Consider the following 227,623-nt stretch of genomic DNA (forward strand, 5'->3'; position numbering starts at 1 on the left):
TCGTTTACCAGGTCACCGGCGCTGACAATAGCACCGCAACCGTAGTTCATTGCCTTCATGATAGCCGGTATCTCCAATCCCGGAAAGGCGTTCATGGGCGATGTGGTGCAGCATAGTCCAACATCCGGTTTCAGTGCAGCATCGCGGTAAACATCAATGGTGGTATCGAGATAATTGTCCATAACGGTGAATATATAGCTAATATACGTAGCTACAACCTACATGGCTTTTTATTTGATCAGATTAAAACCTATCCTGAATTATTCATCGTATTTTTATAATGCGAGATTATTCTAAAGCATTCAAGTTGTCATGAACCTTATAATACAGCCAGTCGCTATAGGCCTTGTTTTTTTGACGGCCTATATAGCCGAACACCTTTTTCCTCAGCGAAAAGAACTGTTAGCAGGACGGCACGACCTGAAAAATATCGGCATTGGGCTGATCAACTTGCTTTTCACCTTTACAAGCGGTTACTGTTTGCAGAAGGTTATGGTTTATACACTCTCGCACCATATTGGTTTTGAAGGGTTTGCCAAATTGCCTGTCCTGGTATCATTAGTACTTCAAATAATCATCATCGATGTTTTTGTTTACTGGTGGCACCGGATCAATCATGCCATGCCACTGCTATGGAAGTTTCATAAATTTCATCATGAAGATGAAAAAATGAACAGCACCACGGCGGTACGTTTTCATACGGTAGAGCTATTTTTTGCAGTGATCGCGAAAGCATTAGTATTTCCTTTTATTGGCATCACCGTTACTGGGCTCATTGCTTATGGCATTCTGTTTTTCCCGGTGGTACTATTGGTTCATTCTAATATCAGGGTTTCTGAAAAGACAGACATCATTCTTCGGAAATTATTTGTCAGCCCAAACATGCACCGGATACACCATTCAAATGTGATCGTTGAGACGGATTCCAACTATGGTTCGGTCTTCCCTTTTTGGGATATAATATTTAAGAGTTACCGAAAGAAGTCGCTCGACGTTATTAAATTCGGTGTGTGATAACGGGCTAAATACTTATAATATGCTAATCCCTTAATCGAATAACTCAATCTTAAAAGAAGGAACATTAGGGCTTGTGCGCCATTATTTGTATATTTGAATAGTCGGTAGGGCGTGTTACCTATGTAACTACCTTGAACGGCGAATTCTTTGTAATTCATTGATTATCAGTCGAATATAGAGTTAGGTTCGAGCCCAGGTGGGCGCACTGAAAATCAAGCACTTACGACGAAAGTCTAAGTGCTTTTTCGTTTTGGTACAACAATGGTACAATATTAATAAATTTAAAAAACCATGCATGGTGTAGTGCCGCACTGATTATTTCTTCGCCATCAAAGAAAGTATTAAAATGATCTTTGGGATGGTTATAGCAAAAAGAATGGAATTTGTTAGTAATAAGAGAAGTTAAAAACGATTTGGCTTACATACTCGATGATGAGCAATCTTTGTATCGGGAAAATAAAGTATTTTTGTACACACATGTATTTTGATGCTTGCTAATGGATAAACATAGTGGCGATAACGCAATTCCTGAAGATAATAATGTTTCCCACACGATAGAATCTTTTAAAGAGACAGATATAGCCAAGATTGCCCTTGATTCGGCCAATGTTGGTATTTGGATCATGGACCCCGCCTCCAGAAAATTTTTCCCCTCCGAACGAACCAGGGAAATGTTCGGCTTTTTACCTAAAGAAGAAATGTCTTTTGAGGACGCCATGTTGAAAGTGGTTGATAAACAGCGGAAAAATGTTGTGGAGGCTATTGAAAACGCTTTTAAAAAACGAAGTATTCTTTACATAGAATGTCCTATTATTGATTTGCATGATAATAAAAAAAGATGGTTAAGCATAACCGGAGGATTTAGCAGTTCAACTGTAAGTAACAGCTATTTTTCTGGGATTATTATGGACATAACGGAGCAGAAACAAAGTGATTTAAGGCGGAGTAAATTTATAGGTATGGTTAGCCATGAACTGAAAACACCTTTAACTGCTTTGAAAGCTTACGTTCAGATGCTGAACAACTGGGCTAAGAAACAGAAAGATAATTTTACGATAGGCACATTATCTAAAGTTGATAAGCAGGTTAAAAAAATGCTCAACATGATCAATAGTCTCCTTAATTTATCGGGTGCTGAGGCTGGAAAGATACATTTGAATAAGGCGGAGTTCAGGCTTGATGTGTTAATAAACGAAGTAGTAGAAGAAACTTTATTTATTACATCTACCCATAACATCATAATTAATCCCTGCAATACAGTAAGTATAAACGCAGACCGTGATAAAATTGAACAGGTTTTGGTGAATTTGCTCAGCAATGCTGCAAAATATTCAGATAATACTGCAGATATTGAAATAGGATGCGTATTAAAAGACAGTGAGGTGGAAGTAAGCATTAAGGATAAGGGTTTAGGTATAGCACCTGCGGATATTGATAAATTATTTATGCCGCATTATCGTGTAGAAAGTAAAGAGACAGAAAATATTGCTGGTTTTGGAATAGGGCTTTACCTTTGTGCAGAAATTATTAACAGGCATAACGGTAAGATATGGGTTGAAAGTGAACCCGGAAAAGGCAGTAATTTTAAATTCACACTTCCTGTTAGTTAATAAGAAACACTAAATAATATAGTATTCAGTTTGGGAGGTTATGCCAATTGTTTTTCAACTATGTCAATCAATGCGTCTAAATCATAGGGCTTTTCTAAAAAGTCATCTGCACCGGCAGCATAAGCAATTTCTTTTCCATCTTTACTTGCCGATATAACTACAATTGGAATTTGTTTTAGTTGCTCATTTTTTCTGAGCTGCCTTACCACCTGGTCGCCCGATAGGCCTGGCATCCATAGGTCAATAAGGAGTATATCCGGCTGTTCGGTTTCTACTAACATATTTACATTGCTGCTGTTTATAACGGCCAAAACCTCATGCCCCGAATCTTCTAAGATAAGTCGGGTTATATCCAGTATTTCCTGTTCATCATCACAGATCAGTATTTTGCTCATAATTTAACGATTGATTGGAATTGTGAAACTAAATACAGAGCCTTTGCCTTCCTGGCTTTCTACCCACAAGGTGCCCTTGTGTTCTTTTATGATCTCGTTACTTACATACAATCCGATACCCACGCCCGGAAATTTCTCCGAAATCTGATCGGCCCTGTAAAACCGCTCAAAAATACGCTTGTGGTCTCTCTCGTGGATACCCACACCTGTATCGGTAATAGATAGCTTTATATAATTTGGTAATACACTGGTATGTACAATTACCTTTGTACTGTTAGGCGAGTATTTTACGGCATTGCTTAGTAGATTGAGCAAAACCTGTTCCAAACGGCCAAAGTCGGCAGTAATTTCTACATCTGCCGAACCCGTAATTATTAAGGAGTGGGTTTGTGTTGTTGCCTGTACACCATTTACTGCTTCGGTAAGCAAATGGGTGAAATTAAATTTAGTAAAGTTAAACCCCACCTTACCAGACTGTATTTTTGATACATCCAGCAGGTCATAGATCAGTTTTTCGAGTCTGGCGATAGATTTAGCCGCTGTTTCAAAGCCATTTAAATATTGGGTATCGTTATTCTGCTTTGCCCTTCTATGTAATAGTTGTAAATTTCCTTTAATACTTGTTAAAGGCGTTTTCATCTCATGGCTCGCAATACTAATAAAATCTTCTTTACGCTGTTCAATTTCCCTGCGTTCTGTAATGTCTTCAATAGCCAGCAATATCCTGTTCTGATATTTTCCTTTTAAGGTAACCTGGCGTGCATTTAAAACCAATAGCTTACGGCCAATTCTTGGAAAATCGTTTTCAATTTCAAAGCCCTCAAAAGGGTTGTTATTTGGCAAAATATTAATCAGCAGGTTCTTTAACTCTGGTAAATTCCACTGACCGTTGTTGTGCTCAAAAAGCACTTTACCTTTAATGTCTTTTTGTGCTGATTTAAAAAAACGGCAAAAATGTTCGTTCACGCTCATTACCTTCATTTTATTATCCAGTACTACCAGGCTTTCACGCATGGTTTCTATAATACTGGCCAGGTAGGCTTCGCTTTCCTGTAAATCTTCAGTGCGTTCCGAAATACGTTCTTCTAAATGGTCTTTTTCAGCAAGTAATGCATCTTCTGCTTGTTTACGGCGTGTAATATCATTTTGAATACCTATAAAATTTGTAATATTTCCATCCTGATCTTTAACCGGCGATATCATCAGTTCATTCCACATCAGCTTACCGTCTTTTTTATAGTTACGGATCTCTACCTGGCAATGCTCTCCAGTATTAATAGCCTTGCGTAGTTTGTGCCGCGCTTCCTGGTCATTATCACCATCTTGTAAAAAACGGCAGTTATGCCCAATAATTTCTTTATTAGTATATCCTGTAATAGATTCAAAGGCTTTGTTGCAATAAATAATGGGTTCGTCCGGTTGTGTATGATCAGTAATTACCACACCGTTGCTGGATGCGCTGACTGCTGCTGCAAATAACCGTATATCTGTTTGGCCTGTATTCGGTAAACGCTTCAGAAAATCATCCATAATTGTATTAGCAATTAATTCATTATTTACACTTACAACAGGGTTTTTAGAAATTAGTTTGATAACTAACAGTTGAAATCACTACTGAAATTAATTGCAAATTGTGAGTAAAAATTCATTAATACACTGGCCTGATGTGTAAATTATAGTATTTTTTTGGATATTACAAAAGCAGGCTATAGGGTGATTTGGGAAAACCGCATTTAAAAGTTGAGGAATGTGCGGTTTCCCTCTGGAGAGGATGGAAGGGGGTGTGCACCTTTTACCGGAATTATTATCCACGTATAAATTGAGCTATAACATACTCCTAACTACGCTCCATCCAGCCCTCCAATTTCAAGAGGGAAATACAGTTTTAAATGCAATTTCCATGATGGAGTGATGACCTATTCGGGTATCTGAAAAAAAAGACTTTATAAATTAGCTATGCAGAAGAAGCAAATATGGGTAACCCTGAGATAGAGATCATCCATGATGTGCATTTATGGGTGCGAAATTGCCATAAATATAGCTTTGATATTTAGGCTGTTGTTTACAAATGTTAATTTTTATGGTTTTTAACATCTGTTGGTAGCGGGTACTTATTAATAATTGAATTAGATTCTAAAGTGATTTTTTTAATGATCTCGTCCAGCTCACAAGCAGATAAATGTATATAATCAATAGCATTTTCAAAATCATCGTCACGCAATGTTTTTAAAATATCAATTAAGCCCATTATACGGGCCAGGGGCGCCCTAACCACATGCGACTGCATCCAGGATATTTCACGGAAAGTTTTATTCTGATCTTCCTGATTTTGGAGGTATAATTTACGAACAGTGACGTCTCTCCCGGTTATACAAACACCTTTAATCAATTGATCTTCTATAAAAGGTGTTAAGGTAAATCGTATCCATAGTGCCGATTCTGGATCAGAGCAAAAATATCTATCATATTCAACAGTTTTACCTGCAAAAACCCTTTGTATTGCTGATCGGAAGTTTTCTTGTTTTGAAATTTCTATATAATTAAAAATAGTTTGGCCTACTTCAAACTGCGGTTGGTTTTTGTTTAGCAGTATAAATGCTTTAGCTTTAACATTAAAGGCTTTAACGTTAAGTTCTTCGTCTAAAAGCACAAACCCATCTGCAGCACTTTCAAATATAGCCCGCAAATTGGCCTCTGATCTTTTAATTTTTAAATTGGCATGATAAACTTCCAGTTCACTTTTAACCCGATGGGTAATATCAGTTGCTAAAACAATCCGTACCTGTTTGCCGTCAATTACTAATAAATTGCTTTCTATTTTTACATGAATGTATTCCCCGTCTTTTTTTAAATGCTTCGAAGTTCCATGATAAAACAACCCGGATTTCCGATTAGTTTCTACCAGATCTTCTAAATCAGCAACATCATTTTGTGGGTGGATATCTTTAATAGTCATTTGTAAAAACTCACTTTCAGAATACCCGTAATTACGAATGGCCGCTTTGTTTACTTCCAGAAATTTGAGGGATGAGGTATCAAATATCCACATCGGCGTAGGGCTTTGGTCAAAAATATTTTTGTAGCGTTCCTGAAGCTGCCCCATCGTATTTATAGTTTCTTGCAGGCCTTTAAAAATACGGTTGATTAAGTTAACAAGAATGATGCTTAAAAAAATAAGGTTGGAACTAAAGGCTATCCATTTTCCTGAAGTATATTCCTGGTTAATGGGTGAGTTGAAAAGCTTAAATTGGATTACTACAGCAAAAAATGATAATATGAATGTGTTTACCAATATAGACCAGTAGGCATATTTTTTACAAAAAATAAGGGAGATAAGAATAGTTATTGCGAATAGATAAAACACTCCCGGACCAATGTATCCTAAAAGATAGATCAGGAAAACAGATAAAATGTAAAAAATAATAATGACAAAAAGTTTTCTTAGCTGAAGGGATATTTGGTAAGTGAAGGTAACTATGGAGAGTAAAATCAAGCTAATTACATCAACAATTGCAATTACGGTATAACCTTCTTTTACCGACATATATACACCCGGAATAACTGCAATTAAACTAACAGGCAGGCAATAAAACAGGAAATTAAAAAATAATAGATCCTGCCAGTAACTTAGTTCGGTTTGAGTTTCAGCTATACGTGAAATTGTTTTACCTTTTACACTTTGCTGGTAATACAACCACAAGTTTTTCACCATTTAATTTTTAAAATTTGATCTTTTATATAGAATTTAACTTAGGCAGTCATAAAATTATAGTTAGCCAAATTGCCTTAAAAAAATTTACCGGCACTTTATCAATTGTAACAACTTAAAATTCTGTTATAATTAGTTTGGGTAATAATTGGTAGTTTGCTGCAATTAAGCCTATTTATAAGTATTTAGCATAAATTTAGCATAAATTTCGTGCTGCAGGGCAATTTAAAAAGATATTTAGTACCTCTCCAATATTATTATAGGCACTGTATAAATTAATGTGGAACATCAACATTATACATATAAGGAAACAGGAATTTAGCGGGGTTAATAATGAATGTGCGTTAAAGTGATTTATAGTAGGAGCTTGAAGTTAAACGAAAAGTATTTGAGGAATTTATATGCGTTATTATTCTTCAGATTGCAACAAACTCCCGGTTTCGGTAACAGCAAGCGTATGTAATATCCCACATTTTAAAGCAAAGTTATTTTTTTGATGCCCTACAGGAAAATTGAAACAAACGGGATAATTAAATTGACCGATTTTTTCGTTCACCACCGTTTGCAGGTTTTTACCGAACTCTTCGCCGGGTTCATCGGGCTTTAGTTTAAAGCCACCAATAATAAGGCCGGCTAAATGGTTTAGTTTGCCGCTGCGCAGCAGGTTGTACAGCATGCGGTCAATATTATAAATATACTCGCCGGTATCTTCTAAAAAAAGGATTTTTCCTCTTGTATCGATGTCTGATCGTGTTCCGGTCATGCTGGCCACAAGACTTAAATTACCACCAATCAATTGTCCGCTTGCGGTGCCGGTTCTGTTAGCTGCCGATGGGGGGGCGGTGTAGCTCATACTATTGCCGGTTAATGCTTGTTTAATAGAAGTAATGGTTTGTATTTGTATGGGTTCGGCCTTGCCCCAATCAGTTGGAAAGCTATTGCACATTTTACTGTGCAGGCTTGCCCAATGGTAATTTTGATGAATGTGATTATGTAAAACGGTAATATCGCTAAAACCAATTATCCATTTGGGGTGTCGTTTAAAGCCTTTAAAATTAAGGTTGTCAACTATTCTTACTACACCATATCCGCCACGGGCACACATAATAGCTTTAATGTGAGGGGCATCTAACATGTACTGCAAATCTTCGGTGCGTTCTTGGTCGGTACCTCCAAATGTAAAATCTTGTTTTCCTACGGTTTTTCCTATCTGTGTTTTAAAACCCCAGCTTTCTATTAATTGTATGGCGGGTTTAATAGCATCGGCGCTAATAAAGCCAGCCGGGCATGTTATACCAATAGTATCGCCCACGCGCAAATATGGGGGTATTTTACTGCTTTTTTTGCGCCCAAGTTCTAAATGCAGCTCATCACCACTTTTCATGGACGATAATGCAGCTGTTAGCGGTATAAGCGATGATAAAAAATGTTTACGTTGCATAATTATCGCTGTTGAATATGTATTTAGTCAACAGTTTAGATGTAAATATATTGGCAAACATGCATAAACATGCACAGTAAATGGGCAAATTTCTTAATTATACTATATTTGGTTAATTATAACCTATGTAACCATGCTCAAGGAGGAACGTCAAAGCTTTATTATTAAACAAATAAACCTGCATAACAAAGTGCTCTCGGCCGATTTGAGTGTGAAGCTCGATGTATCTGAAGATACTATCCGCCGTGATTTGAACGAATTAGCCAAGGATGCAAAAATTAAGAAGGTTTATGGTGGCGCGGTCTCTAAATCATTTTTACATACGTTTACACAAAATACTATATATGCTAAAGAGGCCAAGATACAGATAGCCAAAAAAGCCTTAACACTAATTAAAGAAGGTATGTTTGTGCTGCTGGGTGGTGGAACAACAATTATAGAACTTACTCGCTTGGTGCCCAAAAACCTGCACTGTACCTTTATAACCATTAGTCCGCTGGTTGCTTTAGAACTGATAGAATATACGGGCGCAGAGGTTATTTTATTAGGCGGGCGCTTACTGTCCGATTCGTTGATTAATACCGGGTCTATGGTGATTAATCAACTGTCGGAGATAAACGTAGACCTGTGCTTTTTGGGCGCAAACGCCATTTCCTTAGACAATGGTATAACTGATTCGGACCTGGAAGTGGTACAGGTTAAAAAAGCGATGATCAAATCGGCTTACAAATCGGTGGTATTGAGTATTTCAGGTAAACTCGATTCCACAGAAAAAATGGCGGTTTGCCCATTGAGTGCTATTAATTACCTGATAACCGAACTGGAGCCCAACGATGCATCATTGGCACAATACATTAATGCTGTAGCCTTATTATAAAGGCCCGAACTGTATAATATAATGGGTATGTATAGCCTTAAAATTATCATTTAAACCACAACACCTTAGGTGTTTGCTGCAAAATCAATTAAACTATAATATTTTTATGCTAATTTGTAAAAATTAGTCCTTAATCGTGCATTATTTTGCATGTTTTATTTAAATAATGCGAATAATTTTACTTTAATTCATCAATTTATTTATATTTGGTGATAGCTTGTAAGCGTGGTGCATTATTTTGCGGTTCTTAAATACATATATTGAATTGTATTTAGATTAATTAAATATACGGCTGTAGCTTTTGCTGATTCCAACCAAATACTTTTAAATTTTTATATAAGTGGCACATAATACACAACATGGCATCAATATTTGCTGGTTATTTTATATTCAAACACTCGTTCTTATATATTACACTTTCACATTTAAAAACTACAAGAATTTTCAATTTTAAATTATGCTTTCTTAAACAAACAAACATTCGTGTATGAAGAAACTTTTATCCATCTTTCTCTTCCTGTTATGTTTGGGCTCCACTGTTGCAATGGCCCAATCAAAAATTACCGGGAAGGTAACCTCTGGAGATGATGGTATGCCATTACCAGGTGTTACAATTAAAATTAAGGGAAGTAACGCGGCCACGCAAACCGGCCTGGCGGGCGACTATTCAATTACCGCCAACTCCGGCCAGGTTTTGGTTTTTTCTTTTGTAGGCTATTTTACGCAAGAAAAAACAGTTACCAACGGCGCAGCCATTAATGTTACTCTCGATCCCGATTCAAAAAACCTAAACGAGGTGGTGGTTACCGCTTTAGGCCAAACCGCGCAAAAACGTACCTTAGGTACTTCGCAACAAACTGTTAAAGGTGCCGATATTGCCGGTACCCAGCGCGAAAACTTTATTAACTCTTTACAAGGCAGGGTAGCCGGCGTAGAGGTAAATAGTTCATCGGGTGTACCTGGTGCTTCAACAAATATCACCATACGTGGTGTAAGCTCAATCAGTGGTAGTAACTCTCCATTATTTGTGGTTGATGGGTTACCTATTGATAACAAAACACTTAATACAGGTGTGCTGGTCTCTGACAATAGCGCTACTACTGCATTTAGTAACCGTGGTGTTGATTTTACCAACCGCGCTTCGGATATTAACCCCGAAGATATTGAAAGCCTTGTAGTGTTAAAAGGCCCTGAAGCTGCCGCATTGTATGGTATTGATGCTGCTAACGGTGCTATAGTAATTACCACCAAAAGGGGTAAGCCAGGCGAAGGCAGAATTGATTATAGCAACAGTTTTAGGTTAGAAAAACTACGCGCCAAGCCCGAAATACAAAGCACTTATGGTTTGGGTACTAATGGAGTAGGCAATACTATCTCTTCGTTATCAGGAGCATATGAGTATTTCGGTCCTGAGTATCCATCGGGCACCAAACTTTATGATAACGTTGAAAACTTTTTTCAAACCGGCTTTACGCAAAAGCACAACCTGGCGTTTTCGGGCGGTACCGATAAAGCTACCTACCGACTATCAACGTCTTATACCAACCAAAACGGGGTTGTACCTAAATCTGTTTATGATCGTATAAACGTAACCGGTGCTTCGCAGGCTACCATTAATAACTGGATGAAAGCAGATTTAAGCATGAGCTATGAGTATGCCAACAACGACCAGCCTTTAAAGGGCAATATTGGCCCGCTTATAGGTTTGCTTGACTGGCCACAAACCGACGATGCTCAAAATTACCTGAATCTATCGGGTACAAGACGTTACCTTGCATTAGCACCCGGACTTACAGCTACCGAGGTAGATAACCCTTATTTTAGTATAAACAAAAATATAAACAACACTAAAAATAACAGGTTTTTAACTAACCTGGGTTTAACCATTACACCGTTTAAATGGTTAAACTTAAAAACCAATGTTGGTATTGACGCCTATAACAACAAATTATTATTGTTAAGGCATCCCGAGAGTAGGGCAGGATTTGCAAGGCAGGGTACAATTGACGTAGCTACGGATATTACCCGTAACTTCAACCTGCAAAACCTTTTAAGCTTAACTCCACAAAAACTTACTAAAGATTTAACGTTTGACGCGCTTTTGGGTTTTTCGATGCAGGACCTGAAATCGGATGTTAATGCAGCTTTTGGTGAGAATTTTTACGATCCTAACTTTGTATCGCTCAATAATACACTGAATACAAGCAGGGGCTTAAAAAGTACTATTACACAACGCCGACTGGTGAGCTTTTTTAGCAGGGCTACTGTAAATTACAAAAACTACCTGTATATAACCGGAACGGTAAGAAATGACCGTACTTCGACCATTCCAATTGAAAGGTATTCATTTTATTATCCAGGCGTTTCAACCAGCTTTGTTTTTACCGATGCAGTGCCTTGGCTTAAAAAATATTTTACTTATGGTAAGTTACGTGCAGCTTATGCTGCTGTGGGTAAAGATGCCAGGCCTTATGCTTATGTACCAGCGCTCGAAAATAAGCCCACAGTTGGTGGAGGTTACGGCTACGGATTTACTGGGCCTAACCCTAATTTAAGCCCCGAATTTGCAAAAGCCTTTGAAGTAGGTACCGAACTTTCGTTCTTAAATGATCGCTTGGGATTAGATGTAACGGTGTACCGCAAAACAACCACCGACCAAATTGTAAATGATATTCGCGGAAGCTATGCTACCGGTTTCGTATTATTTAACCTGAACGGTGCTTCTACATTGAGCAAAGGTTTGGAAATTACATTAAGGGGTAAGCCTGTTAGTAGTAAAGATTTTAATTGGGATGTTTTAGCAAACTTTTCGGCAAACCGTGCTATTGTAAAATCATTGCCAAACGGCATACCAGAAGCTTATGTTTCTGATGCTTCTTTGTATGCCAATATACGTACCGGTAATACCATCGGTAACTCTACACGTGCATTAACAGGTCAGTTTTATTTGCGTAACAGCAGCGGGCAACTATTAATTACGCCCGGCACTGGTTTACCTGTACGCTCAACCCTATTTACCAACAACGGCTACGATAGAAATCCGAAATTCAGCATTGGTTTAAGTAACACGTTCAGGTATAAGGCATGGTCATTATCATTCCTGCTGGATATTAGAAAAGGTGGTGATGTATTGAACGCAACACAGCACTTTTTAACAACCGTAGGCTTAAGCACACTTACCGAAGACAGGCTTCAATCGCGTGTAATTCCGGGTGTGTTACAAGATGGTAGGGAAAACAGCAGCTCTCCAACTGTAAACAATATTGCAGTAACACCGTACTACCAAAACGGATATTATACCAACGTAAGCGAAGAGTTATTTATAGAGAAGAATATCAACTGGATTCGATTAAGGGATATGACCTTAAACTATAATCTGCCGCAAAAACTAATTAAGAGACAAAATTTTGTAAAGAACGCCAGCGTTTTCATGACCGCGACAGACCTGTTCCTGATTACCAATTATACGGGTTTGGACCCTGTGGTAAATGGTAATACAGCTGCAGTAGGGGGTTCGGGGGCAGTTGGTATTGATTATGGTAACTTCCCTATACCTATAGGTTTAAATTTTGGTCTTAGAGTTACATTATAATAAGTAATAGAATGAAAAAATTATATATCATATTGATGGCTGCTGGCCTCATTTCGGCAAGCAGTTGTAAAAAATATCTCGATGTAAATACCAATCCAAATGCACCTACATCGGTAACGGCAAATTTATACCTGTCACCTATACTAAGCTGGATGGCTACCGGCCCGGTGTATGATGGCCGGCAAATAAGCCGTTATATACAAAACTTTACATTAACAAGTGCCAACTCTACCTGGGATTTGCAGGGATATGATCCGGCACCATCTGATAATGGTGGTATGCTGTGGCGCACCGTTTATTTTGACCATGGCCAAAATCTGTTAGATATGACTGCCAAAGCAGAGGCCGAGCAACGGTGGGATTTGTTAGGCGTAGCGCAAGTTATAAAAGCCTGGGATTGGCAAAATCTTACTGATATTCATGGCGAGATCATTATTCAGGAAGCTTTTACACCCGATCCAACCAAAACGGCGTTTGCTTATGATACCCAGGAGTATGCTTATAACGAAGTACGCCGCTTACTAAACCTGGCCATTGCCAACCTGCAACGTACCGACGGTAGTGTTGATGCGGCATTTTTGGGTAAAACAGATATTGTTTACAAAGGCGACCGTACAAAATGGTTGAAATTTGCTTACGGCTTGTTAGCCATTAATTTAAGTCATTATAGCAATAAGACAGCATTATATGATGCAAACGCAGTGATAGCAGCGGTTGATAAATCTTTTGCGGGTAATGAAGATGATGCTGCTGTTAAATACACAGGTATATCTAACGACGACCGTAATTTTATTGGCCCAACACGCGATAATTTTACCTCCTACCGTCAAACGGCATTTATTAAATCTTTGATGGATGGTACACAGTTTGGTGGTGTTATGGATCCAAGAATGACCCGGATGCTTTCGCCATCACCCGACGGTTTATACAGGGGTTTGGTTACAGGTAGTGGAGTAACAGGTATAGCTGTAAATCAACAACCTTATAATTTAGCAGGTTACGCAGGAATTCCAGTAGTGGGTTCGCCATCAAAATACTTATTTGATGATAAAAGCAGATACCCGATTATGACTTATGTTGAATTACAGTTTATAAAAGCCGAAGCCGCTTATAAAAAAGGGGATAAAACAACAGCTTTAGATGCTTATAGAAAAGCTATTGCCGCGCATATGAATTATGTAAATGCAACAAACATGGATATTAGTGGTACGCCATCGCAAATTCCAGCCGCAGATATGGCTACTTACTTAAATTCTCCAAGTGTTGTTCCAACGGCAGCTAACTTAACTTTATCAAAAATTATGCTCCAAAAGTATATAGCACTATGGGGTTGGGGATTTATTGAAACCTGGATGGATCTGCGCAGATACCATTATCTGGATCCTGAAACGGCTGGCGGTACGCAAGTTTATGCGGGTTATGTATTTCCAACTACTTTATATGTTGATAATGTTAACAAACCGGCTTATCGCATTAGGCCGCGTTATGCATCTGAGTATGTTTGGAACTTAGTATCGTTGGAAAAGATCGGTGCTTTGACTCGTGATTATCACACTAAAGAAATGTGGATTACTCAACCTTAATTATTGTTTTATGAAAAAAATACACTTCGTTTTAACAGCAATGCTGTTATCAACGCTTTTATATTCATGTAAAAAAAATGGGGTTCAGGAAATTGATCAGATCATCGATCCTTCGACCCCGCAAATAAAATATTTCAATTTTGGAGTAAATGCGCCCAGCGTAAACTTTTATGCCAATAGTGTTAAAGTATCGGGCATTACCAGTGCTACCGGTATCGAGAGTACTTCTGGTGTTATATCTGGCAGTGTTTATCCATCATCTAATTACAGTTTACAATCGGCTGGTGTCTACGTATTTAAAGCACAATTACCATCTACTCTAACAACCGATGCCAACCTGGCAATAAATACGACAAATGCCACGCTTGAAAACTCGAAATTTTACAGCTTTTATTTATGTGGTTTATATAACACTACTGCAAAAAGCGCAGACGCATTTATTATAGAAGATAAATTGCCTGCGCCAGATTATAATGTAGCCTATGTACGTTTTATTAATACAGTACCAAATGCCGCAGCAGCATTAAATTTATATGTACATAATACACAGGCACCCGCAGGCACCGATATTTTATTAACTCCGGCTGCTGTAGCTTATAAAGGTGTATCTGATTTTGTTGCGGTACCAATTGGCACGTATGAATTATATGCCAGGTATCCTTCTTCGGCTACAGTAAACATCATATCCCGTAATGGTACTAATACGGTAGCCTTTGCAGGTGGTAAAGTTTATACCATAGGCTCAAGAGGTGATATTACCATTACCTCACCTACGGCAACTAACAGGCCACAGTTAGATAACACTGCTAACCGATAATTGGTTACCATACAAAAAACCCGGCTATTTGCCGGGTTTTTTGTTTTAATTAAATTACATGGCATGCATTATGCTGCATGTTTTGTGATAAACATGCATTAAAACCGCAATTATGATGAATGTTAATGCGTTTTTTTGCACATTTGCTTAATTGTAACCTACATCTTGTATATGAAAAGGGTTTTATACGCTGCCTTGCTGCCTTTATTATTCTGTTCGTTGGTTGTAAAGGCCCAGCAACCCCGGCCCGATACCGTTGCCGCGCAAAAATGGGTTAGTCAGGCCTTTAAAAAATTATCGCGTCGGCAAAAAATAGCACAGCTTATGGTCATGCGCCTCTCCGAAAAAAGGGGTAATAACGCGGTGTTTTTTACCGATGATGTAGAGCAGCTTATTAATAAGTACAAGGTGGGTTCGGTATGCCTGTTTCAGGGCAATGCCGTGCAGCAGGCCATGGTTTTAAACCAACTTCAGCAAAAATCAAAAATACCATTGCTGGTATGTATTGATGGCGAAACCGGCGTGGGTATGCGTTTTGGCGATGTAAAACCATTTCCCGATCAGCTTACTATTGGTGCCACCGGCGATGCCGCCATTGCTTACCACACAGGCAATGCCATTGCGCAACAGTGTAAACGTGTGGGCATACAGGTTAATTACGCCCCGGTTGTAGATATTAATAACAATCCCGATAACCCGGTTATCAACTTCCGGTCGTTTGGTGAGGATAAGTATAAGGTAGCTCTTTACGGCAGCCGCATTATGCAAGGCATGCAGGATGAAGGTATTATGGCTTGTGCCAAACACTTCCCCGGTCACGGCGATGTATCCGTTGACTCGCACCTTGATTTGCCCGTTATTCAAAAATCTATCCAGCAATTAGATTCGCTGGAATTGTACCCGTTTAAAACGCTTATTAAGCAGGGGGTGGGCAGCATGATGGTGGCTCACCTTTATATTCCGGCTATAGATACTACCCGTAACCAGGCTGCCTCTCTGTCTAAAAAAAATGTAACCGGGCTTTTGCGTAACGAACTTAAATTTAACGGCATCACTTTTACCGATGCGTTAGAGATGAAAGGTGTGGCTAAGTTTTATCCTGCGGGTGAGGCCGCAGTACAATCGCTTATTGCCGGTAACGATATGCTTTGCTTGCCCGCTGATGTAAAAGGCAGTATTAAAAAAGTACGCAAAGCCATCCGCCACAATAAGTTGAGTTGGGATGATATTAACCAAAAAGTTAAAAAGGTATTACTTGCTAAGTACAATTTGGGTTTAGATACGCTGAAAGCTATTGACACGCTAAATATTGCTGCCGATCTTAATAAAGACATAGAACCGATTAAGAAGGAAGTTTACAGTAATGCTATTACCCTGGTAACCCAGGCCGATAGTGCTTTAATGCCTTTGAAAACTTCCGGTAAAATTGCCTACGTAGGATTAGGTTTAGAGCGTGCTAACCATTTTGCCGACCGCCTGCAACAAGCCTATAACGCCGATTGCTATTATTTGAGCTACAAAGACAGTAATGAAAAGGCCGAGACTTTATTGAAACAAATAGGAGATCATTACCAAACTATAATTATTGGCCTGCATAAATACACTAAATACCCGGCAAAAAACTTTGGTATAAGCAATGCCGCGGTTAACGTTTTACACCAACTACAAACAAAACCTAATGCCTTGGGCATAGTCTTTGGTAACCCTTATGCCATTAAAAACATGGTTGATGCCCGCAATTTGGTAGCCGCTTACGAAGACGATAGCCTGATGCATGATGTAGCCGCCGATCTGCTTGCCGGTCGTATCTCTGCCAGGGGAATGATGCCCGTAACTGTGGAAAAGTTTAATTACGGCACAGGTATCACCACCAGTATCTATGTTCCGCTGGTACAATCGCAAATGATTGGGTTAGATAGTATTGCCTTAAACAAGATCGATAGTGTGGCCGGTAATGCCATTGCTAAAGGCGCTACACCGGGTTGTGTGGTGCTGATAGCCCGTAACGGTAAAGTAGGCTTATACAAAGCGTACGGTAGTTTAAGTTACGATGTTAAAGAGAAAGTAACCCGGCAAACGGTGTATGATCTGGCATCGGTTACTAAAATAAGTGCTACCAATGTATCGGTAATGAAACTGTATGAAGAAGGTAAGCTCAACCTCAACAAAACCCTTGGCGATTATTTGCCCTGGGTGCGTGGTACCGATAAAGCTGGTTTAAAACTAACGGATGTATTGCTTCACCAGGCTGGCTTAGTATCGTTTATCCCGTTCTACCGTGAAACTATCGATCTTAAAACCGGCACACCCAAGCCCGGCTTTTATCGCGCTCAACCCAGTGCCACATTCGGCATACGTGTGGCCGATAATATGTATATGCGTAATGATTGGGTAGATACTATTAAAAAACGCATTCTTACCAGTAAATTAGGCGCACCAGGCAAATATGTTTATAGCGACAACGATTTTATCTTCCTGGGAAAAGTGGTAGAACAAATTACCGGCTTAACACTGGATGAATATGTACGTCAAACATTTTACCTTCCTTTGGGCATGACGAGCACTACCTTTAAACCACTCGAGCACGAACCCCTTAATTTGATAGCGCCTACCGAAAAAGAAAAATTATTCAGGCTGCAGCAGCTACGCGGCGATGTGCACGATCCGGGTGCGGCCATGTTTGGCGGTGTGGCTGGTCACGCAGGTTTGTACAGCAATGCTTACGATTTAGCCAAGCTATATATTATGCTGCTAAACGGAGGCGAGCTGAATGGTGTGCGTTTATTTAAAAAGGAAACCATCGACTTTTTTACCGCTTACCATAGTGATATAAGCAGGAGGGGGATGGGGTACGATAAGCCCGAAAAAGATAACGCCACCAGCAAAGCACCGTATCCAACGCTGAGCGCATCACCTCTCACATTTGGACATATCGGGTTTACGGGCATTGGCGTATGGGCCGATCCTAAATACGATCTGCTGTATATCTTTATGTCAAATCGTGTAAACCCCGATGGTGGAGATAATAATAAACTGAGTTCACTCAACGTACGGTCGGATATTCAGGAAGCAATCTATCAATCCATTTTCAGGACCGAAAAGGCTGCTATTCCAAAACCTGTTGTAGCAGCTAAGCCAGTGCCGAAACTCAGGTCAACCTCTAACAGGGCAGTTAAAAAATGAGGCATTGGTATATTTATATCATCTTGTTAATGGTTATACTCACAAAAACAGGATTTGCCCAGCCACAAACCAATCAGTGGCTGGCAGAAATGTTACAGGCCAATGCCTCACTTTTCTTGAAGGATATTCTTGATAGACCGGATATTTACCAAGTACAGATTATTTATACCCGTATAGACCGCGATAAAAAGGGAGAGCCACATTTCACCAGTTTTAATTATAATGTAGATGCCGCACGGTACTTTTACCCGGCATCTACTGTAAAGCTACCTACCGTGGCACTTGCCTTAGAGAAATTAAATAAACTACACATAGCCGAACTTGATAAAAACACAGGAATGCTAACCGATAGCGGCCACAAAGGGCAAACGGCGATACATACCGATACCTCTGCCCAAAACAAGCTGCCATCTGTAGCCCATTACCTTAAAAAAGTTTTTTTAGTGAGCGATAATGATGCCTATAGCCGTTTATTTGAGTTTGTAGGCCAGCAAACGCTGAACGAGCGTTTACAGAACATGGGCTATACCAACACGCTTATTCCACGGAGGTTTTTCGTTATGCCCGATGAAGATCACCGCTACACCAATCCCATTAAGTTTATTAACGACCGAAAAACCGTTTATGAGCAACCTGTGGCTTACAGCACTTTTAAATTCGATTTTACAAAAGATCATTATATCCCGCGTGTAATAGCCAATAGCAAGGGCCAGTTAATAGCCGATACATTGAACCTGGCTACACACAATACCTTTCCGTTAAAAGATCAGCAGCAAATATTGCAGGCCATACTGTTCCCAAAATCGGTTAGTAAAAAGATGCGTTTCGATCTAAAAAAAGACGATTACGCCTTATTGTATGAGTATATGAGCATGTTACCGGCTCAAAGCAAATCTCCCGAATACAACGCTAAAACATATTTCGATACATACGGCAAGTTCTTTAGTTATCGGGCTGATAAACATAGCATACCTCCTTATATATATTATTATAATAAGGCAGGCTGGGCATATAATTTTCTTACGGATAATGCCTATATAGTAGATACCAGGAACCATGTGGAGTACATGCTGTCGGCAGTGATAAACCTTAACCGGGATACTGCCACAGGCGATCGCTACGAAAAGACCGGCTATCCGTTCTTTAAAGAAATAGGTGATATAATATATAAACACGAATTACAACGAACACATCCATATAAACCAGTGTTAACTAAGCTAATACCATAAAAGTTTAAGTTATCACAATATATAAATACACTATGCCAAGGTTAAATTTTTTAGAAGAAACCCGGTACGAAAAACTACCTGTAATAGTTTATCCTAACCAGCAGGAAGCCGCCAATCAGGTAGCCCGCAAAATTGCCATACTTATACGCGGCAAGCAGGAAATAGGTAAACCAGCCGTGCTGGGTTTGGCCACAGGTGTTACCCCTGTTAAAGTTTACCAGGAACTGGTACGGTTGCACAAAGAGGAAGGCCTGAGTTTTAAAAATGTAATTACTTTTAACCTGGACGAGTATTACCCCATGAAGCCCGATGCAGTGCAAAGCTACGTTACCTTCATGAACGAAAATTTGTTCGACCATATTGATATAAACCGCAGCAACGTACATATCCCCGATGGTACCCTGGCTATTGATGCCATGCAGTCGTTTTGTTTTAATTACGAAGTGCAGATAGAGAATTTGGGTGGTTTGGACCTGCAAATACTGGGTATAGGCCGTACCGGCCATATTGGATTTAACGAGCCGGGATCGGCACCTAACTCGGGTACACGCCTGGTAACGTTAGATGATTTGACCCGCAGCGATGCCGCACGCGATTTTGGAGGGAAAGAGAACGTACCAACCAAAGCCATAACCATGGGCATTGGCACCATTTTTAAAGCCCGCGAAATAATACTGATGGCTTGGAACGCCAAAAAAGCGCCCATTATTAAAAAAGCAGTAGAAGGCGAAATTTCCAGTGATGTACCCGCTACCTACCTGCAACTGTCAGACAATGTTGAATTTGTGTTAGACGAGGCAGCAGCATCTGAACTTACCCGTTTTGATACGCCATGGCTGGTAAAAGACTGCACCTGGACCGACGATCAATTGAAAAAGAAAGCGGTGATATGGCTGGCCAAAACGCTGAAGAAACCCATATTAAAGCTTACCGAAGAAGACTACAACAATCATGGTATGGCGCAACTGGCTGTAGAGCAGGGGCCTGTTTATAACATCAACATCGATATTTTTAATAAAATACAACATACCATTACCGGCTGGCCGGGCGGCAAACCCAATGCCGATGATAGTCAGCGACCGGAGCGTGCCCAGCCGGCACAAAAACGTTCTATCATCTTCTCGCCGCACCCCGATGATGATGTGATATCGATGGGGGGTACCTTTATTCGTTTGGTGGACCAGGGACACGATGTGCATGTGGCCTACCAAACATCGGGCAATACAGCAGTTTGGGACGATGATGTGCTGCGGTACGTTGAATTTGCTATTGATTTCGAAAACAGCATGGGCAACGATAATACCAAATTGAAGGCCGTGTACGATGATATGCGTCAGTTTATTGAGCAAAAGCGCCCCAACCAGTTAGATACCCAGGAAATACGCAACGTTAAAGGCTTTATCCGTAAAACTGAGGCTATTGCAGGTGCCCGTTATGCAGGCTTGCAAGATAACCATATTCATTTTATGGCACTTCCTTTTTATGAAACCGGCAAAACGCAAAAAAATTCGGTAAGCGAAGAGGATATACAACTAACTATAAATTTGTTGCAAAAAGTAAAACCGCAACAAGTGTTTGCCGCAGGCGATTTTGCCGATCCGCATGGTACGCACGTGGTATGCTTCAATATTATTTTAGAGGCCCTTAACCGGCTCAAACAAACCGAAGAATGGGTTAAAGATTGCTGGCTATGGCTCTACCGCGGTGCGTGGCACGAGTTTGAGACCTACGAAATTGAAATGGCCGTACCGCTATCGCCGCATGAAGTGTTACGCAAACGCAACGCTATATTTAAACACCAGTCCCAAAAGGATCATCCCGTTTTTCCGGGTGATGATATCCGGGAGTTTTGGGTTAGGGCCGAAGATAGAAACCGCGAAACTGCCGCCAACTATAACCACTTAGGCCTGGCCGAGTATGAGGCCATTGAAGCCTTTGTGCGATACCCGTTTTAAGTTAAGGCTCAATGCCTTATAACAAAAGTCCCTGTGAGCGCAACGGCGGCTCAAGGGACTTTTTTGTGTTGTGTGATATTATTGCAGAATCATCATCATTCAAAAACGTATCCACATGGCTTCGGTATTGCATGTTTTTTAAACAAACAATGGCTATATCAACTGATGTTGTTAATATTGCCGAATAACATACACCTTATGTCATTCAATTACCGGCGCATCATCATCAAAATTGGCTCAAATGTAATTACACAGCCTAACGGGTTACCCGATGTAAGCAGGATAGCGCATTTAGTTGACCAGGTTGCCGAAATTAAAAAGCAGGGTTTGGAAGTTATTTTGGTTTCGTCGGGTGCGGTTGCCTCAGGAAGAAGCCTTATTACAGTAGCCGAAAAGAACGATGCTGTAGCCATGCGACAGTTATTGGCATCAATTGGGCAGGTAAAATTAATTAATACTTACTCGCAGCTTTTTGAAAGGTTCGGTATGCTTTGCGCGCAGGTATTGGTAACTAAAGAAGATTTTAGGGACAGGCAGCACTACCTCAATATGAAAAACTGCCTCGAAATATTGCTGCAACACCAGGCAATACCAGTAATTAACGAGAACGATGTAGTTTCGGTAACCGAACTTATGTTTACCGATAATGACGAACTGGCCGGACTCATCGCCTCTATGCTTAACGCGCAGGCCCTCATTGTGTTAACAAATGTAAACGGTATATACAATGGCGATCCAAAGTTACCGGGTTCGGTTGTTATTAGCCGGGTTACCCAAGCCGGTATAGATTTTTCGTCGTTCATGAGTTCGGGTAAATCGCAGTTTGGCCGTGGCGGAATGATCACCAAATCAACCATTGCGCAAAAAACAGCTAAGCTTGGTATAGCAGTGCATATTGCTAATGGTACCACACCCAACATTCTTCATCAGGTATTAGCCAACACCGTTGTACACACGCAATTTGTACCTGATAAAAAGGCATCGGGCAAAAAAAAATGGTTAGCACATTCTGAAACCGCAGCCACAGGTGTTGTACAGGTAAACAATGGCGCCAAAACGGCTTTAATTTCCAGTAAGGCCTCCAGTTTACTGCCCATAGGTATTATCAATATTATCTCCGATTTTAAAAAGGGTGAAATCATTAAAATTGTTGATGAAAGCAATAAGTTGATAGGGCTGGGGTTGGCAGAATATGGTGCTGATAAGGCAAAGGAGCGGACAGGTCAAAAAAATCAGCGTCCGCTTGTGCATTATGACTATCTTTATTTACAAGCTTAGCAATGAATTATAAACAATATTTTGAGGATGCCGTAGCCGCGGGCAAAGGTTTATCATTATCGCCCGATTTCATTAATAAGGTATTGGTAGATGTAGCAAAAGCTGTTGTAGAACAAACCGGCTACCTGCTCCACCAAAATAATAAGGACCTGGAACGCATGGACCCGGCCGACCCAAGGTATGACCGGCTCACACTTACCGCCGAAAGAATTGCCGTTATAGCAGCAGATATAATAAACGTAGCCGCATTAGCAAGTCCGTTAGGGATACCTATTTCGGCCAGGTTAATGCCGAATGGTTTACAAATTTCTAAAATAAGCGTGCCGCTTGGCGTAGTAGCAGTTATTTATGAAGCACGGCCTAATGTTACTTTAGATGTTTTTACATTATGCTTCAAAACCGGTAATATCAGTATATTAAAAGGTGGAAGCGATGCCTATTATTCAAACATGGCTATCATCAAGGTCATTCATGAAGTAATGCAGCTACACAATATCAGCACTAAAGTAGTTACCTTATTACCAGTGGAGCGTGAGGCCACACAGGCCTTGTTAAATGCGGTGGGTTATATAGATGTGCTGATACCTCGTGGTAGCCAGGCCTTAATTAATTATGTACGCGACCATAGTAAAGTGCCGGTAATTGAAACCGGTGCCGGTATTGTACACACTTATTTTGACCAAAGCGGCGATGTGGAAAAAGCCGTAGCCATTATTGATAATGCCAAAACAAGGCGGGTAAGTGTTTGTAACGCGCTGGATTGCTTAATTATAAACAGCCTGCAATTACCTCAACTGGAACAAATTGCAGCACCGCTTGCCCGTAAAGGAGTAAAATTGTATGCCGATGAAAAGTCTTACCAGGTGTTAAAGGAAGTATATCCTGCCGGGCTGTTAAAAGAAGCCGGCCCTGAGCACTTTGGTACCGAATTTTTATCAATGGCCATGTCGGTAAAAACTGTCGATACTTTTCAACAGGCACTGGATCATATTGCCACGCATAGTTCAAAGCACAGCGAGGCTATTATATCGGAAGATGAGGCGCATATAGAGGAGTTCCTGAATAAAGTTGATGCCGCCGCAGTGTATGTAAATACCTCTACCGCTTTTACCGATGGGGCTCAATTTGGCTTAGAGGCCGAAATTGGTATAAGTACACAAAAGCTGCATGCCCGCGGGCCAATGGGGCTGGAAGAATTGACCAGTTACAAGTGGATAGTAAAGGGCAATGGGCATATCCGTACACCATAATACGATGCTGATAAGGTAAAATTTCTCAATGTGAAATCTAACAATGGTACAAACCTCAATATACTATAGATAATAGCCTTATTATCAGCTATTAGCTTAACCATATTTGGGGTAACTGTAATTGTTCTCCATTACAGTTTCTGGTAACTCTTATACATCTTACAACACAAACGATCTGTACGGAGATTTAACTTTGCCTTAACATGCAAAGAGCTAATTTTGATACGATAACTGATATGTTGCAATTCATCTAATTTTATGATGCGTAATAACGCGCTTCATGTAGGATGGAATTAAATATTATATCGCATTTAAATTTGGGTGTTCAAAATATTTGTATGAATTTTTTTAAGAGATTTAGTACGCATCAGCCTTTTGTGCTTTTGCTCATGTTAATGATGTTGGGTGGTTCATTGTATGCACAGCAGCCAACAAATAATCCTAAAGCACAGTCAATTTTGCTGCCCAACGGCTGGTCGTTAAGTCCTGCTGGCCGTTCAATAACTTTAGGGGACCTGCCTTTGAACATGGCATTATCACCCGATAAAAAATTACTTGCTGTAACCAATAACGGGCAGGGAAAGCAATTTATCCAGCTTATAGATCCAAACAGCGAGACACTGCTTCACCAGGTACCTATTGCCAAATCCTGGTACGGTATCCGCTTTAGCGATAATAATAAAACACTATACGTATCGGGTGGTAATGACAATGTGATATTAGCCTACCCTGTAACCGCGCAACAATTAGGCAAGGCCGATACCATAACGCTTGGTAAGGCTTGGCCCAAAGAAAAAATAAGCCCTACAGGTATAGATGTTGATAATAAAACCGGCCGGCTATATACGGTTACTAAAGAAGATAGCGCCCTGTACATTATTAATTTGCAAACTAAGGCGGTTATAAAGCGTGTTAATTTGAAGCATGAGGCTTACGCCTGTCAGCTTAGCCCGGATAAGGCAAAGCTTTATATCTCTCTTTGGGGCGGTGATCAGTTATTGGTTTTTGATACGCATACAGATAACCTTAGCGCAACAATAGCCACCGGCAGCCATCCTAACGAAATTTTATGCAGTAAGAACGGAAAGTATGTATTTGTAGCCAACGCCAATGATAATTCGGTATCGGTTATTAATGCCGGTTTCAACCGGGTTATCGAAACCATTTCCGCATCTCTTTACCCAACCAAATTAACGGGCTCTACTACCAATGGCTTAGCATTATCCCCTGATAACAAAACACTGTATATTGCCAATGCCGATAATAATTGCCTCGCCGTATTTGATATTACCGAACCAGGTAAAAGCAAATCAAAAGGCTTTATACCAACAGGATGGTATCCTACCAATATAAAAACCCTTCATAAAAAGATACTGGTAAGCAACGGAAAAGGCTTTGCATCTATGGCTAACCCTAACGGGCCGCAGCCGGTAAAAAAAACTGACAACAGCGCCAGCCATACCGGGGTTACCAATGTGCCCGAAGTACAATACATAGGAGGGTTATTTAAAGGAACCTTATCCATCATCGATCAGCCATCTGATGGGTTGCTTGCGGCATATGCTAAAAAGGTTTACGACAATACACCTTACAATAAGGATAAAGAACAATTAGCCAAGGGTGAAACCGGTAACCCTGTGCCGCAAAAAACGGGTGCAAAATCTCCTGTAAAGCATGTGTTTTATGTTATTAAAGAAAACCGTACTTATGACCAGATTTTAGGCGATATGAAAGAGGGAAACGGTGATACCAGCTTGTGTATTTTCCCGGAAAGGGTAACGCCTAATCATCATGCATTAGCCAGGCAGTTTGTTTTGCTGGATAACTTTTATGTGGACGCTGAAGTAAGTGCCGATGGACATAATTGGAGCATGGCAGCCTACGCCACCGATTATACCGAAAAAACATGGCCCATAAGCTACGGCGGTCGTGGCGGAACTTATGATTATGAAGGAAGCCGCAAAATAGCTTACCCCAAAGACGGCTTTATATGGGATTATTGTAAGCGTGCTGGTATCAGCTATCGTACTTATGGCGAGTTTGGCGAAGACGGCAAGGCAAACATTAAGGCACTGGAAGGCCATGTTTGTCCTGGTTTTGCGGGTTTTAACCAGGATATAAAAGACGTGGACAGGGTGAAGGCATTTAAACATGATTTCGATTCGCTGCTCACTATTGGTATGGTGCCGCAGTTCAGCACCATACGACTGGGTAACGACCACACCAGCGGACAGCGTAAAGGCAAGATCAGCCCAACATCGGCCGTTGCCGATAATGACCAGGCACTGGGCATACTGGTAGAATACATTTCTAACAGCCCTATATGGAAAGAATCGGCCATATTTGTTTTAGAGGATGATGCGCAGAACGGGCCCGACCATGTGGACGCTCACCGCTCTCCAGCGTTTGTAATAAGCCCGTTTATCAAACGGTCATCGGTAAACCATACCATGTATTCAACCTCGGGCATATTGAGGACCATGGAGCTTATTTTGGGTTTGCCGCCAATGAGCCAGTATGATGCCGCCGCTTTGCCGCTTTATAACTGCTTTGCCGCAACTGCCGATGTTACCCCTTATAAAAATATACCCGCACAAGTAAGTTTAGATCAACGTAATGTGGTGTGGAATAATAGCGCAAAAAAATCTGAATCGTTTAACCTGGCTAAAGAGGATGCAGTGCCCGACCTGGAGTTGAATGAGGTGGTTTGGAAATCGGTAAAAGGCGAAAACTCCATTATGCCTGCCCCAAAAAGAAGTGCTTTCATAAAGCTTCAGCAAAAGAAAAAGGATGATGACGATTGATATAAGAAACTTAATTACAGGTAGCCGATAATGATATCTAAGCATGACTTTTCAAAAGCTACCGGTACAACAGGTATGCCCGGCCTTGCCCCGTTTTTAATGCGGTTGATGAAAATTGATGCATTTAACAAACTGATGGATAATGCTGCAGGACTTGAGGGCGTTGCATTTGCCGATTATTTGCTTAAAACACTAGGCATCTCTATTGAGATAAACAATAGCGAGCTGGATAATATTCCTAAACATGGAGCTTTTATTGTAGTGGCCAATCATCCGTATGGTGCTATTGAATCGTTGGCATTACTCAGCATACTGGTTAAGCAACGGCCAGAAACCATGTTCATGGGCAATTTTTTACTGAAAAAGGTACCTAACCTTGCCGATTATATCATTGCTGTAAATCCTTTTGAGTCTATAAAACACAGTTCAAGTATAAGCGGATTAAAAAACACCATACGTATGCTTAAAGACGGCATTCCTGTCGCTATATTTCCTGCCGGTGAGGTGTCATCATACGATCAGCAAAGTAAACAGATCACCGATAAACCCTGGCATCCTATTGTGGGAAAGATCATAGCTAAGGCCAATGTGCCTGTAGTTCCTATTTACTTTCATGGAAATAACGGTTTATGGTTTAGCCTGCTCAGGTATATACATCCATCGCTGCAAACAGCCATGCTGCCTACCGAACTATTTAATAAAAAAGGACATGTACTGCGTGTATGTATAGGCCAGCCTGTATTAAGCGCTAAATTGAACGAGAGCCGCGATAGTGTTATGCTATTGGAGCATTTAAGGCATACCACCTACGCATTAGCTAATGCAGGCAGCTCATAGTATTAACCAAATTGATTGACTGATACCGATTCATTATCAAGCCGGATATTTTGGATAAGTACGTTCTCATCACATACGGGACAGTTAAAAACTAAAATTTTAACAGGGCTGTTAAACGCGCCGATAAGATCCTTACTGGGTATCTCAATTAAACCCTGATGTTCGGGGCAAAGTATTTTCATAAGTTCAAAGCTAAATGTTGATTGTAAGCCTAACTTTAGCTTTAGGTTAAATAATTGTAGCGTACGTACATTTATTGTAATATAACTGCTCCCTGCTGATAGTAAGCTTTAACAGATTTACGCAGGTAACCGCCATCATCGTCGCTGGTTTCGTTGGTACCTGTAATTCCATCGCCTTTAGTATCCATAAAACTCGTACAATCATGGGCACCCCTGCCAAACAAAAATGCTATAACCCCGGCATCTCCGTATTGCTTCAGTTTATCTAAGTTTGCACGTTCGGCAACGGGCTGTAAAAAATACTCTGCCTTATTATCTTTGAAATGTCCGCGCGAATTATTACAAGTATTGGTAAGCGAGTTGCCAACGGGTATTTGCCATAAGATGATTTTTTGGCCGGTTTGCCGGTTCAATTTTTTTAAAAAGCGTCGGAAGCGTTCAAAATCACTTAAATTTCCATTTTCTGCATTACCTTCGGTTGACCATGCAGCATTAGTTTTTCCGTTCACAACTTGTTCATAACCAGCATCCCGGTCGGTAAACTCAGAAAATATAATATCAAACCGTGCATTTAACGATTTATAATAAGCAGCTGTTTCTACAGCCAATTGCTCGGGGTTGTGTTTGCCTTTTATAACATCGTACCCGGTTGCCCATTGAGATGCATGCCAGCCCAATAGTACGTTGGGGGCATAGGTATTACGCATACTCACTATTGCTTGTGCAAAGCCTTTGGCATCGTTAGTAAAGCTCTTTACATCGCTATAATTGCTTTCGCTAACCCGTATCACACTTTTGGTCGGGTCGTTTTTAAACATTTGCATATAACCCAACAAGTCGGGTTCAACATGTATAATTACTTTTTTACCATAATTAGAGCATATTTGCAATAAGAGTTTCCAGTCTTCAAAATATTTGTTCATCACTTCGGCATCGGCCAAATTAGCCAAAGCCGGGTCTTGATTTCGCATTTTAGCCGGCACTAAGTTATAGTATGTAAAAACTGGTATTTTACCTGAATTGCCAATTTGTACTAAAAATCTTTTGGCGAAATCGCCGGTAGGAGAGTTCCAGGTTGTCCAACCGTTTGAAAATATATCTCCGGCCAGGTACTGGTATTGATAATCGGTTTCTTTGATGTAACTCGTACTTTGCGATATATCACCTTCAGTACCAAAGGCTATGCGCTTAGGCAAGCCAAACGGCACCCTGGAAGTATCAATCGATGTATCTTCAGTTTCTTCAATTTCCTCATTAATTCCGTTGCCTTTTTTACAACCGCCAAATGTAACCAAGAGTAAAAACAAAATTAAAAAACTACTATGTTTCATGCAATAAAGTTTACCCGATATAGAAATATAATTATGCAATCAGGATAACGAGAGGTAAGATAACCAATTGTGTAATATTTTGATAATTAAAAATCATTTAATATTTACAAACCTACCTTAAAAAATTGCGGCAGGTTACTATGTAATATTCAATAAACTATAAAAAAAACTTCATAATTCGTATTATTAACAAAGTATTATTTATAATTGTATTATTCTTTGTGTTTAAGATAAGCTAAGTTGATTTACATTTTAGTTAAATAATATTGTAACTTAATTTTTAGCGGGCCGTATAAGGGTATATGAAGCTGCTTGAATTAAAGAAAAACGTTAAAAGAAATCTAAAGCTCATTTTTATAAATTCTAAAGTGATAAAGGATAACAATAAAATTAACGATAAAAAAATGCGCGACATTGCAGATCAACTTAAAACTGATTTGCCTGGTTGCGGGTTTGCCTTGCTTGCTTTTGATATTCATAATAACGAAACATGTGCAAACTACGTGTCTAACGTAGAAGATGATTATATGATACATGCATTAGAAATGCAGTTGAATATTTTAAAAAATAAAAAATCTGCCAAGATTATAAGCGTACTCAAATCGGGTTCTAACTAATATCAATAGGTATCCTGCCTTTATCCAAATTTCAGAGCTGACCAGCTGGCTTGTTTATTTATTATTATGATAATTATTATTACATAATTATAAATTCATCGCCATTATTTAATCCTTAAATAAATTATATTCCGGTAATAAGTTCTGTTTTAAAAACAGTGTATATAATTTTGTACATTTTGTTTAAAAATAAATACACTTATTTTGATAATTTACGTAACAAAAATTCTACTTTAGCGTAAACAATTGAAATTTAGCTTGTAGCGAACCCCAAAAAAAAATAACGGGATTTTTTCAAGTTAACAAAAAAGTATTTTATTGTATTTTATTTAGTTCAATAAAATAATCAGCTAAATTAAGATTATTGTAATTGATATGAAAAAAGGAGTTAAGTGTAATCTTTTATTAATCGCCATCATATTGTTTTGTAACCAAGCCTATGCTGTTAGTTATTATTTTTCGAGCACATTAGGCAATGATGATTACACCAGCTTACAAGCGCGCAATCCAGCCACACCTTGGAAATCACTCGAAAAACTAAATACATTTTTTAGAAATATTAATACCGGGGACTCGATCTTGTTTAAAAGAGGCGATGTGTTTTATGGGTCGATAAATGTTACCAAATCGGGTGCTGTATTTGCTCCCATACATTTTGGTGCTTATGGTACAGGCAAAAAACCTGAAATTAACGGTCTTGCTACTTTAAAAAAATGGAAATTAGTAGGTAACGGTATCTACGAAAGCAATTGTGAAACTACAGGCAATACCTTGATTTTAAATGGTGTACAGCAGGCTTTAGGCCGTTATCCTAACAAAGGTTATTTAAGTTTTGAATCGCATAGCGGCAATAATTCTATAACTGATAATCAATTAAACGAGGCAATAAACTGGGGTAGCGGAGAAGTAGTAATCAAGAAAACCAGGTGGATTATTGACCGTAACAGTATAGTTTCGCACAAAGGAGGTACAATTACTTACCGTGCAGGAAATACTACCTATGTACCAACAAACGGTTATGGTTATTTTATACAAAATAATGTTAAAACGCTCGATCAGTTTGGTGAGTGGTATTTAGATTCGGTACATCATAGCATGATGGTGTATTTCGGCAATAAAAACCCTAACAATTTTGTAGTTAATACAAGTGCCGTAAATTATATTGTTGATGTACGCAGGTATAACTATTTAACTTTTGATGGTCTTACTTTTACAGGCGCGGGAAATAACGCTTTTAATATTGTACAATCCAAGAAAATAAGCATTATCAATTGCAGCATTAATTTAACCGGCACCGAAGCCATTATAGCTTCATATTCTCCTTTTTTAACTGTCAAAGATTGTATTATCGATCATTCGCTTAGCGGAGGCATAAATATGGATGCAGGTTGTGTAAACGCGACTATTGCTAACAACACCATAAAAAATACAGGTTTACTACCCGGCATGGGCAAAAGTAATTCTGGAACCTATGAAGCTATAACCAGTTTTGGCGATAATACTAAAATTGAGAAAAACAGAATTGATAGCGTTGGATACAATGGGATTTATTTTGGCGGAAATACTTCAACCGCAAAGAATAATTTTATTACTTATTTTTGCTTAACTAAAGATGACGGTGCCGGCATATACATTGGAGACTGGTCAAAAACCGTAAATAAAAAGGTAATTGGTAATATTGTATTGCACGGTGTTGGTAATAGCGAAGGCACGTTGCATACCAACTCTATGCAAGCAGAGGGTATTTATATTGATGATAACACCGAGAGCGTTATCATTACCAATAACACGGTATCATTGTGCGCTAATAATGGTATAAAAATCCATAATGCCAAAGATATTGACATTTTTAACAATACTATAGTTGACAACGGTGTACAATTAAGAATGGAGCAGGATCATTACATTGCTACCAGTAGCTACATTAGAAATAATAATGTAAGAAATAATACATTTTTTGCTAAAACAGATACACAGCAAACTGCCAAGTTTTCTACTCATCAGGATGATATAAAGGCTTTCGGGCAAATAGACAGTAATTTTTACAGCAGTCCTAAAAATTTAGTAACGGCCATTAAATCATCAAGTGTTAAAAATGGAAAAACAGTTAATTCCAGCTATACGCTGGTAAATTGGAAAGCTAATTCTGGTAAAGACCGTTTTTCGAGCGAGCTACCAACTGAAGATATTTTATTTGAATATAATGCAAGTAACGAGGTTAAAACCATTACTTTAAAAAAAAAGTACACCGATGTTTACAAAAAAAGCTACAATAATAAAGTAACTCTCGATCCCTATTGTTCTATTATATTGGTTGCTAATAAAACGCTGACTTTAGCAAGCAACTAATTGCAGTATTCACAATATAGGTAAGGCCTAATTAATGGGTAATACTTTGCGTGCGAGGCTTTTTAAAAATAGATTTTTTAATTCGCTCTTTTGCTATAAGCCATATAAATATTGGGCCATAAAGGAGGTATCGTCTCCACAATCTATTAGGTTCATTAATTAAACGTCCTAACCACTCTAAGCCGAGGCTAATCATCAAATTACTGGGTCTTTTAACTGTACCTGCATAAAAATCAAATACAGCACCTACAGTACAAATGATCTTGGCTTTTATTTTATCTTTATTTTCATAGGCCCATTTTTCCTGCTTAGGAGCGGTCATGCCAATAAATAATACATCAGGCTGAAATTTATTAATTTCCTGGATCATTTCCTGGTTTTCTGTTGCGGTAAATACTTTTTTAAATGGTGGGGAATAGCTACCTACTTTTACATGAGGATACTCAACAGACATTTTAGCCTTTATTTGGTTAAGTGTTTCATCTGATGCACCAAGGTAAAAGCAACTACCTCCTTTACTTTCCAAATCATTTAATAAATGTTGATGAAGGTCTGCACCAGATATTTTTTTTATGATTTTCCCATTCATTAAGTATTCGGCTGCAACCACCGAAATGCCATCTGGCAATAATACATCAGACATTTGTAAAGACTTTTTGAAGCCCATGTCCTCATTAGCCATGCAAAATGAATATTGGTTTATAGTATTAACTAAAAGTGAAGATTTAAAAGGAAGCTCACTTAACGTTTTAGTATATAAAGGATAATCAATAAAATTTTCTATATCTGCAGTGTGTCTCATATAGTGTACAGTATCTTTGTAATTAACCTAAACATTACAGTATGATTAATTAATCGTTTTTTTAAATGTGTTGAAGTTAAATAAATAACTCTGAAAGTATTTTAAAATTTTAGCTACTTAACTCCTAAAAGATTTAATAACTCATTAACAGTTACTTATATAGTAAATGAATGTTAATTTAAAATTTTATTATTCATAAAATTTTATCTGTATAATTTGGAAAGCTAAGTGATTTAAAAAATCTATTTTCCTAATTTAATAACAACTTTAAATACTACTTGCTAATATTAATGTATTGTGCGTAAATAGGCAAAATTGCTGCCATATTGCTCAAATAGGGGTTTTATTTGAAGAATATCTATTGGGTATAATTTATTATATTATTGGTTAAAATCAAATATCTATCTAATTAAATCTAAGTGTTCTTTAAGATCTTCAATGGAGTTGAAGCGGTTTTTGATTTTTTTAGCTGGTACACCTGCATATATCGAAAACGGCTCCACGTCTTTGGTAACTACGGAGCCGGCAGCTATAATACTACCTGTTTTAATAGTAACACCACTCATAATCGTTGTTCCGTACCCAACCCAAACATCATCCTCAATAATGGTAACATTATTAAGTCCCAACCATTTGTAATTTTTATCACGTATTTGTAGCGCAAGGCGTATAGGTACGCCAATTTGTTGGTAATGATGGTCATACCGTCCTACAAGAGCTACGCGATTAGCCCAGATTACGTTATCGCCAATAATCACATCGCTTTCAATAAACGAATCGCGGCCTATGTAAAAATTTTTGCCTATAGTTACTTGTTGCCTGGCCCATATCCTCACCCTAATACCACAATAAAAGCCACTACCTATCTGGTATTTGCGATAAATAACTTTCCGTAAAAACTCGTTCCTTAATTTTTTTAGCACAGTTGTTAAACCCATCACTTACGCGTAATTTGTTTTATAATTTCAGATAATTCTCCGGCCACCCGATTTTGGCTAAACTCTATTCCCTTGGCAATGTTTTTTTGTTTCATGGAGTTTAGGAGTTGGTGAGATTGTAATAATTGCTGCAATGCACTGCTTACACTCTTGATGTTTTGGGGCTCCACCCATAAGCAGTTATCAGGTTCGGTTAAATAATCGGTGGCGGCACGGGTAGGCGTAGTTATAATAGACATACCAGCTGCTACCGAATTAAACAGCGCCATGGGGAAGCCTTCGGGAAAATAGGTTGGAAAGACTAATATATCACAATTGGAATAATAGCTTACAACCTCCGCTTCTGCAATAAAACCAGTAAATATCACTCTTTGAGCTATATTTAGAGAACGTGCTACACTTTTCAGTTCTTCGAGCTCGCTACCCCATCCTACAATTATTAAAGTACATTCCTGGTACTGCTCTGCCACCTCTGCAAAAGCTTTTACAACTTCGTAAATACCTTTCTCTTTAATTAAGCGGCCAACAAAAAGTAATAATTGCTGATTGTTACTTATACCCAACTTTGACCTGAATCCGGCATCTATACTAAATTGATCGGTGCGTACTATATTTTTGGTTACAAATATTTTGTCTGCCTCTAAATATCCTGTTTCAATAACTTTTTTTTGTTCCTCTGTAGAAAGAAATAGCCAGCCTGCTATGTTTTCTTTTAAAAATGGTAATACCACTTTATTAAATAAGCCGGTTTGATGACCTAACACTTCAATAGCCGAACCGTGCGATTTAATAACAAAATGTACTTTTTGCCGGTACAAAGTTTTACAAATTACTATGGTTATAAAATCGCGGATACCAGCCAATACTTCAAGCCTCGAGTTAAAATAGATCACATCAGGCTTAAATTTCCGGGCTGTTTTAACCAGGGATAATGCATTTTGTACAATAACCCGCAGGCGCCCTGTTTTTGAGCTCACGCCATCTTTTGCGGCGTACTGGAACTGCTCACATGGGTAGCCGAGTTTTTGCATACCTTCTAATTCATCCAATGCAATTTCAACATGGTGCCTGGTGGGTACGCTAAATAATATTCTGGGTTTACTCATTCGCTAATATCGTTTTCTTGCCAATCTTTTCGTTTTCGTTCTATACCTGGGTTGCCTGTTACTACGCAATATGCCGATACACTTTTAACTACTACAGCGCCACAACCAATTTTCACATGATCTTTTATGGTTATTCCGCCTATTATACACACGTTACTGCCTACGTCAACATGGTTGCCAATAACCGGTGAGGTACTAAAACCATTAGTTGATTGCCGATTGCCGATAGTTGTACTTTGCCTGAGGGTGCAGTTATGTCCAATAATAACCTGGTTTGTCATTACCAAAGCTTGTCCATGGTATAATCTTAGATTGCGGCCTATTTTGGTGTTCCATGGAATTTCGATACTGAAAAACCACTCGACCAGTATGCGGTAAAATAGCAGGTATAAAAAGCCTAAGTAATAGTAAATTCTTCGGCGTGCGCAAAAGTTAGCCATCCTGAAGAGAAGCAAGATAATGCGGCCTTTAATATTGCCATTATTTACCTGCCAATCCTGAAACACGAATTCGAAAAAGTTCATCTTATCCTGAGATGTATTTTCCATAAGGCAATTTATTAACAATGTAAACTAACGCGGCGCTAATGAGTAAACAAATAAGCGTGGTTAACGGAATACCTATTACCGGCGTTATCAAACTATAATCTATTTTAAAGTGCGATAGAATACTGATGACCAAAAGGTGAGATAAGTAAATACCATATCCATAACGGCTCACAAAATCTCTTACCGTATTTATTGCATTGTTACGCAATTCACCTTGCTGATTTTTAATAATAATAAAGATGCCAATTGCAGCAAACAGCACATTTAAGGTTAAATACTCGTAAAACGTATGTGAGAAGGAACCTTGGTTGTATGTGTAAAGGTATGTGGCAGCTAATGTGGCAGCTACACCTGTTATAAATAAGATAATAGCACAATATAGTATTGCTTTGGAGATAACTAACCTTTCAGCAATAAAATACCCAAGTATCAGGTAACCTATATATCCTGTGAAATAGCTTAAATCCAGGGGTGAAGTTACACTCAATAATTTTTGCTGATGAAATAAAAGAGTAATAAACCAAATCCCCAGAAAGTAGATTATAGCTTTATTACTCGCTATAGAAACCCATGGCTGGATGATTGGTATAAACAGGTATAAGCCAATGATCATATACACATACCACAAATGCGGCGCAGCGCCTTGAGTAAGTTGCAAAATTAACCAATGACCAATGTTATGCATTGCAACTTGTGAGCCTTCATCCCGAAACTTTAATGCAAGGTTAAAGACAATGTAAACCGAACTCCAAAATAAAAAAGGGAGCATAATTCGATTTAGCCGTTTTTTTAAGAAGTTGCTCAGGCTTATGGTTTGAGGCAACAGTAAGGCACCGGTAAGCATCACAAAAACGGGAACACAAAAGCGGCATAATGAATCATACATATTGCCGATCCACCATACCGTATTACTGGCGCTGTTGGGGTTGTATTGAGTGAAAACAGCTGGGGTGGCTACATGCACCATAATTACCGCAATTGTGGCAATTACCCTTACGTTGTCAATCCATACCAATCTGGTGTTAGTCTCCTTCAATTAGCGCTCTCCTGTAAAAGTTATAATGATGTGTATTCGGTTAGTACAGCTTTCAGGCTGTCTTCCCATGAGCTTAGCGTATTACTTAATACAACGTTGTGTTGCAATTGCTTGTAATAGTTGTGTTTAAGGGCTAAAGCAATTTTTTCACTTAATAGCGCCGGGCAGGCTGGTGAAACTAACAAACCATTAAAATTATTATCAATAAATTCAGGAAACGATCCTACGTTTGTAGTAATAGCCGGTGTATCTAATGCAAAAGCAGTCATTAATACACCGCTTTGAGTGGCATCTAAATAAGGGCAAACCACAAATTTAGCACGGCTTATCAGGTCTATTAATTCATCGTTTGTAATATACCGGTTAATAATCTGAACATTGTCTTTATATTTTTCGGGTAAGTCATCGTTCAAAATATAGCTGTTAGTACTTTTACCAGCGATAACCAGCTTTTCATTAGCAAACTCCTCAAAAACGGCTGGCATAGCTTTTAGTAATACATCTATACCTTTATAAGGCGATATTCGTCCAAAAAATAAAATGTGTTCTTTCTCATCAGTTGATTTTTCGGGTGATTTTTTAAAATAACTATACGGGCGCATTTTAACAAGCAGTTTTTCACCACCAACCGATCTATAATTATTGGTAAAAAGCTTACGCGCAAAGTCAGAATAGAATATGAAGTATTTTTTAAAAGGCAGTTTAAAAAACAAGAAGTTAGGCATGCTAATCTTCCAGCTACTTTCCCCGGTATGTGGTACAGGGTCATGTATGACTAAAAATACTTTTTTTACCGAAAATAGAAACGGCAGCATTCCTATTGTTCGTAAAGTGTACCCTTCAAAATGAATGATCTCCGGCTTAAACGGTTTAATGTATTTCCAAACTGCTAACGATGCTTGCAAGGTAGACCATGAAAAGCCGGTACGATGCTCATGTATAATAAAGTGCATACTAATTGCCCCTTCAAAAAATGGTGCAAGCACTTTTAAACTCTTGTCACTTAAAACTTCCTCTGGAGTGGCTAACAACTTCCCTGTTGGAAAATCATGAATTTCAGCAACAGTTGAGTTTTTGGATGACGATGTAACCTCTATAAATATATGCAGGTCAACTTTCTTCTTTAATACGTTGATAATATCGAGCGAAAGATCTAAGAAGAACGTGGAGGTATAATATACAACGGTCATAACTGAGTTCGATAAGTCAGCCTCCGTTTACCAACAAAAAAAAGTGTTATTGCAGATGAAAGAATAATAAAAAGAAAACTTAGAAAAAATAGGTAGGGGTTTACATAGATTCCTAATTTGTAACAAGCTAAAACAGTTGCTCCTAAAGCTGCATAAAATAGTATGCAGTGAGTTACGGTCATTAATTTTTTACGGATAAGCGACACATCCTGCAATATATGAAACACCAGGAACGAGAAAAATACAGAATAGTTTACCACAGCCAGGTCTTTATAAAAATACAGGCCAATAAAACAGCCGGTCAAATTAACTATCAAACTTAAGATGTTAAACCACATATCCAGTTTTTCCAGCCCTATGGCTACCAGTAAATTCGCTTGCAACAATACTGTTGGTAATAGTAAAAAGGTAAGAAACATTTGCTGCATGCAGCAAACCGCACCAGGGTAACCTTTACCAAAAGCTAAAGGAATAATTAAGCCTGAAAACGAATACATAAAGGCAAAAGTAAGCATCGCAAACAGCGTGTAACCCATGAAAATATTTTTATAAAGTTGCTTTAGCTTTTCAATATTACCTTCATTGTAGTGTTTGATAAACTGCGGGTATATAGTAGTAGATGCTATAACCGGCATAATTTGCAAAACCGAAAATATACGGAACGAAACTTCGTAATCGGCCACATTGGTTAGCGTAAGCAATTTGGAAATGATGATGTTACCAATTTTCCAGTAAATGATAGAAATACTGCCTATCACTATAAACTGCCAATTTTTGATGATAAGCACCTTAATATCATCATAAGAAACCGTGGCAATCCATAGCGACTTTAAATTGATACTGTTTGAAGAGCCCAGTCGCATAAACAAGCCTAATGTCAGTATCCGAACCACAATCATAGCCGCAGATAATATAATAATAGAAAACGGATAGATAAACAACATACAGCCAACTAACAGCTTTAAAAACCCATCAATAACCAGTATGGTAGCCGTTTTGCGCTGCTCATTTTGAACTACATTTAAGCTTTTAATGGCATTGATGAAATTATCGAAGATAATGTTAGTTCCTAATATCAGGCACAAGATCCTAATTTGATCGGTAGGGTAAAGTACGTAAGCCAGCAATACATTAACGAGGTAAAATAAGATGCCCAAGCCCAACTGCGTTTTTAAGAACTTGCTGGTAAAGGCCAGCTGGTCGTTTTCCAAAACATATTGCCTAATAAACCATTGACCAAGGCCCATGGAGGAAAATGCGGCTACCAACTGGTAAACGGTAGTAGATATTAAGAACTGTGCAAAGTTGGCCGAACTGTATTTACGTGCTACTATAGCAAAAAATATAAATATAAATAGAATTTGCAGGATATTAGCTAAAATACCCCAGGCGCTATTTTTAACCAGCGACGATTGCGGGAAACTAAACTTCCTTAACCTGGGGAATTTGATCATCTTCGTAAGCAGGGTAGGAGACGATCAAGACGATCATGCTAACCACCATTATTAATATCCTGTAATCGTAAATAGAATAAACTGTATTGAATGCAACAGCCCAACTAACTAAGCCAGCCATAAAAAAGGCAATTCTTTGGTCGAAGATACCCTTTATGTAATTGATAAAGCCTTTAACTAAAGGCACAATAAGGAACAGCACAAATATACCAAAACCTGTAAAGCCTAATTCCGACATTATTTTTAAATAACCATTTTCAGGCTGATCAAAATATACCAACTGACCATCGGCTACCTCTAAATACTGCCCCTGAGCATGTCTTATAACATAATTTTGGTAGTTGCCAGAACCTATTCCTAACAGTGGATGCTTTTTAGAAATTTCAAAGGCTTCTTTCCAAATACTTTGACGGAACAAAAAGTCTTCGGATAAGTTTTTAGCCCGGTCAAACACCCCTGTTTGAACGGAGACAAATGTAAAGACCACATAACCTACAACAACTGCCACCAAGCCATAAATACGATACTGTTTGGCTGCCATAAAAAATACCAGGATTAAACCCAGTGCAAAACCGCCAAAAGCGGCACGGCTACCGGCCATGCTAATACCTACAATAGCTATTATAAATACCAGGTAGCTAAAAATGTGTGCTTTACGGGAAGCATCTTTTTCAATAAACAAAAACAGGAAACTACCCATGGCCAGGTATTGCCCGCTGGCCTGCGAATCATAAAACATACCCGGATAGCGCGTGATTAAAAATATAGGGTCAATCGTATTTGGACTGAGTTCGGGGTAAAATGTAAACCTTAAACCTACCACCCATTGTATGAGCACAAACGATAATGCAATTAAATAGGCAATTTTTAGCCCCTTGATAGCTTTAAGATAAAAGTGCGGGTCTTTATAACATTCAGTAAGAAAAAAGCGGGCGAAAATAAATATGGGCATTATCTTAAAAAAGTTTAGATAAGCCCTTGACGGAAATTCTGAAGCTAAACCGCCCAATAGTACTATTACAGCGAAAAGCACAAATAGTAAAAAGTAAAAGTTATTAGGATTGTAGCGGTTAATTGTAGTAAAATCTTTCAACAAAAATACCACGCTGTAAATGCAAATAGCATCAAATACTTTAAAACCTCCCCAAGCCTCGTTAGTGATCTTCAGATCCATTAAAGGCAACAAAGTTAATATAAAAAGCAAGCACGATTGTACTGTGTTGCCTTTGAAATAAATGTTTAAGGCAAAAAGCAGTAGCGCTATACCGGGTAAAATATAGATCAGCTTATCCAGCATTAACTAATTAATAAATTATGTAATAAGTAAAAAACAAATGTTAAGCAAGTTAAAACCTGCTTAACATTTGTTTCCACCTACTTTTAAATGATGCTTTCTTCGGCTTGGCGTTGTAATAGCTGTTATCGTAGTTATAACCGTAACCGTACTTGTTCTTCTTAATACCGTTAAATATGATGTTAATGTTAGGCAAATAACTGGCCTCATATACTTCTCGTATAAAGTTTAGCTCTTCCTTTCCTGTAAAACCCTGCCTTATGATGTATAACGATACATCGGCTTGTTTAGCAATGATCATAGCATCAGTTACCAAATGTAGAGGAGCAGTGTCAATTACTATATCATCGTACATTTGCCTTAGCTCTGTTATTAACTTGGCTAAAGAATCTTTTTCCAATAACTCAGATGGGTCCACCGGAATTTGTCCGGTACCAATAACATCCAGGCCAGAATAATTTTCCGTGTGCTGAATGATGCTTGTTATTGGTGTATTATCTTTCGACAAGTATTCGCTGATTCCGGGATGGTTGGACGGTAAATCGAAAATACCGGTAACCTTCGGCTTGCGAAGGTCCATCTCTAAAATAACCGTTTTTTTACCCGATGCCGCCAATGTGGTAGCGAGGTTAGTACTTACAAAACTTTTACCTTCTTTAGAGACACTGGAAGTTAGCAACGTAACCCTGCCTTTGGGTTCTGAAATGTCGTTATCTGTGTACAAGCTTTGAAACTGCAGATCTGCAATCTTACTTTTTGTACTTTGATGAAGATAGTTCAGGTTGGTTCTTAAAGACCGGAACTGCTCGCCAATAAGGTGATGTTTATTGTTCACTACTATTACCTCTTTGTCCAAATCATCGTATGATAATTCAGCTAAAACAGGCACATTTAAAGCTGTTTCAATATCGCGGCGGCCGGTAATTTTGTTGTTGAACGACTGCCTGAAATAAATGATCATGAATGGCACACCTATACCTAATAGTAAAGCTATGGCCGAGATCAATGAAGGCTTAGGCCATTTCATATCGCCTATGTTGGCTTTGTCCACAATACGTGCATCTACAAAAGTTGAAGCATAGCTTAATGCTAATTCTTCGCGTTTTTGTAAAAGATATACATACAGATTTTCTTTGATAGATTGCTGCCTCTTCATGCCCACAAACTGGCGCTCCTGAACAGGGATGTCTTTAATAGAAGACTCTGTTTTATTATTAACCGATTGCAATTCTCTTTTGGAATTTAATAACGACGATTTAACGCCATTTACAGTCTCCCGGATAGAAGCTTTGGTTAATGCAATTTGTTTGTTGATAGGCTCAAACAATGGATTATTCTCGGGTGTGGTAGCCAGCAGGGCACTTTTCTTTAATTGCAGATTAGAAAGCTTTTCTATCAGGCTATTCAATGCAGGATCGCTTATACCTATAGTAGCAGGCGCGTTAGCATTATTTGCAGAGGAGTTAACGTACTGCTCAATACCCGCAATAACATTCAACTGAACGTTTACCTCGTTAAGTTTGCTATCGTTAGCCTGTACGTTCTCCAAATAAACTTTAGCCTGTGAATTTATATCAGTTAATCCCTGGCTGCTCCGGTAACCTTCTACCTGCTTTTCGGCACTGCTTAGTTCTCCGGTAAGCGATGCCAGCCTTCGGTCTATAAAATCAATGGTACTTTTGGTAGTTCGTTTTTGCTCGTCGGATGCGGCTTCGTTATAAGCTGTAATTAAACTATTTAAAAAGTCTTTACCACGTTGCGGCACTTCATCGGTAATAAATAAACCAATAGTAGGCGCAAGCTTATCCAGCAGGTGGGCATCTAAAGCCTTTAAGTACTCATTACTCACCATTTCAGGATCGTTAAGGGCTACCGTTATGGTAGATCCCACGTACTGATCGAGTAAATTGGTGGGTTTCAGCAGCCAGGTGCCTAAACCGTTTTTAAATGATTGATTAAAAGTAACAGTTTGTTTTTTACCACCCAGGTTTTCCACCTCAAAATGGTTTTTGTCTGTAATTAATACTTCTAATTTGTCGCCGTTTATAACGCCTTTTCGAAGTAGTACAAATTTAAACGGTGTGGTTTCGTATAAATCCTTGGTTTTAAAACCTTGTTTGGTTTTGTAGCTGGTCCACAATTGTAAATTGTTAACCACCCGGCTTACCAGGTTTTTTGAACGTAAGATTTCAATTTCCGATTCTGCGTTTTTAGGAGAGCTGGATTGCTCCAGCTCTGGTAATGCGGCTTTATCTTGCGGCGATTTCTTTTCGTCTTTTACCAATATGGTGGCACTAACCTCGTAAGCGGGGGTAGCATTTTGAAGGTAGATGTAAGCACCTGCCAAAGCAATAATTAAGCACAGAACAAAAAGCGGCCAGTGATAAAAGTATTTGTTTAATACGGTTTTCAAATCTGAAAACTGGTGTCTATCGGCTTTATTATGATCTGTTGGCTGCCTGTTAGTCATACTTAGTTAGTAAATAATGAAACGGCAATGGCAATTAACGATAAGGCCGATATAATTAAGCTGGCATTACGGTATCCGGTATCAACCGTAGCTAATTTAAGTTTGCCTGGCTGTACAAATAATAAATCGTTAGATTTCATGTAAAAATAAGGCGATTGGAATAAGTTTTTAGAAGTTAGATCGATAGGAATATAAGTTCTTTTACCATTGATCTCTCTAACTAAGGTAATGTCATCGCGTTTAGCGGTAACATTTAAATCGCCGGCTAAGCTTAAAGCTTCAGTAATGGTTAGCCTGTCGCTGGTGCTTCGGTATATGTTGGGGCGTAATACATCACCTAAAACAGCTACTTTAAAATTCACTATTTTAACCGATACATTAGGTTTGCTCAAGTATGATAGCAGTTGCTGTTGCAATTGAACGGCTAATTGTGTGCTCGATAGTCCGCTAACTTTAACCACGCCTAATAACGGTAAAGTAACCTCGCCGTTTGAGTTTACTACATATCCGTAAACCGGGTTTTCTGCATTAGTGCCCGAATTTTGAATATTGTTGGTAAATACATTCGCCGCATCCTGGTTTAAACTGGTAACACTAATGGATATCTGATCTTCTGGCTGAATGGTTAAAGAAGACATATTGGTAATATCTTCGGTAGTAACCTTAGAGCGGTCGAGATCCTGAAAGTATGGTATTTTTTTGTAAGAGGCGCAAGAAGAAAAAATTGCTGTTACCGTTAGTAATAATATAAAGAATTTTAAATTTTGTGTTGAGCAGGTACTGTTTTTTGCATTCATGGATGTAGATGTTAATAGTTATAATTTGTTTATTTATTATATGATTGAAAAAAGTATAAACTTTACATAGCCGTATAAGTAATGTATTTGTTTACAATGCGTGTAAGTAAGTATTACAAATATTAGTTTTAAGCAATAACTTAAATAAGATTTTGTTAGGCACAAAAATTAACTGTTTAATAAATGCAGTTACAAAAATTAATACTATGGGCATTTAATGTTTATGCTTATTTAAGGAGAAATTTCCTTTTTAACTTGTGAAGCAGGTTCACTCCCTTGGTCAACTTTAATGCCAAAGTGTTTTTTAACACAAAAAAATTGAAATATTGTTAATAATGATATTCGTATGATGTTATATTTTTAATATGAAGTTATTTTATTTATTATTATTTATTACAATAAGCTTAAGCGCACACTCAAAAAATTATTATGTAAATAGTAAAACCGGCAATGAAAAGTTTGACGGGTTAAGTACTTTGAAGCCTAAAAAAAACATACAGCAAGCTGCCGGCCTAACCAAAGCGGGTGATACTGTTTTTGTAATGAACGGCACCTATACTAATGATTGTGCTGCATGTAATGTGCTTAATGTTCTAAAGAGCGGAAAAAAAGATAAGTACATTGTATATATCAATTATCCTGGTCATAAACCGGTAATACGCTTTAATGGTTGGGCCGGTATTGCCATAAGTAACGGCGTAAGCTATGTGAAAGTAATTGGTTTTGAAGTAATTGGTAACAATGCCAAAGTAAAATTAGCTAATGCGCTTAAACAGCCTCAAAGTTGTAATAATAAAAAGGGGAAACTCGATCCGCGTTATAACGGTAACGCTATTGTAATTGAAAGTAAAAAGAATAAACGCTCGCATCATATTGTAATTGCCAGAAACCTGGTACACGATTGTGGCGGTGGGGGCATAGGTGCATCGCAGTGCGATTATGTAACCGTAGAAGAGAATATTGTTTATAATACCAGTTGGTACACTTTATTTGGTACAAGCGGCATAGCGTTTTACCAGTTTTGGAATTATGATTATGCTAAAGGTTACCATAATATTATCAGGAAAAATAAATGTTATAATAACTGGTCGCTTGTACCATGGATAAAAATGTGTAAGATTTACGATGGCAACGGTATTATAGTGGATGACTTCAGAAATAAACAAAACGGATCAAAATTAGGAGAATACAAAAGCCGCACCTTAATTGAGAATAATATTTGTTGGTATAATGGTGGCACCGGTATTCATGCCTTTCAAAGCGATCATGTTGATATTATCAATAACACAGCGTACTGTAACTCGCGTACACCCGGCTTTAACCCGGGGCAAATTTTAACCGGGGTAAGTAACGATAATAAGATCGTAAATAATATTATGGTGGCCGATTCTTTGGCGGTAATCAATTCTAATTATCAAAACACCAACCTCACTTACCAAAACAACCTACATTTTAATATCACCTATCCTAATAAGGCCATCGTAAATGTATCAAGTGCTTCATGTATTAACGGTAAAGACCCCGGTTTTATAGATCCGGTAAGAGGACTCAAAGCCAATTTTAGTTTAAAACCAAATAGTCCGGCTGAAAAGCGTGGGCATAATTCCATTTATAGCAAAACTGATTTTGCCGGTCGTTTGCGTGCAAAAAGCGGTGCACCTACCATCGGAGCCTTTGAATTTTAGTAATTGTCAAATACAGGTCTTCAGCAGGTTGCTGAGGTTTAGCTTATTTTGATAATAGTGATTTGATCAGCCATAATTTACATCACTTTTTTGCATGTCATTACTAATTCTCCCTGGTCATAAATGAGCAGGTTGCCGGCTTTATCTACCTTGTACAGTTCAGCATTATTATTAATATTTACGTAGCCATTCGTGGTCTTCGTCAATTCCGTGGCCGATGGGTCTATCTCAGGTACATCGCTTACAACAAGCTTGGTTCCTGGAAATGCAATGGCCTGTATAAAAAACTGTTTGTCTTTTGATATCACCACGTATGCAATTTGTTCGCCCTTATCCGATTTAATGAGTTCATCATACCATACACCAACCAGTTTTCCTGTAGCTTTTTGAACAGGTGCCGGTACTGCCACCGGGGCAGATTGCTTTGCTTCCTGATTTTTAGGCTTATTATCACATGCGCTGAAAATTAACATCATTGCTATGGCGGTTATTAAATTATTACGGTTCATATATGTTGAGATGTAATTAATAGCAACGAAAGTAAATAAATAAGCCTGGTTTTTTATACAACTATTTGAGGCCTTAAAGCCTGCTTAACGTATTTTTACTTGTTTAATACCCGGATAGTTATCATATATTTGTAAACTTTTTGCAGAAAAATTAACATAATAGTTACAAATTGTTACGTTATAGTAAACAATAACAAACAAATCAGCTTAGCCCCTTAAATGAAATCATACGAATTGGTGCATCAATTATTAACACTGGTAGAGCAGTTTGAGCAGGAAAGCTCTCAAGCCGATCTTTCTATGCAAAGTTTTGCCGGTTTTTTGGTCAACAATTTAAATCCGCAGGCACCTTCTGAAATTAACCCTGATATACGTTTTGGTGAAAATGAAGAACAAGCACAAGCCCAGGCCTATCAAATTGATAACAGCATAGCCCGGCTGTTCGTTTACATGAGCCGCTACGCTAAATCATACATCAAAAAAGCTTTAGAAGGCACACCATTGCAAACAGCCGAAGATTTTACCTGCCTGGCTATACTGCTTACACATGATGATATGTCGAAAGGTGATCTCATTAACCGTAATCTCCAGGAAAAAACATCGGGCACCGAGGTGATCCGCCGTTTATTAACAGCCGAACTGGTAGAGCAGTGGAATGATGACAAAGACAAGCGCGGCAAGCGTATTGCCATAACCCCTAAAGGCAAAGAGTTACTTTACACGGTTTTTAATGATATGAACCACGTGGGCAAAATGGTAAGTGGCAATTTAACACTATCCGAAAAGCTGATGCTCCAGCACCTGCTTCAAAAGCTGGAGAATTTTCATTACCATATTTACGAAAGCAAAAGCATCCTTACTAAGGAGCATCTGCTTGGCTTTGAAAAATAAATTAAATTTATAGTCCAAATCTATTCTAATTAAACTATTTTAGTTCGTAATTGTATATTGATACGATTTGCTAACTATGCTCAGTTTAAAAATTGATATTGACAATAATTCGGGATTTTGTTTTGGTGTGGTTTATGCCATTGAAATGGCCGAAGAAATTTTAAATGAACAGGGCTATTTGTACTGCCTTGGCGATATTGTTCATAATGATGAAGAAGTACACCGTTTACAGGAACGGGGGTTACGTATTATCGATTACGGATTTTACAGATCGCTCACTAACGAAAAGGTACTTATCCGTGCCCATGGCGAACCGCCTTCTACCTATCAAACCGCGCTTCAAAACAATATTCAACTAATAGATGCCTCTTGCCCGGTGGTACTCAAACTTCAAAACCGCATTAAACGTACCTATGATGAACGGAAGCCGGTTTACATTTTTGGTAAAGAAGGCCATGCCGAAGTAATAGGCTTAAAAGGGCAAACCAATAACGAAGCAGTTGTATTTGGTAGCTATGAAGAAATGAGATCGCACCGTTTTCCGCAGGAAATAACTTTGTACAGCCAAACTACTAAAAGCACTGCCGAGTTGTACCGCATTAGGGATGCCATTGAAACCACTGGTGTAAAGGTAGATCTGAAAGATACCATTTGCAGGCAGGTATCCAACCGCGACGAGGAATTAAGGTCATTTGCCGCTGCTTATGACATCATCATATTCGTATCCGGTTCCAAATCATCTAACGGAAAAATGCTTTACGCGGTTTGTAAAGAAGCTAATCCCCAAACCTATTTCGTATCAGCAATTCAAGACCTCAGAAGGGAGTGGTTTACGCCTAACCAGCGCATTGGCATTTGCGGGGCTACCTCAACGCCCATGTGGCTCATGGAAGCCGTTAAAACTAAACTGGCCGAAATGTAATAAGGTATAACTCATTCAACGAGCAAAATTATTTAATCATGCCAACGGCACCGCATGTATAAAAGCTTTATTTTTTGATTATTTTTGATACTCGGTTAAAAGCTTTACTTGCTCAATATGAATTTTACACGGCATACCCCTCTAGATATTTTTTTGAATATGCTTTTTGAACGGTACCAGGAAAAAGTACCGGCCGTAAAAAAAATCACCCAAGCCATGATCGATCGTGGTATAGTGAGTTCGCAGCAAGAAATTGTGAACGATCATATCGCCTTTCGTACCCTGGGCGTACCTTATCTGGGTATCCAATCATTTGAGAAGATCTTTTTGCATCACGGTTATACCAAACGCGATTACTATTATTTTGAAGGCAAAAAGCTTAACGCCTACTGGTACGCGCCCCCAACCCAAGCCTATCCGCGCATTTTTATGAGTGAGTTGGTGGTTACCGAACTATCCGATAAAGCCCAATACATCATCCATCAATATACAAATCATATCACCGCCGACCCGGTAGATGCACTCGACCTTAACAATGGTCAGCAAATAGGTGAGTTTTTCCACCAATCACTTTGGCAACTGCCCACCAGAAAAGATTACACCGACTTGCTGGAAGAAAGCGAATACGCGGCATGGGTTATATACAACCGCTACTATTTAAACCACTACACCATTAGCGTTCATGCTTTAAAGGAAGGGTATAATAAACTGGCAGGGTTTAATCAATTTGTTGAAGGATTGGGTATTAAGCTAAATACATCGGGCGGTAAGATTAAGATTAGCGGTGATGGGCTTTTAAGCCAAAGCAGTACCGTGGCCGAAATGCAGGAAGCTACCTTTGCCGGTGTCGAAACCATGCGTATTGCCGGTAGCTATGTGGAGTTTGCCGAAAGGGGAGTGCTACCTCAATTTGCACATTTGCCGGTTGAGCAGCTACAAACAGAGCACCGTAGAGACGGGTTTGAAACCAATAATGCCGATAAGATTTTTGAAAGCACTTATACCGGGCAAACCAGGTCCTGATTTTAATGGAGGAAAAATTAAAGCAACTGGCCGCAAAATTGGAAGGCGAATTTTACGCCGATAAAACCATGCGTACGCTGTATGCAACCGATGCCTCGGCCTATGCCGAAATGCCCCTTGCAGTTGCCATTCCACGGTCAAACGAAGACCTTAAAAAACTGATTACTTTTGCACGCGAACAAGGCACATCGCTTATTCCGCGTACTGCGGGTACATCGCTGGCGGGGCAAGTGGTGGGCAAAGGCATTGTGGTTGATGTATCTAAACATTTTACGCAGATAATAGAACTTAATGTAGCCGAAAGATGGGTGCGCGTGCAGCCGGGCGTAGTGCGCGATGAACTGAACCGCTTTCTGAAACCACATGGCCTTTTCTTCGGTCCCGAAACCTCTACCGCTAACCGGGCCATGATAGGGGGTATGGTAGGGAATAACTCTTGTGGTTCTAATTCCATCATCTACAAAAGCACACGTGAGCATACGCTGGAGGTAAAAGTAATTTTAAGCGATGGCTCGGATGTGGTGGTCAAAGCTTTAAGTTTTGATGAGTTTATTGCCAAATGTTCAGGCGATACATTGGAGGCTAATATTTACCGGTCAATAAGAAGTCAGTTAAGCAATTATGAAAATCAGGTAGAAATCAGGAAGGGATTTCCGAATAAAACGATTGCACGCCGGAATACCGGGTATGCGATTGACATGCTACTGGATACGGCACCTTTTACCGCTGGCGGTTCAGACTTTAATTTTTGTAAGCTCCTGGCCGGGTCAGAGGGAACGTTGGCCTTTACCACTGAGATCAAACTGAATGTAGTGCCTTTGCCGCCCAAAGAGGTTGGCTTACTCTGCGTACATTTTAACACGGTTGACGAAGCTCTTCGCGCTAACCTTATAGCGCTGAAATATGTACCCAGTGCTAGTGAACTCATCGATCATTATATACTTGATTGTACCAGAGACAATATGGAGCAGCGCCAAAACCGCTTCTTTGTGCAGGGTGATCCGGGTGCTATATTGGTGGTGGAATATGCACGTAATAGCAGGAAAGAAGTCACCGCTATAGCCGAGCAAGTAGAAGCAGAAATGCGTTCGGCAAATTTAGGCTACCATTTTCCGTTGTTGTTTGGCAACGATACGCAAAAGATATGGACATTACGAAAAGCTGGTTTAGGTTTATTAAGTAATTTGCCCGGTGATGAAAAAGCCGTTGCGGTAATAGAAGATACCGCCGTTGCTGTAGAAGATTTGCCAGCTTACATTCGCAATTTTAATGAGATTCTAACCCGGTACGGTTTGTATGCCGTGCATTATGCCCATGCCGGTTCGGGTGAGTTACATTTACGGCCAATCATTAATTTGAAAACTGCTGAAGGCAACCACTTGTTCCGGGTAATTGCGCAAGAGATTGCCGCGCTGGTTAAACGGTATAACGGCTCTTTAAGCGGTGAACATGGCGACGGCAGGTTGCGGGGTGAATTTATTGAGCAGATGATAGGCACGAAAAACTATCAGTTGCTTAAAGAGATCAAACAAACCTGGGACCCGCAGCACATTTTTAACCCCGGTAAAATTGTAGATACGCCGCCTATGAATACCATGCTACGCTACCAGCCGGGGCAGCAAACACCTGCTTTTAAAACCGTTTTCCGTTATCCCGGCCAGGATGTATTGCAGCATGTAGAGCAGTGTAATGGTTCGGGCGATTGCCGCAAATCGCACCTGATGGGAGGTACTATGTGCCCATCCTACATGGCTACCCGAAACGAAAAAGATACCACACGGGCAAGGGCAAATATTTTACGCACGTTTCTGACCAGTTCAGATCAGGTAAACCGTTTTAATCATCCCGAAATTAAGGAAGTGATGGACTTGTGCATCAGTTGCAAAGGCTGTAAATCCGAATGCCCATCTAACGTGGACATGGCCAAACTCAAAGCCGAATTTTTGCAGCATTACCAGGATGCTAACGGCATACCTTTTCGGTCAAGGTTAGTTGCCAATTATGCCCGTTTAGCTCAAATAGGTTCGCTTTTACCGGGCTTATATAATTTTGCAATAACTAATAGTGTTGTGAGTAAGCTGATTAAAAAAGTTGCCGGTTTTGCTACCCAACGTTCCATGCCAACATTACATCGTATTACGTTAATTAAATGGTTTAAACAGCATCAAGTAAATGTAGGTACAAAGGCAAAAAAGGTGTACCTTTTTTGTGATGAATTTACCAATTACCAGGATACGGAGGTAGGCATTAAAGCTATTTTATTGCTCGAGAAGCTGGGCTATGAGGTACTCATCCCCGAACATTTTGAAAGCGGCCGGGCGCATATCTCCAAGGGCTTACTTCGTGAGGCCAGGAAAATAGCCAGCCGTAATGTAACGTTGTTAAGTCAATTGATCTCTACACATACACCACTCATCGGCATTGAGCCATCGGCTATATTAACTTTTCGTGATGAGTATGTGGACCTGGTGGAGGATAACCAATTGGCCGACGCCCGGCACCTGGCTGCTCATACTTTTTTAATAGATGAGTTTTTAGCCAATGAATTCATAAAAGGGAACATAAACCCCAATCAGTTTACTGCCGAAAAAAAGCACATTATGCTGCATGGGCATTGCCAGCAAAAGGCTTGGTCGGATTTGGGAGCTTCACAACAGATCTTGTCATTTCCTGCAAATTATACGGTAGAAACCATTCCATCCGGCTGCTGCGGTATGGCCGGTTCATTTGGGTACGAAAAGGAACATTATGACTTATCTATGCAAATAGCCGAATTGGTATTATTGCCGGCAGTTCGCAATCAACCAGCAGATGTAATTATAGCGGCCACCGGCACCAGCTGCCGTCACCAAATTAAAGACGGGGCGGCAATAAGAGCATGGCACCCGGTCGAGGTATTATATAATGCTTTAGCGTAAGAATTAATTTTGCAATTATATTTTGTTTACAATAACAAAACATCAATACGGTGGGCGTGTACCGTTTGCAATTTTTCCGACCAGGCAAATACCGTAAACTGGCCGTCTTGTGAGGCTACCAGTGCTATGGCATCATGCTGGTCGTGTACAAACTGGGCTGCGGCCAAATGCCTGGTGCCCCCGTTTTGTGCCGGATGAACACGGCTGGCTTGCACACCGGCAACAGGTTCGGTAATAATAATTTGTCCAACCGGTACGCTGGTATCAGAGCGGGTTACTTTAGCACCAAAAGCCAGCAAATCATATTGCTGGGTAATTACCGTGGCACCATCTACCGCGGTAAAGCCGCCAATAATATCAATAGCCTGCAATAGCGATTCCTGCCATTCAAATGTATCTTTTTCCTGTTCGCTATGCGCCATCAAATCGGCAATAACGGTATAGGGTGGGGTAACAATATATTTAATGGGTTGAACAATGGATCTTTCCCAATCGCTTGAATTTGGGGGAACGATTAAAACCAAACCACCACGGCGATGTATGCGCACGGCCGCGGCCAATTGCAACAGCACGTTGAAGGATTCGCCCATGAACGAGGGCAGCGACATATTCATGAGCGATGCCAGTAATGCCGGGCATTCTGCTATCCCCATCGATTTTTCGTCGAGTACTTTGATCTGGTCGCCTTGTAAAACAGCAATGTTCACAAATTTGCCGAAGCCGGCCAGGCGGCGATGTTTAATAACCAGTAAACCGGGTTCTACCACTTCTAACACAAAGCAAATGCCGGGTACGGTATGGGTAGTTCCCCATATATACAGCTCATCGTTTTCGTGCCAAACCCCTAAATGGATGCCGGGTTGCTCAACGGCAGGAGCCAGCTTAACCAGGTTATGTGGAGTCAAACGTAAACGCTGACCAAAAATCAGAGGTTTTCCTGCCTGATCGGGTCGGAGCAATGCCAGGGATATACTGGGAGAATGTCCTTCTTCGCGGCGTAAACTGGCCCAAAAGGCAATGTCAATTACCGCTTCAATAATATTAGCGTCTAATGCCGAAGCCAAATCCTTTTCGCCAAGTTCGCGGGCAACAGCCAGGTGTTCGGCAAAATGATTTTCTATGGTTACTGCTACCATGCGCGCAGCCAGATACGAAGGTTCGGAAAACATACAGGATTATATTTACAACAATGATAACGATGAGCGGCGGTATAACAAAAGTATTAGCGCAATGCTTGTGTAAAATAACGCTTATACAATATCATTTATGCTGGAAAGATTTAATGAAACAATGTTTATTTAAGGAGCTTAGCGTACGCAGAACTGAGTTTTTTAATATCTAACCCGAATGGTAGGGAATATGAACTCACCTTAAAAGTAGGTTTCGGCGCCGGTTTTGAATGGAGCAAAGGCGGCAAGGTTGGTTTCGGCTTTAATATTGGTAAAGCTGGGTACTGATAACCCGTACTTTCGCCCATGTATATTACAAGATATGCCCGCCGATTGTGGTGACAGCTTTGGCAAACAAAGTGTTAACCAGAATAGAGACCAATGGTACACCTTAAAAACACGCGTAAAAAGTAATTTAGGTACCGCAACCAACAGGAGTGTGCTCTATGAAATTGATGAGGTAACCTTATTAAACCAATCCATACGATGGATAATTAACGATGCATACCACAATATTCAACAGATAAAGTTTCACACCTTTAGAGGTGGGAGCGATGAGTACTGGGAATTAACCACGGATGGTGATATTTATATGATTACCTAACCTGGACTAAAATTGCAGATTAGTTTGTAGTTGCATCAATAAGAGTACAACAAAAAAAGCGTTTACATAACTATCAATTGATGATCATATAAACGCTTTTCGGTATAAATTAACTTATTTACTGAGTTCGGTATAGTGCTTATAAAACAATGGAATGGTTTCTATGCCTTTGTAGTAATTGTAAATATCGTATTTTTCGTTAGGAGAGTGTAGCGCATCACTATCGAGCCCAAAACCCATTAAAACGGTTTTGATGCCTAATTCAGCTTCAAATAGTGCTACGATAGGTATGCTTCCGCCGCCACGTGTTGGAATAGGATCAACCCCAAAAGCTTCACTGATGGCTTTTTGAGCTGCTTTGTAGGCTACACTATCGGTAGGTGTAACAACAGGTTCGCCACCATGATGAGGAGTAACCTTTACCTTTACATAGGGAGGAGCAATGCGGGCAAAATGCTCGGTGAATAATGCCGTGATTCTTTCGGAGCTTTGGTTAGGTACCAATCGCATAGATATTTTGGCATTGGCCTTTGAAGGCAGTACGGTTTTGGCACCTTCGCCAATGTAACCGCCCCAAATACCATTTACCTCTAAGGTAGGGCGTGTGCCGGTGCGCTCCATGGTAGAGTAACCCTTTTCGCCCCATACCTCCGTAATATCCAGGTCTTTCTTGTATTCTTCTTCATTATAGGGGGCCGAATTTAAAGCTTTACGCTCATCATCGGTTAAGTCCACTACATCGTTATAAAAGCCTGGAATGTTAACCTGATTATCTTCATTGTGTAACGAAGCTATCATTTTGGCCAGTATAGTGGCAGGGTTGGCTACCGCTCCACCGTAAACACCCGAGTGCAGATCGCGGTTAGGACCAACTACCTCCACTTCAAGGTATGACAAGCCACGCAGGCCGGTTTCGAGTGAAGGCGTTTCCATACTGATCATCGAGGTATCGGAGATCAGAACCACATCGGCTTTTAACCGCTCTTTATTTTCTTTAACAAATATTCCCAGGTTGTTGGAGCCAACTTCTTCCTCGCCCTCTATCATAAACTTGATATTGCAGGGCAGGGTGTTAGTCTGCATCATGAGTTCAAAGGCCTTTACATGCATGTAAAACTGACCTTTGTCGTCGCAGGCACCACGGGCATAAATTTTACCATCGCGAACCGTAGGTTCAAATGGCGGTGTTTTCCATAACTCTAACGGATCTGGCGGTTGAACATCGTAATGTCCGTAAACCAAAACCGTAGGCTTTGTACTGTCAATTATCTTTTCGCCATAAACAATTGGGTAGCCGGCCGTTTGGCAAACTTCCACATTATCGGCGCCAGCTTCGCGCAGTTTCTTTGCTGTGTAATTGGCCGTGTTTAAAACATCGGCTCTGTACTTCGGATCGGCACTAACCGACGGAAAGCGCAGCAACTCAAACAACTCGTCCAGCAAACGCTGCTTATGATCTTCAATGTACTGTCTGATGATTTGCATAATATATTGCTAAAAAAAAGCAAATATATATAATTTATCTTCAAGCAAATTAGCACATCAACACTACAAAAGCAGCAATTATGTTAAAATTTATAAACTAACAACTGCTATATTATAAGCTTATATTAAAAATATGTTAAGCCTATAGCAGTAGCCTATAGTTGTATTGCAATTAAATAATAATTAACTTTAAAGCTATTAATCATAGCTATATAGCTTAAGTTTTGTTCAATTTATCTCACTGTAAACAAATACAATTTAGTTATATACCACCATCGGCGGTACCTAAATTGCTTTTTAAATTTCTGGTATTGGCTTTACTAAGTACAGCTTTAGCTTCGGCTAATTTAACTGATGCAGCAATTGTAGATGCAGCTGTAATAGAGGGTTTAACCTGGTTAGCTTTGCTTAAAGTAATTAAACTCCCCGAAGTAATAAATATAGCCGAAGCAATAAATATTTTTTTCATGATACCAATATTAAAATTTTGAAAATCAACAATGAGATTTTAGAACAGAAAATAATTACGGTTTTTTAACAGGACGGTCAATGCCACCATCACCTGTACCTAAACCACCACCACTTTCGCCATCATCATCGGGATTTCCTGCCACAGTTTCAGTTGTTGGAGATACGTTATCTTTAGTACAAGAAGAGATCATTCCGGTAGAAAATAAAAGAGCTGCAATGAATAGAATCTTTTTCATAAAAATTTGTTTAATAGTAAATTATGTTTGTTATATAAAGTAACACTGCAAATGTAATTAAGTTTTTTGTTAAACAAAAAAAATAAAAATATTTTTTTTGAGAAATTTTGACTTGCATCTCGTTATCTTTATAACATTTGATACGATTTATCGTAATACAGTTTTAATGAAGAAGATTTTTACTTGCTTATTTCTTGTTTTCATTTGTTTAAATTGTTCAGCCTACACATACATTAATTTAAAGCCCAGTCAAGATTCAACGGAAGTTATAAATTTAAACATCCGGGGTTTTGATATGCGCTTAACTGATGCTAAGCAAACAATTAAATATGCAGACAAGGCCTTAATGCTGGCACAAAAAATTGGTTTTAAAAAGGGCTTAGCTGATGCATATAGGGTTAAGGGACTTGGTGAACGTTATTTAGGCAACGGAGAAAGAGCTATTGATAATTACTTATTGGCGTTGGCTGTATTTAAGGAGTTAGGAAGTAGTATAGGTGAGATCAGGATATACTTGAATATTAGCTCGTTATATCAAGAAATTGATTACGATAAGTGTTCCGAATATTTAAATATGGCTAAAGATCAATACAAATCAGCCAATATTAATGATCAAAACCTGTTGGCTTCAATATATTTGAATTTTGGTAACCTAAACCAGTTGCAAAAAAATTATAACAAATCATTAGCTTATTACAGTGAAAGTTACGAGCTTATAAAGAAGCTGAATAACCCCGATCTTACAGTCACAGTATTGCAAAATCTTGGTGTAATATATTCAACCATAGGCAACAAAATTAAAGCCAAACAGTATTTGTATAAGGCTTTGGAACAGGCCAAAGCGCTGGATTTGAATCAGTCTATTTCGCAAATAAATTTTACCCTATCTGAAATTTTTATTGCTGAAGAAAATTTTAAACAGGCAGAAGCAAGTTTAACTGAAGGCAAAGCTTACACCGAATTGGTAAATAATGAGGATATGCGCCATAATTATCAAATAGCCTCTTACCAGCTCGAACTTAAAAGAAAGAACTTTGAACAAGCCCTGAATTACCTGCAAACCATATACAAACAAGATAGTATCAATTACAAATCGCGTAATTCGGCAGCGCTGAGCTTATACCAGGCCAAGTACCGCCAGGAAGAATTGAGCCGGAAGAATGAACAAATTATGTTGAGGCAGAAATATGATCGCAGCATTGTTATAGGCACTATCATATTAGCTGCTTTTTTAGTTTTGGTAATTGTGTTGTTATTTAGTAATGTTAAACGCAAGGCAGATACCAATAAAAAACTAACCGAACTTAATACCGAAATTTCTATTCAGAAAGATAATCTCGATCGTATCAATCATCATTTAGAGGAGATTATTGATGAACGTACCAAGGATTTGCAGCTTAAAAATAAAAAGCTGTCAGAGTATTCGTCTCATTTGTCTCACCAGGTAAGAGGTCCTATAGCCACCTTAAAGGGTTTAATGAATTTGGAGCAGGAAGGCCTGGTAAGCCAGGAAGAATGTATTCAAATGATGATTAAATGCGTTTCGGAAATTGATGATAAAATTATTGATATGAGCGATATGCTTCATAACCCTCAAAGAGGAGGGTTTTAAATCAATGTTTAATAAACAGAATTTAAGCAAGTTTTAATAAGGGTAAGCTTGAGTGTATTTGCGCTTCAAGTAAACCAAGATAAACACAATACCAGGCTACCATCTCTAAAATTAATAGTTCACGATGCTTGCGGTACCCCTGTGTTTCAAATGCAAGGGTTTCTTTACCCGAAGTAACAAAAAATCGTACCTCTCCTTTACGCGGTTTAAATTTCGATTTCAATAGATCGATCACAGTTACCTTTAGTTTGGTATCCGGGTCGTGGATGGTGCCTAATTTTACAGCGGCGTCGGGAGATGTGGATAGCAAATAATTCATTTTTAACTTGTTATATATACAAGTGTTTAATTACAATTATTACTCCAAAATTGCCGGTTAGCGTTTGAAAAAACAGAATGCCGCAATAATTGATTATTAGTAAACGTAATTAACCTAACGTTTAATCAAATGTTGCGGCAAAGGGTACATAAGGTAATTGTTATCTTAATTAGGCAACAATAGTGTCAATAAAATTAAACAGGACACGTATTTATACGGCAACGGATTTCCTGTTATGTAATTCTTCGTACAGTTCAATAACCTTGCGTTGCAAATCAGCAATTTCAGTTTCACGGTCGGTTAGCTTTTTTTGCGCCGCACTCATGCTCGAGTATTGCTTTTCAGTTTCGGTTAAACCTAAACCCAGCAATTGTACCACACTTATCTCGTAAATATTGGCAATTTGCTCCAGGCGTGATAAATTGACATCGGTAATACCGGTTTCAATTTTTGAAAATGCAGGAATGGAGATGCCTAACCGATTAGCAATATCTTCCTGGCTCCAGTTGCGTTGGTGGCGTAATGTACGAATGTTGTTGCCAACCGAATTGACAGCTTTGTTGTTAATTAATGGACTCATAAACTTTGTTTAAACACCAATTAGGGAAAAGGGTGTATAAGCAAATATTCAAAGGTAATGCCACCAATTAAAATAGCTCTTTTGAGCCTGTTAAAGGGTTTATAAGATACTTATTAGTTAAATTTGTTGAAAATATTCCCCAATATATGGGTAATATTTACATAGCCTATTACTCACATTGAGATAATATGTATTAATTGTTGAGGTAGTTGCCTTATTGTTAACAGATTTGTTTGAAACGATGTATGTGTATTTCGTGCTTAATGTAATTTATACACTTAACAATATTTGCCAAAACAGCCAGTTGTTTGAGCTGACTTTTGATATACGTATTTATATAAGCCCTAAATATTACTCCACAATACGCAGCTTGGCAAATTTGAGAAGCAATTGTTTTTGTCCAATTTCCTTAAAAAATATAGTTGCCTTAATATCGGGCTTATTGCCTTCTGTGTTAATCACCTTTCCATATCCAAAGCGCTCGTGCTCTACTTCCATACCCACTTGTAGCTTGGAGGTATCGGAAGGGGCGAAGCCTTCGGACGGTACATGGGCTTTGGCCAGCAACGATGTTGTTTTTACCGGAGGCTTACCCGCAGCCGGTGCAGCTTTAGGCTTCGAGAAGGTATCGGCATTGCGGCCCCAGGCCTTGCGTTCATCGTCGAAGAATGGGTTGCCGGTTTGGGGTTTGGCTTTAAAATCCAGCTCCAGGTACTGCGCATCAATCTCATCCAAAAATCGGCTGGGCTCACAATTTATGAGCGTACCAAATTTAAAGCGTGATGTAGCGTAACTTATGGTCAGCTTGTTTTCGGCACGGGTAACGGCTACGTAAAACAAGCGGCGTTCTTCTTCCAGGTCGGTACGTGAGTTGAGCGACATTTGTGAGGGGAAAAGGTTTTCTTCTAACCCTACTACAAACACGTTAGGAAACTCCAATCCTTTAGATGAGTGAATGGTCATTAAAGAAACGGTATCGGCATTAGGGTTTTTATCGTTATCATCGTTAGTTAATAGTGCTACATCCTGCATAAATACATCCAGGGTGCGTTCCTCAATGTCCTCCCGTTCCGAAAACTCTTTGATACCGTTCAGTAGCTCCTGTATGTTTTCATAACGGTTCAAACCTTCTACCGATTTATCTTCGTACAGGTCTTTTAACAGACCCGAATGCTGGGCAATATGCAGCGCGGCATCATAAGCAGATAACGTTTTGGTAATCAGCTGGAAACTTTGGATCAGTGTAGAAAAAACACCTACGTTGGCCGAAATTCTTCCATCTAAAAACTTGGCAGGTTCTTTAACCACTTCCCACAAGGTGGTATCATGCTGACCGGCGCTCAGTATAATACGATCAACGGTAGTATCGCCAATACCCCGGCGCGGGTAATTAATCACACGTTTCAGTGCTTCCTCGTCGTTAGGGTTAAAGGTTAGCCTGAAATAGGCTATCAGATCTTTGATTTCCTTACGCTGATAAAAGGATAATCCGCCGTAAATTTTGTATGGGATATTCAGTTTGCGTAAAGCCTCCTCCATAGAGCGCGATTGGGCGTTGGTACGGTACAAAATGGCAAAATCGTTCCACTTTTGCCCGGTGTTGCTGCGCTCCTGCATAATAGCTTCGGCCACCGTTTTACCCTCCTCGTTATCGCTGAAGGCCCGGTTTACCTTGATCTTATCGCCGTGGTCTTTCTCCGAAAAAACATTTTTTTTAAGCTGCTCTTTATTGTTGGAGATAATGCTGTTGGCAACATTCACAATATTTTGGGTCGACCGGTAATTTTGCTCCAGTTTGAAAACTTTCAGATCAGGGTAATCCTTTTCAAAATTTAATATATTTTGGATGTTTGCCCCACGGAAAGCGTAGATACTCTGCGCATCATCGCCCACTACACAAATGTTTTCATTAATGGCCGCCAGCTTTTTCACAATGAGGTATTGCGAAAAGTTAGTATCCTGGTACTCATCCACCATCAGGTATTTAAACTTGTTTTGGTATTTGTAAAGTACGTCGGTATGTTCTTTTAACAAGCGGTTGGTTTGAAACAGCAGATCATCAAAATCCATCGCCCCCGATTTAAAGCAACGGCTGGCATACATTTCGTAAACCTTGCCTAAATGGCCTCGGCCGTTAGCGTGATCATCCGACTGGATCTGCTCGTTTTGCTGGTACTCCGCCCACGATACCAGGTTATTTTTTGCGGCAGAAATGCGGTTGTAAACATAATTTGGACTGTACAGCTTATCGTCCAGGTTCATCTCCTTTAATACCGCACGTAAAACGCTTTTGCTGTCGTCGGTATCATATATGGTAAAGTTGCTGGGATATCCAATTTTGGTACCTTCAACCCGCAGAATTTTAGCGAATACCGAGTGAAAGGTACCCATCCATACATTTTTAGCTTCAGGGCCTACCACTTTAATTATACGCTCGCGCATTTCTTTAGCGGCCTTATTGGTAAACGTGAGCACTAATATGTTAAAGGCATCAACACCAGTATGTACCAGGTGCGCCACACGGTAAGTTATAACCCGCGTTTTACCCGAACCTGCACCGGCAATAATCATCACAGGGCCGTTTATTTGCTCTGCGGCAGCCCTTTGCTGCTGATTCAATCCCTCTAAATAATCCAAAATCTTTTCCTCTTTTCTTTAAACTGCGAAATTAAAGTTTTAGGCCGAAAGCAGAAAGGATAAAGGCGAAAGGTTTTTTGGGACGGAAAGGTAAAAGGGAAGGGCAAACATTGAATTGATTATACCAAACAAATACCATCATTTATGATTAATACTGTATTGTACCGATGCAACAGGGGATTGTGCAATTTAAGAGATTAATTTAGCTTAGTTCCCAAGTTTTTACATCCACTAAATTCGAAATTAAATATTCGAAATCCTAAATTAAGAAATGAATCGCCTCGCTAACTCTGCATCACCATATTTACTGCAACATGCCCATAATCCGGTAGACTGGTACCCCTGGGGTACCGAGGCCCTACAAAAGGCTAAAGACGAGAACAAGCTTATTTTAGTGAGCATTGGTTATTCGGCCTGCCATTGGTGCCATGTAATGGAGCATGAAAGCTTTGAAGACGAAATGGTAGCCAACTTAATGAACGAACACTTTGTTTGTATTAAGGTGGATAGGGAAGAACGCCCCGATGTAGACCAGATTTACATGAGTGCCGTACAATTAATGACTAACCGTGGCGGCTGGCCGTTAAATTGCATTTGCCTGCCCGATCAGCGGCCTATATACGGCGGTACCTATTACCCCAAAGCCGATTGGATGAACATATTAATGAGCTTGGCCGATTTCTATCATAACCGTCCTGATGAAGCCATTGAATATGCCGTACGCTTAACCGAGGGAATCCAGCAATACGAAACGGTAGATTTAATAACGGAGCAGCCGGAGTATCAGTTAAGTGACCTGGAAACCATTGTAGCTAACTGGAAAAAGTATTTGGACGATACAGAAGGAGGTTCGGGGCGTGCGCCCAAGTTCCCGATGCCTAATAACTGGCTGTTTTTAATGCGCTATGCTCATTTAACCAACGAAGAAAGCATTGCACAACTTGCTAAGCTAACATTGAATAAAATGGCTTTCGGTGGTATTTACGATCATATAGGTGGCGGCTTTGCCCGCTATTCGGTTGATGGTAGATGGCATGTGCCGCATTTTGAAAAAATGTTATATGACAACGCACAGCTGGTGAGCCTGTACGCCGAAGCTTATGTATGGAACCCCGACCCGTTGTACCGAAACGTGGTTGAGGAAACCGTAAGTTTTGTAGAGCGGGAACTGATGTCACCCGATTTTGGTTTTTATTCGGCTTTGGATGCCGATAGCGAAGGAGTGGAGGGTAAGTTTTATACTTTTTCTAAAAGCGAAGTAGAAGAAATTTTAGGTGATGATGCGGATGTATTCTGTATTTATTACCATGTTACCGAAGATGGTAATTGGGAAGAGGAGCAAACCAATATCTTTTTCAGGAAAGAACAGGATGATATTCTGGCTCAACAATTAGGACTGAGTATTGAAGAACTGCAAAGCAAAATAGCCGATGCAAAAGCAAAAGTATTTGAAGCTCGGAGTAGCCGTATCCGCCCGGGATTGGATAATAAGATCCTCGCTTCGTGGAACGGGTTGATGCTTAAAGGAGTTTGTGAGGCTTATCGCACGTTTAATAAAGACAGCTATTTACATTTGGCATTGAACAATGCGAAATTTATCCAACAAAAACTGATCAATAGCCACAACCGCCTGGCCCGTATTTATAAAAAGGATGTTCACCTGGAAACAAAACAGGTTGCCTTTTTAGATGATTACGCCAATGTAATTGATGCGCTTATAGCCCTTTACGAAGTTACTTTTGATAAGCAGTGGCTGGATGTTGCCCGCGAACTGGCTAACAATGCCATTACTTATTATTATGACGAGGCCGAAGGCATGTTTTATTATACGGCTAACGACGATGAACAATTGATTGCCCGTAAAACCGAAATTATGGATGGCGTGATCTCCTCTTCAAATTCGGTAATGGCGCGTAACCTTAAAAAATTGGGGATGCTGTTGGAGGATCAGCAATACGAAGAAATATCGGCTCAGTTATTGCGCAATGTGATGCCTTATATGGTGAAGTACGGGTCATCGTACAGCAATTGGTGTTTGCTTTTGCTCGAAGAAATAACCGGTTTATATGAGGTAGCTGTAACAGGAGACGATGCGGAAACCACACGTAAGGAGCTGGAGCAAACTTACATTCCTAACAAAATTATGTTGGGCGGTAATCAGGAAAACTTACCTTTGCTGCAAAATCGTGTATCGGCACAAACGCGTATATTTATCTGTAAAAACAAAACCTGCGGGTTGCCGGCTAACTCGGTAACGGAAGCCTTAAAACAAATTGCGCTTTCTTAGCTTTTTATATTAAAATTATTATCCAATGAAGATTGAATCACAACACGTCGTATCGTTAACCTACGATTTGTATGTTAACCAGGAAGACGGCACAGAAGCTTTGGTTGAGAGTGCAACCCAGGAGCAGCCATTAACGTTTTTGTATGGCGCAGGCCAGATGTTGCCTAAGTTTGAAGATCATTTAAGTACGCTTTCGACAGGTGATAACTTCGACTTTCAATTGAGTGCAGAAGATGCTTATGGTGAGTATAATGACGAAGCCGTGGCTAATTTGCCTAAAGAAATGTTTGAAGGTACCGATACGCCCGAAGTTGGTTCTATACTACCCCTACAGGACAATGAGGGTAACCGTTTTCAGGGCCAAGTTGTATCGGTGGTTGAAGATTCGGTTATTGTGGATTTGAATCACCCGATGGCTGGTCAGCAATTACATTTTAAAGGTGAGATTATTAATGTTCGTCCGGCTAATCCTGAGGAACTGTCTCACGGCCACGCACATGGTGCCGATGGTCATCACAGTCATTAAACATAATCGTTTAAACATAAAGAGCCGCACTTCACCTATCTGAAGCGGCTCTTTTGTTGTTTATAGCCTAACCTGGTTCATTTTATAAAAGTACACCGGTATTATAATTCGTACCGGTACAGGTATATCGTTTAGCTTCGCACCTATAAATAATTTGTCTTCCTCATCCATTAAATTCAGGTTAACATTAAGCACAATACCGCCTTCCGGGTCTTTATTGTTATAATTCCTCAACCTTATTTTGAATTCGGCCAGGCGGCCACCCGGACTTACCAGCAGTTCCATAGCTGCACCTACAGTTTCGTTACTCAAATTAGTCAGATCTACAGGTAACCGTATTAAATTAATATATTTTAAATAGCCGTAATAGCGTCCGCCTATGCGTACCGGTTTGTAAAACTTAAACTCGTTTTTAAGCGAATCATCTACAACATACCTAACACCCGAGGTACTGTCTTCAGGAGCTTCATATATCAGGTGCTCTTTGCTATAATCATATCGTTGGCAAACTACCCCTTTAATGTTGAAAAAAGTCCAGATACCGGTTTTCTTATTATTTTCATAACGTCCGGCAGCAATGAGTGTTTTTTTAAGGTATGCAGCGTAGGTGCCCTGCATTACTGCATAATCGGTTTTAAGCACTTGGTATTTCTCATCTACCTGTGGTGTGAGTTTACGGTTACGTTCAACTGTTTCTTGTGCAAACGAGTAGTGTCCTATAAATAGCAGGGCAACATATAATATATTTTTCAGCATGTAAATATGTAATGTGCAATATTAACAATTGGTGCGAGGTTTTTTTGATCGTATTTATTTTTTAACGCAGTGCAGCTGCAAATAGTTTGTTAACCTAAATGTATAATTATTGTTGATATATGATGGTTACCCAATCATCGTATCCTAATAATATGTTTGTAACAACTTTGCGAATATGTGTTTGTATTGAATTTATTACTTATAACTTTTTAATTTATTGGGTGCATACCACTAAATTTGGTAAGCACAAAACAAGCAAGCTTAGGAGTGTAAATAATGTGCGTCCCAATATAAACCAATAGTAAAAGCTGGTGTCATACTCAGTGTTTTATTATCAATATAAATTTAAAATATACAGTTTATGCAGTTCAATGGTCTGATATTAAATATTTGCTACGCAATTGGTTTTTGCCTGTTAGGTACAAGCGGCACTTTCGCCCAAAAAAATGCAGACATAGCCGCCGGGGTAAAGGCACCTGCAGGCATCAAAATAGATGGTAAACATACCGAATGGAAAGAGTTGCCGGCTTATAACAAAGGCACAACACTACGTTATACGCTGGCCAACGATGCCAATAATTTATACCTGGCCATTACTACAACCGATCAAACTAATATTAACAAGCTTTTAGGCGGTGGCTTAACTTTCACCATTAATAAAGAGGGGAAAAAGAAAGAAAAAGATGCAGCTGTAATTACCTATCCTGTGGTAACCTCGGGTGGTGGACGTGCCCGTATGGGTGGCCGTGGCCGCCAGGAGGGGGGAGTTGATACTGCTGCCCTGGTAGAAAGCCGCAAGCAGGCAGTTGCCGGTATGAAAGAGTTAAGCATTACCGGCATTAAGGAAATTACCGATACACTGATATCTATTTATAATACTTTTGGTGTTAAAACAGCCATATCTTTCGATGCCCACGGCAGCTTGTTTTATGAACTGGCGGTGCCGTTAAAATTACTGCAACTAAATGCCGGCTCAGCTACCGAACTGGCCTACAATCTTAAATTGAACGGCATCCAGATGAATTTTGGTAACCGTGAAGGCGGCGGCAACCGTCAAGGTGGTGGTGGTGGTGGCGGAAACGGCGGCGGCGGAAACGGCGGTGGCGGCGGCTTTGGCGGTGGAGCTATGATGGAACTGATGACACCTACCGATTTTTGGGGTAAGTATAAACTGGCCAAACCTTAACCAGTGGTTACGTCTCTGTTAATAACTCACAAACAACCTTACACATGAAGAAACTTATACCTATACTTATTTTAACTTTATTAACCTGCAAGCTCTTTGCCCAGGTACCAGGCCGCGGTGGAGCGGCTAAGCCCCCCGTTCCTTTGCGCGAGGTTAGTGGAATTGTAAAAGACAGTACCGATAATGTAGTAATAGGTGCTACTGTAAAACTGAAGATTGGGGCAACTGACAGCGCTACCACCATTACCAATACCGATGGGATCTTTGTTTTCAGGAATATAAAGTCGGCTACGTTTGTAATTAGCGTTAGCAGTATTGGTTACAAGCCCTTAATAAGAAAAATGCTGAATAACGATGCTGTAGCCCGTTTAGTGCTCGACCCTATCATCCTTAACTCGCAAGCCAACCAGTTAAACGCTGTAATAGTAAATGGCACACCCAGCATCACCTATAAAACCGATACCGTTGAATACCGGGCCAGCGATTACAAAGTGCGGCCCAACGCGGCGGTTGATGAATTGCTGAAAAAAATGGAAGGTATGGAAGTAGGTACCGATGGATCTTTAACTCACCAGGGTCAGCAGGTAACCCGTGCCAAACTGAACGGCAAAGAGTATGCCGGCGGCGATTTGGCCCAGGCCATTAAAAACCTGCCTGCCGAAATTGTGGATAAAATACAGGTGGTTGACGATTACGGCGACCAGGCCGCGCGCACGGGTATTAAAGACGGCGACCCGCAAAAGGTATTAAACATCACCACCCGCGCCGATAAATCGGTAGGCAACATTGCCCGCCTAAATGCCGGAGGCGGTAACAACGAGCGTTACGAAAGCCGTGTTTTTTTACAGCGCACTAATGGTAATCAGGTTTTAGGCATCATAGGTAATTTAAATAATACGGTAAACGGTGTAGCATCAACCGGTATAGCCGGCGGGGCCGATGGTGGCCGTAACGGTGGCAATAACAATGGTAACAGCGGCAGTTCGGGTAGTGGCGGTACAACAACTTCGGGTAGCCCAACCTTTACCTACCGCGACCAGTGGAGCAAGAAATTTGAGGTGAATATGAACTACCGGTACAACTTTAATGATGTACGCTCACTTAACAATAGTTACGGCCAATCCTATTATGCTGATACAACGGGTGCAAACAGCGGCAGGGCAGATACCCTGATTTTTACTAACAACAGCGACAGCCGTAGAAACAGCAAACAGCACAACTTTAGCTTTGAGATGGAATACAGTATTGATAGTGCTAACTTTTTAAGAGTTACGCCATCAATTTCTACTAATAGCAATTTATCAATCAGTAGTTCGGTTCGTAACGAAACCGGCTTACAGTTTCAGGATATTAGCGGTACTGGTACTAATTATACGTCTTCACCAAATTTTGGTGGTATAGTGTTCTATCAGCATATTTTTAAAAAACCCAGGCGTAATGTATCCATACAGCTTAATTATACACATTCAAACCAGGAGGCTAACAACGAGCAGCAAAGCAATCGGATAATATACACTCCTGAAGGTGCTGTGTTTAACACCAGGTACACCAGCCGCTTAATAACCCGTGATAATATCACTAAAAACTTCAGGACCAGCCTTACTTACGTTGAACCGCTGTCGGCAACCTCGCAATTTGAGTTTAACGGGCAAATAAACCGCCGGGCTTATGAAAACAACGCCGTAACCGATAGTATAACCCCATCGGGCGAACAGGTTGCATACCGTAACGGTTTACTGAACAATATTTATAACTTTTCTTTCACTGAAACACGGCTGGCTTTAAATTACAGGTATAATGGCACTAAATTCAATTATTCATTAGGTGCTACAGCTGTACCTACAAATTTGAGCGGCGTTAATGTGAGCCAGGGTAACGGTGCTTCTACCAGCCGTAATAATTTCTTTATTATACCTATTGCGCGTTTCCAGTATGTATGGTCAAGGCAGCAACGTGCATATATTAATTATTCGGGTAGTCCTTCGGAGCCTACGTTTACACAAATACAACCCGTAACCGATAAATCTAACCAGCAAAACTGGATAGTTGGTAACCCCGACCTTAAAGTGGCTTTCCGGCATAATATTACTGCTCAATACAGTAACTACTTATCCAATTCAAAAATTAACATACTGGTCAATGTTTTTGGCAATACCACCAACAACCAAATTGTAACCAATAACGCTTATGCTACAGATCCTGAAACTGAAGGTGGACGAATTAATATAACCCGATATGTAAACCGAAGCGGATCGTATAATTTAGGGAGCAATTACAATTTCTCCAAGCAGTTATCTGACCGTAAATACAATTTATCTTTATTAGGAAGTGCAACCTATGCCTATAACAACACATTGGTCAGTAATCGTGATGCGGTAGTGAGAAGCTGGAATATCAACCAGCGGTTTGGCCCGAGAATCAACCCTAACGAGTCGATAGAAATAAATCCTTTTGTATCCTATACCATTTCTAAATCACTTATAACGGTAGGTAGCACATCAGCCACAAATTTACAAAGAACAGCCATAGCTATAGATGGGCGTTTTTACTTTATGAAAGAGCGGTCGCTTACGGTAGGTTACGATGCCAGCAAGAATTTCATAGGCGGCAATGTACAGCAAAATACATCGAGCAACCCATTAGTTATTAATGCTTATATCGAAAAGAATTTTTTAGCCAAACGTAACCTCACCTTCAGGCTGCAGGCATTTGATGTTTTAAAGCAAAATAATTTTACCAACCAGGTTATCAATGATAACGGTTACACCAATACCCTGTCAAACGCGCTCAGCCGATACTTTATGTTCAGCGTACGTACCAACCTGCAAAAATGGAGTGGTTCTCCATCGCGCAATGGCCGCCAGCTACAACGCAGGGGCGATGGTAGTTTTATACAACCTTAGTCCTCACCCCAGCTCTCTCCAAAGGAGAGGGAGCCGAAGCATTTCTTTTTAAGTCCTCTCCTTTGGAGAGGACTTAGGTGAGGTTAGAGGGCTGGGCCGGGGCCCTAATTGTTAATTTGCTCGCCAAAGCTCTGAATGTCATCGGCGCTAAAACCGGCATCGTCATCCGCTTTCCAGGTGTATAGGGTGTCTTTATATATACTTACCGAAAAATCGTCGGTTGTAATATCGTAGTGTGTGGTATCTCCCTCAACCCGCTGATGTATGGTTGCGGGTATTTGCTGGCCGTGAATGGCTAATGTTATTCCAAAATCTTCCATATAACTGTAACATTTTTTACATCACAAGGTTGTAAATATATACAGAAATAGTTTGATAAATTTGTTACCTTGCAAGCAATTAATTGATTGCAAACTGATATTTATATATGACATTTATTGATAGCGTGTTACAAGAGCCTTCTTATGGCTGGAAAGACGAACAAGGTAACTTATCAAAGCCAAGCCCGAAACAAATTTTTAAAGAATTTTTTAACAGGCTTAATGTTTTTAAAGATCGCAAAAACTGGCTCTCGTTCACCAGTTGGATGATGATTGTGGTATTATCAGTAGCTTTAGGCTTTTTTGTATTTAAATATTTCAGCTTTAATTTGGTACTGGTAGCCTTTGTTTACAGCATGGTGGTGATGGGGTCGCACGGTACGGTTTGGTACCACAGGTACTGCACCCACAGGGCATACAAGTTTCGTAACCCGGTTTGGCGGTTTATTACCCAAAATATTACCCTTAAAATTATCCCGGAGGAAATTTATGTGATCTCGCACCATGTGCATCATGCCAAATCAGATCAGCCTGGCGATCCTTACAATGCGCAAGGTGGCTTTTTGTACTGCTTTTTGGCCGATGTTAATCATCAGCCTATTGCCCGTAATTTGGATGAGAAAAGTTATAACCGTTGTGTTACTTTAATGAAACATACCGGTCAAATTTCTAACACGTATGAACAATACCTAAAATGGGGTTCGTTGGCTAATCCGGTTCGTACCATTGGCGGCGTATTGCTGAACTGGGGTTTTTGGTACCTGGTGTTTTTTATGATTGGCGGCCATGCCTTAGCTTGCACCATATTTGGTGCGGCCGGTTTTTGGGCGGTTGGTGTTCGTACTTTTAACTATGAAGGTCATGGTAAGGGTGAAGATAAACGCCAGGAAGGTACCGACTATAACCGCAAGGATATGTCGATTAACCAGCTTTGGCCAGGTATAGTTGCCGGAGAATGGCATAATAACCATCACCTGTACCCTAACAGTGCCCGTTCAGGCTTTTTACCTCACCAGGTAGATCTGGCTTGGGTTTACATTAAGTTTTTACACCTAATTGGCGGCGTAACGGAGTATAAGGATGATAAAAATAAATTCCTGAAGAATTACTACAAGCCGCATAAGGAAGTGAAGGTTATAATGCCGAACAAACCTGTGCTGGAGCACGCTAAATAATATTAAGAGAGACATGCTGAAGGCATGTCTCTCTTGGTTTACAGGCTATGTGTCACTAACGCAATGCGATATTAATCACTATTGCAAATGAGTGAGTTAAAATAAAAATGTTCTCTTATCTACCGCAAGTGCAACATAGTTAAGTTAAGGTTCCCCCCCATTAAGGTTACGTTTTTTTAATAAATTGTATTGACCAATATTTTTTGCGCCGCAGTTGCTACCCTTAAATAATTATTAAGCGTAACCTCTACAAGGTACAAAAAGCATGCTTACCACTTTTGCTACAACAGGTAGCTCCTAAGGAGTATAATTAAATCCCTTAACTTAATGACATGGAACCCAAGTAGGCTTTTATGTAAAATAGCGCAGGAAAGTATTAATAATGTTATGATGGGCCTGTAAACACTTTACAAAGCAACAAATGCTTCGAAAGGCTCAAATTGATAGTTCAATCGATAAATTCTTTCACCTTAATAGGCCGCCAGGATTTAAAACGCAGATTTATAGTTTATGCCTTACAGCTTAAATTAATTAAACCCGGTTGTACAACTTTACCCACTCTAATAACTTCTCTTCAATATCGGCAGTAAGGTATTGCTTTGCTAACCGCCAGTCCCAATTGTTTTTAGCCGATGCCGGGTTGTTCATTCGGGCGGTTTCATCAAGGCCTAATACATCCTGCATGGGTAGTATGGCTATTTTTGCAGTTGATGCATAAGCCACACGACTAAGCACATCATGAATGTTCTTGGTTTTAACCGATTGGCCCGTGTACTGCTCAATTTGTTTGCGAACCTGTTTACTGGTATCCTGGTTAAACCAGCCAACGGTAGTATTATTATCATGCGTACCGGTATAAACCAGGTAATTTTCCTGGTAGTTGTGAGGGATATATAACGAGTCGGGCAGTTCATCACCAAAGGCAAACTGTAATACCTTCATACCCGGAAATTCAAACTCATCGCGCAGTTCAAATACAGGCGCGTTAATATCACCTAAATCTTCAGCTATAAATGGCAAATGACCTAAGGCAATCTTAATGGCTCTAAAAAAATCGCTGCCAGGTCCGGGTTTCCACCGACCGTTTTTTGCCGTATCATCGCCAGCCGGCACTTCCCAGTAGGCCGAAAATGCTCTAAAATGGTCGAGCCTGAGCAAATCGAATAACTGCATATTTTTTCGCAACCGGCCTATCCACCAATCGTAACCCCGTGCTTTCATTACCTCCCAGCGGTAAACCGGCATTCCCCAAAGCTGCCCGTCGGCGTTAAAATAATCAGGCGGTACACCGGCTATACCGGTCATTTGCCCCTCATTGTCCAGGTAAAAGCTATCGGGGTTAGCCCATACGTCAACCGAATCGTGACTTACGTAAAAAGGTAAGTCTCCAAATAACTGCACGTTTACTACCCGGCAATAATTTTTTAAGGTCAACCATTGTTGCTGAAAGATGAACTGCAGCCATTTGACCTCTTCAATTTCCAGATCATGCTGAATAGAGAATCGTTTTAAGGCAGCTGGTTTACGCTGCTTAAAATCGGTAGGCCACTGGTACCAGGCGGCGTTGTTATGGTATTGTTTTAAGGTAACGTATAAAGCAAAATCATCAAGCCAGTAAGCTTCTTGTTTACAGAAAAGCTCAAATTTATGGCCTAAAGGATTAAAACCTCCCTTTTTAAAGTTTTGGTAAGCGAGGCCGAGTAGTTTGTCTTTGCTGTGTTGTGCTATAGCATAATCGGTCTTTTGGTTCACCGTAAACGGGTAGTCTTTTAAATCGCTTATGGTTATTAAACCGGCATCCACCAACTGTTCGGGGCTAATTAGCAGGGTATTACCCGCCATGCTGCTTACCGAACTGTATGGCGAATAGTTTTGCTCGGCACCGGTAGGGTTAAGTGGCAGTAACTGCCAGTATTTTTGCCCCGAACGACTCAAAAAGTCAGCAAAGTTATGTGCTTCGGGGCCTAAATCGCCCACACCAAATGGCGATGGGAGGGAAGTAATATGCATGAGTATCCCTGCACCCCGGTTATTTTCGGGTTGTTGCAACTTAAGCAGGGCAAAAGGTAATTGAGTAAACAGCTCTTTTACCTTAATACTGTTTTCGTCAGCTTTTCCATCAGTTCCAGATATCAGGTTATGCCATGCAGCTGGTGCCTCAGGTGGAAGAATCACCCGTGTGTTTTTCCATTTTAAGCCGGAGATATTTTTGCCTTGGTCTAAGCACAATTCGGCTAAATGTAATCCTGCAACAGTAATGCTCCATTCATTTTTATACTGGCGTGCATAGGCTATAATATATTCCTCATAAGCCCCTTTTACCCGTAAAGGTATATAGTTACCGTATGTAAATACATTGGCCGCCTGCCGCCTTTGTGTAAATAACTTTTGTGTAAGCCATTGTTTGATCTGGCCGTTGTAGCGGTTTTTCCAAAGTACTTCGGTGAGTTCGGTAACGCTTTGCGTACTGCTGGTAATTTCATCCAATAATTGTGTACGCAAGGCATAATCAACCGGGCGGCGGTTATCGGGGTCAACTAAGCTGAAGTCCCAAAGTTCGCAGCCCTGGTAAACATCGGGTACACCCGGGCAGGTGAATTTGATGAGTACCTGTGCTAAAGAGTTAATAATGCCCTGGTCGGCTATCTTTTGTTGAAATGATTGAAATGATTTTAAAAATTCACCTTCATTATTTAGCAGTGCGGCGGCAAATTTTAGGGTAGCTTGCTCATAGTACTCGTTCGGCTCGGCCCAATTAGAGTGGGTTTTAGCCTCGCGCATGGCCTTGATTAAATACTCCTGCAAACGGTTTGAGAAATTATCTTTGGGCTGGCCGGGCATTGGGTAAGCGCCAACTATGGTTTGGTATATAAAATACTCATCATTGGCATCCGGCATTTGATTGTCCTTCAAACCCACGTTCATTTCTTGCCATTGCTTAACTGTTTTAAGCCAGGTTTTCGACAGGTCGGTTAGTACGTTCATCCTCGCCCTAACATCCTCGCCTCGTTTAGTGTCGTGGGTAGAGGTGCCGTTAATAGCCAGCGGCCAGTTTTTTTGCCGCTGTTGCATTAATTGGTGAAACTGCTTAACACCGGTACCAAAGGCTTCAGGGGCATCGCCCACTTCATTATGGCCAATAAAGCGGTTATAGGTGTACATCAGTGTATCCTCTACACCCTTGGCCATTAAGGGGCCGCTAAACTGCATTAAACGCTGGTAAAACTGCAAAACGCGCTGGTTGTAATCGGCATTACCCAATTTGGGTTTCTCCAGCAGTACAATCTCTAACAGGTTAAGTGCCGGCTTTAACTCGGTATTATCTTTTTTAGCTTGCTTAAATAATAATTTTATGGCATCATATTCTGCATTTTGCAAAGGCAGCCGGTTGCCATAGTACCGGTAAACCGAGCAGAGGATAAGCAGGCGGCTAATGGCTTTTTTTAATATTTCGGGCTTTAAGCCTGCTAATATTTTACGGTCGGTAAGTTTAAGTTTTTTAAACAATTGAAACAGGTTATCCAGCTCTCCACCCATACTTTCCAATAGTATGGCTGCCTTTTTTAGTTTGATCTGTTCGGGAACTGGCTGCTCGTCGTTTACAAGTTGCTGGTAAAAATTGGTGAACCGCTTTTCGGCAGCCTGGTTGGTAAACAAGTTGTTGAGCTGAGCCAAATAATCATAACCCGATGTTCCTTGCAAAGGCCATTGTGTGGGTAGCTCTTCGGCTCTTGCTAAAATCTTTTCGGCTACTATGTAGGTGTCTTCCCCGGCTAATTTGCGCAGTTGTTCGACGTATAAGGATGGATCATACAATCCATCGATATGATCTATCCGCAGCCCTTGAAATATGCCTGTATCAATTAGTTTTTTAATGTACGTATGAAAGTGATCGAACACGTCCTGATCCTGAATATTCAGACAGATCAAACTGTTCACCGTAAAAAAACGGCGATAGTTCATAGCCTCATCGGTTTCTTTCCAGCTGCATAAGCGGTAATGCTGTTGGTTTGCTACTTCAAAAACCAGCTCTTTATTTTGATTGATATGAGCAATATGGGTATCTATATATTGCTGCACCTCCGTATCTTTCAAAGCCTTAATCAGCTTTTGCTTAATAGCGGTCCATTTAAGGGCGAAGCTCCCGGGTTCCGTAATGGTTTGTAAGCTATTAATTTGTTTAAATATACTTTCCAGTTGCTTGGGCAATTCGCCGATGGTCTGTAATATTGTAACGTACGAAGCGGCTTTTATAGGGTAAACGTTATCGGCGTATTGCAAAACCAATCCCTGTTGTGGCAAATAGGCTATACGGAGCTCGCCGTTATTTACAATTTCTTCTAAAGTGCTTCCTAAAAAAGGAACCATCATGGGCTCATCTTTAAATAGCGGGCTTGTCCATACGGCATCAAAAAAACTGGCGTAAAAGGAGAGTTTCCCTTTTTCGAGCACATCCATTAACCACTGGTTGTTTTGATGGAAACCCATGTGATTGGGAACAATATCCTGTAGCCAGTTTATCCCCAGGTTTTTCAGCTTTGAACTTAAAGCCCTCAACTGTTTATCTGTACCTATTTCCGGGTTAATTTGGAGAGGATTTACTCCATCGTAACCATGCGTACTACCGGGCGTTGCCTCAAAAACCGGTGAAGCGTAAATAGTACTTACACCCAGTTTTTGCAGATAAGATATCATACGCTCAAAATCATCGAATGTAAAGGCCGAATGAAATTGAAGGCGATAAGTAGCAACAGGGTTATTCATACGTGTTAAGCAGTATATATGATAAATGATTCGGGCTGGATATTATCTAAAGATGCCGTGGTATCATTAACTGTTAACGGGCCACCCCAGCTACTATCTGCCGAATTAAATAGTTTTTTAAAGTTAGTTATTTCGGGGTATGATATGGCCTGTACCTTTTTAGAAAAATTCATAAAAACGGTGATACTTGCGCTTTCATGTCCCCGGTGCAATGTTAAGGTTTGCTGTTGTTGGTTATATTCAGCCCGGGTTAGCTTACGGTTAAGTTGATGTAAAGCCGGCAGGCTTTTACGCAGGGCTAATAACGCTCGGTAAAAGTTCAGCATAATTTGATGCTTGCCCTCACCTGGCAAGTTCCATTGCAGTTTTGAGTTCATAAACGTGTTTTCGGCCATAGGGTTGGGTGCCTCACCCTGTGCATGAAAGGCCGCGAATTCCGCCTTGCGGCCTTTACGTACGGCTTCGGCCAGTTGAGGGTTGGTATGGCTTACAAAATACATAAAACGGTTAGTTTCGCTGTATTCTTCGCCCATAAACAGCATGGGTAAAAACGGGGCCGTAAGTATGGCACCAGCCATCAGTTTCTGCATCTCGAAACTGAATAGTTCGCTGCTGCGCTCACCTAACATGCGGTTGCCCACCTGGTCGTGGTTTTGGGAGAACACCACAAATTGGTCACCCAGGTTATCCACAGCCTTACTGCCAAAAAACTTTTGCCGGTGTTCGGAGTATTGCCCATCGTACACATAAGCATCGTTATAGGACTTGGCCAGGTCGGCAATGCCGTTAAAATCGCTGTAATAGCCGGTTTGCTCGCCGCCTGCGGTAATGCGTAGTGCATGGTGAAACTCGTCTATCCACTGGCTATCCATACCAAAACCGGCTTTCTGCTGCGGATTGATAAAGCGGGTATCATTCAGATCGCACTCTACAATCAGGTAGTGCTGTCTGCCTGTTTCGGCCATTAGCTCATCAACCCTGGCTTTAATTTCGGCCAGTATGTGCTGCGGACTAAAATCTTTTACGGCATGTACCGCATCCATCCGCAAAGCATCAATATGAAAATTGCGGAACCACATCAGTACGTTCTCTATAAAATAGTGTCGTACCGCATCGCAGCCGGCATCGTCAAAGTTTATCGCGTTACCCCAAGGGGTGTTATACTTATCAGTAAAGTAAGGGCCGTACTCATTAAAGTAGTTGCCTTCGGGACCAATGTGATTGTACACCACATCTAATATAACGGCTATGCCCTTTTGATGACACGCATTAACCAACTGTTGTAAGCCTTTAGCCCCTCCGTATGAATTTTGAACCGCATAAGGGAATACACCATCATATCCCCAGTTGCGGTCACCCGGGAACTGTGCCACCGGCATGATCTCAATAGCTGTAATGCCCAGGCTAACCAGGTAATCCAACTTGGTTTCTACACCGGCAAAATTACCTTCGGATGTAAAGGTGCCGGTATGAAGCTCGTACAAAATGTAATCTTCCAGCGCATGGTTTTGCCAGTTGCTATCAGCCCACTCAAAAGCGTCCAAATCTACCACAGCCGAAGCCTCATGTACACCACCGGGCTGACTTAGCGATGCCGGGTCGGGGAGGGGCGCTTGATCATCCAGCAAAAAACGGTAGCGGTCGCCGTTTTTCAGTTCGGCGGTGCTTAAATACCAGTATCCGTATTTTTTTGCGGATAAAGGTAATTCGGCACCACTTAGCTGCAATTTTATGCGAACGCTTTTTGCCTCGGGTGCCCACAGCCATACGGATGCCATGCCATTATTCAACGTAACGCCGGGCCGGGTATTAATTGCTGTCATTAGGCTGATTGTAAATTACCGGGTGATGCAGTACTACAACTGAGCGGCCGCCAACTGTGATCTGGCTTCCTGCTGCATAGGTATCTTCGTCTACCACCTGGTGGCCGGTGGTATCAATAATTTTGGTCCAACTTTTGGCATACAATTCTGCCGGCAACTGGTATTTCACGGGTTCCCAGTGCGAGTTAAATATCACATAAAAGCCATCGTCTATCATGGCCTCTCCAACCTCGTTACGGGTACGCAACGCACGTCCGTTAATAAAAACGGCTAAAGATTTAGCAAAATCATTGTTCCAGTGATGTTCGCCTAACTGATCGCCTTCGGGTAAAAACCAGGCAATATCTTCAACCCCCCTAATAGGTGCTCCGCGAAACCAACGCTTGCGGCTAAAAGCCGGGTGCTTGCGGCGAAAATGGATCAACTTGCTGGTAAAGTCTATCAGTTCCTGGTCGGCATTTTCCCAATCTAACCATGAAATTTCGTTATCCTGGCAATAAGCGTTATTGTTGCCACCTTGCGTACGGCTCATTTCGTCACCTGCCACCAGCATAGGTACTCCCTGCGAAAGGAACAACGTGGTTATAAAATTACGTTTTTGCTGCTCACGGATCTGGTTAACATTTTCGTCGTCTGTTGATCCTTCTACGCCGTAATTGCATGAGCGGTTATGGCTTTCGCCATCGTTATTATTTTCGCCGTTGGCATAATTATGCTTTTCGTTGTACGTAACCAGGTCGTTTAATGTAAATCCATCGTGCGCGGTAATGAAGTTTATACTGGCTGTAGGATTACGGAAATCATCCTTGTACAAATCGGCGCTTCCGGTAAGGCGCTGTGCAAATTCGGCTAAGGTACTGTGTTCACCGCGCCAGTAATCGCGTACACAATCGCGGTACTTACCATTCCACTCGCCCCATCCTTGCGGAAATTTACCTACCTGGTAACCACCTTCGCCAATATCCCATGGTTCAGCAATTAGCTTAACCTGCGATATGATCGGATCCTGGTGAATAATATCGAAGAACGCGCCTAAGCGGTCAACTTCGTGCAAGCCACGCGCTAGGGTAGAGGCCAAATCGAAGCGAAAGCCATCTACGTGCATTTCGGTAATCCAATACCGCAGGCTATCCATAAATAAACGCAATACGTTAGGCAGGTAAGCGTTCAGCGTATTACCGGTACCCGTATAATCCATGTAATAACGCTTGTCTTCGGTAAGGCGATAGTAACCTGCATTATCAATACCTCTAAACGATAGTGTGGGGCCCAATTGGTTACCTTCGGCGGTGTGGTTATAAACTACATCCAATATCACCTCAATACCGGCTTTGTGCAGTTCCTTAACCATTTGCTTAAACTCGTTTACCTGCTCGCCGCACTTTCCGCTGCTGGCATAACGGGCATCGGGCGCAAAATAACCTATGGTATTGTAGCCCCAGTAATTGGTAAGGCCTTGCTCAACTAAATGCCTGTCGGCCACAAAATGCTGGATAGGCATCAGCTCTACCGCAGTAATACCCAGTTTTTTTAAATATTGGATGGTAACCGGGTGGCTCATAGCGGCATAGCTACCCCTAATTTCTTCAGGAATGCCGGGATGCAATTTGGTAAAGCCTTTAATATGCGCCTCGTATATAATGGTATTGTGGTATGATATACAGGGCGGACAATCTCCTTCCCAATCAAATTTTGGATTAATTACTACGCTTTTGGGTATAAACGGAGCACTATCGGTTATGCTGAAACTCAGGTCTTTTTCGTTGCTGGTTACGTCGTACCCAAATAACGAATCGTGCCAGTCTATAATTCCCGAAATAGCTTTAGCGTAAGGGTCGATCAATAATTTGTTTGGATTAAAGCGTAAGCCGTTTTCTGGTTCGTATGGGCCGTAAACCCGGTAACCGTATAGCTGTCCGGCTTTTAAATGCGGAATATAGGTATGCCAAATGTGGTGCGTATGTTCGGGAATATCGATCTTAATAAATTCAATCTCGTCGTCGTCTGTTTTAAATAAACAAAGTTCAACTTTGGTAGCGTTGCTGGCATATATAGCAAAGTTTACGCCTTTACTATCGGGGGTGGCGCCAAGCGGATAAGGTTTGCCTGGAAAACTATTAACTTTCATACCTCAAAGAATGTTTTTGGCGAAAAAATGTTTGGCATTAAGTATAAAAAAACCCTTTATATACTTATTTTATTTATAATTAAAATTAATATTTTATCTAAAAAAGAAAATATGTCCAATTTAAACTGGCAATAATGTAAATAGAGCTGCTAATTATCCTGTCATTTATATAATATCATACTTATGCTAAACTAAATATCTGCAGCATAATAAATTAATTGTGTTTTTTTTACACTAACTATTGCAACTAATTAAAATCAAACTATATTTGACAATCGATTGCAAAGAGCCTGCAATTTTAATTTACTATAATTACCGCAATAAACCAATTCATACAATTACCAGCGATTTTTGATTTTAATTTATAAGCACAAAGCATGTTATTATTAGGTATTGATATAGGCACATCATCGGTAAAGGTTTCTGTAGTTGATGCCGTATCTCAAAAAGCTTTGGCCTCAGCACAATATCCCGAATCGGAGTCTCCTATAATTTCTTTACAGTTGGGCTGGGCCGAGCAATCGCCCGATATGTGGTTGAACCAGGCAGAGCAGGCTATTACTAAATGCCATGCCTCAGGTAAATACAATTCGCAGGATATTGCCGCCATTGGTATAGCCTACCAGATGCATGGTTTGGTATTGGTAGATAAAAATCAGCAGGTATTGCGCAACAGTATTATTTGGTGCGATAGCCGCGCTGTGGAATACGGCGACAAAGCTTTTGAAGCCATAGGCGAGGAGAGATGCCTTTCGCACCTGTTGAACTCGCCCGGTAATTTTACCGCCGCTAAACTGGCCTGGGTAAAAGCTAACGAGCCTGAGCTTTACGAGCGAATAGATAAAATTATGCTGCCCGGCGATTTCATTGCTATGAAACTTACCGGTGAGGTCACCACTTCCATATCCGCCTTATCCGAAGGGATCTTTTACGATTTTGTGGAGAACGGCCTCTCAGAAGATGTGATGCGTTTTTTTGGTTTTAGCAACTCGCTGATCCCAACTGTAAACCCGGTGTTTTCGTTGCATGGAACATTAACCACCGCGGTTGCCGCTCAACTCAAACTTAAAGCCGGTATCCCGGTGGCTTATAAAGCGGGCGATCAGCCTAATAATGCTTTATCGCTAAATGTACTTAATCCGGGTGAGGTTGCCGCTACGGCGGGTACATCGGGGGTTATTTATGGCGTGAGCGATAAACTGGCCTATGATCCGCAATCGCGCGTGAATACATTTGCACATGTTAACTACGCGGAAGAACAAAAACGCTTAGGTATTTTGCTTTGCATTAACGGAACGGGCAGCTTAAACCGTTGGGCTAAAAACCTGTTCGGCAGCAATATTAGCTATGCCGAAATGAATCAGCTGGCCAACAAGGCTCCTGAAGGCAGCAGTGGTTTACGCATATTACCTTTTGGCAACGGTGCCGAGCGTATGCTGGGTAACAAATTGGTAGGTGTACATTTTCATCATATAGATTTAAACCTGCATTCGCAGGCACACATTTTCCGTGCGGTGCAAGAGGGTATAGCCTGCGCGTTTAGGTACGGGTTGGATATTATGCGCGAGAACGGCATGAACCCTACGGTAATCCGTGCGGGCAAAGCCAATCTTTTCCTGAGTGATTTGTTTGCCGAAACTTTTGTGAACGTAACAGGTGTACCGGTTGAATTATATAATAACGACGGAAGCGTAGGAGCGGCTTTGGGCGCAGGAATAGGCGCTAATATATTTACTTCGCCGGCTGAAGCATTTAAAGGCATGGAAAAAGTGCAGGTAATTGAACCGCGTAAAAACAATAATTTCGAACCTGTTTACCAGGAGTGGAAAATATTACTGGATAAGCAGATGATTGCCGAGCAAGCTATTGAAGATGCAAACGCATAAATAGCATCAAAAACACAAGCTTAGGAATACAGACTTGTAATTCAACAGAATAATTTAAAGCAAATAACTTAATAACCATATAATGGCAAGTATAATTACAGGAGACAGAGAGTATTTTAAAGGTATAGACCAGATTAAGTTTGAAGGCCCGGAAAGCGATAATCCGTTAGCCTACCGCTGGTATGATGAAAACCGCGTTGTTGCGGGTAAAACGTTAAAAGACCATTTTAAATTTGCGGTATCGTACTGGCATTCTTTTAATGGTAACGGTGCCGATCCTTTCGGTGGCGCTACCCATGTTTTTCCTTGGGATGAAAAAGCAGATGCAGTTGACCGTGCTAAAGACAAAATGGATGCTGCATTTGAGTTTTTTACCAAACTGGGCTTACCATACTACTGTTTTCATGATGTGGACGTAGTTGATTACGGTAATGATATTAACGAAAACGACCGCAGGTTGCAAACTTTGGTTGATTATGCTAAGGAGAAACAAGCTGCCAGTGGCGTAAAATTGTTGTGGGGAACCGCCAACCTGTTCTCGCACAAACGTTACATGAACGGTGCATCAACCAATCCCGATTTTCATGTATTAACGCATGGTGCCGCACAAGTGAAAGCTGCTTTAGATGCCACCATTGCCTTAGGCGGCGAAAATTACGTTTTTTGGGGTGGCAGAGAAGGCTACATGAGCCTGCTGAATACCGACATGAAACGAGAGCAGGAACATTTGGCTAAATTTTTACATGCCTCAAAAGATTATGCACGTAAAAACGGTTTCACCGGTAACTTTTTTTTAGAGCCTAAACCATGTGAGCCAACCAAGCATCAGTACGATTATGATGCTGCAACCTGCTTAAGCTTTTTGCAGAAATACGACCTGATGAACGACTTCAAATTAAATCTGGAAGTTAACCACGCCACTTTGGCCGGTCATACTTTCCAACATGAAATGCAGGTAGCTGCCGACAACGGCATATTGGGTTCATTAGATGCCAACCGTGGCGATATACAAAACGGATGGGATACCGATCAGTTCCCTAACGATATTACCGAGGTAACCGAATACATGATGGTATTATTACGTGCCGGTGGCCTAAAAGGCGGCGGCATTAACTTTGATGCCAAGATCCGCCGTAATTCTACCGATAAGGCCGATTTGTTTTACGCTCACGTAGGTGGTGCCGATGTTTTTGCACGTGCTTTAATTATAGCAGATAATATTTTACAAAAATCAGATTACACTAAAATTGTAACTGATCGTTATGCCTCGTTCGATAGCGGAAAAGGTAAGGAATTTGAGGAAGGTAAACTTAGCCTGGAAGATCTGAGAGCTTATGCACTGGAGAACGGCGAACCTGCTACCATTAGTGGAAAACAGGAATACCTGGAAAACTTAATAAACCGTTACATATAATATTGTTCATAAACAAGCTATTTATAGCTTAGAAAAAGGCTTACAAATAAGATTTGAAGGCCTTTTTCTTTAACATTAAACAATTTGAAAGCTGTTTAACAGGCTAAAATGTTATTGCGAGGAACGATAGCAATGTGGCAATCTTTAAGCGTTGAATTACCTGTTTGCCAAAAATTGCTAAAGTACGGCTCGCAATTACATGGTTTTTTAATTATGTTACGCAACATTTAAAAGCCCTTAATCAACAGCATTAATTAGAAGTGTATAATTGACTATACTTATAGTACATTAACGCCGAAAATTTGATAAACCGATATATTTAATATATAATTGTTGCCAGTTAATACCAATTACCTAAGCGTTTTTAAAAATGAATAAATTATCTACAGGAGATTACGTTGTATTTTTAGTTTACTTTTTTATTGTAGCCATTTATGGCCTGTGGGTGTACCGCCGCAAGCGCAATGCCGATGCTACATCCAAAGACTATTTTTTGGCCGAGGGTTCGCTAACCTGGTGGGCTATCGGGTCTTCATTAATTGCCTCCAATATATCTGCCGAGCAGTTTATTGGCATGAGCGGTTCGGGTTTTAAAATTGGTTTAGCAATATCTACCTATGAGTGGATGGCTGCTTTGACCTTAGTTATTGTGGCTGTTTTCTTTATACCGGTGTATTTAAAAAACAAAATCTTTACCATGCCGCAGTTCCTGCATCAGCGTTATAATGGTACCGTAGCCATGATTATGGCCGTTTTCTGGTTATTATTGTATGTGGTAGTTAACTTAACTTCAATTTTATATTTAGGTGCTTTAGCAGTAAGCAGTATATCGGGTGTCAACTTCCAGTTATGCATCTGGATGCTGGCCATATTCGCAGTAATTATCACCTTAGGTGGTATGAAGGTAATTGGTTATACCGATGTTATCCAGGTGTTTTTCCTTATTTTGGGCGGCTTGGTTACCACTTATATTGCCGTTACCATGGTTGCCGAAAAAAACGGCTCCCAAGGGCTTATCGAAGGTTTAAAGATCATGGGTACTCAGGCTAACGATCACTTTCACATGATCCTCAAAAAAGATGATACCAATTATGCTGCCCTACCCGGTTTAACGGTATTATTAGGTGGTATGTGGATTGTAAACCTTAACTACTGGGGTTGTAATCAGTATATTACGCAACGTGCTTTGGGTGCAAATTTACCAACTGCCCGTGGTGGTATTTTGTTTGCCGCTTTCTTGAAATTAATGATGCCTATCATCGTGGTTATTCCGGGTATTGCTGCTTACATTTTGTTTAAGCAAAACGTTTTCAATACCGAAATGATGAAAGACGGTAAAGTGGTTGCCGATAACGCATACCCTGTACTGTTAAACCTTTTACCAATGGGCTTTAAGGGCTTATCCTTCGCGGCCTTAACTGCTGCGGTAGTAGCCTCATTAGCCGGTAAGGCTAATAGTATAGCTACTATTTTTACATTAGATATTTACAAAAAACGCCTCAGACCCGATGCACCCGACCATACACTGGTAGTAGTTGGTAAAATTGCCGTTGTGGTAGCCATGGTATTAGGTATTGTTATTTCTCCGTACCTGGGTATCGATAAAGAGGGTGGTTTCCAATACATTCAGGAATACACAGGCTTCGTGTCTCCGGGTATCTTCGCTATGTTCATCTTGGGTTTCTTCTGGAAAAAAGCCTCTTCAAGTGCAGCTTTGTTTGCAACTATAGGTGGGTTTATCTTCTCGGTCTTCTTCAAATTCCTGCCACAGTTTGCCGATCTTTCTTTTCTGGCCCCAACAGGCTTTGCCACCAAGAGCGTGGAAACGGGTTTATACGAAATACCGTTCCTTGATCGTATGGGCTTTGTATTCATTATCTGTATCGTAGCCATGTGGATCATCAGTACCATTGAGCACGCTCAGGGTAAGAAAACCAATGGTTTGGATGTGGACGCCAGCATGTTTAAAACTTCCAACTCATTTGCTGTGGGTTCGTTACTCATCTGCGGTATATTGGTTGCCTTGTACACATTATTCTGGTAACCGATAATTATAAAATACCAAGGCGGCGATCCCATTAAGGTCGCCGCTTTTTTTATTGTTAGTCTTCCTTATTTTATTAACTTATTCTTCTTCCGAAGAAGGCATGTTAGAACCGTAGACCCGAAAAAATAATATACAGTTTCAGTAAATGATTGCTGTGTTGCCTGCGGACCGCGCTTTCTGTTCCCTCATTTCACTACGCTGCACTACGGGCTTTTCTCTGCAATTGCTAACGCGGAAATGGTTGATCTATTTATTAAGTATTGGATTTTTGTTAAAAAAAAAGTTATACACTCTCTTTTGATGAAGTATATTTATTAAATAAGGAAAAACCTGATATTTTAAAGTTTTATGAAGTTTTATGAAAAGAATATGAGGATTAAGATTCCTGTTTATTCTTCTTTGATCTTGCTCACCATCCAAACAATCAGTCCGCCCAACATAGCGATAATACCGAACGACCAGCGTAACCCTGCTGCCTGGGCCACATAACCTACCAGAGGTGGCACCAGCAAAAAGCCGAAGTAACCAATGGTTGATATAGAGGCAATAGCCGCACCGTTGCTCAACCTGGCCGACTTTGCGGCTATGCTGAATACCAACGGTACCACGCATGATACACCTAAGCCAACCAGCATAAAACCTGCGCCCGCCGTAACAGGGTAGGGTAATATAACAGCTAACAACAACCCGCAAAATATAAGCCAGCCACTATAATTTAGTAATGCTTTAATACCGGTAATTACAACCAGTTTATCGCCTAAAAAACGGCCCGTGGTCATGGCCACCATATAAGCCACAAAGGCGGCGGTGGCCGTAGCGTTGCCTGCATGCACGGCCTTGTCAAAATAAATGGCGCTCCAATCATACATAGTATTTTCACAGGCCATGCAGGCAAAGCATATAATGGCAAATTTAAGCATGTACTTATCGGGTAAAATTAAAAAAGGTTTACGCTCAACAGGATGGGGTTTTTGGTAAAAAGTGTAAGGATAAAAGTAAACAGCTGCCAAACAAAGTAATATGCTGATAGCACCCAAATGATAAAACAAACCGATGTTTAAACGAACCATAAGGTAACCCACCGCAGCCCCGGCAAAACCGGCCATACTCCATATACCGTGAAAAGTGGTAATAACCGATTTGGTATAGTGTGATTGTACGCCAACCGATTGCGCATTAACCGATAAATTAAGCAGGTTACGTGCCGAACCAAAGCCGAATAGAATAATGGCGAACTGCCAGGCCTCGGTGCCTAATCCTAATAAAAACAGTACTATATTAAACATGAGCGCGCCAAACAACATAATGCTGCGGCTGGTATAATAGCTCAATAACCGCCCCGTAATGGGCATAGTAAACATAAGGCCTATAGGAAGCGCAAATAACAAAGTGCCTAATTGTGCTTCGTTTAAATGTAAATGCTGCTGTACGGTTGGTATGCGCGATGCCCAGGAAGAGTAGCCAAAGCCTGAAATGAAAAAGAAAACTGCACACCCGATGCGCAAGTGGCGCGGCGATTTATTCATTAACTCAGTCATGTGCGGCAAAAGTAAGGATTAGCCAACTTTATACAGAGCACTAAACCGGTATATTGTAAAAGAATAAGCTATTATTGCGCACCACCGGTACCCGGTAAAAAGTAAAATTTTTGATTTCGATAGTAAGCCAGGTCATGTTCTGGCTTTTCGTAACCTGCCGGTATAGGCATTTTAGAAAAACTTTGAAAATATAACACGCAAGCATTACGCCACCAAACAGCTTCCTGCTCTTGTATAGCCATTAATTGTTTTACTTCATTAAAACGCGCATCATCAATTTTACCCTGCATTAAGCTCCAGGTTTTTTGCATGTTCCTCACCGAATCCACACCACGGTAATAATGATGGACCAGTTCCTGCCACAGGGTTTTGCCCGATGGCATCTGCTTATTCCAGCTTACATGATGAAACCAAAGCAGGTACTTTTCGGGCGTAGTTGCCGGGTTGTTTAACTGATCGCGTATTTCGGGGAAATATTGCGCTACTGCGTTACTGCCCTTGGAAGTGCGGTCGAAACCAATGCCGGCCGAATCAGCTTTGTGGTAGTACACCGGGTTCCAGTCGGGGCGGTTAAGGTTGTTAACCCACGGAGCGGGGCCATAATGCGCCCCGGTGCCCATAATATGATGCAGGCCGAGCGGGGTCATATAATCCACCGTGGTTTCGCGCGAGCTGAGCATGAATTGTTTAACCGGGTTTACAAAACTATTATCGGTGCTGAAAGTCATGCGGAGCCATTCATCGGCAATAGCAGCCGGGGTGAGTTCGGGGTTCCAGGCCAGCCGCCCGAAAGCATACCAATTAGCTTGCGCAAACTGGTGCCCGCACCAGTTCACATCCGAACCAATATTGGCTACACCAGCCATACCCGTAAAGGCTTGGTTGTCCAGCTCACCATCAATGGCCTTAGCTACGGTTGAACCCTTACCTTTAGCATAAGTGTCTGATTCCAGCACCTCTTTAAACATGGGCGCCAGGTACACCAAATGCGTTGAAAAACCTAAATATTCTTGCGTAATCTGGTATTCTATCATTACTGGCGTTTTACGCATGGCACCAAAAAGCGGATGAAAGGGTTCGCGTGGTTGGAAATCAATAGCGCCATTTTTAACTTGTACAATTACATTGCTCCTAAACTGCCCATCGAGCGGTTTAAATTCGCTGTAAGCTTGTTTGGCGCGGTCATCGGGCACTTTATCGTCATAGACGAATGCACGCCACATTACTATGCCATTATGCGGTTTTAAGGCATCGGCTAGCATATTGGCGCCGTCGGCATGGTTGCGGTTATAGGTTTGCGGACCAGGCTGTCCTTCCGAGTTTGCTTTTACAATGAACCCGCCAAAATCGGGTATGTAGCTGTAAATTTCATCTGCCTTGTCTTTCCACCATTTTTGAACGCTGGCATCCAGCGGGTCGGCAGTTTTTAATCCGCCAATTTCAACAGGGGCACTAAACCTGGCGGTTAGATAGATCTTGATACCATAAGTGCGAAAAACCTGCGCTAATGCGGCAGTTTTAACGAGGTAATCTTTAGTAAGTGATATAGCACTGGCGTTTACATTGTTTACCACGGCACCATTTATGCCTATTGAGGCGTTGGCGCGGGCATAATCAATATATCGTGGGTCAATATATCCGGGTAGCTTGTGCCATTTCCAGATAGATGAACCTGCATAACCACGCTCAACCGTACGGTCTAAATTGTCCCAATGGTTTAAAAGGCGGTATTTAATTTCTGGTTTTTCGGTAATGGCTAATAGCTGAATGCTTTGCCCTGTTTGCAGCAACTTTAAAAAGTTGAATACGCCGTAAAGCACACCTTTATCGGTGTTGGCACCTATTACAATGCTGCTTTTACCATTTACATTTACGGTTTTAATAAAGTAACCTTCGGTGCCTGCTGCCTTTAGTTCGGTACTGTATTGGGCAATAGTTTTTGAGGTTTGTGGTGTGCCGGCAATTAAGGTGCCACTGGCTGCCACACTATTTACCTGGGCTGGTTGCAGGTTTAGCAATAGTTGCAAACCATTGTTAAGCTCTTTTTTAGCTGCTAACAGGGTAGGCGATGAAGCGTTAAATTGTAACTGCTTAACCGACTGCCGGTAGGTATTGTAAAGCGAAACGTTTTGTACCTTATTATAACGTAGCCACAAACGGTATCCATCCTCGGCTTTAGTGTTTGTAGTATTGAACAGAAAAAGTAAAAGAATAATGCAGGCAGCAGGTTTATTCATATAAAGTTACTTTTTTTTCAGAGACGATTCCCTAATCACGAGTTCCGATTTCTGAATGAGTCTATTATCAGATGGTATATTGTTATTGCTGTTATTCAGGCGGTTAATTAAAATTTTGGCTGCAACTTCGCCCATGTCGTAACCTTTATAATTTACAGTGGTAAGGTTTGGTTCAATAATGCTGGCCTCGGTATCGTTATTAAAACCGGCAAAAGCAATATCTTCGGGTATGCGTATGTCATGTCTTTTAAGTTCCTGCATACAGCTAACAGCGCAGGCATCATTGGTTACAAAAATACCATCAGGGCGCTTAGGCATTGCCAGTATGGTATGTGCCGTTTCAATGCCGGCCTGCAGGGTGAGTTGCGTTAATATGGTCAGGCCTTCTTCGTAAGCAATATTATTTTCTGTTAAAGCTTGTTTGTAGCCGGCAAACCTATCGGCAGCTACACTGCTTAATTTATAAGCGGTAACATGTGCAATACGCTTACAGCCTTGTTTAATTAAATGTGTAGTAATATCATAAGCCGCTTTTATGTTATCAATTTCAATACCCGGGCATTTTGGGTGCGGCCAAACCCTGTCAAAATAAACCAGTGGGATACCACGTTTTACAAAACTTTCAAAATGGTCGGCATTTTCAGTGTCATAGGCCAGCGATACCAGTAAGCCATCTACCCGGTTGTTATACATGGCCTGGGCTATATTTACTTCCTTTGCAATATTATCAAGCGATTGGCTGATAATAAGGTTATAACCGGCATCACTTAGCACTTTTTCTACCCCGGCAATTACGTTAGACATGAAACTACTATTCAAATTACCTACTATAATACCAATAATATTACTCTTCTTTTTGCGTAGGTTACTCGCCAAATGATTAGAACGGTAACCCATACTTTTAGCAGCTTCCATAACCCTTTGCTTAGTATTTATGTTTACCGATGGATGATCCATTAGGCCACGGCTTACTGTTGCTGCAGATATATTTAACTTTTTTGCTATATCGTATATCGTAATTTCTTTTTCAGGATCACTCATGTGCTGTCAGTATTTATCAGCATAAAGTTAGCATAATTAGCTATAAGTTGTTATGTATGCAAAATAAACACAGCCCATATTTACCTAAAAAGGCATTTGTAAACAATTATATATGGCAATATTTTTTAATCGAAAACTGTAAAAATCAATTAACTTCAGAGCATATTTTATAATCAGTTCTCAAACATATAAAAATTACAATCGATTGCAATTATGGGAATTAGTTTGCAGATTTGAAAGTGTTAATAGTAAATAAATTGCAGTATGATTTTTTACACTACGGTAAACAACAACAATAAGCTAATACTTTTATGAATTAAGCGAGATATTACTGCCAATAACAAGCCGCTAATTAATTTAATACTGAAAAATCTGCTATCTCGTAAGTACAAGGCAAATGTTTACCAGACAGGATACCGGGTTAATAATGCTTATGCGGTTTATCTCGACATGAAACCGCCCTCAAAGTTAAAAAGAAACCATGTAGGGGGGCCATTAGGCAAAATAGTAAAGTTGCTATGGTATCATCGGCAAAATTATAGCGGGTGAAAGCTTGGGGCAAGTTGCAGGAAAATATTTTTAATGCATACTAATGATGTGTACTTTGTGGGCATTAATACGGTTAATTAACTATACTATAAACTTTATAAAAGTTCAAAAAAACTTCAGAAAATGATTAATAATCTTGAACAAACCTTTCGGTGGTTTGGTACAACAGACCCGGTTACTTTGCAGGCCATTACCCAAACAGGTGCAACCGGAATAGTGAACGCTCTGCACCATATACCGGCCGGGGAGGAGTGGAGCCTGGAAGAAATTGAAAAGCGCAAAGCCATGATAGAAGCCGCCGGTTTACGCTGGTCGGTAGTAGAAAGCGTGAACATTCACGAAAGCATCAGGATAGCAGGCAGTGAACGCGATGCTTATATTGAAAAGTACATTAATACATTAAAGAATTTGGCGCAGGCCGGTTTAAGTGTAGTGTGTTACAATTTTATGCCCGTGCTGGACTGGACCCGCACTAACCTGGATTACCGCTTGCCGAACGGTGCTTCGGCATTGCGTTATGATGCGCCGGCCTTGGCTGCATTTGATCTGTATATTTTAGAGCGTCCCGAAGCATACCAGGAATTTACGATCCAGCAACAGCAAACGGCCAAGGCTTATTTGGATAACCTGAGTGCCGGCGAAAAAACGCAGCTAACTAATATTGTTATGGCCGGCTTGCCCGGTACCGATGATGTGTTTACTATTGAAGAGTTTAAAATACACCTTAAAAAGTATGAGCATATTAACTCGGCCGTGTTGAAAAAGAACATGGCTTACTTTTTACAAGCCATTATACCCGATGCCGAAAAACTGGGCATCAAAATGTGCGTACACCCCGATGATCCGCCGTTTTCTATTTTAGGCTTACCACGGGTGGTTTCTACCGAGCAGGATTTGGTAGATGTAGTAAATGCCTGCCCGTCGCCCAGCAACGGCTTAACTTATTGCACAGGTTCGTTAGGGGCAAACCCAGTAAATGACCTGCCCGGCATTGTGGATCGGTTAGGCGAACATATCCATTTTATACACCTGCGCAATGTACAACGCGAAGCCGACGGCAGCTTTTATGAGGCCGATCACCTGAACGGCAGTACCGATATGTATGCGGTAATGAAAAACATTATCATTGAGCAAAAAAAGCGTGCCGATAGCGGACGTACAGATATTGCCATTCCTATGAGGCCCGATCACGGGCATAAACTGCTTGATGATTACAATTACAATACCTACCCCGGTTACTCGGTTATTGGCCGTTTAAAAGGGCTGGCAGAATTGCGGGGTTTAGAGATGGGAATTAAGCGGACCTTGCTGGAAGGATGAGGTGTAATTTACACCCCCCAATAATATGCATATAAAACAGAGACTGATCATATATAATTTACTTGACATAGCAACATTGTTAGGTTACTATATAACTCGGGAAAATGATTTAATATTTATTTTTCCTTTGTGCCTAACTATCAAACATATTACTGCAAAACGTTATTTTTGCGGGCTATGAGTATTTCAAAAACCTATCAGTTTAACGAAGTTGAAGATAAATGGTACAGCTACTGGTTGGAGCACCGATTTTTTAAATCTGTGCCCGATGAGCGCGAACCCTACACTATAGTTATTCCTCCACCCAATGTTACCGGTGTATTGCACATGGGCCACATGCTTAATAACACCATACAGGATGTGCTGATACGCCGCGCCCGTATGAAAGGTAAAAATGCCTGCTGGGTACCCGGTACCGACCATGCCAGTATTGCTACCGAAGCCAAAGTGGTAGCCATGCTCAAAGAACGCGGCATTGCCAAAACCGATTTAACACGCCCTGAGTTTTTAGAATATGCTTGGGAATGGAAAGAAAAATACGGCGGCATCATCCTCGAACAGCTGAAAAAATTAGGTGCTTCCTGCGATTGGGACCGTACCCGTTTTACCATGGAGCCCGATATGAGCGAAGCCGTGCTCGATACGTTTATCCACCTCTACAAAAAAGGCCTGATCTACCGTGGCATACGCATGGTAAACTGGGACCCTAAAGGCCTTACCGCCGTAAGCGACGAAGAAGTTATCCGTAAAGAAGTAAACCAGAAGCTTTATTATATACGGTATGTAGTTGAGGGGAGCGAGGATTTAGGATCGGGTAGCGAAAATTACGCACCCGGCACCCCTCACCCCGCACCCTACATTACCGTTGCCACCACCCGCCCCGAAACCATTATGGCCGATAGTGCCATTTGTATTAACCCTAATGATGAACGGTACACGCACCTGCATGGCAAAACCGTGTACGTGCCTTTAATTAACCGTGCTATCCCGGTTATTTTGGATGAGTATGTTACCATGGATTTTGGTACAGGCTGCTTAAAGGTAACACCGGCGCATGATTTGAACGATTACGAACTGGGCCAAAAGCATCACCTGCCCGTTATTGATATTTTAAATGACGATGGTACGCTAAACGAAAAGGCCGGAATACTCATTGGTGAGGACCGTTTTGCCGCGCGCAAAAAAATCGCTATCCTGTTGGATGAGGCCGGCTCGCTCGAAAAGATAGAGGACTATAAATCGCAGATAGGGTTTTCGGAACGTACCGATGCGGTTATAGAGCCTAAGCTTTCGATGCAGTGGTTTTGTAAAATGAGTGAAATGGCCAAGCCCGCGCTCAATTATGTGCTGAACGGCGAAGTAAAGCTTATCCCCGAAAAATATATCAACACCTACCGCCACTGGATGGAGAACGTGCGCGATTGGAACATTAGCCGCCAGCTATGGTGGGGACAGCAGATCCCTGCCTGGTACTTACCTAATGGAGAATACGTAGTAGCCAAAACTGCCGAAGAAGCGCTGGTAGAGGCTGCAAAGCTTTCAACCAATCACGCTCAACTAACCACCGCCGATTTGCGCCAGGACGAGGATGTGGTAGATACCTGGTTTTCCTCATGGTTGTGGCCAATATCCGTTTTTGATGGTTTTAAAGATCCTGATAATGCCGACATCAATTATTATTACCCTACCAACGACCTGGTTACCGCACCCGAGATCCTGTTTTTTTGGGTGGCGCGTATGATTATGGCCGGGCACGAATTTAAAGGCCAGGCGCCATTTAAAAATGTGTACCTCACCGGGATAGTGCGCGATAAACTGGGCCGTAAAATGTCGAAATCGCTGGGTAACTCTCCCGATCCGATAGATTTAATTAAAAAGTATAGTGCCGATGGCGTACGTGTAGGAATGCTCATGTGCTCGCCTGCCGGTAACGACCTCATGTTCGACGAAAGTTACTGCGAGCAAGGGAGCAGGTTTGGCAACAAAATATGGAATGCTTTTAAACTGGTAAAAGGCTGGGAGGCAGATGATAGCCTGCCCAACATCAACATTACGGCTATCAGCTGGTTTAAAAGCCGCTTTAATGAAGCCCTGGCCGAAATTGACGAACTGTTTGATCAATACCGCCTGTCGGAAGCCATAATGGCGGTGTACAAACTGTTATGGGACGATTTTTGTGCCTGGTACCTCGAAATGGTAAAACCGGTTTACCAGCAGCCTATAGATGCCGAAACTTACAAAGCTACCGTGGGTTTTTTTGAAAACCTGTTGAAAGTACTGCACCCGTTTATGCCTTTTATAACAGAAGAATTATGGCACGATGACCTGTTTGGTATGCGTACCCCTCAAGACTGCTGTATTGTAGCGCAACTCCCGGTTATTGAAAAGGCAGATACCTCATTGTTAACGAGCTGCGAAATAGTTAAACAAATAATAACCGAAATACGAAATACACGTAACAACAAACAGTTATCCCCAAAAGAAAGTCTCGATCTTTATATCAGGCAAGCATCAATAATTAACTACGAAAACTTTTTGCCTGTTATAAGCAAGCTGGGCAATATAGCCAATATCAGTTTTACCGATGATAAGATAGCCGGAGCGGTTAACTTCATCATATCTACCGATGAATTTTTTATTCCGTTAGTAGGTAATGTGGATGCAGAGGCCGAACGTTTACGTTTGCTAAAGGATAAAGATTATCTGCTTGGATTTTTAAGATCGGTTGATGCAAAACTTTCTAACGAGAAATTTGTGAACAATGCCAAGCCCGAAATTATTGATAATGAGCGTAGAAAAAAGGCAGATGCCGAGGTTAAACTAAAAATAATAGAAGACAGTTTACAGTTTTTGGCAAATTAATTGCATAATGGCATTAGCTAATTGTTAAATTAGTTAATGCCTAACCAATTGGTTTATTAAATTAATGCATTTAATAACCTTTTTTAAGATTCAAGTAACACCAACTAATGAGTAACGAAGCAGGTTTTTTTAACCTCTCAATTAAGAATATTTTGTCTGATGAGCAATCTATGCTCACACAGGCTCGTATTCGTTTATTATATTACGGTTTGTTTCTTGTTTTTTTTACTGTAGGTGCTATTTTACTAAGTGTTTTGTTCTTAAACCAACCTGCATTGGTTACTATGGCAGGTGGTATTATGCTTATTATAGCATGTTTATTTAAATACCTTACCTGGAGGGGTGATTGGAAGCTGGTAGCTCAAATCCTGCTCATTTTGGGTACTATGATAAACCTAATAGATGCCTTTATCATATTTCAGAAAGTAGATATACTGTCTATTCAGTTAGTGCTGATGATCATTATCTTCAGTTTTTATATGCTTGGGCAAAATTGGGGCTTATTGTACTCGTTAGCTAATTTACTTCCGGTGTTATTGTTTATGATCTATGCCTATAGTAATATATATATTATTTCAATAAGGCCACAGCATATAGAGCAATCAACCATTATTATTAGTGTAGTTGCCAACTTTATTATAATGGTGTATATTCATAATCACTTTTATAATGCCTTTCTAAAAAATATTTTACAACTTAAAAAAACCAGCGAAGATCAAATCAGGCTTAACGTAAACCTGGAACTGGCAATTGATAAAGCCGAAAAATCATCGCATGCCAAATCGGAGTTCCTGTCTACCATGTCGCACGAAATACGAACACCTTTAAACGCGGTGATAGGAATGAGCAACCTGCTGATGATGGGCGAACCGCGACCGGACCAGGAAGAGAACCTGGAAATACTGAAGTTTTCGGCCAATAACTTATTGGCAATTGTAAATGATGTACTTGACTTTAATAAAATAGAATCGGGCAAGGTAATATTTGAGAATATACGGTTTAACCTGGCCGAGCTTATGCATAATATATGCGGTGGGCAAATTATTAAAGCCAATGAAAAGGGGCTTATTTTTAAATTAAAAATAGACGATGCCCTGCGGAACAAAATAGTTATTGGCGACCCTACCCGCATAACCCAAATCATTTTTAATTTGGTAAGTAATGCCATTAAGTTTACCCGCCAGGGCTATGTTGAAGTTAAAGTAAGCGTACTTGAAGACCGCCATAACCAGATCATTATCCGTTTTTCGGTTAAAGATTCGGGCATTGGTATTGAGCGCGATAACCTAATGGCCATATTTGAACCTTTTACCCAGGAAAGTATTACTACTACCCGTAAGTACGGCGGTACCGGTTTAGGTTTAGCTATTGTAAAGCGTTTGCTGGAGTTACGAGGCGTACAAATGCATGTATTAAGCAAGCCTGGTCAAGGGTCTGAGTTTTCGTTTAACCTCGATTTACCGGTTGCTACCGAAAAGCTGGAAGAACCAGCCGTTCAGCCGGCTATTGATTTAGAAGGTGATCGTGATATGGATACTTTACATATTTTGGTGGCCGAAGACAATATGGTTAATACCATGCTCATGAAAAAGTTTTTTTCAAAATGGCGGGTACAATCATCTTTTGCCGAAAACGGTGAACGTGCAGTAGAGATGATGCAATACGGCAATTTTGATATTGTGCTGATGGATTTGCAAATGCCAGTACTTAATGGTTTTGATGCTGCTATTGAAATCCGAAAAATGGCCGATGCTCAAAAGGCCAGTATTCCTATTATAGCGTTAACAGCTTCAGCTTTAACAGACATACGCGAAAAAGTATTCAGTGCCGGTATGAACGATTATGTATCTAAACCGTTTAAGCCCGAGGAACTGAAAGAAAAAATAATAACCCTGGTAAACCGTAAAGCTATGACCAGGCCGCAGTCAATTTAAAAAGTGTAATGGGGCAGTTCCTGTATAAACTGGTATTTGCGCGTTTCAAAATCAATAGTACAATAAAAATGTTGCAAGCCGTTGGTAACGGCTAATAATTTAATTTGATGGGTAATATTGTAGCGGGCTATCTGGTCAAATACTTTTTGGTCAATAATTACATCAGGCGCTTTACATTCTACCATTAAAATTTTTTGGCCGTCGGGGTTAAATACCACTACATCGGTACGTAGGGCCATACCGTGTAATTTGAGGCCGCCTTCCAGCTTAATTAACGTTTTGGGGTAGCCCTTAACCCTTATAAGATATTGTACAAAATGCTGCCTTACCCATTCTTCGGGCGTAAGCAAAATTTGTTTCTTACGTATCTCATCAAAAATAAAAAGCTGGCCGTTTTGGTCGGTTAGTTTAAAGGGGTAGGGTGGTAAGGCCAAAGGCAGCAACAGGTTCATGACGGTAAAATTCATCAATATATCTGCCAAATCCTAATCGGTTATTTTGTAAATTGCAAGCTTTAAACCAGGAGTAATTGGGGTGGCCTTTGGTAGTTTGAGCTTTTTGAATCGGCGTACTCGAAAGGTAAATGACATTTTATAAATGTTGTAAATATGAGCTTATTGAAGAGTTAGTAAAGCGGCGAAAGCTTCAACAGGGGTCAGCTTGACAGTTTAAGCCATCTGTCAATGCACTTTCAGAGGCCACGGATTTTATAACTCAAACTGAAAGTTTATTAGAAAGGTTATTTGTTTCAGACACTATTTAACGACCCCATCTTAATCAAAACCCTTTGTAAAACATGACTGCTAACGATATTATAAAGGACATCAAGAACCGCAAATTCAAACCCTTGTATTTGTTGCATGGCGAAGAGCCTTACTTTATTGACCACATTGGCAACTACATAGAAGATCATATACTCAGTGATGCTGAAAAGGGATTTAATCAAACGGTTTTATACGGAAAAGATACCGATATAATGACCGTGCTTAACGCAGCCAAGCGTTACCCTATGATGGCCGAACACCAGGTAATTATAGTTAAAGAAGCCCAGGATATGAAATGGGGAAAGGAAGATGCCGATAAAAAAGGTATTAACCCGGTATTAAGTTACCTGGAAAATCCCTTAGCAAGTACAATACTGGTTTTTTGTTATAAGTACGGCAAATTTGATAAACGTAAAAAAGCATATAAGGCCATTGAAAAAAAAGGACTGGTATTTGAATCGGCCAGTTTGTATGATAATAAAATACCCGCGTGGATAGAGGGCTACGCCACCGAAAAAAAATACCGCATTAGTACACAGGCTTCAGTCATGCTTAGCGAATACCTCGGTAACGACCTTTCTAAAATTGCGAACGAACTGGATAAACTGATGCTGAACATTGCCGCCGGGCAGGAGATCGGCTTGAAGGATGTTCAGCATAATATTGGGATAAGTAAGGAGTACAATGTTTTTGAACTGCAATCGGCACTTATCCGTAAAGATGTATTAAAGGCCAACCAGATCATCAATTATTTTGAGGCTAATCCTAAAGCCAACCCTATTGTATTAATACTGGGCAATCTTAATAATTTTTTCAGTAAAGTACTTCTTTATCATTACGTTAAAGATAAAACCCCGCAAAACGTAACCCGCGAATTAGGTGTGAACCCCTATTTTATTAAGGATTACGAAATGGCCGCCCGTGGGTTCGATTATTATAAAACAACACAAATAATAGGATGGCTGAGCGAGTACGACCTGAAAAGCAAGGGCGTTAACTCCAACGCAACGCACGGTGAGCTCCTTAAGGAACTGGTTTTTAAAGTATTGCATTAAGCCCACGCCTCAAAAACTCCATTGTTAGTTAGGCGGACTTTTGATGATTTCATATAGAACGAGCTCATCACTATTTAATGGTATTTTACAATACTTGGAGGTCTATTATTAATCGCCTTCTACCTGATTTGGCAAGCCTGTGATTTTTATTATATCGTCGCATTTTTTCACCTTTACAAATACGCAGAAAACAAAGCTGCTATTTAAACTATTTACTTTAATACATGCAATATTTTTTAGTAAAATCGGAACCATTTAAATACAGTTGGGAAAAATTTAACGAGGATGGGCGCACATTTTGGGATGGTGTGCGTAATTACCAGGCCCGTAATAATATTAAACTGATGAAGGAAGGAGATCTGGTGCTGTTTTACCACAGTAACGAAGGTAAGGCCGTGGTAGGTATAGCCAAAGTGGTAAAAGAGTTTTACCAGGACCCTACCACCGATGATGCCAACTGGGTAGTAGTTGACCTGGTACCGGTGGAAGCTTTAAAAAAGCCCGTAACCCTGGAGCAAATTAAGGCCGACGAGCAGTTAAAAGATGTGTCGCTGGTAAGGCAGGGGCGCTTATCGGTAATGACACTTAAAGCAGAAGAGTTTGACCGCATTATTGAACTGGGAAGCTGACCAAAATGAATTGATAGGTAAATATGCAGATGTGCAAATCAATACTGCTTTATTAATGTTAATATGCAACCTGTACCAATCACTCATGCTAACATTCACTCATTGAAATGGAATACAGATTATTTAAAGACGAACAAATAGCCGAGGTAGGACTGGGCACCTGGCAATTGGGCAGTGCCGATTGGGGAAGTGTAGATGAAGATGCCGCCATGCAGATCCTGAAATCTTATATCGATGCCGGAGGTAATTTTATTGACACCGCCGATGTGTACGGCATGGGCGTAAGCGAAACGGTTATAGGGCGCTTTTTAAAAACGATTGATAAAAAAATTTATGTGGCTACCAAGTTAGGCCGTCGCAGCGATAGCTGTAATGGCTGGCCGCAAAATTTTACCTACGATACCATGAGGCGCCAGGCAGAGGATTCGTTAAAACACCTCGGGCTATCGCAATTGTTTTTAGAACAGTTACACTGTATCCCTACGGATGAAATGCGCTCGGGACAAGTTTTCGACCATTTACGTAAGCTACAGCAGGAAGGTTTGATCAAACATTTTGGTGCAAGTGTGGAAACCACCGAAGAAGCCTTGCTTTGTTTAGAAGAGGAGGGGCTCGCTTCGTTGCAAATTATTTTCAACCTGTTTCGGCAGCATGTGGCCGATGAGGTTTTTGCTAAAGCTAAAAAAAAGGGAGTAGCCATTATTGTGCGCGTTCCTTTAGCCAGTGGTTTGTTAAGCGGCAAGTTTTCGGCCGATACCCGGTTTGGCGATAAGGACCACCGTAACTTTAATGCCAACGGCGAGGCTTTTAATGCCGGTGAAACCTTTTCAGGCATCGATTTTAAGGAAGGTGTAAAGTTTTCCGGGCAAATCAAATCTATGCTGCCCGATGAACGCATGGCACAATGGGCTATTCGCTGGATTTTGGACCATCCCGAGGTAACCACTGTTATACCGGGTGCTTCTAAAATAAGCCAGGTAAATAGTAACGTAGAGGCCTCAACATTAACACCACTAAATGCAGAGCTGCATCAGCAATTGAGAAAGTTGTATGATGAACAGATCAAGGGGCAAATTCGGGGGCATTATTAAGCCCTACCCGGCTCTCCCCGGGAGGGAGCGAGCTTGAATATACATTCTGAATTTAAAGTCTTCCATCCCGGGGAGGATTTAGGATGGGCCTATACCTCATGTTTAGCAGCCATAAACAAGGCTTTAAGCTCGGTTGCATCGCTGGGTTCCATGCGGCCGCTTAGTATTAAACGTAACTGCCTACGGCGCAGCGCACCTTCAAACATCAGCTTTTCATCTCTGGTTTCCGGCTCAGTTTCGGGTACGCCTACCGGTTTGCCCTCATCATCTAAAGCCACAAAGGTGTAGTAAGCCTCGTTACTTTTTTCTTTAGTGCCAGTAGGGATGTTTTGTCGCCATACATCCAGCCTTACCTCCATCGATTTGTTGAAAGCCCGGGTAACCTTGGCCTCTATAGTAACGGCATCGCCCAACTTTATCGATTTCTGAAACGATACATTATCAACCGATGCGGTAACCACTAAACGGTTACTGTGTTTTTGCGCACTCATGGCTGCGGCAATATCCATCCAATACAGTAAACGCCCACCCATTAAGTTGTGCATCATATTGGTATCATTGGGTAATACCAATTCATTCATAATCACTAAGGATTCTTGTGGCTTTTTAGACGGCATGGAGGCAAAGATAGTGTTCTGAAAGGTAGAGCCAAGAAACAAGAGACGAGAAACAAGACTTTTTAAAAAACTAAGCTCATCTTGTCTCTTGGTTCTTATCTCTTGTTTCTCATCTCCGTCCCGTATTCACCACTTTATAACCCACCAGTTCTTCCCAGCGGGAACCAGGAGAGCGGTAGTAAACCAGGATCTGGTAATCATTTTCGGTTTCAAAGTAACTGCCTTCTAACGGTTTGCTGTCGGCCTGTTTGGTGGCACTGTTTTGAAATACATATTGGTAATCGTAAACGCCTTGTTTGAGCAGGGCATGGGCGGTGTATTGATTTCGGGTGGCATCATACAGCATTTTATTAGCCGCGGTTAGTTCGTAATTGTTAAACTTACCCGTTACGTAAATATCACCTTGGGGTAAGGTGGTGTTAGCCGTTAGGTTGAAAAAAACGTAAGCATAATCGCCATCGGTGCGGGCATCGCGGCCATCCTGGTTAATAACATAAAAGCTGCCGTTAATGTCATACTGAAACAGGTACGCGTTTTGGTTTCGGCTTTCATCACCGGTTAGCAAAATGGTATTGGCCGTGTCTTTAAATATGCGGGCTATATGATCGGAGTTGAGTTTGAGCGTACGGGTATCAAAATGCCTGAACTCGTTTCCGCCGGAAAAATCATTGATGTTAAAATCGTTGTAAATAAGCTGCGTTCCGCGGATGTAGGTAGGCCGGGTGTTTAACCGACCGGTTTGGGGACAACCGTTTTGCATCACCAGTACCTTAATATCGTTGTAGGGGTTTTGCACGTTTAGTCCGCCATAATTCACCTGGAAGTTAAGCTTTTGGTTGGTGGCTCTTAACAATACCGTATTAGAGGGCAACACTTCTGCGCCAATGCCCGCTGCCGAACCGGTAATGTAAACCCGGCGGGTAATAATCATCCGGCTTTGGTCACTGTTTTCGTAAACTTTAAGCAGGTAGTTGCCAGCCAGTTTAGGCATCATGTTTTGGTTGGGCAGCTTAACCTCGTAATGAATATACTTTTGCACCGTACCGCTGGAATAGTTGTAGTCCATAATGCGGTCTTCCATAAAGCCTTGCAAATATTCGGCGGGCGATAGGCGGGAGGTATTCCATTGCGCATCGCAATGCTCCAGCGAATAATAATAGTTTCGGCTGCGGCCTTCCAGATCGTCAAAGGCCAAACGTAACTGCTCATTTGAACGCAACTGGATAATAGGAAACGATCCTTCTTTAACCGTATTATAACACTCTACGCTTTTAATGCTGGCGCGATAAACATGATCTGTGTATTGGAGCATGGTTTGGGCGAAGGAGCGGGGAGCAGAAAAAAAAAGGAGAAAGCCCAACCATAGTACTAACCTGAAATTGTCATGCTGAGCTTGTTGAAGCATTAGCCGCTGGGTGAAGTCTTCGACAGGCTCAAACTGACAATTTTTAATTGTTCGCAATTTTTTCAGTCTATTACGCTTCCAACTCCATAATTTGCTCGGCCAAGGTTTCCCATTGCTGTTGTACCTGTTTAAGCGAGTCCTTTTTTTGCTGGTAAGTAGTGTTGGTTTCTTTGAGCTTGGCGGCGTTGTTGTAAACCCCATCTTCGGCAAGTTTGCTTTCCAGTTGTTTAACCTCTTGTTCCAGGTCGGCAATTTGCTGCTCCATACGGGTTAAATCGCCGTTCAGCTTTTTCAACTGTTTGTTTTTATCGTCAGTAGGCTGTTGTTTAACAAGCTCTTTTTTGTCTTCTTTAGGCACGTGCGGAATAGGGGTGGCCTTAGGCTCGTACTTGCGTTTGCTCATCCATTCTTCATACTCCTGGTAAGTGCCCGGGTACTGTTTAATTTGATGATCTTCAATAAACCAAATTTTGTTGGCAATATTATCCAGGAAATATCTATCGTGCGATACGGCTATAAACGTACCATCATACTGCTGTAAAGCTTGTATGAGGATATTGACCGATTGCATATCCAGGTGATTGGTAGGCTCATCCAAAATCAGGAAGTTAGCATCGGCGGTTAAGGCTTTAGCCAGTGCTACGCGCGATTTTTCACCACCCGATAGTACTTTGATCTTCTTAAACACATCGTCGCCCGTAAACAGGAACGATCCTAATATCGAACGTAATTCGGTATCGGTATGGCGTGGCGCAAATGATTGCAACTCGGCCAGGATCTCGCTTTCCAGGTGTAACGATTCCAGCTGGTGCTGGGCAAAAAATGTTTGCGTTACATTATAACCGGTTTCGCTTTTGCCCTCAAAGGTTTTATCGGCCCCGGCAATAATACGCAACAGGGTAGATTTACCACGACCGTTAGCGCCTATCAGGGCTATCTTGTCGCCTTTTTCAATAATGGCGTTGGCGTGATCTAATATGGTGAGGTTAGGATAACTCTTGCCAATATCCTCGATGTTAATTACGTTACGGCCGGATTGCTTGCTGAATTTGAACGTAAAGTTTACCGATGGGTTATCATCGTCCACATCATCAACCCGCTCCATTTTATCGAGCATTTTAATACGCGATTGCGCCATTTTAGCTTTAGATGCCTTGGCACGGAAACGCTCGATCAAACGTTCTTCCTGTTTAATTTTAGCTTGCTGATTTTTAAACTCACCACGCTGAATGTCTTCACGCAGTCCTTTTTCTTCTAAATAAAAGCTATAGTTACCTGCATAAACGGTTAGTTTACCTTTACGGCTTTCTACTGTACGGTTTATGACTTTATCCAAAAACCACCTATCGTGCGATACAATAACAATAGCACCTTCAAAGCTTCTCAAATAATCTTCCAACCATACAATCGAGGGTAAGTCCAGGTGGTTGGTAGGCTCATCCAGCAACAAAATATCAGGCGCTTGTAATAAAATTTTAGCCAGCATAACCCGCATACGCCATCCTCCCGAAAACGTGCTGAGTTTACGCTCCTGATCCACGTCGGCAAAACCTAAACCCGCTAAAATTTCGTGGGCTTTGTATTCAATATTATAACCGTCGAGGGCTTCAAACTCATGCTGCCTGTCGCTCAGTTTATTCAGTAAATCTTCGCTATAATCGGTTTCCAGCTTTTTAAGCAGTTCCTCAATTTCGGCATGTAGTATGTTCTGGCGTTCAAAAGCCTCCATTGCCACATGCAAAATAGATTTATCTGATGCGTACGAAAGCAAATCCTGGTTGAGGTAGCCCAAGGTAATATCCTTAGACATGGATATAGTGCCCGATGTAGGCTTGTAATCGCCTACAATAATTTTAAGTAGCGTGGTTTTACCGGTTCCGTTGGCACCAATCAGACCGATTTTTTCACCGGGTTTAATATGCCAGTTGGCTTCATCATACAAGGCACGGGCACCAATCTCGAACGTAAGGTTATTTATAGCAATCATTTACCCGCAAATATACCTTTTTACGGGTAAAGGATGAAGCGTAAAAGCTTAAAGGGATTGTCAAATTTGCACTGGATAGGGGAAAGGTTAAAGTTAAAAGCTATTTTTAAATCAATTGAAACTAATGAATAGCAATGTTCAATTGGTAAGCGCTAATACTATTTTTTGTCAAAAAAAAATATAACCGTACGATAAATTGCTATATTGGTTTTCGTTTTACTGAGATGAAAATTACAAGAACTTTACTGCTTGTATTAGTGCTGCTACTAAGCGGCAACATGCTAAAAGCACAAAAAACCAACATTGACTCGTTACGCCAGCGCCTCAAAACAACCCTGAAGGATAAAGAAAAATTTATTGTACTTAGTAAGCTTAACGCTCACTACATGTTAAGTGGCGATATTGACAGTTTAAAATATGTAACCAAAGCAATGCTGCGTATAGCCCAGCACTCACATAACGATACCCTGCTTGTACATGGATACTTAAATATTGCTAACTACCTGGTAAGTAAGGCCGATTTTGAGGCCAGCCTGGAGTTTTATTTTAAAGCACTTCACCTGGCCGAGGATTTAAAACTAACTCAACTGATTATACTGATTAATAATAATATAGGTGGTGAGTACGAAGACCTGAAGAATTTTAATGAGGCACTAAAATATACCAGGCGTACCAGTGAACTATTGGCAATAACTAAAAAAGACCGGTTATCAATGGTGTTTAACAACTGGCACATAGCCTACGATTATTTGAATATGAACAATACTAAACCAGTACTGGATTATTTGAATAAAGCCAGCCAAATAATTAAGGAGTACAAATTAACCGGCCAGCAAGCCAATTATATACAAGCTCATATATTTTGGACCTACGGACAGGCCTACCAGCGGCTAAGGCAAAAGGAAAATGCTGTTAGCTATTTTAAAAAGGCAATAACCTTCAGCGATTCGCTGAATTTAAAAACACCGCTGATATTAAGTTTAAACAGTTACAGCGAATTTTTATACGAAAATAAACTATACAAGCCTGCCAGTTTGCAAGGTGTACGTGCGCTTAGCGAAGCACGTAAAGCCGATTATGTTTTAGGAGTAATTCAATCGGCAGCTGTATTAAGCAAAATTTATTCAGGACTTAATATACCCGATAGTGCCAATTATTATTACAGGCTTAAAGATACTTACCAGGAAAAGGCCTTCAATCAACAGCGCATTAGCCGTTTGCAGGATATTACCTTTACCGAGCAAATACACCAGGCCGAAGAGCAAGCCAGGCAAAACGAGTTGGAAGAGCAACGCAAGCATAACATTCAGTACGCCGCCATAGCCATAGCTATTATTAGTTTTGTAGTGATGTTTTTGTTGCTTAGTCGCAGTACTTTAGCCAGCCCCAGGTTAATAGAGTTTTTGGGCGTTGTAGGCCTGTTAATATTATTTGAGTTTATTAATTTATTGCTGCATCCGTTCATAGGAAAATATACCCATCATTCGCCATTGCTGATGCTGGGTATTATGGTAGGAATTGCCGCCCTGCTGGTACCCATGCACCATAGGCTGGAAGGCTGGATCAAGCATAAGTTTATAGGAGGTGCGTCGACTCATTGATTAGAATCGAATCAAGAATAAGAGTCAAGATTCAAGAATTCAGAGTTTATCATAGTTTCAACTCTTGATACCTGATTCTATATTCTTGACTCGTTTTTACCTATTTCAGCGTTTTTAACCATGCATGTGCCATTAATGCAGCGCCGGATAGTGTGGGGTGAACACCGTCGCCGGTCCAGTAGCTGCCTGGGGCTGTTTTAAGAGCTTCGTCAAATATAGCCTGGTAGGGGATGAACTGCGCATTATATTTGGCGGCAATTTCTTTGGAAACCGCGCGGTATTCATTAAACTTAGGATACCATTTATCGGTGACCGATTTTATACCGTTTACGGCAAACGGCTCACCAATAATAAATTTCACATCAGGCAGCGCCTGTTTGGTGCGGTCCAGCAGCTTTTTATAATCGGTACGGTAGGTTTCTATACTACCGTTGTAGCCATTGGTTAAGGTATGCCAAAAGTCGTTAACACCTATCATAATGCTGATCACGTTAGGTTTAAAAGCCAGTGCATCGGCATCCCAGCGCTCGGCCAGTTGAAAAACCTTATTGCCGCTTATACCCCGGTTAAAAATTTTAAGATCTAAACCCGGATGATTCAGCAAAAGGTGTGAAGCGGCCAGGTAAGGGTAGCCATTGCCCAACATTTGCCCGTTATTGGGGGTAGTATTGGTACGGTTTCGGCCCGAATCGGTAATACTATCGCCCTGAAAAAGTATCACATCGCCTGAATGGAGCGATAACTTTTTAGCCATGGTATTGTTGGTGGCCGCCGAAACAATTTCGGGAAGCGCTATAGATGAAAGGGTGGCCACAGCCGTACTTGCAATAAATTTACGGCGGTTAAAAAGATTGTTCATGCGAGTTAAATTGGTTGCCTAATGTATATTCTTTAAATCAAATCTGCAAACTCAACTCATAAGCTATAACTTTGTGCTATGTATTCGTTGTTGAAACCCATTTTATTCCAGTTCGACCCTGAAAGGGTGCATTATTTGGTAACCCGCAACCTCAAACGTTTTAATAAATTTCCCGGCGGCTCGGCGCTTAGCCGCTCGGTTTGGGCGGTGAACAATAACCGGTTAGAACGTCATGTTTTTGGCCTTACGTTTAAAAACCCGGTAGGTTTAGCGGCCGGTTTCGACAAAAACGGAGATACTATTGCCGAAATGGCAAACCTGGGTTTTGGTTTTATTGAAGTAGGAACCGTAACCCCCTTGCCGCAACCCGGAAACGATAAGCCCCGCATGTTCAGGCTTCCGGCCGATGGTGCCATTATTAACCGCATGGGCTTTAATAATTTAGGGGTGGATGTTTTGGCAGAGCGCATAGCAGCTTACCGCAAAACCACCGAAGCCGTTAAAAACCCAGTAATAATAGGTGGCAACATAGGCAAAAACAAGAATACACCTAATGAAGATGCCGTAAGCGATTATGTTAAATGCTTTGACCGTTTATTTGATGTGGTTGATTACTTTGTGGTGAACGTAAGTTCGCCCAATACGCCCGGCTTACGTGCCCTGCAGGAGAAAGAACCACTCATGCACATCCTGAACACTTTGCAGCAACGCAACAGAAAGAATGAGATCAGCCGGCCTATCCTGCTTAAAATAGCCCCTGATTTAACCGAAGAGCAGCTTAACGATATTGTAGAAATTGTACAGCAAACCGGTATTGCCGGCGTGATAGCCACTAATACTACTATTAGCCGTGAAGGTTTGGCTTCTCCGCAAGCAGCCGTAAATGAAATGGGCGGTTTAAGCGGCAAGCCATTAACCCGGCGTTCAACCGAGGTTATCAAATACCTATCTCAAAAATCTAATAAATCATTCCCTATTATAGGCGTAGGGGGCATACACTCTGCCGAAGATGCGCAGGAAAAACTGCAAGCCGGGGCATCGTTGGTGCAGTTATACACCGGTTTTATTTACGAAGGACCGGGATTGATAGGCCGGATTAATAAGAAGTTGTTGAACGTTTAATAGGTATGGAGACACAAAGTATTGTGTCTCTACGTTTGTAATTATTTGTAGAGACACAATACCTTGTGTCTCCCGATTGATATGATGTGAAAAAATTCCTGCCAGTACAACCAACAGGACTTTTAAAATACTATCTGGCGCAAACATCCGCTTGCGACACAATTAAAATAAAAAATTCCTGCCGGTACAACCAACAGGATTTTTATTTCATGAACAAATCATCACGGGATGATGCGCTATAATCTCCTTATAAAGCTTTTGAAAGCTCAGCTAAAACAGCATTGTTCTTAGCCAACTGATCTTTAGTTGATTGTTTAGAACGGCTTCCTGGCTCTAAGTTGGTAGCCAATTTTAAATGTTGTACTTCTAAACGTGAAGTAGTTTTATTTTTTCTGTCTTTTCTTTTTAAACGTGTTACGCCCATGGTGCTTTATCTTTAACGGTTAACCCTTTAGAGGTCGAGAGCGGATTCGAACCGCTGTAGAAGGTTTTGCAGACCTCTGCCTAGCCACTCGGCCACCCGACCATTTTAATGGAGCGCAAAAATAACAAATTATTTGTTGCTCCGCAATTTATTTGAACCTTTTTCTGCTAAGTTCTCCACAAAAAAGTGCTGTAGCTATAGCTACGTTCAAAGATTCGGCACCACCAAGGCGCGGTATAGTGATAGCCTGGGTAATTAACTGCTGAATTTCAGGCCTCATGCCATTGCCTTCGTTACCCATTACCACCAGCCCTTCGGTGCCAAAGTTAGCCGTATAAATATTATTTCCATTTAATAGGGCCCCAAAAACAGGTAGGTTGAGTTGGGGTAGCAACGTTGCCAGGTTGGCATAGTGCAGGTTTACACGGGCCAGTGAGCCCATGGTAGCCTGCACCACTTTAGGGTTATAGGCATCAACCGTATCGTCCGAACAGATAATATTGGAGATGCCAAACCAATCGGCCGTACGAATTATGGTGCCTAAATTACCGGGGTCTTGCACACCATCCAGCACCAGGGTAAACTGGTTAAGCAGGCTGGTATGGGTTAAATTAGGCCACTCGGGTAAATTAATTACAGCTAATACCTCTTGTGGGGTAGTTAAACTGCTTATTTTTTGCATCTCCGCTACCGATATGTCCTGAAAATTGACTTTCTTTGATAGTTTATGCAATTTTGCATCAAAAGCAGGTGTATAATACACTGCATTAATTTGGTAGCCAGAGGCCATAAATTCGGTAACGGATTTAAAACCTTCGGCTACAAAAAAACGATGTTCTTTGCGAAACTTTTTTTGTTGTAAGGACTTTATAAAACTGATCTGAGATTTTGAAACCATTCTACCCGGAAACTAAGCTTTTCAGCCTTGCAATATTAAGTATTCTTTTAATTTTAACGGCGGGTAGTTGTAGTTTAACCCGTGGTGTGCCCGATAACAAGTTCCTGGTACGTAATATAACTATTGATAGTGTTGATAAAGAGTTTTCGGATGCAGCCTATTTATACGTTGACCGCTTGCAGCAACCTAATAGCTGGTTTAACTTGCAACTATACTACCTGTTTAACAAAAAAGGAAAAAAAGAACTGGGCGAACCACCTGCAATATTGGATAGTAACCTGGTTGAGTTTTCGCGCCTGCAAATTCAAAAGTTTTTACGCAACAAAGGGTATTTAAAAGTTGCCGTAACCAGCGATATTGAGGCGAAGGATAAAAAAGCTAAACTCAAATTTACCGCAAAGCAGGGGCCTTTGTTCCGTATCCGTAATATACAGGATAGCATTGGCGACCCTAAAGTACAGGCCCTGTACCGGGTTAACCGTCGCCGGTTTTCGCATGTGCAGCCCGGCGATCGTTTTGATACCGATAGTTTAGCTTACGACCGCGATGAGTTTTACCAGGTAATGAAGCGCAATGGTTACTATGATTTTTACCGCCAGTATGTTAATTATAATTACGATACCACATTTAATAATAGCGTGGTAGATGTTAAAATGATTATTGACAATCCACCGGGTAAAAAAGAACATCCTATTTATAAAATCAACAATACGCTAATCACCATATCTACCAGCAGCGGCCGAACCACGGGCACTGCCGATACGCTGAAAGTTGATTCACAATTTACTTTTATAGATTATTCCCGGCGCTTTAAGCCTAAAGCGCTTACCCGCTATATATTTCAGCAAAAGGGCGATATTTACAATATAGATCAGCAAACGCTAACCACCTCGCGCTTATCGGAGCTGAATGTGTTCAGAAACGTACCCAACCCGGTTTACAAAAAAGTGGCCGATAGTGTTAACCGGCGCCTGGACAGCCGGATTGATATTATCCCGCTCAAGCGAATGTCTGACCGGGTAGAGGCGGAGTATCTGCACTCGGGACCGGCTTTTTTTGATTTCTTTTCGGGGTCGGGCGCGGGGTTTAACCTGGGCAATACGTTTACCAACCGTAACCTGTTTAAACAGGCCGAAATTTTACAGCTCAAGATCAGCTATAGTATTTTATATGGCGGTAACCAATCGGCCATTGTGGGCGCCATTCAAAACCAAGACTTTAAAATTGGTTTAAACCTGGTATATCCGCGTATAATAGTGCCATTTAATGTACCTACCTTAGGTAAATATGGTGTGCCACACACCACGTTTTCTTCTAACTTTCAACTGTTTTACCAAAACGGATTGGTTAGACGGCGTAGCTTCATCAATTCGCTTACGTACGACTGGATGGAAACCAGCCGTAAGCAGCACTCGCTAACGCCTATTGCTATTGAATACTCCAACGGAACCATCGATTCGGCTGCACGCTCCGAACTGTTAAGGCAAAACAGGTTTTCATACATTTATTTAATTGGCCGCACGGTTTTCACTGCCAGTACGCAATATACTTTTCAGCTGAATGCCAATAAGTTAGCAACGCTGGCAAATTTCACCTATTTCAGAGGATCGATAGATGTGGGCGGTAATACATTAGGCCTGGTAAGCAGGGTTTTAAATACCTCTACAGATACTTTGGGGCAGCGTACACTATTTGGAGCAACCTTTGCCCAATATGCCAAAGCTGATATTGACCTGAGGTTTTATAGAAATTTGGGGGGACGCGAGCGCCAGTTCATTTTCCGTATTAACCCGGGTATAGGTATTCCTTTTGGCAACAGCAATCAGCTCATTTTTGAAAAGAATTACTATGCCGGTGGTGCTAATGATATTAGAGCCTGGTTGCCGCGTACCTTAGGACCCGGCCAGTTTAACCGTGCTGTTTATACCAGCGATACGCTGCGTAACCGTTTAAAATACCTCGATCAGTTTGGTGAGATCAAAATTATTGGTAATGCCGAATACCGGTACAAACTTATTGACGACTTTTACGGTTCGAAGGTAAAAGGAGCATTTTTTGTGGATTTTGGTAACGTATGGCGATTAAAAAATACGGTTGAAAACCCGGGAGGACAATTTAAACTTAATAACCTGTACAGATCTACCGCTATAGGTATAGGTACTGGCTTACGATTTGATTTGAGTTTTTTTGTGTTTAGGCTGGATGCCGCCTTTAAGCTCAAAGACCCGCAATTTACCGGTGCCGATCAGTATGTGCTTTTCAAAAACTTTGGCGAACTGTTTAAAAAGGGACCATTTAAACAGGCTTATTTACAAACCAATGGCGAAGACTACCGCTTTATGCAGCTGAACTTTGGAATTGGGTTGCCGTTTTAATTAGATATACTAAAGTATAGTCAGAGAATTCATAATCTTCTTCGCCGTTTCAACCCAGTTTGCGCTTTGTTTATCTAAACAATTAAAAGTACATATCAATAATCTGCCATCAAGCTCAGTGAAAAATATCAGGTTGTATATCTTTTGGTCTATTGCAGAGGTTACTAATTCCATATAACCTACCTGCTTGTTGTTTATAGTTTTAATTCCTTCAGACTTCCACTCGGCCGAAGGATACATATTTTTAAATGTTTTAAGTAAGTACTCTTTTACCATACTAATTTGTAAAGCGGTAATCTTATTTGCCGAATGATTAAATGCAATATTAGTAGTGCCTTTCGCATTTGTGTACACTAATGTTGGACGTGAGTTAGATGGGTATTTAACTTGTATCATCTCTTGGGTCATTACGCCAAAATCTTTTGGAATAAGAATTTCTATACTGTCGCCCAAAATTTTTCTGCTTTCAACCTCTTGAGCAATACCTGCCTTGAATAAAAGAAACGTGAACAGTATTATGCTACAACCGCATTTGATAAGGTGTTTCATAAATGGTAATATTTTATTCCTCTTCAGCCACTTTTTTTATAGCTTCCAATATTGATGACCAGCCGCCTTCTTCAATAGCTTTTTCATAACGAGCCTCTCCATCGGGTACCCATGTGTAATCGCCCTGAGTAATATCAAGCGATGTTTCGCCATTCTTATTAGTTAAACTGTAGGTTACGGTCAAGTGATTTTCAGGAATGTTCTCATAAGTAGAAAACGGATCGAACACGGTGTAAGCAAATAGTTGGTGCAGTTTATAAGTAATTACATGGCCGCTCACATAAACGGTATCATTTCCTTCGTGTGTAGCTTGCCAAAGTATAGGGTTACCTGGCTGATAATCGGTAATAATCTTGCAGCCAAACATGTACTTAGGTGTTTGTTCCGGGTTGGTTAACACATCCCATACTTTGGTTACAGGAGTGTTAATAATGATGGTATTTTTAACTATTAAAGGATTGCTCATAGTAAGTTGGGTTGTTCATTGGTATTTAAACGTACTAATGAGTGTTTTTAGTTATATATTTTTTACTTCAAAAGGTTAAATTAATGAAACAGCAAAAGGTAAACTAATATTCACTGAGCACCGAGCACCCAATTTATCCCCGCAATTTATCCAGTAAATTGCTCAAGGTGTCGGCTTCTTCTTCGCTTATATTGTGTTTCAAAAGATCGGAAGTTTTAAACTCCGAATCCATTTTGCTTAATATTTCCAGCCCTTTTTCGTTAATGTGGATGTCTACTGCCCGGCGGTCGGTGTTGTTAGTGCAACGCGATACCAATTCTTTTTGTACCAAACGGTCCACAATGCGCGATGCGTCTGACATTTTATCGAGCATGCGCTCTTTAATGAGGTTTATGGTAGCTGGTTTAGGATACTGACCGCGCAATATACGCAGCACATTAAACTGCTGACTTGTGAGGTTGTATTTTTCGAAACTAATACGCAGTAAATTATTCATCCAACTGTAGGTATATGAAATATTGATGACCGCTTTATGATAGTTATCTTCAAATTTACTGCTCTGTATTTCGTCTTCTATTTTCATAACGGTTACAATTATAACAAATAAGCAATAATATTTATTTATTTTTAATTGGTTTTGATGTTTTAGGTTTACCAAAATTCCAAGGACAGTGCAGGCATTTATTTTTACAGCAATACCCGCGCTTTAAATGGTACTCGCGGGTGAACACGTAGTTGCCATCATCGTTAATGTAATAATCAATGCCCTCGGTAAGCATAATTAGTTAAGTGCCTTGGTGAATATGCGGTTGCCAAAATGGTTTTTAAGGTGGGTGCCATCGCCGTGCAAGGTCCATATTTGTTGGGGCGAAACCTGTTCAACAGCATATAACACATCGTTCCAGTCGGCATGGTCTGATATAAACAAAGTATCGTGCTGGTTAACCTGTAAATTTTTCCATCCAGAGGCAAACAGTCGCTTAACACCGCTGGCATTCACATAACTATCGAACGTAAAGGGTGGAACGATGTACACATATTCCTCTTGGCTTTTCATGAGTTTGCGGTTGTACATCTGCCAGGGTCCGAGCTGTATGCCATGTTTTTCATAAATAGCATTTAACGGTGCCACACGAAAGTGTACCAGGATTTTTTTTTGCGGCGTATAATCATTAATCATGCGAATGAGCCGCTGCGCTTTACCTAAACCATAGGCACCCAGCATAATATTAATGTTAATGCCGTTAAGTTTTTGTATTTCGGCTATTGGATCGGGGTGTTGTGTGCCTGGGTTGGCAAAGGTGCTTTCGGTAATCAAAACATCGGCTTTTACCCATTCAATGGGTTCGCAGGTACTATCGGGCTGTAGTTTGTAATCGCCGGTGTACAGGTAAGTAGCGCCTTCACAGGTCATTAATACCTGCGCCGAACCCAATATATGGCCTGCAGGTATAAAGGAGATATTAACCCCATTAATGGCAAAGTTTTGGTGCCAGCTAATGATATTGAACTGAGCACCCGCATTTTTGCCATAGCGCAAGCCCATCAAATTGGCCGTAGGAGCAGTGCAATATACATTGCGGTTACCAGGTACGGCATGATCGCCGTGGGCATGGCTAATTACGGCATGGTCGGCGGGTTGCTTAGGGTCTAAATAAAAGTTCCCGTATTTACAATATAAGCCATTATCGTTTATAACTAAAAAATCATTCAGGATCATAAAAAAGGGTAGGAAACTGCTTTATAAATTGCTGATGCAAGGCCAATACCTGCGGTATAATTAGTTGGCTGTTATCATTGGCTATTATAAAACCGGCCAGTTTTTTCTTTTCTTCTTCGGGCATTTGCCTGGCATTTCGGCTTTGGGCATCGGCTTGGGTAATACCATCGCGCCGCATAACACGGCTAATGCGCATAGGAAGGGGAGCGGTGACTAAAATGGTGTGATTACAATCCTTGTACGATCCGCTTTCGAACAATATAGCGGCTTCTTTTAGCACATAAGGAGCTTTGTTATGTTGCGAAACCCAGCCATCAAACGCCCTGAAAACCGCCGGATGTACCAGTGAGTTTAGCGCTTGAAGTTGGGCATCGTTGTTAAAAACGATGGACGATAAGTGCTTGCGGTTAAAGGTGCCATCGGCAAAATAGGCTTCGGTACCAAAATGTTTTTTGATACCTGCCATTAACTTGGTATCGTTTGTCATTACCTGCTTGGCTACTTCATCCGAATAAAAAACGGGTATGCCCAAAAGCTCAAAAATGTGGCTGATGGTGGTTTTGCCGCTGCCTATATTTCCGGTTATCCCTATTTTAAGCATGATGCTTTATTGTTTTCATCCTCTGTAAATACATTATGCCTTTTGTTTCGCTAACAACAATTTTTATAAGGGAGACACAAAGTATGGTGTATTTACGGTGGGATATTGAAATCGTTTGTTTAACATCCCACATCGTATTACTTTTTAACTAAAAAATCAATATTACGCGGGGTTATGTTTACAATTTTACAGTAAGCGGGCATACGGGTAATATTAACCGGTAATACGGTATAGCCTTCTTCCCATAGTTTAAGATCGACCGTAGCTTCAAAAAAGTTTTCATCTAATTCTGTATAGCGGCTCAGCGGGGTAGTAAACGTAACGCTGATGTGCTGCGGGAAGATTTTAACGTTATAATAGTGCGGGTTGTTAATTAACCGTACCGATATTTTTAATGTTTTTTCGGTAAACTCTTCTACGGGTATTTGCACTTGTACGCTTTTTGGATAAACGCTGATGTTACCTTCTTTAACCGCTTGTAATTGTAGGGTACCTTTTATAAGTTCATTTACACCATTAAGGGTTAACGTGTCGGTTTTCCAGGTGCTGATCTTTTCGATGACGTTACCAGGTCCGTTCAGTGTTACATAGGCTGGCTTAATGGTTATTTTGCCCGATATGGCATATTGTGGCTGATAGTTGATGTTAAATACGGGTTCTACCCTTATTTTTTTGACCATACGATTGGTAAAATCAAAGTATAAGGTATCGGGTTCAAACGACAGGATTTTGTGGGTAGCGTCTCGCGTTTTGTTGATTTGGCTAATTTGGGTATTGAGTGCTATAAAATCTTTTTGTTCGAGCGTATGCAAATCAATAGTTACCGGCTGCTTTTCGTCGGCCACGTGCGAAAACACCATTTGCCAACCTGTACCTTGCATAGTTGCTTCCACGGTATCGGGCTGCAAAGTGCGGAAAGCCCGGCGCTGCGGCACATTCTTAAATGTAATGGTTTGTTTTACCGTGAAGCTGTAGGTGCCCGAAAGCATGGCAAATACCCACGCAATTAAAGCCAGCAACAAGCAGGTAAAGAAAACAGAAAGTCTTCTTTGCTCAGATACCGACAGTTTGATGATGGCCATGCAGGTGTTTTAATAATTTATAAGCCTCAACCCAGCCCTATCCAAAGGAGAGGGAGTGGAAAATTATAAAGTCCTCTATTTTGGAGGAGATTTAGTTAAGGCTATTTCACAAATGTAAATGCCGCTTCCTTATTTGCAAAGGAAACGGCATTTTAAGTTTTATGTAAGCGTGTTAGGCTTTAACAATAGCGGGCGTATTTAAAGCTTTAGAAGCTTCTAAAGATATAGCTGCTTTGTCTACACGCATTTTACCGTTTTCAATCTCAATTAAAAAGGTAATGTCGTTCAAATCAATTATACGACCGTGAATACCGGCGTTGGTAACAATCCGGTCGCCTTTTTTTAATTCTTCAACGTATTTCTTTTGGTCTTTTTGTTTCTTAACCTGCGGGCGTATCATAAAAAAGTAAAACACCACAATGATTAATACCATAGTAATGATTTGGCCGGTGGCCATACCGCCGCCAGCTTGTAATAAAATTGCTGCTATCATTTATAAATGTTATATACTGTTTATTTTTTTGCTTGTGTAGTGGTGGGTTTCTGGCTGCTTAATACTTCGCCTGTTAAATGTAAACGGGTTTCGGCAGGCACGGTATTGGCTACTATGGTAATTAGTTTATCCTGCAAACCATTTTTGCCTGCGCTGTTAAATGTTACTTTAACGGTGCTGCTGGCACCGGGCTGAATGGGTTCTTTGGCAATTTCGGGAGTGGTACAACCACAGGTAGCATACGCATCTGAGATAATTAACGGCGTTTTACCGCTGTTCACATATTTAAACTCATAAGTAACCTTTTCGCCTTCGTTAATTTTACCGAAGTCGTGCGTATCGGTTTCAAACTTCATGGCAGCGGCGTTGGTGGCGTTAATTTTAGTGACGGAACTGGTGCTGCCGCCGGTTACCTGGGTTTGTGTGTTGGTTTGGTTGCAGGCGGCCAAAACTATGACCAGCCATAAACCTGTTGCTGTTTTTTTCATCATTATTCTATTAAACCTCGCCCGGTTTTACGGATCCTGTTTTGTTCTTTTAAGTCGAATAAAATTTTATCTAATATACCGTTAATAAACGAATTACTTTTAGGCGTGCTAAACTCTTTGGCTACTTCCAGGTATTCGTTAATGGTTACCTTAACCGGTACCGATGCAAAGTTAACAAATTCGCAAATAGCCATCTTCATTAATAACGTATCCATCATAGCAATACGTTCCGGCTCCCAGTTCTGGGTTTTCTGACCGATCAATTCCTGGTACTCGTCGTTGTGGCGTATGGTTTTCTCAAACAGGTCTACTATAAATTCGCGGTCTTCGGCCCAGTTGCCGGTAATATCGGCCAGTTTATTTTCCTGGTAATCATCGAACGAAAAGTTTTTGAATGTTTTGGCTATGAGTGCCTGCAGTACGTCACGGTCAACCGGCCAGCTAATAAACTTATCTTCAAATACCTGCTCGGCCAGGGTCGATTTCAGGATCACTTTTTTAAATATGTACTTAATTATGTCTTTGTCGCTTTGCAGGGTATCATCTGTTTTTTGGAGAAAGGCCGCGTATTCATCTGAGTTTTTAAGCACGATAAAAAGCGATTTAGATAATTCGGGTTCAAAATCCCATGCTATTTTAAAGCGTTTAACGGCGGCTATATAATCTTTGTTTACATGCAATGAAGCAATAAAACGGTTTTCGAGAATTTTAAGATTAGGATTGAGATCTTCGGCCGTGGGTAGGTGCTTATTGGCTCTTTCGGCAGCGTCGTTGGCAGAAAACTGAATGACTTCATCAATGAGTGATAGCATCCAGATGTACATCTCAAATACACGATCGATACTTTGTAGCATGAGTTTTTCATGGGCCTGAACCTCTTTTGAATCGCTTTGGTGATAGGAGTATAATGCCTGTAATACTTTTACCCTGAGGTGCCTTCTGTTTAACATGGATAAGAACGGTTTTTTATTTATTATAATTCAAATTGTTATTAGTCGATTGATTAAGTTTAAGTAGTAAAGCCGGCTTTTTGTTTAAAAAAAATGCCTGCCCACCAATCGACCCATAAAGCAATGAACTAATGTGATGCAAAAGTATATAAATTTTGCATGTGCGTAAATTTAAATTAAGAAAGTTATAGCTTTATAAATATGAAAACCTTAATTGTTACAATTAGCTTACTTATTGCTGCTGCCTACTGTAAAGCACAAGAAAACAAGGCCGATGAAATAATTGGTTAGCATTAAAAGCTTATACCAGTGCTTTAGATACGTCTTACATAGGTAAACCCGCAGTTGACAAAATAATATACTTGCAAGAAGCAGAATATGTTGATAGCATTCCGGGTAAGATAAACAACTATAAAATTGAACTCATTACCACAACTAATAAACGTAAATTATATCAGAGTCACCATAACAAATTAACTCACACCAAAATGTTTCCGTTAAAAGTGGAGGATAGCTTACTTTCTATAACATTTGTTCCATACTTTGGACAACTTGAAAAGCGACGACATTATCATTTGGCTTTATCTGGTGGTAGTACTGTGTACTTTAAGTTTGATTGTGAAAAAAACAATTTTATAATTTATAAAGTTAAATTATGGGGAATTTAAAGTGTGTAACGAAAGACTATCTTTGCCCTGCACACTATGAAAAGCCTCGCATACCTTAATAAATTCTTATACAAGTACCGCTGGCGGTTAATACCGGGTATTTTATTTGTAGTTATCTCTAACGTATTTGGGGTATTGCCGGCGCAGGTAATCAGGCTGGCTTTCAACCTCGTTGCCGAAAATATACAGATTTATCACTTGTACGCGGGCTTTAACAGGCAAGCGGTTATTTACGATATTTTTGGATCGAGCCTGTTGATGTTCGGCGTATTGGTTTTAGTGCTGGCCTTGCTGCGGGGTTTGTTCCTGTTTTTAATGCGGCAAACACTTATCCTCATGTCGCGCTATATTGAATATGACCTTAAAAACGAGATTTACGGCCATTACCAAAAGCTTTCGCTGGCATTTTACCGCCGCCACAATACCGGCGATTTAATGAACCGTGTTACCGAAGATGTGAGCCGGGTGCGTATGTACCTGGGGCCGGGCATTATGTATGCCATTAATACGATAGTTCTTTTTGTATTAACGGTTTACGCCATGATGAGTGTAAATGTGCGGCTCGCGTTTTTCTCGTTGCTACCTATGCCCATACTGGTGCTCAGTATTTATTATGTAAATAATATCATCAATTTCAGGAGCGAAAAAATCCAGGAACGCCTATCGTCCTTATCCAGTTTTGTGCAGGAAAACATATCGGGTATCAGGGTCATTAAATCATACGTTCGCGAGGGTTTTATCAGCCAGAAATTTAGCAGCGAAAGTGAGAATTACAAAATGCACTCCATGGAGCTTACCCAGGTGCAGGCACTTTTTTTCCCGATGATGCTGTTATTGGTAGGCATAAGCAATGTGCTTATTATTTATGTGGGTGGCGTAGAGGTGATGAAGGGCAACATCACTTCGGGCAACATCGCCGAGTTTATTGTTTACCTCAATCAGCTAACCTTCCCGGTTATGTCGTTGGGTTGGGTTACCTCGCTTATACAACGTGCCGCCGCATCTCAAAAGCGGATTAACGAATTTTTACACGAAGAGCCCGAAATTGCATCTCCTAATGTACCGCCACAACCCGTTAAAGGCGAGGTAGTTTTCGATAATGTAAGCTTTACGTATCCCGAAACCGGCATTGAAGCCATTAAATCGGTGTCGTTCCGTATAGAGCCAGGGCAATTGGTAGCCATTATTGGCCGTACCGGTTCGGGCAAATCCACCATTGCCAATTTACTCATGCGCATGTATGATGTTACCGGCGGACAAGTTAGGATAGATGGCACTGAGATTAAACAGCTTAACCTGGAAAGTTACCGGGCCCAGGTAGGTTTTGTACCACAGGAAGTTTTCCTGTTTTCGGATACCATTGCCAACAATATAGCTTTTAGTGCCGATGTATTGGATATGTACATGGTGGAGCAGGCCGCTAAGGATGCCGCTGTTCACAGCAATATTATGGAGCTGGAGCAAAATTTTAAAACCCTGATAGGCGAACGCGGCGTTACCCTATCGGGCGGGCAAAAGCAACGGGTGAGCATAGCCCGTGCCATTATGAAACAGCCGCAAATCCTCGTCTTCGACGATTGCCTGTCGGCGGTTGATACCCGTACCGAAGAAGAGATACTGGGCAACCTGGGCCGGGTAATGAAAAGTAAAACCAGCATAATTATAGCCCACCGTATTTCCACAATCCGCAGCGCCGATAAAATACTGGTTATGGATGATGGCCGCATTGCCGAACAAGGCAGCCACCAGCAACTTATGGAGCGAAAGGGTATTTATTATGATTTGTATGAAAAACAGTTGCTGGAGGAAGAAACCCCCAGCCCCCCTGAAGGAGGAGCTTCTTGATTAATTAAGTTATAATAACTTCTGCCCCCCCTTCAGGGGGCTGGGGGCTAATTTTCTAAAAAAATATTGTAATTTCAAAAAATGTTTATATTTATGCAATCAAACTATTACAACAATTAAAACGATGGGAGATTTTGACAACAGAGAGCGGGATGAAGTTTACTCGAAAAAGGTAAGGGCAGGCAAGAGAACTTATTTTTTTGATGTAAAAGCCACACGGTCAAACGATTATTACGTAACAATTACAGAAAGTAAGAAAAGGCTGGAAGATGGCGTGTTTGTAAAGCACAAGATATTTCTATACAAGGAAGACTTTGAAAAATTTGCGGAAGGTTTTAAAGAAACTGTTGATTATATTAAAGCTAACCAGGAAGTTGTTGAAAAACGCTACGAGTTTAGTGAACTGAACGAAATTACTAAAGCTGCCGGCGTAAGCGGCGCTACCGAAGAAGACTTGACTTATTAAAATAACCGGTATAATTATTGAAGCCTGTCTTTATTTAAAAGATGGGCTTTTTTGTACATAGAAATTTATTGAAAAAGTTTACAAGCGCTAAATCATTTTTAACTCATATTACGGATATGTGCAGTTAATTCCTGAAAGTACGAAACATATAACATGCCCGATGATCAGACGTCGAGGCCTCTGATCGAAATAGACCTATAGGAGCATCCACTGTTAGGTAAAGTATCAGATTTGCATAATAGATACCGCAATGCTGAAATAGATGATTAACCCGGTAACATCAACCAACGTAGCCACAAATGGTGCGGATGACGTAGCAGGGTCTAAGCCAACACGTTTTAAAAATAAAGGCAGCATAGAGCCGGCCAGCGAACCCCAAAGTACAATGCCTACTAATGCCAAACCAACTGTAAAAGCTACAGCAAGCCATTGCGGGCCATAAATATCACTGAACTGAGCCCATATAAAAATACGTGAGAAGCCTATAACCCCTAACGTAAGCCCCAATAATAAACCCGAAATTAGTTCGCGGCGCATTACACGCCACCAGTCTTCTACGGTAACCTCGCCCAGTGCCATGGCCTGTATAATTAAGGTAGAAGCCTGCGAGCCGCTGTTACCACCGCTCGAAATAATAAGCGGTACAAACAGGGCCAACACTACGGCCTTAGCAATTTGTCCTTCAAAATAGCCCATGGCCGTGGCGGTAAGCATTTCGCCTAAAAACAAGATGATAAGCCAGCCTACGCGCTTTTTAACCAACCTAAGCAAGGATATATCCAGGTAGGGTTCATCCAAAGCTTCGGTACCACCAATTTTTTGAATATCTTCGGTATATTCCTCATTGGCTATCCATAAAATATCATCTACCGTAACAATGCCTAATAAAATGTCACTATCGTCGGTAACGGGCAGGGCTACCCGGTTATTCATTCTAAATGTATTAATCACTTCTTCCTGAGGATCTTTCACATTAAGCACGATAAGCCGATTATCCATCAAGTCGCTCACTTTGGTGGCCGGGTCAACCAGTAAAATATCCCTTATCCTAATGTCATCCAGTAGTATGCCGTTCTCGTCAATTACATAGATCACGTCAATAGTTTCAGAATTTTTACCGTAACGCCTGATGTGAGAGAGTACTTGCACCACATCCCAGCTTTTTTTAACGGCCACGTAATCGGGTGTCATTAAACGGCCTACGCTATCTTCTTTATAACCTAATAGGGCAAATGCCTGCTTTCGGTCTTCGGGTGGAAGATGTAGAATAAGACTCTTTACCGTATCGCTGTGCATTTCGCTAAACAGGGACGTGCGGTCATCGGGTGGAAGCTCATTAATGAGTTCGGCAATTTTTTTGCCCGAAAGTTTTTTAAGCAGGCGCTCCTGGGTAGGGAAGTCGAGGATGCGGAAAACATTAACCGCGCGGTTGAGCGACAGGATCTCTATAAACCTGGAACCATGTTCGGGAAGTTCACCTATAAGTTCTTCAACGTCCGATATATTGAGGTCATTCAAATAGGTTTGCAACTGTTGTTCATCATTACCTTCCAGTAACAGCTCTACTTGTTCAACCATTTCTTCCATATCGTTCCCCGTGTTTACATGTATGAATATCCTGTTTTCTAACGCCCGCAAAAGTCGTTTATTTTTTCAAATTATAAGGCTGTTTTTATATTATCTTTGCGGGAATTTTGATGTTGGTTGAGTAGTTGATACTCATCATACAAATTATTCAACCAACCAACGAGTCAACTAATCAACTATTTAACTACTCAACAAATACATGGGTTTACAATGTGGTATAGTAGGTTTGCCAAATGTGGGCAAATCAACACTTTTTAACTGTTTATCAAACGCAAGGGCACAAGCGGCCAACTTTCCTTTTTGCACCATTGAGCCTAATGTGGGTGTTATTACCGTGCCCGATGAGCGTATAACCAAGCTTGCCGAACTGGTGAACCCGCAGCGCGTGGTGCCTAATACTATTGAAATTGTAGACATTGCCGGCCTGGTAAAAGGGGCCAGCAAAGGTGAGGGACTGGGTAACCAGTTTTTAGGTAACATACGTGCTACCAATGCCATTATACACGTATTGCGTTGCTTTGATGATGATAATGTGATACACGTAGACGGTTCGGTAGACCCCATACGCGATAAAGAAATTATTGATACCGAACTGCAATTGAAAGACCTGGATTCGGTTGAAAAAAAAATGCAGAAGGTAGAAAAAGCTGCTAAAACCGGTGATAAGGAAGCCAAGAAATCTTTTGATACCCTAACTACTTATAAAAATCATTTGCTAAGTGGTAAATCGGCCCGTACGGCACCGGTTGCCGAGGAAGATCAAGAGTATATAGCTGATTTGTGGTTACTAACTGCAAAGCCGGTTATGTATGTATGTAACGTAGGCGAAAGCGATGTGAACACCGGTAACGCTTATGTAGAAAAAGTACGCGAATCGGTTAAGGAAGAAAATGCAGAGGTGCTGATCATCAGCGCGCAAATAGAATCGGAAATTGCACAGATGGATACTTACGAAGAACGCCAGATGTTTTTGGATGATTTGGGTTTGGAGCAATCGGGGGTTACCAAATTAATTAAAGCGGCTTACCGGCTGCTGAACCTGGCTACCTACTTTACCGCGGGTGTACAAGAAGTGCGTGCCTGGACTATTAACCTGGGCTTTACCGCTCCACAGGCCGCCGGTGTGATCCATACCGACTTTGAGAAAGGTTTTATCCGTGCAGAAGTTATCAAGTATGCCGATTTTGTGAAGTACGGTTCGGAAGCCGCTTGTAAAGAGGCGGGTAAACTAAGTGTTGAGGGTAAAACCTACGTGGTTGAAGACGGTGATATTATGCATTTCAGATTTAACGTATAGTTGAAAAGATATATGGAGTTAAGAATCAAGAGTAAAAGACAATACAACTTCTTGATTCTTGACTCTGTACTGTTGACCCTTACTTTATACATAATTGCAGCATTAAGCTTCCTGTATTTCTATTATTTACAGGGGTTTTAACAACTATTGTTGGCAATTACATCTAATTTTTAATTAACCATTGTTCTTCCATTAGGGTATTCTCATCCTAATAATGGAACTAAAAAGGTTCGATATAATCTTTATAGAAACGCTTAGGCTTTCATTCATAGCGTTCATGCTATATTTTTCGCAATCAGCCGTATTTATTAGGCTATTAGTTAGATTACTGGAAAAAGCTTTTGTAGAAAGAGCATATCTTCACAACCGGCAATTTTATTCAGCGCATTACCCATACATCATCATCTCCAATTTTATAAGATAATTTACCCTGTTATTTTGTTGCGTTAAAAATGTAGCCCGGTATCTTAAATAATTTTTCAGCCTTTTTAAGCTAACTTATATTATCTCTGGGTTGCATACAAGAAAGATTTTCGTTCTTATTAAACATTTGTTCAATTAATTTGAACAACCGTGTTGCTATTACTTGATAGCCTGAGCGTAATTTAGCTGAATCAATTATGTTTATGAGCCTCATTCATCCAACAATCCACTTTCCTGAAATTTTTTTAAACACATTTATACTAATCAATAGTACTACAATTAAAAAGTAGAGTATAAATGAGTTGAATTTGATCTTGAATAAAGCGTTTCCCAAATCTACGTTAGGCTCCAAATTTATTTTAAAAAATTATGATTTCTACACTTATGCGCGCTGCAATTTTTACTGGCCTTTTGTTGTTGACAACATTGGTTGTACATGCGCAGAAGAATAGTGAGCGCGACTCGCTGTCTTTTTATCAAACGGTTCAAACTTATGTTAACCCGGTTTTACCGGGAGACCATCCCGATCCTACTTTATTAAAAGTTGGTGATGATTTTTATCATTGTGGCTCAACATTTCACTTTAATCCTTATTTGCCTATTTATCATTCTAAAGACCTGGTTCATTGGGAATTAATTAGTCGTGTGCTGCCTGCAGCCAAAGCTGCATGGGTTAGCGATAAGCCGTCTGCAGGTATTTGGCAGGGAGCCATTACTTATTTTTACGGCTCGTACTGGATCTATTTTTCGGCCGGTGGCCAGTGGTTTTGCAAAGCTCCTTCACCATCAGGACCATGGTCTGATCCTGTTCAGGTTAAATCGAACCCGCAAACCGGTCCCTTGGGTTATGATAATTCCATTTTTGTGGATGATGACGGCAAGCCATATATGGTTATTAAAAACGGACAAAAAACTAATCGTTTGCAGGCGTTGGGCCAAGACGGACAACTGGCAGACAAGGTTATTGACCTGGATTGGATCAATGCAAAACTACAGTACAGCTGGGCCGAAGGGCCGGTAATGTGTAAGCGTAATGGCTACTATTACTACTTTCCGGCTGGTGATGTTTCCGGCGGGCAGTATGTTTTACGGGCATCAGCCTTAACCAGCGATTCTACAAAATGGGAAAGGTTAGGCAATTTTTTCAAACCTATTACAGATCCTAAGGTTGGTTTTCGCAGGCCCAACCACATAGCAGCGCCAGTTCAGCTTGCAGATGGCACCTGGTGGACCATAGGGCAAAGCTACGAAAAGTACGACGCAGATGATTGGTCTGGCGCTGGACGCCAAACTGCCTTGTACCCGGTAATATGGGAAGGTGATAGGCCCTGGGGAATGGCGCCAACCACGCAGCCTGTGGTTAAACCCAATTTGCCTCAATCGGGCATTCCATGGAGAACCATAAAATCTGATGATTTTGAAAGCCAGGCATTATCGAACAACTGGCATTTTTTAACCAAAAAGGCTTCCGCACAATATTCTTTTTCTAAACGCAAAGGTTGGATTACCCTTACACCCGATACCAGCCGTGCCCACGTGGTTCAAAAAGAGACGGATCACTTTTATTCTGTAATCACTAAAGTTGAACTGAGCGCAAGTAATATTAATGATAAAGCAGGAATTTATTTAACTAACGGCAATCAAAAAGCAATAGTAAAATTTTATACCGGCTTTAATAATGGTGCTCAAATTGTGTTAGAAATGGATACTGCCGTGCGCAAAATAAAGAATGTTTTGGGTAGCACTGTTTGGTTAAAACTTGAAAGATATGAACACATGCTTACGGGGTATGTAAGTAATGATGGTAAATCCTGGATAGCTTTAGGAAAGCCTATTTCAGCGGCAAATTTAGATAAGGCGCAGCTTAACTTTAACTCGTGGGTAGGTACCAGTGTAGGTCTTTTTTCAGAAGGTAAAAGTGCTGATTTTGATTTGTTTATAGCGAAGGATGGTTTTTCAGCCATCCCTGCAATTGGTTTGAATAATTTCTATGGTGTAAAGAAGCTTTCTGATAAATCGGTTACCAATACTTCAACGCTTGGAGGATGGTTTATGCTGTCGGGGGTTGACTTTGGTAAAAACACGCCTTCAAAATTAGCCGTACAAGCTGCAAGTAGCAATGGCGGCAAACTGGAAGTATGGGTTGATGATTTGCAAAATGGAAAGAAAATTGCAACAATTAATGTTGGCTCAACCGGTACCGGAATTTGGAAGTATATTACGGCTTCATTAAAAAATGTACAAGGGCAGCATGATTTGTTTATCAAATTTCCTCAAGGCAGTGCCGGTAAAATACAGGTAAACAGTGTTCAGCTTCAAACTAAATAGTGAGCTTAGTAAATTTCTAATTATAAGCTAATTATGTATTTTATATACCATGAAAATAAACTTAGTATTACTGTTTACGCTTCTAACTTTAATCCCTGATATTTCGGTAGGGCAAAGGCAGAAAAACACAAGCAAAAATTATGTTAATACAGCGGCTCATCCGGGTAAATATGCTAACCTGTTTCTCGCAGCCGGATATAACCAGGCAGATATTGATCGGAAGGTAGCTAAAGCATATTATGATGTATTTGAAGGCCCAAACAGAGTTTACTTTACTGTGGGAGATAGCATGGGTTATGTTTCGGATGTAAAGAATCATGATGCCAGAACCGAGGGACTTACTTATGGGATGATGGTTGCCGTACAACTCAACAAAAAAGATGTATTTGACCGCATTTGGCGGTGGTCTAAAAAGAACCTGCAACATCAAAGCGGGCCACGTGAAGGCTATTTTGCATGGAGCATAAATCCTGAAACATTAAAACGTAATTCCGAGGGCTCAGCCTCTGATGGCGAACTGTACTACGTTACCAGCCTATTGTTTGCCGCTAATCGCTGGGGTAACCAAACGGGCATAAATTACTATCAGGAAGCACGCTACATCCTGGATAATATGTGGAAGAAAGACGGCATGGGTAACATCTTTAACTTGATTAACACCGAAGCCAAACAAATTAGCTTTGTACCCGAGGGCGATGGTTATAAATGGACAGATCCCTCATACCACCTGCCAGCCTTTTACGAGGTTTGGGTCATGTATGCTAAAGACGGCCACGAAAAGTTTTACCGCGACTGTGCCGATACTTCGCGTGCTTATTTACACCGGGCGTGTAATCCGGTAACCGGACTGAATTATGATTATACTGAATTTAGCGGTAAACCACACTCCACACGTTGGATGCCTGCAGCATTTAGATACGATTCATGGCGGGTTCCAATGAATATTGCTATGGACTACACCTGGTTTGGTAAAGACAAAACATGGCAACAAGGCTATGCGCGCCGGTTTCAGAGTTTCCTGCGAACTAAAGGTATCAATGATTTTGTAGACCAGTACAATCCTGATGGTTCCCGTCCCTACTTTATACTTAAAGCAGGTAATACCGGCCCTAAACTATGGCATTCGCTTGGACTGGTAGCCACCGCAGCTACTGCTTCCCTGGCAAACCCCGATATTAAAAGTCTGGATTTTGTTCGTGCCTTGTGGAACGCCAAACTGGAACCTTATGATGACGGCTACTTTGACCCCTATTATGACGGACTGCTGTACCTGTTTAGTTTGATGCACCTGAGTGGTAAATACCAGATCATTCATTCCAAATAATTACATAAAAATACGTTTTATTAGAAATTTATACAAAATATTACACCAGGTAGTTTACCTAAAACATAATATGCCGGGTCAGCTGATTATCATACCAGGACCCGGCATTTTGTATTTAAGTGCAACTAATTAATTCCAGTCAGTATTGAAAATTTTGTCATCTATCCTGAAATAGTCGAAGTCGGTATAACCGCCGGTTTGCTTGGTTGCGTAATTAAATAGCCCAAACCGGTATCCTATAAAATGAGGGATAGTGTAAGCCATGTGGAGGATATTTCCTATCGGTTTCCAGGTTTTGCCATCTAAGCTGTAAGCAAACGCGGCCTTATCGGCACGGTCTTTAAAATTGCATTCAGCACGTAAGTATATTACCTTTTGTGCTATAGGAATGCGGGCTACTTCTACGTCTTTGGCCAATTCGCCATTTACCATCACTATAAAACATCGTTCAATTCGGCAAGCATAATGCGGCCGCCTCCGTAAACCATGTACACTTTTCCATCATCATCAAAAAACAAGGAATGATCATGTAATGACGGTTTAAAGGAAACTGCTTTCCAGGGGCCATTTTCAATATTTTTAGTAGAGTAGATATAAGTTTTACCAGTTGTACCGGCAAAAGTTGATACGTAGTAAGTGCCATTATAAAAGCGCAAGCTACTCGCCCATGAACCGCGTCCGTAAGTGCTTTTGCCGTTAGCCAGGTTCAGTTCATCCACATCATCCAAGGTATCATAAGCATAGCTAACAAGTTTCCAATTCACCAGGTCTGTCGATTTCATGATAGGTACGCCCGGGCTCATGTGCATGGTAGTACTGCTCATGTAATAGGTGTTACCCACACGTATCATGGATAAGTCTGGCACATCGGCGTAAATTGTAGGGTTGTGTGCCTGCTGCGCGTACAAGGCAGAGGTGTGCATCACCAGTAACAGGGAGCAAACTAAATAATTGAATATATATTTTTTCATGTTAAATTGTACGATGTGGAAGCGTCACCAACAAGTGTTTTGTAAATACATTTACGTACCTGCAATGTATATGAGTTATCATATAATCAACTAAAGTAAGTTGCCTTATATAAACCTGTATGTACAGTTGTTTAAAAATGAGATAGTTTTGTTTAAGCTGCATTACAACCTAAATAGTACCCGGTAGTAAACGTAATTACAACCCGGCATCTATAGTTAATCAATAGAAAAAATCATCAATTTACAATACATAATGTTTGAAATTTACACATCTGTATTTTTTTTAAGGATGGTAGGTAAATTAAAAAAAGAAGCATTTTAGCGTATTGCAGGCCATATATTCGTAAAAACTAAACATTTGTGCTATCTTTTTATTCGTGAGTAGCACATGTGATTAGCTAAAAGCATCGAATTTAGTGCCCACAATTAAACCATCGCTTTAAGCGTAAACCAAGCATTGATCCGGTAATACTATTTAAGTTTAGCATTGTATAGTGCTATCATCAAATAATATAACGCATTATGCAATCGATTGCAGGTGACTTAGGTTAAAGCCGGTTTATTGTATATAGTTAATATTGACCAACTAATTATGAACTAAAACTTACTTTATGAGAAAAAACCAAACGTAATACTGTTTGTCAAAGGCAAACAAGTCCCCAGCCTCCTAAGCGGGTTCAATCCAATCCTATAAATTATTAATATTAAATACAATTCATGAGAATAATCAGACTTACTCAATGGTGGAGATTATATGTATTGGCTTTTGCGCTGACCATATTTTCCACAGCACTATTTGCCCAAACTCAACCGGTTAAAGGCAAAGTTGTAGATGAAACAGGTGAGCCTTTAATAGGTGCAACTGTGCGTGCTAACGGTACGCAAAGCGTTTCTACAACCAATGTAAATGGTGAATTTACAATAAATGTATCGGCCACCACACAAACTATTACCATTTCCTATGTAGGTTACAATAGCCTCGAAAAATCTATTACAGGGCAGGGTGGTAACCTTGGAAATATCCCGCTAACTAAAAGCAGCAATAACCTATCTGATGTAGTAGTAGTAGGTTTTGGAACGCTCAGAAAACAAGATGTAACCGGTACGGTGGCCAGCGTGAGCGGAAAAACATTGCAAGAGATACCATCGGCAAACGTTTTTGAACAATTAAAAGGCCGGGTGGCTGGTTTGGATGTTGTAAACTCACCAAACGGACCCAACATTACCATTAGGGGTAACAGAACTATCGGAAACCCGGGAGCTGACAGGCCTTTAATTATATTAGACGGCCAGCCTTACTACAACTTCATTGAAAATATAAACCCCAATGACATTAAAAGCATTGATGTTTTAAAAGGTGCGTCGGCAACTGCTATTTATGGCTCGCGGGCATCGGGTGGTGTACTTTTAATAACTACAAATCGCGGACGTGTAGGGCAATCGGCCGTATATTACGATTCATACGTAGGTATTAGTAATTTTCAAGGAAAATTTAAATTGTTAGATGGACCGGGTTACGCACAGCTTAAAACAGATGCTGCCGAAGGATCACTGATACAAAACAACGGGGTTGCATCAACATATAGCTTAACTACTGAAGAAAGAAGAGCACTTGCCGAGGGTATTAGTACCGATTGGGTTGACTTGTACACCAAGCCGGCCGTACTTTTTGATCAAAGTTTACGGGTTTCAAGTGGTAATGAGAAAACACAATTTAACCTGGGTTTAGCTTACCGTACCCAAAACACGCTGGAACCAAGCGTAGGTACAAAGCGTATTACACTGAATGCCAATATCGATCACAGGATAAGTAAATTAATTAAAGTTGGGGCCAGCATTCAAACCTCGTTACGCCTGATTAATAATAGCGGTGCCGGGCAACTGTTTAACGCCCAGTGGATGAGCCCGCTTGCTTACCCTTATAATGCAGACGGTTCGTTAAATACCTTACCTTTAATAGGATCGGTAGACGAATTAACCTTAAACCCCTTGGTACCTACAAGAAACCCCGATATATTTTATAATTATACCCGAGGTTTCCTTAATAACAATATCGTTTATGCCGAACTTAACCCGGTAAAACATTTAACCTACCGTTATACAATTAACTATAATTTTTCGCAATCGTTACAGGGTACTTATAACGGCATAAACGGTGCCGGTATTTTGGTAACTGCCCGTACCAACGCCAGTACTGTTAACAATTACCAGTACAGGCTTGCGCAAGAGCATTTGATAACATACGACAATACGTTTTCAAATAAGCACCATATTAACCTGGTTGGTGCTTTTACGCAGGAGAGGCAACAAACAGAAAATTCGAACTCCAATGTTACCGGTATCCCTCAGGACGCGGTTTTAAACAGCAACCTGGGTTTAGGTACCTTTGTTAACCAGGGCGGTTCATACCAGCAGCAAGGCTTATTAGGTGCTGTTGGACGTTTAAATTATACTTATGATAATAAGTATAATCTTACCGCTACAATCAGGAGTGATGCAAACTCGCGTCTATCAGAAGGAAATAAGTGGATTACTTACCCTTCCATAGGTTTAGGCTGGGTTATTAGCAATGAATCTTTCATGAAACGTTACTCCTTTATTGATAACCTTAAATTACGCGCCGGATACGGACAAACATCCACTACAGAAAGCATACAGCCTTATGAAATTTTAGGAAGGTTAAACAATGCGAATTACCAGTATGGAGGGGTTTCGGCCGGAAACGATAATGGTGTACAAGTACGTACATTGGTAAATAACGCCTTAACCTGGCAACGCTCTACCGAATACAATGCGGCCTTAGACTTTGGTTTGTTTAAAAACAGACTAACCGGTTCGGTGGAAATATACAGCACCAAAACAACAGGTGTTATTGTAAATAACATTCTTCCTATAACTACGGGTGCCTCCAGCCAGCGTACAAACCTGGCTACTTCGGCCAGTAAAGGTTTAGAGATTACTTTGAGCAGTATTAATATTCAAAATTTGGGTGGCTTCTCCTGGTCTACTGATTTTAATATGGCCTTCAACCGTGAGCGTGTTGTGGAGTTGCCAAACGGTGCTCCCTTTAATTTAGGAACTGGCTTATTTGTTGGACAACCACTTAGCGTGATTTATGATTTGAAGCAGATAGGAATCTGGCAAATATCAGACTCGCCGGGCTTGGCAGCAAATGGTGCTTACCAGGCAGTAAGAGGACAAACATCCCCTTTACAATATCCAGGGCAAGTACGTGTGCAAGATTTAAACGGTGATGGTATTATTAACAGTAATGACAATCAGATCATAGGTAATTTCCAACCTAAATATACATTAGGCTTAACCAACAGGTTTGCCTATAAAAATTTCGATTTGAATATCGTGATACAAGGACGTATGAAATTCACAACAGTAGTGCCTTATGTTTCGTCGTCAAATTCGGCATTAAATGGTTGGCAGTACCTTAATTTAGGTCGCCATAACCAGCCGGTTATGGATTACTGGACGCCAAGAAATCAGAGCGGGGTATTTCCAATGCCTAATAATACCGTTCAGAGTCCTTTTATTTCTGCCACACAATACTTCGATGGCTCATTTATACGTGCTAAAAGTATAAACGTGGGTTACAACCTGCCAAGTAAATTAGTAAGTAAAGTAGGCTTAGGCTCATTAAGGGTTTATGCTAACGTAACCAATCCGTTTGTAATATATGCGCCTATCAGAAATAAAGGCTTTTCCATTACAGATCCCGAATCGGTAACTAACGCGGGTAACCAAAATCCATTAAACCCGGCATCTCCTGCAGTAACAGGGAATATAGGAGGTTATAATCCTAATGATGCCAATAATTTTCCATATCGTGGTACGGCTATTAGCCCGGGATTACAAACCAGGGATTTCATTTTTGGAATTAACGCGAGGTTTTAATAAAAATTGAAGAGTAAATAATATGAAATTTTCAAACAAAAAATATTTAGCTGTCGCTGTTGCGGCCATGCTAACCAGTATAACCGGTTGTAAAAAGTTTCTTGAAGAGAATCCAAGATCGGAACTCTATCCCAGCTACTTTTCTACACCTGGTGGCATAAGGGCAGGTATAACTGGTGTTTATAGTGCCTTGAGAGGCTTTCACCAGGGTGAGGGTATCGCTTACGTGTATATGGGAACAGACGAGTCAATAGCCGGAGGTAGTGCTCAAACCAATTATGTTACGCTGAATAATTATAATGGTATTAATTCCTCCAATGCGCCCGATCAGCTTGGGCTCTATTCAGATATTAACAGTTTAAACGGGGTTATACAGTATGCCGAAAGTTCAAATTTACCTGCTGCTACCAAAGTACAATACATAGCCCAGGCCAAATTTTTACGGGCATGGATTTACTTTCAATTGGTGCAAACCTATGGTGGCCTTACCGCCACACAAAAAAGCGGGATACCCTTACGTAACGCATTTGTAACAGAAGCAACAACTGCTGAGGCACCTGCTCAGCTTGCTGATCTTTACAATTTTATTATCCAGGATTTTACCGAAGCTGCTTCGGGCTTGCCGCCAACTATTACCACAGGTAACTTAATTTCCACAGTTGGCAAAACAGCCACATCGGCCGTGGCTAAAGCTTATTTAGCCAAAGCTTATTTAACGAGGGGATATTTAACAGAAGTAGCACAACCAGGAGATTTTCAGAAAGCTGCCGATCTCACAGCCGAATTGATTACCAACAAGGCCACTTACGGGCTTGACCTGTTCCCCGATTATAACGATGCGGTAAAACAAGTTAACGATTATGGCAGGGAAACCATGTTCGCCATCGACTTTGGATTGAATGACCCAACCTACTCTGGTTACACTCAGCAAGGTACAGGTGGATTTGGTTTGAACAATATTCCTGTATTACACCGCTGGGATTATATCGGTAATGCCGGTGTAGACAACAGCGCGGGTATAGATGCCGTTCCTATCAGGATCAATACTGCTAAGAGGCCTATGGTAAGGGATGTGTACAACGGTCGTCCGTATATTCGGGTTGCACCAAATGCACCTTACACTGTTCAGGTGGCTTTTGCCAACCAGGTAAATGATACGCGCTGGGATGCTACGTTTCAAACTTTTTGGATTGCGAATAAAGCAACACCCGCCGGTTTAAAAAGTGATGGGTCACCTAAAGGGGCATTAATACCAACTACGCTTAGCTCAACAAACTCATTTGTGCCGCCCACCAACGGCGATACGGCTATTTTGATGCCGGGCGTTGAGGTTACTATGGCCCGCCGGGATGATTTTAAGGGAATGATTGTTACACCGCGTCAATACAATAACACTATTTTTCCTACGGTTAAAAAGTTTGATGATAACCTAAGAGCAGGTATGAACGACTTTTCGAGCAGGCCGGTTATTGTGATGAGGTTTTCGGAAGTTTACCTGATGAATGCCGAAGCTAATTATATGGCAGGTAACATTACAGCTGCCGCCACACAGCTAAACGTAATTAGGCAGCGTGCCGCTTACCGTACCCCGGCCGACGGACAATTTATACCCGCAGGGCAGTTTAGGGTTACAGCCGCAAACATGGCTACCGCTAATGCCGCCAATGCCGCCGCCATGACATTAACCCCTGCGCAACAGGCGCAATTGGCTATACCAGCAAGTACCACAGTGGGTTCTCCGCTCAACGGTATGGATCTTATATTGGACGAGTACACCAGGGAGTTTTATGGCGACCCGCGCCGTTGGTATGATTTGGTAAGAACAAGGCAGTTGGTAAGACGTGTAAAAATGTACAATGCATTAGGTGCTCCAAACGTACAGGATTATCACATGCGCAGGCCAATACCACAAAGCTTTATCAATACCGTACTTAGCGGCCCTAAATATCCGCAAAATAACGGTTATTAATAAGCAGGCGCTGTTGTAAATCTGCATTAGCTTTTCACAACAAAGCCAATCTGCAAAACGGGTTTCATGAAACATGAAACCCGTTTTTTATTTACATATTACTGAGTTAAAGTACTACTTAACAATACTTTGTAGCGTTGGTAATACACATTTAATTCATTATACATATTATAGTTTAGCAGGCAATTTTAGAGGAGATTATATAGGTAATAATGCAATGTAGATAAAAACGATCAGCTACAGTATAAAAAAGCCTGCTTACGGTATTGCAAGCAGGCTTTAACTGATATAAAAGCGGGTTTTAAAATTTCACCACTTCGGCGTAGGCTTTTTTAGGTTTTAAATTGGTGTCGAAAAGCAACGGATAATTTTTGCGGCCTCTTCCGTCGAGCCAGGTGTAACGGTCAGATATGTTCCAGAAAGTTACCCCGGTGATCTTTTTCTTGTATTTGCGGAATACCTCGAAAACCATTTTATATTTTTCAAGCTGCTGTTGCTCCATCTCGGGTGTAAAAACGGCTTTGGCTTGTTGCCGCTCTCCGTTAATGAGCTGACCTCCTTGGCGGCCTGCATATACGGAGATATCGAGTTCGGTAAACTGTACCTGTAACCCTAACGATGAAAAAAGCTCAATTGACTTTTCCAGTTCTTCGCGGCTTGGATTAGTAACCGACCAATGCGCTTGCAACCCAACACCGTGTACCGGTATTCCTTTGGCAAGAAGGCCCTTTAATAGTTTATAGATCTTTTCTCTTTTAGCTGGTTGTTCGGTGTTATAATCATTGTAAAACAGTACCGCTTTAGGATCGGCTTCATGTGCAAATTGAAATGCTTTTTCAATAAACTCCTGACCGGTAATCTGGTTCCATTTCGATTTGCGTAAAAAAGTAGTGTCATCAGCTATCGCTTCATTAACTACATCCCACGCATAAATTTTTCCTTTATACCTCGATACCACCGTGTTAATATGTTTTCGAAGTCGTTCAATTAATACGTCCTTGCTTACATCATTACCTGTCGAATCTTTAAACATCCAGCCGGGTGCCTGTGCATGCCAGCAAAGCGTATGCCCGCGCATTTTGAGGCGGTTTCGTTGGGCAAAAGCCACAATACTGTCTGCATCACGCCAGTTAAAACGGTTTTCTTCGGGATGTATCGGTCCCATCTTCATGGCATTTTCTGGCGTAATGCTGCTGAATTCTTTAACAATCAAATTACTTTCTTCCGATTTCAGCTCTCGTGGAGTAACCGCTACGCCAATGGGAAAATATTTTTTATAATAATCTTTAAGCCCCTTATCTGTATCAATTTGCGAGGGACGCCACGCCAGGACGGCCGAGCATAGTGCAATAGCACAGGTAAAATAAATGAGTTTGCTTTTTCTTTTCATGTGGGTTGGCTCAATTTTCGGTTCTTGGTTAAATGGGTCAAGCTTTTAATAAATTAGCTTGGTTCAATGTATTCAAAGGTATAGGCATGTTGGGTTTTAAGAGGTGCCGTTTGTATATTTCAATCTCTCAAATGTTCATTATGGCGTAATTGCTGTAACATTTACGCTAAAATCTCTCCTTGTTCAATTTTTAGAGCAATCCCAAAATATAGTAATCTATTAAAATTAGCTTAGTTCAAAAAAGTTGTGAATGTTGCATTTTATCAAATTAAAGATAGGAATGTTTAAAGCGGGGCAAATCTGTTCAGGTTAATTAGGGCAGCCATTTCATTTTATTAATTTTAGCATAATTATTTAATCAAAGGAGCAGGGAAACGGAATGGGAAAGAATCCCGTTTACAAAATTATTTACATTGCTATTTGCTATAATTGTTTAAATTATAAACCGTAAGGCATCCTTGCATCAACGCGCAATGCGCAAAAGTTATTTATCTATTTATATGAATTTGAAGCCATACCATAAAATTTTTAGTTGCTTACTATTTGTCTCAACAACGGGTTCCGCACTGGCGCAGGAAGCTTATATGCAACCCTTTAAACTAAGCCAGGTACGGCTGTTACAAAGTCCTTTTCTTCAGGCAGAAAATGTAACCCTGCAATACATGCTCAAATTGGAACCCGATCGTTTGCTTGCCCCTTTTTTGAGGGAGGCAGGGTTAAAACCTAAAGCCGAGAGTTATGGCAATTGGGAAAATACAGGTTTGGACGGTCATACCGGCGGCCATTACTTAACTGCTTTGGCACAAATGTATGCGGCAACCGGTAACCAGGAATGTAAACGCCGGCTCGATTATATGGTAAGCGAACTTGCCCGTTGCCAGGCGAACAGTACCGATGGTTATGTGGGCGGAGTACCTGGCAGCAAGCAAATGTGGGCTAAGTTTAAACAGGGCGATTTTAGTGATTTTAATAAGAAGTGGGTGCCTTGGTATAACTTGCACAAGCTATATGCCGGTTTACGCGATGGTTACTTGCTGGCAGGAAACCAGCAGGCTAAAGATGTTTTTTTAAAGCTGACAGACTGGGCCATGAACGAGCTTTCGGGCTTGAGCGAAGAACAGGTACAGCGAATGCTGGGTACCGAGCATGGCGGTATGAATGAGGTTTGCGCCGATGCTGCTGTTATTTCCGGGCAAAAAAAGTACATGGAACTGGCTCGTAAGTTTTCGCATCAGTCGTTATTATTACCGCTCGAAAAACAACAGGACAAATTAAGCGGACTGCATGCCAATACCCAGATACCCAAGGTTATTGGCTTTGAACGCATAGGCGAATTGAGTAACGATACGGCATATAGGTCGGCTGCAAAGTTTTTTTGGCAAACGGTGGTTAATAAGCGCAGTATATCCATTGGTGGCAATAGTGTAAGAGAGCACTTTAATCCGGCAGATAATTTTGCAACCATGTTAGAATCTGACCAGGGCCCCGAAACTTGTAACAGCAATAATATGCTCAAACTGTCTAAAATGTTGTTTCTGCAAGATTTTCAAGCGCAGTATATAGAGTTTTACGAGCGGTTATTATATAACCATATCCTATCTTCCCAACATCCTCAAAGGGGAGGGTATGTTTACTTTACGCCTATACACCCGCAACATTACAGGGTATATTCTACGGCCGATGAAAGTTTTTGGTGCTGTGTGGGCACAGGGATGGAAAACCATGGCAAATATGGTGAACTGATCTATACGCACCGAAATAAGGACCTGTATGTCAACCTATTTATTCCTTCAGTATTAAACTGGCGCGAGCGGAATTTAAAGGTAACACAGCAAGGTGAATTTCCAGACAAGGAGAGTACCCAATTAAAAATTCAGATAGCTAAGCCCGAACGTTTTACCATATTTATGAGAAAGCCGAAATGGCTTAAACAACAAGGCTACAGCATTAAAGTAAATGGACAAGCCGTTAACTCTTCATCAGCCGGAGAATATGTAGCCATTAACAGGCTTTGGAAAACGGGCGACAACATACAGGTAAAGTTGCCTATGAAGAACTATACCGAATACCTGCCCGATAACTCTCAATGGGTTTCGTTTTTGCGTGGTCCATTGGTGCTTGCCGCACCAACCGATACCACAAATTTAGTGGGCTTGAATGCCAAAGGCAGCCGCTGGGGACATATTGCAACCGGGCCTATGTACGCGCTTACCGCTTCGCCTTTGCTTACCGGCACCTCATCGCAAATTAATAATGCAGTAACAAAAAACGCCAGTGATAATAATGTTTATACGGTAGGTGAGGCCGTTGTGCAAAATAAGTTTAAGAATTTGAAGCTGGTGCCTTTTTACAAGCTGCACGATACACGCTATATGCTTTACTGGCCGGTTGTAGCTTCTAAAGACAGTGTTAAACAAAAAGAGGCCGAATTGGAGATGCTGGATAACACTTATATTAAGTTAGCAGCACGTACTGTTGATGGCGTTACACCCGGAGAGCAGCAACCCGAAAATGATCATGCTATGGTTACCGATCAGTCGGAGACTGGGATATTCAGAAATCTGCACTGGCGCAACGCTGCCGGCTCATTTAGTTACCGTTTGCGTATCTCGCCGGCTGCAAACAAGTTGAGTATAACCTATTACGGGTTAGATAAAGGTGCCGAATTTGACATCTATCTAAACGAAACTAAACTGGAGCATATTAGCCTGAATGGAACAGGAGGGGATGCTTTTGTTACCAGGGAGTTTACCGTTCCTGAAGATATTAAAAAGGCAGGGAATAGTGTATTAGTAAAATTTGTAGCCACTCCTGGTAAAAAAACAGCAGCAATTTACGACCTGCGCTTGCTAAGATAATGAAATGATTCTCCCAACTACGGTATAGTTGATATTTAGATTTTTAAAGCATTTAATCATAAAAAAAGGACGCATCAATATAACCAGTTATGAAGAAGTGTTTACTGTTTGGGCTGCTATTAGGCTTATTCTATTCGGCTAATGCTCAAATGAAGAAGTCTGTTGTAGGTATAAATGATGACCAACAGCGATATAAACTTTGGTATAACAAGCCTGCCGCTAACTGGAATGCTGCATTACCAATTGGTAATGGTTACATAGGCGGTATGGTATTTGGCAACACTGCCCAGGACCGTGTTCAACTTAATGAAAGTACTATTTGGGGTGGTGGGCCAAATAATAATCTTGATACGGCTGCGGCACCACATGTGGCCGAAGTTCGGGTGCTGCTGGCACAAAAAAAGTATGTAGAAGCCCAGCAGGTTGCCAATAAGTTTCTTGGACCTAAAGGAAACAGCGGTATGCCATACCAGTTGGCCGGAAATCTTTATATCAACTTTCTGGGTCATGATGAGGTAACGGATTATTACCGCGATTTGGATATTGCCCGTGCGGTTGCTACAGTTACTTACACTTGCAAAGGAGTAAAGTACAAAAGAGAATATTTCACCTCTTTTACAGATAAGGTTTTATTAGTGAGGCTTACAGCGAGTAAGCCGAAAATGATCAATTGCCGGGTAAGGCTGCAAAGTCTGCTTAGTCAATCGGTAAGTACTAATAATAACGATCTGGTGCTTGCGGGTGCTGGCAGTAATCATGAAAATCAACAGGGTAAGATCCGGTTCAATGTAATGGCACGTGCCAAACTATCAGGAGGAAACCAGGTTACCGACACCGCCGGCATACATGTAACACAGGCTGATACGGCACTGCTTTATTTAAGCATAGGTACCAATTTCGTTAATTATAAAGATCTTTCTGCAAACGCTAATCAGCGCGCTTTAACGGCACTTAACACCGCCTATGTTAAAAGTTTTAATAGTATGTACAAAACGCATTTGCAGTTTTACAAATCGTACTTTGATAGGGTAAAATTGAATTTGGGTGCTGTTAACGCATCGCAACCAACAGATATCCGCATTCAACAATTTGCAACGGCCAACGACCCACAGCTGGCCGAACTTTATTTTCAGTTTGGCCGTTACCTGCTTATATCTTCTTCGCAGCCTAACTCGCAGCCTGCCAATTTGCAGGGTATATGGAATGGTGAACTTAAGGGCCCCTGGGATAGTAAATACACGGTAAATATTAATACCGAAATGAATTACTGGCCCAGTGAGGTTACACAACTTACCGAGCTTAATAAGCCGCTGTTTAACATGATACGCGACCTGGCCGAAACAGGAAGATCTACAGCTAAAGGCATGTATGGTGCCAGGGGCTGGATGTTACACCATAATACAGATATATGGCGCATTACAGGAGTTGTGGATGGTGCTTTTTGGGGACTTTGGCCTACGGCTAATGCCTGGTTATGCCAGCATATATGGGAGCATTATCTTTACACCGGCGACCGTAAGTTTCTGCAACAGTATTATCCTGTGATGAAAGGTGCCGCACAGTAATTTATAGATGTGCTGCAAAAAGAACCAGAGCATGGCTGGCTGGTGGTAAGTCCTTCAGTTTCGCCCGAGCATGAATACATAGGAGGAAAAGATGCGGTATCGGTTACTGCCGGGTCAACTATGGATAATCAGTTGGTTTTTGGTTTATTTAGTAATGTGATTAGTGCTTCTGCTGCACTTCATACCGATCAGCTTTTAGCCGACACTTTAAAAATGCTGCGTAATCAGCTGCCACCTATGCAGGTTGGTAAATATGGGCAACTTCAGGAATGGCTCGATGATGTTGACAGTAAAACCGATAATCACCGGCATGTTTCTCATTTATACGGTTTGTTTCCGGGTAACCAAATATCACCGTTTAGTCAGCCGCAATTATTTACAGCTGCTAAAAACTCGTTGCTATACCGGGGCGATGTATCTACAGGCTGGTCAATGGCTTGGAAGATCAATCTTTGGGCCCGCTTACTTGATGGTAACCATGCTTACAAACTTATTAAAGATCAGATTAAGCCTGTAGGTGGACAGTCGGGAGGCACTTATCCTAATTTTTTTGATGCGCATCCACCTTTTCAAATTGATGGTAATTTTGGTTGTACCTCTGGCATTGCAGAAATGTTGTTGCAAAGCCACGATGGCGCTATATACCTATTACCGGCCTTACCCGATGCCTGGGCTGACGGAAGTATAGCCGGCCTTGTAGCGAGGGGCGGCTTTAAAGTTAATATGGTATGGCGTAACCACCGTATTCAAAAGCTAACCATTTTTTCAGCGCTTGGTGGTAAATGCCGTTTGCGTACCAATCAGCAGTTAAGCAGTGTAATTCTTAAAAAAGCTACGGGAAACAATTCTAATTCATATTATAGGGTTGAAAATATTACTACGCCTGTTATAAATGTTCCGGCAACCAATTTAGCTTTAAACATGCCTGCAAATTGGTTGTATGATTTAGAAACCAAGCCGGGTAAAACCTACATTTTTGAAGTGAAGTGATTTTAAATCGTAACCTGATAGTTATTGAACTTACTATGTTGAGGTTGTTTGCATTACAAAGTATCTATTATTTATATTTTCCTCACAAAACTTACTTGTTGTGAACTTATGTTATAAAGATTTGTACAAACATTGCATTACATACGTTGCATACAAGAGTATATTTGTTCAACCAATATAACATCCTTTCTGCCTATACTGTTTTAATACAAAAAATAAGGTTGTATAAATAGAAGTTTTACACAGATAGGGGTACTGATAATTATGATGAAGTTGAACTTATTAAACAGGCAAAGATTTGCGGTTGTATGTGTATTTATGCTGTTTTTTACCGGTACTGGTTTAGCACAAATACCAAAATATAATTTTACCGCAATTAGTTCTAAAGATGGGCTTTCTTCTAATACGGTAACTGCGATATTGAAAGACAGTTATGGTTTTGTTTGGTTTGGAACAGAAGACGGCCTAACTAAGTTTGACGGACTGGACTATACCATTTATAGGCATAAACCTAAAGATAGTACAAGTTTATGGTCGAGCGAAATTAACAGCCTTTACGAAGACCGCTCAGGCCGTTTATGGGTAGCCACAAGTGGTTCATTGCATTTGTTTGACCGCAAGCATAATAATTTTCACCATTATAAATCAAATAATGAGGTAAACAGTTTCAGTAACGATATTGTTAGGAGCGTATATGGCGATTTTGAAGGGAAAATTTGGGTGGCAACACTTGGTGGTCTTAACAAACTCGATCCTGTTACGGGCAAGGTTACCAAATTTGGCGATCAGCGTAACGTACCTGCCGAAGTTGGGCGTCAGCCTGTATTGAAGGTTTTTGAAGATAGTCGTAAGCGGATGTGGATCGGCACGAAAAGCGGTTTATATCAATATAATAGGCAAACTGGCAATTTTTTAGCTTACCAGCCAGATAAAAATGACCCCGCGAGTTTGGCTGGTGGTTTAGTAAAAGCTATTGCTGAAGACTATAAAGGAAATATTTGGGTTGGTACTAATGGCGGGCTTAGCAGGCTATTGCCGGATGGCAGGCACTTTTACAACATTAAAGAACAGGGTACGTATCCGGGCAAATTGTCAAGCAATACGATTTACGCGCTGGCAGCTGCAGGGCGCGATGCGCTTTGGATAGGTACAGAAGTAGGCTTAAATATTTTAAACCTGCAAACAGGTGCGGTAGACCATTATTTGCCGGATGGTCGTAATGTTTATAGTCTATCTGGTAAATCTGTACGTAGTATATTGGTTGATAAACAGGGTATTTATTGGTTGGGCCTATATGTAGCAGGTGTTAACAAGTATGATAGCAATCTTACGTTTTTTAATCTGAAAAAAAGTAACCCATACGATCCGTTTGGTTTAAGTTCTGGTTTTGTAACCTCTTTTGCCCAGGGAAACGGTAACAATATATTTGTGGGTACCGATGGTGGCGGGCTTTCGTCTTTTAATACCCAAAACGGTCTTTTTAAACACTACTCCATCACATCAGCAAGAAAAAAGGATGGTTCGCAATTAAGCATTTTGGCACTAACCAAAACCACAGATGGCAATTTGTGGATAGGAACTTTTCAGGATGGCCTTATTAGGGTAAACCCTGCCAATGGCTCAGTAAAGCAATTTTTGGAAGGTGCCGGAAATACTACTATAAATAATAATGATGTATTTTGCCTGAAACAGGATAGAAGTGGAAAGCTTTGGGTAGGTACTAACGGCGGTAGCATCAATGTTTACGATTCTGGAAGTCAAACTTTCAAAGTATTTCTTCCCTTTCCTGGTACAAATAACAAGGATAAGCTGCCCTTAAATGGCTATATCCGGGATTTTGAGGAAGATGAGTACGGACGTATGTGGATAGCTTCGCACGGAACAGGTATTGCTATATATGATCCAAAAAATAAGAGTTTTACAGCCTTGAGTAGGCATGCTCATAATTTACCGAGCAATTTAATACAAACTTTGTATAAAGACAGTAAGGGTAATATGTGGGCCGGTACGGGTGATGGGCTTTTAAAGATTGATGTGCTTACGAAGCAGGTAGAAACTTTTGGCGAAGCACAAGGACTAAGCGATGGTATTATTCACAAGATTTTGGAAGACAAGGCAGGAATAATATGGTTCAGCACCAATAAGGGTGTTAGCTGGATAAATCCAAACCGTAAAATTGTAACTAATTACAATTCATTTAATGGCTTGCAAAGTGGTTCGTTTGAGCGGGGTGCAGGGATTATAGACCATAACGGAATGATTTTTTTCGGAGGTGCCGAAGGGTTCAATTATTTTCAGCCGCATTTAGGTATCCGCATAAATAAAAACCCTACGCCGGTTGTTTTCACCAGTTTAAAAATTGGTGCGAAAGAAATAACAAGCACCGATTCGGATATATTGATCGCTGATATTTCAATAGCCAATAATATACATCTCAACTATAAGCAAAATTTTTCTATAAGTTATATTGGGCTCAACTTTACCGGTACCAGGCAAAATCGTTATTACTACCGCCTTAAAGGTTTTGACAAGGATTGGGTTAACGCAGGTTCCAAAACAACGGCTTATTATACCAATCTGAGTCCGGGAGAGTACGTTTTTGAGGTTAAGGCCGGTAACAACAACGGGATTTTAAATAAAGAGAGCAAATCAATTATTATAATTATTCAACCGCCATTTTGGAAGACAATTTACGCTTACATTTTTTATGTTTTAGTATTTTGTTCGCTGTTGCTTCTTTTAAGATACAGGGGGATAAAGAAACTAAGGATAGCCTTCAAGCAGGAAGAAGCCAAACGTGAGGCTGAGCGCTTACATGATTTGGATAGATTGAAGATTAAATTTTTAACTAATTTAAGTCATGACTTTCGCACCCCTATTGCGCTTATTATGGCACCGGTAGATAAACTTTTGGGACAAACGCAGGAAAACGGCATTCAGGTACAGTTATTAGTTATTAAAAGAAATGCTCGCCGTTTGTTAAATATAGTGAACCAATTGTTCGATTTAAGAAAGATTGAGGAGGGACAATTAAAACTTAACCCGGTCAAAGCAGATATTATCGCCTTTCAAAAAGAGGTTAGTGAATCCTTTAATGATCTATCGGAAAAAAAGCGAATTGCATTTGTTTTTAAATCTTCTGTTAATTCGCTTCAAACAAGTTTTGACCCGGATAAGCTGGAACGTGTATTGTTTAATCTGCTATCGAATGCCTTTAAATTTACGTTGGAGGGAGGCAAGGTTATGCTGATTACTTACCTCAAAAATCCGCACCCCGATCTTAATCAACCTTGCCTGGTAATAGAAGTTACCGATACCGGAATAGGGGTGGATAAGGAGCAGCAACAACACATCTTTAATCGTTTTTACCAAAACAGGATGTCTGAAAATATATTCAATCAGGGTAGTGGCATAGGCTTATCAATAGTTAAGGAATTTGTTGAGCTGCATGGCGGTACTATTGAGCTGGAAAGTGAGCCTGGCAAGGGAAGCTCGTTTATCATTAATTTGCCGGTGGATGCTGAAGTTGCCCAAATTAGTTTGATTGAACGCCCAGACGATGAAGCTGAAGATTTAGCGATTATAAATCCTCAAGCCATACCGTATGATGTTAACAGCGAAAAAGTTGTAGAAACACTTCCTGTAATTTTGGTTGTTGAGGATAATGAAGATTTTAGGTTTTACTTGCGGGATAATTTAAGTATTCGTTACAAGGTAATAGAAGCGGCTGATGGAAAAGAAGGATGGCAAAAAGCCTTAGCCACACACCCCGAAGTTATTGTAAGTGATATTATGATGCCACACATAGATGGTGTACAGCTTAGCATGAAACTAAAAGCAGATAAGCGAACAAGCCATATTCCTATAATCTTACTAACGGCATCCAGCAGGGAAGAAGAGCAAATTAACGGATTGTCATCCGGTGCCAACGATTACCTGACGAAACCATTTAGCTTTGAAATATTGGTAATTAAAATAAATAATTTACTGGCATTTAATAGAACGCTCAAAAAAACTTACACCAAACAATTAAAAATTGAGCCAGTTCACGTGCAAATTGAATCGGGTAAAGAGAGGTTTTTGAAAGCAGTAGTTACCTATATAGAAGAAAATCTTCTTAATACACAATTGTCTGTAGAGGATTTAAGCCGGCACATGGGCATGAGCAGAGGATCTTTATATAACAAGCTGCTGGAAATAACCGGCCTTTCTCCGGTAGAATTTATACGATCTATAAAACTCGAAAAAGCAACCCAGTTACTGGAAAATAGTGATATGAATATTGCGCAGATTGCTTATGCTGCAGGTTTTGCTACACCCAATTATTTTGCAAAATCATTTAAAACTAAATATCAAATGCTTCCTTCTGAGTACCTCAGCAAAAAAAGAAAATCAGTAAAGCAAGCCAGCGAAGATGTTTTATAATTATATACACGAACATCACTCATTAGGGCGTAATGAATGAACATTCGTAGCTCAAATTAATACATATCAGCAGTAGTTTCATATTCCTAACAGATACTTTTATTTGTTTACTGCAAATTCAAATTACAGGGTATTTAATTACCGTATAATAAACCTAAAGTTAGTATTGCAAGAAGCAAGTGTTTTGGATTGATACGTACACAGTGAGCACTTTACTTTGGTTAATTGTTATTATAGAGCTATGTATAAATTTTTCTTATCAGGTTTAATGTTTTTATTTTTTCTGCAGGTTAACGGGCAAACAAAGCTTATCAACCCAATTCTTGCAGGTTTTTACCCCGATCCAAGTATTACAAAAGTGGGCAATGATTACTATTTGGTTAATTCCACATTCGCATACTTTCCAGGTATCCCCGTATTTCACAGTAGGGATCTTAAAAACTGGAAGCAAATTGGCAATGTGATTGAAAGGCCCACGCAGATGAATTTTATGGGCGACCGGGTAACACGTGGATTGTTTGCACCGGCCATTAATTATCATAATGGTTTGTTTTACATTACCTGTACTCAAATAGATCATGGCGGTAACTTTGTAATGACGGCCAAAAGCGCGGCCGGTCCTTGGAGTAACCCTTTTTGGCTACCCCAGGTACAAGGCATTGATCCATCGTTATTTTTTGACCAGGACAAGGCTTATGTTGTTTACAACGGGGATGCACCTGATAATAGGCCTTTGTATTCGGGACACCGTACCATACGTGTAAATGAATTTGACCCGGTTACTAACCAGGTTAAGGGCGAAAATCATATCCTGGTTAATGGCGGTGTAGATATATCTAGGAAGCCCGTATGGATAGAAGGCCCGCACATTATGAAAGTTGGTAGTTGGTATTACCTATACGCTGCCGAAGGTGGTACATCGGTCAACCATTCTGAAGTTATTTTTCGCAGTAAAATGCCATTAGGCCCTTATACTCCCTACGAAAACAACCCGATCCTTACACAGCGCGGATTACCCGAAGACCGTAAAAATCCTATCACATCGGCAGGGCATGCGGAGTTTGTGAACGGGCCGGATGGTAAAACTTATGCGGTGTTTTTGGCTGTTAGGCCCTATGAAGGCAATTACTACAATACCGGCCGCGAAACATTTATTGCTCCTGTAAAATGGAAAAACGAATGGCCTGTTATCAACCCTGATTTTAAAGAAATTCAATACCAATACAGCGTAAATTTTAAGGAATATAAAGAGGCTGGAACGCCGCCGCAAAGCGGTAATTTTAGTTATACTACCCGGTTTGAGAAAGGATTGGATAAATCATTCCTGTTTTTGCGTACACATGAATCTGGTTGGTATAAAACAAGCCCTAATAAAGGTTTGATCATGAATTTAAAACCGGAAACCTGTATGGAAAAAGCGCATCCGGCATTTATAGCCAAACGCCAGCAACACACGGCCTGTACGGCAGGTACAACAATGCGTTTTACTGCGGTAAAGCCAAATGAAAAGGCAGGTTTGACGGCCTTTCAGGACGAAAGCCATTTTTATTTTATTTGCAAGTCTGTTGATAGTACCATGCACCCTGTTGTTCAGTTATTTAAAGGAACTAACAATACAAAAACAATGGAACTGTTAGCCTGGGAGCGTTTGCCCGAAGGTCAGCACGATATTCGCTTTAGGATTGTGGCCAACGGTGCAAACTATAATTTTGAACATGCACCAACCAACGGAGCCTGGAAAGCACTAAAGAAAGATGTAGACGGTAAATTTTTGAGTACACAGGTGTCCGGTGGATTTATCGGGAGTGTTTTTGCCATGTATGTAACTTCATCGGGCAGCGTGAGTTCAAATACCGCTACTTTTAAATCGTTCGATTATACAGGAGCAGACAGCGTTTACAAATAAAATACCCCCCCAAATTTATTGCAAATTATAAGGACAGCCTGGCGCTGAACTTAAACCAAGTAAGTGTTTATTACGGCATTACAATTATGCATTGTATAATGAAATTTTTTATTTTGATGTGTAAAAATATCAACTATATGAAAATAGCTCAATTGATTTAAATTATGTTGAATTACAAGGTTTTGAACATTTGTACACCAATATTATCCATAATTATTATAATGGTAGTAGGTTAGGCTTTACCTTTGAAATTAAATTAAGGCAATAAAAACCTATTGTTCCCTCCAAACATTTTTATAAGATTTATTGAATGATACAATCGATTGTGAATTGACCAGTAAGTTAATTTATGTTTGAAGTAGATGTATTGTTTACACGTTAGTATTTAGCCATTATACCTAATAAAATTCAGCTAACACACGCTATGAAGATCAGCTATCAATCAAATACTACTCCGCATAAAATATTAAACATACGAGTGGCCGGTAAACTTCTGTCTTTTATGTTTCTATGGTATGGAATGTTTTCGACAGCACTTGCACAGGAAAGGATACCACAGGCTAATGAAGGCTTTGATGTTAATAAAACAAGTATTCCGCATGGAAAAATTGATACAATAACCTATACCTCTAAAACGGTAGGCGTGCAACGCAGGGCATTAATTTATACACCACCAGGCTATTCAAAGGGCAAAAAGTACCCTGTACTATACCTGCTTCATGGCATTGGAGGCGACGAAAAAGAATGGTACAACGGTGGTAAGCCACAAAATATTTTAGATAATTTATATGCCGATGGCAAATTGGTACCCATGATTGTGGTAATGCCTAACGGCCGTGCCATGCAAAACGACAGGCCGGTGGGTAACATTATGGCCCCGGATAAGGTTGCAGCCTTTGCTACTTTTGAAAAAGACCTGCTAACAGACCTGATTCCTTTCGTTGAAAAAAGTTTTCCTGTTATAAAAGACCGTGAACATCGTGCCATAGCGGGCCTATCAATGGGTGGAGGGCAATCACTCAATTTCGGCTTGGGAAACCTGAATACGTTTGCCTGGGTTGGTGCTTATTCGGCTGCTCCAAATACGAAACAGCCCCAAGAACTGGTTCCCGACCCGGAGAAAACCAAAAAGCAATTAAAGCTGCTCTTCATATCTTGCGGTGCAAGCGACAACCTGGTTAGTTTCAGCAAGCGTACGCATGATTACCTGGCGGCAAAAGAAGTGCCTCACATCTATTATATTGAGCCTGGTGTGCATGATTTTAAAGTGTGGAAAAACGGCTTATACATGTTTTCGCAACTTATTTTTAAACCGGTTGATGTGTCGAGTTTTCCACTATATAGCTCCACGTTAAATAGTACTACATCACCAGCAGGTATGCCCGCTTCCACTAATATTCCTGGTGTAAAATATCCGCAGATTTTACCAGATAACCGCGTCTTCTTCCGGGTAAAAGCACCGCAAGCCAAAGAGGTTATTATTGATCTAACTAAGAAGTTTCCTATGCAAAAAGACACCGGAGGCTATTGGACCGTTACCACAGAGCCTATAGTATTGGGCTTTCATTATTACTCATTAATTATTGATGGTGTTGCTGTGGTTGACCCGGCCAGCCAAACCTATTACGGAATGGGCCGCATGGCCAGCGGCATAGATATTCCTGACCCAGATGCCGAGTATTATGCAATCAAAAATATACCTCACGGGCAAGTGCGTTTGATCAATTATTATTCAAATCTCACCCAGGCCTGGAGACGCGCCTATGTATATACTCCGGCCAACTACGATAACTCTTCTAAGAAATACCCGGTGCTTTACTTGCAGCACGGCTCGGGCGAGGACGAAACCGGTTGGACGGCCCAAGGGAAAATGAATTTTATTCTTGATAATCTTATTGCAGAGAAGAAAGCCAGTCCCATGATCGTGGTGATGGATAGAGGTTATGCCACCGACCCTACAAAGCCGGCAGGCAATGTTGCAGGCATGAACGGGAATATTTTTCCTGAAGTATTGATCAAAGAAATTATACCGATGACAGAACGAACCTTTAGAACCCTGCCCGACCGTAATAATCGGGCTATGGCCGGCCTTTCGATGGGGGGCTTTCAAACCTTTCAAACCACCATGACCCACCCGGATATGTTTGCCTATGTAGGCGGTTTCAGCGGTGTAGGTTTTATTCAACCTAATACCGACGTTACTCAGATGTACAACGGTGTATGGGCTGATGCCGAAAAATTTAACAAGCAAATAAAGGTGCTGTATATGAGCATTGGTACCACAGAACCCGAACGCATGTACACTGGTGTTAACGGTTTTCATAAGGCCCTGGAGAAAGCAGGCATCAAGCATGTTTACTACGAGTCGCCGGGTACGGCACATGAATGGCAAACCTGGCGCCGCTCATTACGCCAGTTCGCCTCCCTCATTTTTAAAGATTAACCAATAACTACTGCTATGAAAAGATATTTATGGCTTTTGCCGTTAATAATGTTGCACTTTTCGGGTTTCGCTCAAGACAAGGATTTTTACATATTCCTTTGCTTCGGTCAATCGAACATGGAGGGTAATCCTAAATTTGAACCTCAGGATACGGTGGCTAACGAAAGGTTTCGGGTTTTACAGGCTGTTGATTGCCCGGAGCGTCAACGTTTAAAAGATCATTGGTATGCAGCCGTGCCGCCTTTGTGCCGCTGCAACACCGGTTTATCACCAGCCGATTATTTTGGAAAAACAATGCTGGCTAACCTTCCTGCAAAGGTGAAAATAGGTATCATTAATGTATCTGTAGCAGGTTCTAAGATCGAAATTTTCGACAAGGATAACCATAAAACTTATTTAGAAACCGCACCCGAATGGATGAAAAAAATGGCAGCCGAATATAATAACAATCCTTATGCCCGCCTGGTTGAATTGGCAAAGCTCGCCCAAAAGGCAGGAGTAATTAAAGGGATTTTATTACATCAGGGAGAGTCGAACACTAATGATACTTTATGGACGCAAAAAGTACACAACGTGTATAGCAACCTTATTAAAGATTTAAAACTTAAACCTAAATCAGTACCTCTGTTGGCTGGTGAAGTGGTGAATGCCGACCAAAATGGGCTTTGTGCAGGAATGAACAAAATTATAGCCACGTTGCCAGATGCTATCCCGAATGCGCATGTAATATCCTCTGCCGGTTGCACTTGCGGTAAAGACAGGCTGCACTTTACCGCCGAAGGTTGTCGCAAGCTTGGCACACGTTATGGCGTAAAAATGCTGGAAATTTTAGGCTACAAAGTGGCAAAAGCAGAATAATCAAATTTGCTTATACAATGAAAATTAAATTTTTAATTATAGTAAAGGCAAGTTTAGCAGGTTTCCTCTTATCGTTGCAAATGCTGCTGCCGGCTCATGCTAAAGCACAGGATACCTTAGCGTTATATAACGAACAAGTCCCTAACTCAAAGCAGGGCAAACTGGCACCTTTGCCCAGCAAGCTATCGCCCGGACTTATTTACCGTGTCATCCGTCCATCACTTGAAATTTATTTGCCCAATGCAGGAACCGCTAACGGTACTGCGGTGCTGATTTGCCCGGGTGGTAGTTATAAAGTGCTGACTTACAATGGTGAAGGCGTGGCAACAGCTAAGGCTTTTGCGCAAAAAGGGATCACTGCTTTTGTGCTCAAGTACCGCCTTCCCGATGATTCCCTGATGATGGACAAGAGCATTGGTCCGTTGCAGGATGCGCAGCAGGCTATCAAACTAATTAGGGAGAATGCTGCCAAATGGAACCTGAATATCAATAAGATAGGGGTGGCTGGGTTTTCAGCAGGGGGGCATTTGGCTTCTACGCTGGCCACGCACTACAGGCAGCCTGTAACACCTAATGCCAATAATACCAGTTTAAGGCCCGATTTTGTAATTTTAGTATATCCGGTGGTTAGCATGCAGGACTCACTTACTCATGCCGATTCGAGGAGGAATTTGCTGGGTAATCACCCATCGGCGAAGCTTATTGATTTGTATTCTAATGAGTTACAGGTAGATGCCCATACCCCGCCTACATATTTAACCCACGCCGGCGACGATCAATTGGTTGACGTAGATAACAGTATTGTGTTTTATGAAAAGCTACGCCACTTGCGTGTACCTGTGGAAATGCACCTTTTTCCAAAGGGTGGTCATGGGTTTATTTTTGGAATGCCCGATTGGACTGTGCCGCTGTTTAACTGGATGAAACGCGGAAAATGGATCAATTAAACTTTATATAATCACGAAAAAATACGAAAAAGTAGCTTATTGCGTGAAAAATTACATAAAACCACATCGAAGAATCAAGCATTTTCAGGATAACCAATGATGAAGAAATATTTACAAAGCTGGTTCTTAGTTGCAGCTGCTACGCTCCTGGTTACAGTGGCAAATGCTCAAAACCCACTGATCACAAATCAGTTCACGGCCGATCCATCGGCCAGGGTTTTTAACGGTAGGGTGTACGTATATCCTTCGCACGATATTAAGGCAGCTCCCGGTCGCGGCCGGGCTGGTTGGTTTGTAATGGAAGACTATCATGTGTTTTCGTCGGGCAACCTTACCGACTGGACCGACCACGGTATGATTGTTAGCCAAACTACGGTACCCTGGGCCGACCCGGCATCATACAGTATGTGGGCGCCCGATTGCATTGCCCGTAACGGTAAATACTACTTCTATTTTCCAACCACTACCAAACCGCAAACTGCCGGAGGGCGGGGTCGTTTTGCCATTGGCGTAGCCGTTGCCGATAAACCAACCGGGCCGTTTAAAATTCAACCGGAACCTATTAAAGGCGTGTTGGGTATAGATCCTAATGTGTTTATAGATGATGATGGGCAAGCATACCTGTACTGGTCGCAGGGAAATATTTTTGCAGCCAAGCTAAAAGCCAATATGCTGGAGATAGAAGGCGAAGTGCAAACCCTTACAGACCTGCCCGTTAAAGGACTTAAAGAAGGCCCTTATATGTACAAACACAAGGGTACCTACTATTTAACCTACCCGCATGTGGAAAACAAGATAGAAAGGTTAGAGTATGCCACCAGTAAAAGTCCGTTGGGGCCGTTTAAGTTTACGGGCGTAATTATGGACGAAAACCCAACCGGCTGCTGGACTAATCACCATTCTATTATCGAATACCAAGGGCAGCACTACCTGTTCTATCACAGTAGTGACCTGTCGCCTAACTTCGACAAAAACCGATCTATCCGTGCCGATAGCTTGTTCTTTAATGCCGGTGGCACTATCAAAAAAGTAATTCCTACCCTCCGTGGCGTTGGCCTTACACAAGCTTTAAGCAAAATACAGATTGATCGTTACAGCGAAAAAGGCGACAATGCAACGGTAAAATTTATTGATACGGCCAAGGTATTTGAAGGATGGAAAACTAATTTGCCTGCTACTAAAAACGGTTGGATCAGGTACAATAGTGTGAATTTTGGTAAAGTTAAAAATGTAACGGTGAGAGTATGGTCGGGTCAGGGCGGCACCTTAGAGATCAGGGATGCTGCTGCTACCGGTAATTTGATAGCTAAGGTTAAAGTACCAAAAGGTGCTTCCTGGCGCGAGGTTACTGTTCCGGTGAGTTCAATTAAGCAAGGGGTACATCATTTGGTTATTGCTGCAAAAAATTCTGCTGTAGAAGTCGACTGGATCAGTTTCCGGTAATGTACCAAAAGGCGGGTAAGTTATTATAAATTGAAGCAGAACAATACCAAACGCCAAAATCAGCATACAAACTACGCTTGTTACGCACATTTAAACTTCTGTACGATAGGTTTGAACGTAAGTATCATTACAACAGGGTAAGTACTATTAATTTAGCCCTGCCATACAGCAGTTCATCAGCATCAAACCTAAGCAGTTCTTCAAATTAACTGTACAACTTAATAATAATGCATTTCAACAAACGAGTGTATAAAAGTTTTTTAATAACATTAGCCCTGGTTATTTCCATCGCTTCATTGGTGAAAGCGCAAAACCCTATTGTGCAAACCATCTATACCGCCGATCCGGCACCGATGGTGTATAAGGATACTTTGTTTTTGTACACCGGGCACGATGAAGACAAATCTACCTGGTTCACCATGAAAGACTGGCACGTTTACGCCACTACCGATATGGTAAACTGGACCGACCGCGGCGTTGGGTTATCACTTAAAAACTTCAGCTGGGCAACTAAAGATGCCTGGGCAGGGCAAACTATCGAAAGAAACGGCAAGTTTTACTGGTATGTGCCGGTAAATGCCAAAAATGGCGGCATGTCAATAGGGGTAGCCGTTTCCAGTAGTCCAACAGGCCCTTTCAAAGACGTGCTGGATAAGCCCCTGATTTCAGGCGGCTGGGGCTATATAGATCCGTCGGTTTTTATTGATGACGACGGGCAGGCTTATTTGTACTGGGGAAACCCGCACCTGTATTATGTGAAGCTGAATAAGGATATGGTATCGTACGACCAAAATGTGGGAATAGTTAAAGTTCCGCTAACCGATGAAGCCTTTAAGCTGCGCATTCATAATGCTAAAAATACATTCGCCTGGGCGCAGTCCATCAACGGGTTAGAATCGCACAGTGTAAAGAATGCTGCCGACAATAAATACTATTGGTATGTGAGTGCGGTAGACAAAACCACCCAGCAAAAGGTAATTGGAGTTGCCGTGGGCGATAGGGCTATCGGCCCATTTAAAGATGTGCTGGGTAAACCGCTCATTGCCGAACATACACAGGATGAGCGCCTCAACCCCACCATTATTACAGATGAGGATAAGCAATTGTGGCTAACGTGGGGTAATTCAAATTTATGGCAGGTTAAGCTGAATAAGGACATGACATCTTATGATGCTGGAATTAACGCTGTACCTGCCGATAAGAAAAAATGGTTTACCGACAAAATAGCCGGAACCGTAAACAGTACCGAAAAACGGTTTACCACTTACGAAGAAGGTCCCTGGCTTTACAAGCGTAACAAGTTATATTACTTATTGTACCCGGCAGGTGGTGTGCCCGAACATTTAGCTTATTCAACCGGTCCGAGTGCTACCGGTCCGTGGACGTACCGCGATACCATTATGGATGTGATAGGCAAGGGGGGAGCCTTCACTAATCATCCGGGTTTGGTAGATTTTAAAGGGAAAACTTACCTATTCTATCATAACGGCGCTTTGCCGGGTGGCGGTGGTTTTACGCGCTCGGTATGCGTTGATGAGGCAATGTTTAATGCCGACGGTACCTTGGGCATAATCAAACCGGGCGCAGCTGGCATTGAAAAAGCCGTTCGAAATTTAAACCCATACATGAGGGTAGAAGCAGAAACCATTGCCTGGGAACAAGGTATAGAAATAGCATCGGCCGATAAGGCAGGTATTTATGTAACCGATATTGACAACGGCGATTACATCAAAATAAGAAGCGTAAACTTTAATAAAGGTGCCAAATTATTCCAGGCCAATATAGCGGCTTTAGCTGGCGGAAGCATAGAGATCAGGTTGGATAAACCAAACGGCACCCTAAGTGGTACCTGTGCAATTAAGCCGGGTACCAGGGCAGTTGATTGGCAAACGGCCTCTGCTAAAGTGACCAATATTACAGGCCTGCACGATGTTTACCTGGTTTTTAAAGGTGTGAGCGGGCATCTGTTCAACTTTAACTGGTGGAAGTTTACCGGTAAGTAGTTTTGAGGGATCTATCCATTATCAAACTTTGTTTTTAACAGCACATGCAATTCATTAATAACATTATACAATTCAAAAAGCGCTATAAGTTTTCGGCAATACGTGGTATGCTAACACTGGTTGGTTTGTTAGGCGCTAACCAGGTGTATGCCCAATCTGCCACCTGGCTGGATGAGTTGGATTTGAGTGCCGCTACGCAGGGTTATGGCGTACCCAAAAAAAATAAAACGGTTGATGGCAAAACGTTGACCATTGCCGGTAAAACCTTTGAAAGGGGCTTCGGTACACATGCCGAAAGCTCTTTATTTATTCAGCTTAAGGGTAAAGCCTCCAAATTTACAGCGCATGTTGGTATGGACGATGAGGTTACCGGCCATGATTCCGCTGCCGAATTTTTGCTTTATGGCGATGGTAAAAAACTATGGACAAGCGGCGTAATGCACATAGGCGATAGCGCTCGCTTATGTTCGGTACCGCTTACCGGTGTTCAAAAGCTTGAACTGGTAGTTGCCGATGGCGGTAACGGTAATTATTACGACCATGCCGATTGGGCCAATGCCCGCTTTGAAACTACAGGCGCTGTTCAGTTTGCCACCATTAACCTGGTACCCAAAGAGCCCTATATACTAACTCCGCCAGCACCCGCCACACCCCGTATTAACGGCGCGAGCGTCTTTGGCGTTCGTCCGGGGTCACCTTTTCAGTTTATGGTACCTGCTACGGGTAACAGGCCCATGGCTTTTGCTGCTGCCGGTTTGCCTGCAGGGTTAAAGTTGGATGCTAAAACAGGTATTATTACCGGCAAGTTGACCAAGGTTGGGACTTATATGGTTACCCTAACAGCAAAGAATGCAAAGGGTAGGGCAGCAAGGAAGCTACGCATTGTATGCGGCGATAAAATTGCGCTCACCCCACCTATGGGCTGGAATAGCTGGAACTGTTTCGCGGGCGAGGTATCGGCCGAAAAAGTGAAACGTGCAGCAGCAGCCATGGTAAGCAGCGGCCTGGTTAATCACGGTTGGAATTATATTAATGTTGACGATTTTTGGCAAAACCACCGCGACTCCAAAGATCAAACGCTGCGCGGCAAATTCAGAGATGAAGCCGGTAACATTATCCCTAACGTTAGGTTTGGCGATATGAAAGCACTGGCCGATCATGTTCACCAATTAGGTTTGAAAATTGGTTTGTACTCCAGCCCTGGTCCGTGGACTTGTGGCGGCTGTGCGGGCAGTTACGGGTACGAAAAACAGGATGCACTAAGCTATGCCAAATGGGGTTTCGATTACCTTAAATATGACTGGTGCAGCTATGGTAATGTGATAGACGGCATGCCGGGTGACGACCCTTACAAAGTATCGTCTTTATCGTACAAAGGCGGTAATGTTTTAAATACGGCCGTTAAACCTTTTGACCTGATGGGCAAACTGCTGCGTGAGCAGCCGCGCGATATTGTTTTTAGCCTGTGCCAGTACGGCATGTCGGACGTTTGGAAATGGGGGAATTCGGTAGGCGGAACGGCATGGCGCACCACAAACGATATTACCGATACCTGGGTAAGCGTAAAAGGCATAGCTTTAGCGCAAGATAAAGCAGCCGAATATGCGAAGCCCGGTAACTGGAACGATCCCGATATGCTGGTAATTGGTACCGTAGGCTGGGGAAATCCACACCCGAGCAAGTTAAAGCCCGACGAACAATATTTGCACTTTAGCCTATGGAGTTTGTTTTCGGCACCGCTCCTCATTGGCTGCGATATGGAAAAATTAGATGCCTTTACCCTCAACCTGCTCACTAACGATGAAGTGATTGCCGTTAACCAGGACCCGCTGGGCAAGCAAGCTACCTGCATGCAAATCATTGGCGACCTGCGTATTTACGTGAAGCAACTGGAAGACGGTAGTAGGGCTGTTGGTTTCTGTAATTTTGGTAACCAAATAGTAGAGCTTAATTATCATGATTTTAACAAAATTGGTATAAAAGGCAAACAAAAAGTACGCGATCTATGGCGTCAAAAAGAAGTGAGCACTATTTCGGCAAATACTAATCTGGCGGTTAAGGTACCGGTACACGGGGTGGTGTTGTATAAATTTAGTGCGGTGAAGTAGTAAGATTTTCTGATTAATTATGGCGTGTATGTTAGCCATTTGGCTAAATAAATATCCAATTATAAGCCTGCACTGGCCTTGCGGGCAAACTAAAAAATAACCTTATGAAAAAAAGTATTTACCTATGGATGCTTTTAAGCATTGTATTATCTCTACCGGCCATTGCGCAGCCCATAAAAAAAACGCAGTTTGGGGCACGGGTAAAAGTAAATACAACCTGGATACATATACAGTTTTATTCGCCTTCTATCGTTAGGATTTTAAAATATCCGGGCGATGAAGAAGTAAAAAAAGAGAGCTTATCGGTAATTAAAACCCCTCAGCAAGTAGCCTATACAGCAAAGCAAAGCGGTGACCAGTTTACCTTAAAGAGTAAAGAACTCCAGGTAACGCTTGATGTAAAAAGCGGGCAGTTAACTTTCAGCACACCTTCGGGCACGGCACTTTTAAAAGAGAAGGTTTCTTCTGAGGCGTTTACTCCATTTAACGATGCCGGCTCATCAACTTACTCGGTTACCCAGGCATTTCAGTTAGATCAGGAGGAAGCTATTTACGGGTTAGGGCAACAACAACGCGGTAAAATGAGCCAGCGTAACTTAAAACTTAATATGGTTCAGGGTAATACGGATGATTATATCCCATTTTTTCAGTCGGTTAAAGGATACGGATTATATTGGGATAATTATTCGCCTACGGTATTTGAAGATAAGCCAGAGGGTACCCTGTTCAAATCGGATGTGGGCGACTGTATAGATTATTATTTTATGTATGGCGGCAATGCCGATGAGGTTATTAGCCGTATGCGCGATTTAACCGGGCAGGCACCCATGTTCCCGTTGTGGACCTTTGGTTTTTGGCAAAGCAAAGAGCGGTATAAAAGTCAGGATGAAGTAGTTAATGTAATAAAAAAGCACCGTGAATTAGGTGTACCGCTTGATGGTATTATTCAGGACTGGCAGTATTGGGGCAACAATTACCTTTGGAATGCCATGGATTTCCTGAATCCCGAGTTTTCAAATCCACAAAAAATGGTTAATGATGTGCATCAGTTAAAGGCGCACATGATCATCTCTATATGGAGTTCTTTTGGCCCTTACACCAAACCATATCGTGCGTTAGATAGTATAGGTGCCCTTTTCAAATTCAATACCTGGCCTCAATCGGGGTCTGAGAAGTGGCCGCCTAACCAGGATTACCCTTCAGGGGTAAGAGTTTACGATGCTTATAATCCAAAAGCGCGCGATATTTATTGGAATTACCTCAACAAAGGTGTCTTTTCTTTAGGCATGGACGGCTGGTGGATGGATTCTACAGAACCCGATCATCTTGATTTTAAGCCCGGTGACTTTAATACAAAAACTTATTTGGGCTCATTCAGAAAAGTGCGGAATGCCTACCCGTTAATGACTGTTGGCGGTGTTGCCCAGCACCAGCGTACGCAAAGTGCCGATAAACGGGTATTTATTTTAACCCGTTCCGCATTTGCAGGTCAGCAAAGGTACGGGGCTAACACCTGGTCGGGCGATGTAACGGCCTCTTGGCAAGCGTTAAAAAACCAGATCTCGGCCGGGTTAAATTTTTCCCTGTGCGGTATTCCTTACTGGAATTCTGATATAGGCGGCTTTTTTCTGAACAACTACCGCAGGCGTTTAAATGATCCTGAATACAGAGAGCTTTATGTAAGGTGGCTGCAGTTTGGTGCGTTTTGCCCTATGATGCGCTCGCATGGTGCCGATGCCCCGAGAGAGATCTATCAGTTCGGGAAAAAAGGTGACAAGGCTTATGATGCGATTGAGAAGTATATCAACCTTCGTTACCGGTTGCTGCCTTATACTTATTCTACTTCCTGGGAGGTTACGTCGCGCCAATCGAGCATGATGCGGGCGTTGGTAATGGATTTTGCGAGTGATAAGAACGCGCTGGATATTAACGACGAGTTTATGTTCGGCAAATCTTTACTGGTTGCTCCCGTTACCCAGGCCATGTATGTAAAACCCGTAGTTGAAGGTGCCAATACCCTGCAACAGGAAGATTTTTCAAAAACAGGAACTAAACAGGTGTACCTGCCCGGCAACGGCATTTGGTACGATTTCTGGACCGGCGAAAAAACAAGCGGAGGAAAATCTATCAGCAAAGCCGCCGGGTTGGATATTATACCGCTTTATGTAAAAGCCGGCAGCATTTTACCGCTCGGACCCCAGGTGCAGTTTGCGGAAGAAAAAAAATGGGATAATCTGGAAATAGTGGTTTATCCCGGCGCAGACGGTGATTTTACACTGTACGAGGATGAGAACGATAATTACCACTACGAAGAAGGCAAATATTCTGAGATCAAGTTCCACTGGAATGATGCCAAACATAGCCTTCAAATTTCCACGCGTAAAGGTGCATTTAACGGCATGCTAAACCAGCGGAAGTTTACTATCGTGTTCGCACCAGCCATGACCAATGATGGAAGTCATCAGGGTAAAGTTCTTAACTATACCGGTACGGCTCAACAAGTAAAATTATGATCAAATTAAACAATATTAAAGGTCTGCACTTCGGCTTTTCCATGCTTTTTGTAATGATAGGAATGGTTTGTAAAGGCCAAAACCCCATTATACAAACCAAATACACGGCCGATCCTGCACCGATGGTGTACCACGATACCGTCTTTCTGTACACCAGCCACGATGAGGACGATTCCCCTCCCGGACAAGGCAAATTTTTGATGCGTAACTGGCTCTGCTATACCTCAACCGATATGGTGAACTGGACCGATCATGGCGAAGTGGCATCTCTCAAAAACTTTAAATGGGCCGATAAAGCCATAACCGGATGGGGCGGGTTTGACAATGGTGCCTGGGCGCCGCAGGTAATTGAGCGTAACGGCAAATTTTACATGTACTGCCCGGTGCAGGGCAGGGGCATAGGGGTACTTGTAGCCGATAATCCATACGGGCCTTTTAAAGACCCTATTGGCAGCCCGCTTATTGGTGCGAAGTACGACAGTATAGATCCAACCGTGTTTGTTAACGATGATGGTCAGGCGTATCTATACTGGGGCAATCCTAATTTATGGTATGTTAAGCTGAACAAAGACATGATCTCTTTAGCGGGGGAAATCACCAAGGATAGTTCGGTAGCCAAGCGTGCAGGCCAACCCGATCCTTTTCACTACCAGGAAGGTCCCTGGGCTTATAAGCGCAACGGTCACTATTACATGGCTTACGCATCTACCTGCTGCCCCGAAGGCATTGGCTACGCCATGAGCAAGAGCCCTTTAGGCCCTTGGGAGTACAAGGGCTATGTCATGAAGCCTAACAAATTATCAACCGGAAATCATCCCGGCATTATAGATTATAAAGGGAAATCGTACGTGTTCGGGTTTAACTTCAGGCTGAATTTTATGGAGACCACCCAGCATCATGAAAGGCGTTCGGTTTGCGTTGCCGAAATAACTTACAATGCCGACGGCACCATTACAGAGCAACCCTGGTGGCAGGAGGAAGGTATTGCACCAAACGGTAGCTTAAATCCATTTACCCGCAACGAGGCCGAAACCATTGCCTGGGAAAAGGGATTAAAAACTGCCAAAGATAGTCTGAAAGGTATGTATGTTACCGCGGTAGATAACAACGACTATATTAAAGTTCGTGGTGTGCAGTTTAAAAAAGCGGCAAAATCTTTTGAGGTGAGCATAGCCGCTGCATCTTCAGGAGGAACTATCGAAATCCATTTAGATAGTTTGGAAGGTAAGTTGCTGGGCTCGTGTAGTGTGGTTGCTACTGGTGGCTGGAATAAATGGGTCACTAAATCCTGTAAAATTCAGCAGCTAAAAGGACTGCATGATATTTACTTTGTTTTTAAAGGAGCAGACGGACAATTGTTTAATATAGATTGGTGGAAGTTTAAATAGGGTTTAAAAGGAATTTCAGTTCCAGTTGATATAAGTTAACCGTTCCCGTTCCATCCATATTATTTATTTGGTGGTGGCTTTTGTAGCCGTATTTGTACGCTTTCAACATTAAATATTAATAAAAATCTGGCTAATGAAATTTCTCCTGATAATTTGCATCACTCTACTGCCTGCATGGGCCTTATGCCAGGTTTATCAAAAGCACACGGTAAAGCCCGATCGGCTATCTATCGAACTTTCTGAGGGAGTACTTGATCTTATTCCATTGTCGTCAATGGCGGTTCGGGTGCAATGGCATAAGGGTACGCTAAAAGAAACGCAGCACCTAATTCTGGTGAACAAACTTGCGGTTCCAAAGTTCGGCGTTACTACAACGCCTTTAGAGCTTAAAATGAGCACATCATCCATCAATGTTAGGTTTACTAAAAAAAGTGGTACACTCACTTTTGCCGATAGCAACGGGAAGATATTTTTGCAGGAAAAAGCCGGTAGCCGCAGGCTTAATGCCGATAGTGTTTTAGGTGAGAAGTGTTTTGTTGCCGAGCAAGGTTTTCTAACTATGCCGGGCGAATCTTTGTTCGGCTTAGGTCAGTTTCAGGATGGCAACTTCGATCTTAAAAATGTAAGCCGCAAGCTAACCCAGGTAAACACCCAAATTGCTATTCCCTTTCTGTATTCGAGCAATAACTACGGCATATTGTGGCATCAATATGGGCTAACGTATTTTAACCCTTCAGATAATGTGGTTAAGCTTATTAAAAGAGATACTACTGCAGGAGGTAAAACGGATGCGGAAGTAACCACTATCGCTGGTACGCAAAAAGTTTCGCAGCAACAAGCAGTTTATAGGGGTGAGTTTAAGATTGATCACGATGGAAATTATTCGTTATTGCTTGATTTAGGTGATATGGATAACCGGCACCTCGTTGTTATTAACGGGGTAACGCAAATAGATCAATCCAATTTATGGCTACCTCCTACTGCAGGTAAGCTGGTGGCATTAAAAGCCGGATTGCATACTGTTCAAATTGTATGTAAGGCCACCAATACTCCTAAACTTACCTGGAAACCGGCCGATGATATAACCACTTTTCGTTCGCCACAGGCTAAAGCGTTAGACTATGTGGTGTTTCGCGGTAATAATGCCGATGAGGTGATCAAAAACTATAGAAATTTATCGGGGCAGGTGCCCATGCTCCCTTTATGGGCTTACGGGTTTTGGCAATGCCGTGAGCGTTATACTTCTGGAAATCATTTGGTAGAAACTGTTAAGGAATTCAGGAAAAGAAATTTGCCTATGGATGTTATTGTGCAGGATTGGCAATATTGGGGTAAATACGGCTGGGGGGTACCTAAGTTTGATGAAACCAACTATCCCGACCCGGCTGGCTTTATTAAGCAGCTACACAACTTAAATGCACGCTTTTCTGTGTCTGTATGGGAAAACCTCGATAAGCGGTCGGAGGTGGCTAAAGATTATATTGACAAAAAGCTGTATATCCCTAACAGCCCCTGGATAGATATTTTCAATCCTGAAACGCAAAAAACACATTGGAACGCACTCAATCACAATCTCTTTGCCAATGGGGTAGATTCCTGGTGGATGGATGCAACCGAACCTGAGAATGATGCACTTACCGGGAAACAAACCTATTTGGGCTTAGGGAACTTTTACAGATTAATATATCCGCTTTTTGTAAGTAAAGCGGTTTATGAAGGTCAACGCAAAACTGATCCTCAAAAGCGGGTAGCCATACTCACCCGGTCGGCCTTTGCCGGTCAGCAGCGGTATGGCACCATCAATTGGTCGGGCGATATTGGCGGAACGTGGGACACTTACAAACGGCAAATTGTTGCCGGCTTAAATTACAGCATGACAGGCATGCCATATTGGACAACCGATATCGGCGGCTTTTTCCGTCCCGGTCGCTCGCAATATACCGATGAGAAATACCACGAATTATTAACGCGCTGGTTTCAGTGGGGAACGTTCAATACCATATTCAGGATACACGGTTACCAATCGGAAACCGAGCCCTGGAAATACGGTGCAACGGTAGAAAACAACATGCGTACCATGCTAAACCTGCGCTATCAGCTTATGCCTTATATCTATTCGTCGGCCTGGGAGATCTCCAGTGGTAGCTCTACCATGATGCGCCCGCTGGTTATGGACTTTGCAAATGATAAGCAGGCCGTAAAGCAGCCCTATGAATATATGTTTGGTAAGGCTATGCTGGTGGCACCAGTTACGGAAGCCGGTGTAAAAGAGCAAATGGTTTATTTACCAAAATTTACCGTATGGTACGATTGGTGGAGTGGTACACGCTACACCGGCGGACAAACCATTAACGCCGATGCCTCACTGGAAAAAATACCTTTATTTGTTAAAGCGGGTTCCATAATACCTGTGGGCCCCATTCAGCAATATACCAGCCAAAAGCCAGCAAATTCTTTAAATATCCGCATTTACAGCGGCGCAAACGGTAAGTTTGAGCTATACGAAGATGAAGGCGATAATTACAACTACGAGACGGGTAAATATAACCTGGTGCCATTTTACTGGAACAATGCCGCAAGAACTTTAACCATAGGTCTGGCTAAAGGGAAGCACTTTACCGGACAAATTAACAACAGAAATTTTGTAATTACATTGATTAATGGTGACAAAGCCGTAGCTACAGGTATTAATAAGCAAATTAAGCTACATTATACCGGCAAGCAACTCATTACTAAAATTGAATAATAAAAACCCGGATAAATACCTGGAAATTTTGTTTAATAATCTTCGGCAAACAGCCTGTTTTATATGGCAAACGCTTTTAAAAGTTGAGGGGATGTGCGGTTCTTCTATTTAAAGGGGTGGAGGATGCGTGTCTTTCTTTTACAGGTAATAATCCATGTATAAATTGATCTATAAAACATCCCTTACAACGCTCAATACAGCACTCCCCATCTCAGGAGGGAAATAAAATTTAAAAGTGATTTCCCCTGGTCTATTTTTAAATTTATACGTTGATGATGATTAATTTAAAAACTGATATACAAGCTTAGGCATTGTTTATTTGATACCTCAATAGGCAATTAAATCGTAATAACATACCGTATTTATCTTGGGCAGGTATATTCGATCACTCATTATTAGTGCGCAACAGAGGGTGCGCCTAAATAACTTGGATATCGGTCATCCGGGTTTACTGCAATACGTTCCAGCACTATTTCAGGATCGATCATATATATCTTAATAGTATGCATACCCGGTGTTTTCACATCTAAATTTGTATCCAGCCAACGTAAGTTATCAAATATTTCACTACGCCGCTGCTGCCTGCGCGAAACAAGCGCATAATCAGTACCCAAAGGAGGGAGTGGTTTTAGTACTAACGAGTGAGAAAGATTGGCCTGAGTATATTCATTAAAAGTATCTACATAGCCTTTTCTTGCATCCAATATTACTGGTTTGCCATCATCTATTCCAACAGCAATACGCAGGCCACGAGCAGGATTTATATCCTGTGTAGGCAAAATACCAACGCAAACTTTGGCTTGCCCGCCGGTTGCCAAAAAAACCTGGTACTCCAGGCGTGGAGCATTCTCCGGCATAGTACTCGCAGCGGTAACAGGATATATACCCATACAGGCATCAGCGCGGCCTAAATCTGGAAGCACTTTCCATGTGGCCTCTTTTCCCGGAATATTTTTAACAAACTTATTAGCAGGAATAGTAAACTCGCCCGAAAATCCACCATAATACCTGGTTTTGGCAACAGGCACGGCAACTTTAAGTGTTTTTATGGTTACAGGTATGTTTACATCTCCCTGCACAATTTCTACCAAGCCATCCGCACTACCCTGGGGTGCATTTTTCCAATCTATATTTACCAAAATTCGCTGCTCTTTTGCTACACTACCTTTGTTGGCGCTAAGCTTTATCCAGGGTTTATTAGCCTTTGCCATAAAATTAACTGTACCTGTGCCTCTATTAAACACGTCTATATAATACTGTTGTTGATCAAGCGCGTCAAACTGAGGTAGCCCGGCTTTACCGGTAGCACCCGGCCATGCTTCTGTACTTCCTTCAACGGCCACACCTAATGCAGCAGTTGCCAATGGGGTAACTTCAATTAAGTTTGGCAAACTATTTTGCGCCGGCATAGACCACTGGCGATAACCAATGTGTACATCACTCATCATTTTTTGCCATTTGGTGTTGGCAATGGAATCGTTAAAACGAGCGCTAAGACTTTTATCCAGTTCAAAAAGATCACGTGCACGTTTGGCATAATCATTTGCACTGATTCTTCCTTGCTTTGCGTAAACATTATTACGCCCCGCAGCTAAATAGATTTCTGCAACGCCAGCCGAAGCTTTGGTTGGATATAGTACCAGCTGATAATAAGCGTCTTTTGCCTCTGAGGGTATTTTGCTTTCGAGAGCTTCAGCTTTGGCGGTCAGGTCTTTCCACTTTTTAAGTACCCTGTCGGCTTCATGATAATTCACGAAACTAAATATGCGGGGATCCTGTACCTCCGCTTTGCGCATTAAATTATACTTTGAATATTTTGATACGATGTCTGCAATTTCTACAGCGTTTTTGCTCCCGAAAATACCTGTAGCCCAATCAACTAAATAACTTGAGGTTTGCGCTGCCGAAATAGCGGTAGGGTCCCAGGCATAACGCATAATAAAGTCTATCGGCATTTCTTTAGGCTTGAGGTCGCCCACGTTAACAATCCAAATACGGTCTATCCCGGTTTGATAAGCCAGGTTAAACTGTTCACGTAATTTGGGAACAGTGGTGGTATTAACCCAACGGTCGTTCCAGGGGCCGCCATTCATATCAATATGGTAATACATGCCCATACCACCCTTGCGCTTTAATTCTTTAGCCGGCCCGGTACGGCGTATGTAACCCCAGTTATTATCGCAAAACAGTAAGGTAACGTCATCGGGCACATTTAGGCCTGCATCGTAATACCGCTGTACCTCTGTAAATATGGCCCACAATTGTGGTACTTCACTGGGTTCTTTGCCATATACTTTCTTAATAATATCGCGCTGATCGGATACTACGTTTTTTAACGTTTTTATATTTTCACTATCGTCGCCTTTGCCCATGGCCACATCACCATCACCACGCATGCCCATGGTAATTAAATTATCAAAATTTTTATTGCGCTCCAAACCCTCGGTCCAAAACTTTTTCAAATTTTCAGCATTAGTTACGTAATCCCAGGCACCTATCTCATTTTTACGGTTGGTATATTCTTTTTGTGCCCGCATCATAGGTTCGTGGTGTGATGTGCCCATCACAATACCGTATTCATCAGCAAGAGCCGGACTCATAGGATCATCTTCGTTAAAGGCATTGCCCCACATGGCCGGCCAAAGATAATTGGCCTTTAAACGGAGTAATAACTCAAACATGTGTACATACGCTTTAGAGTTAATTCCGCCAAACTTTGTGCGGGCCCAGCCCGAAAAGGAAGGACTTTCATCATTGATGAATATGCCCCTGTACTTTACTTTGGGCGAAGACTGTACGTAGCGGCCTGCTTTTACATATAGTGTACTGCTTTTTTGCACAGGAGCATCGGCCCACCAGTACCATGGCGATACTCCGATTTTTTCGGACACATCATAAATACCGAAAATGGTTCCCCGCTTGTCGCTGCCTGCAATAACCAAGTTACTGCCTACCGTTTGTATAACAAAAGATTCCCATTTTCCCTTAACCGCACTTACATCTATTTTCCCTGATGCTATCAGCCCGTCTATAATTTTGCTTTTGCCTATTGTACCAACCAATATGGCACCGGCAAGGGGTTTGGTGCCGGTAACAAGGGCCGAAGCTTTACCTGTAACTTTACCTATGTCATCACTAAGGTCATTTGCGGCGCGCGTTACACCTTTCCAGTCATCGGCATCAATACAAATACGGGTTGATACACCTGAAGCGGAGATCTTAAAGGCGCCGGGGCCGGCATTATGCTGAATATATTGAGGCAATAAGCTTAATGCATTTTTTTTAAGCGGTTGTGCCCGAATTGAAGTAGCAATTAATAAAAGTGAAACAAAAAAGGCAGGGCGTTTAAATAGAATATTTAACATTGAGGGCTTGGCGTTTTGGGGTATTTGTAAAGATTTTTGTGTAATTTCTTAAATGTTTGGAGTTGAAAGTGTAAAGGGTGCTATGGTTATTACGTTCAAGTATCAATTTTCAGCTCGTCATTTTCAAAGATAGATGTGAAAGGTTTTTTGGACTTCGTTATATGTGTAATTGTATAGCATATATGTCATCGTTTTGCTATCCCAAAATTCATGAACTGATAAAAATTCATTGATGATGAGTAAAATAGGTTTGTATAATTTTTATGTTAAGCAAAATTACCACTATTTTGAACATGAGATGTACAAGGTGCTATTACCATCACATACATTAGCCATTATATTAAAAAGGCTTAATAGCAGCATTTAAATTACCTGTTATTAGTGAAAATATAAGGTGTAAATAAATACTTGTTTACCTGTTCGGCCTTCTGAAATTAGTTACTTTAGCAATACCAATAGCTAATAAACCCAATTAAACCTATTTAAAAATGGAGAGTTCACGCCGTCAATTTATCAGGCAGGCATCTATTGCCGGTGCAGGTGTAATGCTTGCAAAAACCAGTTGGAGTGCAAAAAGTTATAAGCGCATTATAGGCGCTAATGACCGTGTACGGGTGGGTGTAGTCGGCTTTTCCGACCGGCATCGCAGTTCGCATGTTCCATGTTTCATGAATCATTTTAAAGAACTCAACTTTGAGATTGTCGCGGTTTCTGATATATGGAAAACACGCCGTGATGAAGGTGCGGCCATCTGGAAAGAAAAAATGAATAATGAGGTTAAAGCCTTTCGTAACAATGATGAAATGTATAGCAGCAAAAGTGTGGATGCTGTATTTATTGGAACGGCAGATTTTCAGCATGCTTTGCATACAATTGAGGCAGTAAGAGCAGGTTGCGATGCCTATGTTGAAAAGCCCTTTGCCGAAACCATGGAAGATAATAAAGCAGCGCTTAAAGCTGTAAGGGACACAGGTAAAATAGTACAAATAGGTTCGCAGCGGCGTAGTGGTACCAATTACCATGCAGCGTACGAATTTATTAAAGCCGGTAAATTTGGACCGATAACCATGGTAGAACTTACCTGGAATGTAAACCAGCCAGGGCGCTGGCGGCGGCCCGAACTGCTTAACACGTTAAAAGAGCAAGATACAGACTGGAAGCGTTTTTTAATGAACAGGCCGTACGAAAAATTTGATCCGCGTATATATCTTGAATATCGTTTATTTTGGCCGTACTCCTCGGGTTTGCCTGGCCAGTGGATGAGCCATCAAATTGATACCGTACATTGGTTTACGGGCTTAAAGCATCCGCGTAGCGTAGTGGCTAACGGTGGCATTTATCAATGGAAAGACGGCCGCAGAAATTGGGATACTATTTTGGCTGCTTTTGACTACGGCCCGTTAAATGATATGTCTCAAGGCTTCCAGGTAACCTTTGGTTCGCGCATGCACAATGGCGATGAACATCCTGCCGAAATTTATTATTCTAATGGAGGCGAACTTAACTTGATCAACAATAAAATATCGCCCAGGGGAGGACTTACAGAAAAGATGGCCGCCGCTATGGGAATGAAGGCTAACTTGCTTCCCGAAATAAGCCTCGACAGCACGGAACAGGTGGTGGCATCGGCTAACACCGGGGGTGATAAGCTGACATCGAACCACATACGTAACTGGATGGAATGCTTACGCAGCCGCAAACAACCAAACGCGCCTGTTGAAGCAGGTTACAGCCACAGTATAGCCAACATTATGACTACCGCCGCTGCCCATACCGGTTCAAAAGCAACTTTCGACGAAAAAAGCCAGGAAGTGATGGTTAACGGTAAAGTATTCAAATATTAAAACTGCATAATTTTAATATTTGAATTGCACCAGGTATAAACCGCATTTTATAAACTAATAATAAATATTACCACCAATTATGAATTCAGGAATTTACTATAAACGAATACTTTTAGCACTCTTTATATTGATGGTGGCCAGCACCGCAAACGCACAATTGAACACACTTACTGCCCAGGAAAAGAAGGAAGGCTGGCAATTATTATTTGATGGTAAAAGCGGTAAGGGGTGGCGCAGTGCTAAAGCAAACACGTTTCCAACGGCGGCTAATGGCTGGATAATTAAAAACGGTACATTAACCATACAGGCGTCTAACGGTGCAGAATCGCAAAACGTTGGCGATATTATTACGGTTAATGAGTATGGTGCGTTTGCACTGAGTTTCGATTTTAAACTTACAAAAGGGGCTAATAGCGGCGTAAAGTATTTTGTTACCCTTAAAGAAGATTCGGGTGCTTCTGCAATTGGTTTAGAGTACCAGGTATTAGATGATGAAGTACACCCCGATGCCAAGTTGGGCCGCGATGGCAATAGAACACTGGCTTCGCTGTATGATCTTAAAACGTCAAATAAAGCTGGTGCTGTAAAGCCAATAGGCGAGTGGAATACAGGTAAAATAGTGGTGCATCCAAATAACCAAGTAGAACACTGGTTAAACGGTATGAAGGTATTGGAATATGAACGTAAATCACCGGAATATCGCGAGTTGGTTAAAATAAGCAAGTACAAGGTTTGGCCAAACTTTGGCGAGGCCCATACAGGGCATATTTTGTTGCAAGATCATGGTAATGAGGTTAGTTACCGTAATATAAAACTTAAAGAGTTAAAGTAGTTATCAACTTGAGCAGTAAACAGCTTTGTAAACTTATGCTTTTTACAAAAACATGAAAATATCCCCGGGCCAGATCCGGGGATACTCATTTTATTGAGAGACTAATGTTGTAACGCTTGACGGAGCCAGGTTAATACCAAAGCTGTTATTGGTTACACTAAATGTGTTAGACCCTAAATTAGTACTGCTGGTTGTAAAGTACCGGTTAAAGCCAGTTACCGTTATGCCGCTTAAACTAAATGTTTGATAAGTTGTGGCTGCGTTTTGGTTTACAATTACAATAGAAATTTTCGAACCGTTTTTATAAGCTGTTACAAAAACACCAGGAGTAGGGTTTGCCGAACAAGAGATTTTTGATGAGCCGGGGCGCACGTAACGGGCAAATTGTGCCATTACATAACCTAACTTTGTAATATTACTACTTTCATCAATTGGTCCGTAACTTCTGCGAATATACCACCAAACATAGGCTGCCCAGCCGGCGTTCATACAGTCGTGAATTTCTTTTGCGGCGGTCATTGCATTACCCCAGTCATTACCGCTTATTTGCGAATTGGTGTAATGCTCAGTTTGCCAAACCGATTTTCCAATATTGCCCAAATTGTAAGGCGTTGAGCCATAAATATGCCCGCATACAAACAAGGTTTTAGCTTTTGCCGTAGCGTTGCTCAAATAGGTATTAATAAAACTTTGGCTCATATCCAGCGGTTCGGGTGCCATAATAGGGGCCCCGCAGTTACTGCCTTGATCGGCCACAAAATTAGCTACCTCTGTAGCTGTTGCACCCATCCAGCCCGAAACCGAATAATTGGGCTCGTTCCAGGGGCTTATTGCATAAACACCGCCAACAGCGCTGTTATAAGAACTGAGGTGGTTTGCGTAAGCACTATAAGAACTGGTTTTTAGTTTAAGTCCGTCCATCATAGAAGCGGGCGCGTTCCAGGCAGTTGCAATTACTTTTGCCCCATAGCCCTTTGCAGCATCTATGGTTGCTTTTTCTGCCGCAAACTGATTGCTGCTTGTTGGTACCATTACGCGTAAAATGCTTAGGCCAATACCATTGGTAGCAGAAAATGCTTTTTCGCGCTGAGCGCTTGTTAAATCGCCAATCCAAATAGGAATGCTGGCACCACCAAAACCTTGTACGGTTTGTTGTAGTGCGCTGGCATTAATAGAAGTTACTGCTGTAGTTTTCTTGTTGCTGTCTTCAACTTTTGGATCAGCCACCTGAATTTCGTTACTTTTTTTGCAGCTGAATAGAAGAACAGCCGCCATTAATACAAATGTTGTTTGTTTTTTCATCACTTTAAGAATTTAATTGGTTGATTAGTAGAGATGTACGCCCTGGCTGCGAACATGAAAGCTAAGTTAATTAAGGTGCTGAAGATGTAACAGGTCTGATTGCTTAATTAATAGTAAATATGTTCAGTTTGTTCAAGTTAATATTAAAAAGGTTGAAATACACTTTTATAAAAATGCCGATCTGGAAATTTATTCCAGATCGGCATTTCTATTTTAAATAAGTGTTATATGCGGGTTACCTTATTTGTGATTCAAAGTATTCGGCTTTTATACCTCTGTCCCGTACAACCAGGGTGTCTTTTGTAGCGTATCTTATATTTTGAACCTTGTAATTAACGGTATAGTCCAGGTAAATGGCGCTTCGGTCAGATCCTCCCAAACTATTTTTTTCGCCTTTGGAAACAAATTTACCCGTCCCTGCAATTTCAAAATCGGGAGAATTGCCGCTTACGGTACAAGTTCCATTATCTGCAAAATTTAAAACCAATGTAACAGCAACATTATTGCCTGCTGTGTTCCTGATGGTTATAGGAAGAGTAACAGATGTCAATGAGGCGGTTGTAGTGCTAACGACCTGATCGTTTTCAACATACAGCGCATGACGAAGAACGGATGTAGGCGTGCCGGTAGCCGGGGTAATTTGATCTAAACCTCTGCGCAAATAATTTGCATGCCACGGATTTACGTATTTAATTGCGTAAATAACCCGGCTTTTACTTTTTAAGATAGAATCAACACCAGTTACACCGGTCATTAACAACGGAATAACGTAATTTCTGCCCAAAGCTTTTGGATCAGCAAAAAAAGCATCGGTAAGTTGCACATCTACCCCTCCAATGATACTTCCCGAAGGAATTGTGATTTTGTTTGAAGCTAACTGATAATATGTGCTCGGCATAGCAGTTATTTTAGCACCACCACCGCCGAAGTATAGATTGTTAAGCATGGTTTCATCTACTCTAAAATCTATAGATACATTGTTCTTATTCTCATAAACACCACCCATGGTAGCCTTGATAGATACTTTGCGCTGGTTATCTAAAGTGTTGTCTACAATTAAATCTTCTCCCAAAACAACTGTTCTTACAGGATTTTGTGTAGCAAAATACACATTCGAATATGCAAAGTCGGGAAAGGGCGCATCATTATTTTTGCAAGAGGCCAGCAAGCCAGCTGCAATTATCAGCCCCATATAAAATTTGTTAATTTTCATGTTTTGTAATTTTTTAAAATCTCGCTATTCAGCTTAATTATCTCCACCCTTGATTTTGAAAAAGTAGACTAAATTTTTGCACCTCTGAAACAGGTATAGGCCCATAGTACATATAGCTTTGGAAAGAACGGGATTCTACATTATTAATAGGCGTGTAAACACCTGCATTTGCATTTAATCCTCTGGCAGTTTCGTTAAGTTTATTTAAATCAACTTTCCAGCGGCGTAGGTCCCAGAAACGGAAGCTTTCAAAACTAAGCTCCAGCCGGCGTTCGTTACGGATCAGCTCGCGCATTTTTAACTGATCGGCTTTGCATTCTTCTAAGTAAGGATCGGCAAAAGCGACAGTAGGGCTTAGCGCTCTTTTACGTATAGCTTTGATAATATCATAAGCTGAATAAGCGCGTCCTCCGTTCCCTTGCGGGCCATAAGCCTCGTTCGCGGCTTCTGCGTAGTTCAGGTACATTTCAGTATAGCGAACACGGGGTATGTAATGATTTCTATTAGCGATAGAACTTGGATTACGGTTAACATCCATTCTTAAACGTTTTTTCATGTAGTAACCTGTACGTGTAGCAGTTGGCCTGCTGTTGAGTGCATCGGGTGTTGTAGATGAGCTGCCTGTTCTAATCACAGAATTATTTACACCCGCTGTACTGCCGTCGTATATGATATATCTTGCAAACCTTGGATCTCTTCCTGCATAAGGATTTGCAGGATTATAGGCGGCATTAGGATGATCAATAGGGTAACCGTTGGCCATTGGGAAAGCATCTACCAAATTTTGAGTAGGGTTCATGATGCCGGTACCAGATAACGATGGAGGAAAATGTTGAGCCTCTTGTTGATTAGAAAGCTCACTTGAACTTAAATTTTGTCTCCAGATCATTTCGGGAGGATTTGAGCCCGCGCTTTGGTTATCAACATCGGTGGTATAAAAAGTTCCTCCGTTTACGGGTAAGGCGTTTGCTCCACCTCTGTAATCAATTAAAGCCGCAGCATACGTAGCAGCATCGGCCCAGGTGGCAGTATTAGAGCTGTTTTGAAAAGCAGGACTTGCAGCAAGCAATGCAGTTTTGGCTCTGAAGGCTTTAGCAATCAATCCGTTAAATAGTTGTCTTGCAGCATCACCCATTACCCGGTTGTAACTTTCCACACTTTGCGTAAACACTCTAAAGCGATCAGGAATCTGTGCAGCAGAAGAGATGTTATTGTATTCGGTAGGCAAATAAATATCGGCACTATCCAAATCCTTGTAAATTTGTTTTACACAAGCATCAAAGCTGGCACGGGGTTGGTTAAAATCGGCAGTAGGCGTTTGATAGGTAGTAATTAGCGGTACTCCTAATAACTGGCCATTACTGCCCACACCGCCATGATTACGCAGAAGAAAGTAATAATATAACCCGCGCAGGCCAAAAGCTTCACCGCGCAACCGCCTGTTAAACAGCCCATTAATTTGAGGATCTGCAGACCATTTTACCTTTGCCGAATTTTCCAGAAATAGGTTAATGTATTGCATGGCCTCGTAACTTTGGTTCCATACCGCGGTAGGGTTGTTTGCTGCCGTCCATGCACCTGTTGCCAGTTGTTGATAAGCGGAACCTAACTGATTGGTAACAGCATCGTCTGTAGCGTATTCCGAATTATCATAATAATTTGGAATATTAATATAAGCATTGATTAAAAAACCTTGCGCATACACTGCATCAGTGTACATCTGTTCAATTGTTTTTATATTTTCAGGCTCAGGGTCTAAAAGCTTTTTACAACTTGTTAGCGCTAAGGCTGCCAATCCTAAAATTGTAATATATAATTTCATGTTGTTTACAATTTATTTAATACTTTAAAAAGAAGTTCTTACACCCAGGTTTAAAAAACGTGTTTGGGGAGGTGAACCTATGTTGGTTTCCAATAATCTACGTTCTTTTGCTACCACAAGAAGATTATCTCCTTGTACGTAAATACTCAGGCCGTGTACAAATGACTTTTTCAGGATATCGTCATTAAAATCATAGGTAAACTGTACCCTGTCTAAATTAAACCTATTAGTTTTATACATCCAGTAAGTAGAGTTTCTGTAATTGTTAGCAGTGCTGTTGGTGCTCAAACGCGGATACGTTGCCGAAGCCGCAGTAGCAGGTGTCCAACGGTTTAACACTTCAACAGAATACTTGCCAGTAGCACTTGGCCAGTAGTAAGAACCGCTTTTGAATGCAATAGCACCAGCATTGCCCGAACCTAAGGCAAACATTGTTAAACGCTTCCATTTTACGGTAACATTTACGCCATAATTAAATGGAGATGATGCAAATCCGTTATGACCCAGATCAATCTGATCCCTGTCATTAATTACACCGTCGCCGTTAATATCTTTGTACTTGATATCGCCAGGCCTAAGTGTACCACCAAACTGTTGAGCTGGAGAATTGGTTATTTCTGCTTGGTTTTGGAATAAACCTTCAGCAACATAACCGAAAAAATTATCTAAAGGTCTGTTGGTTCTGGCCAAATAGGTTTCAGTTGGTGTTTCATTGAGCCGTAATATTTTTGAATTGTAAAACAAGCCGGTCATTCCTAATGAATACTGTACCTCGCCTATTTTTTTGTTCAAATTAAGCGCAAAGTCTACACCGGTACGTTTCTGTTTGCCGTAATTAAGCCAAGGTCTGAAATCTCCTTGACCTGTGAAATAAGAAGGAAAGGGATCAGATCCTTGTTGTGCAAGCAACCCATCGGTAATTTGCGAAAAATAATTAGCGTCAAATGTGATCAGATTCTTTGACATTGATCCTTCCAGCCCAACTCTAAATTCATTCCGTTTAACGAAAGTGAGGTCAGGGTTTCCTCCTCCCACAGAACGGGTTGTATTTCCACCTGCACCAGCAGCACCATCACGCCATTGGTAATAACCGGCAGTAGGAGTGCGGTTGGTAAAAAAAGTTTCATACAAATAGTAATCAACAGCACCGGTAGCGCCAAATCTTGTACCTGTAATATCCAGGTCTTGCTTTAAAGATGCGTATGATGATGTCAATTTCAAATTATTAAAGAATGAAAGGTTCTTTTTAAAGAAGCCCTCATCGCTAAGGCGCCAGCCAGCAGTTACGGTAGGAGATATGCCATTACGTTTTGAAGGAGGTAACTTTGCCGAATGTACCAGTGCGCCCGAAAAGTCTAAATAATACTTTTTCCGAAAGTTGTAACCTGCCTGAAAACCAAGGTTGGTATTTTTTAATGGCTGATAGGTACCTCCGCCATTATTTATATCGCCCGAGTTTTGGCTCGTAAACCACCAGCCCATCAATGTAGCCGCTACATTGTGATCATTTGCAAACGTGCGACCATAATTAAACTGCGATTTGAACGACATGGTTTGCGTATAAACCGATCTTCCCACATTTTCTACAATAGAATTTCGATCGATACCATATTGTTTAACACCTTGTTGCGGGCCTCCAAAATCGGTAATCACATCTCTACCATTTACTGTAGTCCAAATTGGTTCGTATGTAGCATATTCTAATAGATAGGCCTCAGAATATACTGAATTATAATCTAAACTTGTACCGGTTGTGAATGATAACCCTTTTGTTAAAACACCCAGGTCGGCTTTCGCATTTATATTGTAGAGAAAGGTGCGCGATTTAGTTTTAATGTATCCTGCTGCAAGCATATCCGAAAACACATTTGTACGTACATTTGATAAAGCGCCGAGTAAATACTGTCCGTCGATAATGTGATTACTGTTTCTTGCTATTTCAATAATTTGATTGTAATTAGGACTGTTTACATCAATTGCATCAATAGGAAATAAGGGTGAAAACCTATTGAAGTTAGGTGGAATTGTAGCACTTGCTCCCCAAAAATCGCCACGGCCCACATAATTATCGTTCAAATTAGCCACTGCATTTGCGGAGGCTGTAAGCCATTTGGAGATATTCATATCAACATTGCCTCTCACATTGAACCCAAAATCTCTGTTTTTCTTCTGTTCGCCGTAATTAACCAAACTGTTGTTAGAATTTAAGCCGATATTGGTGTAATAACGTGCAAATTCGTTACCACCCGCAATTTCTGTGGTAATATCTGACCTTGAATAAGTTTTTTTAAGATAGTCTGAGCTGAAAAAATCAATATCAGCATAACGAAAAGGACTGGTACCGGCCCTGGTAATATCAATCTCAGCTTGCGGATATCCTCCTGTTGTAATCCCGTCATTGGCCAAAGCCTCGTTATAAAAGGTTTTATAATCGGCCGCGTTAAGGTATTTAGGGTAAGATTTTGGTATGAACAGCCCGGTATTGGCACGCACATCAATCTTTAACGCACCAATGCTTCCCCTCTTAGTGGTGATTAAGATAGCGCCTTTAGATCCATTGCTGCCATATAATGCTACCGCATCGGCACTTTTAAGTACCGTAATAGATTCTACCTCAGTTAAACGTACATCGGCAGCCCGCCTTGGTACACCATCTATTAATACAAGGGCAGCCTGACCCCATATATTGTTATTTGCATAACCCCCAATAAGACTCTGCAAGTTACCAAGACTATTGGTACTGTAGTTCTTTTTTAATAGATCGGAAACATTAACCGTAGAAACCCCACCCAATAAATCTTCTTTGGCCACCGTTCGGAAGGCTACATTTACCAGGGTATCACTTTTTTCCTGTCCCAGAGCTTTTGCTGCACTTACTAAAAATGCGGCAAACAGAACACAGCAGGACTTTATATATATATTCTTCATTTTTATTGAATGTTTATTACCAACCTGGATTCTGTTTAAATTCTGCATATAAGTTAACGTCCTCTAAACGGAACGGAAACCAATAATGACGCTGACCCAATGCCCTTTCCAATAGTATTGTTTCTCTGAAGTTTCTTACCCGTGCATTTTTAGGGTCGGCGTACACCTGGGCGTTTGTAGGGAGTGCCCGGTCAAACTCAACTGCTTTTTTGTAGGTGTATGGGCGCTCAGTTAATAGTAACCATCGGCGTAGGTCATTAAAACGGTGGCCTTCAAATGCCAGTTCTACTGCACGCTCCCGTCTTAGTTCACTCATAAAGTTGGTGGTTGATCCTAAAAATTTGCTGGCAACACCAGGTACTCCCGCCCTGCTACGTACTTTATTGATAGCTTCTACTGCTGATAGTGCATAGCCAGGTGCGGTACTTTGAGGGCTGCCATAACCATTAGCGGTAGCCTCGGCGTACATCAGGTAAACATCGGATAGCCGCATTAAAGGCAATACAAACGTATTATTATCCAAAATACCACTACCGTCATAAGAGTTCATCATTTTTGCAACAAGTTTAGAGTTCATGTAACCTGTCCAAACTCTTTTATTACCATCTGCCGTGCGCATTAGCCCATTGGTAAAGAGGCTGGCATATTGCCTGAATTCGTTATTGCCAACACTTGAAGCTGTGTTAACGCATCTTTCGCCATCTATCATAATGTCGTTATAAAAACGGGGATCTCTGTTACGCCACGGATATTCTGGATCGTAACCACTTTCGGGGTCTGCTCTTTCAGGATCAACAATGGGTAAGCCGTTAGCCATACCATAATAATCTACATAATTAGCAGTAGGATAAACTTTAATTCCGGTTGTGTGAATAACTATTGGCCGGTAATCATTTACCTGGTTATAACGAAAGCGTGTTGGATTGCCAGAAAAGTTTTCATGCATAATAGACTCTTTTAATCCGGGAACAAGACCTTGCTTATTCCAGGTATAAAACACATCGCGGATCTGCGCATATGGGGCAAGTTCATAACGCGAGGTAGATTCAATGGTCTGCAGCATTTGTGCAAACACATCGGCCGCTTTTTTACAATAGTCGGTATTATATGCACTGCTACCGGTTGATTCTCTGTTCATTAGCGGGCTACCAGCAAACAAGTAATTTTTTGCCAAAAAACCCATGGCCATTATCTTATTGATCCGGTCATTGTTGTTTCCTCGTGTTCTGGCACCTACAAGAGTTTGTTCCCAATCTAAAGGAAGTAGCTCGGAAGCTTTTTTAAGATCGGCTGCAACCTTGTCTGCAGTGGCCTGGTAGCTTAGGCGTGGTATTTTTATTACCTCATTAGTAGGAAAAACCTGGTCAACATAAGGTAAACCGCCCCAATATTGCATAACCTGGAAATGAAAAAAACCTCTGAAAAAGTATAATTGTCCGGCTATCAGATCTTTTTCCTCTTGTGTAGCATCAGTTAGCTTGTCTAAATTGGCTAACCCAATATTGGCTTTTCTAATGCCGTACCAAGACAGGCCCCATAAATGTTTTTTGTTGGCACTGTTAGTATTATCTGAAGCCCCTGCTCCATCAGGGCCTAAAAAGTTATAAAAAGAATTAGTCCAGGCAAAATAATTACCATTATCAATTTGGTAAGATATTAAGCGGGTTTCGCCAATTTCCCAAAACTCATCTTCGCCCAAATTAAAGCTGTTATGTGCTTCGTTTAAACTCAATAGTGGTATACAGTTATAAAATTCCTCTGTAAAACCCTGAAAGTTGACAAAATTTTTAAACGGGTCTTCTTCGCTAATATCAGCGAGCGGAGACCTTTCGAGATACTTTTTGCAGGAATTTAAGCTACCCATAGTTAATACAATGATTACAGGGAGTAGCACTTTTGTGAATAAATTTTTCATCTTTATAATATTTATAAGGTGATATCAAGACCTAAATTAATACGTCTTACGGTAGGGTAGGCACCACCCTCAGATGATCCGCTGAAATTAGATTCACGATCATCAGGCAATTTGGTCCATAACAGTAAGTTGTTACCATTTACATATATTCTGCAGGTTTTTAATCCTACTTTTTTTACATAATTGGCAGGAAGACTGTAACCTATTTCGGCATTTTTTAAGCGGATGTATGAACCATCGTATGAGTAGCGCGTTCCATCTCCACCAAAAGGGTCTTGCACGGTTTGACGTGGCGGCGGCACATCGCCTCCACCATTTTGTACAAAATAAAATGGTTGTTCTACAAAAACTAAGTTACTTCTTCCCTGAAAGTTCCTGAAAGCAACTTGGCGGGTTACATTATTAACGGCATAAAATTGAACAAAGAACGTGAGGCCTTTCCATTCAAAACCTAAGTTAGCGTTGTAGGTATTTTGGGGAGTACCCGTATAACCATAAGGTACGATGTCTTTGTTGTCAATAACACCGTCGGCATTGTAGTCAATGATGTTGTAATCGCCTGGTAGTTTATTTTGATTGTTGGCATTGCGTGTGGTACTTCCATAAATGTCGTCCCAACTGGTTAAAAAACCACTATTAACAAACGAAGTGGTTTGACCTATAGGAAAGCCGGCTAATTTTTGGTAATCAGGCGTAAGTATTGCATCATCGCGGAATATGGTTTTATTCTCTGCATGGGTAACAGCAGCGTTTGCCCATATACGGGTACCTCCGTTAAAAGAGTGGGTTAATTTCAACTCCAATTCGTATCCTTTACTGGTTACCTCGCCTACGTTAACGCTGGGGGCACTATTCACAAAACCGTAAAAAGAAGGTATAGCACGACGTGCGCCCTGAACTACAACACCTGTCCGCCTGTCGTTAAAGAAATCTACGTTACCTGAAATCTGACCTTTCAAGAAGCTATATTCGGCAGCAATGTTGCGCTTTTCTGAGGTCTCCCATCTAAGGTCTGGGTTACCCAGTGTACCTACACGATAATTAACATAGGGGGAAGTTGTGTATCTTTCACCTAAAAACGTAGTGCCTCCGTACAGGTAAGAATCTCGGAACGGAAAACGACCGCCAGTATTTTGAACTGCGTCGTCACCAATTCTGCCCCAAGAGCCACGAATTTTGAAGTTATCTATAAAGGTGAGTTTTTTCATGAATGGTTCTTCACTAACAACCCATCCTGCAGATAAAGAAGGAAAGAAGGCAAAACGGTAATCGGGGCCAAATTGCTCCGATCCGTTGTAGGCACCATTGCTTTCGAGGAGATATCTGTTTTTAAAATTATAAGTAACCCTGTAAGCCCAGCTTTCCCTAAATGTGGGGAAATTACTTCCGGTTGCAATTTTATCACGTTGCATGAGTGCTAAACCGGTAACATTATGCGCGCCAAAATTACGGGCATAGTTTAAACTAAACTGATAGTTGATGTTTCTTAAAGTAGCTCTTGGATCTACCGCCCCCGGATTTACCTGCCAGGATATATTATTGCTAAAGTCAAACTGAGAGCCTGCAATAATAGTAGATTGTTCAGGCTGTTCAATACCTGTAGAGGGGCTTATCCATTTGCGTTGTGCCGTATTAAACCTGTCATCTATACCTCGTTCTCTTTCCAGGAAGGAATTATCTAACGAAATGGATGACCTGAAGCTAAGCCCTTTGGTTACCATATCCAACTGTTGTTGGAGAATAAAATCGGTTGTTAGCTGAGTGGTGGTTCGAGATTCAACACCCGAATAAGCCAACCAGAACGCTGCGTTAGGCTGATCTTGAGTTGCATTAGGAAAAAAGCCATAACTTCCGTCTGAATAAACGGGTTGAAAAGAATCTGGTGCGGTACGGTAGGCCGAAGACCAAAATTGTTGGTCACCATCAGCCAGCATAAAAGGTAGCTTACGAACACCCTTTGAGCCAAATAACTTTGTAGAAAATGTGGTGGTTTTAGTTAAATTGAAATCAAGGTTGCTTCTAACGTTAGTTCGGTTATAGCCAAAACCTGCAGCGTATCCGCGGTTATTCTGAAACGTTTTAAATAGATCTCCTTCTTGTACTACATCTACTGAATTAAAATAGGAAACAAATTTAGAACCGCCCGAAATATTGATCGAAGTGTTATAAGACATCGCCTTGTCTTTAAATAACTCTTCTTCCCAATTTACGTTAGGATAGCGATCTCTTTCAATGCTATTAGCCGGATTACGGTATTTGTTAATAATAGACATTGGTGTATAACCCGACCAAACGGCCTGGTCTACCAATGACTCTCTCTCAATGACCTGATTTTTTATCATCAGTGCATCATAGGCATCATATTTTTCTGGTAGTTTAGAAGGTATTTTGGTAGTTATATTTGATCGTATCTGAATTTGCGGCTTTCCTTCAACGCCTCGTTTTGTAGTTACTAAAATTACACCGTTAGCACCCCTTACACCATAAATAGCAGTAGCCGATGCATCTTTCAATACCGAGATGGTTGCCACAGAAGAAATATCTATAGAACTGATAGAACGTTCAACCCCGTCAATGAGTACAAGTGCTGCACTGTTGTTCCAGGAACTTACCCCTCGAATGGTTATCTGTGGATCTTCGCCGCCGGGTAAGCCCGAAGAAGCAGTTGTTACAAGGCCCGGGAGGTTGCCGGTTAACGCCATACCCAAATTGGTAACACCACCTGTACGTTCAAGCACTTTTCCAGTAGTTTGAGTAATAGCACCAGTAACGCTTGTTTTCTTTTGTTGCCCGTATCCTACAACAATAACCTCGTTCATGTTTCTGACTTCGTCTTGTAGTATGATTCTGTTTTCTGCAGAACTCGAAACCCTAACTTCTCTGGTCACCATTCCTACAATGGAAACAACTACAATAAGGTTATTTCCAGGGACATCTAATGTGAATTTTCCATTCTGGTCTGTTATTGATTTTTTTACATTGCTACCTTTTGTAGCAATAATGGCTCCTATAACTGGCTCGCCAGTATTACTGACTATGGTACCTTTAATTGTAACATTATCTTGTGCTTGAGTTATTAAAGCGCTGAAAAGCAGTAGTATAATCAGAAACGAGATCTGTACACTATGCTTTATTTCGTTTTTAATTCTTATCATTTTTTCTTTGAGAATAAATAAGTAATGGCTTTTTCTGATGGTTGGTGAATTTAAATACCGGAAGATCATAAGTGGATGCCGATCAGTTTTTCACGATCTCATAACTTAACATATCCGTTAAAAATTCTTCCCACTCTTATTTGTAAAATCCTGTAATTATTTAAGGCTGGATATAAAATATTAGACATAATCCAGTTAGCCTGAGCACGGAAATATTGCCAGGATAATCAATTCGAGAATGTAGCGATGGTACTTAATCCGAGCGTAAATTTTTTTCCATAATTAATTATAACTGTACTTTTTTTAATTTAAGAGCTTTAAAAACTATTATATATAGTTGATTAAGAGATTTTTAGGTTGGTGCTGTCATTTAAATTTAGATTTATGGGTTAATATTGGTTTTAGTAAATATGGTATTCAGATATATAATAATACCTGGAGATTTAACTCAATGAGCCCGTACTATTACAGCAAATTATTAACAGGATAGTAGTATTTTAATGATGTACTTATAATTAAAGTAGCCACTTAAAATCTTGTAATAGTTTATTCATTAAGTTTATAATTAGGTTATCAATCAGTTCAAAACCAATTCAACTGAAACTTCAAGATTTTTAATTAATTTAATAATTAAAAAACGGCATAGATGCAGCACTCAGAAGCAAGAATTTCAGTTATAGTTGGTTACTTATGCTAATGAAAATTGACTCCACAGCACTGGTTTATTTATATTTCAAACCTATGATTGTGCAGAGTTGAGAAGTGGCACAATTGTATAAATCTATCATAAATTTGTTTAACAAATGTACGTTGTACATCAATTTCAATCGATTGTATTTTTTGAGGAATTATAGCAATTTGATAACAGGCTATACCAAAATTTTAAAAATAGTTAACGTACGGATCAGATTACTTCGGATTTGGAAACAGATAGGTATAAAAACTAATATTGAAGCCAGTTATTCATATTATTTAACATTAGTAAAAAGGAAACAATACCTGATCATAAATAATGAATTCTTAAATTAACGTTAGTGGTTATTAAACTTGCTCATTTATTAGTGCTTATAGTACTTATATATAACTTGGAAAATAGACTTAGTTTATTGCGCAAACGTAAACAGGGCCTGGATTTTTTAATGTGGGAATAAGCATTAAAAACATCTTTCTGAATATCCTTGTAGTATATTAAACATTTTTCCTATTAATTTAAACGATAGTTGTGACAACAACCACTCCCGTTGTATAATTTTAAATGATGCATATTGAAGTTTGTTAGAGCGCCTAAACTGGTTTTCAAACCAGCTAAATAGTAATTGGCATTGTTGGCCAATTATATACTTATTCAATCAATCAATTTAACCAATGATATTTAAATGTTTTTTTTTAGGCTGCTTAATGCAGTTATTATGCGTTTCAGGGCTCATTGCTCAAAATCCAATTATACAAACGCATTATTCACCAGATCCGGCGCCGATGGTTTACAAGGGTACCGTTTATTTGTACACCGGTGATGACATACCCGGCTTCGACTTTTATTACATGACTAAGTGGCGTGTGCATTCCTCCTCAGATATGGTGAACTGGACCGATCATGGCTCGCCTATTTCATTAGAATCTTTTTCATGGGCCAGAGACCGTGCCTGGGCTTCGCAATGCATTGAGCGTAATGGTAAATTTTACTGGTATATATGCGCTCAAACAGTTCAAAATAACATGGCTATAGGCGTGGCTGTATCTGATAAACCCACCGGGCCTTTTATCGATGCATTAGGCAAACCGCTTATTATTACCGGCAGCTGGTCAAATATCGATCCTACGGTTTATATTGATGATGATGGACAAGCTTACCTTTATTGGGGCAATGGCAGTTCCTATTATGTAAAGCTAAATAAGGATATGATATCTTACTCGGGGGATATTGTTGAAGTTGCGCAAACGGTGGAAACTTTTGGAGGTGTAAGGCGCCCAAAGAATAGCGGTGCGCAAAGTGCCGGCCAGGTTACACCCAATAAAGATATGTATGTAGAAGGGCCGTGGTTTTATAAACGGAACGGAAAATACTATTTAATGTATGCCGGCATGAGTAAAAGTGTCGAAAGTCTGTCGTATTCAATGAGCGATAATCCAACAGGTCCATGGAAGTATAAGGGAAAAATTATGACCGATCAACCTACCAATAGTTTTACCAATCATGGAGGAATAATTGATTTTAAAGGTAAATCGTACCTGTTTTATCATACCGGCCTTTTACCAGGCGGGGGCAGTTATGGCCGTTCTACCGCAATTGAAGAGTTTAAATATAACCCGGATGGCACAATACCTGCAATATTGATGACTAAAGCAGGTATTAAGCCCGTAGGTACATTAGATCCTTACATTCGGGTAGAGGCTGAGACCTTTGCCTGGTCTGAAAAATGCAGTATAGACCAAAGCGCAGCGATGGGCGTATTTATTACCAAGATACGAACAGGCGGCTATGTAAAAGTATGCGAAGTTGAGTTTGGCAATACCGGACCCAAAAAGTTTTCTGCTGCCATAGCAGCCGGGCTGGATGGCGGTGTACTCGAAGTACATGTTGATAGCTTAAAAGGCTCAAAACTTACAAGCATTGAAATTCCGCGCACTGGTGGATGGGATAAATGGAAGCAGATTTCGGCTACAGTTGATGCAACAGTAACCGGCCGTCATGATATATATTTTTTATTTAAAGGTCAAAATATTACCGCCGGACGTGAGCTTTACAATTTTGACTACTGGAAGTTTGAACGCTAATTAATAACCTATTTAATGTGAGTTGGGAATAAGGGTTTTAAAAAATCAGGAAGCAACAAGTTTTAAAATTAATGCAATCGAATTTTTGAATTTGGTGTACAAGGGTTAGAAATTAACAAAATAGGGGAGCGCCGCTTGGGTATTCATTAAAAGAAAATGCCGCTATTTTGAGCCAAATTGGTTATATTTACCCAGTTGATAACCACTATATATCAGTTCCAGCATTCTAAATTTAAAGGGTAACGTACTCCTTTAGCTATGTTCTGCTGTTTTATGATTGAACATAACTTTTTTGCAAATGACGCTTGAGTTTTTTTGTCCGCATTGGGGAAGTGAAGAACTTCCATTTGAAATTTTTGCAGAAAAAGTTGTTGCCGATGGATATGACGGTATAGAAATGAGTTTGCCATTACTTATTTCAGAGCGCAAAAATATTTTAAGCATAATTCGTAAGTTAATGCTAACAAGTACCTAATTTTTTTTATCGGTTTGTGGTACCACGGGTTATACCTTACTTCATTATCATCTCCAATATATTATAATAAAATGATGAAAAATTTAACATGGGTAATATAAGAGCCTGGTTTTCGGTTTATGTGTAAATTATAAATGTAATTTGTAATCTGCGTTAAAATTTGAGGAATTGGAAAGTTGAAAGAAGAGAATTGACGACACTCATAATTAAAGAAAAAAACTATCTTTGGGCACCAAAAAGCTTCCGTAGTTCAATGGATAGAATTATGGTTTCCGGTACCATCGATATGAGTTCGAATCTCGTCGGGAGCACTTGTAAAGGGGATGTGTCAATGTGATACATCCCCTTTTTTTGTTTGAACGAATTGATTATGCGTGTTGTATAGCATGCTTTAGCGCCGCATTATGTTTATACCGGAACACAAACGGAAATATAATGGCAATTACCAGCGCATACCCGGCAAAGCTTAGCCAGATGCCATGCCAGTTTTTACTTTGATCGGGCAGGGTAAAAAACTGATCGATAATAATACCGCTGGCAAAACTGCCAAATAAGGCACCGAAACCGTTTACCATCATCATAAATAAGCCTTGGGCGCTGCCACGTATCTCAGGTGTAGTTTGTGTTTCTACGAACAACGAACCCGAAATATTGAAAAAATCGAAAGCCATACCGTAAACAATACATGATAAAACGATCATCCATAAACCCTCGGCGGGGTTGCCAAACGCGAACAAGCCGAAACGTAACACCCAGGCCAGCATACTAAACAGCATTACATATTTAATACCGAATTTGCGTAAAAAGAAAGGGATAGCTAAAATGAACAGCGTTTCGGAGATCTGCGATATAGACATGATGATAGCGGGATATTTAACCGCTATGGTGTTTTTGTAAATATTAATCTTGTTAAAATCGTGCAGGTAGGTATCACCATAGGCATTGGTTAGTTGTAAAGCCGCACCTAACAACATAGAGAAGGTAAAAAATATAGCGAATTTTGGCGTTTTAAACAAGGCAAAGGCGTTTAGGCCTAATGTATTTGTAAAAGAGCGATTGCTCATTTTGCTTAATAGTGGCGGGCATTTGGGTAATGTAAAAGAATAAATACCTAATGCCAGAGCCACCGCCGATGCAATGTAGAATTGATTTACAGAGGTTTCGTTATGGGTAAGGCTCACTGTCCACAAGGCGGCAATAAAGCCAATGGTTCCCCATATACGGATAGGAGGATAGTCTTTAACTACATCTAAATGGCTATTCTTTAATGCCGAGTAGGCAACTGTTATGGACAGCGATAGCGTTGGCATATAAAACAGCATATTGAGCAATATTACCCAAAAAAATGTGGTAGGATTTTCAACCAGTGGTAAGGTGAACAATACCAGTGCTCCTAAAATGTGCATAATGCCGTAAAGCTTTTCGGCATTAATAAACCGGTCGGATATAATACCGGTGAGCGCGGGCATAAAAATAGAGGCAATGCCCATGGTAGAAAATATTGCCCCAAACTGCGCACCCGACCAATGTTTATTTTGAAACCAATATGCGCCAATGGTGAGCAACCAGGCTCCCCATATAAAAAATTGCATAATGTTCATTAGTATCAAGCGAAACTTAATAGTCATACAGTACCCGTTTAAACAATAATTTTAGTCCGAATTAATTAAAAACGGAAAGTAGTGAAATTATGCGAAATAGGGAATCATAAAAAGCAGGATTAGCGCAAGATTAAAAATAACGTGATAAATTGGAAGGTGAGTACACGATTGTTTTATTTAATATAAATTTCCCAACAAAAAAGGCCGCAAAACATATTGCAGCCTAAAAAGTAATTGATGTTTAAGGAAACAGTTTATTTAAGATGCTTTACGCTTATTGAGTTCGTCGCGTATTTTGGCTGCTTTTTCGTAAGCTTCTTCAGTGAGGGCATCCTTGAGTATCGATTTTAATTCATCAATGCTTAATGAGCTATAATTGGTGGTGCTTGCAGTGCCCGGCTTTTCTTCTGTTGCTTCGCTTATGTTTTCCAGATACACAAAATCGTTACCTTCTATTACTATACCCGCGGTTGACAGGATAAATTCGTGTGTGTAGATCGGGCAATCGAAACGTACGGCCATGGCAATGGCATCTGAGGTGCGGGCATCAATTTCGGCAGATTTTTTACCATCGGAGCAAATTAATTTGGCGTAAAATATCCCGTCTACAAGGTTATATATAATAATTTCCTTCACCAGAATATGATAAGCCTGGGCAAAACTTTTAAACAAATCGTGGGTAAGCGGTCGGCTGGGCGTCATCTTTTCAATTTCAATGGCTATAGCCTGTGCTTCAAAACTACCAATAATAATGGGTAAGCGGCGTCGGCCGTTAACTTCGCCCAAAACCAGGGCATAAGCACCCGATTGGGTTTGACTGTAAGACAAACCCACAATATCGAGCTTAATTTTTTTCATATTATTACCCATCACAACAAAAAACCTTGTTTAAGCCATTCATAGCATTATTTATGCCGTAAATGGTAGTATGTAAATCTAATTACATCAATAACTTTATTAACGCGGGTTTGTTGAAACGATGTGTGGTTTTTTACCATACAGGTTAACAAACGTGGCAGTTTAATTTAAGGTTGATGCAATAGCTGCCAAACATTACATTTGCAACTGCAACATGGGTATATGCTTTTATGCTCACATATAATGCCCGGTACAAAAATATATTAAAAAATACATAGTTTAAAATGCAGGATTCCCGTTTACACAAGCTGCTACAATTTTTAGAAGACGAACCTAACGATGAGTTTTTGCAATACGCTTTAGCAACGGAGTATTTAAGGCTTAACGATACTGATAAAGCCTTGCAGTATTACGAAATATTGGTTGCCGGCCATCCTGATTATACGGGTACATACTACCATTTGGGTAAATTATATGAAACTTTGGGACGTAAAGAAGATGCCATAGCTATTTATCAAAAAGGGATGTTAATTACCAGGCAAAAGCGCGATAACCATGCATTTTCCGAATTGCAATCGGCTTATAACCAAGCGGCCGGATTGTTTGACGACGACGAGGATGATTATTAATTTGTAGATGTGCTGATATGCAGATGTGCAAATAACGAACATCAGCACATTTGCACATCTGTAATTTGCACATAAACTAACAAACTTGACCAATCTTAAACTACTCTTCATGCGCGATGCGCTGGTGTACACTTTTACTACTTTTGGTGGTCCACAGGTGCACATCGCTATTTTATTGCGTGAATTTGTAGAAAAGCGTGAATATGTTACCGAAAGTGAGTTAATGGAACTCAATGCCTTGTCGCAGGTACTGCCTGGGCCATCATCAACGCAAACGTTAATTGGTATTGCCTGGAAAGTGGGAGGGTTGCCATTAGCGCTTATTACCTTCCTAATTTGGGTAATACCTTCGGCAGCGATAATGTGTGTTGCCGCAATTGGCTATAAAACCTTTGCTACCAGTGGTAAAATAGATTCAATTTTACATTTTATACAGCCAGCCGCTGTAGGTATTGTAGCTTATGCGGCAGTAACATTTGCTCAGAAGTTCTTAAAAAGTAAAGTTAGTTTATACCTGGCCGCCGGTTCGCTCGCCGCTACGCTCATATTACAAAATCCGTATGCATTTCCCCTGCTTATTTTATTAGGCGGTATAATCTCATCAGCTTTGGAAACCCAACCAACCGAAAATGCGCTGAGGGCCAAGCTTTATTCAAATGTTAATCCTAAAAAAGTAGCTTATTTTATCGGTATCTTACTTTTTTTTGCAGCTTTGGGTGCTATCGTCAACCGTACGTCGCCATTTAGTTTACCTATACGTTTATTTGAAAACTTTTACCGCAACGGAATATTAATTTTTGGCGGGGGACAAGTGCTTGTTCCGCTGATGTACACCGAATTTGTTGAACTGAAACATTACCTAACCAACGCCGAATTTTTATCGGGATATGCCCTTCAGCAAGCTCTTCCGGGGCCAACCTTTTCTTTTACATCATTTGTAGGCGCCATAACTTTAGGGAACAAAGGATATGGTTTAGCCGGACAGATAACCGGTAGTATTGTGGCAGTAATTGGTATTAACCTGCCAGGGCTTATCCTTATCCTGTTCATAGTTCCTTTTTGGGAAGATCTGAAAAAGATAACTCGTATAAAAAACTCATTAAGCGGTATAAACGCGGTAGCCGTTGGTTTTATGGCCACAACCTTTATTATGCTCGTAGTACCTTTTGGTACTAATTGGATGGCTTATTTAATAATGGCAGTGGCTTTTTGCCTGCTTTATTTTACCCGAATAAAAACGCCCTTTGTAATTATAATGGGTGTTGTGTTAGGGTTAATATTTTAAGCTTTCGCTAATATGCTATAAATTGCTCATGGGGGTAACACCATAGCCAGCGCTCACCGGGCTCGGCCGATGCTATAACCGGGTGCTGGCTGCGGTGGTAATGTTTGGTAATGTGTTTTAGGGGCGATGCATCACAGCAAAGTGTAATACCGCACGTTTGGCAGGTACGCAGGTGAACCCAAGTGCCATCCAGTTTAACGCATTCTTCGCAAACATATCCGTCGCTGGTTTTTACTTCAGTTATTTCTTTTAAATGGGAGCAAAGCTGTTGTTGCATCATGGCGAGTTGTTATGGTGGCTAATATATAAATTGTAGGTATTAAAGTAAATTCAAAATATAATACCGGTTAATTAATAATTTAATAGCAGGGCTTAATAGCAAGTGTTACGCGTAATCACTCAATACAATTTAATAATTTAAATTATTTCCAACTTCTTAATATTTTTTCCGTAAAAGTGGATATTGTATGTATTTACATTTGTGTAAATGTCCTTTTTAAGATTAACATTATTAATTATTATTATTTCCCCTTACTTAACCTTGGGTTATGTTAATGGACAAGTGCCCGGGCACTACACGCCCGGTTCAAATTCTTCTGCGCTTAATATCGCCGATTATGACAAACTAATCAAACGCTATCGTTATTTCAAACCCGATTCGGCCGTTTACTTTGCCAACATGGCCCTTGCGCAAGCACGTAAGGAACATAATAACAAGGGCATAGCTACTATGCTAAACCAGTTAGGTATGATAGAGGATAACCGTGGCGAATTTGATTCATCGCGTAAAAAATACCTTGCTGCGTTGGCCATTCATAAAAAAACAGGTAATGCGGTTGGAGAGGCAGCGGTAATAGTGCGCCTGGGTGTGATAGAAATGCGCAAGGGTAATTACGATAAGGCTATTGGTTATTTTCTTCAATCGTTAAAAGTAAGTGAGCGTAGCAAAAATAACTTTGGTCGTATGGAGGCTTATTTAACCCTGGCCGAAGGTTATTTAGGTCAGCATAAATTACAAACGGCCTTAACCTATATTAACATTGCCGAGCAAATCAATAAAACTTTGCCCTTCTCTAATCTTTCACTCAATATATACAATACGTTTGGCGTTATTTATAATGAATTGGGTGCGCCGGCCAAGGCCAAAGCCTATCTTGAAAAAGGCATTATGCTAAGCGATGAGCCTCAATACCAGGGATTAAATATTACTTTAATTAATAACCTGGCCAAAGTATATAATAAGGAAGGTAATAAAGCTAAGTCTGTTGAATTGCAAAAGGCTGCTTTGCTAAAATCTCGGGCAATTAAAAATTACCTGCGCGAATTACAAACTCTAACCGGTTTGGCCGATACATACGGGGCCGGTAACACGAAGGAAGCATTATATTATTTCAGGCAGGCCCTTGATCTGGTGCGGGAAAAAGGCGCCCGTAAACAGGAAATAGAGATTTTAGGCCGTTTATCTGAACTCTATAAATTTCAAAAAGATTACAAAACCGCCTTGCTGATGAAAGAAGAGCAAAACCGGCTGGCCGATAGTCTTTTTTATAAAGCGATGGCCAAGCAAGTGGTAAGCTTACAGGCCGAGTACCAATTATACAAATCTACTGCTAAGATACGCGACCTGAAACAGCTAAATAGTAAGCAAAAAATGCAGCGTAACTTTTATATTGGTTTGGCTGCTGCATTTTTATTAATTATGCTGATAGTAGGTTATTACTTTTACAGAACCCGTAAGCTGAATAGGTTATTGAACACGGCTAATACCGATCTGCAGGAATCTAATAAGGTTAAGGATAAGCTTTTTTCGGTACTTGCCCATGATTTGCGCGCACCGTTCGCATCGGTTATCGACCTTTTGTTCCTGCTCGACGATGATGAATTAGAAGGGGAAGAAAAGGCGATGTTAATTAAGCGGCTTACCGCGGCCAGCAACGTATCATTAGAAACCCTGAACATGTTATTAAAATGGGGCGAAATGCAGCTAAAGGGAATACGGCTTAACAGCATGATAGTGCAGCCCAGGCCTATTGTTGAGCGAACTATAAACCTCATTACCGAAACTGCTGATAAGAAGATGATACGCCTTATTAATAAGGTAAGCGATGAAATGTCTGTAATGGTTGACCCTAATCACTTTGAGTTTGTAGTGCGTAACCTACTCTCTAACGCGGTGAAATTCACCACATCGGGAGGATCTGTACAAATTAACGCCGATACCGATTTGGATAATGGGAAAATATTATTTTCGGTATCGGACAGTGGTGTGGGTATAGGGGCAAACCGCTTACCCTACGTGTTTGATATTGGTAACGAAAGCACCAAGGGCACTAACAACGAAACCGGTACCAGCTTAGGGTTAGTGATATGCAAGGAATTTATTGAATTGAACCAAGGTAAAATATGGGTAGAAAGTAAGCTTAACCAGGGCTCTGTATTTTATTTTTCTCTCCCCGTGTTTAATAGTAAGCATGCTAATATCCCCAATAAACCTATTTCAAAAGGCTCGAAAGAAAAACATGGGCATACCCACAATTAGCCGGCAATAACTATTTGTGCCGTATTGCGGCTGGTTTGCTCGAGTAAGATTTTTTTTCCATTAGTTAATTCTTTTAATAATTCGTATTGATAATGCCTCAACGTTATTAAAGAAAGGTTGCTGTTGTACTTTACGTTAAATTCCTGTTTTAGCTGGTTAAGCAAGTGGTTAAAACGCTCCTCAACCCAATCGAAACAAACCGATAAGCTTAAAGCCGAGGTTTGCAGCACATTTACCTTTACCTGGTTTTGAGCGAATAACTGGTACACATGGCTTAAATGATTTTCGGAAATGAATGAGAAATCTTTGGCCGATATAGAGATAAGCGCCTGGTTTTGCTTTACAATAATGATAGCTTTTTTAAAGTACTGATTGTCATAATGGCTTATCACAGTTCCGGCAGCGTTGGGGTCATTAAAAGGTTTTACCAGGAGCGGTATTCCCGCGTTTTGCAAAGGCTTAATAGTTTTGGGATGAATAACACTGGCACCGTAATAGGTCATTTCTATTGCCTCGGTGTAGGATAGGGTGTCGAACTTGATCGTATCGGCAAAAAATTTAGGATCGGCATTAAGTACACCGGGTACATCTTTCCACGTGGTAACCGATTGCGCCTGTAAGCAACTGGCAAATATGGATGCCGTATAATCCGATCCTTCACGACCTAGTGTGGTGGTAAAGTTTTCAGATGTTCCGCCTAAAAAGCCTTGCGTAACTACTACACCGCTCATCAACATAGCCGGCACATACTGCTGTATGCTTGTGCAGGTTTTGCTCCAATCCACTACGCCTTCACGATAGGTGTTATCAGTGTGGATGAAGCCGCGCACATCCAGCCATTTGCTGGTTAACCCCACCTGGTTAATATAAGCGGTCACTATACGGGTAGAGAGCAGTTCGCCAACAGATACCAACTGGTCGTATATAAAATCGTAGGTATCCACCGGTTCGTCTTCCAGCATCCAGTCAATTTCTACAAAAGTATTGGCAACATCGTCGAAAACCGGGTGCGTATCATCAAACAAATTGTGCAAAATAGAATAATGATAAAGTTTTACCTCCTCATACAATTGATGGGTATCAACAGCCTGGTTGTAATAAGCCTTAGCCAGTTTTTCGAGCGCGTTGGTGGTTTTACCCATGGCCGATACCACAATAAGCAATTGTTCATGACTGTATTTTTTAACTATCTGTGCAAGGTTGGTAATACCGGCAGCATCTTTAACCGATGCGCCTCCAAATTTAAATACGAGCATTATTAATTATATCGGGCTACAACCGTACCCGGCTGCAGTAAGGTTTTAATTTCTGAATAAGGTACCACTAACGTAGTTTGCCCCGCCGCATAAGGCTTAATTTCATACTGATTGTAGATAAACTTTAAACCCAATGGTGTAAGGAGATAATTTTCATTAAGGCTGAATTTATCTCCTTTAAAAAAGTAATTATCTTTAAGCGAAGCAATTTCGGTTAAGTTCTCCTGTTTCCGAAATATTTTCTCTGCCACCCTGTTTAATTCAGGGCCATAACCGGGCTTCAATATATCACTCAGTAATATTTTTTTACCAGCGCTTACATCCCAATTTAAGTATTTTATATAGCTGCTGCCGTGTGCGCCACCGGTATATTGATAACCTTTATACTCCAGGTTCACCAGGCTGCTATCCTGCCTAACCACATTCACTTTGCAATCCAGCGTAAAAAACATTACCGATCGTGGGTCTTGTTTCTTAAAATCCTTATAATCCTGCAAAAACTGCCAGGTAAGCCTTTGCAAACCTGCTATACCTTTTTGCCTATCCATTAGCGTGGCTAAACCGGTAACCACGGTATCGTTTAATAGGGGTTGCTTATCAAAAGCTGGGTATTTAAACTTCACCGTTGTGCAGGTGCTGTCGGGCTTGCCCGCGCAATCATCGGCTTTTGAGTTTATCGCTTTAAACTGGTAGGTCAGCGTATCGGTATAAATATCGGCTATTTCCTTTTTAGGGGCACTGTTACAAGCGGCCATGCTTGCGGCCACAGCGGCCAGTAAAATTAAACGGTTAAACTTCATGGTTTGTAATTTAATATTTGCTCGGTTGATAAGGAGGCATTTAACCAGCCGAATTGTAAACCGGCTTCATATTTTTTATAAAATTTAAGTGCCGGTTCGTTCCAGTCCAGCACCTGCCAGCTCATGCCGTTAAAACTGAGTTCGCTGGTTTCCTGTATAAGCCTGTCAAACAGTAATTTGCCAATGCCTTTGCCACGCATAATTTCGGTCACTATCAGGTCTTCCAGGTATAAGCGGCAGCCTTTCCAGGTAGAGTAACGCACATAATATAAAGCAAAACCCACTACAAAGCCATCAACTTCGGCTACAAAAGCTTTCCAAACAGGGCGCGGGCCAAAACCAGCATCTTCAAACTGTTGCAGGGTTACAGTTACCTCCTCCGGTGCGCGTTCGTACACCGCCAGTTCTTTAATCAGTTCCAACAGGCGTGGGCAGTCCTGCTTTTGGGCTACTCTCAGGTGTACCGTCATAAAGCCTCTCTCTCTAAAGCCCCCTCTAAATCTCCCCCGGGAGGGGAGACTTTTGATTTGATTAATGTATTCATATCTATGATCTTATATCGTCAATTTAAATAAGTGCCTATTAATTAAGCCCTCCCTCCCGGGGAGGGTTTGGGAGGGGCTTTCGTTCCCCAAATATCGTACTGCCTAAGCGTATCATCGTACTGCCTTGTTCAATGGCTAAACTATAATCTGATGACATGCCCATGCTTAGCGTATCAAAACTTTCTTGTTTACGAAAATAGCTTTGAGCAAGGCCGTCAAAAAAAGTATCCAGTTCATAAAATTCTTCTTTGATCTGCTTTTCGTTATCGGTATTGGTGGCAATGCCCATTAACCCGCGTACGCGTATATTTTGTAATGCGGTAAACGCTTCCGAACGCAGCAGTTCGATCACCTCATCAAAGCCCAAACCATATTTGGTATCCTCATCGGCAATGTACACCTGCAACAGGCAGTCAATTACCCGCTTACTTTTTTCGGCTTGTTTGTTTATTTCCTGCAGCAGTTTCAAACTATCAACCGAATGTATGAGGCTTATAAAAGGGGCAATGTATTTTACCTTGTTGGTTTGTAAATGACCAACCAAATGCCATTCTATATCTTGCGGTAATGCCTCAAATTTTTCAACCAATTCCTGTACCTGGTTTTCGCCAAATATACGCTGGCCGGCATCGTATGCTTCCTGAAGGTCGCTCACGGGTTTGGTTTTTGATACCGCTACCAGTGTTACGTTCAGTATATCCATTTCGCTTTTCAGGCGTTTAATATTATCGGTAATGCTCATTTATTACTTAAATTTGCTCACTGTTTATGAGCCTGCTAAATTACAGAATGCGTATATATAAAGTCTTGTTTTTTTTAATCCCGGTTTATTTACTGTCGTGCGGGCCGCAAACCCCGGCAGGTATATTAAATCATGAGCGGATGACCGGCTTATTGATTGATATGCATATTGCCGACGGTAGCTTGTTTGAAGTATCTCAAGACCCAGATAGCTTGTTTAAATATGGAAACAACCGGTATCTATATATTTTTAAACAACATCAAACCGATAGTGTACAATTTAAAAAGAGCTTTACTTATTATTCTAACAAACCCGATCAATTATTCGAGATTTACGAAGCAGTGACCAAGGTGATTAAGGCCAAGTCCGACTCATCGCTTAAAATTAGGGCTAAAATAGATTCGTTAGAGCAAATTAAGCAAAACAAAATTAACGAAAAACTGGCCAAGCGCGCCGCCGATTCCATTGCACGCCTTAACAAAATCAAAGCCGATTCAATAGCCAAAAGAGTTAAATTGAAAACCAATTTGGCAACTAAAAAGAAAGCCAGAGCCGATTCTGTTGCTAAAGCCAAAAAATTAAAAAAGAACAATGCTTTACCCCGAAAATAGTGCCGATAAGTTAGGTTTTACCGAGGTAAAAGAACTGATAAAAGCACACTGCCTAAGTACCATGGGCCAGCAAATGGTAGATAAAATTCAGGTGATGAACAATTTTGACCTGATTAAAAAGTTTTTAAGCCAGGCCCATGAGTTTAAGAATATATTGCAGAATGATGCGTTATTACCCATTAACCATTTTTTCGATATTAAAGCGCTTGCTAATAAAGTACGTTTAGAAGGAGCGTTTTTATCAGAGGAAGAGTTTTTCCAGATCCAGGCTTCGCTAACCACCGTGTTTGCGGTGATCGCATATTTTAATGAACGCGAAGGCCAGTATCCTAACCTCGAAGCGTTGTTTGAGCATTTGCCCATTGAAAAAAGTATCCTCAAAAAAATTGATATGGTGCTGGATGCCAAAGGCAAGATCCGCCCTAATGCATCGCGCGAATTGCAGGATATTACCTCGGGCATTGCCAAAGCCGAACAGGAAGCCCGCAAAAAAATAGACCAGATTTTTAAAAATGCAGGCGCTAACGGTTGGACGGCCGATGGTAGTTTAACTATACGTGATGGCCGTTTATGTATCCCATTACTGGCCGAAAACAAGCGTAAGGTAAAAGGTTTTATTCACGATGAATCGGCCACGGGGCAAACCGTTTACCTGGAACCCGAGGAAGTATTTACGCTCAATAACCGCATCCGTGACCTGGAATTTGAACGCCGCCGTGAAATCATTAAGATCCTTACCTTATTGACTGATGATTTGCGGTCTTATGTGCCTTTGCTGCTTTCGTACCACAGTTTGTTAACCAAATTGGATTTTGTGCGGGCCAAAGCTTTGTTCGCCATAGATGTGGAAGGAGAGATGCCGGTGGTAATTAACGAAGCCAGAGTACGCCTCACTAATGCCCGGCACCCGTTGCTTTTTTTAAGTTTTAAAAAGGAACATAAAACGGTTGTGCCTCTTAATGTAAATATTGACGAGGGCGGACGAATTATTACCGTATCGGGTCCTAATGCCGGTGGTAAATCGGTTTGTATGAAAACGCTTGGTCTGTTGCAAATGATGACGCAGGCTGGGTTGCTTATTCCGGCTGATGAAAGCAGTACGGTAGGCGTTTTTAGGCAGCTGTTTGTGGATATTGGTGACGACCAGTCGATAGAAAGCGACCTGAGTACTTACAGCGCGCACCTGAGCAAAATGAAATATTTTGTGGAGATGGCTAATGCTAAAACGCTGATTCTGATTGATGAGTTTGGTACCGGTACCGATCCGCAGTTTGGCGGCCCTATAGCCGAGGCCGTGCTCGAATCCTTGAACCATAAAAAGGTTAGGGGTATGGTCACCACACACTACTCTAACTTAAAGATATTTTCGAGCAATACCGAGGGGATAGAAAATGCATCCATGTTGTTTGATAACCAGCAGATGAGGCCGCTGTATCAACTGGAAGTAGGCAAGCCGGGTAGCTCTTACGCGTTTGAAATTGCGCAAAAAATTGGTCTGCCGCCGCAGGTACTTAACCTGGCAAAAAACAAAATTAGTGCCGGTCAAAAAAAGGTTGATACGCTATTGGTTGATTTAGAACGCGAGAAAAAAGAGATCTACGATACCCGTACGCAACTTAACCGCCAGCAAAGGCAGGTTGATAGTTTATTAGCCGAAAACGAAAAGCTGAAAAGTTATTTGGAAGAGAACCAAAAAGCGCTCATCCGCGATGCCAAACAACAGGCTAAAGAGATTATCACCAATGCCAATAAACTGGTAGAGAATACCATATCGGAAATTAAAAGCAGCCAGGCCGATAAGGAAAGAACCAGAGAACTGCGCGATAATTTAAGCAAGGAACTTCAAAAGAATACCGTTAAAGCCGAACCTGCTGCTCCTAAGCAGACCGAAAGCGAAGAATTAAAGGTGGGCGACTGGGTAAAATTGATAGATTCGACCACCACCGGGCAAATTATGGAGATAGCTAAAGACAATATTATTATTGCCATTGGTGATCTGCGCACGGTGGCTAAGCGTAAGCGGGTAGAAAAGGTATCACGTAAGGAGGTGCCCAAAGAAATTCGCCGTGCCGGTACCAGTGCCTCATCTACCAGTGATATGGCAAGTTTTAGCCCGGAAATAGATGTACGCGGTATGCGTGGCGAAGATGCCCTGCACGCCATTGAAAAACTGCTGGACCGTGCCTTGATGATGAGTTTTGGCACCCTGAAAATTATTCACGGTAAAGGCGATGGCATCCTGCGCAAACTCATCCGCAGTTACTTTAAAAAGTACGACCAGGTAAGCCACATGGAAGACGAGCATGCCGATAGAGGTGGTGATGGTATTACGTATGTGTACTTGAAGTAGCAGTTGAGAATAGAAACAAGAGATAAGAGCAGAGAGCCAAGATAGGACTTACCCCAACTGTGTTATGCCGATATTCATCGGCATAACAGTTTTATTTACCAGACTCCTTATCTAACACACTAAACCTAACCTTTACCTCACTACCCGTGCCATCAACCAATGTAAGCACATGGTTGCCTGGTTGTGCATTAATAGCCATTTGATGAAAGTCGGTAGTTTGGCCTAAGTACTGATCATCCAGGTGCCAAAATATCTTAACGCCCGGCTGCCGGTGTGCGGCGTTACAGATCATGCGGCCGCGGGTTCCATCGGCTTCAATAGGGATATATATTTTAGCGTTGTCTTTAGGATAAATGACTTCCATGGGTGAACTTTTTTCACCAACCCCGCAATCATTCCTGAACGGCGGAAGGGTGCGGTACTGGTAGTTGCGGGCACGGTAGTAATATTCCATAGACGGCGGCAGTACAAACCATTTTTGATGCACCATGCGGTCGGGCAGTTCGCAATCGGTATTTACCTGCCACTTGCGCGTAGGGTTGAGGTGTATGAGCTGATGATAAGGGCAAACGGCCGATTTTAATCCGCCCGCCGGTACCCAGGTTTCTTCTATATGTTCGCAGTATTCGCCTGCCCTTTGCCCGCTTTCGCGGCAAACATCAATTTTAACCATGGCGTTTACCGGAGCCTTAAACCAGGTACGCGTTACTGGTAATAGCCTGAAGATTTCAAAAAGTACAGGAGCTGCCGTATTAATACCGGTTAAATTAGGCCGGCCTTCGCCTGTGGTATTACCTACCCAAACACCCACTACATATTTCGGAGTTACGCCTATAGCCCAACCATCGCGGAAGCCAAAGCTGGTACCTGTTTTCCAGGCTATACGTTGGGTGGAGCCAAACTGCTGCCACAACATTTCTTCTCCTGGACGCATTACTTCTTCCATAGCTTGAAACGTATAGTAAATGGAACCGGCATCCAGCAAGCCATTTTTTTCGGCAGGCTTTGAAGTAGATACCGCTTTGTGATATACTGGAGCATGATAATCATCAGCTGTGTAGCGGTCAGTTTGGTTATAATGGTTGAGCGAGCGGGCCATGCTGGCATAAGCGCCGGTAAGCTCCCACAAGGTGTTTTCGCCGCCACCTAAAATAAGGGAGAGGCCATAATAGTCGGCTGGTTGGGTTAGCGTAGTAATGCCGGCTTTCTTCAATACATCGTAAAAGCGTTCGTATTTATATTTCTGCAGCATTTTAACGGCTGGAATATTTAACGAACGGGCCAAAGCACGTGAAGCGGGCACTGCGCCATCATAACCTAAATCAAAGTTTTCGGGGTGGTAACCGGCTATTTGCGTGGGGATATCGGGGATCAACGTATTGGGCAAAATAAAACCATCGTGCAACATGGAAGCATATAAAAATGGTTTTAAAGTACTCCCCGGACTACGCGGCGCATTAGCCACATCTACACTGCTTTCCAATCCGGCTTCTTCGGGGTGAAAAATATTACCGCTATATGCCAGAGTAGCTCCGGTTTCTACATCCAGCACAACGGCAGCAATATTATTGATCTGGTTGGCTTTAAGTACCCGGTGGTGCCGTTCCAATATCTCGCTTACCTGTTGTTGCAGATCGGCTTTTAACGTGGTGGTAAGCCGGGTATCGGTCATGGTTTTTGCCGGATACTCGTTTTTAAAACGTTGCAGCAGGTGAGGGGCCATTTGCGGCAGGGGCAAAGGCTTATCGGGCATGGGTTCCAGTTTGGAAAGCTCGGCTGTACTTTTGTCGATCACATTTTGTTGATAAAGTTTATCGAGTAGTTGATTACGCTTTTTTAACAACACCTGCCGGTTTTTGCCCGGATGCACTAACGACGGCGAATTGGGAAGCACGGCCATTGCGGCCATTTCGCCCCAGGAAAGTTTATTGGGGCTACGGCCATAGTAACGCCATGATGCTGCGTTCAATCCAATTACGTTACCGCCGAAAGGAGCGTTACTGGAATAAAGGCCTAATATTTCGGCCTTGCTGTAGGTGAGTTCCAGCCTTAGCGACATCATCATTTCCAGCAGTTTGTTCCAGATCGTACGGTTGTGATGAGTGGACATCCTCATTACCTGCATAGTAAGCGTACTACCGCCGCTACTTATCCGTTTGCCTTTCAGGTTTTGACGAATGGCACGGCCAAAAGCCAGCACATCCACACCGGGGTGGTGCATAAAGCGTTTATCTTCAAAGGCAATAATGCACTGCTTAAACTTATCAGGAACCTCTCCATCATACGGAAAACGCCATTGTCCGTCGGCTGCTATGGAGGCACCTAAAAGCTGGCCTTTTTCATCATCAATAACGTAGGAAGTAGGGTGGTTAAATAAAGGGTTGGGCAGGCAAAACCAAAATGCTATTAATGCACCAGTTAAAATAACCAAAGGGATGTACACCTTTGGTAGTTTTAGTTGGGTCAAAATTCTGTTCGTCATTACTCAAATAAACGGTCATTGCTTCGTTCCCCGTATGGAAACTAATGGAGCTTGCTTAGCTCACCTTCTTAGTATTGCAGTGTATTCTGATAGTTTTAAGTATTAGGCTAAAAAAAATGTTAGCTGCTGGCGCTTTGTTATTTATATTAGTATGAACCTGTCGAAGATCTGCAAAACCGGCGGATACTTATACAAAGCGAAGCTTGGCCATTCACTTTATTTAGTTAAATAAAACCCGGCTTTTTCAAAGTCCTGCCAAAAGGCGGGGTATGATTTATTGACTACTTCGGCTTCTTCAATTTCAACCTGTGGTATAACCAGCGCCAGCGGGGCAAAAGCCATAGCCATGCGGTGGTCTTCGTAAGTGGCAATGGTGATATGTTCGGGAATGAACTTTTCGCTGCAATCCAGCTTGTACACCTGTCCTTTTTCAATCAATTTCACACCCATTTTAGCCAGCTCGTTTTGCAGGGCGGCTATGCGGTCGGTTTCTTTAATTTTGAGGGTTTCCAGGCCGGTGAAGGTAGCATCATGACCTAAGGCAGCACAAACCACAATTAAGGTTTGGGCCAGATCGGGGCACGATTTCAAATCGAAGATCTTACGTATAATAGGCTTCGGTTCTTTTTTGAGATGCACACCACCATCTTTAAACTGCGAAGTGATACCGAAATTAGCCATTAGTTCGGTGACGATGCTGTCGCCTTGCAGGCTGTACGAGGTTAAGCCCGGCAAAAATAGTTCAGCTTCATTGGCCAGGGCAGCCACGGCATACCAGTAAGAAGCGGCACTCCAGTCGGGCTCCACCCAAATGCTGGTCTCCCGGAAATCCTGCGGCGCAATGCTGATGACGTTACCGGCCCACTGGTGCTGGATACCTGCCTGCTGCAACATGCTCAGCGTCATTTCTACATACGGGCGTGAAGTTAATTCTCCATCAATATGTAGCTGTAAACCTTTGGGCAGACTGCTGGCAATCAATAATAAAGCTGTGATATACTGGCTGCTGATATCGCCTTTAATGGTAATGGTATCGGTCAACTGCTCAAAGCCTCCTTTGATCAACAGTGGAGGGAAGCCATCGTTTTCGGCATAGCTAATATTGGCACCCAAGGTTTTTAAGGCATCTACCAAAATACCAATAGGGCGCTGTTTCATACGCTCTGTACCAGTTAACAGCACCTCGCCATTTTGCAAAGTAAAATAAGCCGTTAAAAAACGCATGGCCGTACCAGCGGGACCGATGTTTACTTCGGTTGCGGGTTGCGGGATGTCAGTTGTGGGTGTTTCAAAGTCTTGACTCTTGATTCTTGCCTCTTGACTCTCTCTTCTCAGTATTCCCGCCAGCGTTACAGCATCGGCAGCATCGGATATGTTAGTGACCTTTACCTTGCCTTTACTCAGGGCCTCGATAACCAACGCGCGGTTGCATTCGCTCTTGGAGCCGGTGAGTTGTATGGTGGCTTTAACTTTTTTATGGCTACGGCTAACCGTAATATTTGGTGACATAGAATAATATCAAAATAATAGCCCCTTACCAGCCCTCCCCGGAAGGGAGGGAGCTAAATTTTTAAAAGTCCTCCCTCCCGGGGAGGATTTAGGTGGGGCTTACTTTACAGTTACTAAGAATGCATTAATTGTTCCTGAACCGGGGCATTACCCTGACCTTTGTTCATGATTTCGGTTTGCTTGCGAATAGATTCGCCGTGGATCAGTTCCAGTAGTTTTTCGGTAAATTCGGGATTTAAGTTTAGCGCTTTACCGTAGTTAGTGCGTTTTTGCAGAATCTCATCCCAACGGTTAACCTGTAAAATAGTAATGCCGTTATCTTTTTTATAGTTACCAATTTGCTCTACAATTTTCATACGCTCGGCCAGTTTGGCAATTACCAGATCGTCAATTTTATCTATACCGTTACGCAAATCGGCAAGGGCATCTTTAACCTGGCTGTTCACCACTTCCGGCCGGCGAAGTGCCAAACGGTCTATCAATTCGGATAAAGCAGCAGGCGTTACCTGTTGTTTGGCATCGGTCCAGGCTACCGAAGGATCGATATGTGATTCGATCATCAAGCCCTGCATATCCATATCCAACGCTTTTTGCGATACATAAGGGATCAGTTCGCGGTTACCCGAAATATGGCTTGGATCGCAAATAATAGGCAGCTCAGGCGCATGTGTTTTTAAGTTAATGGCCAGGTCCCACATCGGTTCGTTGCGGAAAGCTGTTTTTTCGTAAGATGAAAATCCACGGTGAATAGCCGCCAGTTTAGTGATACCTGCATTGTTAACACGCTCTAAAGCGCCAATCCATAAAGAAAGGTCGGGGTTAACCGGGTTCTTAATCATCACCGGAATATCAACACCTTTTAAGGCATCGGCAATTTCCTGTACAGTAAAAGGATTAGCCGTTGAACGGGCACCAATCCACAAAATATCCACACCACCTTTTAAAGCTTCTTCTACGTGTTTGGCAGTTGCTACTTCAACCGCAGTTGGCAAACCAGTTTCGGCTTTAGCTCGTTTTAACCACTCTAAACCAATGCTGCCAATACCTTCAAACTCACCCGGACGGGTACGTGGTTTCCAAATACCTGCACGCAGGGCGGTTACCTTACCTGTGGCGGCCAGCAAATGCGCGGTGGCAACTAATTGTTCTTCGGTTTCGGCGCTGCAAGGACCGGCAATAAGCAGAGGTTGTGCCTTAGCTGTTATCCAAGAGCTAAGCGGCTGTATTTTAAGATCAAGTTTCATATTTGTTTGAGTTAAGAAGTCTGGGGAGTCGGTTTGTCCGTAAAGCCCCGGAATGTTAAGTTTATATTGTTAAATATTTTTTACGTTTCGTATTATCTTTTCAAAAGTGTTTGTCTCTTCCCACTAACGGACTCATTGCCTCTACTGACTCACCACCTCCTCCAAATACCGCTCATATTCGCCCAGGATATTGAAGTTTTTGGTATAGTTTAAAATTTGCCTTACGGCCGTATCGTACTGACTGGCCTGGTTCCACTCTACATCTAAGTAAAAGTTATACTCGTTGCGTTTTCCTAATATTGGCATGCTTTGAATTTTGCTCATGTTAATTTCCTGCTCAGCCAACACGTTTAATACTTTAGCCAGCGCACCAACTTCGTTACTCACCTGGAAACATAAGGATGCTTTATTGGCCTTCACCTGTTTGGCATTTTCATGACTGGTAAATATCAGGAAACGAGTGAAATTCTTTTTATTACTTTCTATCCGACGTTCTTTTACCTCCAACTGGTATATGTTGGCGGCCAGGCTATTGGCAATGGCGGCAGTATCGGTCAGCTGTTCGTCGTGCACACGTTTGGCGCAGGCGGCGGTATCGCTGCTCTCTACTACTTTGATGTGCGGGTATTCGTCCATGAAATCAACACACTGGCGCAAGGCAATAGGGTGGGATATGACCGTTTTAATATCCTCGAACTTTACGCCCGGCAGGGTTAAAAAGTGCAGCTGGATAGGCAGGTAAACTTCGCCCACAATAGGGAAGTTATAGCTCATCAATAGCGAATAATTAGGTAAAATGCTACCGGCAATATTATTCTCTATGGCCATTACTACGTAATCGGCACGCCTTTCCTTTAAAGCTTCAAATGTTTGTTTGAACGAAGCGCACTCTACCGTTTGAATATGGGTACCGAAATAACGAAAAGCCGCCTCTTCATGAAACGATGCGCGAATACCTTGTATAGCCACCCGTGGCTGTTGATTTTCCATAAACGGTTGTTAAACAAAAAGTCCCGGCCTTATTGGGCCGGGACTTTCTGATTTTTCTATGTTTTGTTAGTGCATATCAGGCCCGGCTCTTACTGCTAAAGTAAAAGTAATAGAAACCAAAACCGAATGCGCTGTTATTAATCATTGTTTTTTTGCTGGCGTAAATCTACAAGTAAAAATTAATTTGTCAAGAGAAAATTTCAAAAAAAGTGTTTAAACCAAATTTAGTTTGTTTGAGCACATGTTAATTTTAGGGCAATGCTCATTTACCAATTTGGCTGAACTGTTAATTTTGAATAATTTGCCCAACAATCACACGGCATAATCATTAAATATTAATCTGAATTGCATACACATTAAATGGATACAAACAAAGCTGCCACAACAGGTCTGCAAACAAAACAGCATTTCCATATTCTTGATGGATTAAGGGGGATTGCTGCTTTGGCCGTTGTTATATTTCATTTTATGGAATGGGTTTATGCTGATGCCAGTAAAAACTTTATCGGGCATGGTTTTTTAGCTGTCGATTTCTTCTTCTGCCTCTCTGGTTTTGTGACTGGGTATGCCTACAACGAGCGGATAGGGGAAATGGGTATTTGGGAGTTTTTTAAGTCGAGGATCATCCGGCTGCATCCTTTGGTTGTAGCAGGATCGGTATTAGGCCTGCTGGCATTTTTGTTCGACCCGTTTGGTGGTCATCCTCAATTATATAGCACCGGCAAGATCATCCTGGCATTTGTTTGCTCCATATTCCTTATCCCTTTGCCCGTAATAGCCGACCGTGGTTTTAACCTGTTCAGCTTCAATGCCCCGTCATGGTCGTTGTTTTGGGAATATGTAGCCAATATGGTTTACGCTTTTGTGCTCTATCGAATTAGCCGCGGCTACCTGCTGCTGTTAACCCTGCTCTCGGCAGTGGCTATTTGCTGGGTAAGTTACCAGTCGGGTAATTTATTGGGCGGTTGGAGCGGATCCACGTTTTGGGACGGGAGCGCCCGGATCTCGTATTCCTTTTTAGCAGGACTGCTTATTTACCGTTCCAACTGGATCATCAAAAATAAACTTGGATTTATTGCCTTAACCCTGTTATTATGCCTGGCCTTCATCATGCCGTCGTCGTTATGTAACTGGTTAACCGAACCTTTAGTAGTGCTGTTTTACTTTCCTTTGCTCATTGCTTTGGGTGCAGGGGCTACTATTGCACCGCGCATAAAAAATTTCTGCATATTTTCAGGAAAGATCTCTTACCCATTATACATGACACATTATGCCGGGCTATGGATGTTTGGTAATTATTATATTAGCCATAAACCGGGCAACATTCAGCTTACCCTTATCATTATAGCCGGAGTTAGTCTGTTGGTTGGGGCAGCGTATTTGATGATGTTAATATACGATATACCTGTAAGGAAACAATTAAGCGAAAAATGGTATAAAAAAACTTGCTGAAGAAAAAAGCCTATGATGTTTAAAAGCTGGGTTTTATGAATAGTGTTCAACTGATGGTAAATGTCGGCAGCTAATGGTAACCTCATATTACACCAGTAACGTTCGAACTTTAAATATGTATAAACGCGGCCAAAAGCCATTGATCGTTGTTTAAACTCAGCCTATAAATAGATAATAAAAGAGCATACCAACGTGCTGTTTGAGGTAGTTTAAATTTTTGATAGCCCTAAAAACCATCATTCTATTAACAATAAAAGCATCTTTCAGGATGCTTTTATTGTTAATAGAATTTAAATTACAATTTACTTGGAGCCTGCTCTAAGTGAAACTTCACCAGGTTATCTATGGGTGAGCGGATAATGTTACCCATTTTCATGCCGTTTTCGGTAACCACTTCTTCGAGCACGTTACGGAAATTATAACCTACCGAACCAATACAGTTAAAACTGTAGTTCTGGTAACTGGGGTAGTGGGTTACCAGGTTGCGGAAAAAATCGTCGAACGATGTTTTTACCAGGTTACGGGTATATTCGAGGTGTACGTTATTATCGTACACAAATTTGCTAAATCCAGCGCAAAAGCGGTTGGCCAGGGGTTGTGAGTAAACACGGTCGTTCACATCATCGGGAGTAAGGTGATAAGTGTCCCAAAAATTTTTCCTTACGGCTTCGGGCATGTAGCCACGCAGGTAATCAACCAATAGCTTTTTGCCTATATAGCAGCCGCTGCCTTCATCGCCTAATATGTATGCGCCTGAATCAATGTTGTTAACCACATCTTTACCATCATAAATACAAGTATTGGTACCCGTACCTAATATGGCTGCAAAGCCTTCCGTATGGCCCAATAATGCACGGGCAGCAGCCATTAAATCATGCCCAATGTTTACTTTAGCATTCACAAAAACCTGGCTCATGGCATCTTCTACCAGCTTGCGTTTTTCGGCAGTTGAGCATCCTGCTCCGTAATAGTTTACTTCGCTGAGCTGCTCTTTGTTTAAGTCGGACGGCAGGTTGTTTTGTAACGATTTAATAATGTACTCGGTACTTACAAAATAAGGATTATAACCTTCGGTATTAAAGTACACTTTTTTACCTTCATCGTTAACTAAACACCAGTTGGTTTTGGTAGAGCCGCCGTCGGCAATTAGTTTCATAGGCTTTATTGTAAAAATTAGTTGGGCTAAAAGTAGGATTTACTTAGTTTACAAAAAAATAAAATCATGTAAAAAATACACTAACCATCAATACACATTAAGCAATCGATTGTAATGTGTAATTATTTACTTAACATTAAACATAAACTAAATTAACGGTATAATGTTTATAACCATGAGCATAGTTGTGGTAAACGGTATAATCCTTGTGTTAAAATTTAATTTATATTTGCATCCTATCTTTGTATTTATTGTGAATTTTTAAAATGTTTGATCCTTTCATTAGTCCATCTGCAGCACGTTTACCGCAACTTCATCATACCACTATTGCAGTAATTGGATTGGGCTATGTTGGTCTTCCATTGGCAGTAGAACTTTCAACTAAGTATCCGGTTGTAGGTTATGATCACTCGTTTAACCGTATAGAAGAACTGAAAAGCGGGTTTGATAAAACGCAGGAAACATCATCGGAAAGACTGCAAGCTATAACCACCCATTTGCCAGAAGAAAAAGGATTATTGTTTACTAATGATACCGGTCATCTTAAAATATGTACTATTTATATAGTTTCAGTACCAACACCAACCGATAAACACAACAGGCCCGATTTGAGCCTGCTTATTAAAGCCAGTGAAACCATTGGCGCGGTTTTAAAACCGGGCGATGTGGTAATTTACGAATCGACCGTTTACCCGGGTGTAACCGAAGAAATTTGTGTGCCAGTGCTCGAAAAGATATCGGGCTTGAAATTTAACCATCATTTCTATGCCGGTTATTCACCAGAACGCATTAATCCGGGCGATAAAGTGCATACCCTAACTAATATTATCAAGGTAACATCAGGGTCTACGCCCGAGGTAGCGGACTTGGTGGACAGCCTCTACAAATCAATTATAATTGCCGGCACACATAAAGCACCCAGTATTAAAATAGCCGAAGCGTGTAAGGTAATCGAAAATTCGCAACGCGATATTAACATTGCTTTTGTTAATGAGATTGCTAAAATATTTTGCTTGCTCGACATTGACACACAAGCTGTGTTGGAAGCGGCAGGTACCAAATGGAACTTTTTGAAATTTAAACCGGGTTTAGTAGGGGGGCACTGCACCGGTGTAGACCCCTATTACCTGGCTCAAAAGGCGCAGGAGGTGGGTTATCACCCCGAGATTATTTTAGCTGGGCGCCGCATTAATGATGGCATGGGTACTTATGTAGCCCAGGAAGTAGTTAAGCTGATGATTAAAAATGATATAAGCGTTAAGCAAGCTAATATACTTATTTTAGGATTTACATTTAAAGAAAACTGCCCCGATGTACGAAACACCAGGGTGATTGATATTATACTAACCCTGCAAGAGTACGATACTAATTGCGAAGTTTACGACCCCTGGGCCGATAAGAAAGAGGTAAAGCACGAATATGGTTTAAGTATATGTAACCAGTATGTTGAATTAAAAGGTAGTTATGATGCTATAATTTTGGCGGTTGCCCATCACGAATTTTTGACGTTTGATTTAAATTTGCTTAAAAGTAAACCTCAAAGTGTTATTTACGATATAAAAAGCATACTTAATAAAAGTTTAGTAAATGGTCGATTGTAAGGGATTATTATAAGTTAGAATAACTTTGGCTTACAATTTATTGTATAAATTAATAATGGTTCAAATTTTGATAGTATTTATTTGATGAATTACGATATTAACCAGTATCTGGTTCAAAAGTGAGTTTTGTAAGTTAATGGGTGTAAATACCCGGTTATTTGTTACCTTCTATTTAAAAAAACATATTACTTTTGACAGATTTTGTAATTAAAATAAAACAGTTACCGTGCCCTTGAAAAAAATGAAATTTAATTTAATGTGGTGTTTTGTTATAATTTTAAATATAATATTTTCATCCTGCTCGTCAATAAAAAACATAAAATATTTTAAGGACATACCTGATGACAAATTAGAAACTGTTTTGGCTAAAGTGCCGTACATAGAACCTAAAATTCAACCCGATGATATTTTATCTGTAAGTATTCAAACGGTTGACCCTAATGCCACTCAGATTTTGAACGCAGGCAATTTGCAAAACGCAGCCATTGGAGCTACATCTGCCGGTAGTACCGGTAGTCAAAGTGTTTCTGGTTATTTAGTTGATAATAGTGGTAATATTGAGCTACCAGTAATGGGTAAAATAAAGGTAAGCGGTTCAACCACAGAGGAGGCTCGTGAGATTATAAGGATTAAAACAGCAGAATTTTTTAAAAATGCAACTGTTAATTTACGTTTTGCGAATTTTAGAGTAAGTATTGTTGGCGAGGTTGCCAAGCCTGCAACCTATGTTATATCTAACGAAAAGGTTACTATATTAGATGCTTTAGCGTTAGCAGGAGATTTGACCATTTACGGTAAACGTGACAACATAACTTTAATACGACAAGACGAAAGTGGCGAGCGTAAGGTAGTTAAGCTTGACCTTACCAATAGTGCAGTTTTAAATTCACCATATTATTATTTACGCCAAAACGACTATATATATGTTGAGCCTAGTAACTCCAAAATAGCTTCTTCTGATGCAATTCAAAACCGAAATATTTCAATTATAACCGCTGTAGGTGCTTCCTTAATTTCTGTAATAGCTATTTTGCTAAGTACCAGATAAGATATAAATTTCAAATGTCTACAAATCATAATTATAATAATAACTTAAAAGATAATCAACAAATTGACGAAGATGTTATAGATTTAAAACAAATTGTTTTAAAAATTACACACAACTGGCCACTCTACTTATTAAGTATCATATTATGTGTATTTTTAGCTGTACTGTATGCTTATTATACACCTAAAAGCTGGCAGGTAAATAGTAAAATACTTGTTAAAAACGATAACAATGACGCCAAAAGTGCATTGGGTGGTAGCATAAGTAGTGACGTAGGATCACTTTTTAGTGCTAAAAGCAGCGCGGATAACGAAATTCAAGTTTTAAGATCTAGAACATTGATGAAAAATACAGTTGAGGCAATGCAACTCAATGTTAAAGTTTTTTCTGTTAATGGTTTTAAAAGTATAGAAATTTATAACGAGGCGCCATTCACATTAGTTTTGGTTGCTAAAACAGATTCTATAGTAACAACTGGATACAATATAGAAATTACCGGAAACAATAGTTTTACAATAACAGATAACGAGGATTTTAAAGAAACAACGCAGTTTGGCAAAATAATAAAGTTTAATCAATATGATTTAATATTTCATTTAAAGCCTAATGTAAAGTGGGCCAAGAAATATAAAATCAGCATTCAATCAACAGATGCTGCAATTAGCAATTTTACGCAAGACTTTTTAGTCGGTTTATCAGATAAGCAGGCCTCTACTATAGATCTTTCTTTAAATTATTCTCATCCTGCTAAAGGTGAGGCCATATTAAATAAGATAATGCAATTATATCTATCTTCTAATTTGCAAAATGAGAAACAAATAGCTGACAGTACAATGGCATTTATTGATACCCGAATAGGTTTGGTATCAAAAGAATTAAATAATATTGAGAAAAAGTTTGAAAATTATAAAACTGAAAATAATATAGCAAATATCAGCGAGCAGTCTAAAGCATTGGTTTCAAGTGCAAGCGATTACTATGATAAAATAGCGCAACAAGATGTACAGATTTCAATTGTTAAAGACATTGAACAGTACTTGAAAAATCCCTTAAACAGAAATATTATTCCAAGTTCTTTAATTAACACTGCTGATTTGGCTTTTGGACAGTCAATTAAAGATTATAACGATTTGTTAGTGGCCAGGGATAAGGCGAGTTTATCATATACAGACGAAAATCCGGTTATTCAAAATATTAATAAGCAAATTGATAATTTACGATTAAATATACTTCAAAATATTAATATATACCGAAATGGGTTGCAGGTCGGTAAAAAGCAAATACAAAAGCAAAATTCTGGTTTTACAGGTCAGCTTAGCCAATTACCTGGAAAAGAACGTATTTATCTCGACTTTTCGCGCCAGCAAAATTTAAAGCAACAATTATATCTTTTTCTGCTTCAGAAACGTGAAGAAACTGCAATTTTTAGAAACTCTACTATATCAAATTCAAGGATCATAGATACTGCAAAAAGCGATTTTTTTCCATATAAACCTAAAAGATCTACTATGTATTTGATAGGATTTATAATAGGAATAATGCTTCCTTCAATTTATTTAATGATCTCGGCATTTTTAAATGTAAGAATTGATGGCAAGAGCGATATCGAAAAAGCTACAACTGCACCAATACTTGGAGAAATTGGACATAACAGTGATAAGCAAAGTTTGGTTACCGGCACAAATTCAAGATCAGTAATTTCTGAACAATTTAGAAGTTTACGAACCAATTTGCAGTTTGTTTTAGATCCATCCAAATCCAATGTGTTACTATTTACATCAAGTATGAGCGGTGAGGGGAAATCATTTCTATCATTAAATATTGGAAGTGCTTTAGCGTTGACAAATAAAAAGGTTGTTTTTATGGAGATGGACTTAAGAAAACCAAAATTATCTGAAAGTGTTGGTTTAGATATCAATAATGGTTATACAAACTACGCTATATCAGACAATGATGATTATGATTATAGTAAATTACTTAAGCCACTTAGTTTTAACAAAAACTGCTATTTAATATCATCAGGCCCAATACCTCCAAATCCTGCCGAACTACTAATTAATGGTAAAATGGAAAAATTAATTAGCTACTTAAAAGGAGAATTTGACTACATAATTTTTGATTGTCCTCCGGTAGGTTTGGTTACAGATGCATTAATGCTTGAAAAGTATGCTGATATAGTCTTTTATGTAACAAGGGAGGGCTTCACTTATAAATCTCAATTGAATATTGTTAATCAATTATTAAACTCTAACAAGGTTAAAAATATATACCTCATTGTTAATGATATAAAAAGTCAAAAATTAGGATATTCATCATACCAACAAGCTTATGGTTACGGAATAGAAGAGAATGTGTCTTGGTTATCTAAGTTTAAATTTTGGAAATAATTCCAGTTTTTCCGAAAACCTTATTTGTTAATAATGTAATATACTTACAATCTGTTTATCACTAATATGTACACGCTTAAAATTGATAAAATATTTCAAGAGACAGAAGACGCTGTTACGCTATCTTTTAAGCAACCAGGGTTAAAAAAAGTTAAATACCTACCAGGTCAATATCTAAGTGTTATTTTTCGGATAAATGGACGTAGATATGTTAGACCATATTCTCTATCTTCAGCACCCGGAGTAGATGCAACACTCAATATAACTATTAAAAGGGTACCCGGCGGAATAGTTTCTAATCATATTGTTGATAAATTATCTGTTGGAGATATTGTAGAAGTAATGGCACCTATGGGAGATTTCACCATAGAAAATGCTGAAATATCTGCAGAAAGTAGAATAATGCTTTGGGGCGTTGGAAGTGGTATAACCCCATTAATGTCAATTGCTAAATATGCATTACACAATAAATTATGTAGTCATGTAACTATGATTTATGGTAATCGGAATCATGAATCGGTGATTATGAAGGACAATATTGCAGACCTGCAAAAACTTTATCCAGAAACATTTGCAGTTTGGCATTTTCATACAAAATTAGTAGTTGATCCGTCAAAACCTAATATCATTCAAGGTCGTATTAACCCCGAAAAAGTTTTATCTGTACTGTCTAAAGAAACAGATTTAAAACATACCTCACACTTTATATGTGGTCCAACAGGCTTAAAAGAATCAGTAAAGCAAGAATTATTAAAACAGGGTGTGCTTAGTAATCGTATTTTTTCTGAAGATTTTGAAGTTGTAAGAGATCCTAAAAGCTTTGAGGATATAATTACCAGAACTGTACAAATAAATTTTAATAATGTTGTATATCAGGTTGAAGTAGCAAAAGGTAAAAGCATATTAGAAGCAGGGTTAGACTCTCTAATTGAGATTCCGTACTCTTGCCAAACAGGTAATTGCTCAATGTGCAAAGGAATTATTGTTAAGGGCGATGTAAAAGTACTTGGTGTAAAAAGTAATGATATACTATTAAATGCCAACGAAAAGCTTTTGTGTTGCAGCTTTCCATTAACCAATGATGTTGAAGTTTTAATAAATTAAAAATTATATATGAAAGTAGTATTACTTGCTGGAGGATTAGGTACGCGCCTGTCTGAAGAAACCGTTTTAAAGCCAAAGCCAATGGTTGAAATAGGCGGTATGCCCATCTTATGGCACATAATGAAGATATATTCGTCTTATGGTTTTAATGACTTTGTTGTTTGCTTAGGTTATAAAGGGTATGTAATTAAAGAATATTTTGCAAACTACTTCATGCATAAATCTGATGTTACAATTGATCTTAAAGATAACTCAATAAAAGTACATGATTCGCAAGCAGAACCCTGGACTATTACTTTAGTAGATACAGGAAATGAATCAATGACTGGTGGTCGTATTAAACGTGTTCAACCTTATACCAATAATAAACCATTTATGCTTACTTATGGTGATGGTGTGGGTGACATAAACATTGCCGAACTTGTACAATATCATAAAGAACATGGCAAACTTTGTACGGTAACTTCAGTTCAACCATCTGGCAGATTTGGGGCTTTAAATATATTAGAAGATTCGAGTGTGCATTCATTTATGGAAAAACCAAAAGGTGATGGGGCATGGATAAACGGAGGCTTTTTTGTTTGCGAACCCAATGTATTTGACTATATTAAAGATGGTGATAGCACTATATGGGAGCAAAAGCCAATGGAACAAATTGCTAATGACGGACAAATGAACGCATACAAACATGACGGATTTTGGCGTCCAATGGATACATTGAAAGATAAACATGATTTAAATGAAATGTGGGATAAGAATAAAGCGCAATGGAAAACATGGTAACAATGTTGGACACCTTATTTAATACTTACAAAGGAAAAAAAGTGTTTTTAACAGGGCATACAGGCTTTAAAGGGTCTTGGATGCTTAAAATGTTAAAATTATTAGGTGCTGATGTAACCGGATTTTCATTGGCTCCTCTTACAAAAGATGATTTGTATTATTTGATTTCTGGTGGAGAAATTTGCCAATCAATTATTGGTGATATAAGACATGCTCAAACTTTAAAACAAGCGATAATTGACTCAGACCCTGACTTCGTTTTTCATTTGGCTGCACAGCCATTGGTCCGGTTGTCTTATGAAATTCCTTCCGAAACGTTTGAAGTTAATGCTATTGGAACCGCAAACTTACTGGATGGTGTAAGGGCGCTAAAAAAGCGATGCAATGTGGTATTAATAACTACAGATAAGGTTTATTATAATAACGAATGGGAATACCCCTACAGGGAGAGCGACCGTTTAGGTGGTTACGATCCGTATAGTGCAAGTAAGGCATGTGCTGAATTGGTTATAAGTTCTTACGTTAACTCTTTTTTTAACCCCATTAATTACCAAACACATCAAAAAGCAGTAGCGGTTGGTCGGGCAGGTAATGTTATAGGTGGAGGGGATTGGTCATTGGATAGGTTAATACCCGATATTGCAAGAGCGCTTATTCAACAAAACGAAGTTGTGATAAGGAACCCCTCATCGGTACGCCCATGGCAGCATGTACTCGAGCCCCTTACCGGATACTTACTTTTAGGAGCTAAATTGCAGCAGGATCCTAATAAATATGCGCAACCCTATAACTTCGGACCTTATGCCGAAGATGCTTTGCCTGTTTTAAGTATGGTTAATTTGGCAATAAAATGTTGGGGCTCCGGTAGTTACTATTTGCCCGAGCTCTTAAATCAACCTCATGAAGCTGGCTTGCTCAAATTAGATATTAGTAAAGCTGTAGCGCAGCTTGGATGGAAACCGCGTTTTAACGCACAAAAAGCTGTTGACTACACAATTGAATGGTATAAGCAATTTGCTGAAAATAGAGATAACATAGATACATTTACTGAAGACCAGATAAAGTTTTTCTTAAAGTTAGGCGAAGGTCAAATTTAATTTATCGATGATCAAACTTAACGAGGACTTAGAGCTTATATTAAAAGATACATCACATCTGTGGGAGGGTATTAACGGTGAAAATTTTTTAATTACAGGAGGAACCGGGTTTTTCGGAAAATGGTTGCTGAGTAGTTTTAGTTACATTAATACTAAAAGATCTTTAAACAATAAGCTTTATGTTTTATCAAGAAATCCTTCGTCATTTTTAAAACAACATCCTGAGTTTTCTGACCTAAATGATATTATATTTATTGAAGGTGATGTTACAACATTTGAAGTTGAAACAGAAATAACTATTAATTATATAATTCATGCGGCAACTGATGCCAACATGGAAATGAATAAGAGTAGTCCACTCTTAATGTATGACACTATAGTTAATGGTACAAGGAATATTTTAGAAATAGCGCGCAAAAAAAAAGTTAAAGCTGTATTACATACCAGCTCAGGGGCTGTATATGGTAGCCAACCATCTCATGTAACACACATTACAGAAACCTACAAAGGTTGCCCTGATATATCTAACTTAAATGCGGCATACGGTGAAGGCAAACGGGTTGCAGAAATGTTGGCTAATTTTTATTATAGTCATTATCAGATAAACTCGAAAATAGCCAGGTGTTTTGCGTTCGTAGGGCCATATCTACCTTTGGATGGCACCTACGCTATAGGAAATTTTATAAGAGATGGTTTAAATGAAAGGGATATAAATGTACAAGGCGATGGAACACCATATCGTTCCTATTTATATGCATCAGATTTAACTACTTGGTTATGGACTATATTATTTAAAGGGTTACCATGTGAGCCTTATAACGTTGGCTCGGATAAAGATTTGACCATTAAAGAATTAGCAAAATTGATAGCTGGATATAATCAAAGCTCTGTTGTACGCATAGCAACTCTTCACCCCATTAATAACAAAGTATCGAGATATGTTCCTTCAATTGATAAGGCTAAAAATGAATTAGAACTAAAAATAAATGTACCTTTAGAAAAGGCAATTAAGAAAACATTTGAATTTTATAATACTGGTGTGTAGGGTACTAAATGTTTAAAATCTTTGTATTTGATAAACAATTATAAATACAATTTAAGATAAATCTGTTAATGAAAGCATCCGACTATGTGGCCAATTTTTTAGATAAAAAAGGGGTAAAATATATATTTGAACTTTCAGGTGGGATGATAACCCACTTGTTAGATTCTATAAGTCAAAAAACCAAGATCAATATAATAACAATGCACCATGAACAATCAGCTGCTTTTGCTGCTGATGCTTATGGCCGGGTTACCGGGATACCTGGTGTTGCTTTAGCAACCAGTGGGCCTGGTGCAACCAACCTTATTACAGGCATTGGTAGTTGTTATTTTGACTCTACTCCAGCTGTTTTTATTACAGGGCAGGTTAATCGTCACGAACAAAAGGGTGATAGGAAGATAAGGCAGCTTGGGTTTCAGGAAACTGATATAATTTCGATGGTTAAGCCTATAACTAAGGCATGTTTTCAGGTACAAGATGTAAATGATTTACCCGAAACTTTGGAGAAGGCATTCTTTATTGCTACAGAGGGCAGGCCCGGTCCTGTTTTAATTGATATTCCGATGGATGTTCAAAGATCGATAATTACAGTTCCCGAAGCTGCGAAAATTGAGCATGAACTACCGTCTCCTAACCAGAACGAAATAGATGCTATTGTTTCCAGTATTAAACAAGCATCTAAACCAATGTTATTAGTTGGAAGAGGTGTTAGATCTGGATTTGCAATCGAAGCAATGAAAGCTTTTATTGAACATACCTATCTTCCGGTAATTACTACATTGTTGGCCATTGATGCCGTAGAGTATGATTATCCTTATAGGGTTGGTTTTATTGGTAGCTATGGAAATAGGTGGGCTAATATAGCTTTCGGGGAGTGTGATCTATTAATAGTAGTTGGTAGCAGATTAGATATCCGCCAAACCGGAGCTGACACTAAATTTTTCGAAAACAGAACAATTTATCATATAGATTGTGATGCCGAAGAAATTAACAACCGTATTAAGGGATGTATTCCAATAATTGCAGACACCAAAATATTTTTTGAAAATTTTAACGCATCTACAAAAGAAATTACATTTACAGAACCAGCAGAATGGAATTCTTATATAGATAGTTTAAAAACTAAGTGGCCCGATACAAAGGAGCTTTCGGTTGAAGGCATAAATCCTAACAGCTTTATTCATTCGTTATCACAGGTATCTAAGCTGTCAAAAGGATATATAGCTGATGTAGGCAGTCACCAAATGTGGGCAGCTCAGTCAATAGAAATATATAAAGATCAGGTATTTTTAACCTCGGCGGGCATGGGAGCAATGGGATATGCTTTACCGGCGAGTATAGGTGCATCATGTGCTGATAACTTACAGCCTTATGTTGTTATCATTGGCGATGGTTGTATGCAGTTGAATATCCAGGAACTGCAAACAATTGTACGTAATAAGTTACCTATAAAAATTATAGTCATGAACAACCAAAATTTGGGTATGATCAGGCAGTTTCAGGATAGCTACTTTGAATCAAGATATCAATCAACTTATTGGGGATATAGTGCGCCTGATTTTGAAAAAGTTGCTAATGCGTATGGTATTAATAGCTTAACTATATCGGTCGAAGCGCAAGTTAATGATGCAGTGAATTGGTTATGGAATCATGAAAACGAAAATATGCCTGTACTACTCCAGGTTATGATAAACCCACATACTAATACCTATCCTAAAATTGCTTTTGGTAAGCCCATTACTGAAATGGAACCCTTTGCACAGCCTATTGAAATGGAAGGTACTTAAATAATTAAAATAATTAAATAATTAAATAATATACATTTTATAATATGTTGAATAACATTAATAATTCAGAACTTGAAACGCTTCTTCGCGAAATAGCTAAGAGAAAAACAACTCAAACCATTATTCCTGGCCAAAATTATATCCCGGTTACTGGTAAGGTGCTTGATGAAGAAGATATTTTATATGGTGTTGACGCAGCTTTAGACGGATGGCTTACAACCGGAAGATTTGCAAATAAATTTGAAGCAGAATTTGCATCATATTTTAATGCACACAAAGCATTGCTGGTTAATTCAGGATCTTCTGCAAACTTAGTTGCCTTTTATGCGCTAACATCACCTAAACTTGGTGATCGTGCTGTAAAAAAAGGAGACGAAGTTATTACAGTTGCCGCCGGTTTTCCAACAACAGTAAACCCTATAGTGCAATTTGGTGCAATACCAGTTTTTGTGGATGTTGACATTGCAACTCATAACGTTAAAGCAGAAGATATAGAGGCAGCAGTATCACCAAAAACAAAGGCTATTATGATAGCGCATTCATTAGGTAACCCTTTTGATTTGGACGAAGTGATGCGTGTAGCCAAAAAGTATAACTTATGGGTTATTGAAGATGATTGCGATTCTTTAGGGGCTACTTATAAAGGTAAAAAGACAGGTACATTTGGTGATATATCTACATTTTCGTTTTATCCTGCACACCACATTACAATGGGCGAAGGCGGTGCTGTATTAATTAATAACCCCGAATTAGCAAAATTGGCCGAAAGCTTTCGCGATTGGGGACGTGATTGTTACTGTGAACCAGGTAAAGACAACACATGTGGCTGTCGCTTTTCGCAACAATTAGGATCATTACCATATGGATATGATCATAAGTATACTTACTCGCATGTGGGCTTTAACTTAAAAGTAACCGATATGCAAGCTGCTTTTGGTGTATCTCAACTTAAAAAGTTAGATCATTTTGTTCAAAGGCGTCGTGAAAATTATGCGGCCTTGTATGAAAGAATGAAAGAACTGGAAGATATTTTTATATTACCTAAAGCTACTGAAAATAGTGATCCTTCTTGGTTTGGTTTTTTATTAACCTTACGCGAAGGAGATTCAACCGATAGGCAAATGCTTGTACAGCATCTTGAAGAAAATAAAATTGGAACGAGACTACTATTTGCCGGTAACCTGTTGCGTCAGCCTGCTTATGCAAACGTACCACACAGAAGCATTGGGGACCTTCCCAATACAGATATTATAATGAACCAGTCGTTTTGGTTGGGTGTTTGGCCAGGACTAAACGAAAGCCATTATGATTATATGCTTGATGTAATAAAGAAATACTTGCAATAGCCTGTGATTAATTTATTAAGAAAGTATTCTACAAAATTTGGTGTTGATGGTGCTATAATTTATACAGTTCTTAGCCGGCTTGTGCAAGCGGGAGGAGGGTTAATAGCAATAATATTTATAGCTAAAAATTTAACAAAATACGAGCAAGGCTATTACTTTACTTTTGCAAGTATAATAGCAATTCAAGTCTTTTTTGAATTAGGGCTAAGTAGTATTATTACACAATATACTGCTCATGAATTTGCGCATCTGAAATTCTCAGAAGATAAAAGATTGATTGGCGATGATTATTATAAATCACGCCTTTCATCTTTGCTACAATTTTGTGTTAAATGGTTTGGTATAATTAGTGTTGCATTATTTGTAATATTAATTCTTGTTGGTTTTTATTTTTTCTTGAACTTTAATAAAAATGTTGAAGTTGAATGGCAAAAACCTTGGATAATTTTATGTTTATCAACAGCACTTAATTTATTCATAGATCCGATACTTGCTTTTTACGATGGTTTAGGAGAGGTAAAAGATATGGCAAAAGTTAGGCTGGTTCAAAGACTGGTAAACTTAGTGCTGTTGGTTTGCTTCTTTTCTTTGGGGTTAAAATTGTATTCAAGCGCTTTAGCTTCAGTTATATCAATAGGTATAAATTATGTTCAAATATTGCTTTCTAATAGGAAGCATGTATTACTTAGCATATGGCGATCAAAAAGTGAATGGGTAATAGATTATTTTAAGGAAATATTTCCATACCAGTGGCGCATTGCAGTGAGCTGGATAAGTGGTTATTTTATTTATCAATTATTTAACCCGGTGCTTTTTGCAACCGAAGGACCTGTTGTGGCCGGGCAAATGGGTATCACCATACAGGTACTTAATGGCATAACTGCAGTTGTAATGAGTTGGATTACTACAAAAATTCCAGTATTTTCTAATTTAATAGCAACTAAAAAATATAACGAACTTGATATATTATTTAACTCAACCTTACTTAGGGTTTCAGGAGTATATTTGTTTTTTTTGGTAATGTTCGATTTAAGTATATGGATAATGAACTACGCAAACTTACCATACAGTAACCGATTTTTACCACTTATACCAACAATTGTACTGTCATTCATATTTTTATTTAATCAAATAATATTTTCTTGGGCTACTTATATACGTTGCCATAAAATTGAGCCATACTTGTTATTTTCTATAGTATTTGCTGTGTTAACATCTTTGTCTACTTTTTTACTTGGAAACAATTATGGGTTAAATGGCATAATAGGCGGCTATGGAGGTTTAACGGTTATTAGTTTTATAATTTCATATTACATATTTATTAAGCAAAAAAATATACTTCATACTTAGTATAGTAATAGAATATTAAAATGTTTATCAATAAAAAAGAATTTAATAACCGTATTTATGGCTTGGATATGTTAAGAAGCATAGCCATTTTATTTGTATTAATAGCACATACAACCACATTTGTAACTGGTAAGGTTAGTCATCCACTAACTATTACCGGGTTTTATGGCGTTGAATTTTTCTTTGTTTTAAGTGGCTTTTTAATTGGAACAATACTTATTAAAATACATCATAAAGAACCTAATACATCAATAAAAAGTATCAAAGCATTTTGGATACGGAGATGGTTTAGAACTCTGCCAAACTATTATTTGATGTTATTTATATACATGGCCTTATATTTTGTCACTAAACATGTTCTGTTAGTTTTGGATATCAATTACCTTGCTTACTTCGTGTTTTTACAAAATACATTTTCCCCACAACCCGATTTTTATAATATCTCCTGGAGTTTAAGTATCGAAGAGTGGTTTTACCTGATATTTCCTATACTATTATTTTCCTATCAAGGCTTTCAAAAAAACAAGAGGAAATCTGTGGTTTATACTGTAGCCACTATTATATTGTTTTGCTTAGTTGGACGAATAATAATTGCCTTAAACCAAAAAGAATTAGATTGGGATGGTTGGTTCAGAAAACTTATGCCCTTACGATTAGACGGAATTGCTTTTGGTGTTTTAGCCGCATATCTGAAATTTTATTATCAAAGCATATGGGTGAAATATAAAAGCTTGTTTGCATGCATCGGAATATTGTTGTTAAGTATTGTTTTTGTAGTTGTTTATAATGACGTTGTACTTAATACTAACTCGTTAAATATAAGCTTCTTTTCAAAAACGTTTTTGTTTACGATAAATAGTTTAGCAGTGGCATTATTACTACCATTTGTTTATGATATAAAAACCAATTCGAGATACCTTACATACTTAGTTACTATTATTAGTTTAATATCATATTCTATATACCTTGTTCATCCATTAGTAATTGGTATATTATCAAAGCTCGGATTAAAAAATGCTTTAGGCGTAATTTTGCTATGGGTTATAACAATAATCATATCTTATTTTCAATATAGTTTATTCGAAAGCAGGATTACAAAAATCAGGGATAGGTTGACTGATAAAAGTAATTCGATAAATGTTTTAAGTTAAGAGACTGATGGAATTTAACCCGGACATAACTATAGCTATACCTGTTTATGAGCGTTATGAATACTTTGAAGAGGCTATATACAGCGCTTTAAAACAAACCACTAAATGTCACATTATAGTGGTTGATAATTGTTCATCGCATAGTTTATTTAAAGAGTTTGTTGAAAACTTAAACTCAGAACATGTTAAATATTATAAAAATGACACTAATTTAGGGCCGATTGGTAATTGGAATCAATGCCTTTTTCATGTACAAACCAAATGGGCTTCCATACTACATTCTGATGATATGCTATCAACGTCGTATGTAAGTATAATGAGCAATTACATAACAGATAATCCAGATCAGATAGCTTTTATGTGTAAATATGAATCTGGAGAAGCTCCGATTGATATTTTAAAAACACCTTGTTTTGCAGTTATTAAAACCCTGAAAATTAAGCCATCGTTTTTCACATTTGGAAATGTAACAGCTTTTCCAGGAGTAATATTTGACAGAACTAAAGTAAAAAAGAACAGCTTTACTGAAAAATTACATACAGTGGCTGATTACGATCTCTGGCTCAACATTGCTATACAAAAACCAATTACATTGGTTAATGCTAAGTTGGCTTATTACAGACTGTCACCAACTCAGGATTCGGCTAATGTGTATAAAAAAGTTATTGAACAGTCTTTTGATTATAAAAAAAACCATATCCTTAAAACAAATAGGTTTATGAATTTTTTAGCGATGTATGAAATTTATTATACTTATAATTTTTATAAAAGGAAGTTTAATGTAGCAGATAGCGCTCATGAATTTGAAAATGAAGAGATAAATTCTTATTTCAATTACTTCGATAAATTACCGTATATAAAGTTTATGCCTTTTATATTTAAAGCCTATCGTAAGCTTTATTTATATACATCGGGTTTGTTGTAGTTCCTGTTAAGTTTTACTGAATTAAATTGTTAAATAAATGAATATAACAAAAACTGATTTTGAGGATCTGTATCTCATTAATTACAACAGTTTTACCGATTTAAGAGGCGAATTTGTGAAAACCATTCATGATGCAGCATTTGAATCATCACAATTAGATTTTAAATTTCACGAGAGTTTTTACTCTATATCACATAAAAATGTGATTAGGGGAATGCACTTTCAAAGTTTTCCTAATGATCATTGCAAATTAGTGTACCTGGTTAAGGGTGCTATTTTAGATGTAGTAATTGACCTTAGAAGCGGATCATCAAGCTTTGGCCAATTTTATTCAGTAGAACTAAACGAGCATACACGACAAGGCTTATATATTGGAAAAGGATTTGCGCACGGCTTTTTAAGCCTCACGGATGATAGTTTGGTAGAATATCATACTACCACAGCCCAAAGTAAGGATTCGGAAAATGGAATTAAATGGAATTCTTTCGGTTTTGACTGGGGAATAACCGATCCAATTATTTCAGAACGCGATAATAATTTGAGTGTATTTGACAGTCAATATAAATATTTTATATGAACATACTAATAATTGGCTCATCGGGCCTGGTAGGTGGAAACTTGTACAATGTTTGTAATAACACTAATATATTTAATAAAGTAATTGGTACACATTTAAATTATCCAACTTCAGGGTCGATATATTTTGATCCATCTAAGGGCATTCCTCAAGAAATTGAAAATAAGAGATGGGACGTAATAGTACATACAGGGGCATTAACACATGTTGATAAATGCGAAGAGGAGGTAGACCTTAGTTACAAGCTAACTGTTAATTCTACAGAGAAATTGTTAGATTTTGCAAAAAACAATAATTCCAAATTTGTTTATTTATCAACTGATTATGTTTTTGACGGGCTTAGTGGTCCGTACACCGAAGCAAGTGAAACTAATCCTTTAAATACATATGGGAAACACAAGCTCATTTCAGAAGAAATGGTTAGCGCTTATAGCAATTCGCTTATTATACGTATAACAAACGTTTACGGTGAAGAAATCAGGAATAAAAATTTTATAGCGCGAATACTTGAATCATTAAAAGGAGAGGGTATTATTGAAGTACAAGCCCCAATTGATCAGTTTGCAACCCCTGTAAATGCCAATGATGTGGCGAGAGCTATTGTTGCGCTCGTTAAAGATGATAAAACTGGTACTTATCACATTTCAAGTACCGATTTTATGTCAAGGGTACAACTTTTACAGCAAATTAATAAGGTTTTTAACAACAGGATTATTATAAGATCGGTAGAAACCTCTAATTTAAATCAGGCGGCGGTTCGCCCACTCAACGGCGGGTTGCTTGCTATTAAATTTATGAACGAATATCCTGACTTTATATTTTCAAACGTGAGCGATTATTTAAGGCAACATAATAAATGAGGTTAATAATCATTGGTCATATACTATAAGCTCCTGTATCAAATGAGCAAGAGAATTCTTTACGTTTTTAGGGGTGAAGGCGCCTCCGGAGCGGAAATTGTTATAGAGCGTTTAATAATCCGTAACACAGATGTTATTCCGTATATGTGTATGGCCCCCTGTTTGTTTGCAGAAAATTTTGCAAAGAACAATCCAAATTGTAAGCTCTATTTAATAGATAGATTGAAGAAATTAAATCGTAGCAGTACTTCACCATTAAATTTTTATGTTAAGGCGCTCACTAATTATTTTGTGATCTCTTACATGGTTTTAAGATATGCAAAAGCAAATCAAATAAATGCAATTCATGCAAACACAGTTGTGCCTGCTGCCTATTTATTACCTGCCTTAATATATTCTAAGTTGTTTAAAACCAAAATATATTGGGTGTGGAGTGATCATGATTTAAAATATTTTTCAAAAATTGACCACCTTTTTTCTGGATGGTGCGTTAAATTATATAATAAAACATTAGTTGTTTCTGAAGCTGTTAAGAGTAAATATAACTCTTTAACTAATGTAGATGTGTTATATAATGGATTAGATATTAACTACTTTAAACCAAACCTTAAGGAACGACAATTATTTAGGGAAAATCATCAAATACCAGAAAATATAATTGTGTTAGGTTTGCCTGCTGTAGTGGCACCACGAAAGGGTCAACTTGAATTAGCTAAAGTATTTAAGAGTATATTGTTAACCCTTCCTAATGCATTATTGTTGTACGCAGGTGGTGTGGCTGAAGATTCAGTGGATTATTCTAAAGAATTTTTTGAAGAAATTATGGATGTACCACAGATCAGATACATTGGAAAGGAGAGTAATATGCTTTCTTATTATAACGGATGTGATATAGTGATTAACAATAGCACTATGCTCGGTAGTGAACCACTTGGAACAACTATATATGAAGCAATGGCATGCGAAAAAATTGTTTTAGCCTCAGAAACAGGAGGAAGCCCCGAAATAATTGATGACCATGTAAACGGGTTTTTATTTAAGCCCGACAATACAGAAAGTTTAAAAACTGCTTTATTCAAAGTTTTGAAAGATTTTGGTACTTATGATAAATTAAGAAGTAAGGCAAGAAAGAAGGTTATAGAGAAATTTAATGTTGACACCATGATTGAAAATTATAATGGTGTTTTAAAAAGCTTATGACCAGTTTAATCATATTTTTATCGTTAGCCATTTTTATGAGCGCGGGCTATGTGGTGTGGCCCAGCAGATATAATGTTATTACACATTTAAGCATTGGTGGTAATTTTATTGCAACGTTTGTTCCTGCTATTATCTTAAATGTGCAAGATCGGTACTCATCACCTGCTGTAGAACTTTATAAAAATATACTATTGACGGGAGCAATATCATTTGTGGTTGGCTTAATATTAGGTTTCTCCAGAAGGTCATGGAAAACTAAGTTTACATTTGATCTTTTTCCCGATAATTTATATCAAAATCATGTTCTGAAAATAACTAAAATCCTATTAATTATTAGTATAATCCTACTCTCCCTAAGCTACTTAGGTATGGGCTTTGTTCCGGCATTTGCCGCCGATCCGCTATTGGCAAAATTTTTTAGAGGACCTTATCAGGCGCCATACATGCGTGTTGCAGTTTTGTTCAGATCATCGTTTTATATACTATCAACCATAATTCCTATTGCTGCAATTGCATGGTATCAAACCAAAAGTAAATTCTTCTTATTGGCCATACTAACAGCTGTGTTCTTAATGGCCTTATCCTTATCTCGAAGTCCGGCATTTAGTGGTTTAGTATTGGCATTTGCAACAGTAATGTCTTTTAAAGGGAAGTTTCATTTTAGGGTATTATTATTGGCTATAGTTGGCATTTATGTATTTAGTTCTATATTTTATTATTTAATAGGAGCGAGGGAGTTAGATTACTCGCGATTTAATACCAAACACCCTTATTGGGAAATAATTGCCTCTGGTTCATCAGATATTGATGATCAGTTACAATTTGTTGAAAAATTTATTCAAAAGCCTACCTGGACATATGGCAGAACCATGGTTGGCGGCTTAATACCCGGACATTACGAATGGAATCCAAGCGTTTATACACTTAATGTGTTAGCAAGCGGTGAGGACCTTAACGAAATTATTTCAGGTGGATTAAGGCTACCTGTTGCTTTATGGGGTTACGTATCCTTTGGTTGGGTAGGGGTTGTAATATTCAGCTTAATTTCGGGATTTTTGTATGGCTATTTTCTTAAATATGTTAAAACTAAGTTGTTAGCCAACAATTCCCTTCTTACCAAAATTGTGTTAATAGTGATTTTTAATGTCGTTTTTTCAAATTTTTACTACTTTTACATTTTATCTCTGTACATAATTCCTCCATCTATTGTAATGTTGTTATATATGTATCGGTTTAAAAGTAAGCCTGTTCAACTCCATTAAACTGTTTTACTAACTATTTTACTATTTAATTCGGCTTTAAGGTTATTAGAAATTGGTGATACAATTTTTCGTGCAAATAAGTAATCGGCTTTATATAGGGCATCCATGTCTTCTTCATCTAAAATAGCCGGTCTGCTGCCATGCTTTTTATTCCAGGAAATATATCTAAGGTTATTATTTACTACACTGTCTTTAAAGGGGGAATTTAATATGATTGTTTGAAATAAAAACTCTTCTGATACCAGTGTATTATTAAACCGTTTCCAAAATTTGTCATTAGTCTTTAAGTAATCAATTACAAATTTCAAACAGGGAGCGGTTAGTGACCACCATGTGCTTCCTCCATATATTTTTGGAAAATCTTTATTAAAGCCTCTTTTTATACCCAATGCCTTTTGTAAAATAAGTAGCCCTTTTAATATGCCTCTGCCCGATTTTTTATTACCACTTATATAATCGTTTAAATGGTAATAGTTTAATCTGCTCAAACCACCATCTTCATCTTTCCATAAATCATTTGGTACATCTATATATTCTAAGTATTGCTTACCCTTATTTTCAATTAGGAAATTTTTTATGTCATGGCTTGATTTTACCGGGTAATCTTGTCCGCTAATTAAATGTATATAATCAACATCATGCTTTAGTGCCAGTTCAGATAAATATAAAATACTCCTTAGGTGATTAACACTTCCCCAATAGGTATTGAATAATTGACCGGCAAAAATCACATTTGTTATATTATTAAGTTTATCAACTTCTTGTTTAGTAACTGTACTTTTGTTATTTATATGAATAAAAAAAATAAAATCATTTTCGTCAAAGCAACTAATAATGTCTATAATATGATTCACGTCTCTAAATGCAACAATTAGGATAGCATTTTTCATATCTTAATACCAATTTTATGTTTAATTTGTAAATAGCTTTTCTGTGAGACAAACATCAAACAAAAATTCTTTATACCCAAATGCAATTAATAGCATAAAATAGATAATTTAGCTTCTGATTAATAATCTAATATAAGACAATATTTACTCACTGATGAAGAAAGCACTAATAACAGGAATTACGGGTCAGGATGGGGCCTACTTAACCGAATTACTACTTGAAAAAGGTTACGAGGTACATGGTATTAAACGCCGTAGCTCCTTGTTCAATACCGACAGGATAGACCACCTGTACCAGGATCCGCATGAGGATCAGCCTAAATTAGTGCTTCATTACGGCGACCTGAGCGATTCGACTAACCTGATCCGTATTATCCAACAAGTACAGCCCGATGAGATTTATAACTTGGGTGCCATGAGCCATGTTAAAGTGAGCTTTGATACCCCGGAGTACACGGCCAATGCCGATGGTATAGGTACGCTGCGTTTGCTGGAAGCTATCCGTATTTTGGGTATGGAGAAAAAAACCCGTATTTACCAGGCC

General features: G+C 40.4%; 159 protein-coding genes, 2 tRNA genes and 1 pseudogene (1 of these 162 only partly in view). 88 read left to right on the plus strand and 74 right to left on the minus strand.

What is annotated here, in order from left to right; all coding sequences use genetic code 11:
* Positions 1-182: the beginning of an arsenosugar biosynthesis arsenite methyltransferase ArsM gene (gene arsM / locus ACFQ3S_RS04145; RefSeq protein WP_377161524.1), read on the minus strand. 790 nt of this gene lie to the left of the window's left edge; 182 of the gene's 972 nt are visible here — the first part of the coding sequence; its start codon is at positions 180-182; its stop codon lies beyond the left edge, outside the window.
* Positions 183-312: 130 nt separating this feature from the next.
* Between arsM and ACFQ3S_RS04150 the strand changes: the two genes are divergently transcribed.
* Together ACFQ3S_RS04150 and ACFQ3S_RS04155 are read left to right on the plus strand one after the other, a co-directional pair.
* Positions 313-1,014, plus strand: a complete 702-nt coding sequence (locus tag ACFQ3S_RS04150) for a sterol desaturase family protein (RefSeq protein WP_377161526.1) — start codon at positions 313-315, stop codon at positions 1,012-1,014.
* Positions 1,015-1,514: 500 nt separating this feature from the next.
* Positions 1,515-2,627, plus strand: coding sequence for a PAS domain-containing sensor histidine kinase (locus tag ACFQ3S_RS04155; protein WP_377161528.1), 1,113 nt, complete (start codon positions 1,515-1,517; stop codon positions 2,625-2,627).
* A 38-nt stretch (positions 2,628-2,665) separates the two neighbouring features.
* Here the strand turns inward: ACFQ3S_RS04155 and ACFQ3S_RS04160 are convergent, their stop codons facing one another.
* The 4 genes from ACFQ3S_RS04160 to ACFQ3S_RS04175 all read right to left on the minus strand — a co-directional run bounded on the left by ACFQ3S_RS04160 (position 2,666) and on the right by ACFQ3S_RS04175 (position 8,172).
* Entirely contained in the window at positions 2,666-3,022 is a 357-nt protein-coding gene (locus tag ACFQ3S_RS04160; protein WP_377161530.1) for a response regulator, read from the minus strand.
* A gap of 3 nt (positions 3,023-3,025) precedes the next feature.
* Entirely contained in the window at positions 3,026-4,552 is a 1,527-nt protein-coding gene (locus tag ACFQ3S_RS04165) for a PAS domain-containing sensor histidine kinase (protein ID WP_377161532.1), read from the minus strand.
* Between the two features lie 541 nt (positions 4,553-5,093).
* Positions 5,094-6,734 carry a PAS domain S-box protein gene (locus ACFQ3S_RS04170; RefSeq protein ID WP_377161534.1) on the minus strand — a complete coding sequence of 547 codons (1,641 nt, stop codon included), beginning with the start codon at positions 6,732-6,734 and terminating at the stop codon, positions 5,094-5,096.
* A gap of 406 nt (positions 6,735-7,140) precedes the next feature.
* Complete coding sequence (locus tag ACFQ3S_RS04175; protein ID WP_377161536.1) at positions 7,141-8,172, minus strand: S66 peptidase family protein; 1,032 nt, start codon at positions 8,170-8,172, stop codon at positions 7,141-7,143.
* 133 nt (positions 8,173-8,305) lie between these two features.
* Between ACFQ3S_RS04175 and ACFQ3S_RS04180 the strand changes: the two genes are divergently transcribed.
* From ACFQ3S_RS04180 to ACFQ3S_RS04230, 11 genes are all read left to right on the plus strand, one after another.
* Positions 8,306-9,049, plus strand: a complete 744-nt coding sequence (locus ACFQ3S_RS04180) for a DeoR/GlpR family DNA-binding transcription regulator (RefSeq protein WP_377161538.1) — start codon at positions 8,306-8,308, stop codon at positions 9,047-9,049.
* Positions 9,050-9,536: 487 nt separating this feature from the next.
* Complete coding sequence (locus ACFQ3S_RS04185; RefSeq protein WP_377161540.1) at positions 9,537-12,641, plus strand: SusC/RagA family TonB-linked outer membrane protein; 3,105 nt, start codon at positions 9,537-9,539, stop codon at positions 12,639-12,641.
* Positions 12,642-12,652: 11 nt separating this feature from the next.
* Positions 12,653-14,224, plus strand: coding sequence for a SusD/RagB family nutrient-binding outer membrane lipoprotein (locus ACFQ3S_RS04190; protein WP_377161542.1), 1,572 nt, complete (start codon positions 12,653-12,655; stop codon positions 14,222-14,224).
* A gap of 10 nt (positions 14,225-14,234) precedes the next feature.
* Positions 14,235-15,041: a DUF4397 domain-containing protein gene (locus ACFQ3S_RS04195; RefSeq protein WP_377161544.1), complete on the plus strand. Its 807-nt coding sequence runs from the start codon at positions 14,235-14,237 to the stop codon at positions 15,039-15,041.
* 171 nt (positions 15,042-15,212) lie between these two features.
* Complete coding sequence (locus ACFQ3S_RS04200; protein WP_377161546.1) at positions 15,213-18,224, plus strand: glycoside hydrolase family 3 N-terminal domain-containing protein; 3,012 nt, start codon at positions 15,213-15,215, stop codon at positions 18,222-18,224.
* Between the two features lie 29 nt (positions 18,225-18,253).
* A complete protein-coding gene (locus tag ACFQ3S_RS04205) occupies positions 18,254-19,453 on the plus strand; it encodes a serine hydrolase (protein ID WP_377161548.1) in 1,200 nt (399 codons plus the stop codon).
* A gap of 32 nt (positions 19,454-19,485) precedes the next feature.
* Positions 19,486-21,408: a glucosamine-6-phosphate deaminase gene (gene nagB / locus ACFQ3S_RS04210; protein WP_377161550.1), complete on the plus strand. Its 1,923-nt coding sequence runs from the start codon at positions 19,486-19,488 to the stop codon at positions 21,406-21,408.
* A gap of 198 nt (positions 21,409-21,606) precedes the next feature.
* A complete protein-coding gene (gene proB, locus ACFQ3S_RS04215) occupies positions 21,607-22,686 on the plus strand; it encodes a glutamate 5-kinase (protein ID WP_377161552.1) in 1,080 nt (359 codons plus the stop codon).
* Positions 22,687-22,688: 2 nt separating this feature from the next.
* A complete protein-coding gene (locus ACFQ3S_RS04220; RefSeq protein WP_377161554.1) occupies positions 22,689-23,936 on the plus strand; it encodes a glutamate-5-semialdehyde dehydrogenase in 1,248 nt (415 codons plus the stop codon).
* A gap of 338 nt (positions 23,937-24,274) precedes the next feature.
* Entirely contained in the window at positions 24,275-26,740 is a 2,466-nt protein-coding gene (locus ACFQ3S_RS04225; protein WP_377161556.1) for a bifunctional YncE family protein/alkaline phosphatase family protein, read from the plus strand.
* A gap of 30 nt (positions 26,741-26,770) precedes the next feature.
* Entirely contained in the window at positions 26,771-27,577 is an 807-nt protein-coding gene (locus ACFQ3S_RS04230) for a lysophospholipid acyltransferase family protein (RefSeq protein ID WP_377161558.1), read from the plus strand.
* A gap of 253 nt (positions 27,578-27,830) precedes the next feature.
* On the opposite strand, the gene ACFQ3S_RS04235 is transcribed toward ACFQ3S_RS04230, so the two are convergent.
* Positions 27,831-29,090: a hypothetical protein gene (locus ACFQ3S_RS04235; protein WP_377161560.1), complete on the minus strand. Its 1,260-nt coding sequence runs from the start codon at positions 29,088-29,090 to the stop codon at positions 27,831-27,833.
* 302 nt (positions 29,091-29,392) lie between these two features.
* On the opposite strand from ACFQ3S_RS04235, the gene ACFQ3S_RS04240 reads away from it, so the two are divergent.
* Both ACFQ3S_RS04240 and ACFQ3S_RS04245 read left to right on the plus strand, forming a co-directional pair.
* Positions 29,393-29,707: a hypothetical protein gene (locus ACFQ3S_RS04240; RefSeq protein WP_377161562.1), complete on the plus strand. Its 315-nt coding sequence runs from the start codon at positions 29,393-29,395 to the stop codon at positions 29,705-29,707.
* A gap of 375 nt (positions 29,708-30,082) precedes the next feature.
* Positions 30,083-32,056: a right-handed parallel beta-helix repeat-containing protein gene (locus tag ACFQ3S_RS04245; protein WP_377161564.1), complete on the plus strand. Its 1,974-nt coding sequence runs from the start codon at positions 30,083-30,085 to the stop codon at positions 32,054-32,056.
* A 31-nt stretch (positions 32,057-32,087) separates the two neighbouring features.
* Here ACFQ3S_RS04245 and ACFQ3S_RS04250 read toward each other — a convergent pair whose 3' ends face one another.
* The 10 genes from ACFQ3S_RS04250 to ACFQ3S_RS04295 all read right to left on the minus strand — a co-directional run bounded on the left by ACFQ3S_RS04250 (position 32,088) and on the right by ACFQ3S_RS04295 (position 43,691).
* Positions 32,088-32,858 carry a WecB/TagA/CpsF family glycosyltransferase gene (locus ACFQ3S_RS04250; protein WP_377161565.1) on the minus strand — a complete coding sequence of 257 codons (771 nt, stop codon included), beginning with the start codon at positions 32,856-32,858 and terminating at the stop codon, positions 32,088-32,090.
* 401 nt (positions 32,859-33,259) lie between these two features.
* The gene (locus ACFQ3S_RS04255) at positions 33,260-33,781 is read right to left on the minus strand and encodes an acyltransferase (protein ID WP_377161567.1); all 522 of its coding nucleotides are present in this window, start codon (positions 33,779-33,781) and stop codon (positions 33,260-33,262) included.
* Positions 33,782-33,795: 14 nt separating this feature from the next.
* Positions 33,796-34,902, minus strand: coding sequence for a glycosyltransferase family 4 protein (locus ACFQ3S_RS04260; protein ID WP_377161569.1), 1,107 nt, complete (start codon positions 34,900-34,902; stop codon positions 33,796-33,798).
* Complete coding sequence (locus tag ACFQ3S_RS04265; protein WP_377161571.1) at positions 34,899-35,450, minus strand: serine acetyltransferase; 552 nt, start codon at positions 35,448-35,450, stop codon at positions 34,899-34,901. Before ACFQ3S_RS04265 ends, ACFQ3S_RS04260 begins: the two co-directional genes overlap by 4 nt.
* A complete protein-coding gene (locus ACFQ3S_RS04270) occupies positions 35,428-36,486 on the minus strand; it encodes an acyltransferase (protein WP_377161573.1) in 1,059 nt (352 codons plus the stop codon). The genes ACFQ3S_RS04265 and ACFQ3S_RS04270 overlap by 23 nt, the downstream gene beginning before the upstream one ends.
* A 20-nt stretch (positions 36,487-36,506) precedes the next feature.
* Positions 36,507-37,676, minus strand: coding sequence for a glycosyltransferase family 4 protein (locus tag ACFQ3S_RS04275; RefSeq protein ID WP_377161575.1), 1,170 nt, complete (start codon positions 37,674-37,676; stop codon positions 36,507-36,509).
* A complete protein-coding gene (locus tag ACFQ3S_RS04280) occupies positions 37,673-39,130 on the minus strand; it encodes an oligosaccharide flippase family protein (RefSeq protein WP_377161577.1) in 1,458 nt (485 codons plus the stop codon). The genes ACFQ3S_RS04275 and ACFQ3S_RS04280 overlap by 4 nt, the downstream gene beginning before the upstream one ends.
* Positions 39,099-40,427 (minus strand): O-antigen ligase family protein, encoded by a 1,329-nt coding sequence (locus tag ACFQ3S_RS04285; protein ID WP_377161579.1) that lies wholly within the window; start codon positions 40,425-40,427, stop codon positions 39,099-39,101. The genes ACFQ3S_RS04280 and ACFQ3S_RS04285 overlap by 32 nt, the downstream gene beginning before the upstream one ends.
* A gap of 49 nt (positions 40,428-40,476) precedes the next feature.
* Positions 40,477-42,894, minus strand: coding sequence for a GumC family protein (locus ACFQ3S_RS04290; RefSeq protein WP_377161581.1), 2,418 nt, complete (start codon positions 42,892-42,894; stop codon positions 40,477-40,479).
* Between the two features lie 2 nt (positions 42,895-42,896).
* A complete protein-coding gene (locus ACFQ3S_RS04295) occupies positions 42,897-43,691 on the minus strand; it encodes a polysaccharide biosynthesis/export family protein (protein ID WP_377161583.1) in 795 nt (264 codons plus the stop codon).
* A 476-nt stretch (positions 43,692-44,167) separates the two neighbouring features.
* Between ACFQ3S_RS04295 and ACFQ3S_RS04300 the strand changes: the two genes are divergently transcribed.
* A complete protein-coding gene (locus ACFQ3S_RS04300) occupies positions 44,168-45,376 on the plus strand; it encodes a hypothetical protein (protein ID WP_377161585.1) in 1,209 nt (402 codons plus the stop codon).
* Between the two features lie 77 nt (positions 45,377-45,453).
* On the opposite strand, the gene ACFQ3S_RS04305 is transcribed toward ACFQ3S_RS04300, so the two are convergent.
* Positions 45,454-45,852: a hypothetical protein gene (locus ACFQ3S_RS04305; RefSeq protein WP_377161587.1), complete on the minus strand. Its 399-nt coding sequence runs from the start codon at positions 45,850-45,852 to the stop codon at positions 45,454-45,456.
* 252 nt (positions 45,853-46,104) lie between these two features.
* Between ACFQ3S_RS04305 and ACFQ3S_RS04310 the strand changes: the two genes are divergently transcribed.
* The 4 genes from ACFQ3S_RS04310 (at position 46,105) to ACFQ3S_RS04325 (ending at position 51,639) form a co-directional block, all read left to right on the plus strand.
* Positions 46,105-46,776 carry a MarR family winged helix-turn-helix transcriptional regulator gene (locus ACFQ3S_RS04310; RefSeq protein ID WP_377161589.1) on the plus strand — a complete coding sequence of 224 codons (672 nt, stop codon included), beginning with the start codon at positions 46,105-46,107 and terminating at the stop codon, positions 46,774-46,776.
* Between the two features lie 76 nt (positions 46,777-46,852).
* Positions 46,853-47,698, plus strand: coding sequence for a 4-hydroxy-3-methylbut-2-enyl diphosphate reductase (locus ACFQ3S_RS04315; protein WP_377161591.1), 846 nt, complete (start codon positions 46,853-46,855; stop codon positions 47,696-47,698).
* A gap of 159 nt (positions 47,699-47,857) precedes the next feature.
* A complete protein-coding gene (locus ACFQ3S_RS04320; RefSeq protein ID WP_377161593.1) occupies positions 47,858-48,721 on the plus strand; it encodes a DUF1338 domain-containing protein in 864 nt (287 codons plus the stop codon).
* A gap of 5 nt (positions 48,722-48,726) precedes the next feature.
* Positions 48,727-51,639 (plus strand): FAD-binding and (Fe-S)-binding domain-containing protein, encoded by a 2,913-nt coding sequence (locus tag ACFQ3S_RS04325; protein WP_377161595.1) that lies wholly within the window; start codon positions 48,727-48,729, stop codon positions 51,637-51,639.
* A 26-nt stretch (positions 51,640-51,665) separates the two neighbouring features.
* Here the strand turns inward: ACFQ3S_RS04325 and ACFQ3S_RS04330 are convergent, their stop codons facing one another.
* Positions 51,666-52,808 (minus strand): putative sensor domain DACNV-containing protein, encoded by a 1,143-nt coding sequence (locus ACFQ3S_RS04330; protein ID WP_377161597.1) that lies wholly within the window; start codon positions 52,806-52,808, stop codon positions 51,666-51,668.
* Positions 52,809-53,034: 226 nt separating this feature from the next.
* Here ACFQ3S_RS04330 and ACFQ3S_RS04335 point away from each other — a divergent pair, with 226 nt between their 5' ends.
* Positions 53,035-53,412 carry a polysaccharide lyase gene (locus tag ACFQ3S_RS04335; protein WP_377161599.1) on the plus strand — a complete coding sequence of 126 codons (378 nt, stop codon included), beginning with the start codon at positions 53,035-53,037 and terminating at the stop codon, positions 53,410-53,412.
* A gap of 114 nt (positions 53,413-53,526) precedes the next feature.
* Here ACFQ3S_RS04335 and ACFQ3S_RS04340 read toward each other — a convergent pair whose 3' ends face one another.
* The 3 genes from ACFQ3S_RS04340 to ACFQ3S_RS04350 all read right to left on the minus strand — a co-directional run bounded on the left by ACFQ3S_RS04340 (position 53,527) and on the right by ACFQ3S_RS04350 (position 55,604).
* A complete protein-coding gene (locus tag ACFQ3S_RS04340; RefSeq protein WP_377161601.1) occupies positions 53,527-54,897 on the minus strand; it encodes a dipeptidase in 1,371 nt (456 codons plus the stop codon).
* A 262-nt stretch (positions 54,898-55,159) separates the two neighbouring features.
* Positions 55,160-55,366, minus strand: a complete 207-nt coding sequence (locus ACFQ3S_RS04345) for a hypothetical protein (RefSeq protein ID WP_377161602.1) — start codon at positions 55,364-55,366, stop codon at positions 55,160-55,162.
* Between the two features lie 55 nt (positions 55,367-55,421).
* Positions 55,422-55,604 (minus strand): hypothetical protein, encoded by a 183-nt coding sequence (locus ACFQ3S_RS04350; protein WP_377161604.1) that lies wholly within the window; start codon positions 55,602-55,604, stop codon positions 55,422-55,424.
* A 295-nt stretch (positions 55,605-55,899) separates the two neighbouring features.
* On the opposite strand from ACFQ3S_RS04350, the gene ACFQ3S_RS04355 reads away from it, so the two are divergent.
* Positions 55,900-57,216, plus strand: a complete 1,317-nt coding sequence (locus ACFQ3S_RS04355) for a tetratricopeptide repeat protein (protein ID WP_377161606.1) — start codon at positions 55,900-55,902, stop codon at positions 57,214-57,216.
* A gap of 22 nt (positions 57,217-57,238) precedes the next feature.
* On the opposite strand, the gene ACFQ3S_RS04360 is transcribed toward ACFQ3S_RS04355, so the two are convergent.
* The 3 genes from ACFQ3S_RS04360 to ACFQ3S_RS04370 form a co-directional block, all read right to left on the minus strand.
* Positions 57,239-57,535 (minus strand): hypothetical protein, encoded by a 297-nt coding sequence (locus ACFQ3S_RS04360; protein ID WP_377161608.1) that lies wholly within the window; start codon positions 57,533-57,535, stop codon positions 57,239-57,241.
* Between the two features lie 211 nt (positions 57,536-57,746).
* Positions 57,747-58,115: a helix-turn-helix domain-containing protein gene (locus ACFQ3S_RS04365; RefSeq protein WP_377161610.1), complete on the minus strand. Its 369-nt coding sequence runs from the start codon at positions 58,113-58,115 to the stop codon at positions 57,747-57,749.
* A gap of 351 nt (positions 58,116-58,466) precedes the next feature.
* Positions 58,467-60,752 (minus strand): ATP-dependent helicase, encoded by a 2,286-nt coding sequence (locus ACFQ3S_RS04370; protein ID WP_377161611.1) that lies wholly within the window; start codon positions 60,750-60,752, stop codon positions 58,467-58,469.
* A 271-nt stretch (positions 60,753-61,023) separates the two neighbouring features.
* On the opposite strand from ACFQ3S_RS04370, the gene ACFQ3S_RS04375 reads away from it, so the two are divergent.
* Both ACFQ3S_RS04375 and ACFQ3S_RS04380 read left to right on the plus strand, forming a co-directional pair.
* A complete protein-coding gene (locus tag ACFQ3S_RS04375; RefSeq protein WP_377161613.1) occupies positions 61,024-63,039 on the plus strand; it encodes a thioredoxin domain-containing protein in 2,016 nt (671 codons plus the stop codon).
* Positions 63,040-63,064: 25 nt separating this feature from the next.
* Positions 63,065-63,565, plus strand: a complete 501-nt coding sequence (locus tag ACFQ3S_RS04380) for an FKBP-type peptidyl-prolyl cis-trans isomerase (protein WP_377161615.1) — start codon at positions 63,065-63,067, stop codon at positions 63,563-63,565.
* Between the two features lie 60 nt (positions 63,566-63,625).
* Here the strand turns inward: ACFQ3S_RS04380 and ACFQ3S_RS04385 are convergent, their stop codons facing one another.
* Complete coding sequence (locus ACFQ3S_RS04385) at positions 63,626-64,321, minus strand: hypothetical protein (protein WP_377161617.1); 696 nt, start codon at positions 64,319-64,321, stop codon at positions 63,626-63,628.
* A 361-nt stretch (positions 64,322-64,682) separates the two neighbouring features.
* On the opposite strand from ACFQ3S_RS04385, the gene ACFQ3S_RS04390 reads away from it, so the two are divergent.
* The gene (locus ACFQ3S_RS04390) at positions 64,683-65,507 is read left to right on the plus strand and encodes a hypothetical protein (protein ID WP_377161619.1); all 825 of its coding nucleotides are present in this window, start codon (positions 64,683-64,685) and stop codon (positions 65,505-65,507) included.
* A gap of 44 nt (positions 65,508-65,551) precedes the next feature.
* Positions 65,552-68,410 (plus strand): TonB-dependent receptor, encoded by a 2,859-nt coding sequence (locus ACFQ3S_RS04395; protein WP_377161621.1) that lies wholly within the window; start codon positions 65,552-65,554, stop codon positions 68,408-68,410.
* A 104-nt stretch (positions 68,411-68,514) separates the two neighbouring features.
* Here the strand turns inward: ACFQ3S_RS04395 and ACFQ3S_RS04400 are convergent, their stop codons facing one another.
* Positions 68,515-68,730, minus strand: coding sequence for a hypothetical protein (locus tag ACFQ3S_RS04400; RefSeq protein WP_377161623.1), 216 nt, complete (start codon positions 68,728-68,730; stop codon positions 68,515-68,517).
* 107 nt (positions 68,731-68,837) lie between these two features.
* Here ACFQ3S_RS04400 and ACFQ3S_RS04405 point away from each other — a divergent pair, with 107 nt between their 5' ends.
* Positions 68,838-69,905 (plus strand): fatty acid desaturase, encoded by a 1,068-nt coding sequence (locus tag ACFQ3S_RS04405; RefSeq protein ID WP_377161625.1) that lies wholly within the window; start codon positions 68,838-68,840, stop codon positions 69,903-69,905.
* 531 nt (positions 69,906-70,436) lie between these two features.
* Here the strand turns inward: ACFQ3S_RS04405 and treY are convergent.
* From treY to glgX, 3 genes are read right to left on the minus strand one after another with little or no spacing between them, the layout of a single operon-like run.
* A complete protein-coding gene (gene treY / locus ACFQ3S_RS04410) occupies positions 70,437-74,669 on the minus strand; it encodes a malto-oligosyltrehalose synthase (RefSeq protein WP_377161627.1) in 4,233 nt (1,410 codons plus the stop codon).
* A 5-nt stretch (positions 74,670-74,674) separates the two neighbouring features.
* On the minus strand, positions 74,675-76,492 hold the full coding sequence (treZ, locus tag ACFQ3S_RS04415; RefSeq protein WP_377161629.1) for a malto-oligosyltrehalose trehalohydrolase: 1,818 nt from the start codon (positions 76,490-76,492) through the stop codon (positions 74,675-74,677).
* Positions 76,479-78,620: a glycogen debranching protein GlgX gene (gene glgX / locus ACFQ3S_RS04420; protein ID WP_377161631.1), complete on the minus strand. Its 2,142-nt coding sequence runs from the start codon at positions 78,618-78,620 to the stop codon at positions 76,479-76,481. The genes treZ and glgX overlap by 14 nt, the downstream gene beginning before the upstream one ends.
* 377 nt (positions 78,621-78,997) lie before the next feature.
* Here glgX and ACFQ3S_RS04425 point away from each other — a divergent pair, with 377 nt between their 5' ends.
* The 3 genes from ACFQ3S_RS04425 (at position 78,998) to ACFQ3S_RS04435 (ending at position 83,964) form a co-directional block, all read left to right on the plus strand.
* Positions 78,998-80,506, plus strand: a complete 1,509-nt coding sequence (locus ACFQ3S_RS04425; RefSeq protein ID WP_377161633.1) for a xylulokinase — start codon at positions 78,998-79,000, stop codon at positions 80,504-80,506.
* A gap of 82 nt (positions 80,507-80,588) precedes the next feature.
* On the plus strand, positions 80,589-81,920 hold the full coding sequence (xylA, locus tag ACFQ3S_RS04430; RefSeq protein ID WP_377161635.1) for a xylose isomerase: 1,332 nt from the start codon (positions 80,589-80,591) through the stop codon (positions 81,918-81,920).
* A 370-nt stretch (positions 81,921-82,290) separates the two neighbouring features.
* A complete protein-coding gene (locus tag ACFQ3S_RS04435; protein WP_377161637.1) occupies positions 82,291-83,964 on the plus strand; it encodes a sodium:solute symporter family transporter in 1,674 nt (557 codons plus the stop codon).
* A gap of 392 nt (positions 83,965-84,356) precedes the next feature.
* On the opposite strand, the gene ACFQ3S_RS04440 is transcribed toward ACFQ3S_RS04435, so the two are convergent.
* The 3 genes from ACFQ3S_RS04440 to ACFQ3S_RS04450 all read right to left on the minus strand — a co-directional run bounded on the left by ACFQ3S_RS04440 (position 84,357) and on the right by ACFQ3S_RS04450 (position 88,783).
* Positions 84,357-85,505: an MFS transporter gene (locus ACFQ3S_RS04440; RefSeq protein ID WP_377161639.1), complete on the minus strand. Its 1,149-nt coding sequence runs from the start codon at positions 85,503-85,505 to the stop codon at positions 84,357-84,359.
* Positions 85,506-85,576: 71 nt separating this feature from the next.
* Positions 85,577-87,742 (minus strand): alpha-glucuronidase family glycosyl hydrolase, encoded by a 2,166-nt coding sequence (locus tag ACFQ3S_RS04445; RefSeq protein ID WP_377161641.1) that lies wholly within the window; start codon positions 87,740-87,742, stop codon positions 85,577-85,579.
* Between the two features lie 6 nt (positions 87,743-87,748).
* Complete coding sequence (locus ACFQ3S_RS04450; protein ID WP_377161643.1) at positions 87,749-88,783, minus strand: LacI family DNA-binding transcriptional regulator; 1,035 nt, start codon at positions 88,781-88,783, stop codon at positions 87,749-87,751.
* Between the two features lie 672 nt (positions 88,784-89,455).
* Between ACFQ3S_RS04450 and uxuA the strand changes: the two genes are divergently transcribed.
* The 3 genes from uxuA (at position 89,456) to ACFQ3S_RS04465 (ending at position 95,448) form a co-directional block, all read left to right on the plus strand.
* A complete protein-coding gene (gene uxuA, locus ACFQ3S_RS04455; RefSeq protein ID WP_377161645.1) occupies positions 89,456-90,652 on the plus strand; it encodes a mannonate dehydratase in 1,197 nt (398 codons plus the stop codon).
* A gap of 177 nt (positions 90,653-90,829) precedes the next feature.
* On the plus strand, positions 90,830-93,514 hold the full coding sequence (locus ACFQ3S_RS04460) for a valine--tRNA ligase (RefSeq protein WP_377161647.1): 2,685 nt from the start codon (positions 90,830-90,832) through the stop codon (positions 93,512-93,514).
* A gap of 107 nt (positions 93,515-93,621) precedes the next feature.
* On the plus strand, positions 93,622-95,448 hold the full coding sequence (locus ACFQ3S_RS04465; RefSeq protein ID WP_377161649.1) for an ATP-binding protein: 1,827 nt from the start codon (positions 93,622-93,624) through the stop codon (positions 95,446-95,448).
* On the opposite strand, the gene ACFQ3S_RS04470 is transcribed toward ACFQ3S_RS04465, so the two are convergent.
* A complete protein-coding gene (locus ACFQ3S_RS04470) occupies positions 95,445-95,915 on the minus strand; it encodes a type I restriction enzyme HsdR N-terminal domain-containing protein (RefSeq protein WP_377161651.1) in 471 nt (156 codons plus the stop codon). The two genes, ACFQ3S_RS04465 and ACFQ3S_RS04470, sit on opposite strands and share 4 nt — an antisense overlap.
* A gap of 329 nt (positions 95,916-96,244) precedes the next feature.
* On the opposite strand from ACFQ3S_RS04470, the gene holA reads away from it, so the two are divergent.
* From holA to ACFQ3S_RS04485, 3 genes are all read left to right on the plus strand, one after another.
* Complete coding sequence (gene holA / locus ACFQ3S_RS04475; RefSeq protein ID WP_377161653.1) at positions 96,245-97,267, plus strand: DNA polymerase III subunit delta; 1,023 nt, start codon at positions 96,245-96,247, stop codon at positions 97,265-97,267.
* A gap of 224 nt (positions 97,268-97,491) precedes the next feature.
* Positions 97,492-97,896 (plus strand): EVE domain-containing protein, encoded by a 405-nt coding sequence (locus ACFQ3S_RS04480; RefSeq protein WP_377161655.1) that lies wholly within the window; start codon positions 97,492-97,494, stop codon positions 97,894-97,896.
* Between the two features lie 107 nt (positions 97,897-98,003).
* A complete protein-coding gene (locus tag ACFQ3S_RS04485) occupies positions 98,004-98,987 on the plus strand; it encodes an aldo/keto reductase (protein ID WP_377161657.1) in 984 nt (327 codons plus the stop codon).
* An 89-nt stretch (positions 98,988-99,076) separates the two neighbouring features.
* On the opposite strand, the gene ACFQ3S_RS04490 is transcribed toward ACFQ3S_RS04485, so the two are convergent.
* From ACFQ3S_RS04490 to abc-f, 3 genes are all read right to left on the minus strand, one after another.
* Entirely contained in the window at positions 99,077-99,604 is a 528-nt protein-coding gene (locus ACFQ3S_RS04490) for an acyl-CoA thioesterase (RefSeq protein ID WP_377161659.1), read from the minus strand.
* Positions 99,605-99,713: 109 nt separating this feature from the next.
* The gene (locus tag ACFQ3S_RS04495; protein ID WP_377161661.1) at positions 99,714-100,916 is read right to left on the minus strand and encodes a type IX secretion system plug protein; all 1,203 of its coding nucleotides are present in this window, start codon (positions 100,914-100,916) and stop codon (positions 99,714-99,716) included.
* A gap of 163 nt (positions 100,917-101,079) precedes the next feature.
* Positions 101,080-102,996 carry a ribosomal protection-like ABC-F family protein gene (gene abc-f, locus ACFQ3S_RS04500; RefSeq protein WP_377161663.1) on the minus strand — a complete coding sequence of 639 codons (1,917 nt, stop codon included), beginning with the start codon at positions 102,994-102,996 and terminating at the stop codon, positions 101,080-101,082.
* Positions 102,997-103,220: 224 nt separating this feature from the next.
* On the opposite strand from abc-f, the gene ACFQ3S_RS04505 reads away from it, so the two are divergent.
* Complete coding sequence (locus ACFQ3S_RS04505; RefSeq protein ID WP_377161665.1) at positions 103,221-104,597, plus strand: tetratricopeptide repeat protein; 1,377 nt, start codon at positions 103,221-103,223, stop codon at positions 104,595-104,597.
* Positions 104,598-104,697: 100 nt separating this feature from the next.
* Here the strand turns inward: ACFQ3S_RS04505 and ACFQ3S_RS04510 are convergent, their stop codons facing one another.
* Complete coding sequence (locus ACFQ3S_RS04510; RefSeq protein ID WP_377161667.1) at positions 104,698-105,456, minus strand: SGNH/GDSL hydrolase family protein; 759 nt, start codon at positions 105,454-105,456, stop codon at positions 104,698-104,700.
* 78 nt (positions 105,457-105,534) lie between these two features.
* Between ACFQ3S_RS04510 and ACFQ3S_RS04515 the strand changes: the two genes are divergently transcribed.
* Complete coding sequence (locus tag ACFQ3S_RS04515; RefSeq protein WP_377161669.1) at positions 105,535-106,578, plus strand: quinone-dependent dihydroorotate dehydrogenase; 1,044 nt, start codon at positions 105,535-105,537, stop codon at positions 106,576-106,578.
* A 247-nt stretch (positions 106,579-106,825) separates the two neighbouring features.
* Here ACFQ3S_RS04515 and ACFQ3S_RS04520 read toward each other — a convergent pair whose 3' ends face one another.
* The 3 genes from ACFQ3S_RS04520 to ACFQ3S_RS04530 all read right to left on the minus strand — a co-directional run bounded on the left by ACFQ3S_RS04520 (position 106,826) and on the right by ACFQ3S_RS04530 (position 107,900).
* On the minus strand, positions 106,826-107,002 hold the full coding sequence (locus ACFQ3S_RS04520) for a spore protein (RefSeq protein WP_377161671.1): 177 nt from the start codon (positions 107,000-107,002) through the stop codon (positions 106,826-106,828).
* A 31-nt stretch (positions 107,003-107,033) separates the two neighbouring features.
* Positions 107,034-107,104, minus strand: a tRNA-Cys gene (locus tag ACFQ3S_RS04525).
* A 46-nt stretch (positions 107,105-107,150) separates the two neighbouring features.
* Positions 107,151-107,900, minus strand: a complete 750-nt coding sequence (locus tag ACFQ3S_RS04530; protein WP_377161673.1) for a TrmH family RNA methyltransferase — start codon at positions 107,898-107,900, stop codon at positions 107,151-107,153.
* Between ACFQ3S_RS04530 and tamL the strand changes: the two genes are divergently transcribed.
* A complete protein-coding gene (tamL, locus tag ACFQ3S_RS04535; RefSeq protein ID WP_377161675.1) occupies positions 107,891-110,275 on the plus strand; it encodes a translocation and assembly module lipoprotein TamL in 2,385 nt (794 codons plus the stop codon). The two genes, ACFQ3S_RS04530 and tamL, sit on opposite strands and share 10 nt — an antisense overlap.
* Positions 110,276-110,284: 9 nt before the next feature.
* Here the strand turns inward: tamL and ACFQ3S_RS04540 are convergent, their stop codons facing one another.
* The 10 genes from ACFQ3S_RS04540 to nusB all read right to left on the minus strand — a co-directional run bounded on the left by ACFQ3S_RS04540 (position 110,285) and on the right by nusB (position 116,624).
* Positions 110,285-110,824, minus strand: coding sequence for a hypothetical protein (locus tag ACFQ3S_RS04540; RefSeq protein ID WP_377161677.1), 540 nt, complete (start codon positions 110,822-110,824; stop codon positions 110,285-110,287).
* A gap of 13 nt (positions 110,825-110,837) precedes the next feature.
* Complete coding sequence (locus ACFQ3S_RS04545; RefSeq protein ID WP_377161679.1) at positions 110,838-111,290, minus strand: SRPBCC domain-containing protein; 453 nt, start codon at positions 111,288-111,290, stop codon at positions 110,838-110,840.
* A 133-nt stretch (positions 111,291-111,423) separates the two neighbouring features.
* Entirely contained in the window at positions 111,424-111,873 is a 450-nt protein-coding gene (locus tag ACFQ3S_RS04550; RefSeq protein WP_377161681.1) for a MarR family winged helix-turn-helix transcriptional regulator, read from the minus strand.
* Positions 111,874-111,907: 34 nt separating this feature from the next.
* Positions 111,908-112,069: a DUF5522 domain-containing protein gene (locus tag ACFQ3S_RS04555; protein WP_377161683.1), complete on the minus strand. Its 162-nt coding sequence runs from the start codon at positions 112,067-112,069 to the stop codon at positions 111,908-111,910.
* 2 nt (positions 112,070-112,071) lie between these two features.
* Positions 112,072-113,010 carry an MBL fold metallo-hydrolase gene (locus ACFQ3S_RS04560; protein WP_377161685.1) on the minus strand — a complete coding sequence of 313 codons (939 nt, stop codon included), beginning with the start codon at positions 113,008-113,010 and terminating at the stop codon, positions 112,072-112,074.
* The gene (gene coaE, locus ACFQ3S_RS04565; RefSeq protein ID WP_377161687.1) at positions 112,997-113,611 is read right to left on the minus strand and encodes a dephospho-CoA kinase; all 615 of its coding nucleotides are present in this window, start codon (positions 113,609-113,611) and stop codon (positions 112,997-112,999) included. The genes ACFQ3S_RS04560 and coaE overlap by 14 nt, the downstream gene beginning before the upstream one ends.
* A 137-nt stretch (positions 113,612-113,748) precedes the next feature.
* Positions 113,749-114,693 (minus strand): YbbR-like domain-containing protein, encoded by a 945-nt coding sequence (locus tag ACFQ3S_RS04570; RefSeq protein ID WP_377161689.1) that lies wholly within the window; start codon positions 114,691-114,693, stop codon positions 113,749-113,751.
* Positions 114,694-114,865: 172 nt separating this feature from the next.
* The gene (yajC, locus tag ACFQ3S_RS04575; protein ID WP_377161691.1) at positions 114,866-115,186 is read right to left on the minus strand and encodes a preprotein translocase subunit YajC; all 321 of its coding nucleotides are present in this window, start codon (positions 115,184-115,186) and stop codon (positions 114,866-114,868) included.
* A gap of 20 nt (positions 115,187-115,206) precedes the next feature.
* A complete protein-coding gene (locus ACFQ3S_RS04580; protein ID WP_377161693.1) occupies positions 115,207-115,677 on the minus strand; it encodes a DUF1573 domain-containing protein in 471 nt (156 codons plus the stop codon).
* Complete coding sequence (gene nusB, locus ACFQ3S_RS04585; RefSeq protein ID WP_377161695.1) at positions 115,677-116,624, minus strand: transcription antitermination factor NusB; 948 nt, start codon at positions 116,622-116,624, stop codon at positions 115,677-115,679. The genes ACFQ3S_RS04580 and nusB overlap by 1 nt, the downstream gene beginning before the upstream one ends.
* Before the next feature lie 704 nt (positions 116,625-117,328).
* Between nusB and ACFQ3S_RS04590 the strand changes: the two genes are divergently transcribed.
* Both ACFQ3S_RS04590 and ACFQ3S_RS04595 read left to right on the plus strand, forming a co-directional pair.
* Complete coding sequence (locus ACFQ3S_RS04590; RefSeq protein WP_377161697.1) at positions 117,329-119,137, plus strand: ABC transporter ATP-binding protein; 1,809 nt, start codon at positions 117,329-117,331, stop codon at positions 119,135-119,137.
* A gap of 124 nt (positions 119,138-119,261) precedes the next feature.
* Positions 119,262-119,603: a DUF3276 family protein gene (locus ACFQ3S_RS04595; RefSeq protein WP_377161699.1), complete on the plus strand. Its 342-nt coding sequence runs from the start codon at positions 119,262-119,264 to the stop codon at positions 119,601-119,603.
* 225 nt (positions 119,604-119,828) lie between these two features.
* Here ACFQ3S_RS04595 and mgtE read toward each other — a convergent pair whose 3' ends face one another.
* On the minus strand, positions 119,829-121,190 hold the full coding sequence (gene mgtE, locus ACFQ3S_RS04600; protein WP_377161701.1) for a magnesium transporter: 1,362 nt from the start codon (positions 121,188-121,190) through the stop codon (positions 119,829-119,831).
* Positions 121,191-121,389: 199 nt separating this feature from the next.
* Between mgtE and ychF the strand changes: the two genes are divergently transcribed.
* The 3 genes from ychF to ACFQ3S_RS04615 all read left to right on the plus strand — a co-directional run bounded on the left by ychF (position 121,390) and on the right by ACFQ3S_RS04615 (position 126,562).
* A complete protein-coding gene (gene ychF, locus ACFQ3S_RS04605) occupies positions 121,390-122,487 on the plus strand; it encodes a redox-regulated ATPase YchF (RefSeq protein ID WP_377161703.1) in 1,098 nt (365 codons plus the stop codon).
* A gap of 807 nt (positions 122,488-123,294) precedes the next feature.
* The gene (locus tag ACFQ3S_RS04610; protein ID WP_377161705.1) at positions 123,295-125,238 is read left to right on the plus strand and encodes a family 43 glycosylhydrolase; all 1,944 of its coding nucleotides are present in this window, start codon (positions 123,295-123,297) and stop codon (positions 125,236-125,238) included.
* Positions 125,239-125,287: 49 nt separating this feature from the next.
* Positions 125,288-126,562, plus strand: a complete 1,275-nt coding sequence (locus tag ACFQ3S_RS04615) for a glycosyl hydrolase family 8 (protein WP_377161707.1) — start codon at positions 125,288-125,290, stop codon at positions 126,560-126,562.
* Between the two features lie 129 nt (positions 126,563-126,691).
* Here the strand turns inward: ACFQ3S_RS04615 and ACFQ3S_RS04620 are convergent, their stop codons facing one another.
* Positions 126,692-126,994 (minus strand): beta-xylosidase family glycoside hydrolase, encoded by a 303-nt coding sequence (locus tag ACFQ3S_RS04620; RefSeq protein ID WP_377161709.1) that lies wholly within the window; start codon positions 126,992-126,994, stop codon positions 126,692-126,694.
* A 2-nt stretch (positions 126,995-126,996) separates the two neighbouring features.
* Positions 126,997-127,533 (minus strand): family 43 glycosylhydrolase, encoded by a 537-nt coding sequence (locus ACFQ3S_RS04625; protein WP_377161711.1) that lies wholly within the window; start codon positions 127,531-127,533, stop codon positions 126,997-126,999.
* A gap of 717 nt (positions 127,534-128,250) precedes the next feature.
* Between ACFQ3S_RS04625 and ACFQ3S_RS04630 the strand changes: the two genes are divergently transcribed.
* Positions 128,251-131,439 (plus strand): SusC/RagA family TonB-linked outer membrane protein, encoded by a 3,189-nt coding sequence (locus ACFQ3S_RS04630; protein ID WP_377161713.1) that lies wholly within the window; start codon positions 128,251-128,253, stop codon positions 131,437-131,439.
* A 22-nt stretch (positions 131,440-131,461) separates the two neighbouring features.
* A complete protein-coding gene (locus ACFQ3S_RS04635; protein WP_377161715.1) occupies positions 131,462-133,408 on the plus strand; it encodes a RagB/SusD family nutrient uptake outer membrane protein in 1,947 nt (648 codons plus the stop codon).
* 301 nt (positions 133,409-133,709) lie between these two features.
* Here ACFQ3S_RS04635 and ACFQ3S_RS04640 read toward each other — a convergent pair whose 3' ends face one another.
* Positions 133,710-134,798 carry an endo-1,4-beta-xylanase gene (locus ACFQ3S_RS04640; protein WP_377161717.1) on the minus strand — a complete coding sequence of 363 codons (1,089 nt, stop codon included), beginning with the start codon at positions 134,796-134,798 and terminating at the stop codon, positions 133,710-133,712.
* A gap of 584 nt (positions 134,799-135,382) precedes the next feature.
* On the opposite strand from ACFQ3S_RS04640, the gene ACFQ3S_RS04645 reads away from it, so the two are divergent.
* From ACFQ3S_RS04645 to ACFQ3S_RS04710, 14 genes and pseudogenes are all read left to right on the plus strand, one after another.
* Positions 135,383-137,656 (plus strand): beta-L-arabinofuranosidase domain-containing protein, encoded by a 2,274-nt coding sequence (locus tag ACFQ3S_RS04645; RefSeq protein WP_377161719.1) that lies wholly within the window; start codon positions 135,383-135,385, stop codon positions 137,654-137,656.
* Between the two features lie 149 nt (positions 137,657-137,805).
* Positions 137,806-139,827 (plus strand): annotated as a pseudogene (locus ACFQ3S_RS04650) (glycosyl hydrolase family 95 catalytic domain-containing protein); the annotation flags it as partial.
* 6 nt (positions 139,828-139,833) lie between these two features.
* Entirely contained in the window at positions 139,834-140,211 is a 378-nt protein-coding gene (locus ACFQ3S_RS04655) for a glycoside hydrolase family 95-like protein (protein WP_377161852.1), read from the plus strand.
* Positions 140,212-140,475: 264 nt separating this feature from the next.
* Positions 140,476-144,636, plus strand: a complete 4,161-nt coding sequence (locus ACFQ3S_RS04660; RefSeq protein WP_377161721.1) for a hybrid sensor histidine kinase/response regulator transcription factor — start codon at positions 140,476-140,478, stop codon at positions 144,634-144,636.
* A 268-nt stretch (positions 144,637-144,904) separates the two neighbouring features.
* Positions 144,905-146,542 carry a glycoside hydrolase family 43 protein gene (locus ACFQ3S_RS04665; protein ID WP_377161723.1) on the plus strand — a complete coding sequence of 546 codons (1,638 nt, stop codon included), beginning with the start codon at positions 144,905-144,907 and terminating at the stop codon, positions 146,540-146,542.
* Positions 146,543-146,966: 424 nt separating this feature from the next.
* A complete protein-coding gene (locus ACFQ3S_RS04670) occupies positions 146,967-148,985 on the plus strand; it encodes an alpha/beta hydrolase-fold protein (protein WP_377161725.1) in 2,019 nt (672 codons plus the stop codon).
* Between the two features lie 15 nt (positions 148,986-149,000).
* Positions 149,001-149,843: a sialate O-acetylesterase gene (locus tag ACFQ3S_RS04675; protein ID WP_377161727.1), complete on the plus strand. Its 843-nt coding sequence runs from the start codon at positions 149,001-149,003 to the stop codon at positions 149,841-149,843.
* Positions 149,844-149,860: 17 nt separating this feature from the next.
* Entirely contained in the window at positions 149,861-150,790 is a 930-nt protein-coding gene (locus ACFQ3S_RS04680; RefSeq protein WP_377161729.1) for an alpha/beta hydrolase, read from the plus strand.
* A 96-nt stretch (positions 150,791-150,886) separates the two neighbouring features.
* Positions 150,887-152,233: a family 43 glycosylhydrolase gene (locus ACFQ3S_RS04685; RefSeq protein ID WP_377161731.1), complete on the plus strand. Its 1,347-nt coding sequence runs from the start codon at positions 150,887-150,889 to the stop codon at positions 152,231-152,233.
* 227 nt (positions 152,234-152,460) lie between these two features.
* Entirely contained in the window at positions 152,461-154,236 is a 1,776-nt protein-coding gene (locus ACFQ3S_RS04690; protein ID WP_377161733.1) for a family 43 glycosylhydrolase, read from the plus strand.
* Positions 154,237-154,280: 44 nt separating this feature from the next.
* Positions 154,281-156,344, plus strand: a complete 2,064-nt coding sequence (locus ACFQ3S_RS04695; protein WP_377161735.1) for an NPCBM/NEW2 domain-containing protein — start codon at positions 154,281-154,283, stop codon at positions 156,342-156,344.
* Between the two features lie 104 nt (positions 156,345-156,448).
* Positions 156,449-158,857, plus strand: coding sequence for a glycoside hydrolase family 31 protein (locus tag ACFQ3S_RS04700; RefSeq protein WP_377161737.1), 2,409 nt, complete (start codon positions 156,449-156,451; stop codon positions 158,855-158,857).
* Entirely contained in the window at positions 158,854-160,245 is a 1,392-nt protein-coding gene (locus tag ACFQ3S_RS04705) for a glycoside hydrolase family 43 protein (RefSeq protein ID WP_377161739.1), read from the plus strand. Before ACFQ3S_RS04700 ends, ACFQ3S_RS04705 begins: the two co-directional genes overlap by 4 nt.
* A gap of 133 nt (positions 160,246-160,378) precedes the next feature.
* On the plus strand, positions 160,379-162,991 hold the full coding sequence (locus ACFQ3S_RS04710) for a glycoside hydrolase family 31 protein (protein ID WP_377161741.1): 2,613 nt from the start codon (positions 160,379-160,381) through the stop codon (positions 162,989-162,991).
* 395 nt (positions 162,992-163,386) lie between these two features.
* Here the strand turns inward: ACFQ3S_RS04710 and ACFQ3S_RS04715 are convergent, their stop codons facing one another.
* Positions 163,387-166,254 carry a glycosyl hydrolase 115 family protein gene (locus ACFQ3S_RS04715; RefSeq protein WP_377161743.1) on the minus strand — a complete coding sequence of 956 codons (2,868 nt, stop codon included), beginning with the start codon at positions 166,252-166,254 and terminating at the stop codon, positions 163,387-163,389.
* Between the two features lie 590 nt (positions 166,255-166,844).
* Here ACFQ3S_RS04715 and ACFQ3S_RS04720 point away from each other — a divergent pair.
* Both ACFQ3S_RS04720 and ACFQ3S_RS04725 read left to right on the plus strand, forming a co-directional pair.
* Positions 166,845-168,200 carry a Gfo/Idh/MocA family protein gene (locus tag ACFQ3S_RS04720; RefSeq protein WP_377161745.1) on the plus strand — a complete coding sequence of 452 codons (1,356 nt, stop codon included), beginning with the start codon at positions 166,845-166,847 and terminating at the stop codon, positions 168,198-168,200.
* Positions 168,201-168,279: 79 nt separating this feature from the next.
* A complete protein-coding gene (locus tag ACFQ3S_RS04725) occupies positions 168,280-169,032 on the plus strand; it encodes a 3-keto-disaccharide hydrolase (protein ID WP_377161747.1) in 753 nt (250 codons plus the stop codon).
* Between the two features lie 90 nt (positions 169,033-169,122).
* Here the strand turns inward: ACFQ3S_RS04725 and ACFQ3S_RS04730 are convergent, their stop codons facing one another.
* The 6 genes from ACFQ3S_RS04730 to ACFQ3S_RS04755 form a co-directional block, all read right to left on the minus strand.
* Complete coding sequence (locus ACFQ3S_RS04730) at positions 169,123-170,334, minus strand: hypothetical protein (RefSeq protein WP_377161749.1); 1,212 nt, start codon at positions 170,332-170,334, stop codon at positions 169,123-169,125.
* A 235-nt stretch (positions 170,335-170,569) separates the two neighbouring features.
* Positions 170,570-171,547: a DUF5627 domain-containing protein gene (locus tag ACFQ3S_RS04735; protein WP_377161751.1), complete on the minus strand. Its 978-nt coding sequence runs from the start codon at positions 171,545-171,547 to the stop codon at positions 170,570-170,572.
* A gap of 37 nt (positions 171,548-171,584) precedes the next feature.
* Positions 171,585-173,369 (minus strand): RagB/SusD family nutrient uptake outer membrane protein, encoded by a 1,785-nt coding sequence (locus ACFQ3S_RS04740; RefSeq protein WP_377161753.1) that lies wholly within the window; start codon positions 173,367-173,369, stop codon positions 171,585-171,587.
* A 24-nt stretch (positions 173,370-173,393) separates the two neighbouring features.
* Complete coding sequence (locus ACFQ3S_RS04745; protein ID WP_377161755.1) at positions 173,394-176,297, minus strand: SusC/RagA family TonB-linked outer membrane protein; 2,904 nt, start codon at positions 176,295-176,297, stop codon at positions 173,394-173,396.
* 16 nt (positions 176,298-176,313) lie between these two features.
* The gene (locus tag ACFQ3S_RS04750) at positions 176,314-178,212 is read right to left on the minus strand and encodes a RagB/SusD family nutrient uptake outer membrane protein (protein WP_377161757.1); all 1,899 of its coding nucleotides are present in this window, start codon (positions 178,210-178,212) and stop codon (positions 176,314-176,316) included.
* Between the two features lie 11 nt (positions 178,213-178,223).
* On the minus strand, positions 178,224-181,367 hold the full coding sequence (locus tag ACFQ3S_RS04755) for a SusC/RagA family TonB-linked outer membrane protein (RefSeq protein ID WP_377161759.1): 3,144 nt from the start codon (positions 181,365-181,367) through the stop codon (positions 178,224-178,226).
* Positions 181,368-182,765: 1,398 nt separating this feature from the next.
* Here ACFQ3S_RS04755 and ACFQ3S_RS04760 point away from each other — a divergent pair.
* The 3 genes from ACFQ3S_RS04760 to ACFQ3S_RS04770 all read left to right on the plus strand — a co-directional run bounded on the left by ACFQ3S_RS04760 (position 182,766) and on the right by ACFQ3S_RS04770 (position 184,928).
* The gene (locus tag ACFQ3S_RS04760) at positions 182,766-184,142 is read left to right on the plus strand and encodes a glycoside hydrolase family 43 protein (protein WP_377161761.1); all 1,377 of its coding nucleotides are present in this window, start codon (positions 182,766-182,768) and stop codon (positions 184,140-184,142) included.
* 298 nt (positions 184,143-184,440) lie between these two features.
* Entirely contained in the window at positions 184,441-184,617 is a 177-nt protein-coding gene (locus ACFQ3S_RS04765; protein WP_377161763.1) for a hypothetical protein, read from the plus strand.
* 239 nt (positions 184,618-184,856) lie between these two features.
* Positions 184,857-184,928, plus strand: a tRNA-Arg gene (locus tag ACFQ3S_RS04770).
* Between the two features lie 57 nt (positions 184,929-184,985).
* Here the strand turns inward: ACFQ3S_RS04770 and ACFQ3S_RS04775 are convergent.
* Both ACFQ3S_RS04775 and ACFQ3S_RS04780 read right to left on the minus strand, forming a co-directional pair.
* Complete coding sequence (locus tag ACFQ3S_RS04775) at positions 184,986-186,245, minus strand: nucleoside permease (protein ID WP_377161765.1); 1,260 nt, start codon at positions 186,243-186,245, stop codon at positions 184,986-184,988.
* A 231-nt stretch (positions 186,246-186,476) separates the two neighbouring features.
* Complete coding sequence (locus ACFQ3S_RS04780) at positions 186,477-187,076, minus strand: bifunctional nuclease family protein (RefSeq protein ID WP_377161767.1); 600 nt, start codon at positions 187,074-187,076, stop codon at positions 186,477-186,479.
* A gap of 284 nt (positions 187,077-187,360) precedes the next feature.
* Here ACFQ3S_RS04780 and ACFQ3S_RS04785 point away from each other — a divergent pair, with 284 nt between their 5' ends.
* A complete protein-coding gene (locus ACFQ3S_RS04785; protein WP_377161769.1) occupies positions 187,361-187,705 on the plus strand; it encodes a tetratricopeptide repeat protein in 345 nt (114 codons plus the stop codon).
* 85 nt (positions 187,706-187,790) lie between these two features.
* Positions 187,791-188,990: a chromate efflux transporter gene (chrA, locus tag ACFQ3S_RS04790; protein ID WP_377161771.1), complete on the plus strand. Its 1,200-nt coding sequence runs from the start codon at positions 187,791-187,793 to the stop codon at positions 188,988-188,990.
* Between the two features lie 7 nt (positions 188,991-188,997).
* On the opposite strand, the gene ACFQ3S_RS04795 is transcribed toward chrA, so the two are convergent.
* Complete coding sequence (locus ACFQ3S_RS04795; protein ID WP_377161773.1) at positions 188,998-189,270, minus strand: UBP-type zinc finger domain-containing protein; 273 nt, start codon at positions 189,268-189,270, stop codon at positions 188,998-189,000.
* 207 nt (positions 189,271-189,477) lie between these two features.
* Between ACFQ3S_RS04795 and ACFQ3S_RS04800 the strand changes: the two genes are divergently transcribed.
* Complete coding sequence (locus ACFQ3S_RS04800) at positions 189,478-191,529, plus strand: tetratricopeptide repeat-containing sensor histidine kinase (protein WP_377161775.1); 2,052 nt, start codon at positions 189,478-189,480, stop codon at positions 191,527-191,529.
* Here the strand turns inward: ACFQ3S_RS04800 and ACFQ3S_RS04805 are convergent.
* The 4 genes from ACFQ3S_RS04805 to ACFQ3S_RS04820 form a co-directional block, all read right to left on the minus strand.
* On the minus strand, positions 191,526-192,785 hold the full coding sequence (locus ACFQ3S_RS04805) for an aspartate kinase (protein WP_377161777.1): 1,260 nt from the start codon (positions 192,783-192,785) through the stop codon (positions 191,526-191,528). The two genes, ACFQ3S_RS04800 and ACFQ3S_RS04805, sit on opposite strands and share 4 nt — an antisense overlap.
* Positions 192,786-192,787: 2 nt before the next feature.
* The gene (locus ACFQ3S_RS04810; protein ID WP_377161779.1) at positions 192,788-193,585 is read right to left on the minus strand and encodes a DUF3298 and DUF4163 domain-containing protein; all 798 of its coding nucleotides are present in this window, start codon (positions 193,583-193,585) and stop codon (positions 192,788-192,790) included.
* A complete protein-coding gene (locus ACFQ3S_RS04815; protein WP_377161781.1) occupies positions 193,582-194,055 on the minus strand; it encodes a GNAT family N-acetyltransferase in 474 nt (157 codons plus the stop codon). Before ACFQ3S_RS04815 ends, ACFQ3S_RS04810 begins: the two co-directional genes overlap by 4 nt.
* A gap of 112 nt (positions 194,056-194,167) precedes the next feature.
* Positions 194,168-194,872: a YggS family pyridoxal phosphate-dependent enzyme gene (locus tag ACFQ3S_RS04820; RefSeq protein ID WP_377161783.1), complete on the minus strand. Its 705-nt coding sequence runs from the start codon at positions 194,870-194,872 to the stop codon at positions 194,168-194,170.
* A gap of 47 nt (positions 194,873-194,919) precedes the next feature.
* Between ACFQ3S_RS04820 and ACFQ3S_RS04825 the strand changes: the two genes are divergently transcribed.
* Together ACFQ3S_RS04825 and ACFQ3S_RS04830 are read left to right on the plus strand one after the other, a co-directional pair.
* Positions 194,920-195,483, plus strand: a complete 564-nt coding sequence (locus ACFQ3S_RS04825) for a DUF4296 domain-containing protein (protein WP_377161785.1) — start codon at positions 194,920-194,922, stop codon at positions 195,481-195,483.
* Positions 195,464-197,833: an endonuclease MutS2 gene (locus ACFQ3S_RS04830; RefSeq protein ID WP_377161786.1), complete on the plus strand. Its 2,370-nt coding sequence runs from the start codon at positions 195,464-195,466 to the stop codon at positions 197,831-197,833. The genes ACFQ3S_RS04825 and ACFQ3S_RS04830 overlap by 20 nt, the downstream gene beginning before the upstream one ends.
* A gap of 91 nt (positions 197,834-197,924) precedes the next feature.
* Here ACFQ3S_RS04830 and pbpC read toward each other — a convergent pair whose 3' ends face one another.
* The 4 genes from pbpC to ACFQ3S_RS04850 form a co-directional block, all read right to left on the minus strand.
* Positions 197,925-200,315, minus strand: coding sequence for a penicillin-binding protein 1C (gene pbpC, locus ACFQ3S_RS04835; protein WP_377161788.1), 2,391 nt, complete (start codon positions 200,313-200,315; stop codon positions 197,925-197,927).
* 216 nt (positions 200,316-200,531) lie between these two features.
* Positions 200,532-201,824: a 3-phosphoshikimate 1-carboxyvinyltransferase gene (gene aroA / locus ACFQ3S_RS04840; protein WP_377161790.1), complete on the minus strand. Its 1,293-nt coding sequence runs from the start codon at positions 201,822-201,824 to the stop codon at positions 200,532-200,534.
* Between the two features lie 113 nt (positions 201,825-201,937).
* Complete coding sequence (locus ACFQ3S_RS04845; protein WP_377161792.1) at positions 201,938-203,068, minus strand: chorismate mutase; 1,131 nt, start codon at positions 203,066-203,068, stop codon at positions 201,938-201,940.
* A 141-nt stretch (positions 203,069-203,209) separates the two neighbouring features.
* On the minus strand, positions 203,210-204,058 hold the full coding sequence (locus tag ACFQ3S_RS04850) for a prephenate dehydratase (protein WP_377161794.1): 849 nt from the start codon (positions 204,056-204,058) through the stop codon (positions 203,210-203,212).
* A 360-nt stretch (positions 204,059-204,418) separates the two neighbouring features.
* Between ACFQ3S_RS04850 and ACFQ3S_RS04855 the strand changes: the two genes are divergently transcribed.
* Complete coding sequence (locus ACFQ3S_RS04855) at positions 204,419-205,510, plus strand: acyltransferase family protein (protein WP_377161796.1); 1,092 nt, start codon at positions 204,419-204,421, stop codon at positions 205,508-205,510.
* Positions 205,511-205,805: 295 nt separating this feature from the next.
* Here ACFQ3S_RS04855 and ACFQ3S_RS04860 read toward each other — a convergent pair whose 3' ends face one another.
* Positions 205,806-206,666 carry an N-acetylglucosamine kinase gene (locus ACFQ3S_RS04860; protein ID WP_377161798.1) on the minus strand — a complete coding sequence of 287 codons (861 nt, stop codon included), beginning with the start codon at positions 206,664-206,666 and terminating at the stop codon, positions 205,806-205,808.
* Between the two features lie 266 nt (positions 206,667-206,932).
* Between ACFQ3S_RS04860 and ACFQ3S_RS04865 the strand changes: the two genes are divergently transcribed.
* From ACFQ3S_RS04865 to ACFQ3S_RS04940, 16 genes are all read left to right on the plus strand, one after another.
* Positions 206,933-208,267 carry a nucleotide sugar dehydrogenase gene (locus ACFQ3S_RS04865; protein ID WP_377161800.1) on the plus strand — a complete coding sequence of 445 codons (1,335 nt, stop codon included), beginning with the start codon at positions 206,933-206,935 and terminating at the stop codon, positions 208,265-208,267.
* 241 nt (positions 208,268-208,508) lie between these two features.
* Entirely contained in the window at positions 208,509-209,315 is an 807-nt protein-coding gene (locus ACFQ3S_RS04870) for a polysaccharide biosynthesis/export family protein (protein WP_377161801.1), read from the plus strand.
* Between the two features lie 14 nt (positions 209,316-209,329).
* On the plus strand, positions 209,330-211,702 hold the full coding sequence (locus ACFQ3S_RS04875; protein WP_377161803.1) for a GumC family protein: 2,373 nt from the start codon (positions 209,330-209,332) through the stop codon (positions 211,700-211,702).
* A 66-nt stretch (positions 211,703-211,768) separates the two neighbouring features.
* Positions 211,769-212,806 (plus strand): ferredoxin--NADP reductase, encoded by a 1,038-nt coding sequence (locus ACFQ3S_RS04880; RefSeq protein WP_377161805.1) that lies wholly within the window; start codon positions 211,769-211,771, stop codon positions 212,804-212,806.
* A 9-nt stretch (positions 212,807-212,815) separates the two neighbouring features.
* Complete coding sequence (rfbF, locus tag ACFQ3S_RS04885; RefSeq protein WP_377161807.1) at positions 212,816-213,589, plus strand: glucose-1-phosphate cytidylyltransferase; 774 nt, start codon at positions 212,816-212,818, stop codon at positions 213,587-213,589.
* Positions 213,574-214,686, plus strand: coding sequence for a CDP-glucose 4,6-dehydratase (gene rfbG, locus ACFQ3S_RS04890; RefSeq protein WP_377161809.1), 1,113 nt, complete (start codon positions 213,574-213,576; stop codon positions 214,684-214,686). The genes rfbF and rfbG overlap by 16 nt, the downstream gene beginning before the upstream one ends.
* A gap of 7 nt (positions 214,687-214,693) precedes the next feature.
* Positions 214,694-215,731, plus strand: coding sequence for an NAD-dependent epimerase/dehydratase family protein (locus ACFQ3S_RS04895; RefSeq protein WP_377161810.1), 1,038 nt, complete (start codon positions 214,694-214,696; stop codon positions 215,729-215,731).
* 68 nt (positions 215,732-215,799) lie between these two features.
* Positions 215,800-217,518 carry a thiamine pyrophosphate-binding protein gene (locus tag ACFQ3S_RS04900; RefSeq protein WP_377161812.1) on the plus strand — a complete coding sequence of 573 codons (1,719 nt, stop codon included), beginning with the start codon at positions 215,800-215,802 and terminating at the stop codon, positions 217,516-217,518.
* A 44-nt stretch (positions 217,519-217,562) separates the two neighbouring features.
* Positions 217,563-218,864 carry a lipopolysaccharide biosynthesis protein RfbH gene (gene rfbH, locus ACFQ3S_RS04905; protein WP_377161814.1) on the plus strand — a complete coding sequence of 434 codons (1,302 nt, stop codon included), beginning with the start codon at positions 217,563-217,565 and terminating at the stop codon, positions 218,862-218,864.
* Positions 218,865-218,867: 3 nt separating this feature from the next.
* Positions 218,868-220,214, plus strand: a complete 1,347-nt coding sequence (locus ACFQ3S_RS04910) for a lipopolysaccharide biosynthesis protein (protein ID WP_377161816.1) — start codon at positions 218,868-218,870, stop codon at positions 220,212-220,214.
* A gap of 20 nt (positions 220,215-220,234) precedes the next feature.
* Positions 220,235-221,365: an acyltransferase family protein gene (locus ACFQ3S_RS04915; RefSeq protein ID WP_377161818.1), complete on the plus strand. Its 1,131-nt coding sequence runs from the start codon at positions 220,235-220,237 to the stop codon at positions 221,363-221,365.
* Positions 221,366-221,372: 7 nt separating this feature from the next.
* On the plus strand, positions 221,373-222,290 hold the full coding sequence (locus ACFQ3S_RS04920; protein ID WP_377161820.1) for a glycosyltransferase family 2 protein: 918 nt from the start codon (positions 221,373-221,375) through the stop codon (positions 222,288-222,290).
* A 37-nt stretch (positions 222,291-222,327) separates the two neighbouring features.
* A complete protein-coding gene (rfbC, locus tag ACFQ3S_RS04925; RefSeq protein WP_377161822.1) occupies positions 222,328-222,867 on the plus strand; it encodes a dTDP-4-dehydrorhamnose 3,5-epimerase in 540 nt (179 codons plus the stop codon).
* On the plus strand, positions 222,864-223,727 hold the full coding sequence (locus ACFQ3S_RS04930; protein ID WP_377161824.1) for an SDR family oxidoreductase: 864 nt from the start codon (positions 222,864-222,866) through the stop codon (positions 223,725-223,727). Before rfbC ends, ACFQ3S_RS04930 begins: the two co-directional genes overlap by 4 nt.
* 42 nt (positions 223,728-223,769) lie before the next feature.
* Positions 223,770-224,927, plus strand: a complete 1,158-nt coding sequence (locus ACFQ3S_RS04935; protein ID WP_377161826.1) for a glycosyltransferase family 4 protein — start codon at positions 223,770-223,772, stop codon at positions 224,925-224,927.
* Positions 224,924-226,189, plus strand: coding sequence for an O-antigen polymerase (locus ACFQ3S_RS04940; RefSeq protein ID WP_377161828.1), 1,266 nt, complete (start codon positions 224,924-224,926; stop codon positions 226,187-226,189). Before ACFQ3S_RS04935 ends, ACFQ3S_RS04940 begins: the two co-directional genes overlap by 4 nt.
* Here ACFQ3S_RS04940 and ACFQ3S_RS04945 read toward each other — a convergent pair.
* The gene (locus ACFQ3S_RS04945; protein WP_377161830.1) at positions 226,186-227,079 is read right to left on the minus strand and encodes a beta-1,6-N-acetylglucosaminyltransferase; all 894 of its coding nucleotides are present in this window, start codon (positions 227,077-227,079) and stop codon (positions 226,186-226,188) included. The two genes, ACFQ3S_RS04940 and ACFQ3S_RS04945, sit on opposite strands and share 4 nt — an antisense overlap.
* A 154-nt stretch (positions 227,080-227,233) precedes the next feature.
* Here ACFQ3S_RS04945 and ACFQ3S_RS04950 point away from each other — a divergent pair.
* Positions 227,234-227,623, plus strand: a 390-nt coding sequence (locus ACFQ3S_RS04950; RefSeq protein WP_377161832.1) for a GDP-mannose 4,6-dehydratase, incomplete at its 3' end; no start/stop codon positions are given.

Source organism: Mucilaginibacter terrae, from assembly GCF_042679325.1.
In the GTDB taxonomy this organism is placed as follows: domain Bacteria; phylum Bacteroidota; class Bacteroidia; order Sphingobacteriales; family Sphingobacteriaceae; genus Mucilaginibacter; species Mucilaginibacter terrae.

What these genes read in the sequence shown, in the direction of transcription:
- ACFQ3S_RS04900 (WP_377161812.1), top strand. Translation starts at nt 215,800, where the DNA reads ATGAAAGCATCCGACTATGTGGCCAATTTTTTAGATAAAAAAGGGGTA.
- ACFQ3S_RS04480 (WP_377161655.1), top strand. Translation starts at nt 97,492, where the DNA reads ATGCAATATTTTTTAGTAAAATCGGAACCATTTAAATACAGTTGGGAA.
- ACFQ3S_RS04315 (WP_377161591.1), top strand. Translation starts at nt 46,853, where the DNA reads ATGCTCAGTTTAAAAATTGATATTGACAATAATTCGGGATTTTGTTTT.
- ACFQ3S_RS04325 (WP_377161595.1), top strand. Translation starts at nt 48,727, where the DNA reads ATGGAGGAAAAATTAAAGCAACTGGCCGCAAAATTGGAAGGCGAATTT.
- ACFQ3S_RS04635 (WP_377161715.1), top strand. Translation starts at nt 131,462, where the DNA reads ATGAAATTTTCAAACAAAAAATATTTAGCTGTCGCTGTTGCGGCCATG.
- ACFQ3S_RS04205 (WP_377161548.1), top strand. Translation starts at nt 18,254, where the DNA reads ATGGTTATACTCACAAAAACAGGATTTGCCCAGCCACAAACCAATCAG.
- ACFQ3S_RS04920 (WP_377161820.1), top strand. Translation starts at nt 221,373, where the DNA reads ATGGAATTTAACCCGGACATAACTATAGCTATACCTGTTTATGAGCGT.
- holA (WP_377161653.1), top strand. Translation starts at nt 96,245, where the DNA reads ATGACTGCTAACGATATTATAAAGGACATCAAGAACCGCAAATTCAAA.
- ACFQ3S_RS04860 (WP_377161798.1), bottom strand. Translation starts at nt 206,666, where the DNA reads ATGAAACTAATTGCCGACGGCGGCTCTACCAAAACCAACTGGTGTTTA.
- ACFQ3S_RS04820 (WP_377161783.1), bottom strand. Translation starts at nt 194,872, where the DNA reads ATGAGCATTACCGATAATATTAAACGCCTGAAAAGCGAAATGGATATA.
- ACFQ3S_RS04825 (WP_377161785.1), top strand. Translation starts at nt 194,920, where the DNA reads ATGCGTATATATAAAGTCTTGTTTTTTTTAATCCCGGTTTATTTACTG.
- ACFQ3S_RS04735 (WP_377161751.1), bottom strand. Translation starts at nt 171,547, where the DNA reads ATGAAAATTAACAAATTTTATATGGGGCTGATAATTGCAGCTGGCTTG.
- xylA (WP_377161635.1), top strand. Translation starts at nt 80,589, where the DNA reads ATGGCAAGTATAATTACAGGAGACAGAGAGTATTTTAAAGGTATAGAC.
- treZ (WP_377161629.1), bottom strand. Translation starts at nt 76,492, where the DNA reads ATGACAGCAATTAATACCCGGCCCGGCGTTACGTTGAATAATGGCATG.
- nagB (WP_377161550.1), top strand. Translation starts at nt 19,486, where the DNA reads ATGCCAAGGTTAAATTTTTTAGAAGAAACCCGGTACGAAAAACTACCT.
- ACFQ3S_RS04865 (WP_377161800.1), top strand. Translation starts at nt 206,933, where the DNA reads ATGTTTGATCCTTTCATTAGTCCATCTGCAGCACGTTTACCGCAACTT.
- ACFQ3S_RS04815 (WP_377161781.1), bottom strand. Translation starts at nt 194,055, where the DNA reads ATGACGGTACACCTGAGAGTAGCCCAAAAGCAGGACTGCCCACGCCTG.
- ACFQ3S_RS04150 (WP_377161526.1), top strand. Translation starts at nt 313, where the DNA reads ATGAACCTTATAATACAGCCAGTCGCTATAGGCCTTGTTTTTTTGACG.
- ACFQ3S_RS04450 (WP_377161643.1), bottom strand. Translation starts at nt 88,783, where the DNA reads ATGAGTGATCCTGAAAAAGAAATTACGATATACGATATAGCAAAAAAG.
- ACFQ3S_RS04445 (WP_377161641.1), bottom strand. Translation starts at nt 87,742, where the DNA reads ATGAATAAACCTGCTGCCTGCATTATTCTTTTACTTTTTCTGTTCAAT.
- ACFQ3S_RS04645 (WP_377161719.1), top strand. Translation starts at nt 135,383, where the DNA reads ATGCAACCCTTTAAACTAAGCCAGGTACGGCTGTTACAAAGTCCTTTT.
- ACFQ3S_RS04400 (WP_377161623.1), bottom strand. Translation starts at nt 68,730, where the DNA reads ATGGAAGATTTTGGAATAACATTAGCCATTCACGGCCAGCAAATACCC.
- ACFQ3S_RS04800 (WP_377161775.1), top strand. Translation starts at nt 189,478, where the DNA reads ATGTCCTTTTTAAGATTAACATTATTAATTATTATTATTTCCCCTTAC.
- treY (WP_377161627.1), bottom strand. Translation starts at nt 74,669, where the DNA reads ATGAATAACCCTGTTGCTACTTATCGCCTTCAATTTCATTCGGCCTTT.
- ychF (WP_377161703.1), top strand. Translation starts at nt 121,390, where the DNA reads ATGGGTTTACAATGTGGTATAGTAGGTTTGCCAAATGTGGGCAAATCA.
- ACFQ3S_RS04425 (WP_377161633.1), top strand. Translation starts at nt 78,998, where the DNA reads ATGTTATTATTAGGTATTGATATAGGCACATCATCGGTAAAGGTTTCT.
- ACFQ3S_RS04780 (WP_377161767.1), bottom strand. Translation starts at nt 187,076, where the DNA reads ATGAAAAAAATTAAGCTCGATATTGTGGGTTTGTCTTACAGTCAAACC.
- ACFQ3S_RS04295 (WP_377161583.1), bottom strand. Translation starts at nt 43,691, where the DNA reads ATGAATGCAAAAAACAGTACCTGCTCAACACAAAATTTAAAATTCTTT.
- ACFQ3S_RS04540 (WP_377161677.1), bottom strand. Translation starts at nt 110,824, where the DNA reads ATGAAACACCTTATCAAATGCGGTTGTAGCATAATACTGTTCACGTTT.
- rfbF (WP_377161807.1), top strand. Translation starts at nt 212,816, where the DNA reads ATGAAAGTAGTATTACTTGCTGGAGGATTAGGTACGCGCCTGTCTGAA.
- ACFQ3S_RS04930 (WP_377161824.1), top strand. Translation starts at nt 222,864, where the DNA reads ATGAACATACTAATAATTGGCTCATCGGGCCTGGTAGGTGGAAACTTG.
- ACFQ3S_RS04200 (WP_377161546.1), top strand. Translation starts at nt 15,213, where the DNA reads ATGAAAAGGGTTTTATACGCTGCCTTGCTGCCTTTATTATTCTGTTCG.
- ACFQ3S_RS04665 (WP_377161723.1), top strand. Translation starts at nt 144,905, where the DNA reads ATGTTTTTATTTTTTCTGCAGGTTAACGGGCAAACAAAGCTTATCAAC.
- ACFQ3S_RS04915 (WP_377161818.1), top strand. Translation starts at nt 220,235, where the DNA reads ATGTTTATCAATAAAAAAGAATTTAATAACCGTATTTATGGCTTGGAT.
- ACFQ3S_RS04395 (WP_377161621.1), top strand. Translation starts at nt 65,552, where the DNA reads ATGAAGAAACTTATACCTATACTTATTTTAACTTTATTAACCTGCAAG.
- pbpC (WP_377161788.1), bottom strand. Translation starts at nt 200,315, where the DNA reads ATGACGAACAGAATTTTGACCCAACTAAAACTACCAAAGGTGTACATC.
- ACFQ3S_RS04730 (WP_377161749.1), bottom strand. Translation starts at nt 170,334, where the DNA reads ATGAAAAAACAAACAACATTTGTATTAATGGCGGCTGTTCTTCTATTC.
- ACFQ3S_RS04265 (WP_377161571.1), bottom strand. Translation starts at nt 35,450, where the DNA reads ATGGAAAATACATCTCAGGATAAGATGAACTTTTTCGAATTCGTGTTT.
- ACFQ3S_RS04245 (WP_377161564.1), top strand. Translation starts at nt 30,083, where the DNA reads ATGAAAAAAGGAGTTAAGTGTAATCTTTTATTAATCGCCATCATATTG.
- ACFQ3S_RS04360 (WP_377161608.1), bottom strand. Translation starts at nt 57,535, where the DNA reads ATGAATTATTTGCTATCCACATCTCCCGACGCCGCTGTAAAATTAGGC.
- ACFQ3S_RS04720 (WP_377161745.1), top strand. Translation starts at nt 166,845, where the DNA reads ATGGAGAGTTCACGCCGTCAATTTATCAGGCAGGCATCTATTGCCGGT.
- mgtE (WP_377161701.1), bottom strand. Translation starts at nt 121,190, where the DNA reads ATGGAAGAAATGGTTGAACAAGTAGAGCTGTTACTGGAAGGTAATGAT.
- ACFQ3S_RS04745 (WP_377161755.1), bottom strand. Translation starts at nt 176,297, where the DNA reads ATGAAGAATATATATATAAAGTCCTGCTGTGTTCTGTTTGCCGCATTT.
- ACFQ3S_RS04355 (WP_377161606.1), top strand. Translation starts at nt 55,900, where the DNA reads ATGCGCTTAACTGATGCTAAGCAAACAATTAAATATGCAGACAAGGCC.
- ACFQ3S_RS04875 (WP_377161803.1), top strand. Translation starts at nt 209,330, where the DNA reads ATGTCTACAAATCATAATTATAATAATAACTTAAAAGATAATCAACAA.
- ACFQ3S_RS04690 (WP_377161733.1), top strand. Translation starts at nt 152,461, where the DNA reads ATGCATTTCAACAAACGAGTGTATAAAAGTTTTTTAATAACATTAGCC.
- ACFQ3S_RS04785 (WP_377161769.1), top strand. Translation starts at nt 187,361, where the DNA reads ATGCAGGATTCCCGTTTACACAAGCTGCTACAATTTTTAGAAGACGAA.
- ACFQ3S_RS04695 (WP_377161735.1), top strand. Translation starts at nt 154,281, where the DNA reads ATGCAATTCATTAATAACATTATACAATTCAAAAAGCGCTATAAGTTT.
- ACFQ3S_RS04755 (WP_377161759.1), bottom strand. Translation starts at nt 181,367, where the DNA reads ATGATAAGAATTAAAAACGAAATAAAGCATAGTGTACAGATCTCGTTT.
- ACFQ3S_RS04175 (WP_377161536.1), bottom strand. Translation starts at nt 8,172, where the DNA reads ATGCAACGTAAACATTTTTTATCATCGCTTATACCGCTAACAGCTGCA.
- ACFQ3S_RS04855 (WP_377161796.1), top strand. Translation starts at nt 204,419, where the DNA reads ATGGATACAAACAAAGCTGCCACAACAGGTCTGCAAACAAAACAGCAT.
- ACFQ3S_RS04440 (WP_377161639.1), bottom strand. Translation starts at nt 85,505, where the DNA reads ATGACTGAGTTAATGAATAAATCGCCGCGCCACTTGCGCATCGGGTGT.
- aroA (WP_377161790.1), bottom strand. Translation starts at nt 201,824, where the DNA reads ATGTCACCAAATATTACGGTTAGCCGTAGCCATAAAAAAGTTAAAGCC.
- ACFQ3S_RS04185 (WP_377161540.1), top strand. Translation starts at nt 9,537, where the DNA reads ATGAAGAAACTTTTATCCATCTTTCTCTTCCTGTTATGTTTGGGCTCC.
- ACFQ3S_RS04330 (WP_377161597.1), bottom strand. Translation starts at nt 52,808, where the DNA reads ATGTTTTCCGAACCTTCGTATCTGGCTGCGCGCATGGTAGCAGTAACC.
- ACFQ3S_RS04560 (WP_377161685.1), bottom strand. Translation starts at nt 113,010, where the DNA reads ATGATCCTGAATGATTTTTTAGTTATAAACGATAATGGCTTATATTGT.
- ACFQ3S_RS04655 (WP_377161852.1), top strand. Translation starts at nt 139,834, where the DNA reads ATGTTGTTGCAAAGCCACGATGGCGCTATATACCTATTACCGGCCTTA.
- ACFQ3S_RS04640 (WP_377161717.1), bottom strand. Translation starts at nt 134,798, where the DNA reads ATGAAAAGAAAAAGCAAACTCATTTATTTTACCTGTGCTATTGCACTA.
- ACFQ3S_RS04590 (WP_377161697.1), top strand. Translation starts at nt 117,329, where the DNA reads ATGAAAAGCCTCGCATACCTTAATAAATTCTTATACAAGTACCGCTGG.
- yajC (WP_377161691.1), bottom strand. Translation starts at nt 115,186, where the DNA reads ATGATAGCAGCAATTTTATTACAAGCTGGCGGCGGTATGGCCACCGGC.
- ACFQ3S_RS04180 (WP_377161538.1), top strand. Translation starts at nt 8,306, where the DNA reads ATGCTCAAGGAGGAACGTCAAAGCTTTATTATTAAACAAATAAACCTG.
- ACFQ3S_RS04760 (WP_377161761.1), top strand. Translation starts at nt 182,766, where the DNA reads ATGCAGTTATTATGCGTTTCAGGGCTCATTGCTCAAAATCCAATTATA.
- ACFQ3S_RS04595 (WP_377161699.1), top strand. Translation starts at nt 119,262, where the DNA reads ATGGGAGATTTTGACAACAGAGAGCGGGATGAAGTTTACTCGAAAAAG.
- ACFQ3S_RS04305 (WP_377161587.1), bottom strand. Translation starts at nt 45,852, where the DNA reads ATGATGTTAATTTTCAGCGCATGTGATAATAAGCCTAAAAATCAGGAA.
- ACFQ3S_RS04515 (WP_377161669.1), top strand. Translation starts at nt 105,535, where the DNA reads ATGTATTCGTTGTTGAAACCCATTTTATTCCAGTTCGACCCTGAAAGG.
- ACFQ3S_RS04750 (WP_377161757.1), bottom strand. Translation starts at nt 178,212, where the DNA reads ATGAAAAATTTATTCACAAAAGTGCTACTCCCTGTAATCATTGTATTA.
- ACFQ3S_RS04505 (WP_377161665.1), top strand. Translation starts at nt 103,221, where the DNA reads ATGAAAATTACAAGAACTTTACTGCTTGTATTAGTGCTGCTACTAAGC.
- ACFQ3S_RS04895 (WP_377161810.1), top strand. Translation starts at nt 214,694, where the DNA reads ATGATCAAACTTAACGAGGACTTAGAGCTTATATTAAAAGATACATCA.
- ACFQ3S_RS04435 (WP_377161637.1), top strand. Translation starts at nt 82,291, where the DNA reads ATGAATAAATTATCTACAGGAGATTACGTTGTATTTTTAGTTTACTTT.
- abc-f (WP_377161663.1), bottom strand. Translation starts at nt 102,996, where the DNA reads ATGATTGCTATAAATAACCTTACGTTCGAGATTGGTGCCCGTGCCTTG.
- ACFQ3S_RS04510 (WP_377161667.1), bottom strand. Translation starts at nt 105,456, where the DNA reads ATGAACAATCTTTTTAACCGCCGTAAATTTATTGCAAGTACGGCTGTG.
- ACFQ3S_RS04710 (WP_377161741.1), top strand. Translation starts at nt 160,379, where the DNA reads ATGAAATTTCTCCTGATAATTTGCATCACTCTACTGCCTGCATGGGCC.
- ACFQ3S_RS04870 (WP_377161801.1), top strand. Translation starts at nt 208,509, where the DNA reads ATGAAATTTAATTTAATGTGGTGTTTTGTTATAATTTTAAATATAATA.
- ACFQ3S_RS04725 (WP_377161747.1), top strand. Translation starts at nt 168,280, where the DNA reads ATGAATTCAGGAATTTACTATAAACGAATACTTTTAGCACTCTTTATA.
- ACFQ3S_RS04945 (WP_377161830.1), bottom strand. Translation starts at nt 227,079, where the DNA reads ATGAAAAATGCTATCCTAATTGTTGCATTTAGAGACGTGAATCATATT.
- ACFQ3S_RS04845 (WP_377161792.1), bottom strand. Translation starts at nt 203,068, where the DNA reads ATGAAACTTGATCTTAAAATACAGCCGCTTAGCTCTTGGATAACAGCT.
- ACFQ3S_RS04225 (WP_377161556.1), top strand. Translation starts at nt 24,275, where the DNA reads ATGAATTTTTTTAAGAGATTTAGTACGCATCAGCCTTTTGTGCTTTTG.
- ACFQ3S_RS04460 (WP_377161647.1), top strand. Translation starts at nt 90,830, where the DNA reads ATGAGTATTTCAAAAACCTATCAGTTTAACGAAGTTGAAGATAAATGG.
- ACFQ3S_RS04365 (WP_377161610.1), bottom strand. Translation starts at nt 58,115, where the DNA reads ATGAGTCCATTAATTAACAACAAAGCTGTCAATTCGGTTGGCAACAAC.
- rfbH (WP_377161814.1), top strand. Translation starts at nt 217,563, where the DNA reads ATGTTGAATAACATTAATAATTCAGAACTTGAAACGCTTCTTCGCGAA.
- ACFQ3S_RS04555 (WP_377161683.1), bottom strand. Translation starts at nt 112,069, where the DNA reads ATGCTTACCGAGGGCATTGATTATTACATTAACGATGATGGCAACTAC.
- glgX (WP_377161631.1), bottom strand. Translation starts at nt 78,620, where the DNA reads ATGAAAGTTAATAGTTTTCCAGGCAAACCTTATCCGCTTGGCGCCACC.
- ACFQ3S_RS04280 (WP_377161577.1), bottom strand. Translation starts at nt 39,130, where the DNA reads ATGATCAAATTCCCCAGGTTAAGGAAGTTTAGTTTCCCGCAATCGTCG.
- ACFQ3S_RS04195 (WP_377161544.1), top strand. Translation starts at nt 14,235, where the DNA reads ATGAAAAAAATACACTTCGTTTTAACAGCAATGCTGTTATCAACGCTT.
- ACFQ3S_RS04660 (WP_377161721.1), top strand. Translation starts at nt 140,476, where the DNA reads ATGATGAAGTTGAACTTATTAAACAGGCAAAGATTTGCGGTTGTATGT.
- ACFQ3S_RS04545 (WP_377161679.1), bottom strand. Translation starts at nt 111,290, where the DNA reads ATGAGCAATCCTTTAATAGTTAAAAATACCATCATTATTAACACTCCT.
- ACFQ3S_RS04705 (WP_377161739.1), top strand. Translation starts at nt 158,854, where the DNA reads ATGATCAAATTAAACAATATTAAAGGTCTGCACTTCGGCTTTTCCATG.
- ACFQ3S_RS04345 (WP_377161602.1), bottom strand. Translation starts at nt 55,366, where the DNA reads ATGAAAAAAATATTTATTGCTTCGGCTATATTTATTACTTCGGGGAGT.
- ACFQ3S_RS04240 (WP_377161562.1), top strand. Translation starts at nt 29,393, where the DNA reads ATGAAGCTGCTTGAATTAAAGAAAAACGTTAAAAGAAATCTAAAGCTC.
- proB (WP_377161552.1), top strand. Translation starts at nt 21,607, where the DNA reads ATGTCATTCAATTACCGGCGCATCATCATCAAAATTGGCTCAAATGTA.
- ACFQ3S_RS04765 (WP_377161763.1), top strand. Translation starts at nt 184,441, where the DNA reads ATGACGCTTGAGTTTTTTTGTCCGCATTGGGGAAGTGAAGAACTTCCA.
- ACFQ3S_RS04310 (WP_377161589.1), top strand. Translation starts at nt 46,105, where the DNA reads ATGAAATCATACGAATTGGTGCATCAATTATTAACACTGGTAGAGCAG.
- ACFQ3S_RS04520 (WP_377161671.1), bottom strand. Translation starts at nt 107,002, where the DNA reads ATGGGCGTAACACGTTTAAAAAGAAAAGACAGAAAAAATAAAACTACT.
- ACFQ3S_RS04610 (WP_377161705.1), top strand. Translation starts at nt 123,295, where the DNA reads ATGCGCGCTGCAATTTTTACTGGCCTTTTGTTGTTGACAACATTGGTT.
- ACFQ3S_RS04940 (WP_377161828.1), top strand. Translation starts at nt 224,924, where the DNA reads ATGACCAGTTTAATCATATTTTTATCGTTAGCCATTTTTATGAGCGCG.
- ACFQ3S_RS04795 (WP_377161773.1), bottom strand. Translation starts at nt 189,270, where the DNA reads ATGATGCAACAACAGCTTTGCTCCCATTTAAAAGAAATAACTGAAGTA.
- ACFQ3S_RS04530 (WP_377161673.1), bottom strand. Translation starts at nt 107,900, where the DNA reads ATGGTTTCAAAATCTCAGATCAGTTTTATAAAGTCCTTACAACAAAAA.
- ACFQ3S_RS04830 (WP_377161786.1), top strand. Translation starts at nt 195,464, where the DNA reads ATGCTTTACCCCGAAAATAGTGCCGATAAGTTAGGTTTTACCGAGGTA.
- ACFQ3S_RS04740 (WP_377161753.1), bottom strand. Translation starts at nt 173,369, where the DNA reads ATGAAATTATATATTACAATTTTAGGATTGGCAGCCTTAGCGCTAACA.
- ACFQ3S_RS04390 (WP_377161619.1), top strand. Translation starts at nt 64,683, where the DNA reads ATGCAGTTCAATGGTCTGATATTAAATATTTGCTACGCAATTGGTTTT.
- ACFQ3S_RS04190 (WP_377161542.1), top strand. Translation starts at nt 12,653, where the DNA reads ATGAAAAAATTATATATCATATTGATGGCTGCTGGCCTCATTTCGGCA.
- ACFQ3S_RS04850 (WP_377161794.1), bottom strand. Translation starts at nt 204,058, where the DNA reads ATGGAAAATCAACAGCCACGGGTGGCTATACAAGGTATTCGCGCATCG.
- ACFQ3S_RS04625 (WP_377161711.1), bottom strand. Translation starts at nt 127,533, where the DNA reads ATGAAAAAATATATATTCAATTATTTAGTTTGCTCCCTGTTACTGGTG.
- ACFQ3S_RS04550 (WP_377161681.1), bottom strand. Translation starts at nt 111,873, where the DNA reads ATGAAAATAGAAGACGAAATACAGAGCAGTAAATTTGAAGATAACTAT.
- ACFQ3S_RS04490 (WP_377161659.1), bottom strand. Translation starts at nt 99,604, where the DNA reads ATGCCGTCTAAAAAGCCACAAGAATCCTTAGTGATTATGAATGAATTG.
- ACFQ3S_RS04935 (WP_377161826.1), top strand. Translation starts at nt 223,770, where the DNA reads ATGAGCAAGAGAATTCTTTACGTTTTTAGGGGTGAAGGCGCCTCCGGA.
- ACFQ3S_RS04700 (WP_377161737.1), top strand. Translation starts at nt 156,449, where the DNA reads ATGAAAAAAAGTATTTACCTATGGATGCTTTTAAGCATTGTATTATCT.
- ACFQ3S_RS04375 (WP_377161613.1), top strand. Translation starts at nt 61,024, where the DNA reads ATGAATCGCCTCGCTAACTCTGCATCACCATATTTACTGCAACATGCC.
- ACFQ3S_RS04340 (WP_377161601.1), bottom strand. Translation starts at nt 54,897, where the DNA reads ATGCAAATCATCAGACAGTACATTGAAGATCATAAGCAGCGTTTGCTG.
- ACFQ3S_RS04615 (WP_377161707.1), top strand. Translation starts at nt 125,288, where the DNA reads ATGAAAATAAACTTAGTATTACTGTTTACGCTTCTAACTTTAATCCCT.
- ACFQ3S_RS04275 (WP_377161575.1), bottom strand. Translation starts at nt 37,676, where the DNA reads ATGACCGTTGTATATTATACCTCCACGTTCTTCTTAGATCTTTCGCTC.
- rfbC (WP_377161822.1), top strand. Translation starts at nt 222,328, where the DNA reads ATGAATATAACAAAAACTGATTTTGAGGATCTGTATCTCATTAATTAC.
- ACFQ3S_RS04220 (WP_377161554.1), top strand. Translation starts at nt 22,689, where the DNA reads ATGAATTATAAACAATATTTTGAGGATGCCGTAGCCGCGGGCAAAGGT.
- coaE (WP_377161687.1), bottom strand. Translation starts at nt 113,611, where the DNA reads ATGCTTAAAATAGGGATAACCGGAAATATAGGCAGCGGCAAAACCACC.
- ACFQ3S_RS04810 (WP_377161779.1), bottom strand. Translation starts at nt 193,585, where the DNA reads ATGAAGTTTAACCGTTTAATTTTACTGGCCGCTGTGGCCGCAAGCATG.
- ACFQ3S_RS04680 (WP_377161729.1), top strand. Translation starts at nt 149,861, where the DNA reads ATGAAAATTAAATTTTTAATTATAGTAAAGGCAAGTTTAGCAGGTTTC.
- uxuA (WP_377161645.1), top strand. Translation starts at nt 89,456, where the DNA reads ATGATTAATAATCTTGAACAAACCTTTCGGTGGTTTGGTACAACAGAC.
- ACFQ3S_RS04675 (WP_377161727.1), top strand. Translation starts at nt 149,001, where the DNA reads ATGAAAAGATATTTATGGCTTTTGCCGTTAATAATGTTGCACTTTTCG.
- ACFQ3S_RS04580 (WP_377161693.1), bottom strand. Translation starts at nt 115,677, where the DNA reads ATGATGAAAAAAACAGCAACAGGTTTATGGCTGGTCATAGTTTTGGCC.
- ACFQ3S_RS04350 (WP_377161604.1), bottom strand. Translation starts at nt 55,604, where the DNA reads ATGAAAAAGATTCTATTCATTGCAGCTCTTTTATTTTCTACCGGAATG.
- ACFQ3S_RS04470 (WP_377161651.1), bottom strand. Translation starts at nt 95,915, where the DNA reads ATGAATTTTACCGTCATGAACCTGTTGCTGCCTTTGGCCTTACCACCC.
- ACFQ3S_RS04285 (WP_377161579.1), bottom strand. Translation starts at nt 40,427, where the DNA reads ATGCTGGATAAGCTGATCTATATTTTACCCGGTATAGCGCTACTGCTT.
- ACFQ3S_RS04805 (WP_377161777.1), bottom strand. Translation starts at nt 192,785, where the DNA reads ATGCTCGTATTTAAATTTGGAGGCGCATCGGTTAAAGATGCTGCCGGT.
- ACFQ3S_RS04290 (WP_377161581.1), bottom strand. Translation starts at nt 42,894, where the DNA reads ATGACTAACAGGCAGCCAACAGATCATAATAAAGCCGATAGACACCAG.
- ACFQ3S_RS04880 (WP_377161805.1), top strand. Translation starts at nt 211,769, where the DNA reads ATGTACACGCTTAAAATTGATAAAATATTTCAAGAGACAGAAGACGCT.
- ACFQ3S_RS04630 (WP_377161713.1), top strand. Translation starts at nt 128,251, where the DNA reads ATGAGAATAATCAGACTTACTCAATGGTGGAGATTATATGTATTGGCT.
- rfbG (WP_377161809.1), top strand. Translation starts at nt 213,574, where the DNA reads ATGGAAAACATGGTAACAATGTTGGACACCTTATTTAATACTTACAAA.
- ACFQ3S_RS04620 (WP_377161709.1), bottom strand. Translation starts at nt 126,994, where the DNA reads ATGGTAAATGGCGAATTGGCCAAAGACGTAGAAGTAGCCCGCATTCCT.
- ACFQ3S_RS04230 (WP_377161558.1), top strand. Translation starts at nt 26,771, where the DNA reads ATGATATCTAAGCATGACTTTTCAAAAGCTACCGGTACAACAGGTATG.
- ACFQ3S_RS04380 (WP_377161615.1), top strand. Translation starts at nt 63,065, where the DNA reads ATGAAGATTGAATCACAACACGTCGTATCGTTAACCTACGATTTGTAT.
- nusB (WP_377161695.1), bottom strand. Translation starts at nt 116,624, where the DNA reads ATGTTAAACAGAAGGCACCTCAGGGTAAAAGTATTACAGGCATTATAC.
- ACFQ3S_RS04685 (WP_377161731.1), top strand. Translation starts at nt 150,887, where the DNA reads ATGATGAAGAAATATTTACAAAGCTGGTTCTTAGTTGCAGCTGCTACG.
- ACFQ3S_RS04160 (WP_377161530.1), bottom strand. Translation starts at nt 3,022, where the DNA reads ATGAGCAAAATACTGATCTGTGATGATGAACAGGAAATACTGGATATA.
- ACFQ3S_RS04155 (WP_377161528.1), top strand. Translation starts at nt 1,515, where the DNA reads ATGGATAAACATAGTGGCGATAACGCAATTCCTGAAGATAATAATGTT.
- ACFQ3S_RS04260 (WP_377161569.1), bottom strand. Translation starts at nt 34,902, where the DNA reads ATGAGTAAACCCAGAATATTATTTAGCGTACCCACCAGGCACCATGTT.
- ACFQ3S_RS04775 (WP_377161765.1), bottom strand. Translation starts at nt 186,245, where the DNA reads ATGACTATTAAGTTTCGCTTGATACTAATGAACATTATGCAATTTTTT.
- ACFQ3S_RS04495 (WP_377161661.1), bottom strand. Translation starts at nt 100,916, where the DNA reads ATGCTCCAATACACAGATCATGTTTATCGCGCCAGCATTAAAAGCGTA.
- ACFQ3S_RS04170 (WP_377161534.1), bottom strand. Translation starts at nt 6,734, where the DNA reads ATGGTGAAAAACTTGTGGTTGTATTACCAGCAAAGTGTAAAAGGTAAA.
- ACFQ3S_RS04570 (WP_377161689.1), bottom strand. Translation starts at nt 114,693, where the DNA reads ATGGCCATCATCAAACTGTCGGTATCTGAGCAAAGAAGACTTTCTGTT.
- ACFQ3S_RS04165 (WP_377161532.1), bottom strand. Translation starts at nt 4,552, where the DNA reads ATGGATGATTTTCTGAAGCGTTTACCGAATACAGGCCAAACAGATATA.
- ACFQ3S_RS04670 (WP_377161725.1), top strand. Translation starts at nt 146,967, where the DNA reads ATGAAGATCAGCTATCAATCAAATACTACTCCGCATAAAATATTAAAC.
- ACFQ3S_RS04250 (WP_377161565.1), bottom strand. Translation starts at nt 32,858, where the DNA reads ATGAGACACACTGCAGATATAGAAAATTTTATTGATTATCCTTTATAT.
- ACFQ3S_RS04405 (WP_377161625.1), top strand. Translation starts at nt 68,838, where the DNA reads ATGACATTTATTGATAGCGTGTTACAAGAGCCTTCTTATGGCTGGAAA.
- ACFQ3S_RS04465 (WP_377161649.1), top strand. Translation starts at nt 93,622, where the DNA reads ATGAGTAACGAAGCAGGTTTTTTTAACCTCTCAATTAAGAATATTTTG.
- ACFQ3S_RS04385 (WP_377161617.1), bottom strand. Translation starts at nt 64,321, where the DNA reads ATGCTGAAAAATATATTATATGTTGCCCTGCTATTTATAGGACACTAC.
- ACFQ3S_RS04485 (WP_377161657.1), top strand. Translation starts at nt 98,004, where the DNA reads ATGGAATACAGATTATTTAAAGACGAACAAATAGCCGAGGTAGGACTG.
- ACFQ3S_RS04235 (WP_377161560.1), bottom strand. Translation starts at nt 29,090, where the DNA reads ATGAAACATAGTAGTTTTTTAATTTTGTTTTTACTCTTGGTTACATTT.
- ACFQ3S_RS04320 (WP_377161593.1), top strand. Translation starts at nt 47,858, where the DNA reads ATGCTTTTTGAACGGTACCAGGAAAAAGTACCGGCCGTAAAAAAAATC.